Here is a 226279-nt window from a genome sequence, read left to right as displayed (position 1 = left end):
TGCCCGGGTGACGACGAGGGCCTGGCTGGTCTTCTTCGTCGCGGCGCTCGCGCTGCTCTCGTACGCACGGCCGGCGTCCGCCGCGAAGAAGCCGCCGGTGCCCGTGCCGATGCCCTCGGCCGGCGCCTCCGCCGACGGTGTGGGGCCGGACGGGTCGGCCGACGAGATCGCGTACGACCCGTGGGACGACTCGGCCATGATCCACGAGTCGCATCCGCACGTCGGTGGGTACATCCCGAACTCGCGGCGCTTCGTCGCGCAGCCCGGCGTCCGCATCGCCGACGTGCTGCCCGCGAGTGTCGACCTGCGTGCCGACGCGCCCCCGGTGGGCGACCAGGGTTCGATCGGCGCCTGTGTGGCCTGGACGGTCTCGCACAACCTGATGGGCTACTGGGCCAACAGGACCGGCGCCGTCGACGCCCCGTACGCACCGCTCTTCCTCTACATGCGCAACGTCGCGGCCGGCGGCGCACCGAACCGGGGCCTGAACCCGGACAACGTGCTCACCAACGTGCAGGCCAACGGTGTCGACTCGCAGGACGACTACTTCCAGGGCACCAGCAACTACAAGGTCCCGCCCACCTCCGGGCAGATCGCGAACGCCCGCAACTACCGTGTCTCCGGCTGGACCCGCCTGTGGACCGGTGTCGGCCAGGGCCCCAACGCCAGGACGGTCGTGCAGCAGGCGCTGGCCAACGGAATGCCCGTGGCGCTGGGCTTCGGAGTCTTCCAGGACTTCATGGACCTGAAGACCCACACCCTCTACGACACCACCAGCGGCACCAGCCTCGGTGGCCACATGATCACCGCGTTCGGGTACGACAGCGACGGCGTCATCATCCGGAACCAGTGGGGCAGCAGCTGGGGCAACGGCGGCGACGCCAAGGTCTCCTGGGACTTCATCACCACGGTGGTCTCCGGTGCGTACACGATCTCCGGTATCACCACCCCGGCCTCGCCGGTGGGTGTCACGCCGCTGGTCAGCGCGTTGTCGGCGACCAAGGGGCCGGCCGGGACGACCGTCACGATCACCGGTGCCGGCCTGGTCAAGGCGACCCGCGTCGCGTTCGGCGGCACCACCGCCACGTTCACCAAGAACCAGAACAACGGCGTGACCAAGCTCGTCGCGACCGCTCCGGCGCACGCGGCCGGGCTCACCGACGTCACGGTCACCAACCCCACCGGTACGAGCGACAGCAGCGGGACCGCCGACGACTTCACCTATCAGCCGCCCCCACCGGCGCTGAACGCCCTGAGCCCGGTCTCGACCAGCCAGGACGGCGGCGCGGTGATCACGCTGACGGGCAAGAACCTGAGCGACGCGACGTCGATCAGGGTCGGCACCTCGGTCGTCACGCCGGACTCGGTGACCGACACCAGCGTGCGGTTCACGGCTCCCGCGCGCAGCCCCGGCAGCGTCCCGGTCACGATCACCACGCCGGGCGGCACCAGCGGCAGCCGCTACCTGCTCTACGTCGCCGCGAGCGTCCCCACGCTCACGACGCTGTCACCGTCCTCGGGGGCCACGACCGCGACCACCATCGTCGTGATCACCGGTACCAACCTGATCAACCTGCGGTCGGTCATGCTCGGGTCGACCAAGCTCAGCTACACGCCGGTGAACTCGACCACGATCAAGGTCTTCGTGAAGCCGCGGGCCGCCGGTGCCTCTGCTCTGACGATCACCACGGCCGGCGGCACGAGCAACACGCTGACGTTCACCGCGGTCGCCCCGGTCCGGCCCGTGGTCAGCTCGCTGAGCCCGGCGGTCGGCCTGATCACCGCCTCGACCCCGGTGACCGTCACCGGCACCGGCTTCACCGGCGCCACCCGTCTGTCGCTCGGTGGCCGGGCCATGACGTTCACCCGGGTCTCGGCGACCCAGCTGCGGTTCACGGCGCCGGCCCACCGTGCGGGGTCGCTGCCGATCATCATCGTCGGGCCCGGCGGCACCAGCGCGGCGAAGACGTTCACCTACAAGTCGGCAGTGCCGCCGTCGCTGACCTCGCTGAGCAAGACCACCGGCAGCACCACGAGCATGACGACAACCGTCATCACCGGCCTCCACCTGAGCAAGGCCACGCTCGTCACCGCCGGTGGCAAGCGCACGAGCTTCAAACGGATCTCCGACACCCGGCTGAGCATCACGCTCGTCCGGCGGGCCGCCGGCCCGGTGCAGATCACCGTCCGCTCCGCCGGGGGTACGAGCAACGCGCTGACCTTCACCTACGTCGCGCCGCTCTGACGGTTACTCCGTGTCGCGCGACTGCTCCGCCAGGAACCGCTCGAGCTCGGCGCCGAGCTCCTCCGCGGTCGGCAGCGGGCCACCCGAGTCGGCCAGCAGGTTGCCCTGGCGTCCCCGCAGGAAGGCGTCGTACTGCGCCTCCAGCGACACCACCAGACGGCTCGCCTGCTCGTCGTCCGCGACCTGCTTGTCGACCTCTTCGCGGACCAGGTCGGCGGCCTCGCGCAGCTGACCGGTCGGCAGGGCCAGGCCGGTCGTCTGGGAGACCGAGTCCAGCAGCAGCTGGGCCGCCGCCGGGTAGGTGGTCTGCGCCAGGTAGTGCGGCACGTGAGCGGCGTACCCCATGGCGTCGTGGCCCGACTCGCCGAGCCGGAACTCGAGGAGGTTGCCGACGCTCGCCGGGACCTGCACACGCTGCAGCCACGACTCACGGTCGCCGAGCAGGCTCTGGTCGGTGGCGTGCGCGGTGACACTCACCGGGCGGGTGTGCGGCACGGCCATCGGGATGGCGTTGAGACCGACGGTCAGCTTCACGCCGAAGCGCTCGATCAGGCCGGTGATCGCCTCGATGAAGCGTTCCCACTGCAGGTCCGGCTCGGGGCCGGCGAGCAGCAGGAACTGTGTGCCGAGCTGGTCGCGCATGAGGTGCAGCGCGAGGCTCGGCTCCTCGTAGCTCTCCCAGTGGTCCTCGACGAAGATCATCGAAGGGCGGCGGGAGCGGTAGTCGAGGAGCTGGTCGACGTCGAAGGTCGCCAGGACCCGCCCGTCGAGGTGCTCCAGCAGATGTTCGCGGGAGAGCTGGATCGCACTCCCGGCGTCGACGAACCCGGTGAGCGCCTGGACCAGCACCGGGGAGTCCAGGTCAGGCAGGTCGTCGGCCAACTCGTAGAGCCCGTGTGGGTCGAGCACGCTCTTGACCTCCTCGAGATGCGCCCGCAGGGGCGGGCAATAGGTGGACAACACCGGCGTCCCCGCGTTCATTCCTGCCGGAGGACAACCGGTCAGCAATGATCTTCCCAAAGGGCGTCAGACGCGGAACTGGGCCACCAGGGACTGCAGCTCCTCGGCCAGGCGGGCCAGCTCCGTCGCCGTACGCCGGGACTCGCCGACACCGTCGTTCGTGCTCTGCGCGGCCTCGGCCACACCGGTGATGGTCTGGGCGATCTCGGTCGATCCGCCGGCGGCCTCGGACACGCTGCGCCCGATCTCGCTGGTGGTCGCGGTCTGCTCCTCGACGGCCGACGCGATCGTGTCGGAGTACGCGTTGATGCGTTCGATGACCTCCGCGATCTGCGCGATCGCGTCGACCGCGGCGGAGGTGTCGGTCTGGATCGCCTGGATCCGGCTGGAGATCTCCTCGGTGGCCTTGGCGGTCTCCTGGGCCAGGTCCTTGACCTCGCTGGCGACGACGGCGAAACCCTTGCCCGCCTCGCCCGCGCGGGCCGCCTCGATGGTGGCGTTCAGGGCCAGCAGGTTGGTCTGCTCGGCGATCGAGGTGATCACCTTGACGATGTTGCCGACCTCGGCGGACGAGACGCCCAGCTTGGCGACGGTGCTGTTGGCCGACTGAGCGACCTCGACGGCACCCCGGGCGACCCCGGCGGCGTCCGCGGCGCTGGTGGCGATCTCGCGGATGGACGCGCTCATCTCCTCGGACGCGGCGGCGACCGTGGCGACGTTGGCGCTGACCTGATCGGCGGCCAGGGAGACCTGGCCGGCGCGGGTGCTGGTCTGCTCGGAGTTCACCGAGATCCGGCCGCTGACCTCGGTCATCTCCTGGGCCGAGCTCGCGAGGGTGTGGCTGCTGCCGGTGATCCGGGAGATCGTGGTGCGCAACGTCGCCGTGGCCCGGTCGAGCTGGTCGCCCATCCGGCCGATCTCGTCGCGGCTGTTGAGCTCCGCCCGTGTGGTCAGGTCGCCGTCGGCGATGCGGTCGATGACCCGGGAGACGACCCGGACCCGGGTCACGATGCCGCGGGCGATCGCCAGGCCCAGTGCGGTCGCCAGCACCAGCCCGGCGATCAGCACGATGATCAGGAAGTTCCGTGCCGACCGGTACGTCGAGCCGGCGGCGGCCAGGTTCTCCTGCGCCGATTCCGTCTCCTGGATCGCGAGCTGCTGGAGGTTGTACTTGGCCCGGACGATCGCAGGCGACAGCTGGGTGTCGCGGGCGGCGAGGACGGTGGCGGGGTTCCCGCTGGTCGCGGCGCCCAGGTAGGCGTCGCGTGCGGTGTCGTACTTGTCCCAGAGGAAGATCGTCTGGTCCATCAGCGCCGGGTTCACCGTCGTGGCGCGGTACGCGGCGTTGTCCGCTTTGATCTGGCCGTCGAGCGCCTTGATCTGGGCCAGGACCGCCGGGTCCGGGGTCTGCCCGTACGTGAGAACGAGCGCGTGCATCGTCCCGACGTCCGTCGTGATGGTGGTGAGCTGCTGCGACGAGACGAAGCTCCCGTCGTAGAGGTCCTGGACCGAGTTGTTCAGGGTCGCCATGCGGGCGACCGCCACCGCACCCACCATGGCCGTGACCAGGGCCAGCGAGCCCACGATGATCATGATCTTGGTGTTCAGTGACCGGTCGGCGATCCAGCGCCGCGCCGGGTTGATCCGGGGCGTCCGGGTGGTCTGGGGCGCGGCGGCAGTCATCGGTGGGCGACCTCGTGAGTAGTCCGGCAAGGAGACGGGAGTCGTCCCCTTTCTCACTATCGGTTGCCGTACGGGTTCACTGAGGTGATATCCGGAGGTTCGGGCTCACACCGGAAGAACGCTCGCCGCCTCCAGCTGCGCGTGCACCTGCTCGGGGGAGAGGGGCCGTGAGAAGTGGTATCCCTGCGCGTACCGGTAGCCCAGGCGGAACAGCGTGTCCGCCTGCTCGGCCGTCTCCACACCCTCGGCGATCGCCTGCAGGTGCAGGCCGTTGGTGATCTGGATCATCGCGGTCGCGATGACCGCCTCCTCCGAGCGGCCGCCGATGCCGTCGACGAACGACTTGTCGACCTTGAGGATGTCCGCCGGGCAGGTCCGCAGCAGGCCGAGCGACGAGTGCCCGGTGCCGAAGTCGTCCAGCGCGATCCGCACGCCCAGTGTCACCAGATTTTGCAGGGTGTCCAGGGCGATGCCGCCGTCGAACACCGCGGTCTCGGTGACCTCGACGACCAGCTTCTCGGGGTCGAATCCGGTGTCGGCCAGGGCGGCACGGACGTCGGCGGCGAACCCGGGCTCGCGCAGCTGACGCGCCGACACGTTGACGCCGATCTCGCCGGGCGCGCCGGCGCCGAACCGGTCCTGCCACTCGGCGGCCTGCGCCAGGGCGGTCCGCAGGATCCAGTCGCCCAGCGGCACGATCAGCCCGGTGCGCTCGGCGATCGGGATGAAGATGTCCGGGCCGATGAAACCGCGGTCGGGGTGCTTCCAGCGGATCAGGGTCTCCAGCGACGTCCACTTGCCGTCCGGCAGCGACACGATCGGCTGGTAGACGAGGGTGAAGTCGCCGTTGTCGAGCGCCCGGCGCAGCTCGGCGCCGAGCTGGGCGTCGGCCGCCTGGTCCTGCTCGAGCCGGGCGTCGTAGACGGTGTGACGGCCCTTGCCCCGCTCCTTGGCGGCGTACATGGCCAGGTCGGCGCGGCGCAGGAGCTCCTGCGGGCTGGCGTCCGGCCACACCTCGGCCAGGCCGATGCTGGCCTTGACGAGCAGGTCGTACCCGAGGGCGTGCACCGGGCGGGTCAGCGACTCGGCGATGCGGTCCAGGACCTCGGTCGCCTCCTCGCTGTGCAGGCCGGGCAGCAGCAGGCCGAACTCGTCGCCACCGAGACGCGCGACCACGTCACCGTCGCGGACGGCCGCGCGCAGGCGCTCGGCCACCACGACCAGCAGCGCGTCGCCGACGGCGTGACCGAGCCGGTCGTTGATGGCCTTGAAGTCGTCGAGGTCGATCAGCGCCAGGCTCAGGGTGTCGCCGCCGTCGACGGCGACCAGCGCCTCGCGGGTCCGCTGCTCGAACAGCGTCCGGTTGGCCAGGTCGGTCAGGTCGTCGTGGTTGGCCCGGTGGGTGAGCTGATCCTGGTACGCGTTCAGCTGCACCAGGTTGGCGTCCACCCGCTGCAGCAGGCGCCCGTTCTCCCGCAGGGCGTTGACCTGCCGGAAGACGACCAGGGCGGTGAGCAGGACGGCACCGAGCGCCACCGTGAAGATCTCCCGGCCGGCGCCGTGGCCGATGGTGAGCAGCAGTCCGTCGGTGGCGGCGACCGCGACGTACGGCACGATGCTGTAGGACCGGCGCCGACGCTCGGGCTGCGGGACACCGGCGGCACGGCGCTGCCGGTCGGCGGCGAGAGCCACGAAGAGCAGCGTCGCCGGGATGAACATCTGCGACCCGCTCAGCCCCGGTCGTACGTCGAGGAGCAGCGGGAAGAGTCCGCCACCGCCGGCGCCTACGGCTGCCGCGGCGGCGAGCAGCCGCAGGGCGATGTGGTCCACACCGCCGAAACCGCTGATCGCGACCTTGACGAAAGCCAGCGAGGCGATGAGACCCAGGGCCATCAGCATGATCATCGGGACGATCGCCGGCCCGTTGGAGTTCCAGGTGTCGTGGACCTGGTTGACCAGGAACCACGAGAAGATGCCGATGGTGATGCTGACCGTGGCGGCGTCCAGGACGAACCGGACCATCGCGCGGTCCCGGTGCTCCCGCTTGTGCATCGGCAGGCGCAGCAGCGCCCACAACAGGACGACGACCGCCAGGGCGTAACAGATCGCGGTGGGGAGGTCGTGTTCCTGGTCCAGCCGGGCGGGGTTGGCCACGGTCAGCCGGGCGTCGCCGGTGGTGCCGAGCACGATCAGGACGCAGACGATCGCCAGGGACCGCCACACGCGGGCGGTGACCTTGTCCAGCCCGGGGGTGAACGCCGTACGCCAGCAGGCCCAGCCGGCGATCGCTGTTCCGGCCATCGCGGGCATCCAGCCCCAGACGACCTGGGTGCGCTGCTCGGTGACGTTGACGGCGAACAGCACGATGGCCGCGGCCAGACCGGCGACTGCCGTGATCAGCATCGGGGTCGGCCGCAGCCGCTCCACGTGCCGTTCGTCGCCGATCGTCATCGTCGCCCGGTCCTCCTGCCGCATCGCTGATCCGTCTCGGAGGCCTCATCGGTCGGACCGCAGACGGGATGAGCAGAAATGCGGTGCCACGAGCGTCACCATGGTGTTGCTGAGCGTCAAATCCGCTCCGAACGTTGTCGTGCACGTGCATCTGCAAGGCACAATGGTGGGAGATCCGCCTCTCGTCCCCTCGGAGTGATCTGGTGAACGAACCCGCCGTACCCGCTCTTCCCCCGTCGCCGAACTCCTCTGACCAGGGCCCCGACCCGGCCGGCCCGCCCGGATCCCTGTGGGCCCGGATGAAGGCCGACCCGCAGTACGCCCCCGAGCACCTCGCCCTCGAAGCGGTCCGGCGGCTCGGCCCCGAAGCGCAGCGCTGGGCGGCTCAGGCGCGTGCGGACCAGCCCGGCGTCACTCCCGACGCCCTGGCCCAGCAGGCCGTCAAACGCTTCACCAACCACGCCCGTCTCTCCGGTGCCGTCTCCGGCGCGACCGGTCTGCCCGGCGCGGTCGTCGACGTCGGTGTGCTGGCGTGGACCCAGTCCCGGATGGTCCTGCACATGGCTGCGGCGTACGAGGTGGATCCGACCGCCCCGGAGCGGGCCGCCGACCTGCTGGTCCTGCAGCGGGTCCACAAGGCGGCGGAGGCCGCCCGGCTCGCGCTGGGTGTGGCCGCGGGCCGCGAACGCGCGGCCCGGCTCTTCGCCGGCAGCTCCGGCCGGCCGCTGACCGGGGTGATGCTCAAGCTGGGCGTCAAGCTCGCGCAGATGGCCGGAGTCCGCGCCGCCAAGCGGATGTTCGCCAAGGTCATCCCGGGCGCCGCGGTGGTGCTCGGCACCTGGGCCAACTCGGCGGCCACCAAGGACCTCGCCCGGCGCACCACGGAGCACTTCGCCAGGACCTAAAGTCGGGCGGTCCACCGCCGATTCTTCACGCCGTGACCACCAGGGACTCCGCACGGCGCATGCGCTGGCTTCTGCTGCTCGTGGCCCCGTTGCTGCTCTCGGGTTGTGCCCTCTTCACCGAGGGCAAGCACGGCGCCGGTGCGGACAGCGCGAGCGACAGCACGGGCGCGACGGCCGGCAACGACTGGATCGTCGTCGCGCGGGGCAGTGCCACGCCGTCACCGAAACCGAGCGTGGGCGCGTCCCCGTCACCCAGCGCCACCGGCTCCGGCTTCCTGCCGCTGCCCGCGGCCCCGCGGGTCACCCCCACGGCGACCTGCGCCCGGGACACCCCGCACTTCAACAAGATCAACGCCCTGACCGTGGTCACCCCGGGCACCACTTCGGCCAAGGTGAGCTGGTACAACGTCGGCGGTTACAACATCGTCGAGTACCGCGTCACGGCCATCAGCCAGGACCTGCAGCAGGGCAAACAACGCGACATCGGCTTCGTCAGGGTCAAGCCGGCGAACCCCTGCGGCTTCCTCGAAGCGACCGTGACCGGCCTGGACCGCAAAACCGGCTACATCTTCTCCGTCGACGCGGTGGTGGTGCGGCGCAGCGGTGACGGCACGCACGCCGCGACCGTCTACCGCTCGTCCGTGGTCACCACCAAGTAGTCCGCCAGCGTCCGCACCGGCCGGTAACCCTGCGCCCGGGCCCGGCCGAGATCCAGCACCAGGCCGTCCGTGACCTGGTCGACCGCGTACCGCGTCAGCGTGGGTGACACGACCGCCGCGACCCGCGCGAGCCCGGCCGGCACATGCCGCACCGGGACCCCCAGCACCAGACCAAAAACCTCATCCCTCCGGTACGCCCGGTCGTCCGCGATGTTGTACGCCCCCGCCGGCCAGGTCAGCGCGGCCAGACAGGCCCCCGCGAGGTTCTCGACGGCGGTCAGGCTCATCGCGACGTCCGGCCCGGGCAGCCACGCCGTACCCCGGCGCACCACCCGGCGCAGCCGCGGCAGCAGATGCCGGTCGCCGTCGCCGTAGACCGCCCGCGGCCGCAGCACCACCGTCCCCGCCGCCAGCGCGAGCCTCTCACCGGCCGCCTTGCTGCGCCCGTAAGCGCCGCGCTGCCCGCCGACCGGATGATCCTCCCGGACCGGCTCCCGGTACGGGCCCGGCCGGTAGACACTCGCACTGCTCACCCACACGACGGGCCGGCCGGCGGCGGCCTCGAGCAGCCGGGCCGTCCCGCCGACGTTCACGGCGTGGAAGGCGGCTTCCGTCGCCCGCCCGGGCCGCGGATCACCGACCGCCGCCGCCAGGTGCACCACGGCATCGACCCCGTCCAGGTCCGGAACCTCCCGCGCGGCGTCCCAGGCGACATGCCGCCCGACCGGCCCCGGCCGCCGACCCACACAGACCACCTCGTGCCCGCCTCCGGCCGCAAGCCGCGCCACTGCGGAGCCGCAGAAGCCCGACGCCCCGGTGACCGCAATCCTCACGAGGCCCGGACGATCAGGGAACGCCAGCTCGGCAGCGCGGAATGCCGGTCGGCGCGTGCCTTGACCACCACCGGCCGCAGCGGGGCGAGGGCTTGGAGCAGGTCGGCCAGCTGCGCGCGGGCGAGCCGGGCGCCGGGACAGGCATGCGGTCCCACCCCGAAAACCAGCTGAGCGATCTGCGCCGGCACGGGTCGCGCCGGATCGGGGTCGAGCCGGTGGGCCTCGACCGCATGGCGCGCGATCAACAACATTCGATCCCCGGCCCGCACCGGACACCCACCAGACCCGCCGGACCTGCCTTGGGCGCGTGGCTTGCCCGGGCTGGCGGGTAGGAGGCCGGGGGCTGCGGCGACGCGGGGGAGGAGGGGGGTCGGGGCGGTCACGCGGAGGAGTTCGTCGACGAGGGCGGGGCTGTGGGCGTACCCCCAGAGGTTTGCGTCGGCGGTCCAGGCCGCCGCGCGCGGCAGGGCGGCGACCGTCGTGGTGATCGCGGCCACGGCCAGCATCGTGGCCAGGCCGGATGACGGGCCGCCGTCGGGTGCGACCAGTGCGGACAACCGTTCGGTGGCCTCGCGGGCGCGCCGCGCAGCGCCGAAGCGTGGCAGCCCGGGGACGTGAGCCCGGGCGGCGGTGGCGGCCGCGGCGCATGCGGCTGCGGCCAGCGATGGACCGTCCAGGGTGCGGCCGATCAGGGCGGCTGCCGTGGTTCCGGCGAGTTCGGCGGTCAGGGGGACCAGGTCGACGGTGTCGCCGTCGTGGAGGGGCTTGAGGCCACGGTCGAGGATTTCTGTCCAGGTCGGACGCAAACGGGCCACTCCGGCGGCGCCGAGGGAGTCCGCGGTGCTGCGCCGGGTTCGGCGGTGGGTGTCGCCGTGCTGGTCGAAGAGCAGGTCACCGCTGGTGAGGCGGGTTGCGGCGCCGCCGGTGGTGCCTTCGGCGGTGCGGTCGAGCGGGATCCGGGTGAGGGCGGCCGTGAACGCCTCCCGGTCGTGGACCAGCAGGGTGCGGCCCAGGCGCCACGTGGGGCGGGAGCGGGTGGCTGCGAGCAGGGCGAAGAGGACCGGGTGGCCGGCGAGGTAGACGCGCCGGTCGCGGGAGCGGGCGTTCACCGGACGTGCACCGCGTCGGGCGCCGGGCGGTAGCGGCGGTCCCAGCTCCACAGCAGGGTCCGGCGGGAGCCCCAGGCGCGCAGGCGGCGCAGGCTCGACTCGACCACGAGGTTCTCGGCGCGGATTATCCGGTCGCTGTGGCGGCGGGCGCGGTTGAGGAGGGTCACGTCCTCGGAGCCGTCGCCGAGGGCTTCGCGGGGTGTGCCGCCGCACTGGTCGTAGAGTGCCGCGGTGATGGCCAGGTTGTGCCCGTGGACCAGGACGAACGGGCAGCGGTATTCCGGTCCGCGGTGCTGCAGGCGGCCGAAGCGGGCGGCGAGGCGGACCGCGGCGGGGTAGAGCCGGCGTTCGATCAGGCCGGGGTGCTCGTCGTGGCGGGGGACGCTGCGGCCGCAGATCAGGTCGGCGGTGTCGAGCAGGGCCCGGCCGGTGGACACCCAGTCGAGGGCGGGCAGGCAGTCGGCGTCGGTGCGGAGCAGCCGGGTCGCGCCTCCGGCGATCGCGTGGCGGAAGCCCGTGTCCGCCGCGGTGCCCGCGCCCGGTGCGGGCTCCGGGATCACCTCGACGTCGCCGGGGAAGGCGGCGGCGAGTGCAGCAGTGTCGTCCGTGGACGCGTTGTCGACGACGACCAGGGTGAAGTCGCGGTCGGTCTGGGCGGCCAGGGCGGCCAGGGCGCCGGGCAGGAGCACGGCCTCGTTGTAGGCGGGCACGATCACCGCGAGGTCCCTCATGCGCTTGCTGCCAGTCGTGACGCGGCCGCCCGGTCGGGTTTGCGGGACCGGCCGGCCAGCGGGACGTCGGCCAGGAGCACGGCGTCCGGCCGCGCGGAGCCCATGCGGTCCAGGGGCTCGCGCAGCGCGGCGTGGACGGCCTCCGGTGACACTCCCGAGGCGGGCTGCACCACGGCGACGACCCGCTCGTCGCCGTCACCGGCGGGCACGCCCACGATCACGGCCAGCTCGACACCGGAGACGTGCAGGGCCGGCTCGTACAGGCCGGGATAGATGTTCTCGGCGCCGCGCAGGATCATGTCCTTGCACCGGCCGCCGAGCACCACCGTGGACCCGTCGACCCGGCCGATGTCGCCGGTCGCCACCCACTCCATCGGCTCCTCGCCGAGGTAGCGGTCGGCGGCGTTCGGGCCCGCGAGCAGCAGCTGACCGGTCTCGTCGACGCGGGCGCGCAGGCCCGGCAGCAGCTCCCCGACCAGGTCGCCCTCGCCGTCGAAGGCGGCCTTGGCCGTGCCCTCGACGACCGCGGCGGGGAAGACCTCGGTGAGCGCGTAGACGCCCCACGCCTCGTCGGCGCCGGCCGCCCGGACCGCGGCGAGCAGACCGGCGCTGACCGGCGCGGATCCGCTGTAGACCCGGCCGGTGAACGGTGTCGAGGCCGCCAGCGCCGAGCGCAGTTGTGGCGGGGTCAGATAGGTGGCCTGCGGGGCGAGCCGGGCCGTCTGCCGGGCCAGGGTCCGGGGACGCCGGGCGGGCAGGGCGACCGGCGCGCCCCTGGTGAGCGACGGGACCAGCACGAAGAACGTCCCGCCCAGCACCGCCCGGTCGGGCACCGGACGGACCAGCTCGGCGACCGTGCGCATGCCCGCGGCGACGCTCGCCCGGGTGTGCACGACGGCCCGGGGACGGCTGGTGGTCCCGGAGGTGAAGACGATCACCGCGTCACCGTCGCCGTCGTGTCCCGGCGGGCGCGGGCCCGGAGCCGGGGCGAGCCCGGGTGCGGTGCCGGGGAGCCGCCGTCCGATCGTCACCGTGGGGGCCAGGGCCGCGAGGTCGGGCAGGGCCAGCTGGGCGCGGCGGGCCAGGGGAGCGGCCCAGCCGGCCACCGCCTGGGCGGCCGCGTCGGCCAGCACCAGCCGTGGCTTCGCCACACCGAGCCGGGCCAGGAGCACGTCCGGCCCGGCGGTCGGGTCCAGCACGGCGACCCGCAGACCCAGGTGGTACGCGGCCAGGAGCACCGCCAGCGACCGCGGCCCGGGGCGTACGGCGATGCCGACGGTCTCGCCGGGCACCAGGCCCCGGGCGTGGAGTGCGGCCGCATAACCCCCGGTGAGGCGGGACAGGTCACCCCGGGTCGCCCGGACCACGGTCTGGCCGGTGCGCCGGGCGCCGAGGACGGCGGGGCGGTCGTCGTCGTCACGGAGGCCCGCGATGAGCTCGTCGAGCATCAGCGCGGGTCCGTCGTGAGCGCGCCGCTGCCGCGGTCGAGATACCACTTCGCCGTGCCGACGACCCCGTACGCCGCCAGCCGCCGGGTGGAGTTCTCGACGACCATCGTGCGGCTGTGGCGGATCGCGGACGTGCTCCGGCGTACCCGGTTGAGGAAGGTCCGGTCGGTGGGTGAGGGCCGCCGGGGCATGCCGCCGCAGGCTTGGTAGAGCTCGGCGGTGATCGCCATGTTGTTGCCCGCGTGCATCCGGTAGGGGGCCAGGAAGCCCTGCTCGCGGTGGGCCGGGCGGAGCCGGCCGAACGTCGCGGCCAGCCCCACCAGCAGGCGGAAGAACGCGCGCCCGACCGGGCCGTGCTCGTCGCGCCGGGCGGTGATCCGCCCGCACATCAGCCCGGCGCCGTCGCTGAGACCGGCGCGCGCGGCGGCCAGCCAGCCCGGCCGCGGCAGGCAGTCCGCGTCGGTACGGGCGAGCATCGTCGCCCCGGCCGCGATGGCGTGCCGGAAGCCCGTGTCGACCGCGCAGCCGACGCCCTTCTCGGGCTCGGTCAGCACGTGCACCGGGAACGGGGCGGTGAACGCGCGAGCGATCTCCGCGGTGCCGTCGGTCGACCCGTTGTCCACCACCAGCAGCTCGAACGCGGTGTCGGTCTGTGCCGCCAGCGCCTCGAGTGTCTGCCCGATCCGCCCGGCCTCGTCGTACGCCGGGACGATCACCCACAGCGCGGTCACGACACCTCCCAGACCATGGTCATCAGGCTGACACCACCACCGAGCCCCAGCAGCAGCACCTTGTCGCCGGGGCTCAGGTGCGGCCGGACCCGCGCCAGCTGGACACCGAGCGTCGCGCTGGCCATGTTGCCCAGCTCGGGCACGGTCACCTCGAGCTTGTCCACGGGCACCCCGGCGATCTCCACGAACCGCTGCAGGTAGGGCATCGTCACCTGGTGCACCAGCACGCGGGCGTAGTCGTCCCAGGTCAGGCCGGTGCGGTGGTGGACACGTTCGACCAGGCCGAGGCCGATCTTCTCGAAGACGCCGCGCAGCCTGTGGCCGTCGCCGGTGAAGTAGGTGTGCTCGTCGCCGCGGGGGTGCCGTGAGCCGCCGCCGAAGATGCCACCGGCCGGCCAGTGCTGTGAGTGCGTCTCGGCGTCGACGTCCACGATCCCGCCGGTCGCCACCGGCTCGACCAGCACCGCCGCGCCCGCGTCACCGAAGGTGTACCCGGCGAAGGCCTGGCGGGCCTGGGCCATGCCGTCGAGTTTCGGCCGCATCGAGCGGGTCGGCGTCTCGCCGGTCACGACCAGGGCGCGGCGGGCGCGGCCGGCCAGGATCATCGAGCGGGCCAGGTCGATGCCGTTCAGGAAGCTGTTGCAGGCATTTGTCACGTCGAGCGCGTGCGCGCGGCCGCCCAGCGCGGCCTGCACGACGTGGGCGGTGGCCGGCTCGACCATGTCCCGTGTCGCCGAGGCGAAGAGCAGCAGGTCGACGTCGAGCGCGTCCAGCCCGGCCCGGTCGAGGACCTGCCGCGCGGCGCCGATGGCGAGGTCGGAGGCGTACTCGTCGTCGGCCGCGACCCGGCGGGTGTCGATCCCGGTGGCCTGGGCGAACATCCCGGCCGGCAACGGCAGGCGGCTGGCGACGGCGACGCGGTGCTGCAGATCGGCGGTCGTCACCTGCTGCTCGGGCAGGCAGGCGGCCACCTGGGTGATGCCCACGCGGGGAACGGTCGAAGTCATGGGCGCCAGCCTTCAGCAATGCCGGTGTCCGCGGCGTGAGTAGAACGGCTCATTCTTTCCGGGCCGGACGCTCAGGCCCAGAGCCGGACAGGGTGGGTGGCACCACAGGCCACGGCGCTCAGCACTCTCTAAGCTTCCGGGCATGGAACCCATCGTCGACACGGTCGTGCTCGTGGCGATCTCCGTGCTCGGCGCGGCGCTCGCCCGGCGGCTCGGCTTCATCGCACCCCTGGTCCTGCTGGTGGCGGGTCTCGGCCTGTCCTTCATGCCGGGGCTGCCGGAGGTCGAGGTCAAGCCCGAACTGGTGCTGATCGGCATCCTGCCGCCGCTGCTGTACGTCGCCGCCCTGCAGACCAACGTGGTCGCGTTCCGCCGTGCCCTGCGGCCGATCCTGCTGCTCGCCGTCGGGCTCGTGGTGCTCACTGCGTTCGTCGTCGGATTTGTCGTGCACGCGTTGCTGCCCGAGGTGCCCCTGTCCGCCTGCGTCGCCCTCGGTGCGGTGGTGGCGCCACCCGACGCGGTGTCGGCCACCGCGATCGCCCGCCGGATCGGCCTGCCCCGCCGGGTGGTCACGATCCTCGAGGGCGAGAGCCTGCTCAACGACGCGTCCGCGCTGGTGCTGGTCCGGATCTCGATCGGCGCGCTGCTCGGGTCGGCCGTCGGCTTCTGGGAGATCGCCGGTGAGGTGGCGCTCAAGGCCGGCGGCGGCGTGCTGCTCGGCTTCGGCTTCGCGATCGGCGCCGCCTGGCTGCACAAGAAGATCGTCGACCCGCTGCTCGACGACGCGGTGTCGCTGCTCACGCCGTTCGTCGTGGTGATCGTCGCCGAGGAGCTGCACACGTCCAGCGTGGTGGCGGTCGTGGTGGCCGGGCTCTACCTCGGGCACCGGATCCCGTACCTGCTGTCGGCGACCTCGCGGCTGCAGATGGACGCGGTGTGGCGGCTCGTCACGTTCCTGCTCGAAGGTGTGGTCTTCCTGCTGGTGGGCCTGCAGATCCGCGACCTGATCAGCAAGATCGAACGTGACCTGGCGACCACCGTCACGGTCACCGTGGCGGTCTTCCTGACGCTGGTCGTGGTCCGGTTCCTCTGGATGTACCCGGCGACCTACCTGGCCCGGCTCATCCCGAAGGTCCGGGCCCGGGAGGAACGCCCGCCGGTCACCGTGCCGACGGTCATCGCCTGGGCCGGCATGCGCGGTGTGGTGACCCTGGCCGCCGCGCTGACACTGCCGCTCAACGAGGACGTGGCCAACGCCGACTACCCGCGTGAGCTGTTCGTCTTCGTGGCCTTCGCGATCATCGTGCTGACCCTGCTGATCCAGGGCACCTCCCTGCCGCTGCTGGCCCGGCGTCTCGGTGTCATGGAGGACACCAGCTCCGAGGACGCGCTGGCCGAGGCGGGTGTGCAGCACGCCGCCAGCCGTGCCGCCCGCGAAAGTCTCGAGACCCACGCCGAGGGTGCGCCACAATCGGTGGTCGACCGGCTGCGGGCACTGACCGACAGCCGGGCGAACTCCGCCTGGGAACGGCTTGGTAATCAGGACTCGGAGACCCCGTCGGCGGCGTACGGTCGGCTCCGCCGGGAGATGATTACGGCCGAGCGCCACGTCTTCAAGATCGCCCGCAACGAGGGGCGCATCTCCGAAGAGGTGCTCAACCGCGCCCAGCGCGATCTCGACCTCGAAGAGTCCCAGCTGAACCGGAGTGACGATTGACCTGCCAGCACCTCAAGGAAGCCGGTGAACCGGAACCGCTAGCGCCGTACGACGGCGGTTGCCCCGAGTGTGTCGCCGAGGGCCATCACGACTGGGTCCACCTGCGCGTCTGCCTCGGCTGCGGGTACGTCGCCTGTTGTGACTCCTCGCCGCGGCGGCACATGTCCCAGCACTACGAGACCGACGGCCACCCGGTGATGCGCTCGTACGAGCCGGGCGAGAACTGGAAGTGGTGCTTCGCCGACGAACTGCTCGGCTGACACAGGCCCGCGCGGGGTGGCCCGGAATGGCCACTCTGTCGCGGGTCTGTCCCTATCACCCTGTCCAGCGAACCCGGCGAAACCCCCCGTTGTGGTGACTCCGCGCACAGCGTAAGCGGAAGTATCGGCGGGTAACCGGACAGTCGCGGAGACGTCGCCCGTCCCGTCGGTGAGAATGACCGCGGATGCGGGCGCGCAGGATTGGGCACCGCCGCGGCGGGGCACAAGTCGGCCCGCCCGCGGCGAGGCCCTCGCGACCGCAGGGCACCGACGGTCGAGGGTGGGAGCAGCACATGCAGGTGTGGCCGGGTCACCGGTATCCACTGGGCGCGACGTACGACGGGACGGGCACGAACTTCGCGATCTTCTCGGAGGTCGCCGAAGCGGTCGAGCTGTGCCTGTTCGATCCGTCGGGCAACGAGCGGAAGGTCCAGCTGCACGAACAGGACGCCTTCGTCTGGCACGCCTACCTGCCGGGTGTCGAGCCCGGCCAGCGGTACGGCTACCGGGTGTACGGCCCGTACGACCCGTCGCGCGGGCTGCGGTGCAATCCCCACAAACTGCTCCTGGACCCGTACGCGCGAGCCGTGGACGCCGACATCGCGTGGCACCCGTCGCTGTACGCGTACGACTTCGACAACCCGGACGAGATGTCGGATCTCGACTCGGCGCCGCACATGGCCAAGGGTGTCGTGGTCAACCCGTACTTCGACTGGGGCAACGACCGGCGGCCCGACATCCCGTACCACCACTCGGTGATCTACGAGACGCACGTCAAGGGGCTCACCGAGCGGCACCCCGAGGTGCCGCGGGACCTGCGCGGGACGTACGCCGCGATCGGCCACCCGGCGATCATCGAGCACTTCAAGAAGCTCGGTGTGACCGCGGTGGAGCTGATGCCGGTGCACCAGTTCGTGCACGACAACCGCCTGGCCGACCTGGGCCTGCGCAACTACTGGGGTTACAACACGCTCGGCTTCTTCGCGCCGTACCACGGGTATTCCGCGATGGGGTCGCTCGGCCAGCAGACCCAGGAGTTCCGGGGCATGGTCAAGGCGCTGCACGCGGCCGGCATGGAGGTCATCCTCGACGTCGTCTACAACCACACGGCGGAGGGCAACCACCTCGGCCCGACGATGAGCCTCAAGGGCATCGACAACCGGACCTATTACCGTCTGGTGGACGACCAGCCCAACTTCTACATGGACTACACCGGTACGGGTAACAGCCTCAACGTGCGCAGCCCCCAGAGCCTCCAGCTGATCATGGATTCGCTGCGGTACTGGGTGACCGAGATGCACGTCGACGGTTTCCGCTTCGACCTGGCGTCCACGCTGGCCCGCGAGTTCTACGACGTCGACCGGCTGTCCACGTTCTTCGAGGTCGTGCAGCAGGACCCGGTCGTCGGCCAGGTCAAGCTGATCGCCGAGCCGTGGGACGTCGGCCCGGGCGGTTACCAGGTCGGCAACTTCCCGCCGAACTGGACCGAGTGGAACGGCAAGTACCGCGACACGGTCCGCGACTTCTGGCGGGGCGAGCCCGCGACGCTGGCCGAGTTCGCGAGCCGGATCACCGGGTCCGCCGACCTCTACCAGGACGACGGCCGCAAGCCCTTCCACTCGATCAACTTCGTCACCGCGCACGACGGTTTCACCCTCAACGACCTGGTCTCGTACAACGACAAGCACAACGAGGCCAACGGCGAGGAGAACCGCGACGGCGAGAGCCACAACCGGTCCTGGAACAGTGGCGTCGAGGGCCCGACCGACGACAAGCAGGTGCTGCAGCTGCGGGCCAAGCAGCGGCGCAACTACCTGGCCACGCTGATGCTCAGCCAGGGCGTGCCGATGATCTCGCACGGCGACGAGCTCGGGCGCACCCAGTCGGGCAACAACAACGCGTACTGCCAGGACAACGAGATCAGCTGGATCGACTGGGAGAACGCCGACGAGACGCTGCTGGAGTTCACCCGCAAGCTGACCGCGTTCCGGCACCGCCACCAGGTGTTCCAGCGGCGCCGGTTCTTCACCGGTCTGCCGGTCACCGCCCGCGGCGGCGGCGACCCGCTGCCCGACCTGGAGTGGTTCACCCCGGACGGCCGGCCGATGGCCGGTGACGACTGGGGCAACGACTTCGGCCGGGCCGTGGCGCTCTTCGTCAACGGTGAGGGCATCCGCGAACGCGGCCAGTACGGCCAGCGTCACGTCGACAGCTCGTTCCTGCTCTTCTTCAACGCCCACGACGCGCCGATCGAGTTCCACACGCCCCCCACCGAGTACGGCGAGAAATGGGAAAAGGTCATCGAGACCGCCGAGCCCTCGCCCGACCGCCCGTCGGTCGTCGAGGCGGGATCCTCCCTCCTCGTGCCGGACCGCTCGCTCATCGTCTTGGACAGGACGGTTTAAGTTGCGCCCTTCCTCCACCTACCGCGTCCAGGTCCGTCCCGGCTTCCCCCTGCAGGCCACGGCCGAGCTGGCCGACTACCTCGCCGATCTCGGCGTCAGTCACCTCTACACCGCGCCCCTGCTCACCGCGTCCCCCGGCTCCGAGCACGGGTACGACGTGGTCGACCACAGCCAGGTCAGCCCCGCCCTCGGCGGCGAGGAAGGCCGTCTCGCCCTGAAGTCGGCGCTCGACGCGGCCGGGCTCGGCCTGGTCGTCGACATCGTGCCCAACCACGCCGGTGTCGGTGTCGCCGCGGCCAACCCGACCTGGTGGGACGTCCTCAAGAACGGGCAGTCCTCGGAGTACGCGAAGTTCTACGACATCGACTGGTCGCGCGGGCGGCTTCTGCTGCCGGTGCTGGCCGACGACCCGGCCGCGCTCGACGAGCTCAAGGTCGAGGGCGGCGAGCTGCACTACTTCGACAAGCGCTACCCGATCGCGGACGGCACCGGCGAGGGCAGCCCCAAGGAGGTCCACGACCGGCAGCACTACGAGCTGGTCAACTGGACCCGTGGTGACACCGAGCTGAACTACCGCCGGTTCTTCTCGATCACCGACCTCGCCGGTCTCCGCGTCGAGGACCCCGAGGTCTTCGAGGCCACCCACCGCGAGATCCTCCGCTGGTACGCCGAGGGCGCCGTCCAGGGCATCCGCGTCGACCACCCGGACGGTCTGCGCGACCCCGGCGAATACCTCACACGGCTGCACGAGGCCGCACCCGACGCCTGGCTCGTCATCGAGAAGATCCTCGAGCCGGGGGAGCAGATGCCGAAGTGGCCGGTCGCCGGCACCACCGGTTACGACGCGCTGGCGGAGATCGGCGGCGCGTTCGTCGACCCGAACACCGAGGCGTTCTTCGACACCCTCGACCACCACCTGACCGGCGGCGAGACGAGCTGGCAGGACCTGGTCCACCAGACGAAGCTGCACGTCGCCTCCACCGAGCTCGCCGCCGAGCTGGCCCGGATGTGCCGGCTCGTGCCCGACATCGAGGCGGCGCCGCAGGCCCTGGCCGAGCTCGCGGCCTGCTTCCCGGTCTACCGCTCCTACCTGCCGTTCGGCTCCCGGCACCTGGCCAAGGCCCGCTCCGAGGCCGGCCGCCGGCGTCCCGGGCTGATCCCGGTCCTCGACCAGCTCACCGCCCGGCTGCGGCGCGCGGACGACGAGCTCGCCATCCGCTTCCAGCAGTACACCGGTGCGGTCATGGCCAAGGGTGTCGAGGACACGGCGTTCTACCGCTGGACCCGCTTCACGGCCCGCAACGAGGTCGGCAACGACCCCGCGAAGTTCGGCGTGCACCCGGACGAGTTCCACGACTACGCCGACGGGCTGCAGCGCGAGTGGCCGGAGAGCATGACGACGCTCTCCACCCACGACACCAAGCGCAGCGAGGACGTGCGGGCCCGGCTCGCCGTCCTCTCCGAGCTGCCCGGGGACTGGACCGAGGTCGTCCGCCGCTGGGTGCGGACGGCGCCGTTGCCGGATCCGGCCCTGGCCCACCTCATCTGGCAGGCCGCCGTCGGTGCCTGGCCGCTCGACCGGGAACGCCTCCAGGCGTACGCGCTGAAGGCCGCCCGCGAGGGTGGTGTCGGGACGAGCTGGCACCGGCAGGACGAGAAGTTCGAGGCCGCGCTGCGCACGATGGTCGACAAGATCTACGACGACCCGGCGCTGCACAGCGAGGTCGCCGACTTCGCGGCCTCGATCACGGCGCCCGGCTGGTCCAACTCGCTGGGTCAGAAGCTGATCCAGCTGACCATGCCCGGCATCCCGGACACCTACCAGGGCAGCGAGCTCTGGGACTTCTCCCTGGTCGACCCGGACAACCGCCGGCCGGTCGACTTCGGCCTGCGGCGCGAGCTGCTCGGCCGCCTCGACGACGGCTGGCAGCCGCCGGTCGACGAGTCCGGAGCCGCCAAACTGCTGGTCACCAGTCGCACCCTGCGCCTGCGCCGCCAGCGGCCCGAGCTCTTCACGTCCTACAAGCCCGCGTACGCCGAGGGCCGCGTCTCCGACCACGTGCTCGCGTTCGACCGGGGTGGTGTGGTGGCGGTCGCGACCCGGCTCCCGGTCGGATTGTCACGCCACGGCGGCTGGCACGACACCACGCTGTCACTCGACGGCAATACCTGGACGGAAGTCTTCACCAACACCAGCTATGGCGGGAACCGCCTGGCGGTGGCCGACCTCCTGCACACCTATCCCGTCGCTCTGCTGGTGAAAGAACAATGACCGTTTTTGAGGTATGGGTCCCGGAGAAGACCGTCAAGCTGCGTCTCGACGGGACGGACCGCGAGATGGAACGCGGCGAGGACGGCTGGTGGCGTCTCGACGTGCCCGAGGCCGGGCCCGGCACGGACTACGCCTACCTGCTCAACGACCACGACGGCGCGCTGCCCGACCCGCGGTCCGCGTGGCAGCCCGAGGGTGTGCACGGCCCCAGCCGGGTCTACGACCACACAGCCTTCGCGTGGTCGGACCAGGCGTGGACCGGTCGTCAGCTGCCCGGCTCGGTCCTCTACGAGATGCACGTCGGCACGTTCACCGCCGAGGGCACCTTCGACGCCGCCATCGCGCGTCTGGACCACCTCGTCGAGCTCGGTGTCGACCTGGTCGAGCTGCTGCCGGTCAACTCCTTCAACGGTGAGTACAACTGGGGTTACGACGGCGTCTGCTGGTACGCCCCGCACGAGGCCTACGGCGGCCCCGACGGCCTCAAGCGGTTTGTCGACGCCGCCCACGCCAAGGGCCTCGGTGTGGTGCTCGACGTCGTCTACAACCACTTCGGCCCGAGCGGCGCGTACGCCCCGATGTTCGCGCCCTACCTGAGCGCGGCCGGCACCAACCCGTGGGGTGACTCGGTCAACCTCGACGGCGGGCTGTCGGAGGAGGTCCGGCGGTACATCATCGACAGCGTGCTCGGCTGGCTGCGCGATTACCACGTCGACGGCCTGCGGCTCGACGCCGTGCACGCGCTGGTCGACCACAACGCGATCAACCTTCTCGAGCAGCTGACGATCGAGGTGGAGAGCCTGTCCACGCACCTCGGCCGTCCGCTGTCGCTGATCGCCGAGTCCGACCTCAACGACCCCAAGCTGATCACCCCGCGCGAGGCCGGCGGGTACGGCCTCACCGGCCAGTGGGACGACGACGTGCACCACGCGCTGCACGCGCTGCTCACCGGCGAGCGGCAGGGCTATTACGGCGACTTCGGCTCGCTCGACGGTCTGGAGACGGTGCTGACCGGCGCGTTCTTCCACGCCGACACCTGGTCGAGCTTCCGGCGGCGGCGGCACGGCCGGCCCGTCGACCGGGCGCGGATCCCGGGTCACCGCTTCGTGGCGTACCTGCAGAACCACGACCAGATCGGTAACCGCGCGATCGGTGACCGGCTGTCGGCGACGCTGTCGCCGGGTCTGCTCAAGGTCGGTGCCACGCTGCTGTTCACCTCGCCGTTCACCCCGATGCTCTTCATGGGCGAGGAGTGGGCCGCCAGCAACCCCTGGCAGTTCTTCACCAGCCACCCCGAGCCCGAGCTCGCCGCCGCGGTGCAGAACGGCCGGCGGCGCGAGTTCGCCTCGCACGGCTGGGCCGAGACCGAGGTGCCCGACCCGCAGGACCCGGCAACGTTCCAGCGGTCGAAACTGGACTGGTCCGAGCGGGAGAAGCCCGGCCACGCCGAGATCCTCGACCTGCACAAACGGCTCATCGCCCTGCGGCGTGAGCGGGCCGACCTGTCCGACCCGCGGCTCGACAAGGTCGAGGTCTGGCACGGCGACCAGTACCTCGTGATGCGCCGGGGGAACTGCGCCGTGGCGGTCAACCTCGCGTCGTCCCCGCAGACGGTCAGCCTCCGGGCGGCACCGCGCAAGGTGCTGCTCGCCACCGAGCAGGGTGTGGTCCTCCAGCGTGACCGGGTCGAGCTGCCGCCCGAGACCGCCGTGGTGGTCGCGTTCCGCTAGCCGGGTAGAGCCGTCCGGGCCACGGCGGCAGGGTTCGCCGTGGCCGGGGCGGCGCCGCGCCAGCGCTGGGACAGCCGGTAGGCCAGCGCCCGCGTGCCGTGGATCAGCCCGGTCGGGTACAGGTCGGCGGGCACGTTGCGGATGGGGTCGAACGCCAGTGCCGCGTCCGTGGTGGGCGACAGGGCCGCGCCGAAACGTACCTTTCCGACGGTCCGCTCCGCGTCCTTCTCGGCCAGGACGAGCATCAGCCGGGCGTCGTCCCGGGCCGCCGCGGACACCACCGATCCCAGCGTACGGCCGAGCGCCGTACCCTCCGGATCGGGCCGGACGACCAGCTGGAACGTCCGGCCGGAGCCGGTGCGGTAGGGCTGGATGGAACCGTAGGTGGTGTCGAAGCCGCGCCGCGGGACGGGGACGTGCCGCAGCAGCCGGCCCCGGCCGCAGGTGGAGAAGAGCAGGTCGTGACGGCGGCCCGCGACCGGTCCGTGCACGCGGACGGCGACGCCGAGGACGTCGGCGCGACCGGCTGCCGTGCCGGCCCCTTTCGAGATCCGCACGGTCACCGGATGCCGGCCGGGACGGTCGAGCAGCTCCGCGCCGGTCTGCTCACCCGCGCCCCAGATCTCGAGGTCGCCGGTGAAGGACCGCCCGTCGGGGTGCAGGAACCGGCGGTGCCGGGAACGCAGCACACGCACGACCAGGGCCGCAGTGACGGTGGCCGTCGCCAGAGCCGGCACGGTTCTCATGCGGGTCCGGGTACCCCGATCCGGTGGCGCTATGCCGGGTGTCGCACGCGTACGCCACGATGGTGACCATGTGGGGGAGCCGGAAGCACAAACGCAAGCGCAAGTGGCACGACGGCTGCGACTGCGGCTGCGACGGCTGTGATCTCCCGTTCTGCGACCTCAGCCTGCTGAGCACCACTCTGCTGGCCTTCTCCCGGCTGGGCCGGTCAGGACGGCGCACCGACGCCGTGGTCACCACCGCCATCCGCGGCTACCGGAAGGTCTCCCCGCGGCTGCCCACCCGGTGCCGCTACACCCCGACGTGCAGCGCGTACGGTCTCGAGGCCGTGCAGCGTCACGGCACCCGCAAGGGGCTGTGGCTGACGGCGGGCCGGTTGCGGCGCTGCCGTCCCGGTGTCGCCTACGGGACCGCGGACCCCGTTCCGTGACATTGGTCGGTCACCATGGGCGTTCCGCTACGGGGACGGGAGTGCAGTGTCGACGATGGACGACGAGAGCGGCCGGGGCGAGATCCGCAAGGCCGTGATCCGCCGGCGGCTGCCGGCGCAGCGCCGGGCCCGTGCGGTCCGCGCCCAGCGCACGATCGAGGGACTGCGCCGCACCTTCACGCAACCCGACCCGCTCGTCCGCACCTGGGGTGGCTCGCTCGCGCCGTGGCGGCTGGTCGCGGTCGGGGTGGTCCTCATCATGGTGCTGACGTTCTCCTGGGTGCGGCTCTTCCACATCGGGCCGCCCTCGATCGAGGACCTGCGCCGCGCCGCCGGTGTCGACGAGTGGCAGACACTGCCCATCGGCGTCAAGGACGACCAGCCCGGGATCGCCGAGCTCGTCGACGGCACGTGGCGGGGCTTCGACATCGACATCGCGTACATGATCGCCGAGGATCTCGGCTTCCGGCGCGACGAGGTGCGGTTCTTCGGCATCGAGAGCGAGGACCGCGCCCGCATGGAGGCGTCCGACCTGCAGAAAAATCCCGTGCCGGTCAAGATGGTCATCGCCAGTTACAGCATCACCCAGGAACGCGAGGACATGCCCAACGTCATGTTCTCCCAGTCGTACCTGCACACCGAGCAGTCGGTGATCACGCTCAAGGGCCACAAGAAGGTGGCGAGCCTCGAGGAGTTCAAGGACAAGGACGTCTGCTCGCTGTCCAGCTCCACCAGCGCGGTGGCGGCCGCCCAGTCCGGTGCCCGGCAACTCGTACGCCGCAACCGGGTCTCCGAGTGTTTCGACCTCCTGGACAAGGACGAGGTGGACGCGGTGACCACCGACGCGGCGATCCTCGGTGGCTACAAAGCCCGCTTCCCGGACAAGTACGACCATTGGGACCTCGGGTTGGACAAGACTGAGCCGTGGGGTGTCAGCGTGGGCGCCAACGAGGCCCTGCGCGACCTGGTGAACATCACGCTCTACCGCTCCTTCGCCGACCCGAAGGATGCCCGCTGGGAGCAGGCCTACCAGGCGAACATCCTCCCCGAGACGGCGAAGAACAAGAACGTCGACGGCCTGCCCGTGCCGCTCTCCCGCCCGCAGCAGCCGAACACCACCCGGCCGCGGGTCCGTGAGCTGCCCTGGGAGGAGGTGGTCCCGTGACCGTGACGCCGCTGTCCCGGCCGCCGCGCCGCATCCGGCGCACCTCCCTGAACTGGGTGCTCACCGCGCTGCCGGCGTTCCCGCTGGTGCTGCTCGTGCTGCGCCTCTGGTACCTCAGCCGCCAGGACCTGCCCACGATGCTGCTGCTCGTGCAGTACATCAGCCCGCTCGGCATGATCAGCGCGCTGATCATCACGCTCATCTGGACGATCCCCGCGGTGGTGCTGGTGCTGCGCGCCCTCGGCGGCCTGCTGCTGGTCAGCTCACCCGACCAGGAGCACGCCGCCCGGCGGTCGCTGCTCGCGCTCACGGCGCTGCGGATGCCCGACTGGGTGGTGGTCGTCGCGGTGGTACTGGCCGGTTTCACCTGGCAACTGCGCCTGCTGCCGACGCTGCTGATGCTGGTCGCGATCATCCTCGGGCTGACCGCGGTGCAGCGGTACCCCGGTGAACGCCGCATGCTCGTCGTGGTGACGCTGGGCGTACCGGTGATGCTCGGCCTGATGGTCCTGATCTGGGTCTGGCCCGGCATCCGTCTGGCCTGGGCGGCCGGAGAGACCGGCACCGCCGTGCTGCTGCTCGTGCCGCCGCTGCTCGGCTGGCTGCTCACCGGACCCCTGCCCCCGCGCGCGGCCCGGCTGGCGACCCACTGGCCGGCCGTCGCCGCGATGATCGTCGCGCCGTTCGTGATCGGGGTGGTCTTCCTGCGCGCGCCCGTGCTCCCGAACAGCGCCGTCGAGGTCGCCGCCGGCGCCGAGGCCCCGATCGAGGTCATCCGCGGGCAACTGATCACCGTCGACGACACCGCCACCACGATCCTGCGGCGCGGCGGCGACGTGGTCTTCATCCCCAACAGCGACGTGCGGTCCAAGACCCTGTGCCCCGAGCCGGTCCGGACCCAGAACAGCCGGATCACGGTACGCGGCTGGGCGATCGACGAGTCCGCGCTGGAGTGGGTCGCACCGACCCGGCAGGTCACCGAGGTCGACCCCCGCTGTCTCGGCCGCCCGCTGGAGCCCCGATGACCCGCAGATTTGCGCAGGTACGGGCCGGTTGTTGCGACGCGCCGCCGACCACGTGCAGACAGGCTGGACGTGACCTGGCAGGCTGCACGCCATGACCTTGCACCTGCGGTGGGCGGCCGTCACCGATAGAGGCCACGTCCGGAGCAACAACCAGGACGCTTACTACGCCGGTGACCGGCTCCTCGTCGTCGCCGACGGCATGGGTGGCATGGCCGCCGGTGACGTCGCGAGCCGCCTCGCCGTCGAGGCGATGACCTCCCTCGACGTGCCGATCGACAACGACAGCCAGATGGACGCACTGCACAAGGCCCTCGAGGTGGCGAACGGCCGGATCGCCGAGACCGTCGCCGGCGACGCCGCGCTGCAGGGCATGGGCACGACGCTGACCGCCGTGATCTTCTCCGGTGACCGGGCAGCGCTGGCCCACGTCGGCGACTCCCGGGCGTACCTGCTGCGGGACGGCCGGCTGAACCAGCTCACCAAGGACGACACTTACGTCCAGATGCTCGTGGACCAGGGACTCATCCGGCCGGAGGAGGCGGGCAGCCACCCGCGCCGCGCGGTCGTGACCCAGGCGCTGCAGGGCGAGCCGGTCAGCCCGTCCTACGTCATCGTCGAGCCGGAGCCCCGCGACCGCTGGCTGCTGTGCAGCGACGGCCTCACCACGGTCGTCTCCGCCGAGCGGATCGAGGAGGAGCTGCTCGCCTGCGACGGACCGCAGGACTGCGCCGAGCGTCTGCTCGACCTCGCCCTGCAGGGTGGGGGCCCCGACAACATCACGGTGATCGTCGCCGATCTGGACGCGACCGCCTGACGGCAGCTGCGGTACGTTACTCCGGTCGCGGGACGGCCTCCCGTGGCTCTGCTGCGGGTGGTGATGACGACGGGACGGCTGTCAGCACGATCAGCCGTGACGCTGGTGCTCGTCGCCGCCGTCACGGCGATCGGCGCGTGGGTGGTTCCCGACGGCCCGGCCCAGCGGCTCTACGACGACCTGGCCCAACTCGCCGCCGGTGTGCTCGCGGCCGTCATCTGCTTCCGGTCGGGCCTGAAACGATCCGGGGCCCGGCGCCGCTGGCGGCTGCTGATCGCCGCCGGACTCACCACCTGGGCCGCCGCCCGGCTCTGGTGGGTCGTCCGTGACCTCGTCGACCCGGACCGCAGCGCGGCAGCCGTGCCCGCCGACGTCGGCTTCCTCACGCTGCCCGTCTTCACCTTCCTGGCCCTGATCGCCGGCTCGATGGCCCTGCCGCGGCCCGCGCAGGCGTCACTGCGCCGCGACCGGGTCGTGCTCGTCATCGACGCGTTCCTGATCACCGGCTCGCTGCTCGCACTGATCTGGTCGGCACTGCCCGGACGGATCTTCGACGAGGTCGGCGACAACCCGCTCGTCGTCGGGGCCGCCGCCGTCTACCCGATCGCCGACCTGATGCTCGTGGTCGTCGGCGTGCTGCTGCTGACGACCCGCCCGACCTCGGCCGCCGGCCGGGTGCCGCTGCGGCTGATGACACTGGCGATGCTCGCCTTCGGCGTCTCCGACACGCTGCGGATGCTCCACCTGAGCACCGGCGTCCTGACACCGTGGGAGTCCGCCGGCTATCTGCTCGGCCCGGGCCTGCTCGCACTCGCGGCCCTCACCAACCCCACTCTCACCGACCAGCCCGTCGTCGCCCCCGCCGAGGCCGACTGGCTCCACCTGCTGCTGCCGTACGTGCCGGTCGTCGCCACGGGTGTGGTCATCGCGGTGCGGACGGGGGCGGGCGGGCAGCTCACGTCGTACGAGGCATATCTGGGCTGGCTGGGTCTGGGTCTGGTCGTGGCCCGGCAGATGTTCACCATCGTGGACAACACGGTCCTGCTCGCCCGGGTGTCCGAGGGCCAGCAGCGGCTGCACCACCAGGCCTACCACGACCCGCTGACCGGGCTGGCCAACCGCGCGTTGTTCCGCGAGCGGCTGGTCCTCGCGCTCGACGGCCACCGTCACCGCCGGATGCCCGTGGCGCTGCTCTTCGCCGACCTCGACGACTTCAAACTCATCAACGACAGCTTCGGCCACGCCATGGGCGACCGCCTGCTCCGCGCCATCGGCGACCGCCTGATCGCCTCCGTCGGCCCCGGCGACCTGGTCGCCCGGCTCGGCGGCGACGAGTTCGCGGTGCTCCTGGAACGCCCGGCGTCCGAGGCCGAACCCGCGGCCCAGCGCATCCTCACGGCGCTGCGCGAACCCTTCGAGATCGACGGCCACACGGTCGGCATCAGCGCCAGCCTCGGCCTGGTCCTGCCCGAACCCGGCGACGTCGACCTGTCCGCCGACACCCTCCTGCGCCGCGCCGACGCCGCGATGTACGTCAGCAAACGCCGCGGCAAGAACGCCCTCGCCCGCTACACCGGCGGCTCCGACGGCGGCCCGAACGCCGACCTGCCCCACCTCCTCGCCCGCGCCCTGTCCGGCTCACCCGCCGCCAACGGCTTCGAGGTCCACTACCAGCCGATCGTCCGCTTCTCCGACGGCGCGATCGTCGCCGTCGAAGCCCTCGCCCGGTGGACCGACCCCATCGCCGGCCCGGTCGACCCCGACGTCTTCGTCACCGTCGCCGAACGCACCGGCCTCGTCGCCGCCATCGACGACTTCGTCCTCGACCGAGCCTGCGCGGACGCCTCAGCCCTGGCCAACACGTACGGCCGCCCGATCGACATGCACGTGAACGTGTCCGCGGCCCGCCTGGGCCAGCACGGCTTGGAGGAGGCGGTGGACCGCGCCCTGCAACGCCACGCCCTCCGCCCGTCCCGCCTGGTCGTCGAAATCACCGAAACCCGCCGCATCCCCGACCTGCCCCGCGCGATCGAGGTGGCCGAACGCCTCCGCCGCCGCGGTGTCCGGGTGGCGCTCGACGACTTCGGCAGCGGCTACAACGCGCTGGCGCAGCTCCACTCGTTGCCGGTCGACATCGTCAAACTCGACTCCACCCTGACCGACGTCGACGTCTCACCCGAACGGGCCGGGGCGCTGTGCCGCTCGGTCCTCGCGATCTGCGCCGAGCTCAACATCGCGGTGGTCGCCGAGGGAATCGAAACGCCGGCGCGGGCCCGGGCGCTGGCGGCGCTGGGGTGTGATCTGGGGCAGGGGTATCTGTTCGGGCAGCCGGGACCGGTCCACCGCCTGACCGCGACGATCCCCACTCAGCCGACGCCGCACTCAAGCCCACACCTAGCCTCCTAGGACGCCTCAGGCTTGGTGGCCTGTCCCACCCCTGCCCAACCCGGAGCTTCGCCGATCCGGCGTTGCCCCGGCCTACGGGTAAACCGGCCTCGATCCGGGCTGTCCGGCCTACGAGCGTCCGCGTGACTCGATCCCATGTGGACCCCGTCGCGGGCCTTTCCGTGACCGAACAGGCCCAACTCGGCCGGATGGGCCAACTTTCAAAAAATTTCGGGCCCTGCCCGAGCGACGCAGCCCATCGAGCGCCGACTCGGCACCCACGGCCCGACTTCCTTGAAGTCGGGCCTTCCCCGGGGGCGGGAGGGGCCAACTTCAAGGAGGTTGGGGTTTCCGCGGGGCGGGAGGGGCCAACTTCAACGAGGTCGGGGTTTCCGCGGGGCGGGAGGGGCCAACTTCAACGAGGTCGGGGTTTCCGCGGGGCGGGAGGGCCCAACTTCAACGAAGTCGGGGCTTCCGCGGGGCGGGAGGGCCCAACTTCAACGAAGTCGGGGCTTCCCCGGGGCGGGAAGGGCCAACTTCAATGGAGTCGGGCTCTGCGCGGGCGACGGAGCCCTATCGGTCGCCGGGCTGGCGCCCACCAGGCCCCAACTTCAACGAAGTCGGGGCTTCCCCGCGGCAGGAGCGGTCAACTTCGAGGAAGTCGGGGCCTTCCGCGGGGCCGGAAGGGCCAACTTCAACGAAGTCGGGCTCTGCCCAAGCGACGAAGCCCTATCGGTCGCCGGGCCGGCACCCCACCAGACCCCGACTTCAACGAAGTCGGGGCTTCCCCGCGGCGCGAAGGGCCAACTTCAACGAAGTCGGGCTCTGCCCGGGGCGACGCAACTCCATCGACGCCAGGCCGGCACTCCACCAGGGGCCGACTTCAAAGAACTCTGGCCCTTCACCGAGGTAGGAGGGACCAACTTCGAGGAAGTTGGGCCTCCTCGCGGCAGGAGGGCCGACCTCAAAGAGGTCGAGTCTTTCCCGAGCAGCGCGCCTCCATCAGGCACTGGCTCGGCACCCCACCACGCCCAATTTCAAAGAAGTTGGCCTCGCTCGCTGTAGGAGGACCAACTTCAAGGAGGTCGGGTCTTCCGCGCGGCGGGAAGGGCCAACTTCAAGGAGGTCGGGCCTTCACCGCGGTAGGAGGGATCAACTTCAAGGAGGTCGGGCCTTCACCGCAGTTGGAGGGATCAACTTCAAGGAGGTCGGGCCTTCACCGCAGTTGGAGGGATCAACTTCAAAGAGGTCGGGCCTTCACCGCAGTTGGAGGGACCAACTTCAAGAAAGTCGGGCCTTCACCGCGGTAGGAGGGACCAACTTCAAGGAAGTCGGGCCTTCACCGCAGTTGGAGGGACCAACTTCAAGGAAGTCGGGCCTTCACCGCGGTAGGAAGGGCCAACTTCAAGGAAGTTGGGCCCTGCCCGTGACAGGACAGGCCGAGCCCGGCCGCGTTCTGACGCCGGCAGAGCCCCGCGAATCGAGCCCGGATCCGACGCGGCATTCCGACCGTAAGGCAGCGGCCGAGACGGCGATCGCCGAGTTATGAGCGGCGGTTCGTGCGCCGGGTCGGTTCGGCGGTGGTCGGATCCTCGGGCCAGGGGTGGCGGGGATACCGACCGCGGAGCTCCGCCCGCACCTGCGGATACCCATTCGCCCAGAACGAGGCCAGGTCGGCCGTGACGGCGACCGGCCGACCCGCCGGGGACAGCAAATGGAGCAGCACCGGGATACGCCCGTCAGCCAGCCGGGGCGCGTTCTTCCAACCGAAAGCTTCCTGGACTTTGACGGCCAGCACCGGCGCAGCCGGGTCCGTGTAGTCGATGCGGACCTTGGACCCGCTAGGCACCGGAAGGCGTTCGGGTGCGATGTCGTCCAGGCGGCCGGCCACCGACCAGGGGAGCAGGCGGCGCAGGGCGGAGGCCGTGTCGATCTTCGCGAGGTCGGCCCGGCGGCGGGCCTGTTGCAGGGGTAGCCAGTCGTCCAGCGAAGACAGCAGGGCGTCGTCGTCGACCGGCGGCCAGGGCGCGCCGAGGGCGGCGTGGGCGAACGCCAGGCGCTCGCGGAGTTCGGTCGCCGTCCGGGACCAGGTGAGGAGGGCCAGGCCTTCACGCTGCAGGCCGTCGCGGAGGGCCGCCTGGACCTGGGTGGGGTCGGGGCGTTCGATGCGGCGTTCGGACAGGGTGATCGCGCCGAGGCGGTCGAGGCGGCGGGCGATCACGTCACCGTCGATCCAGCCGGTTTCGGTGGTGGTTTGTCGGAGGGTGGCTGCGGCGAGGCAGGCGCTGGCCTCGTCGAGGGGGGCGGCGCTGCGGATGCGTGCGGTGCGGGCGCCCGGGGCACGGTCGGCGTCGGCGACCGCCAGCCAGGGCGTTCCGGCCAGGTTGCTGCTGCCGGTCAGGTCCGCGGCGGTTCCTCCGGCCATCAGGTACGCGCGACCGCCGGCCTCGCGGGCTCTGGCCACCCGTTCGGGGTACGCAAGACCGATGATCAGTCCCGCGGCGAGGTCGTCGGGGAGTTCGGAGCCGCCGCCGGACGTGTTGCGGGTGATGGCGGCGGTCAGGCGGCGTACCTCGGCACGCCACGCGCCGTCGTTGTCGGTGCGGGCACGGCGCCAGGCGGTGATCAGGTCGTCGGCGCGGCGGTCGCCGTCGAGGAGGGCCACCACCTCGGCGGCTCGGCGTGCGCCTACTGTGGCGGCGCCGTCGAGGAGGGCGCGGGCCAGGCGGGGGTGGAGGCCGGCGTCGGCCAGGGCGCGGCCGCGGGCGGTGATGCGGCCGTCCGTGTCGGTGGCGCCGAGGGCGTGCAGGGTGCCCATCGCCGCCTGCATCGCGCCTGCCGGTGGGGTGTCGGGCAGGGCCAGGCCGGTGCCGTCCGGGTGACCCCAGAGGGCCAGGTCGAGGGCGAAGCCGGTGAGGTCGGCCGCGGCCACTTCCGGTTCGGGCTGGGCCGGCAGGCGGTCGTGCTGGGCCTGGGACCAGCAGCGGTAGACGCGGCCCGGCGCCTCGCGGCCTGCCCGGCCCGCGCGCTGGGTCGCTGCGGCGCGGGAGACGGGGACCGTGACCAGGGCGCCCAGGCCGCGGCTGTGGTCCATGCGCGGCACGCGGCTCAGGCCGGCGTCGACCACCGCGCGGACGCCGGGGACGGTCAGGCTGCTTTCCGCGACCGCGGTGGCCAGCACCACGCGGCGTACCGGACTCGGGCGCAGGGCGGCGTCCTGGATGGACCCGGACTGGCGGCCGTGCAGGGGCACGATCTCGGCATCGACGCCGCGCAACCGGGACGCGACCGTCTCGATCTCGCGGGCGCCGGGCAGGAATACCAGGACGTCGCCGTCGCCGTCGGTCAGGGCACGGCGGACCGTGGTGGCGACGTGGTCGAGGAGTTTCGGGTCGACGCGGAGGCCGAGCGGCGGTGCGACCGGCTGCGGGGGCGGGCACCAGTGCACGTCGACCGGGAAGAGTGCCGCTTTGGCCTCGATGATCGGGGCGTCACCGAGGATCTCGGAGAGGCGGCCCGACTCGGCTGTCGCCGAGGTGGCCAGCACCTGGAGGTCCGGGCGGAGGGCGGCACGGACCTCGATCAGGAACGCCAGGGCGAGGTCGGTGTCCAGGTGCCGTTCGTGGCACTCGTCGATGATCACGACGGTCGTGCCGGTCAGCTCCTGGTCGCGTTGCAGGCGGCGTACGAGAACCCCGGTCGTCACCACCTCCACCCTGGTCGCGGCGGAGACGCGGCGGTCGCCGCGGACGGTGTAGCCGACACGTTCGCCGACCTGTTCGCCGAGCAGGCCCGCCATGCGACGGGCAGCGGCGCGGGCCGCGACCCGGCGGGGTTCGGCCACGACGACCCGGCCCGTGCCGGCCAGCGCGAGCGGGACCAGCGTGGTCTTGCCGGTGCCGGGTGGCGCCACCAGGACCGCCGCACCCGCGCCGGCCAGGGCGTCGCCGACCTCGGTCAGGACGGCACGGATCGGCAGGTCGGGCAGGGCGTCCGCGGCGATCAGCACCGGACAAGTCTCGCGCACACCCTCGCGGCGGGCGCCGGCACGTGTTGGACGTGTTAAATCGCGGGGAAAGTGATGCCAGATCCGATGGTGGGCTGCTTGACTGTCCGTCTGCCAAACAGGGGGTGAGCGGTGGACGGGATCGAGACCTTCAACTCCCTGCCGGCCGGGGAGCTCGAGGCCGACCTGCTCGCCGTGTGCGCCGCCCCGGCCTGGGGCAGGACGGTCGCGGCACTGCGCCCGTACCCGTCGAAGGAAGCTCTGCTGACCGCGGCCGGGACGGCTGCACGGGGTCTGAGCTGGCCGGAGGTGGTGCAGGGTCTGTCCGCGCATCCGCGGATCGGGGAGCGGGCGCAGGGCGACTCGAAGGAGGCGGCGTGGTCGCGCCGCGAGCAGTCCGCGGCGGCGGGCAGCGCCGACGAGGAGACGCGCGCCGCGTTGATCGCCGCGAACCACGCCTACGAGGACAAATTCGGTCACGTGTTTCTGATCTTCGCGAGCGGGAAGTCGCAGGAGGAGATCCTGGCGGCTGCGCGGGCCCGGATCGGCAACGACGAGGCGACCGAGCGCGCCGTCGTCACCGGTGAGCTGGGCAAGATCGCCCTGCTGCGGCTGGAGAGGTTGATCGATGCCCTCGACTGACGGCACGGCGGCGCCGTTCCACACCCGGATCTCCACCCACATCCTGGACACGGCGACGGGTGATCCGGCCCGCGACGTGTACGTCCGCCTGGAACGCCGCGACTCCGAGGGCTGGCGCACGATCGCCGAGGGGCGCACCGACGACGACGGGCGGCTGCGCCATCAGGTGCCGCTGCACGACTGGCAGGCCGGCGGTTACCGGCTCATGTTCTATGTGGAGCCCTACCTGGGCGGTGACGCGTTCTTCCCGGAGATCACCGTCGCGTTCCACGTGCACGACCCGGAACGGCACTACCACGTGCCGCTGCTGCTGAGCCGTTACGGCTACACCACCTACCGAGGGAGCTGACGCCGCGTGGCGATCGTGCTGGGGAGCAACCGTTACGGCAAGGCGGAGGTGCGCCTGGTGCGTGTCACGCGGCCCGGCGACACCCACGGGCTCGTCGATCTGAACGTGAGCATCGCCCTCTCCGGTGACCTCGCGGCGACGCACCTGACCGGTGACAACGCCGGTGTGCTGCCCACCGACACGATGAAGAACACCGTGTACGCCTTCGCCCGCGAGCACGGTGTCACCTCGCCCGAAGCGTTCGGTCTGCTGCTGGCCCGGCACTTCGTCACGACGCAGGAGCAGGTCACCGGCGCGCGGATCAGCATCGAGTCGTACGGCTGGGAACGCCTCGGCCCGCACTCGTTCCGCCGGGCGGGCGACTATGTCCGCACCGCGCGGATCTTCGTCACGCCGGACGGCACCCAGGTCGTGTCGGGGCTCGAGAACCTGGTCCTGCTCAACTCCACGGCGTCGGAGTTCCGCGGTTTCCCCCGCGACAAGTACACGACGCTGGCCGAGACGACCGAGCGGATCCTGGCCACCGAGGTCGACGCCCGCTGGCGGCACCGCGGCGACTCCGCCGACTGGGACGAGTCGTTCGAGGGCGCGAAGGACGCGCTGGTCAACGCCTTCGTGAACACGTACAGCGCCTCGTTGCAACAGACGCTGTTCTCGATGGGCACGCGGGTGCTCGACAGCCGCACCGAGCTTGCCGAGATCCGCCTGGCGCTGCCGAACAAGCACCACTACCTGGCCGACCTGTCGCCGTTCGATTTGGAGAATCCCGGTGAGGTGTACATCGCGGGCGACCGGCCGTACGGCCTGATCGAGGGCACGGTGACCCGGGACGACGCACCGCCGGCGAGTTCGGAGTGGTACCTGTGATCGTCATCGAGAACGTCGCGGTCGCCACGGTCGACGCGAACGGCACGGAGTACACCGACGGGCACGTCGTGGTCGGCGACGACGGCCGGATCCGGGCGGTCGGTTCCGGTCACGCCGGCCGGTTCCCCGGCTCGCACCGCCACGTCGACGGCACCGGCTGCCTGGTCACCCCGGGTCTGGTGAACACCCACCACCACCTGTATCAGTGGGTGACGCGCGGCCTGGCCCAGGACGACAACCTGTTCGGCTGGCTCACCACGCTGTACCCGATCTGGGGCCGCATCGACGCCGAGACGGTCGGCGCGGCGGCGGGTGCGGGTCTGGGCTGGCTGGCCCTGTCCGGCTGCACGACGAGCATGGACCACCACTACGTCTTCCCGCGTGACGGCGGTGACGTGCTGGCCGCCGAGATCGAGGCCGCGCAGCAGATCGGGCTGCGGTTCCACCCGACCCGCGGCTCGATGGATCTCGGGCAGTCGTCGGGCGGGCTGCCGCCGGACCACGTGGTCGAGGAGACCGACGCGGCGCTCGCGGCCACCGAGGCCGCCATCGACCGCTGGCACGACCCGTCGCCGGAGTCGATGCTGCAGATCGGCGTCTCCCCGTGCTCGCCGTTCTCCGTCACCTCGCGGCTGATGAGCGAGGCTGCGGAACTGGCCCGGCGCAAGGGAGTCCGGCTGCACACCCACCTCGCCGAGACCGACGACGAGGAGGACTTCTGCCGGGAGAAGTTCGGCTGCACCCCCGTCGAGTACGCCGAACGCCTCGGCTGGCTGGGCGAGGACGTGTGGCTGGCCCACGGCGTGCACCTCGACGACGCGGCCGTGGCCAAGCTCGCCGCGACCGGCACCGGGGTCGCGCACTGCCCGAGTTCCAACGCGCGTCTCGGCGCCGGGCTGGCCCGCGTCCGGGACCTGCTCGACGCCGGCGCCCCCGTGGGTCTGGGCGTGGACGGCTCCGCCTCGCAGGAGGCCGCCCACCTGGGTGAGGAGCTCCGCCAGGCCCTGTACGTCGCCCGGCTCCGCGGTGGCCCGAAGGCAATGTCGGCGCGGGAGTCCCTGCGGCTCGGCACGATGGGCGGGGCGCGGTGTCTCGGCCGCCAGGACGACATCGGCTCCCTCGAGGTGGGTAAGCTCGCGGACCTGGTGCTGTGGCGCCTCGACGGGCTGGGTCACGACGGCATCGACGACAAGGTCGCGGCGCTGGTGCTGGGCCCGGCCGCCCCGGTCGAGCTGGCTCTCGTCGGCGGCCGGCCCGTTGTCGAGCGCGGTCAGCTGGTCAACGCCGACGCCGAGGCGCTGACCCGCCGGGCACGCCGCGCACACCGACGGCTACTGAGCGAAGTTTAGAAAAACTTAAGGAAAAGACACCGATAAAACGTTATCGAAGGCCCGGATCGCGGCTACCTGCGGTGCCGGTCCGGGCCATTCATAAGTCTTCTTTCGCAGGTTGATACAAGGGCCCTGACCTCTGCATACTCGCTGACGGAAACGCTACGTCGCTGGTTTGCAGAACGAAGGAAAATGGTTATGCGGACATCCCCCGCCCATGTCGCGCCCGAAGAGGCCGCCAAGCGCCGCCGCCGTACCACCCGCTTCGCCCTGGCCTCCGCGGTCGCCGTGACCCTGGGCGGCAGTGGCATCTACATCGCCAACGCGAACGCCGCCGAGACCGTCGTCCCGGGCCGCGTCCAGGCCGAGGCCTTCGCCGCGCAGTCCGGCGCCCAGACCGAGGGGACGGGCGACGCCGACGGCGGCAAGAACGTCGGCTGGCTCGCCGCCGGTGACTGGCTGCGTTTCGACAACGTCGCGATCACCAGCAAGGACCTCACCGCCCGGGTCGCCTCGGACAACTCCGCCGGCGGTTCCATCGAGCTGCACCTCGGTTCGCAGACGGGCGCGCTGCTCGCGACGATCCCGGTGACGCGGACCGGCGGCTGGCAGAAGTGGGCGACCGTCAAGGCCACCGGGGCGTCGGTGCCGACGGGCGGGCAGACCGTCTTCGCCGTCATGAAGAGCGCGCAGCAGAACGACTTCGTGAACCTGAACTGGTTCACCTTCGGCGCGGCCGGCACGCCGTCGGCGCCCGCGTCGTCGTCGACGCCCGCTCCGGTGCCGACCACGGCTGCGCCCACCCCCACCGGTGGCACCCCCTCCGGTGACGGCTGGGTGACGATGGACAAGGCGAAGTGGGAGGCCCAGCTCGCCGCGTTCACCAAGATGACGCCGAAGGCGGTACCGGCCGGCAACGTGCGGGTGCCCGAGTTCAACGCGTCCTGCACGGTCAGCCACTCGAAGCCCGACGACCCGATCGTCTTCCCGGGCCTGGCGGGTGCCTCGCACATGCACACGTTCATGGGCAACGACAGCACCGACGCCAACACCACGACGATGACGCTGCTCGAGAACGCCGGCTCCAGCTGCAAGCCCGGCGAGGACCGGTCCGCGTACTGGATCCCGGAGCTGACCGAGAACGGCAAGAAGGTCGACCCGCACGGCGTCACGGTCTACTACGGCTCGCGCCTCAAGGACCCGGCCAAGACCGTGCCGTTCCCGCAGGGCTTCCGCATGATCGTCGGCGACGCCAAGAAGCAGATCGACACCCCGAAGGGTGCCCCCGGCCAGTTCTGGTGCGCCGGCGCCGGTGGCGAGACCGGTCGCAGCACCGACGGCAACTGGCCCGTCTGCGCCAAGACCGCCGAGCTGACCTTCCAGCTCACCTTCCCGGACTGCTGGGACGGCGTGCACCTGGACAGCCCCGACCACAAGTCGCACATCGGCGGTACCGGCCCCGACGGCACCTGCGCCAGCGGCAAGTTCCCGGTGGCCATCCCCTCGCTGTCCTTCGTGATCGGCTACCCGACCTCGGGCAGCCCGGCCGGCTTCAAGCTGGCCTCCGGCAACGCCTCCTCGATGCACGGTGACGCCTTCTTCGCCTGGGACGACGAGGCGCTGGGCAGCCGCGTGAAGAACTGCATCGTCCAGAAGGCCAAGTGCGACTCGTTCGGCAACTTCTGATTCGAGGCACCACCGGGAGCGCCCGACATCCCCCGGGCGCACCCATCCCCAGATAGTTGGAAGCAGTGGCCCCCGGTTTCCCCGCCGGGGGCCACTGCCGTTCCTGCCTCCGGTACGCCGGGCCCGGCGGCCGCAGGACCGATACGGTAGCCACAGGTACGCCGCCGTCGTCGTGAGGGAGTTGCCGACCGTGACCGAGATTCTGTCCGACGAGGCCGTGGCGTTCGTCGCCGATCTGAACCGGCGGTTCCGGCCGCGCCGCAACGAGCTGCTGGCCGCCCGGGCCGCGCGCCGGGCCGAGATCGCCGCCGGGGGCACGCTGGGCTTCCTGCCCGAGACGGCCGACGTCCGCAACGGTGACTGGACCGTGCCCGCCGCCCCGGCCGACCTCACCGACCGGCGGGTGGAGATCACCGGGCCGACCGAGCGCAAGATGACGATCAACGCACTCAACTCCGGTGCGAAGGTGTGGCTGGCCGACCTCGAGGACGCCAACACACCGCACTGGTCCAACGTCGTCGACGGGCAGCAAAATCTGCACGACGCGATCCGGCGCACGATCACGCTCGAGACGCCGAAGAAGACGTACGAGCTCGGCGACGGGCCCTACCCGACGATCGTCATGCGGCCGCGCGGCTGGCACCTCGACGAGCGGCACCTGCCCGTCGACGGTGAGCCGGCCGTCGGTGCGCTGGTCGACTTCGGGCTCTACTTCTTCCACAACGCCGCCGAGCTGATCAGCCGGGGGAGCGGGCCGTACTTCTATCTGCCCAAGATGGAGTCCCACAAAGAGGCCGCGCTCTGGAACGACGTCTTCACCTACGCGCAGGAGAAGCTCGGGATCCCGGTCGGCACCGTCCGGGCGACCGTGCTCATCGAGACGATCCCGGCCGCGTTCGAGATGGACGAGATCCTGCACGCGTTGCGCCCGCACATCTCCGGGCTGAACGCGGGCCGCTGGGACTACCTGTTCAGCATCATCAAGTACTTCCGGGACAACCCGGCGATGGTCCTGCCCGACCGGGTGGCGGTGACGATGACGGCGCCGTTCATGCGGGCGTACACGGAGTTGCTCGTCTCGACCTGTCACCGGCGGGGAGCGTTCGCGATGGGCGGCATGGCGGCCTTCATCCCGAGCCGGCGCGACCCGGAGGTCAACCAGGTGGCCCTGGCCAAGGTCCGGGAGGACAAGGAGCGTGAGGCCGGCGACGGCTTCGACGGCTCCTGGGTCGCGCACCCCGACCTGGTGCCGGTCTGCCAGGAGATCTTCGACCGGGTTCTCGGTGACCGGCCCAACCAGCTCGACCGCAAGCGCGACGACGTGAGCGTCGACGCCGCGCAGCTGCTCGACGTGGCCGCCACCGGTGGTGCCGTCACCGAGGCCGGCCTGCGGGGCAACGTGTCGGTGGCTCTGCAATACCTGGAGGCCTGGCTGCGCGGCAACGGCGCGGTCGGGATCAACAACCTGATGGAGGACGCGGCCACCGCCGAGATCTCCCGTTCGCAGGTCTGGCAGTGGATCCACAACGACGTCCGCCTCGACGACGGCACCGCGATCACCGCTGAGCTGGTCGGGCGGTACGAGGACGAGGAGCTCGCCAAGATCCGTGAGGCGCTGGGCGACGAGGCCTGGGCGGCGAGCCGCTTCGACGACGCGCGCAAGCTGTTCGAGCGGGTCGCCCTGTCCGACAACTTCGCGGACTTCCTGACGACGGCCGCCTACGACTCGATCGACTGACGATGCGGCTCAGCGACGACGACTACGCCGCGCTCGACGGCCGGCTCGCCGCCCACGACGCGTTCCTGGCCGCGCGGTATCCCGGGGAGCGGCCCGGCCGTCAGCCGGTGCACACGGTCTACGTCCCGGCCGACCGCATCGGCGGCTTCCGGGAGTGGGGGACGCAGGCGCTGGCGGCGATCGACGGGTTCCCGCCGCTGCCGTTCCCGGCGGCACTGGCGGACCGGGTCCGGGCCAAGCTCGCCGCCGAGCCGATCGAGGACCTGCGGGTCGACTTCGAGGACGGCTACGGCGTCCGCGACGACGACCAGGAGGACGCCGCGGTCAAGGCGGCGGTCGCCGTGCTCCTCGACGGGCCGCGGCCACCGTTCCTCGGCCTGCGGATCAAGTCGCTGGAGGCACCCACCCGGCACCGGTCGCTGCGCACGCTCGACCTGTTCCTGTCGCTCTATCAGGAGCCGTTTGTCGTCACGCTCCCCAAGGTCAGCGGTCCGGACCAGGTCACGGCCATGGTCACCCTCTGCGAGACCCTGGAGAGCCGGTACGCCCTGAGCGCCGGCACGCTGCGGTTCGAGATTCAGATCGAGCTGCCCTCGGCGGTGCTGGGCGCGGATGGCACCGCCACGGTCGCACGGCTCATCACGGCGGCGGACGGCCGCTGCACCGGCCTGCACTACGGCACGTACGACTACAGCGCGGCGGCCGGCGTGGCGGCGGCCTATCAGGCGATGGACCACCCGGTCGCCGACTACGCGAAGGCCGTCATCCAGGCAGCCGCCGCCGGCACCGGGGTGCGGCTTTCCGACGGCTCGACGAACATCCTGCCGGTCGGCTCGCCCACCGCCGTGCACGACGCCTGGGCGCTGCACCACCGGCTGGTCCGCCGTTCCCTGGAACGCGGCTTCTACCAGGGCTGGGACCTGCACCCGGCCCAGCTGCCGACCCGGTTCGCGGCCACCTACGCGTTTTTCGCCGACGGACGGGACGCGGCCACGACCCGCCTGCGCCGGTACCTCGACCGGCAGTCGGGCGGCATCCTCGACGAGCCCGCCACCGCCCGGGCGCTCGCGGCCTACCTGCTGCGCGGGCTCGACTGCGGCGCCCTCGACGACGTGGGTTTCACCCGGGAGGAGCTGGGCGCCCTGCTCTGAGGGGGACGGTCAGCCGCCCGAGGAGCCGGTGAAGCCACTGAAGTCCGAGCCGCCGCTGCTGGTGCCGCTCGTGCTGCCGCTGCTGCGGCCGACCACGTTGGTCTTCACCGTGCCGTTCTTGACCGTGCCCACCGACGGCAGCTTGAAGGACCGTCGCATCTCGCGGTCACCGGCGGGGAACCCCTCGCCGCCGTCGAGCCGTGTCCCGGGCTTGAGGCCACGGGCATAGGTCGACGAGTGCCACAGGAAGTACGACGAGGTGCTGTCGGGGTCCTTGCAGTGGGCCGCCGCGGTGATCACCCCCTCCTCGTCGGCGCAGTAGAACACCTGGTCGGCGCCTTCGTCCTCCTCCTCCACGTAGTCGTCGCCATCGTCGGAGGACGAGGACGAGGAAGAGGACGACGAGGTGTCGCCGGTGGAGCTGTACGTCGTCGAGTCGGACGGGTAGCCCTTCTCTTCCTGCAGGGTGTTGTCGCAGGCGGCGGTGCCACCGGCGGCGAGGCCGAGGAAAGCCGCGGTCAGGGCCACGTTGCGGGAGGTCATGCGGCGGATCGTCACGCTTGTTCGTGCTCCGTTCGAGGGCCTGCTGCGGTGTGCGCGCATCGTGCCACACGACAGCACCACGCGTGGGGCAGCTTCGCCCGTCGTAGCCGTCCGGCAACGCTGGGCGGTTAGGCTCGGCCCATGGTCGATCTCGTGCTGCGGTCCCGTCGTGCCGTCACCTCCGACGGTGAACGCCCCGCCGCCGTCTCGGTCAGCGGGGGCCGGATCGTCGCTGTGGACGATCACGACGCGGTGGTCGAGGCCGCCGAGGACGTCGACCTGGGTGATGTCGCGCTGCTGCCCGGGCTGGTCGACACCCACGTGCACGTCAACGAGCCCGGGCGTACCGAGTGGGAAGGGTTTGCCTCCGCGACGCGGGCCGCGGCGGCCGGTGGGGTGACAGCCATCGTGGACATGCCGCTCAACAGCCTGCCGCCGACCGTCGACACCGCTGCGCTCGCGGTCAAGCAGGACGCCGCCCGCGGCCGGATCCACGTCGACGTCGGCTTCTGGGGCGGCGCGATCCCCGGCAACGCCCCCGCCCTGCCCGCGCTGCACGCCGCCGGGGTGTACGGCTTCAAGGCCTTCCTCGCGGACTCCGGTGTGCCCGAGTTCCCGCCGCTGAGCCCGGACCAGCTCGCCGAGGCCCTCGCCGCCGTCGACGCCCAGTTCGTCGTGCACGCGGAGGACCCCGACCATCTGCACGCCGCCGCGTCGTCCCCGGCGTACGCGGACTTCCTGGCCTCGCGCCCGCCCGCCGCCGAGCACGCCGCCGTGGCCACCGCGATCGAGGCGGCCCGGACCGCCGGCGCCCGGGTGCACATCCTGCACCTGTCCGCCGCGAGCGCCCTGCCGCTGATCGAGGCAGCCAAGGCCGACGGTCTGCGGGTCACCGCGGAGACGTGCCCGCACTATCTGACGCTGGACGCCGACCAGATCCCGGCGGGAGCGACCGAGTTCAAGTGCTGCCCGCCGATCCGCGACAGCGCGAACGCCGACCAGCTCTGGGCCGCCCTCGCCGCCGGGCTCATCACCTGCGTCGTCAGCGACCACTCGCCCTGCACCCCCGAGCTCAAGCGCCAGGACACCGGCGACTTCGCGGCGGCGTGGGGTGGCATCGCGTCCGTGCAGCTCGGACTGCCGGTCATCTGGACCGCCGCGCGCGCCCGCGGGCACACCCTCGCCCAGGTCGCCGACTGGATGGCCCGGCGGCCCGCCGACCTCGTCGGGCTGACCGCCAAGGGCCGGATCGCGGTCGGCGCCGATGCCGATCTGGTGGCGTTCGACCCGGAGGCGACCTTCACCGTCGATCCGGCGCGGCTGCACCACAAGAACCCCGTCACCCCGTACGCGGGGAAGGTTTTGCACGGCGTGGTGCGCACGACCTGGCTGCGCGGACGGATCGTGACCGGCGACGCCCCCGGCGGCGTCTTCCTGACCCGGGAGGTCTCCTGATGGAAGAGTTCACGTTGCTGCCCGACCTGGCGTCGCGCACGTTCGGTGGCGGGGTGGTGTTCGCCAACGACGAGTTCTTCGCCGCGTCGGACCACCTGGTCGAGCCGGCCGCCCCGGTCTACGCGCCGAAGACCTTCGGGCACAAGGGCCAGGTCTACGACGGCTGGGAGACCCGCCGGCGTCGTCAGGCGGGCCACGACACGGCGATCGTCCGGCTCGGCGCCCCGGGTGTGGTGCACGGCGTCGACATCGACACGGCGTTCTTCACGGGCAACTATCCGCCGCACGCGTCGGTCGACGGCTGCGCGATCGAGGGCTATCCCGACCCGATCCAGCTGGCCGAGGCGCCGTGGGTGCCGCTCGTGCCGCGCTCACCGCTGGTCGGCGACAGCCAGAATCTCTTCACGGTCGACTCCAGCCAGCGGTACACGCACGTGCGGCTCAACATCTACCCGGACGGCGGCGTCGCCCGGCTGCGGGTGCACGGCGAGATCGTGCCCGACCCGCGGCTGCTCCCGAGCGTCTTCGACGTGGCCGCCGCCGAGCACGGCGCCCGGATCGCCGGGTGCAGCAACATGTTCTACGGCCACCCGCACAACATGATCTCGCCCGGTCTGGCGCGCTCGATGGGTGACGGCTGGGAGACCTCCCGCCGCCGCGACGACGGCAACGACTGGGTGCTCGTGCAGCTGGCCGTGCCGTCGGTGATCGAGCTGGCCGAGCTCGACACCAGCCACTTCAAGGGCAACGCCCCCGGCAGTGCCACCCTGCGGGGCATCGACGCCCGGACCGGCCTGCTCGACGACCCGACGGACTGGTTCGACCTGCTCCCGCAGGTGCGGCTCTCCCCGGACACCCGGCACCGTTTCCCGGTCTCGGTCGTGCCGGTGGCCACCCACGTACGCCTCGACATCTTCCCCGACGGCGGCATGGCCCGCCTCCGCCTCCACGGCCGCCCCGACGGCGCCGTCCTCCGAGCCCGCTACGAGGCAGTGACGTAGGGATCCGTCACGGGAGCTCGACCAGCGAGGTGTGATCGTCGGCGGGCAGGTCGCCGCCGGCCACCGCGGTAATGAAGGTCTCCGGCATCGTGAGCAGGCCGGACAGGGTCGTGGCCAGCGCGGTGTCGGCGGCGTCGCGGCCGGTCGCAATGCGGATCAGGCTCTGCCGCGGTGCGAGGCGGGTGGCGTCCCAGACCGTCCAGCGGCCGTCGAGCGCCGCCTCGACCACGAGGTGGAAGTCCATCGGGGACAGGCCGGGGGCGTAGACCGCGGCCACCCGGGCCGGGATGTTCAGCGAACGGCACAGGGTGGCGACGAGGTGGGCGTAGTCGCGGCAGACCCCGCGACCGTCGAGCAGGGTGTCCGCCGCGTCGGTGGACGGGCCGCTGCTGCCGCCCTCGTAGCTCAGGTGCTCGAACACCCAGCTGGTGATCGCGCGGACGGTGGCGGCGGGGTCGCTCTCGTAGCCGAACATCGTGGCCGCGAACCCGGCCATGCGGTCGGAGGGGCAGTAACGGCTCGGCCGCAGCGCGACGATGCGTTCGACCTCGGTGACGTCGGCGGGCACGGGCCGGGTCACGGCCACCTCCGCCGAGTAGGTCACGGTCAGTTTGCCCTTCGGCGCCCGGATGTAGTGCTGGCGGCCGGGCAGCTCCACCGCCTCGACGGTCCGCCCCTCGCAGGAGACCGTGAGGAGCTCCGAGACCGGGTCGGCGGCGGCGATCAGCAGGACGATCTCGGCGGGCTCGGTCACGTCGAAGCCGAGGCTCGAACCGACCTGAGAGTTGTTCACGGCGCCACGGTATCCGGGATCAGATGTCCCCGGTGTTACAGCCGACCGGCTACCGTCCTCGCGTGGGCCGAACCGTGACGCTTGTCCTTGTCGGTGCCTCCGGTACGCCGCTCGGCGCGCTGCCACCGGTCGAGGTCGACCTTCCCTGGTGGCCGGAGGTCGCCGAGGTCGTCGCCGCCGTCCGCTCGCGCTGGGGCCTCGACGTCCAGGTGCTGCGGCTGCTGTCCACCGACCGTCCAGTGCCGCACGGCGGGCACGTGACCTACCTGGCCCAGGTCTTCGAGCCGCCCGGGTTCACCCTCGCGCCCGCCGACGCGGACCTGTCGCCCCAGCCGTTGCGGGCGCCGTACGCCAACCCCGGTGGGCCCGCCGCCTCGGTGGCCTGGGCACGGGAAGCGCTCGGCCGCGACGACGTCACCGCCGTGCAGCAGCGCACCTGGAACCTGTCGATGATCTGGCGTCTCGACGCGGCCGGCGCCCCGGTGGCCTGGCTCAAGCAGGTGCCGCCGATGTTCGCTCACGAGCCGGCCGTCCTGGCGCTGGCCGGCGGCTTCGCGCCCGGTCTGGTGCCGGCCGTGCTCGCGGCGGCCGCCCCCGGCCGGATGCTGCTGGCCCACGTCCCCGGGGAGGACCGCCACGACGCCGGCGAGGAGTTCTGCGCGGCCGTCGCCGAGGACTTCCACCCGCTGCAGGCGCACTTCGCCGGGCGTGTCGACGACCTGCTCGCAGCGGGCGTGCCGGACCGGCAGTCCGAGGCCGACAGGTTCGCCCGGGTCGCCGATCCCTTCCTCGACACCATCGACGGGCTGGGCGAGCTGACGGACGACCTGCCCCGGCGGCTCGCGGCGCTCGAGGAGTGCGGGCTGCCCGCCACGCTGGTGCACGGTGACCTGCACCCGGGCAACGTCCGGGACGACGGCGACACCCGGGTGATCGTCGACTGGGGTGACTCGATCGTCGCGCACCCGGGCTACGACATCCTGCGGCTGGCCGAGGGTCTGCCGGAGCCGCACGGGCTGCTGGCGGCGTGGGCCGCACGCTGGCGCGCGGCGGTGCCCGGCTCCGATCCCGAACGCGCGGTCACGCTGCTCCGGCCGGTCGCGGAGCTGCACGCCGCGGTGATCTACGCGGACTTCCTGGACCGGATCGAGCCGGCGGAACGGCCGTACCACGCGGCCGACGTCCCGGCGCGGCTGAGCGCGGCGGTCACCGCGGCCGTACGGTGGCAGTGTGACTGACCTGCGCCGACGCTACGTGGACCAGATCCGCCGGAACTGGGCCTCGCTCCCGCCGGAGCTGGCGGCAGCCTTCGCCGGGGTGCCGCGGGAGGCGTTTGTCACCGGCGGTTTCCAGCGTCGTGACGGGTCCTGGGCCCGGCCCGGCTCACCCGGTTTTCTCGACGCGGTCTACACCGACGACGTGCTGATCACCAAGGTCGACGGCCGGGTGCCGATCAGCTCGTCCAGCCAGCCGTCCCTGATGGCGATCATGCTGGCGGCCCTGGAGGTGCGATCGGGCGACCGGGTCCTGGAGATCGGCGCCGGCACCGGGTACAACGCCGCGCTGCTCGCCGCGCTCGGCGCCACGGTCACCAGCGTGGACGTGCAGGCCGACGTCGCCGACAAGGCCCGGGCCGCCCTGACCACCGCCGGGATCGACGGTGTGCGGGTCGTCGCCGGTGACGGTTACGCCGGGATGCCGGGCGAGCGTTTCGACCGGGCGATCGTGACCGTCGGCGTCGCCGGGATCTCTCCACAGTGGCTGGTGCAGACCGGTCCCGGCCCGGTCGTGGCGCCCGTCGAGCACGCCGGCACCCACCCCGTCCTCGCCGTGCGGGGCCCGGCCGAGGGTCCCGTCACCGCGACGGCGATCTGCGCCTCCGGCTTCATGAGCGCGTCCGGGCCGCTCACCGCCACCCACGCCCGGTCCCATCCGCACCCGGCACCGTCCGGAGCGGTCGGGGCGGTCACCGAGGTGGCGCCCCGGCGCTGGGCCGAACCGCTGGACTCGCTCGTCTACCGCGACCTCTGGTACGCCGCCGGCGTGTGGAGCGACCGGGCCACCCACGCGGCGCTGCCGGGACGCGACCAGAGTGCGCTGATGCTGCTCGACGAGGCGGGCACCGGTGGTGCGGCGATCCTGCCCGACGGGTGCGTCCTGGCCGGGGGAGTGCACGCTTCCGCGTACGCGGAGCAGGCAGTGGAGATCTTGGACCGCTGGGAGGCGGCGGACCGGCCGCCGATGCAGGCCTGGCGCATCGGCCTGCAGCTGACCGGTGACCCGGACGCCCCGATCTGGGCCCCCGCCACCTGGACGTTGCGCTAACTCCGCAGAAAGGCCAGGACCGCCAGGACGCGACGGTTGGTGTCCTCGGCCGGTGGCAGGTCGAGCTTGGCGAGGATGTTGCCCACGTGTTTGCCGACCGCCGCCTCCGTGACGAAGAGCCGGGCGGCGATCGCCGAGTTCGAGTGGCCCTCGGCGAGAAGTCCCAGCACCTCACGTTCGCGGGCGGACAACGCCGCCAGCGGGTCCCGGGGACGGCGCAGCAGCCGGCGGACCACCTCCGGGTCCACGACCGTGCCGCCGCCCAGGACCGTCCGCAGCGCCGCGACGAAGTCCTCCACGTCGACGACCCGGTCCTTGAGCAGATAACCGACACGCAGGCCGTCGCCGGTGTCGAGCAGCGCCGAGGCGTACTCCTCCTGGACGTACTGGCTCAGCACCACGACCGCCAGACCGGGCTGCTCGCGGCGCAGGGTGACCGCCGCCCGCAGACCCTCGTCGGTGTGATCGGGCGGCATCCGGATGTCGGTGATCACCAGGTCCGGCCGGTGCTCGGCGACGGCCTCCAGCAGGGCGTCGCCGTCGCCGACCGCCGCCACCACCGCAAAACCGAAGCGGGACAGCACACCGACCAGACCCTCACGCAGCAGGACACCGTCCTCCGCGAGGACGACCCGCGTCACCTCCGGCACGGCAGCTCCGCCCGGATCAGCGTCGGGCCGCCGGCCGGGCTGGCCAGCAGCACCCGGCCACCGACCGCGGCCACCCGGTCGGCCAGCCCGGTCAGCCCGGTGCCCAGCGCCGGGTCGGCACCGCCCTGACCGTCGTCACGGACCTCGAGGACCAGCATCCCGGCGGTCTCCGCGATCAGCAGATCGGCGCGGGCCGCGGCGCTGTGCTTGACCACATTGGCCAGTGCCTCGGAGGCCACAAAATAGGCGGTGCCCTCGACGTGCGGCGCCGGACGCTGCACACCGTCGGCCACCGTGATCGTCACCGGCAGCGGCGACCGGGCCGCGAGCTCCCGCAACGCGGCGGGCAGACCCAGATCGGCCAGCGACTGCGGCCGGATGCCGTGGATCAGCTCCCGCAGCACCACCATCAGCTCCTTCGCCTCGTCGTGCGCCTGCGCCAGCGGTGCCGCCGCGGGCGAGTCCTCCGGCACGTCCAGGCGGGCCATGCCGAGTTGCAGCGTAAGGCTGGTGAGCCGGTGCTGGGCACCGTCGTGCAGATCCCGTTCGATGCGCCGGCGTTCGGCCTCGAAGGCGTCGGCCAGCCGGGCCCGGGACTGCGCCACCTCGTGCAGCGCCGTGCCGTCCCGGTCCCCGAGCAGCACACGGGCCGTCGCCGCCTGCCCGGTCGCGATGAACCCGAGCAGATGGAACAGCACCGGGATCAGCAGGATCCCACCGATCGCGAGCGGGATCGCCTGGGCGAACGTGTTCACCGTGAACACGCCGAAAGTCCACTGATCGGTACCGCTGACCGCGAAGATCGGGCTCAGGATCGCGCCGATGTCGATCAGCACGAGCAGGCCGTACGCGCCGTAGACGAGCGGGACGATCAGGCCGAGGAAGATCGCGTAGAGCACCTCGCGCCAGGTCGCGGCCTCGGTGAACCGCACCCGCAACCAGGTCAGCACTTCCGGGGCGACACTGCGGTGCGCCGACCGCACCGGGCGCTGGTCGATCAGCCCCAGGCGGCCGCGTTCGACGGCGGCGAGCGGGATCGCCACCAGCGGGCCGAGCACCGCGAACATCAGCAGGGCGGTCACCATCAGGAACAGCAGCGGCCCGTCGAGCAGCCGGCCGTCGTTGAGCCGCAGACCCGCGGCCAGCCACGGCAGGATCAGCGATCCCACCGCGGCACCCGCCAGACCGGCCAGGGGCCAGGTCGTCAGGACGTAGAGCAGAGCACGCCACGGGCCCGAAGTGAGCAGGTAGCGAGCGTTCCAGGGAGCTTGTTGGGTGGACACAGCGTCACGGTAGTGAGCAGAGCGTGGTCGTTCCCAGCCGTCCACGACTAGTTCCGGGGTATGCCTGGCACTACCACTCGCCGGCCTTGCGGTCCCGCAGCGACCGTCCGTCCGGGTCGTAGATCATGCGATAGGCCGGGATCGCCCAGAACCGCTGCCACCACGGGAGCCGCTCGGTCTCGTGCGGCACGAGCCGGCCCGGTGGCCGCTCTCCCTGCTCCCCGCCGGCATGCCAGTCCCGTACGGCGTCAGCGGACTCGTTGATCACGCGTACGACGTCGGCCGGATCGAGGAGGTCCGTGTCGTCCGTACGGTCGAGGTGCTCCCGCAGCAGCTCCAGTCGCAGGTCACGGGCGTACGTGCGGGCCCGGTCACCCAGGCCGGCGGGGTCCAGCGGCTCCCGGTTGTCCTCGGTGCGATCGAGCACGGCACACGACAGCTCACTGTCGTGCGTCCACGACCGGCGGTTGAAGTTGTCACTGCCCGTGCTCGCCCACACGTCGTCCACGACGCAGACCTTGGCGTGCACGTAGACGGGGTTGCCCGCGTGATTCTCCACGTCGAAGACGTGCACCCGGTCCGGCGCGGCCCGGCGGCACAGGTTGATGGCCTCCTCACGGCCGACCTGGTTGGGCGGCAGCGCAAACCGGCCGTCGACGTCCGGGTGCCGCGGCACGACCGCGATCAGGTGCAGCTCGGGATTGTCGTTCAGGGCGTCGGCGAACAGCTTCGCGACCTCGGTCGACCACAGGTACTGATCCTCGAGGTAGATCAGACTCCGTGCCCGTTTGATGGCCTTCGTGTACCCGCGGGCGATGGTCTGCTCACCCATCTTGGCGAAGCCGTAGGGCGGACGCATCGCCGGGTAGGTCCGCAGCACCTGGATGTCGTGCGGGCCGCACTCCGGCGGGTCCGGCGGCTGCGGCGGCAGCTTGTCGGCGTGCAGGTCGGCGTGCCGCAGCTTGTCCTGCACGGTCGAGATCGGCCCGTGCTGGTCCAGCGGCACCTTGTCCGTCCAGCGCTCCCGGAAACAAAGATCAAGACACCCGACCACCGGGCCGCGCAACGCGAGCTGCACGTCGTGCCACGGCGGATTTTTCCCGTACGCCGAAGCCATCGCGATCGGCTGCGGATCACCGTGATGATCGGCGTCGTCCCGCCGGCTGTGGCACAGGTCGATGCCCCCGGCAAAGGCGATGTCCCGTTCCGGCTCCCCGATGTGCCGGATCACGACCAGTTTCTGGTGATGCGACCCGCCGCGCCGGACCCGCTGGTCGAGGAGCACCTCACCACCCGCGGCGGCGATGTCGTCACCGAGGTTCTGGTTCTCCTCCTTGCTGTAGGCCAGCTTGTCCACGTGTGAACGCCACAGCAGGCCCTTGACCACTACGCCCCGTTTGGCGGCCGACGCGAACAGCTCGGCGATCGTCGGGCCGTCCTCGCGCATCCGCTCGTCCGGGTCGCCGCGCCAGTCGGTGAAGAACAGGTGATCACCGTCACCGAGTTGTTCCACCTCGGTCACCAACCGGTCGAAATATGTTTTTCCGTGAACAAGCGGTTCGACCGTGTTTCCCGGACACCAGGTGGGTATCTGTGAGTCCGGGTTGTCACGCTCGTCCGCGGACAGAAACCAGTCCTCCAGTGACACGGGCAGCCCTTCCGAGGTCGACGAAGCCCTCACGCTATGCCGCTTGGCGGCACAACGCACTCTGACGCAGGTCACCCCGCGAGTAAAGGATCACCCGGATGAGCACCGAACCCCTCACCCCGACCGATGCGTCCGCCTCCTCCGAGCGCGGCCTGTTGATCGCCCTGTTCCTGCTGGTCGTCCTGGGTGTGGGTGCAATGCTCGGTATGTCCTGACCGCCGATACCAATCTGTTGCCGGTAAGTGACAAATTTGGGGCAGCGAGGGGTCGCGCGCCTCATTCATACTCGTCTGCATGACGGGGGATCCGGGTTACAGCAGCGCCATCATCGAGGTCCCGCAGGCCGAGGCCGCCGCCGGCACGACCAAGGTCGTCTGGTCGCCGACCCACGGCCCGCTCAACGTGGTGGTGCCCCCGGGCACGACCGACGGTGCGGTCGTCTGGGTGCAGAGCCCGACGGCCGGCAACGTCGCGGTCACCATCCGGGTGTCGTCGCCGTTCCCCCCGCCGCCGCCCTTCGCCGGTGTGCCGGCCTCCGGACCGCCGGCCGGGGCCTACCCGCCTGGGGCTTATCCGCCTGGGGCTTATCCGCCCGGCGCTTATCCGCCGCCCGGCCAGCCCTTTGGTCCTCCGCCTCCGGCCGCCCCCAGCAACATGCGGCGCAACTCGATCATCGGTGGCGGGCTCGCGGTGCTGCTCGCGCTCGGCTGCTGCGGCGTCGTCCGCGCCTTCACCGGTGGTGACGACGGCGACGACAAGCAGGCCGGCAAGCCCGCCGGTCTCACCTCGACCACCGCGCCGGCCACCACCGGCCCCCTGACCCCCGCGCAGTACGGTCAGGCACTCGCGGCCTCCGACGCCGCCATCGGCAGCACCTTCGGCAAGCTCAACACCGGTGACAGCACCGCCTTCAGCAAAGCCGCACCGGCCGCCGCGAGCACGATCCGCGCCGAGTCCCAGAAACTCCGCGCGGTCGACCCGCCCGACGGCGCCGAGTCGGTGCACGAGCAGCTGATGATCGAACTCGGCAGCATGGGCGACATGATCGAGGACGCCGCCTCGGCCAAACAGGACTGCCCGGCCGCGTCCCCCTGGGCGTCGCTGCTCACGTCCGGCTGGGCTGACGGCATCCGCGAGGACGCCAAGAAGCTCACGGCCGCCGACCCGTCGTACAAGTTCGGCAAGTTCCTCCCGGCCGCCCCGAAGGAAACCAAGCGCCGCCTCAAGAACGGCGCCTTCCTCAAGCGCGCCTCCGGCGGCCCCGGCCACCTCAAAATCAAGAACGGCGCCGACGACACCACGATCAGCCTGGTCCCCACCAAGGGCAAAAAGCCGAAGCCGGTCCTGACGGTCTACGTCCGCGGCGGCAGCTCCTTCACCGCCAAGGGCATCAAGGACGGCACCTACCGCATCTTCACCGCGTCGGGCGAGGACTGGAACGCCGGCAAGAAAGGCTTCACCCGCGACTGCTCGTTCAGCAAGTTCGACGACACGTTCAAGTTCACGACAACGTCGTTCTCGTCCTCCATCTGGACCATCACCCTCACCCCGGTGATCGGCGGCAACGCCTCCACGAGCGACGTCGACCCCAACGCCTTCCCGAAGTAACCGTCGCTCAGGAAACCACCGCAGCCGTGCCGGCCTCGCGAGCATCAAGGAGCTCCTCCCAATGCTCGCGGGCCCACGCACAAGCCTGATCCATCGGCCCGAGCAAACTCCGCCCGAGCGGCGTCAGCGCGTAAAGCCTCTCGTCGCTGCGCTGAACGAGGCCGTCACGCTCGAGGGCCCGCAACGCGTGGGTCAAGGTCTTGGCGGTGATGCCCCGCAAAGGCACGCGCAGCTCCGAGAACCGCCGCGGCCCACCCTCCAGACACCGAATCACCATGCCCGCCCACTTGTCCCCGAACCGAATCGGCGTCAGGTCAGACGGACAGACCGCATCAAACAAGTCCGGATCCAGCGGCGCACGCATTTCCCCACCGTAGCGGCGCGCCCGGTTTCCCCGGAGAAACCTCCCGCGCGGATCCGCTCACAGGTCGGCCCGACCCGCCCGTCCTGGAAGGCGGATGGCGCTCCTGCCTCGCGTTGCGGACCCTTGGGTCGGGTCCAGGCACGGTTGCGAGCCCCTCGCAGAGTCCGACCGACTTCGTCATCCCGGATGGCGTGCCGGATGGTGGTGGTCGGGCTGGTGTTGGCCCGACATCGTTGATGTTGGGCCTTCGGGAGGCTTGGGTAGGCCCGACTTCCTGGAAATCGTCCTGTCTGGGTTTCAGAGTCCTTTCCTGGGTCGGCTGATCTCGGTCGTGCCGGATGGCGTGCTGGGCGTGGTGGTCGGGTTGGTGTTGGCCCGACATCGTTGATGTTGGGCCTTCGGGAGGCTTGGGTAGGGCCGACTTCCTTGAAATCGTCCTGTCTGGGTTTCAGAGTCCTTTCCTGGGTCGGCTGATCTCGGTCGTGCCGGATGGCGTGCTGGGCGTGGTGGTCGGGTTGGTGTTGGCCCGACATCGTTGATGTTGGGGCTTCAGGGGGCCTGCGTAGGCCCGACTTCCTTGAAATCGTCCTGTCTGGGTTTCAGAGTCCTTTCCTGGGTCGGCTGATCTCGGTCGTGCCGGATGCCGTGCCGGATGTGGTGGTCGGGTTGGTGTTGGCCCGACATCGTTGATGTTGGGGCTTCAGGGAGCCTGCGTAGGCCCGACTTCCTTGAAATCGTCCTGTCTGGGTTTCAGAGTCCTTTCCTGGGTCGGCCGATCTCGGTCGTGCCGGATGCCGTGCTGGGCGTGGTGGTCGGGTTGGTGTTGGCCCGACATCGCTGATGTTGGGCCTTCAGGAGGCTTGGGTAGGCCCAACTTCCTTGAAATCGTCCGTCTCGATTGCCGGGCCCACGCGCCGGTGGGCGAAACCGCCCATTTTAGAGTCGTGCCGACGCGGCTACTCGCCTCCGAAGCACCGAGCGGGTTGCTGTGAGTCACCGCTGACTTCGCCCCCGCCGCACTTGGCTGGAGTCCATGTTGGCCATGCCGGTCATCGCCGGCTCCGGCTCCGGCACGAATCTTGGGTGCGCCTTGCGGGAAGTGGGCCGTGCCGCTTGGCTCCCTGCCCTCGGGCTGCGCGGGTGGGAGGGCAAGGAGGCGACCCGGAAGCCGTTGGTGGGGCTGGGTTTCCTGGGGGATACCGGGGTGCGGCATAGCGTCGCCCGCATGAGCAGAATTGCGGTTTTTGGAGCGGGCGGCCGAGCCGGCCAAGCAGCCGTAGCCGAGGCCTTGCAGCGCGGCCACAACGTCACCGCAGTCGTCCGCGAGCCGTCGCGCTATACAGGACCGGCCGAGGCGCGGGTCGTGCAGGGCGACGTTCTACAGGCACAGGCGATTGAGGCAGACGCCGTGATCAGTGCGGTTCACCAGCCAGGCCACGACTTTTTCGTACGGGTCGCCAAGGCTTTGAATCAGCTGGCGGCGACGCGGATCGTGGTGGTCGGGCTGGCTTCGATCCTGCCGACGGCGGACGGGACGTTGCTGATGGACACGGCCGGTTATCCGCAGGAGTACCGGGACTTCTATCTCGCGCATGCCGCCGGGGTGGCCGCGCTCGGCGGCGGGGACTGGGTGGTGGTCAGTCCGGCCGGGGATTTTGATCACGGTGGGCCGCGGTCCGGGCGGTACGCCGTGACCGACGCGGACGCGGCGGGCCGGGTCTCCTATGCCGATCTTGCTGTCGCGTTGCTCGACGAGATCGAGGAGCCGCGGCACCGCCGCGTTCACATCGGGGTCAGCTGGTGTGCGGGAGACGGTCGGCCGGGATGACGCCCAGGCGGCCCTTCTGGTAGTCCTCGAACGCCTGCTGGAGTTCGGCTTTGGTGTTCATGACGAACGGGCCGTACTGCGCGACCGGTTCGCGGATCGGCTTGCCGCCCAGGATGAAGAGCTCCATGGCGGGGATGTTGGAATCCTGGGTGCGGTCGGCGTTGACGCGGATGGTGTCGCCGGCGCCGTGGGCGGCGAGCTGGCCGATCTGGATGGGGCGGGCCTCGGCGCCGACGGTGCCGCGGCCGGCCATGACGTAGACCAGGGCGTTGTAGTCGGGCTGCCACGGCAGGTCGAGCTGCGCGCCCGGCTGCAGGGTGACGTGGGCGAGGTTGATCGGGGTGTGGGTCGAACCGGGACCGGCGTGGCCGGCGATCTCGCCCGCGATGACCCGGATCAGGCTGCCGCCGTCGGGGGTGGTCAGCAGCGACGCCTCGCGGCCGCGGATGTCCTGGTACTTCGGGGCGATCATCTTGGCGACGCGCGGCAGGTTGACCCAGAGCTGGAGGCCGTGGAAGAGGCCGCCGCTGGTGACGAGCTGCTCCGGCGGGGCCTCGATGTGGAGGATGCCGCCGCCCGCGGTCATCCACTGGGTGTCGCCGTTGGTGATCGAGCCGCCGCCACCGTTGGAGTCCTGGTGGTCCATCTGGCCGTCGATCATGTAGGTGACGGTTTCGAAGCCGCGGTGCGGGTGCCACGGGGTGCCCTTGGGCTCGCCCGGCGCGTAGTCGACCTCACCCATCTGGTCCAGGTGGATGAACGGGTCGAGCTCGTTGGTCGGCACGCCCGCGAAGGCACGACGGACGGGGAAGCCCTCACCCTCGTACCCGGTGGGTGCGGTCGTGAGCCGGCGGACGGGCCGGTAGCTGGTGGTGGCGGGGTCGAGCTGCGGCAGGCGCGGCAGGACCAGGACGTCGTCGACGGTGATCGCAGGCATTTTTCTCCCTCAGGCTGTGACGGGCAGCGAGCGCAGTCGCGGCCCCAGGCGCCCGAAGACGCGGGTGACGGTGGCGATCTCGGCGTCGTCGAGGTCGTCGATGAAGAGCTCCCGCACGGTGGCGAGATGCAGGGGTGCGGCGGCGGTCAGCGCGGCCATCCCGGCGTCGGTGAGGACGGCCTCCTGGCCGCGGCCGTCGTCGGAGCAGCTCTGCTTGCGGACCAGGCCCCGCTTGACCATCGAGGCGATCTGGTAGGTGCACCGGCTCGGCGAGAAGACCAGCTGACTGGCCAGCTCGCCCATGCGGACCCGGTGCTCGTGGGCCTCGGAGAGCACCACCATCACGTGGTAATCCGCCATGCTCAGCCCGGTGGCGGCCCGCAGCTCGTCCTCGAGCCGGGTGTGCAGCGCCCAGCTGCTCTCCACAAAAGCTCGCCAGGCGGCCTGCTGGCTGTCACTGAGCGGTTCGGTCATGCCCAGAACCATAACTCTTTCAAAACTGAAATACCAGGGGTACGCCGTAACGGCCGTCACCTGCGCCTGATCAGCAGCAGCAGGGCCAGCAGGGGCAGCGTGATCAGGAAGGCGAGCCGCAGGTCGACGACGTCGGCGAGACGGGCCAGGGCTGCGGGCGCCGCCAGAATGGCCGTACCGGAAGCGAGGGCGCCGAGGGACGCAGCGTGCGCGGCGCTCAGGCGGGGAGTGGCAACCAGGCCGGCCAGGGCCACCGGGTAGAGGGTCGCGACACCCGCACCGGCCACGACCAGGCCGGCGGTCACGGCCGCGGGGTGACCGGCGGCGGCGACCAGCACGGCACCGGCGGCGGTGACGGCGGCGCCGACCGGCACGACCGGGATGCGGCGGATCAGCGCGGGACCGGCCAGGCGGCCCAGCGCCATCCCGATCGGGAAGGCCGTACCGACGACAGCCGCGGTCGCGAGGGCCAGGCCGGCCTCGGCGAGACGGGCGACGGCCCAGATCGTGAAGCAGAACTCCACCGAGACAGCCAGCACCACCCCGGCCCAGCGCCGCGCGACAAGTCCCGGCGCGGGCCGCCCGTGAGCGGAAGGGGGACCGTCTGTGGGGGCTGGCCCGGGCTGCGCCGAGCGGGAACGGGCGGTAGTGGCGGCCAGGTAGAGCAGCGGGGGAACGGCGATCAGCAACGCCAGGCGGCCGCCCACCAGCCCGGTGGCGTCGAGACCGCCGATCGCCGCCGGCGCGAGAACCGACGCGATGCTCGACAGCGCGTTGACCTTGGTGAGCTGAATAGCAGCCTCGGAACCGCTGAGCAACGCGGGCGTCACCAGCACAAAGGCCGCCCCGCCGGCGCCCAGGAGCAGAGCGCCGGTGACCGCGGCCGGCGTGTTCGGGGCCAGGGCGAGCAGGGTGACGCCGAGCGCGACGACCAGGGAGCCGCCGATCAGGGCCGGGCGCGGGCCGCCACGGAGCAGCAGCGGACCGGTCAGGGCCAGGGCGAGCAGGCCGAACCCGAACGTCGCGGGCAGCCAGCCGAGTTGCTCCGGTGCCACCCCCAGGTCGTCGGCGAGCAGGACCAGGCAGGCGCCGAGGCCCGTGATCGCGTACCCGAGGACTGCCTGGGCGATTCCCGCCTGCTGGACCCGGCCGATCATGTCAGGCCGTCAGGAGCCGGTGGAGTTCGGTGAGGTCGGTGATCCGCAGGTCGCCGTCGACGCCCTTGAGTGCCGCGACCTGGGCACCCGCCGCGCGGCCGGCGGTGACGCCGACCTCGGCGTCCTCGACGACCAGGCAGCGGTCCGGGCTGACGCCGAGGAGTTCCGCGCCGCGCAGGTAGCCTTCCGGGTCCGGTTTGCCCACCCGGATGTCGTCGACGGTGACCAGCGCGGGCGCCTCGATGCCGGCGGCGCCGAGCCGGGCCTTGGCCAGGCGAACGTCGGCGCTGGTCACGACCGCCCACGGGAGGCGCAGGTCCGCGAGCAGCTCGTGGGCGCCGGTCGTGGGGACGACGTCGGACAGGTCGTCGTACTGGAGCTCGAGCTGGCGGGCCGCGGCCGTCGTGACCTGGTCCTCGGGCAGGCCGGGGAGGATCAGGCGGACGGTGCGTTCGGCCGGTGCGCCGTGGGCGACCGCGAGCACGGCCCGGGGGTCGGCGCCGAACTCGGTGGCCCAGGTACGCCAGGCTCGTTCGACGGCCGCGTCCGAGTCGACGAGGGTGCCGTCCATGTCGAAGAGCACCGCCTCGATGATGGTCAGGTCCACGTGTCCTCCAATATCCTCGTACCACGAGCATAAGGTGGTGAACCCCCGTCATGGCAAGTCTTCGTCGCCGGGCCGAGGAGGCTCGCTGGCACACCGCGTCGCAGGTGCTGGCCTGGCTGCGGCTGCACCCGGGCGGTACGCGTGCGGCCCTCGCTCAGGATCTGCAGCTCACCAGCGGTCTGGCGACGGAACTCACGGGCCGGATGCGGGCCCTGCGCCTGCTCGCCGAGACCCCCGCGCCGCCGCAGGGGAGGGGACGGCCGACCACCGTGCTCACCGCGCACCCGGACGGCCCGGTGGTGCTTGCCGTCGAGCTGCGCATGGCGGACTGGCGGCACGCGACGGCCGGGCTAGACGGGCGGCTGCACTCCCGGGGCGGCGCCCGGCACGCCTCGCGGGAACCGGAGGCGGTGCTGGCCGAGGTGCGGAAAGCCGTCGAGAACGCCTCGGAGCGGTACGGGGACCGGTTGTGTGCCGTCTCCCTGGCCGTCGCGGGGACAACACACGACGGCCGGCTGGCCCAGTCGGCGACCCTCGGCTGGCGTGACGTCGACCTGACCACGCTGACGTCGGTGCCCCTGCTGCTCGGCAACGACGCGCTGCTCGCCGGGCTGGCCGAGGCGCGCACCGGGGCGGCGGTCGGGGCGGCTGCCGCGTTGCACCTGATGGTCGAGGTCGGCATCGGCGGAGCGTTCACTGTGGACGGACGGCCGTCGGGCGGCGCGCACGGGGCTGCGGGTGAGTACGGGCATCAGCCGTACGGTGACCGGTCCCTGTCCTGTCCCTGCGGAGCGCGCGGCTGCTGGGATCTCGACGTCGACGGTCGCGCCCTCGCCCGTCACCTCGGTGCTGCCGAACCGGCCGATCCACGCGGCTACGCCCGGGAGATCCTCCGGCGCGCCGACCCCGCCGCGCGGCAGGCGCTCGACAAAGTGGCGGCGGCACTCGGTGCCGGCATCGGCGCGCTGGTCAACGTCCACGACCCGGACACCGTCACGCTCGGCGGGCTCGCGGCACCCCTGCGGGCTGCGGCCCCGGAAACGTTTGCGACGACGTACACGTCAGGGTTGATGGCTTTCCGCCGCGGCCGGCCACCGGCGGTGATCGACGCGGCGCACGGCGACGACGGTGCCCTGCAGGGCGCGGCACTGCTGGCCCTCGACCACGTGACGAGCGAGGCGGCGCTGGCGTCCTGGTCCGCCCGTCAGCCGTAGGTGGCGCGCACCACGTCCAGGCTGTCGCCCCAGCTGTCGAGAACGTCTCTGTGGCCGCACCGTTCGGCGAGCCCGCACACGACTTTGAAGAGTGAACCGGGATCAGCGGCAACACGCTCGGGCAGGTCGTCCCACGGTGGTCCGAGCGGGAAATTGTCGAGCTCCCACCGCAGGTACTTGTTGTAGGGCCGCAGCCGTCCGTGCAGCGAGAAGATCGTGGTCAGCAGCCACGAGACGCTTTCCATCTCGTCCAGCCGCGCGGCGACGAGGGCACCCTCACGCCGGCTCTTCGCCGCCCGGTAGAACTGGTTCACCACACCGTCGAGGGCCTCCCGCCCCCACTCCCGCGCCTCGTCGGCGGTCGGCTCCGCCTGCAGCTCGACAAGTTCCGCGATCCGCCCGTCGAGCCGATCGAGCAGCACGCGCGCGCCCCGGAAGGCGTAGCGCTGCCACAGCAGCGAGGTGTCGGCCAGCCCGTCGACCGTGTAGATGATCTCGTCCAGCACTGCGGACCGCCGCGTTTCCCACCGGCCGCGGCTCTCCTCGTCCATCACCACGATCACGTCATGGTCGGAGTGGATCGTCTCGAGTCCGCGCGCGTAGGAACCGGTGAGGACGAGCCCGCGCACCCCGGGATCAGCCGTCGCCCGGGTCACCAGATCGTCGAAGGGATTCACCCGTCAGGACCGGTAGTAGACGCGCAGCTCGATGCCGTCCGCACGCGGATGCCAGCCCAGGTCGTCGACGGCCCGCACCTCGGGCCGGCCGGCGAGCCAGTTCGCCGCCATGCCCAGCACGTCGGCGGGAGTCGCCCCGGTGAAAACCCGCCGCCGCGCCTGATCATCGGTGTTGGCCGGCGCGTGCCGCGGATAGGCCGGCGCCGTCATCATCGGCTCCGGCCCGGTGACCACCGCCGTGGCCCCCACCGCCTTGCCGTCGATCACACCCTGGACGAACCAGTCGTTGATCGTCTCGTCGTGCTCGACACTCCAGCCACTGATAGGCCCGACGTCCGACGCGATCGCGTGCTTCGCATTGTCGAGCGCGGCGTCCAGGGTGGGAAGATCGATGTCCTCGCCGTTGTACTCGACGCGATAATTCATGACCCCTCCAGCATCGAAACAGGCCCGCGAGGTACCCAGAACGCCGGCCGATCATACCCGGCAAAATCCGAGCAAGATCAAGATGCTGTCGTGCCTGGTTGCAGGGTGCTGACCGTCGCTCACGCCGAGACCGGGCACGGTCACCCAATCGCCTGGCGGCTCATGAACGGACGACCGCACCCTGCCAGGTCCGTGCTCGGAACAACCCTCGCGTGGGTGACTTTTCGGGACAATGGCTCGGAAAGCTGCTTGGCTTGCGGTCTGCAAATCAGCTCCCGACCCCCAGGAGTCGACCTTGAAGACATCCCGTTTGGTGAGCCGCATCGCCGTCAGTCTCACCGCCACTGCCGCGCTTGTTCTCGGGACTGCCGGAGCTGCCGCAGCGGGCTCGGTGACGATCGGAGGCTGTGCCGTTGTCACGCCGACCAAGGGCTGGGTGACGCAGACGGTCTACGTCGAGAACTACTGCGGCGCCGACCGGAGCTTCCGGGTCATCAGCGTCGGCCCGCAGCTCGGCTTCCGGTGCTTCACCGTCGCTTCCGGTCAGCGTGGCGGCTGGAAGTTCCCGACGTCCAAGAAGTATCTCTGGACCGAGTTCTGCTGACGGTCAGGCCGCCTGTTCCTGCAGGGAACGGGTCACGTCCTCCTTCAGGCGGTCGAGGTCGACGTCCGCTTCGACCAGGATCTGGACCGCGAGGCCGTTTCCCTCGCGGATGATGCCCAGCATGATGTGCTCCGGCGCGATGAAGTTGTGCTTGAGCCGGAGCGCCTCGCGCAGGGACAGCTCGAGGATCTTCTTGCTGCGGTTCGAGAACGGCGTGTGACCCGTACGCGCGGAGAAGCGTGCGAGCAGCCCCCGGCGTTGCGGTGTGGCCTTCGGGGGCAGGCGCAGCGCCCCGGGACCGAAGTTCTCCTCGATCGCCCGGCGGACGGCGTCGAGGTCGATGCCGATGGCCTTGAGTGCGGCCGCGTCCTCCGCGTCGGCCTCGGCACGCTCGTCGACGTACGGCGTGGCCGGCCCGACGCGGCGGACGACCTCGGCACGGACGTAGGCGGCGTCGACGTCGTGCAGGGCCGGCGCGTTCGCCACCGGGCCGGTCGGGTCGGCCAGCAGGGCGAGCAGGAGGTGCTCGGTGCCGATGGGTTTCTGGTGGAGCTCGCGGGCTTCTTCCTGGGCGCGGATGACGGCGTCGCGCGCTGCGTGGGTGAATCGTTCGAACATGGTCAGCCCTCCCGTGGGTCCTGCATCGGCACGCGACCGGCGTGCTTCTTGTGAACGCCCTGGCGGGTCACCTCGAGGGCGTCCGCGATCTCCTGCCAGGACCAGCCCTTGCGGCGGGCGTTGGCCACCTGGAGGTGCTCGAGGCCCTCGAGGAGGCGGCGCAGCGCCACGACCGCGCGCAGGCCGACCCGTGGATCGGCGCTGCCCGCGGCGGCGGCGAGATCGGTTGCTTCGGTCATGCTGTCAACTTACGTTGACACTCCGAGGCTGTCAACCAAAGTTGACATGCAAAAAGGCGCCGGACCGAGGTCCGACGCCTTTCCTGCTCTATGGGGTCTTACTGGCCGCGCCCGGTCTTCTCCTGGAGCTCGTCGATGCGCTGCGACGCCTCGGCCTTGCTCAGCTCCTCCGGCACTTCCTCGTGGGCCTCGGAGGCCAGAGTGTGCAGGTACGACTGCTGCGCGCCCGTGGCCGGCTCGTCGCCGGTGGTCCAGTCGGCCGGGTCCTTGATGGTGTTGGACGCCGGTTCCTGCTCGTTGGTCGCCATGGCGGTGCCTCCTCGATTATTCGAACAGGCGTATGACTACCCCCCGAACGTCAACTCCATGCCTGCCGCAGGGGTGAACGACATGCTGAGTTCGACCGGCAGCGCCGCCGGGGCCGCGACCGCGAACGGGACACCCCACGGGTCGAGCAGCTCGGCGTAGCTGCCGAAGCCCATGTCCGTCGGTCCGGCGATGACACCGCCACCGAGGCTGCGGCACGTGCTGATCGTCTCGGCGCAGTCCGCGACCTGGAACGCCGCGCGCCACCAGTTGCCGCCGCGGCTCGGCGCCAGGCCGGCCATGGCGTCGTGAGCAGTGGTGATCCACTCGCCGCGGGTGCCGTCGCTGCCGTACTCGTCGCGCAGCAGCCAGCCGAAGGCGCGCCCGTAGAAGGAGGCCGCGGCGACAGCGTCGTCGGTGAGCAGCTCCGGGAAGGTCATCGTGCCGGGCTCGCCGCCGATCTGGGCGCCGGTGAAGCCGTCGCTCTCCCAGAGGCCGAGCAGGGCACCGGCCGGGTCGGCGATCAGGGCGGACCGTCCGCCGCGCGCGTCGGCGGGTGCGCTGACCAGCCGGCCACCGGCCTCGTGGACGCGGGTGATCGACGATTCGAGGTTGTGCTCGGTGAGATAGGTGAGCCAGCCGGCGGGGCGTCCGGGGCGGGCCCGGGTCAGGCCGGCCGCGGCGCGACCGCCGAGTTTGAATCTGTCACCGGCCGGTTCCCAGCCGAAGAGACCCGCATAAAAATCTGCCGCTCGCGCGGGATCCGCACTCGCCAGTTCGACCCAGCAGGGGGTCGCCGGCGCAAAGCCCCGAATTCGCATCGGCCGCACCTTTCCTGTCGTTCCATCGTGGAATCTCGGCCTGGGGGGAGGTGCCGATCACCTTACAGCCATGAATACGCTCTGCCACTACACCCGGGTTCAATGTCCTAAATAAACTACGAGTTCGCGGGTCAGAGATTACGCACAGTTGCGGCGATTACTGAGCGTGGCGCTCCTCGGGGGTGCGCGACCGCTCGTTGGACCTATCCAAAAGCCGCATCACCGGCGTCACCGCAACGCCGTGCAACACCACGCTCACGACGACGACAAAGGCGACTGTCGCCCATACGACATCCACATTCGGAAACGTCGCGTGGCTCACCGCGTACGCGAGGTAATAAAACGATCCGATGCCCCGGATGCCGAATGTGGCGATGACCCAGTGCTCGGCGGTGCGGCCCGGTGCGCCGCGCAGCGACAGGAATCCGGTCAACGGCCGGATCACCAGGATCAGCGCGAGGCCGGCGAGGGCGGCGGGCCACGTCAGCGGCTCCAGCAGACCGCTGACCACGGCTCCACCCAGGAGCAGGAGCAGCAGTACGGTGAGCAGCCGCTCGATCTGCTCGGCGAAGTCGTGCAGGACCTGGTGGTACTCGTGCGACCGCTGCGCCGACCGGATGCCCCGCGCGGCGATGAACACGGCGAGGAAACCGTAGCCACCGGCCACCTCGACCAGCCCGTACGCCAGGAACGTCGCAGCGAGGGCGAGGAATCCCTCGGCGTGGTGGGCCAGGCGCAGCTTCCGGTTAGGCGCCTGGAAGAACAGCTTGCCGAGAAGCTTGCCGATGATCAGGCCGCCGACCACGCCGACGACACCCTTGTAGAGCACGTCCTTCAGGACCCACTCGCCGAGCCAGCTCTCGTTGCTCACCGCGGCCAGGGCCATGGCGATCGCGGCGTAGACGAACGGGAACGCCAGCCCGTCGTTGAGCCCGGCCTCCGAGGTCAGCGCGAACCGCACCTCGTCCTCGGAGTCCTCCTCGTCGGTGGGCTCACCGACCTGGACGTCCGAGGCGAGCACCGGGTCGGTCGGGGCGAGGGCGGCGCCGAGCAGCAGCGCGGCCGCCGGGACGAGACCGGCCCACCACCAGCCGAGCAGGGCGACCGCGCCGATGGTGACCGGCATGGCGATCGCCAGCAGGCGCCACGTCGACATCCAGCGGCGGCCGGTCAGCGGACGGTCGATCTTCAGACCGGCGCCCATCAGGGCGACGATCACGCACACCTCGGTCAGATGCTCGGTCAGCATCGGGTGCGCGCGGGGGTCGGGGTCCGGCAGACCCAGCGGAAGGGCGAAGACGAGCATCCCCAGCGCGAGGAAGACGATCGGCATGGACAGGGGTCGGCGTTCGAGGACCCGCGGCAGGATTCCGGCCAGCAGGGCGCCCACACCGAACAGGGCAAAAAGAAGGTCGGGCAGCTGCACGGCGAGAGACTGCCCATCGACCGGTCAAAACATGCCGCCGGGCGCGTGATTGTCGGCCGGCCGCCCGGGTACGCGTCGGGAATGACCAACCATCCCCGGGTCGCGATCGTGACCGGTTCCGAGTCCGGCATCGGCCGGGCAGTGGCGGTCGCGCTCGCCGCCGACGGCTACGACGTGGGCATCACCCGGTACCGGGACGCGGAGTACGCCGAACGCACCGCCGACGAGGTCCGCAAGCTGGGCCGCCGCGCCGAGATCCGCGGACTCGACCTGACCCGGCTGCCACAGGCGGCCGACGTCGTCGACGAATTGGCCGACGCGCTCGGCGGCCTCGGTGTGCTGGTCAACTGTGCCGGCGCCGGTCAGTCGAGCCGGTTCCTCGAGACCGGCTGGCAGGAGTGGCGCGAGGTGCTCGCCGTCGACCTGGACGGGCCGTTCCTGCTGTCTCAGCGGGCCGCGCAGCGTTTGGTGGCCGCCGGTCGCGGCGGCCGGATCATCAACATCACCAGCGTGCACGAGACCGCACCGCGGGTCGGCGCGGGCGCGTACTGCGCGGCCAAGGGCGGTCTGGGCATGCTCACCCGGGTGATGGCGCAGGAGCTGGGCGAACACGGCATCACCGTCAACGCCGTCGCGCCCGGCGAGATCGCCACCGCGATGACCGGTCAGGAGGACGCCGACCCCACCGCCGTCAGCCGCCCCGGCGTGCCCCTGGGCCGGCCCGGCGACGCCCGGGAAGTCGCGGCGGTGGTGGCGTTCCTGGCCTCCCCGGCGGCGTCCTACGTGACCGGGGCGTCCTGGCCCGTCGACGGCGGCATGCTCCTGATGGGCCCGCAGGCCGGCTCCCACCTGACCAGCGACGACTGGCGCCGGCCCTGACTCAGCGCGGCGGGATGAGCATCTCGAACCAGACCGTGGAGCCGCGCACGGTCGGGTCGGTGCCCCACGTGTCGCTCAATTCCTCGATCAGGCCCAGCCCGCGACCACGGCTGCTCAGCGTGTCGGTGCGGGCCCGGGTGACGCTTCCCCGCGTACCCGTGTCGGCCACCGACACGAGCAGGCGCTCAGCACTGAGATCGATGTGCACCTGGGCCGGGGTGCCCGCGTGCAGCAGGGCATTGGTGGTGAGCTCGCTCGTGCACAGGATGGCCGCGCCGATCACCGGCTCGGGCACCGACCAGTCGCGCAGGCGGGACGTCATCCACTGACGCACCCGGCTCGGACCGGTCGGCTCGGCCGGCACCAGCATCGTCGCCGAACGGCTCAGGGCGATCGCCCGTTCCACGGCGAGCACGGCCACGTCGTCGTCGGTGCGACCGGCCACGGCCTGCGTGGCCAGTGCGCACAGATTGCGGGGGTCTCCGCTGTTCGCGGCTCCGGCCGCGGCCACCAGATCGGCGAGACCGTCGCTCAGCGGACGGTCGCGGCGCTCGACCACACCGTCACTGAACATCAGGATCGAGTCGCCCGGCTCCAGCCGCAGGGTCGTCGTCCGCCAGTGCCCGCCGAGACCCAGCGGCGCACCCGGCGGCACCGGGACGAGCTCGGCGCTGGCCGCACCCCCGTGCGGGTCGGCACGCCTCAGCACGGGCGGCGGATGACCGGCGCTCGCCAGCGTGATCGAACCGTCCGACGGATCGAGCACCCCGTAGACGACGGTCACGAAGATCTCCTCGTTGCGCGACTCCGCACCCAGCGACTCGACCAGACGGTCCAGGCCCGCGAGCACAACGCCGGGCGCCGAATCGGTCAGAGCCAAGGCCCGCAGCGCCGCCCGCACCTGACCCATGACGGCGGCAGCCCGCACATCGTGCCCGGCCACGTCACCCAGCACCATCGCCAGCCGCCCGTCGGACAACTCGAACGCGTCGTAGAAGTCGCCACCGGCCGCGTTGCCGTCGACACCGACGTCGTACCGGGCCGCGATCCGGAACCTGTCCAGCTCCGGCAGATGCTCGGGCAACATGCTGCGCTGCAACAACTGGGCCGTACCGTGCTGCGCCTCGAACCGGCGCGCCCGCTCGGCGGCCTGCGCCACCAGCTCGGCGGCCGCATAGAGCAACGCACGCTCGGCGGGCAACCACGTGTGCGCGGTGCGGAACCCCATCGTCAGCGCACCGGCCAGCGACGCCGTCCGCAACGGCATCGCCGCCAGGGCACGGATCCGCCGCTCGTGCCGATCGGTCGCGATCTTCGCCAGCGGTGAACCATCCGGCTGGAACGACGGCCGCCCGGTCTGCGCAGCGGTGACCAGCGGCGACCCGGGATCGGCGCCGATCCTCTTCCACAACGGAGGCAGCCGCTCGTCGGCCTCATCCATCATCTCGCCACGGATGCGCCGCACATAACGGAACTCAGCCCCGTCGTCCACCGCAAAAACACAATGATCAACATCAAAGGAGCTCATCGCGTACGCCAGCACGACCCGCGCCACGTCATCGATCGTCAACGCCGAGGCCAGCTTCGACGTGAGATCACCCAAGCTCTGCAACCGCCGCGTGACCTGCGTCGTCTCGGCGGCCACGGTCAGCACCCCGACCACGGTCCCGTGCACGTCCCGAACCACCGAATGACCCCGCGTGAACGACGCCTGCTCGAACTGACCCGCCGAACCCCGCGCCACCGCGATCTGCGTCTCGGCCTCGAGAAAAGGCTGCCCGGTGCGATAGACGTCCTCAACGACGCCACCGACCCCAGGCGCATGCCACAACTCACCGAAAACCTCAGCGGCAGGCCGGCCCAGCGCCGCCGGATGCCGGGCGCCGAGCACCTCCGCATAAGCGTCGTTGTAGACCAGCACGTGATCGTCGCCGTAAGCCAGCGCCATCGGCACCGGCGAAGCCAGCAACACCTCAACCGTCGCCCGGACCATCGGATCCCAAGCCTCCGCCGGCCCCAACGACGTCGACTCCCACGAATGAATCCGCACACGCTGGGCACAACTCAGGGCAGGCTCCGGCGGCACGCCGGTCTGATTGGGCAGCGTGGTCATCGCGGAAGGGCTCCCCATGCCGACCATGAGATGAGCGTAGCCCGCCTCCGCCGTTCGGACGATGGGGGCACCATACGGACGTCCGATTATGCCCGGTACGCCCAGGTGAGATGGGTGTGCCCGTTCCGCACAATCTCACAATGCGTGATTCGGTGCTGGGTGGTCCGCCAACTCTGCGTCGGCCTTGGCCCCGGAAGGCTCTGACCCGACCGCCTTGGATTAGCCGCTGGGTGCTGGGAGCTGCTGCGATCCGGGCGCATGCCGCTGTCTGTCGCGGCCGTTCGGGTCGACGCACCCGCCACTCTCCGCGAGGCCGGTGTCGTCACTCGGCTGGCGGGCGGTGTCGCACATTCGACAACGATTTGGCTCGGCCGCCCGCCTATCGCGTCCATCGCTCATCGCGTCCGCTGCCTGCCGCTCTCGCCACATCCGCTGCCCGCCATGCCGTCGCGTGTACCGCGCCCGTCGCTGCCCGTGCGCCCGCTGCCTGCCGCGCCGCCGCGCCGCCGCCCTCCGCCTGCCGCGCCGCCGCGCCGCCGCCCTCCGCGCCCGCCACGTGCTGCGTGCCGCGCCGCCACGTGCTGCGTGCCGTGCCTGCCGCGCCCGCCACGTGCTGCGTGCCGCACCTGCCGCGTGCCGCGCCTGCACCGAGCCGCCGGCGCCAAGCCGCCCCGCTGCAGGGGTGCGGGCTGGGGGTCGACGCCGCCGGTTCTGCGATGCCGGTTGGTAAGTGTTTACTCACCGGCCGAGTGCCCTCAAAGCGCGACGATCCGCATGTCGGCCTTTGCGCGCAAGCGCGCCCAGTTGGTGAGCGTTTACTAACCGGCGAGCTTGCGCTGAGCTGGGGTTGCGGACCCCGGGGTGCAGGCGGGTGGTGAGCGTTTACTAACCCGGACCTAGGGCGAGGCACGCAGAGCCCGGCGTCAGCAGCCCGGTCAGCGTTACCAACCGGCGGGCCCGCGGCGGCCGGGGCGAGGGCAGCCGGTGCTGGCGCGGATCGAGGCGGCGGCGGCGCGGGGCCTGCGGTTGGTAAGCGTTTACTAACCGGCAGGCCCGCGGCAGGGCGGGCCCGGACAGCGCGGCGCCGGCGATTCGAGAGCGCTACAACCTTCAAGCCGGCGGCGGGGCGCGGGGCAAGGGGTGCCCACGGCCAGTGGACTTTCACGAACCCTGGCCGGATCGGGCCCGCGCAGAGCCCGACGGTTGTGGTCGGTGAGCGTTTACTAACCGGCGACCTCCGGGGAAGCGCGAAAAGTGAGCGCCCGCGGTTGGTGAGCGTTTACTAACCGGTAAGCCTGGGCCGGGCGAGGGCGCACAGGGCGCCGCGCTCGCGGTTTGGCGAACGCCTACCGGCCGGCAAGCCCGGAACGGAGAGCTGCCCGATTGCGGTTAGTGAGCGTTTACTGACCGGCTGGTCAGCGAGGGCAACTAAGACCGGCCAGAGGGCCGCCGCCGAGCCCCGCAAGTCTGCGATTAGGGCGTGGGCCACTTAAGGTCAGCGCAGGCGGGCATCGATGCCGGTGCCCAGCGGGCTGAGGGAGAGTGGATGACCGGCGCCGATCTGAGCGATGCGTTGAGCGACATGTGGCGTTCCGTGTTGTTGTTCGTGCCGGCGGCGTTGGCGTTCATCGCCATTCTGGTCATCGGTTATGTGCTGGCGAGGCTGGTGCGGACCGTGGTCGGGAAGACGTTGCGGCGGGTCGGGTTTGATCGGGCGATCGAGCGGGGGCCGGTCGGCCGGGCGCTCGGTGGGCGGGTCGAGCCCAGCGATCTGTGCGCGAAGATTGCGTTCTATGCGGTGCTGCTTTTTGCGTTGCAGCTGGCGTTCGGCATCTGGGGGCCCAATGCCGTCAGTGACCTGCTCACGGCGCTGGTTGCCTGGCTGCCGCGGGCGTTCGTGGCGATCGTCATCATTGTGGTTGCCGCTGGTATCGGTGGGGCTGTCCGCGATCTGATCGGGAGTGCGCTGGGCGGGCTGGCTTACGGGCGGGTGCTGGCGCAGGCGGCTTACTGGTTGATCGTGGGTCTGGGGATCATCGCAGCGCTGGAGCAGGTGCAGATTGCGACCGCTGTGACGCAGCCGGTGCTCATTGCGGTGCTGGCGACCGTGGCGGGTGTGCTGATCGTCGGGGTCGGCGGTGGACTGATCCGGCCGATGCAGCAGCGCTGGGAGTTGTGGCTGGTGCGGGCGAGTGCCGAGTCGGCGGCGATTCGGGAGCATGCCCGGAGTTACAACGAGGAGCGGGCGCGGCTGGCTGCTGAGCTGAAAGCTGCCGAGGAGAAGGCCGCGGCGGAGAAGAAGGCCGCTGAGGAGCGGGCTGCTGCCGAGAAGAAGGCCGCCGAGGAGAAGGCTGCAGCGGAGAAGAGGGCCGCTGAGGAGAAGGCCGCGGCCGAGAGGAAAGCCGCCGAGGAACAGGCCGCGGCACGGGCTGCCGAAGAGGCGCGACTCGCCGAGCAGGCTCGGATCGCTGAGGCTGAGCGTGTTGCCCGGGAGACAGCCCTGGCCGAAGCCCGGCGCATCGAAGCCGACCAGGCAGCAGAAGCCCAGCGCCAGGCAGCAGAAGCCCAGCGCCAAGCAGAAGAGGCCGAGCGGCAGGCGGCGGAAGCCCAGCGCGCGGTGGAGGCCGAGCACGAGGCGGCAGCCGAGAAAACGCAGGTCATCCCGGTGCAGCGGCGCGGCGACGAGGACGACCGGCCGCACCCCGTGCCCGGTTTTGGTGGCCCCGACCCGGCGGACACCACCACCCGGCTTCCCGTGGGGCTGGCGGGCGACGACTCGGACACCACGGAGACGATTTCTCAGAGTGAGCACCGGCGGGTGCTGCCGCAGCCGGATGAGGCGGCCGACGACGAGCGCACCCAGGTGATCCGACGGCCCAAGGACGAGTAGGGCGATCAAGTGAAAGGGGCCGGTACCGGGAGAGATCCCGGTACCGGCCCCGAATGGTCGGTCAGCGTGGAGTGATGCTCAGCGGCTCTCGGGCAGCGTGCGCGCCAGGGAGCAGACCGCCAGGAGGCGGTTGAGGACCCAGTCGTTGCCGGTCCAGTCGATCGTGTCGGCCGGCGGGCGCCAGCCGTGCTTGAAGGCCGCGTCGCGGACGCCTTCGGCGTACGCGGCGAGGATGACTGCCGTCAGGGGGCGGACGTCCGTCGACAGGCTGTCGCGGATGCCGGCGGCGTGCTGGTCGACGACGGCGAGCAGTCCGGGGGACTGGCTCACGGCTTCGAGGCCGGTGGCGCCGACGGACGACATCAGCTCCTCGAGGCAGGCGTGGGCGGAACGCAGGGCAGCACGGGCGGCAGCGCCGCTGAACAGGCCATTCATGAGAAGAAACGTTAGGGAGGCCGGGGTAGCCAACGGTTCGCCGGATCGGTGCAGCTCGGTTGAACTCGATTTTTTCGGGGAAGCCTGAACCGGACACCGAGGAGGCGGAAGTGACACACGACGGACCGGACAGCGCCCACCGGCGGCCGGCCGGGCTGGACGACACCACGGTCGAGGCGCTCGGCAAGCTCAGCGAGGCCCTCGAGGTCGTCGAGCGGGTCCGCGGGCACCTGTACTCGGTGCATCAGCTGACCGGTGAGGCCGACTTCAAGCTCGACGAGGCCGTGGAGCTGCTCACGAAGGCCGGGCACACCGAACTCGCCGGGCGGATCTCCACCGAGCTGATCGGCCGGAACGTCGTGCCGGGGCACTGGACGTTCCAGCTGGTCGAGGAGTTCGACGACGGCTACTGGTCCGACTTCCGCGGCATCGAGAAGGACGCCCGCGACCAGCTGGCCGGTGGCAGACGTCATCTCTACGAGGCCGAGCTCAAGGAACGGCGTCGCACCCACGGGCGGGCGGGCCACGAGGCCCGCTGAGGTTATTCGGCGGGTTCCGCCACCTCGGGGCGGCGGCGCTGGGCGTCGTCCGCGAGGATCACCGTGGCGACGAGGAGAGCGACGACCACCGCGAAGAGCCACGAGGCGTCGTCGACGAGCCGGGCCGCGGCGGGAGCCTGGAAGGCGGCGAGCAGAAAACCCACCCAGGCGATGCGGCGCTGACGCTCGGACAGAAAACCGGCAGAACGCATTCGGACAGTCTTACCGGAAATGGGTGCATCGCCGTCACCCTTTCGGCCGATCCCGGGTTGTCCGATGGTGCCCACTGCGCAGCGTTGTCGTCGCTCCACCGCCGGTACGCGACCCCTGTTGCTGCTGGTCGCGGCTCTTTTTATGGGCTTTTGGACGGCCGGCTGCTCGTCGGCGACCACGCTGGGTGCGCGGCAGATGCCTGCGAGCGACGAGCCGCAGGAGCATGTTCTGGCGGGCGCCCTGCACGGCCGGACGGGTGCCTTCCTGATCGTCCGGGACTCCGCGTCCCGGGTCGAGGTGCGTCTCGCGGACCTGCCGGGCCTGCTCTACCGGATCAGCACCCCGGCCGATTCCGGCCTCGCTCCCGCCGTCACCGGTACGCAGGGAAGGGTCCGTCTCGGGCTGCGACCGACCGGCGGTGACGGCCCCGACACGGTGGAGATCCTGCTCAACCGCGCGGTCCGCTGGGACATCCGGCTGCCCGCGGGGGCGGGGGAACAGCACCTGGATCTCGCCGACGGGCGGATCCGGCGGCTCGAGCTCGGCTCGGGAACCGGTCTGGTGAGCATGCGGCTACCGCCGCCGCGAGGGACAGTCGGGATCAAACTTGCTGGTGGGGTGGGGGAGATCGCGGTGGCGATGCCGCCGCAGACGGCTCTGCGCTTCCACCTGCGCGGCGGCGCCGACCTTGTCGCGGTGCCGTGGGCGGGCCGGGAACGCGCGACGGCCGGGGCGATGATCGCCCCGGCCGGCTGGAGTGCGGCCCGCAACAGGTACGCGGTCGACGTGGAAGCCGAGGTCGGAACGGTGACTGTCGGGGGCTGACGCGTACGCGTACGGAAAAGATCTAACCGCGACCGGTGGTGCCGGGCCGGGCCTCGCGGTCGGGGTCGGTGTTGCCACGCTCGGTGGTCACGTGGGCGTCGTGCCCGAAGGCCTGCTCCTCGCCCGCGTCGTTGCCGGTCGGGTCGCCCTGGCCGTCGTTGTCCCAGGTGGCCATGGCCTCGCTGAGGTCGGCGACCGAAAGCTTGTCTTCATCGCGCCACACGCCGTCGTCAGTCATGACCAACCGATTACCCGGGTCGCGGACGGCAAAACGGCCGCCGGATCACCGGCGGCCGTTCGAGGCGTGTGTCACGCTCCGGGGCGGTCGACCTGCCCGCGCCAGGCGCCGGTCTCGACGCCGCCGCGACCCTCGATGTACTCCTTGAACCGCTTCATGTCGCCCTTGACCTGACGGTCGAGGAAGCCGAGCTTGTCGCCGGCCGTCTCCGCGACGCCCTGCGGTTCGAAGTCCATCTGGCAGGTCACGCGCGTGGTGGTGTCGTCGAGACGGTGGAACGTCACGACGCCGGCCTGCTTGCTGCCCTCGATGGAGGTCCAGGCCACCCGCTCGTCCGGGAGCTGCTCGGTGATCTTGGCGTCGAACTCACGCTTCACACCGTCGATGTTCGTCTTCCAGTGTGTCGTGGTGGCGTCGAGCTGCTTGATCTCGGTCACGCCGCCCATGAAGTGAGGAAACTCCTCGAACTGGGTCCACTGGTTGTACGCCGTGCTTACCGGGACGTTGACATCAACGGACTCGGTGACTGTACTCACGGTGTTTCCCTTCCTGAAGGTGTTGCCCCGCCTTGCGTCTTCAGTGGTGCCCGCCGATCCGGGCGCTAAACCGACTGGTCGTCGTCGGGCTCCTCACGGACCGGCAGCGGCGGGTCCGGGTCCTCGCCCGCCTGCAACTGCCGGCCGCGCTGCACCTCGGCGTTGATCTCCACGCCGAGCATCAGCGCGGAGTTGGCCAGGTACATCCAGACCAGGAACGCGATGACCGCGCCGAGGCTGCCGTAGGTCTTGTCGTAGGAGGCGAAGTTGGCGACGTAGAGCCCGAAGCCGAACGAGGCGAGGGCCCAGACGAGCAGGGCGACAAAACCGCCGAGGGTGATCCAGCGGAACCGCGGCTGCTTCACGTTCGGGGCGATCCAGAACAGCAGCGACAGCAGCAGCATCAGGATCAGCACGAGCACCGGCCAGCGGCCGATCGACCAGGCGAGCCGGGCGGTGTCACCGGCGTGCAGCGCGTTGCCGACGGCGTCGACCAGCGGGCCGCTGATCACCAGGCCGGCGGCCACCGCGGCCATCAGCAGCAGGGCGACCGCGCTCACCAGGATCTGCAAGGGGCGCAACTTCCAGAACGGACGCCCTTCGCGTACGCCGTAGACGCGGTTCGAGGCGCGCGTGAAAACACCGACGAAGTTGGACGCCGACCACAGGGCGCCGAGGAGACCGAAGCTCAGCAGCACCTTGGCCGAGCTCTGCTGCACGATGATCGCGTCGAGCACCGAGGTGAGGTTCTCGTCGGCCACCACCGACCCAGCACCAAGATCCTTGAGTATGCCGATGACGGTGTCGACGGCTGTCCGCCCGTCCGTCACGAGGTTCACCAGCGCGACAACAACGATCCCGACGGGGAAGATGGCCAGGACGGCGTTGTAGGTCAGGGCGGCCGCCAGGTCACCGCAGTCGTCGTCGAGGAAACCCTTCCCGCTCCGCCACAGCACGCCGCGCCAGGTGGACCAGTGCAATTGCCGGACGCGGCTCGGCACCGCGGTCGTGGCGGCTGTCATGTCGCTCCCTTTGTCACGCAGTGCGCAGTGCCACTACCCGCGGCGTGTTTGCGACAAACTCGGCAGGGTAGGGCCGAGCGCGACGAGAGGTGGCTGGTCACGGTGGAACGTGCGGATGCGATTGTCATCGGGGCCGGGCACAACGGCCTGGTCGCGGCGAACCTGCTGGCGGACGCGGGCTGGAGCGTGGAGGTCCTCGAGGCCACCCCGCAGCCCGGCGGTGCGGTCCGGTCCGGTTATGTCACGGCGCCGGGCTATCTGAGCGACCTGTTCAGCTCGTTCTATCCGCTGGGCTACGCCTCGCCGGTGATGAAGAACCTGGAGCTGCAGGACCAGGGCCTGGCCTGGACCCACTCCCCGGACGTGCTGACCCATCTGCTCCCGGACGGCCGTGCCGCCACGATCAACCGCGACCTCGAGACGACGATGGCGTCGATGGAACAGTTCGCGCCCGGCGACGGCGAACGCTGGCGCCACGCGTACGACGACTGGAGCAGCGTCTCCCCGCACATGCTCAAGGTGCTTTTCCAGCCGTTCCCCCCGGTACGCTCCGGCCTCGGCCTGGCCCGTCAGCTCCGCGTGGCGGGCTCCCTGCGGCTGGCCCGCCGCCTGGTCCTCTCTGTCCGCGAGCTCGGCTCGGAGCTGTTCGAGGGTGAAGGCGCGAAGCTGGCGCTCGCCGGGTGCACCCTGCACACCGACCTGTCCCCGGAAGAAGCCGGCGGCGGTGTCTACGGCTGGCTGCTGGCGATGCTCGGCCAGGAGTACGGCTGGCCGGTCCCGGTCGGCGGCGCCCAGCAGATCACCGCCGCCCTCGTCCGCCGTCTCGAGGAGCGCGGCGGCCGGATCACCTACGACACCCCGGTGTCGCGCATCCTGGTCGCCCAGGGCAAGGCCATGGGCGTACGCACAGCCGACGGCCGCAACTGGCGCGCCCGCCGCGCGGTGCTGGCGGACATCCCGGCCCCCACGCTGTACCTCGACCTCGTCGGTGAACGCTGGCTCCCGTCCCGCTTCACCGAGGACCTCGAGTTCTTCCGCTGGGACGGCGCCACGGTCAAGGTCGACTGGGCGGTCAACGGCAAGATCCCCTGGAAGAACCCGGCCGCCGCGACCGCCGGAACGGTCCATCTGGGCGCCGACCTCAACGGCCTCACCCGGTACGCCGCACACCTCGCCACGGACGAGATGCCACCGCACCCGTTCCTGCTCATGGGCCAGATGACCACGGCCGACCCGTCCCACTCGCCGGAGGGCACGGAGTCGGCGTGGGCGTACACCCACCTGCCGCACCGCAAGCACTGGTCCCCGGAAGACATCGCCGCCCACGTGGAACGCATGGAAGCGGTCATGGAAGAGCACGCCCCGGGCTTCGGCCGCATGGTCGTCGGCCGCAACGTCTTCTCACCGGCCGACCTCGAGCGGGAGAACCCGTCGCTGGTGGGCGGCGCACTCGGCGGTGGCACGGCGGCGGCCTTCCAGCAACTGTTCCTCCGCCCGATCCCGGGCCTGGGCCGGCCCGACACCCCGGTGGAACGCCTCTTCCTGGCCAGCGCTTCGGCCCACCCGGGCGGCGGCGTCCACGGGGCGCCGGGAGCGAACGCGGCCCGTGCGGCCCTGGCCCGCGACAGGGCCCTGACCGGCCGGGCCTACCAGGCCGTGATCAACGCGGCGCACGACGCCATCTACCGCTGAGGTCCGGAGCTGAGGCCGCCGACGTGCGGAGCCGGCGCCGCTGACGTGGAGCCGGCGCCGCCGACGGCCGTGAGCAGTGCTCCGACCGTCGGCGGGGAGCGTCGCCGGCTATCGGCGGCGGTTGAGCAGTGCCGCCGAGGCGAGCCCCAGGCCGGCGCCGACCACGCCGGTGACCAAGGGTTTGTGCATGGCGGCCCAGAGGGCGAACGAGCTCGTCCGGGACTGGTCGTCGAAGACGCCGTGGGCGCCGTGGTCGCGCTCTTCGTCACCCGGTTTGTCGAGGTTGTCGACCCAGGTCGCCGGGTCGATCTTCTCGGCGGTCTGCTGGCCCTGGTAGCCCCGCTTGTCGGAGGACAGCAGGCGGTCGAGGAAGCCCGGCGCCGCGATGTTGCCGAGGCGGGTCTTCAGGGTGGGGCCACCGACGTTGATCTCGCGTTTGCCGTGGTCGGCGATCCACAGGACGGCCCGGGCGACAACCTCGGGCTGGTAGATCGGCGGGACCGGCTGCGGGTGGCGGGGCAGGCGGGTACGGACCCAGGAGAACTGCGGGGTGTTCACGGCCGGCAGCTGGACCATCGACAGCTTCACGCGGTTGCCGTCGTGCAGCAGTTCGGCGCGCAGGGAGTCGTTGAAGCCCTGGATCGCGTGCTTCGACGCGCAGTAGGGCGCCTGCAGGGGGATGCCGCGGTAGGCCAGAGCGGAGCCGATCTGCACGATGGCGCCGTGGCCCGCGCGGCGCATGTGGGACAGGGCGGCCAGGGTGCCGTACACGGTGCCCAGGTAGTTGACCTCGGTGACGCGGCGGTACTCGGACGGGGTGATCTCCCAGGCGGGGGCGAAGACGGAGACCATCGCGTCGTTGATCCAGACGTCGATGCCACCCCATTCGCCGGCCACCTCGTCCGCGACGCGTTGCACGGCTTCCGCGTCCGACACGTCGACCTGGAAGGTGCGGACGTCAGCTGCTCCGGCCGCCCGGGCCTCCAGGGAGGCGCCTTCGAGGCCGGCACGGCCACGGGCGATCAGGGCGAGTTTGGCGCCGCGGGCGGCGTACGCCGCGGTGACGGCCCTGCCGATGCCGGCACTGGCGCCGGCGATGACGACGACCTGGCTCACGACTTGGCCTCCTTGGGCGCCCGGGTCGCGATGTCGGACAGGCGGCGCAGGGATTCGATGTTGCGGCGGTGCAGGACCAGATCGTTGATCTTGTTGCGGACGAAGAGCAGGGGGCCGGCCTCGAAGTCCTCCTTGAGGGTGACCCGGGTTGCGCTCGCGCCGACGGGCTCCAGGGTCACTTCGACACGCGCGGAGCCGAGCGGCCACAGGCCCGCCGTCAAGGTCAGCATCCTGTTCTGCTCGACGGCCAGAACCGTCGAGCTGTCGTGCAGTGACAAAGGCCACGGACCGGCTTTGTGGTGCAGTTTTGCGCCCACCTGAGGCCAATGCGGATCGACATCCCTGATATGAACGGTCCCGACAACCCAGTCGCTGTAGGTCCATCCGTCCGCGAGGACGGCGAAGACCTGTTCCGGGCGGGCGGGAACGGTACGCTGCACGATAGCCACGGGCAAGTCATACCCGGCACCGACATGTTTACGCTTCCGGGTGACGGGCATGACTCGCCGCGTATCGCAGCCTCAACTCCGGTCTTCTCCCGGAATCAAGCTGTCGGAGGAGGACCCAGTGCGCATCGCGATGATCTCCGAGCACGCGAGCCCACTGCCCGCCGGTGACGCCGCCGGCGCGCAGCAGCGTCATGTCGCCGAACTGTCCACCGCGCTGGCCGGCCTGGGCCACGACGTGCGGGTCTACACCCGCCGCGACGATCCCAAGCTGCCCGCGATCGTCAAGATGGGTGAGGGCGTGTGTGTCGTGCACGTCCCCGCCGGGCCGGCCATGGCCCTGCCGCCCGCGCAGTTGCTGTCCCACATGGGTGACTTCGCGCAGTGGCTGCGCACCGAGTGGCGCGACAGCGACTGGCTGCCCGAGGTCGCCCACGCCCACTTCTGGACCAGCGGCCTGGCCGCGGTCACGGCGGCGCGTCAGGTCGGCATCCCGGTCGTCCAGTCGTTCCACGAGCTCGGTGTCGCCGGACCGGCCGAGAGCGGCCCCTCGCGCGCCGGTTACGAGCGTGCCCTCGGCCGTGCCGTCGACCGGGTGGTCGCGCAGAGCCAGGACGAGGTCCGCGGGCTGGTGCGCATCGGGGTTCCGCGGGCGCGTCTGACCGTCGTCCCGGCCGGTGTCGACAGCGTCCGGTTCACCCCGGACGGCCCTTCGGCCGAGCGTGACCCGGAGCGGACCCGCATCCTCTCCGTCGGCCGGCTCGTCGAGCGTAAGGGCTTCGGCGACGTCATCCAGGCCATGCGTTACGTGCCGGGCGCCGAGTACGTCGTGATCGGCGGCCCGTCCGCCGATCAGCTCGCCGCCGACCCGCAGGCCAAGCGGCTGCGGGCCCTCGCCGAGCACTACCAGGTCGCCGACCGGGTCCGGATCGTCGGCTCGGTCCCGGGCAAGGACATGCCCCGGTGGTACCGCTCGGCCGACCTGCTCGTCGCGGCCCCCTGGCAGGACCAGTTCGAGCCGGCCGCGCTGGAGGCGATGGCCTGCGGTGTCCCCGTGATCGGTACCGCCATCGGCGGGATCAGCGAGACCGTCGTCGACGGTCTCACCGGAGACCTCGTGCCGGCCCGCGATCCGCGCGCCCTGGGCGGTGCGTTGCGACGTCTGGTCAACGACAAGGTACGCCGGTTCGCGTACGCCACGGCGGCGCTCGACCGGGCCCGTCAGGCGTACTCGTGGAAGCGTGTCGCGTCGCAGCTCGGTTCGGTCTACTCCGCTGTTGCGGGGCGGAAGCCGACCGAGGCTGAAGCCGTGGCGTAGCCCCCCATCCACCGATCGGTTGATCGGTGATGTCGCGAGCTGGTCGATCCGGCACCGGGGTGTCCACTGTGACCCTGGAGGCATGACAGTAATCGACGTCAGTCGCCTCCAGAAACGCTACGGGGACACGGTCGCGGTCCAGGATGTCTCCTTCGCCGTCGAGGGTGGCGAGATCTTCGGCATCCTCGGCCCGAACGGTGCCGGCAAGACCACCACCGTCGAGTGCATCGCCGGGCTGCGCACCCCGGACGACGGCACCATCACCGTGCTGGACCGCGCCCCGCACGATCCCGAGCTGCGCAAGCTGATCGGCGTGCAACTCCAGGAGAGTCAACTTCCCGAGAAGATGACGGTACGGGAGGCGCTGGAGCTCTACTCGGTGTTCTACCCCGAGCCCGCCGACTGGCAGCGGCTCGCCGGCGAGCTGGGCCTGACCGCCAAGCTGGGCACCCGCTTCGGGCAGCTTTCGGGCGGGCAGAAGCAGCGTCTGTCCATCGCGCTCGCCCTGATCGGCAACCCGCGGATCGCCATCCTGGACGAGCTCACCACCGGTCTCGACCCGCAGGCCCGCCGCGACACCTGGGAACTGGTCGAGTCGATCCGCGACCGCGGTGTCACGGTGCTGCTGGTCACGCATTTCATGGAGGAGGCCGAGCGGCTCTGCGACCGCGTGGCCCTGATCGACGCCGGCCGGGTCGTCGCGCTCGACACCCCCGCCGGGCTGATCGCCGGGGTGCAGGCCGAGCAGCGGATCCGCTTCCGCCCGTCGGTGGCCTTCGACACGGCCCTGCTGACCGCGCTCGCCGAGGTCCGTGAGGTCCGCACGCAGGGATCCCAGCTGGAGGTGATCGGCGAGGGCAACCTCCTGCACGCCGTCACCGCGACGCTGGCCGCCCACCAGATCATCGCCAACGACCTGCGCATCGAGCAGGCCAGTCTGGACGACGCGTTCGTCGCTCTGACCGGCCGCGCCGCGGGGGAGGAGAACTGATGCGCGTCTTCGCCAAGTTCACCGCGTCGGAGCTGCGGCTCTTCCTGCGGGAGCCGATGCAGGTCTTCTGGGTGCTGCTGTTCCCGTCGATCCTGGTAATCATCCTGGGCTGCGTCCCGGCGTTCCGGGAGCCGAACCCCGACATCGGTGGCGCCCGGGTCATCGACCTGTACGTCGCCATCGCGATCATCCTGACCCTGGCCACCCTCGGGCTGCAGTCGGCGCCGCTGGTGCTCGCCACCTACCGCGAACGCGGCATCCTGCGCCGCCTGGCCACCACGCCGGCCCGGCCCACCACCCTGCTCGGCGCCCAGCTGGTGATGAGCCTGCTCGGCGCGATCGCCTCCGCGGTGATCGTCCTGGTCCTGGCCCGGGTGATCTTCGACGTCCCGCTGCCGCGCCAGGGTTTCGGGTTCGCCGTCGCGTTCCTGCTCACCGCCGGCGCCACCTTCACGATCGGTCTTTTCATCGCCGCGCTCGCGTCCAGCGGCAAGGCGGCCAACACCATCGGCACGCTGGTGCTCTTCCCCGCGATGTTCTTCGCCGGGCTGTGGTTACCGCGGGAGGTCTTCCCGGGTCTGCTCAAGACGATCGCCGACTTCACCCCGCTGGGTGCCGGTGAGCGGGCGGTGCAGGAGGCGATGAGCGGACAGTGGCCGTCCTGGGTGTCGCTTACGGTGCTCGTGGCGTACATGCTGGTCTTCGGGGTGGCTGCCGCCCGTACCTTCCGCTGGGAGTGAGGAGAGCGATGTCCGACGCGAGCCGGCTCGAGATCTGGCGGCACCGGGCCGACCGGCGGCTGCTGCTGATGCCCTACCTGGCGTTGATCGGGTCGACCGTACTGGTGATCGTGGCGCGGGATCTCGACCTGCCGGCCCAGCCGCTGCCGGTCACGCTGACCGTCGCGGCGGTGACCGCAGGCTGGATCCTGTGGATGGTCACCCTGCATCCGGAGTGGAGTGACCGGCCCCGGCTGATGGCCACGTTCTTCGCCGGTCTGCTGGTGCTGATCGGCGTGCTGATCTGGTGCAACCCGCTCTTCGGGTTCTTCGCCTGGACCGGTTACCTGCTCACGATCTACACGCTGCGCGGCCGGTGGCGGCTGGCGGGCGCGGGCGGCGTCGCGTGTTTCACGGCGGTCTCGCAGGTCGGCGGTTATCCGACCCTCGCGGAGGCGAAGAACTGGCCGTCGTTCCTGCTGGTGCTGCTCTTCAACGTCGGCATCGCGGTGACCATGACGTTCCTGGCCGTGGCCACCAGCGACCACGCGGCCCGGCGGGCGGAGATGCTGCGCGAGCTGACCGAGGCCAACGACAAGCTGGCCGCGGCCCTCACCGAGAACGCCGGTCTGCACGCCCAGCTGCTCGTCCAGGCCCGCGAGGCCGGTGTCCTCGACGAGCGGCAGCGCATGGCCGGGGAGATCCACGACGTCCTGGCCCAGGGCCTGACCGGCATCGTCACCCAGCTGGAGGCGGCCGACCAGGCCGGCGACCGGGAGACCGAACGCCGGCGGCACCTCGACACGGCCCGGCAGCTGGCCCGCGACAGTCTCACCGAGGCCCGGCGTTCGGTGCAGGCGCTCCGCCCGCAGCAGCTCACCGGTACGGCCCTGCCGGAGGCCCTCGCCGAGGTGGTCGACGGCTGGTCCGAGGTCAACGGCGTCTTCGCCGAGCTGATCACCACGGGCACCGCACTGCCCCTGCTCCCCGAGATCGAGGCGACGTTGCTGCGCACGGCCCAGGAGGCGCTGGCCAACGTGGCCCGGCACGCCGCTGCCGACCGGGTGGCGCTGACCCTGTCCTACATGGAGGATCTCGTGACCCTGGACGTCCGCGACGACGGCGCCGGCTTCGACCCGGCGCAGAGCCGGACCGACGAGTACGAAGGCGGCTACGGTCTCACCGCCATGCGCGAACGTGTCCAGCGCATCTCCGGCACCCTGGCCGTCGAGTCGGAACCCGGCGGGGGCACGGCGATCTCGGCGTGCGTGCCCGCCATCCACGTGGCGGTCGCCGCATGATCGGCCTGCTGATCGTCGACGACCACCCCGTCGTCCGCGACGGGCTGCGTGGCATGTTCGCCGGCGACGAACGCTTCGAGGTCCTGGGTGAGGCCGCCGACGGCACCGAGGCCCTGGCCGTCGCCCGCCGGGTCCGGCCCGACGTGGTCCTCATGGACCTGCGCATGCCGGGCATGGACGGTGTGACCACCATCCGCGCGCTGCGCGAGCAGGGCTTCGAGGCCCGGGTGCTGGTCCTGACCACGTACGACACCGACAGTGACGTGCTGCCGGCGATCAAGGCGGGCGCCACCGGATATCTGCTCAAGGACACACCCCGCGAGGAGTTGTTCCGGGCCGTGTCGGCCGCCCACCGGGGTGAATCCGTGCTGTCCCCGGCCGTCGCGAGCCGCCTGATGGGAGAGCTGCGGTCACCGGCCCGTGAACCCCTGAGCCAGCGGGAGCTCGAGGTGCTGGGCCTGATCGCCCAGGGCTGCAGCAACCGGGAAACCGCCGGCCGGCTGTTCATCAGCGAGGCCACGGTGAAAACTCACCTGCTGCACGCGTACGCGAAGCTCGGTGTCCGGGACCGCGCGGCGGCAGTGGCCGCAGCTTTCGAACGTGGTCTCCTGGGAGGGTGAAGACGCGCAGCATCGTCCTGCACATGCAGACCACCCTCGACGGGCGGATCGCCGGGGCGGACGGTCAGTTCTGGGAGCCTTTCCCGTGGGGCGAGGAGGAGTCCGCGTACGTCAACGGGTTCTTCCGGCGGGCGCAGACCTGGGCGATGAGCCGGGTCATGTACGACGCGATCGTGCCGTGGTGGGAGACCGTCGCGCGGGGTGAGGTGCCGGCGGACGTCAGCGAGCTGGGCCCGGCCGATCTCGAGTTCGCGCAGATCCTCGCCGGGCTGCGCAAGGTTGTCTTCTCACGGTCGCGCCCGGGCGCGCTCTCCGGTGACCTGGCGGCCGGGCTGCGGGAGCTGGACGGGACCGTCGTGCTCTCCGCGGGCCCGGCGACGCTCGGCCCGCTGCTCGATCAGGGTGTCGTCGACGAGCTGCTGCTCGCGGTGCACCCGGTGGTGCTGGGTGAAGGCCCCCGGCTCTTCGACCACACCGCCGTCGCCCGGTCCTTGCGGCTGCTGGAGAGCCGGCGGTTCGACGGCGGTGCGGTGGTGCTGCGTTACGCCCTGGAGACCGGCTCGCCGCGGTAGGTGCCGAAGGACCACAGGTTGCCCTCGGGGTCACGGGCGGCGAAGTCGCGGGAGCCGTAGTCGGTCTCGGCCAGTCCCTTGGTGATCGTCGCCCCGGCCTTGACCGCACGGTCGTGGAGGCCGTCCGGGTCGTCGGTGACCACGTACGCGCCGAAGGTGCCCGGCCGCAGTGCCCATGCGTCGTCCGGGTCGTCGCGGTGCGAGCCCAGCATGATGCCGCCGCCCAGGGGCCAGGCGAGCTCGGCGTGGGCGACGTGGTCACCCTCGCCGTAGACGGCGGTCTCCGTGAAGCCGAACGCGTCGACGAGGAACTTGATCAGGGCGCGGGCGTCGCGGGCCCGCAGCGTCGGCCATACCTGCGGGGGCGGTGGTTGCTCAGTTGTCTCAGCCATGGGAACCATCCTCGCCGCGCGACGCGTGTTGGTCTTGGACAAAAGTGAACTCGTCGGCGAGCCAGCGTGACGGCGAACAGCCCGCCAGGGCCCGGAACTCCCTGGTCAGATGGGCCTGGTCGTAGTAGCCGGAGTCGGCGGCGAGGTCCGCCAGCCGCGTCCGCGGGGTGAGGCGGCGGCGGGCCCGGTCGAAGCGGACCACCCGGGCCGCCTCCTTGAGGCCGAGCCCGGTCTCGACGCGGAACCGGTCGGTGAGGTGGCGGGGACTCCACCCGACCTCGTCCGCGAGTGTGCGCACCGGGAGACGGCCGCCTGTCGTGAGCAGCCGGCCGAACGCGTGCGCCACGTCGGGGTGCACCTCGGCGTGCCGGCGGCGGGCCAGCGCGAGCAGGCTGGCGTCCAGCGCCGCGAAGCGTTCCGGCCACGTCCCGGCGGCCCGGAGCCGCTCACGGATCTGCTCGACATCCGTCAGCAGGTCGGCCAGGTCGAGATCGAGGCCGGACAGCTCGCCCGCGGGCAGCCCGAACAGCGCCCGGCAGCCGAGCGGATGCACGGCGACCTGCACCCCGGCCTGCCGGCCACCGTGGGCGATCAGGGCCGGGGACAGGTGCAGCCCGCCGAGCAGCGCGTCGTACCGGCCGGGGGACTGGCGGCGGTCGGGGTGCGCATGCACGACCAGCGGATCGTCGAGGGTCAGGACCAGCGTCAGGTACGGCGACGGCAGCCCGCGGTGCGTGACCATCGGCGCACCGTCCTGCCGCCAGCCCGAATAGTGCGCGACGTACGGCCGCAGCGCCGCCGCCGGTCGCGCCCACGCGGACTCGTCGACCACCATGCCCCCGAGCATCCCACCTGGGCGAGGATGGTGCCCATGACCGAGCTGACCACCGAACGCCTGATCCTGCGCCGCTGGCGCCCGGCCGACCTCGACGCCCTCGCGGAGATGAACGCGGACCCCGAGGTCATGCGGTACATCCGCGACGGCACGGTGCAGGACCGCGGCGAGTCCGAGGCGTTCCTGGCGCGGGCGGAGGCGAACTTCGAGAAGAACGGCTACGGCCTCTTCGCGGCGGAACTGCGTGACACCGGGGACCTCGCCGGCTGGGTCGGGATGGCGGTGCCCGAGTTCCTGCCCGAGGTGCTGCCCGCTGTCGAGATCGGCTGGCGGCTGCGCCGGGCGTACTGGGGCTCGGGGCTGGCCACGGAAGGTGCGCGGGAGGCCATGCGCTTCGGCTTCGCCGACTGCGGCCTCGACCGGCTGGTGAGCATCCGGCACGCCGACAACGGACGCTCGGGACGCGTGATGGAAAAACTGGGTATGAGCTTCGATCGGCGGACGACCGTGCCGGCCACGAAGCAGCCGGTGGACGTCTACGAGATCAGCCGTGACGAGTGGCTGCGCCGGTGACCTGAGCCCCCGGCGCAGCCATCGGCGTCAGTCCGCCAGGTTCTTCGCGAGGTCGTCGCGGAAGGCCCGCTCGTTGTCGGTCACGACGTCGCCGCCGATGCCGAGCACACCGCCGGTCGACGCGGCACCGACCACACTCTCGGCGATCTCCACCAGCCAGTGCTTGTAGGTCGTGGCGTCCGCCGCGTCGGCCTTGGCGGCCAGCAGGGCGTTGGCCTCGGCGGCCCGGGTGAGCACGTCCTGGGCGTACCCGACCGGGTCGGCCGGCTCGATCGCGGTCATCTCCTCACCGCGGTCCGGGTCGCCGGTCTGGTCGAGCACGGCCTTGGCGATCGCCGTGACCAGCTGACTCGCCGACGCGCGGGCGTCGGAGATCTGGTCCAGGCCGGCGGCCGTCTCGGCCCGGGTCTTGCGTGCACTGTCGTGGGTCACGACGCTCGCGGCGGTCAGCACCGACTGAGGCAGGCCGACGAGCAGCCCCCACTCGGCATCGGTGAATCCGAACTTGGCGTACAGCGGTACGTCCGTCACGAAATCCTCACTTCTTCTTCTCGGCGACCAGCAGTGCGTTCTCCTGGACGACCGGCACGGAGAGGGTCTTGTATCCGACCTCTTCGAAGAGCACCGTCATACGCTCCTCCTCGTACCCCATCACCATGCCGGGACCCCATTCGGCGTGCCGGACCGTGCTGTGCACGGGGAACGGCTCGTCACCGGTTTCTTCCTCGATCACTTCCGCCACGCCTTCGGCGCAGTTGTCGCAGTGGCCGCAGCGTTCGGCGAGATCCTCGCCGAAGTAGGCCAGCAGTGTCTGGCTACGACACGCGTTCGTCTGTGCGAACGCGCGCATCATGTCGTTGCGGGAGCGCTGCACGACCTGCTGGCGTTCGTACTCCGCGACCGCGGCCTCGGCCGCGGCGGCCGGCAGCGGTGCGAAGACGGGAACGGTCCACTTGTTGCCGGAGCCCGCCACCGCGGCGCCCACCTGTTCGAGCAGGGCGAGCAACTGACCGAGCTTGCGTGGCCCCAGACCGGTCCTGTCCTTGAGCGCCGTCTTGGTGATCGGGCCCTCCCGCAGCGCGGCGGCCAGCTCGCGGATCTCCACCAGGTCGGGGCTGCCACCGTTGAAGAAGCGCTGGATCGCCTCGTCCTCGGCCCGCCAGAGCAGCAGGGCGCGGCCCGGCTCGCCGTCGCGGCCCATCCGGCCGATCTCCTGGAAATAGCTGTCCGGGGAGTCCGGCAGGGCGACGTGCGCGACCCAGCGAATGTTCGCCTTGTCGATCCCCATCCCGAACGCCGACGTGGCGACCATGATGTCGACCTTGTCGGCGGAGAAGTCCTCGTGGGCCTTCTCGCGAGCGCCGGAGGCCATGCCACCGTGATAGAAGTCGGCGCTGTAGCCGGCCTGGGTGAGCCGCTCGGCCAGCTCCTCGGCCGCCCGGCGGGTGGCCACGTAGATGATGCCCGGGCGCGGTGACTCGTCGATCAGCGCGGTGAGCCGGCGCCACCGGTAGGCCTCGTCGGGGCAGTACGCCACCTCGAGGAAGAGGTTGCGACGGTCCAGCTCGGAGACGTGGATCTCGGGCTTGTTGAGGTGCAGCCGCGCGATGATGTCGTCGCGGACCGGCGGTGACGCCGTCGCGGTCAGCGCCAGCACCGGCGGCCGCCCGATGCCCTTGATCAGATGGCCCAGCGACAGGTAATCGGGACGGAAGTCGTGACCCCAGGCGCTGATGCAGTGCGCCTCGTCGATCGCGACCAGGCCGGGCCGCAGCGCGCGGACCTCGGCCATCCGCTCCGGATTGCTCAGCTGCTCCGGCGTGATGAACAGAAACTCCGCCCGGCCCTCGGCGATCTCGCGGATCGCCTCCTTCTGCTGGTTCGGCGTCTCGGCGGAGCTGACCCGGACCGCCCGGACCGCGGGGTCGTCGCGTTCGTTGAGCGCGGCGATCTGGTCCTGCTGCAGGGCGAGCAGCGGGGAGATCACCACCGTCGGCCCCGGCAGCAGCACCGCCGGGATCTGGTAGATCGCCGACTTGCCGGCACCGGTGGGCAGCACGACCAGCGCGTCGTGGCGGCGCAGCACGGCCCGCATGGGCTTGAACTGGCCCGGTCGCAGCGAGGGCCAGCCGAAATGCCGGCGAGCGACCTTGCGCAGGCGGTGGCCATAGATGGGTAGCTTCATCGAGCGGCCATTGTGCCCCACCGGTGCCGTCGGCAAACGCCTACGACGTCTTCGGGAGGACGTGCTCGGCGTACAGATCGAAGAGGCCCTGCCAGTTCGGTCCGGTGTTGGCCACGTAGACCTCGTCGAAGCCGGCGGCGGCGTACTTCTCGATCATCTCCAGGTGGGCGGCCGGGTCGTTGCCGCACACGAACGCCTCCTTGACCTGGTCCTGCGTGACGAGCTGCGCGGCCTGCTCGAAGTGCTTCGGCGAGGGCAGGACCTGGGAGAGCTCACCGGGCACGCCGGCGTTCGGCCACTTCTCGTACGCGATCCGCGCGCCCTCCTCCTCGGTGGCGGCGAAGGCGGCCTTGAAACCGGCCTGGCACGTGCGGTCGCCACCGCCGGTCGAGCGGAACTGCCGCACGAGGTCGCCGTCGGGCATCGTGCTGACGTACCCCTCACCGATCCGCGCCGCGACGGAGGTGGCCTTCGGGCCGAAGCCGGAGATCAGGATCTCGACCGGCTTCTCCGGCAGTGTGTAGACCCGGGCGTTCTCGACGGTGTAGTGCTTGCCGCGGTGCGAGACGACGCCGCCCTTCCACAGCTCGCGCATGATCTCGACGGCCTCCTCGAGCATCTCGAGGCGGACGTCGGCTTCCGGCCAGGCGTCACCGAAGATGTGCTCGTTGAGTGCTTCACCGGTGCCGAGGCCGAGCCGGAACTTTCCCCCGGTCAGCACCGCGCTGGTGGCGGCGGCCTGCGCGATCACGGCCGGGTGGATCCGGACGGTCGGGCAGGTGACGGCCGTGGTGATCGGCAGGGAGCAGACCTGGCTGAGCGCCCCGATGGTGGACCAGACGAAGGCGCTCTGGCCCTGCGCGTCCACCCAGGGGTGGTAGTGGTCCGAGATCCAGAGCCCCGAGAAGCCGGCCCGCTCGGCGCCCTTGGCCTGCTCGAGCAGCTCGGCCGGGGTGTACTCCTCGCTGGAGAGAAAATATCCGATTCGCATGGCAATCGGAGTACCCCGGTTATTTGCCGCCGAACATCCGGCGGATGGCCCAGAGCAGGATCAACGCGCCCAGCGCGATGCCGAGGAGGCGCACGGCGTGCACCTCCGACCAGTCCACTCCGGAAGCGGCCAGGACCGGGGAGACCACGTGACTGTGCACGGAGGAAAGCCTACCGAGCCGAGCAAGCGGACGAATACTTTAAGTGGGCTTAATAGAAAGGTTTGTTGACTATAGGCAGGAACTGGGTGACCATAGGTCGTCGCCGCGCCCATGACGGTCGCCGGTCGATCACGTTGGGGGACGTGCTCGCTGAGCGCGTATTTGTCGTCACCGGAGGTACGCCGACTTATGCCGAATCATGGCGAATTGCCAGATCTGGCCGCGACAGTTCTACAGCCCGGCTTTGTCGGCACCACGGTGCCCGACTGGGTCCGGCGCCGGCTGGGTGAGGGGCTGGGCGGCGTTGCGCTGTTCGCCCGCAACGTCGAGTCGCCCGCGCAGGTCGCGGCGCTGACCGCCCAACTGCGCGCCGAACGGCCGGACGTCATCGTGGCCATCGACGAGGAGGCCGGTGACGTCACCCGCTTCGAGTCGCGGCACGGCAGCTCCCGGCCCGGCAACCTCGGCCTCGGCGCGATCGACGACACCGACCTGACCTCCGCCGTCGCCCGCGACCTCGGCCTGGAGCTGGCCCACGCCGGCATCACGCTGGACTACGCGCCGGACACCGACGTCAACAGCAACCCCGACAACCCGGTGATCGGCGTCCGCGCGTTCGGCGCCGAACCCGGCCTCGTGGCCCGGCACGGCGCGGCGTGGATCCGGGGCCTTCAGGAGTCCGGCGTCGCCGCCTGCGCCAAGCACTTCCCGGGTCACGGCGACACCGCCGTCGACTCGCACCACGACGTGCCCCTGATCGACCGCAGCCGCGAGTGGCTGGACGAGGTCGAGCTGGTGCCGTTCCGGGCCGCCATCGCCGCGGGCGTGCAGTCGGTCATGACCGGTCACCTGCTCGTGCCCGCGTACGACCCGGACCTGCCCGCGACGCTGAGCCGGCGGATCCTGACCGGGCTGCTCCGCGAGGAGCTGGGCTTCGAGGGCCTGATCGTCACCGACGGCATCGAGATGCAGGGCGTCCGCCGCGCCTACGGCCTCGAGGGCGCCACCGTGCGCGCCCTGGCCGCCGGCGCCGACGCCATCTGTGTCGGCGGCGACCACGCCGACGAGCAGACCGCGCTCCGCCTGCGGGATGCCATCGTCGCCGCCGTCCGCAGTGGCGAGCTGCCGGAGGCGCGGCTGCGCGACGCCGCGGCCCGGGTCCGCAAGCTGGCCGCCTGGACGCTGGAGACGCAGACCTCGATCGGCGCCCGCGCCGTGGCCGACGCCGCCGGATCGGACGCGCACGAGGTCGCCGTGATCGGTGGATCCGTCGTCGGCCAGGCCGCCGCCCGCCGTGCGGTCCGCGTGACCGCCACCGCGGACGCCCCGGACCTGCCGCTGACCCTCCCGCCGCACGTGGTCGAGTTCGCCCCGCCGCGCAACATCGCCATCGGCGCCGAGACGCCCTGGGGTGTGGGCGCACCGCTGAACACCCTGCTGCCGGGGACCACGTCGGTCCGGCTCTCCGCCGACGACCTGGCCGGCGTGACCGACCCGGTCGCCCCGATCCTCGCCGGTGCCGGCGCCCGCCCGCTGGTGCTCGTGGTGCGGGACGTGCACCGGCACCCGTGGATCGCGGACGCGCTCGAGCGCACCCTGGCCGTGCGTCCCGACGCGATCGTGGTCGAGATGGGTGTGCCGGTCGTCGTCAGCGGCGGCCTGCACCTCGCGACCTATGGCGCCACGCGGGCCTGCGGTCAGGCGGCGGCCGAGATCATCGCCGGCACCTCGGTGCCGCACCTGGCGTCGCAGGCGCTCGCCGCCTGACGGTTCAGTTCGCGACGAGGTCGTCGTACTCCGGGTGCTCCGCGACGTACTTCGCGAAGAACGGGCACGCGGGGACGACCTTCACGCCGCGCTCCCGCAGGGCGTCCAGGGTCTGTCCGGCCAGCGTGCCGCCCAGGCCCTGACCCCTGTACGCCCGGTCGACCTCGCTGTGCACGACGACCACGGCCTCGTCCCGGACGCGGTAGTCGGCAAAACCGGCCACCTCGCCGTCGACGAGGATCTCGAAGCGGTGGCGGGCCGGGTTGTCCTGCACGGTGACGTCCATGCGTCCCAGCCTAGGTTGGCGGACAGCCCGTACTCTTGATCGGGTGATGAACACCGCAGCACCGCGTATCGCCGCCCTGTTCACCTCGGCCGCTCTGGGTCTGGCCCTCCTCGCCGGATGCAGCAGCGACAACGTCAGCTGTGGACTCGACCAGTGCACCGTCACTCTCGAGCGCAGCACCAGTGCCAGTGCCAGCGTCCTCGGCGTGGAGGCCAAGTTCGTCAGCGCCGACGCCAACACGGTGACTCTCGAGGTGGCCGGGGAGCAGATCCAGCTCACCAAGGGCCAGCAGGCCGTGGACGTCGCCGGCCTCCAGGTCACCCTGGACAGTGTCACCGCCGACAACGTCGGCTTTGTCGTGTCTCGCTAGCACGATCGGCCGGCACGGGCAGCAGGTTTCAAAAAGTTTGCTGCAGGTCAAAGAAGGCGGCATGTCAGCCACCCAGCAAGCCCGCAGCTCGGCCTCCCGTGCCGCCGACAGCAAGCCGCTCGAATATCTCGCCCGTGGTGGCTTCGTCATGTACGGCGTCATCCACCTCCTCTTCGCCTGGCTCGCCCTCCAGGTCGCGTTCGGCAGCTCGGCCGAGAGCGACCAGTCCGGCGCGCTCCAGGAGCTCGCCACCAAGCCGTTCGGCAAGGCGCTGGTGGTCATCGCCGTCATCGGCATGATCGCTCTGGCCATCTGGCAGGCGTTCGAGGCCGCGATCGGCGAGAGCGGTCAGCAGGGCAAGGAGGCGATCGCCGAGCGGGTTGTCTCCGGCGCCCGCGCGATCATCTACCTGTCGTTCGCCTGGACCGGGATCAAGGTGCTGCAGGGCTCGAACGCCTCGACCGGCGACAGCCAGCAGAAGGGCGCGTCCAGCCTGATGGACAACAGCGGCGGCCGCTGGCTCGTCGGCTTCATCGGCCTCGTGGTGATCGGCGTCGGCATCGGCCTGCTGGTCTACGGCATCACCAAGAAGTTCGAGCAGAAGCTCAACACGCAGCAGATGAACGCGACCGTCCGCAAGACCACCCGTCGCCTCGGTGTTGCCGGCTACTCCGCCAAGGGTGTCGCCTACGCCATCGCCGGTGGCCTCATCGTCGCCGCGGCCGTGACGTACGACCCCGAGAAGGCCCGTGGCCTCGACGCCGCGCTGAAGCTGCTGGTGGACCAGCCGTTCGGCCCGTGGCTGCTGGCCCTGGTCGCGCTGGGCATCGCCTGCTTCGGCGTCTACTGCTTCTCGCAGGCGCGCTACCGCAAGGTGTGACGCAGAGCAAAGTCCGACCTTCCGCAATCAGGTTCCACGAACCGGCGGGCAGGGCAAGGTAGATCGCTGGCAACGACCCCTGAACCAGGAGAGGGAAACCGTGACCAGCGTTATGACCGCCCTGCTCGCCGTTGTCGTCGCGGCGGGCTCAGCGCTCGTGCTCGTCGAGGTGGTGCACTGGATCCTCAGGCGTCTCGGCCGCCGATCGACCCTGCTGGACGACCTGGCGACGACGGCACACAAACCGTTCCTCGCCACCATGATCGTGTTCGCCGTGCAGCAGGCCCTGCGGGGCTTCGCCGGCGACTTCCCGGGCCGCACCGGCGTTCTGCACGCCCTGGTGATCCTGGTGATAGCTTCCGTCGCCTGGCTCATCGGCGCCCTGCTGCTCGTCCTCGAGGACGCGGCCCTGGCCCGGTGGCGGGTCGACGTCGCCGACAACCTCAAGGCCCGCCGGCTCAAGACCCAGGTGGTGATGCTGCGCCGGGTCACCGTCGCCGTCATCGTCGTGGTCACCCTCGGCGTGATGCTGATGACCTTCCCCGGCGTCCGTGCGCTCGGTGCCAGCTTGCTCGCGTCGGCCGGACTCGTCTCGGTCATCGCCGCGCTGGCCGCGCAGAGCACGCTGGGCAACCTGATCGCCGGTCTCCAGCTCGCCTTCAGCGACGCCGTGCGCATCGACGACGTGGTGGTCGTCGAGGGGGAGTGGGGCCGCATCGAGGAGCTCACCCTCACCTACGTCGCGGTGCAGATCTGGGACGACCGGCGGCTCATCCTCCCCACGTCCTACTTCACCACCAAACCCTTCCAGAACTGGACGCGTACGGGCTCAGCGGTGCTCGGCACGGCCGAGATCGACGTGGACTGGTCCGCGCCGATCGAGCCGATGCGCGCGGAGTTGCGCGCGGTGTGCGAGGGCACGGAGTTGTGGAACGGCCGTGTCTGCGTGCTGCAGGTGACCGACGCGGTCGGCGGCATGATCCGGCTGCGGGCCCTGGTCAGCGCCGATGACGCGGGCTCGCTGTGGGACCTGCGCTGCCTCGTGCGCGAACGCCTGGTCGCCTGGGTCTTCGAGCACCGCCGCGAGTCGCTGCCCCGGGTGCGCGCCGAGGTGGGCGAGAGCAGCCGCATCCTGCCCGCGCGGTCCGGGTCACGGCCGGGGATCGAGCCCGAGGCCTCCGACGACGCCCGGGTCTTCAGCGGAATCGGCGACGGCAACGAACGTGCGGCCACTTTTGGTGGCCCGGAGGAGCCTGTTGTCGCCTCTGCGTCCGGTATGCGGCAGTAATTCTGGTCTTCGTACGCGAGGATTGATCCGGCCCTGTGCAGGGCATACAAGCCTTCATTGGGAAAGGAGGACACCATGGCCGATGTCCTGAACGGTAGCCCGGTCCGTCCGGCGACCGACCAGTCCACCTCGGAATTGGTACAGAAGGCGAGCGAGCAGCTCTCTCGTCTGGTGAAGGATGAGATCGCGCTCGCAAAGGCGGAGCTCACGGAGAAGGGTAAGCACGCCGGCATCGGTGTGGGTCTGTTCGGCGGAGGAGGGGTGCTCGCGCTGTACGGCGTCGGGGCACTGTTCGCCACGCTGATCATCGTTCTCGATCTGTTCCTGCCGCTGTGGCTCGCCGCCCTGATTATCACCGTGGTGCTGTTCGCCACGGCCGGGGTCCTGGCGCTGCTCGGCAAGAAGCAGGTCACCCAGGCTGTCCCGCCGGAGCCGTCGGCCGCCATCGCCAGCGCGAAGGCGGACGTCGATGAGGTCAAGCACGCGATCAAGACCAGGAGCCGGGCATGAGCGACAACAAGAACGGATCCTCCGGGGGCAAGCCCGACGTGGCTGCCCTCCGCGAGGAGATCAAGCAGACCCGCGCGGAGCTCGGCGAGACCGTCCAGGCCCTCGCGGCCAAGGCGGACGTCAAGGCGCGGGCCAAGGAGCAGGTCGAGCAGACCAAGCAGAAGGCCCGGGCGCAGGTGCACGACGCGACCGAGAAGGTCCGCGGAGCCGCTGCCGCCGCCGTGGGTGTGGCGTCCGAGAAGGTGCGCACCGCCACCGGCCAGGCCGGTGACAAGGTCGCCCCGGCCCTCGACAAGGTTCGTGAGACCGCGGCGACGGCCGGCGACAAGGCTCGTGAGTCCGGCGCGCTGGACAAGGTCCAGGAGGCCCGGGTGCAGGTCCGGCGCAACCCGGTCCCGTTCGCCGCTGTGCTCGCGGCCGGTGTGGCCCTGGTCGGCATCATCCTGATCGTGCGGGGGAGGCGTAAGTGAGCAGCAAGCTCCAGAAGGTGGCGTACAAGCCGGTCGGGCTCGCGCTGGGCCTCGGTGCCGGTGCCATCGCCGGTTTTGTCTTCAAGGAGATCTGGAAGCTCGCCTCCGGTGACGACGACGCCCCGAACGCGACCGACGAGGACCGTGGCTGGGGAGAGATCCTCGCCGCGGCGGCACTGCAGGGTGCCATCTTCGCCGCGGTGCGGGCGCTCGTCGATCGCGGAGGCGCTGTCGGCGTCCGTCGTTTCACCGGCGAGTGGCCGGACTGATCGACCGCAACGCATAGACCCCGGTCAAGGCCTCCGGCGCTCCCTGAGCGCTAGCGGAGGCCTTTTCCGGTTCCGTGGGCGTCGACGGGATTCTCCCGGGGGGCAGCTTTCGGGCTACTTTTTCGGGTACAGTGTGGCCAGTTTTTGTGTACGTGGTTCAGGGGTTCGTCCTTCTGAAAAGCCGCCCCTCGCGGTGCCGCTGCTCGAAAACGACCATCGGCCCCGCATCACCGGGCCGGCATTTTCAGAAGGAGAGTTCAGCATGGCGCAAGGAACCGTGAAGTGGTTCAACGCAGACAAGGGCTTCGGCTTCATCACCGTCGACGGCGGGGGTGCTGACGTGTTCGTCCACTTCTCGGCCATCCAGAGCAGCGGTTACCGCACTCTGGAAGAGAACCAGCGGGTCGAGTTCGAGATCGCCCAGGGCCAGAAGGGCCCGCAGGCGGAACAGGTTCGCCCGCTCTGATGCCAACCTGCCGGCGGCGACGCCGGCTGTCGATCGCCTGGCGGAGATCGGCTTGAACAACCCCGCATCCCCTGTTCAGGGGTGCGGGGTTCTTCTGTTCCGCTACTGCTTGCTCCGGGCGCGGGCCCGGACGCCGACGACGATGAGCGCCAGGCCGGCCACGGCGACGACCGGCCCGATCACGGCCCAGATCGTCACGCCGCTCATGACGCTGCCACCGAGCAGGTCGAAACCCTGCGCGGTCCACAGCACGCCGATCACGAGGGCGAGCGCGCCCCCGGTCAGCCACGGCCAGCCCTTCATGGGCACTCCTTCACCAGCGGTCATGGACCTGGGGCCTGATCAGCTCGTCGTAGACCGACCGGACGGCGGCGTGGGCCTCGGCGTCGAGCGGCGCGAGGGCGGCCGCGGAGGCGTTGCCCTGAGCCTGCTCCGGGTTGCGGGCACCGGGGATGACCACGGTGACGCCGCTCTGGTCGAGGATCCAGCGCAGCGCGAACTGCGCCATGGTCGCGCCCGCCGGCACGTGCGGCTTGAGCCGGCGTACGGCCTCGAGGCCGGTCTCGAAGTCGACGCCCGAGAACGTCTCGCCGACGTCGAAGGCCTCGCCGTGGCGGTTGTAGTTGCGGTGGTCGTCGGCGCCGAACGTCGTGTGCTCGTCGTAACGGCCGGACAGCAGCCCACTGGCCAGCGGCACCCGGGCGATGATGCCGACACCGGCGGCCGCGGCGGCGGGCAGCACCTGCTCGAGGGGCTTGAGCCGCAGCGCGTTCAGGATGATCTGGACGCTGGCGGTGCCCGGCCGGGCGATGGCCGCCAGGGCCTCGTCGACCTTCTCGACACTCACGCCGTAGGCCGCGATGCGCTTCTCCTGCACCAGCGTGTCGAGGGCGTCGTAGACCGCCTCCGTCGAGAACACCGGGGTCGGCGGGCAGTGCAGCTGCACCAGGTCGAGGGTTTCGACGCCGAGGTTGGTGCGCGAGCGGTCGGTCCACGCCCGGAAGTTGTCGAGCGTGTAGTTGCCGGGCTCCTGCGGCACCCGCCGGCCCATCTTGGTCGCCACGGTCAGGTGCGGCCGGTCCTTGATGAACTGCCCGATGACCTGCTCGCTGCGGCCGTCGCCGTAGACGTCGGCGGTGTCGATGAAGGTCACGCCGGAGTCGACCGCCGCGGCCAGCGTGGCGTGGGCGTCCTCCTCACTGACGCTTCCCCAGTCGGCGCCGAGTTGCCAGGCGCCGAGTCCGATCACGCCGACGGTGCGGCCCATCCGGCCGAAGCTGCGATTCTCCACCCCGTGACCCTATCCGTCCGGTGGTACGGTGCAAAAAAGACGTACGTACGGTTTGGAGAAGTGAGATGTGGGATCCCGCTGTCTACCACCGCTTCGGCGCCGAGCGTTCACGCCCGTTCTTCGACCTGACCAACCGCATCGGCGCCACGGAGCCCCGCGCCGTGACCGATCTCGGCTGCGGTCCCGGCGAGCTGACCGCGAGCCTCGCCGAGCGCTGGCCCGGCGCACGTGTCACCGGTGTCGACTCCTCACCCGAGATGATCACGAAGGCGCGGGACCTCGGCGCGCCCGTGGAGTTCACCGTCGCCGACCTGCGCGACTGGGAGCCGGGCCCCGGCACGGACGTGGTCGTCACCAACGCGGCCCTGCAGTGGGTGCCGGGCCACCAGCAGCTGATCAGCCGCTGGGTGCGGGCGCTGCCGCCCGGCGCGTGGTTCGCCATGCAGGTCCCGGGCAACTTCGGCGCCCCCTCTCACCGCGCCCTGCGCGAGGTCGCCCGCAGCTCCGCGTACGCGGAAACGGTCGGTGAGCTCGTCCGCGAGGCGCCGGTGGACGACCCGGTGGGTTACGCCGGCCTGCTGGCCGACGCCGGTGCCGCGGTCGACGCCTGGGAGACGACCTACGTGCACCTGCTGCCGGTGGCCGGGGAGGACCACCCCGTGCTGAGGTGGATGGAAGGCACGGCGCTGCGCCCGGTGCGGGCCGCCCTGGACGACACGCGGTGGCAGGACTTCCGGGCCGCCCTCGGTGCCCGTCTGGCGGCGGAATACCCTGCCCGGAACGGGTTCGTGGCGTTCCCGTTCCGCCGGATCTTCGTGGTGGCGACCACCGCACAGGGGGAGAGAAGTTGACCGACCTGACCTCGTTCATCGCCGGGTTGCCCAAGGCCGAGCTGCACGTGCACCACGTCGGCTCCGCCTCGCCGCGCATCGTCGCCGAGCTGGCGGCCCGGCACGAGGGTGCGAGCCCGGTGCCCGCCGACCCGGCCGCGCTCGCCGACTACTTCGCCTTCCGCGACTTCGGCCACTTCATCGAGGTCTACCTGAGCGTCGTCGACCTGATCCGCGACGACGAGGACGTCCGCACGCTGACCTACGAGGTGGCCCGCGAGCTGGCCCGTCAGCAGGTCCGGTACGCCGAGCTGACCATCACGCCGTACTCCCACGTGCGACGGGGGATCCCGGCGCCGGCGTTCTGCGCGGCCATCGAGGACGCCCGCACGGGTGCGGCCGCCGACTTCGGGATCGACCTGCGCTGGTGCTTCGACATTCCCGGTGAGGCCGGGCTGGCCGCCGCCGAGGAGACCCTGCGGATCGCCCTCGAGGAGCGGCCCGCCGGGTTGATCAGCTTCGGGCTCGGCGGCCCCGAGGTGGGTGTGCCGCGGCCGCAGTTCAAGCCGTACTTCGACAAGGCCCGCGCCGCCGGGCTGCACAGCGTCCCGCACGCGGGGGAGACCACCGGCCCGGAGACCATCTGGGACGCGCTGCGCGACCTGGGCGCCGAACGCATCGGGCACGGCATCTCCGCCGCCCGGGACCCGCAGCTGATGGCCTACCTGGCCGACAACCGGATCCCGCTCGAGGTCTGCCCGACGTCGAACGTGCGGACCCGGGCCGTGGAGAGGATCGAGGAGCACCCGCTGCCGGTGCTGGTCGCCGCCGGTGTGCCGGTGACGATCAACTCCGACGATCCGCCGATGTTCGGCACCACCCTCGAGGAGGAGTACGCCGTCGCCGCCCGGCTGCTCGACCTCGACAAGCCCGGCGTGGCCGGCCTGGCCCGCGCAGCCGTCCAGGCGTCGTTCCTGCCGGCCGGCGGCAAGTCCGCCCTGCTGGCCGAGATCGACGAGTACGCCGCCACCAGCTAGAGCGGCTCCTGCCAGATCGCCAGTACGGCGACGATGCCCAGGGTCAGGATCGTCACCGCCCGCACGACCCGTCGCCAGTTGACCTGGCGCGGGCCGTCGTCGGGTTCGACTTCCGGGTCCGTTTGTACGTCCGTGTCCAGCATCGTCACTCCCCTCGCCCGGGCCTCAGCCGGGAACCGCTGTCCAACTCTGGTGCCGGGCCTTGTCCGGCTGCTGCAGGACGAGCAGCCGGGCCGCGCCGAAACGCTGGCTGCCCACACCGGCGACCAGGCCACCGGCGGTCGTTCGCAAGCTGAATCCGTGATCGGTGGCGAACAGCGACCAGCGGCCGCTGTCGGCCCGCGTGCAGTCGCCCTGCACGAGTGGCGCGCCCGCCACCGGGTTGCCGTCGAGCGGCACCACACACTTGCCGGTGGCCCGCGACTGCAGGGAGAACGAGGTGCCCCCGGCCGGGACCAGCTTCCACTGTTGCTGCGAGTCGCCGTCCACGCCGCCGAGTGTCACCGGCGTGCCGTTCGCGGTCCGGGCGGCGTACAGGTCGGCCGCACCGCCGGTCAGTGAGTTCGTCAGGACGAACCAGGCGTTCGCGGCCGGCCGGGCCGCCGGCGCGGACTGCGCCGTGCCCTTGGCGACGTAGCCGGTCGCCGTGCTGCGGATGGTCACCTGATATTTGGCGTCCGGTCGCAGGCCGATCAGCCGGGCCCGGGTCGCGACCGTGGTCGCGATCTTGACCCCGTCGACCTCCACCTCGTACGTCGCCTTGGGGGACGCGGCGCTCCAGGTGAGCCGGACGGAGGTGCTGGTGGGCTCGCGGACCTCCAGGACAGCCTGCACTGCCGGGGCCGCCGCCTGTTGCGTCGGCACGGGTGCGGTCGGCTCGCCGGTCGGGTCGGCAGCGGGCGCGCCGGTGGTCGGCGGGGCCGCCGGCTCGGTCGCGTCCGGACCGGGCGGCGCCACGGCGTCACCGCCGCCGTCGGACTCGTTGCCGCCGGTGGGACCCGGCGCGGGCACCTCTGCGGCCTCGGTGGACGGTGTGGCCCTCGGCGTCGCGTCCGGCTCGGCCGGCGGAGCGTTCGGGGCGTCCGGCAGGTCGTCGCCGCCGTCGCCGCGCAGCAGGAACTCGCTCTGGGCGACGTTCCAGCTCTTTGTGAGGTAACTGCCCGGTGACGGGTTGGTGTTGAAGTAGTCGTCGTGCCCGCAGTCGAGGCGGTTCTCGTGCTTCTTGGGGCAGACGGTCCGCAGCGCCGTGCCCGAGCGGTCCTTGGCGCACAGCAGGTCGTAGTCGTCGGTGCAGCTGCCGGAACCCGTGGAGTTCGGCGAGTCCTGCAGCAGCGCACCGAACATCTGGGTCACCTCGAGGGCGGCCACCACCGAGCTCCAGCACCCCGCGTCGACCCGGCCGTACGACGGACCGCCGTTGTTGCGGTTGCCCAGCCCCGGGCGGTTGTCGGCGACGAACGTGCCGATGCCGCAGTACACGTTCGAGTCCGCGAAGATCAGGTATTTGCGGTCGGTGCGGTTGTAACCGAGCGTCTGCAGCGCGTCGATGTTGCCGGTGAACGACTCCAGGGCCGCCTCGGGCACCTGCACCTCGGCCACGTCGACCCGGCACTGCGGGGTCGTCACGAAGCGGACGTGCCGGGAGCCACCGGTCTCGGCGGCGCTCGCGTCGAAGATCTGGTCGACGCCCGCCGACCAGGTGCGCATCGAGCCGAGGAAGTCGGTGTACCGGCTGGGCGTGCCGAACTCGTGCAGGTAGAGCACCTGGACGCGCTTGCCGGTGCGGCCGTCGCCCTCGCAGGCGACGTCGTGGGTGCCCATGATGAAGTCGGCCTCGCCGGGCGCGGCGTCCGGGATCAGTGCGGGTGCGCCGGGCGACAACGAGCTGCCGCCCTGGTCGCGCACGATCTCGGCGTCGGGCGGCACCGCGGCCGCCTCACGCCTCGGCTCCTCGGGCTCCGGCACCTTCGCGGTCACCGGCGGCACGTCCCGGCTCACCTTCAGCCCGGCGGGCGCCGGGTCGGGGCCGTGCGTGCAGGTCTCCTCGTCGAGCTCGTAGATGCCCGCGCACAGCGAGTCGGCGGAGGCCGGCACGAGGCCGTCGTAGACCAGCCCCTGGCCGGGGTCGTCGTCCGGCAGCGAGGCATAGGTGATGCGTTCGCGGTCCTGACCCTTGTCGTCCGGGCTCCACGCGCCGCCGACGACACTCGGCCCCACCACCCCGCCGATGCCCAGCACGGCCACGCCGAGCAGCACCGGCAGCAGCCGGTGCGGTCGGGGCGACGCCCGGCGTCGTCCACGCTCGGGGACCGCGCGCCGTTTGACCGGCAGCGGCTCCGCCCGGGGCGCGGGCCGGCGGTGGGTGGACAAACCATCTCCTCGTGCTGCGGGGGCGCGGTGGGAGGGGGTTATGGGGTGACCACCTCCCACCGCGAGGTGGCTGTCCCGGTCCCCGGTGTGGGGAGTTGCTGCGGTGCGGGGACCGGAAAGCCGGATGGGATCGGCATTGAGCGTGCCAGCCCGGCGGCGCCAGGGGAACGCCTTTAATACAGATCTAAGCAATCGTTGTACCGTCCGGGTTGTTTCGCGGTCTGCGGTGCGCTGCGGCCGTTTTTCACGACTCGTCCGTGCGTTGATGCGGCCACTTGCGCTTCACCGGATCGCGTTCCCGGGCCAGCCGGCCGACGAGCCCGAAGCGGCTCGCCTGTTTCGGTGACGCCTCGGCGTCGGCCAGCAACATCACCACGCTGGCACCGCCCATCGCGGCCCGGTCCAGGCTCACCGAACCGCCGGTGGCCTGCGCCGCCCGCCGTGCGATGTCCAGGCCCAGGCCCGTCGAGCCCATTTCGCTCTCGCCGCGGCGCAGAGCCTTCTCCGGGTCGTCGATGCCCGGTCCCGCGTCGTCCACACGAACTGCCACCCATCCGTCACGGCGGGTGATGCCGACCTCGAATGCCGTGCCCTGCGGGGTGTAGCGGAAGACGTTGCCCAGCACGGCGTCGAGCGCCGCGGCCAGCTCGGCCCGGGCCACCGGCACCGGGATGCGCAGGTGCGCGCCGACCACGCGGTACTGCCGGTCCTGGTCGCCGGCCAGCGCCGACCAGAAGACCATGCGGTCCCGCACCACCTCGCTCGCGTCGCACACACCCTCCTCGGGCGCGGCCACCTGCGCGGCGACGGCCTGCCGGGTGGTGTTGATCAGCTGGTCGACCTCACCCTCGAGGGTGACGATGGCCTGGCGGATGCGCCGGATGCCCCGCCGCCGATCGAGCTCGGCGGCCGAGAACTCCCCGATGTGGGTGTCGTCCGGGTCGAGCGCCTCGGCGTCCAGCCGCAGCACCGTCAGCGGTGTCCGCAGCCGGTGCGACAGGTCGGCGACCAGCTCACGCTCGCTGGTGCGCGAGGTGACCAGCCGGTCGGCCATGCGATTGAAGGCGTACCCGGCCTCGGCCAGCTCGCGCGGGCCCGACGGCTGGATCCGGACGCCCAGGTCACCGCCGCCGACGGCCATCGCGGCGTGCACGAGGTTGCGCACCGACGCGACCGCGCCGCGGGCCAGCCGGTCGACCACGATCACCGAGCCGATGACCAGGCCCAGCATGATGCCGAGAAGGATCCACCAGTCGCGGGAGGTGCCCTCGCTCAGTGCCTCGTCGCTGACGAAGACCTCGACGACCGAGGTCTTGTCGGCAGAGGCGGAGGCGGATCCGGCGCGGGCCGGCTCCAGCAGGACCAGTCCACCCGTGACGTCGACAACGACGGGTTCGGTGCCCTTGGCGGCGTCGAGGACGTCGTCGGCGCCGGCCCGGGTGTTCCCGGTGTTGCCGGGCGGGTGCACCAGCAGTCCTTCGCCGGCCGCCGCGACCGTGGCATCCAGCGCCTTCTTGTTGGCGCCCGAGACGATGGCGCCCGCGACCTTGGCACTGCGCTGCTCGGCAGCGGAGATGGCCTTGTCACGGTGGTCCTCCCGCAACTCCCAGCCCAGGGGGACCAGGAAAGCGAGAGCGGCGATGGCGGTGGTGGCAGCGCTGACGTAAGCCAGCCGTGCCCTCAGTCCGGCGCCACCAACCGGAATCCGACCCCCCGCACGGTGCGCAGGTAGCGAGGTTTCGCCGCGGACTCGCCCAGTTTCCGACGGAGCCAATACAGGTGGACGTCGATCGTCTGATCCTCGCCTACCGACGGCTGTCGCCATACCTCCTCCAACAGCTCACGACGGGACACGACCCGGCCCGGGCGGGCTGCCAGATAGGCCAGCAGATCGAATTCCTTGCGGGTCAGTGCCAGGGCCTCGCCGGCAAGGAGCGCGCTGCGCTCGCCGATGTCGACCCGCAGCTCGCCGACCTCGTGCACGGCGGGCTGCGCGGTGCGGCTGGCCCGGCCGACGCGGCGCAGCACCGTGGTGATGCGCGCGTCCAGGTGGGCGCCGGTGAACGGCTTGACCATGTAGTCGTCGGCGCCGGCGCGGAGCAGGCGCACGACCGTCTGCTCGTCGTCACGCGCCGTCGCGATGATGATCGGGACGTCGGTGATGCCGCGCAGCATCCGCAGCGCGTCCGAGCCGTCGAGGTCGGGCAGGCCCAGGTCGAGCACCACCAGATCGGGCGTCTCCGCGGCCACCCGGCGCAGGGCGTCCAGGGCTGTGCCGACGGCGTGCACGGCGTGCCCCCGATCAGCCAGTGACCGGAGCATCGCGCCGCGCACGACGTGATCGTCTTCGACGAGCAACACCGTGGCCATGCTGAGAAGGTACTGCCCTTGGCAAGCCAGACCGAATTTGTCATTGAGAGGATTGTTTCCAGCACGGAGAGTGACCAAAAAGGCGAGCGGTATGCTGCGGGGACCGATGACCTTCACACTCTTCCCAGAATCCCGCCTCGCCCTGGCCACCGACAGTCTTGCCGGTCTTTCCGTGGGTGACGCGCTCGGCGCACAGTATTTTGTCCCCGGCAACGCCGCCGCGGACCTGGCCCGCGGTGATCTGCCCACACCGCCCTGGCCCTGGACCGACGACACCGAGGAAGCCTGCTGCCTCGTCGCCGTCCTGACGGGCAGTGACGAGCTCTCCTTCGACCGTGACCGATTTGCCGACCTGCTCTCGGAGCAGTTCGACGCCTACCGCGGCTACGGGCCCGGTGCCGTGGTCATGCTCCGGCAGATCCGCGAGGGCACACCCTGGCCGATCGCGGCCGCCGCGGCCTTCGACGGGCAGGGCTCGGCCGGCAACGGCGCCGCCATGCGCGCGGCGCCGCTCGGTGCCTGGCATGCCGACTCCCTCGCCCACGCTGCCGCGCAAGCGGTCCGGGCGGCCGAGGTCACCCACGCTCACCCCGAGGGGATCGCCGGCGGTGTCGCCGTGGCCGTGGCTGCCGCGATGGCCGCTGCTGCCCGGCTCGACGGTCACCGACCGCCGGCGGGCCAGCTGCTGGCCGCGGTGGCCGGTCTGGTCACGCCCGGCCACGTCCAGGACGGACTGCGCCGGGCCGTCCGCATCAAGGACGCCGCCGAGGCCGCCTACGAGCTGGGCACCGGCTCACGGGCCATGGCGCAGGACTCCGTACCGTTTGCGATCTGGGTCGCCGCGCAGCATCTGGACAACTATCCGGCCGCGATCACCGCGTGCGTCGCGGGTGGTGGGGACGTGGACACCACCGCGGCGATGGCCGGGGGGATCGTGGCCGCGTACACCGGGGTCGATGGCATTCCCGCGGCCTGGCTGGCCGCACGCGAGCCGCTGCCGAAATGGGTGGCCGCGTCGCGCGAAGGGTGAGCAAATGGTTCTACTAGCATTCTCAGCGAATCGGCTTTTTGATGAATGGAGATCACCGTGTCTGCACCCCGTACCCCTGTCGTGGCCGACGCCCTAGTCGTCCCGGCCGGGACCACGGCGGCCGACGCGGTGGCCGCCGCCGGCCTGCCCGCCGCCGGTCCGAAAGCGATCGTCGTCGTCCGCGACCCATCAGGCCGCCTGCGCGACCTGGACTGGGCGCCGGAGCTCGACACCGAGGTCACCCCGGTGCCGCTGGACTCGCCCGACGGGCTCAACGTGCTGCGGCACTCGACCGCGCACGTGCTCGCCCAGGCCGTCCAGGACATCTTCCCGGAAGCGAAGCTCGGCATCGGCCCGCCGATCGAGAACGGCTTCTACTACGACTTCGACGTGGCCAAGCCGTTCGTGCCCGAGGACCTGGCGAAGCTCGAGAAGCGGATGCAGGAGATCGTCAAGTCCGGCCAGACCTTCCGCCGCCGCGAGTACGGCTCGCTGGACGAGGCCAAGGTGGAGCTGGCGGCCGAGCCGTTCAAGCTGGAGCTCGTCGACATCAAGGGTGAGGTCGACGACGCCGAGGTGATGGAGGTCGGCGCGGGTGAGCTGACCCATTACGACAACATCGACAAGGACGGCAAGCGCGTCTGGGGCGACCTGTGCCGCGGGCCGCACCTGCCGACGACCCGGCTGATCGGCGCCTTCAAGCTGATGCGCAGCGCCGCGGCGTACTGGCGGGGCAGTGAGAAGAACCCGCAGCTGCAGCGGGTCTACGGCACCGCCTGGCCGACCCGCGACGAGCTGAAGGCGTACCTGAAGCTGCTCGAGGAGGCCGCCCGCCGCGACCACCGCAAGCTGGGCGCCGACCTCGACCTGTTCTCCTTCCCCGACGAGCTGGGGTCCGGCCTGCCGGTCTTCCACCCGAAGGGCGGCATCATCCGCCGCGAGATGGAGAACTACTCGCGGCAGAAGCACGAGGAAGCCGACTACTCGTTCGTCAACACCCCGCACATCACCAAGGCCAACCTCTTCGAGACCTCCGGGCACCTCGACTGGTACGCCGACGGCATGTTCCCGCCCATGGAGATGGAGGGCGCGAACTACTACCTCAAGCCGATGAACTGCCCCTTCCACGACCTGATCTTCCGGTCGCGCGGGCGGTCCTATCGCGAGCTGCCGCTGCGGATGTTCGAGTTCGGCACGGTCTACCGCTACGAGAAGTCCGGTGTCATCCACGGCCTCACCCGGGTCCGCGGCATGACCCAGGACGACGCGCACATCTTCTGCGCGGAGGACCAGATGGAGGCCGAGCTGACCTCCCTGCTGACCTTCGTGCTGCAGCTGCTCAAGGACTACGGCCTGGACGACTTCTACCTGGAGCTGTCCACCCGCAACCCCGAGAAGTCCGTCGGCACCGACGAGAACTGGGAGAAGGCCACCGAGACCCTGCGCCGGGTCGCGCAGGAGTCCGGCCTGGAGCTCGTCCCCGACCCGGGCGGCGCGGCGTTCTACGGCCCGAAGATCAGCGTCCAGGCCAAGGACGCCATCGGCCGCACCTGGCAGATGTCGACCATCCAGCTCGACTTCAACCTGCCGGAGCGCTTCGAGCTCGAATATTCGGCCGCTGACGGCACCCGCAAGCGGCCGATCATGATCCACCGGGCGCTGTTCGGCTCGATCGAGCGCTTCTTCGGCGTGCTGACCGAGCACTACGCGGGCGCGTTCCCGGCCTGGCTCGCGCCGGTCCAGCTGGTCGGCATCCCGATCCGTGACGACCACGCCGACTACCTGGGCGAGTTCGTGGCCCGGCTCAAGAAGGAAGGCATCCGCGCCGAGGTCGACTACTCCGACGACCGGATGCAGAAGAAGATCCGTACCGCCCAGCAGCAGAAGATCCCGTTCATGGCGATCGCCGGCGACGACGACGTGAACGGCGGGACCGTCTCGTTCCGCTACCGCGACGGCTCGCAGCGCAACGGCGTCCCGCTCGACGAGGCCGTCGCCCACGTCGTCGAGGTCGTGCGCTCCCGGATCAACACCGGGCCGTCCGCGGCCTGACCAGCAAAGAGCGCCGGGGGTACGCGTACCCCCGGCGCTTTTGTCAGGGTGTGACCGGCAGCCACGTCGTGGTGTCGGTGCAGTCCGCGATCGTCATGCCCTCGACCGTGCGGACCATCTCGTCGTAGCCGGTCCGGGCCAGGTTGGCGACCTCGAGACGCACCCCGCACGTGCCCGCGTCGATCAGCAGGTGCGCGCCCGGATCCTGTCTTTGGCTGTCCGGCAGGAACCGGGTCCTGTGCCCGCCGATGGTCCGCCAGTCCGGGCCGGGCTCGACCAGCAGCTCCGTCCAGCTGCGACTGGTCTTCGGCACCGCCAGGACGCTCACCGGCAGGCCGCTCACCCGGTCGTCCGTCGCGAACGGTGGCCGGGCCGGCGAGAAGCCGACGGTGGAGCTGAACTGGTAGCCACCCGGCGCGTTCCCGGTGTCGTTGTTCGACACGTAGCTGACCGGCAGACCGCCCGGGCGGTGCTCGAAGCGTACCGGGGCGGTGATCTTGCGGGGTGGTCCCAGCCGGACCGTCGCGCCCAGCCGGACCAGCGCTTCGCGGTTGCGCGCGTCGGACACGACGACCCAGGCGCCCGAGGCGTCCTGCCAGCCGACACCGGGCCGGAGAGATCCCGTCACCGTCATCGGGCCGGGGACGGTGCCGGCGAGGTCCTCGACGTGGAACGCCGGGTGACCGGCGACCGTGACCCGCTCGCCGGCGAGCAGGACGGCGGGGTCGAAGCTGCCCGGATCGTGCACGGTGACCGTGCCGCCGAAGTCGGTGATCTCCGGGCCGGAACCGCGCACGACGAGAAACTGCCGGGTGGCATCGATCCCGTGGTTGAGCACGAAGAAGCCCGGAGTGCCGACCATGGTCAGCGTGCTCTCGTCGGGGGCCCGGTACGGCGCCGGGGCAGCCGGCTGCGGCTCGGCCCGCAACCGCGCCGCCGAGAGGGGCACCACCACGGCGACGGCGGCGACCAGCGCCGCCGCCGCAGCGGTCCCGGCGATCCGGCGCCGGCGGCGGATCCGGGCGGCGCCGGTCCGGGCGGCCTCGATCAGGCCGGTTTCGACGGGCCCACCGGCGTGGTTGTCGAACGTCTCGCGCAGGTCCTCGATCGTGGTCACGGCAGGGCTCCTTCGTGCTCCGGCGCGGTGCGCAGCTCGATGCGCAGGGTGGCGAGGGCGCGGCTGGCATAACCGCGGACCGTGCTCGGGCGGCAGCCCAGCACCTCGGCGATCTCGTGGTCGGTCAGCCCCTCGTAGTAGCGCAGGACAAGAACGGCCCGTTGCTGCCGCGGCAGGCCGGCGAGCAACCGCCACAGCTCGTCGCTGTGCTCCGCGGGGCGGCCTGCACTCGGCTCCGGCGCGAGGTCGAGCGGCACCGTGGGCAGCTTCCGCCGGCGGCGCCAGGACAGGTACTCGTTGGTGACCATGCGGCGTACGTAGGCGTACTGGTCGTCGGCGCGATCGATGCGCGCCCACCGGACCAGGGCGCGGGCCAGCACGTCCTGGACGATGTCGCGGGCCTGTTCCTGATCCCCGCTGAGCAGCCTCGCGTAGCGCACCAGCGCCGGCAGCCGAGCCGCCGCGAAGTCTTCGAACCGCATCCCGGTCCTTCCCGTTGATGTTCCTCACCAGGAAGGACGCGGGGCACCCCGGATGTGCTGTGTCAGCTCAGCGGCGGGATCCACGATTCCGGGTCGGCGCAGTCGCCGATGGTCATGCGGTCGACGAGCTTCTCGAGCTCCGCACGCGTCAGCGCCGATTCGATGGTGACAACACAGCGTTCGGCCTCGACGGTGAGGCGCTTGCCCTGTTCGTACCAGGCCTGCAGGCCACCCGCCGTCGTCGGGCCGGTCAGAGCTGGGCGGCGTTTGTCCCAGTCGCCGTTGCGGGGCTCGGTGGTGATGATGACGTCGAGGCCGCCCGGTGGGCGGGCGTAGAGGCCGGCCCCCGACGGCTCGCGGGTGGCGCGGCTGAGACCGAGGGTCGGTGGCTGCCGGTCGAGCTGCTGGTCGGTGGCGCGCACGTAGGTCAGGTCCAGCCCGGCCGGGAGCCCGGCGCCCAGGCTGAGCGGCAGGCGCAGATCGCGGGCCGGGCCGACGCGGACAGCCGCGGCGAGGCGGAGCAGGTCGTCCCGGCCGATCGCGGCCTCGCCGACGCTGCGGGCCGGGTCGGCGTAGACGACGACCCACACGCCGGACGGGTCCGGGCGGCCGACCGCGGGCGCCTGCCACGGTTTGCCGTCCCGGGCCGTGTGCTCGGCGAAGGTGAAGTCGGGGACGTACCAGGCGTCGTTCACGCGTTCACCGACGGTCAGCTGCTGCTCGTCGAGGGTGCCGGGCGGGAACGCGGTCACCTCGCCGCCGTAGACACCGTCGGGCTTGCCGCTGAAGGCCAGATTTTGCACGGTCAGGCCCTGCCGCGCGCCGTCGGAGACACCGGCGGAGATCACGTAACCCGCCTTGGTGTCGAGGTCCAGCGTCACCTGCCAGGGCCGGCGGCCGGGATCGACGGGTGCCGCCGGTGCGGCGACCGGCTCGTCGCTGCGCCACTGGTTCGCGCCGATGATCACCGCCGCCGTGCAGGCGACGAGGACGGCCACCGACAGAGCGGCGATCCAGGTGCCGCGACGGCCTCGCGTATGGGTCCCACGCATCCGTGCACTCTATGACGGATGTCGATGTCTGGTGCGCACCGGGCACGGGAGCGCCGCGCTGACTAGGGTGGGAGCGTGAGTGACGTCGGGGAACCGGACGGGCTGGACCGTCTCTGGACACCGCACCGGATGGCGTACATCTCGGGGGAGGACCGGCCCGAGGGCGGGTACGAGAAACCCGGCGGGTGCCCGTTCTGCGTCGCGCCCGGCCTGCCCGAGGGCGAGAGCCTGGTGGTGGCCCGTGGTGAGCTCGTCTTCGCGGTGCTCAACCTGTACCCGTACAACCCCGGGCACCTGCTGGTGTGCCCGTACAGGCACGTCGCCGACTACACCGACCTGACCGAGGAGGAGACGGTCGAGGTGGCCGCGTTCACCCGGCGGGCGATGCGGGTGATCCGGCAGGTGAGCAGCCCGCACGGTTTCAACCTGGGCATGAACCAGGGTGCGGTGGCCGGTGCCGGGATCGCCGCGCACCTGCACCAGCACGTGGTGCCGCGCTGGGGTGGCGACGGCAACTTCATGCCGGTGATCGGCCGGACCAAGGTGCTGCCGCAACTGCTCGGCGACACCCGGGACCTGCTCCGGAAGTCCTGGTCCGAGACCGTCTAGTCGATCGCCTCGGCCTCGGCGAGCGCCTCCTGCCAGGCCTGTTCCGGGGCGAGTTTGCCGATCTCCACCTTGCTCAGCTTCTGCTCCATGACCTTGCGGACCTCGGCGTTGTGCAGCCCGAGGTACTGCGCCGGTTTGGCGGTCACGGCCGAGGCGAAGATCTCGCCGACCGGGGCGTCGGAGAAGAACGGGTTCCGGAAGCTGCGGACCGCCGGGTCGCTGTAGAGCTTCGGGGTCGAGGGCAGGTTGCCGGTCTCGGTGAAGATGCGCAGCTGCTGCTCGGGCGCGGTCAGCCAGGACGCCAGCTCGTACGCCTCCCGCGGGTGCGCACTCTGCTTCGGCACGGTCAGCCAGGAGCCGCCCCAGTTGCCGGCGCCGCCGGGCACCGCGGTGACGTCCCACTGCCCGCGGGTGGCGGGAGCGTTCTGCTGGATCCAGCCGAGCACCCATGCCGGGCAGGTCAGCGTGGCGAACCGGCCACCCTGCAGAGCCGCCAGCCACTGCGGGTTGAACGCGACGTACTTGGCGGACTCACCGGCCTCGATCATGTCGTTCGTCAGGTCCCAGGCGTGGCGGACGCCGGGGCTGGTGTCGATGACCAGTTCCTCGTCGCGGTTGTAGTAGCCCACGGGTTCCTGGGCCAGGATCTGGTTGAAGATGTTGCTGGCCGAGTCGGTCCAGCTCGCGGCCAGATCGGCGTCCTGGAACCGGTGACCCGCCGCGATGTACGCCTGCCACGTCGGCCACAGCTTCGCCACCGCCTTGCGGTCGCTGGGCAGGCCGGCCGCCTTGAACAGGTCGGGGCGGTAACACATGGCCAGGCCGCCGACGTCGGTGCCGAGTCCGAGCTGCCCGGTCCCGTCGGCGCTCAGGGTGGCGTCCCACTTCCAGGGCAGCCAGTTCGTACGCTGAGCGCCCGCACCGAGGTCGAGCAGGTTGACGAAGTCACCGGCGCGGTTGCGGAACTCGACGACGTACCCCTCCTCGACGGCCACGACGTCACCGGTGCCCTCGCCGGCGTCGAGACGCTGCGTCAGCTGCTGGTGGTGCGCGGTGAACTCGCTGACGCGTTCGACGACCCGGATGCCGGGGTGCGCCGCCTCGTACTCCCGCAGCAGCGTCTTGTAGCCGAAGTTGCCGAAGTCGTCGACGGTCAGCGTGATCTTGCCGTCGCCCGCCGCTCCGGGGGTGCCGCACGCGGCGGCCCCGGAGAGCAGTGCGGCGCAGCCCAGTGCGGCGAACAGCCTGCGGACTCGGGTCATCGTCATGCCACCTCGATCGAAGAGTGGTCGGAGAGCCAGGCGGAGACCTCACCGGCCGGCAGCGGACGGCACAGGGCAAAACCCTGCAGCTCGTCGCAGCCCAGCTCGGTGAGGCGGTGCACGGTGCCGGGCGTCTCGACGCCCACGGCCACGCTGGTCATACCGAGATCACCGGCGATGCGGATGAGGCCGCCCACGATGCGTTCGGCGGCGAGGTTGCCGGGCAGCAGGCGGACCAGCTCACGGTCGAGCTTGAGCCGGGTCAGCGGCGCCCGCGCGACGGTGAGCCAGTGGGTCGTGCCGGCGCCGACGTTGTCGAGGCCGACCGCGATGCCGGCGGCGGCCAGCCGGGCCAGCGCGGTGGCGGCCCGCGGCGGGTCCAGCGCGACGGTGGCCTCGCTGAACTCCAGGCTGATCGCCTCGAGCGGGAGACCGGCGGCGGCCGCCGTCTCGATCACCAGTGCGGGCAGGGTGTCGTCGAGCAGGCTCTGCGCGGCGAGGTTGACGACGATGCGGGTGCGGTGACCGGCGGCGTACCAGGCGGCGCCCTGTGCGGTCGCCGTCCGCAGCATCCAGGCGGTCAGCGGCTTGATCATGGCGGTCTGCTCGACCGCGACCAGGAAGTCCGCCGCGGCCAGCAGGCCGTACTGCGGGTGGTTCCAGCGCAGCAGCGCCTCCAGGTCGCGGACCTCGCCCGTGGCCGCGAACGTCGGCTGGTAGTACAGCTCGAGCAGGCCGTCCTCGAGCGCCTGGCGCAGCTGCGCCAGCTGGGTCACGTGCCGGCTGCCGGTCTCGTCCGTCCCGGCGGTCTCGTCGTGGAGCAGCACACCGCCGCCGGCCTTCTTGGCGCGGTACATGGCGATGTCGGCCTGCTGGAGCACGGCGCTCAGCTCACGCCCGTGGACGGGTGCGGTCGCAACGCCGATGCTCGCGCCGACCTCGACGGCCAGGCCCTCGATGACCACCGGACGGGAGACGGCCTCACGGGCGGCGGCCGCGACGGCGAGCGCCTGCTCGGACCCGGTCCTCGGCAGCAGCACGGCGAACTCGTCGCCGCCCAGCCGGATGACCGTCCCGGCGCCCGGGCAGATCTGCTCGAGCCGGCGGGCGACCGCGGTGAGCACCTGGTCGCCGGCGTGGTGCCCGAGGGAGTCGTTGATGCCCTTGAAACCGTTGAGGTCGAGCAGCAGCAGGGCGGCGGGATGCCGTTCGGAGGCGGCGGTGAGCGCGGGTGCCGCCACCCGGCGCAGCTTCTCGCGGTTGCCCAGGCCGGTCAGCGGGTCGTGCACCGCGGCGTGGTCCTGGGCGGACTGGCGGCGGCGCACCTGCAGCACGGCGGCCAGCGCGATCACGAGCACGACCAGGCCGCCGCCGTAGAGCAGCCGGGTGGCCCGGGCGATCGAGCTGTCCACGTCACGCCGCGGCAGCAGCATCACGGCGAGGCCGTCGACGATGCCGTCACCGTTCGCGTCGTACGGGTAGTTGACCTCGAGCAGGTGCTCACCGGTGGCCGGGTCGGTGGCGTTGCCGGCGGTCGGGTGGTCGAGCGGGACGGACCGGCGCCGGGCGTCGGTCAGCCGGCCGGCCAGCAGGTAGTCCGGGTCGGCGTAGACCAGGCGGCCGTCGGTCAGCGACCAGATCATCAGGCCGCGCACCTCGCCCCGCTGCCGGAGCAGGACGAGGTCGGTGTCGAGCTGGGCCCGGTTGGCCGGGTGCAGCTCGTCGACGAGGTCGTTCAGGGTGAGGCTGCGGTCGATGACCAGCGAGCTGATGATCACGACACCCTGCACCGCGCTGTCCAGCGTGCGGGTCCTGATCTGCTCCTGCAGTGCCGCGACCCCGGCCACCACCGTCGCGGTCAGCACGACGACAACAGCGAGCAGCACGCGCCAGGAGGTCAGGGCGCGCGGCTCGGCACGGCGTCGGGAGGCCACGGGTTGTTCATCGACGGCGGGAGCGCCGGGCTGAGACTTAGCGCACGGACTCCCTCGGCGATCTGCTCGGCCGACGGGGCGTGCTCGGGGTCCGTCAGCCACTGGGTCATGACGCCGGACATCAGCGCCAGCGACACCGAGCCCACCGACCGGATCGTCCGCTCGTCGAGGGAGTCCTCCTCGCGGCCCAGGAGCACGGCGGCCAGGCCGCTGCGGCCCTGCTCGAGACCGGCGGCGATCTGGGCCTTGAGCTCGGGGGCGTGCTCGCTCTGCAGCATCGCCTCGATGGAGGCCAGCCACAGCTCCCGGTGGGTGCCGATGGTGCCGATGACCCGCCGCCAGTAGCGGACCATCGGGTCGTCGGACTCGTCGGTGATCTCGGCCGACAGGGCCTCGCCGATCGCGTCGCCCCAGTCCTCGATGGCGCTCAGCATCGCGGCGTTCATCAGGCCCGCGGTCGAGCCGTAGTGGTAGCCGATCGAGCCGAGGTTGGTGCCGGACGCCGCGACGATGTCCCGGGCCGTGGTGCGCGCGTACCCCTTGTCGTAGAGGCAGCGTTTGGCGCCGGCCAGCAGGTCTTCCCGGTGTCCCATGGCTGACATCCTAAGTTCTATACAAACGTGTAAGACGTTTGTATAGTAACTCGCATGACACAGCGAGAGGTCCTCATCTCCGGCGCCGGCATGGCCGGTCCCGCCCTGGCACACCAGCTGCACCGGCACGGTTTTGTGCCGACGGTCGTCGAGCGGGCCCCGGTCCTGCGCGACGGCGGTTACAAGGTGGACATCCGCGGCGCCGCGATCGAGGTGCTCAAGCGCATGGGCGTCTTCGAGGCGGCCCGGGCCGTCGACACCGGCATGCGGCACGTCACCTACGTCAAGCGCGACGGCGGCCGGATCGCCCGGCTCGACGCCGACCTGCTGATGGGCCGCCGCAACGACGACCTCGAGGTCATGCGCACCGACCTGACCCGGATCCTGTACGACGCCACGGCCGCCGACGTCGAGTACGTCTTCGGCGACGCCATCGCCTCGATGACCGAGGGCCCCGACGGTGTGGACGTCATCTTCGAGAGCGGCGCCGCCCGCCGGTTCGCACTGGTCGTCGGGGCCGACGGGGTGCACTCGGCCACCCGGCGCAAGGTCATGGGGGAGGTGCCGCTGCGCTACCTGGGCGGCCACATCTCGATCTTCGACGTGCCGAACGGCCTGGGGCTGGACCGCGAGGAGGTCTTCTACACCGAGCCCGGCCGGATGGTCTTCGCCTACAGCACCGGCCCGTCGGCCCCGGCCAAGGTCGGCCTGGTCTGCGGCTCGCCCTCGCCGGTGCTCGACCGGGAGAGTTTCGCGGAGCAGTTCACCGGGCTCGGCTGGCGGGTGCCGGACTTCCTGGCGGCCATGCGCGCCTCGGAGAACGTCTACCTCGACTCACTGAGCCAGATCGAGCTGCCCCGCTGGTCCGCCGGGCGGGTCGTGCTGCTCGGCGACGCGGCGCACTGCCCGTCCCCGGCGGCCGGGCAGGGCACGAGCATGGCCCTGGTCGGGGCGTACGCGCTGGCCGGCGAGCTCGCGGCGGCCGGTGGTGACCACCGGACCGCCTTCGACCGCTACGAGACGCTGCTCCGGCCGTTCGTGGAGAAGAACCTCGCCTTCGGCCGCAAGATGGCCGGTGACATGGTCCCGGGCGGCCGCTTCGCCCTGGCGTTCCGCAACTACGGCATGCGGACGCTGAAGTACCACCCGCTCAAGCGGCAGATCGTCGAGAAGGTGACGCAGCCGCTGCACGTGGCGGCCAACGCCATCGAGCTGCCGTCCTACCCGATGGCGCCGGCCGTCTGAGTCACCGGGCGGCGTGCTCCTTGCGGACCGCGTCGGCCAGGTGGGCGGGCATCGGCTCGTGCCGGGCGTACACCCGGCTGAACGTCCCGGTGCCGGACGTCAGAGCCCGCAGCTCGACCGCGTAACGGACCAGCTCGGTGGCGGGCACCTCGGCCCGGACCAGGCTGTGCTCGCCGTCCTCGTCCGCCTCGGTGCCCAGCGGGCGCCCGCGGCGGCCGGACAGATCGCTCATCACGGCACCGACGTAGGTGTCCGGCACCCGCACCACGATCTCGTCGACGGGCTCGAGCAGCGCCACCCGGCCCTGCTCGGCCGCCGTCCGCAGCGCCAGCGCCCCGGCGGTCTGGAACGCGGCGTCGGAGGAGTCGACACTGTGCGCCTTGCCGTCCACGAGCGTCACCCGCAGGTCGACGACGGGATAACCGGCGACGATGCCCTTCTCGAGCTGCGCCCGGACACCCTTCTCCACCGACGGGATGTAGTTGTGCGGCACCGCGCCGCCGACGACCTTGTCCACGAACTCGAAGCCGGAACCACGCGGCAGCGGCTCGACCTCGATCGAGCAGACGGCGTACTGGCCGTGGCCGCCGGACTGCTTCACGTGCCGGCCGTGACCGGTGGCCGTCGCGCCGAAGGTCTCGCGCAGAGAGACCTTCACCGGCTCGGTGTCCAGCTCGACACCCCCGGCGCGGAGCCGGTCGAGGACGACGTCGGCGTGGGACTCACCCATGCACCAGAGCACCAGCTGGTGGGTGTCCGGGTTGCGTTCCAGCCGCAGCGTGGGGTCACCCGCGACGAGCCGGGCCAGGTTCTTGGCCAGGGCGTCCTCGTCGGAACGGGACTTCGCCACCACCGCGATGGGCAGCAGCGGTTCGGGCATCGTCCACGGCTCCATCAGCAGCGGCTGGTCCTTGCCGGAGAGCGTGTCACCGGTCTCGGCACTGCCGGACTTGGTGATCGCGCAGATGTCACCGGCGATGCACGACGCCACCTCGCGCAGCTGCGAGCCGAGCGGGGAGTAAACGTGGGCGATGCGCTCGTCCGCGTCGTGGTCGGCGTGGCCACGCTCGGCAAGACCGTGCCCGGAGACGTGCACGGTCAGCTCCGGGCGCAGCGTGCCGGAGAAGACCCGGACCAGCGACACCCGGCCGACGTGGCGGTCGATCGTGGTCTTGACGACCTCGGCGACCAGCGGGCCGTCCGGGTCGCAGGTCAGCGGCGGGAGCGGGCTGCCGTCGACACCGGTGACCACGGGCAGGTCGTGCTCCAGCGGGGACGGCGCGCCGTTGACGATGCCGTCGAGCAGGGCGTCCAGGCCGACACCGGTCGCGGCGCAGACCGGGATCACCGGATAGAAGTTGCCCCGGGCGACGGCCTTCTCCAGGTCGGGCACGAGCGTGTCGGTGCTGATCAGCTCGCCGGCGACGTACCGGTCCATCAGGGTCTCGTCCTCGCTCTCGGCGATGATCCCCTCGATGAGCAGGTCCCGGTCGTCCTTGATCGGCGTCAGATGCTCCCGCTCGGCCTCGCCGGCCCGCGGCGGATAACCCTGCGAGTAGTCGAGAACCTTGAGCGTGACCAGGCCCAGCAGGCCGGCGATCGACTCGCCGTCGTCACCGAGCATGGGCTGGTAGATCGGCATGACGTTCTCGCCGAACGCCTCCTGGCACTCCTGCAGGGTGCCCTCGTAATCGGCGCGCGGATGGTCCAGCCGGGTGATCGTCACGGCCCGCGGCAGGCCGATGGCGGCGCACTCCTCCCAGAGCGCGACGGTGGCCGAGTCCACGCCGTCGACCGCCGAGACGACAAAAACGGCGGCGTCGGCGGCGCGCAGACCGGCGCGCAGCTCGCCCACGAAGTCGGCGTAGCCCGGGGTGTCGAGCAGGTTGATCTTCACTCCGTCGTGCACCACCGGGGCGCAGGACAGCGCCACGGACCGCTGCTGGCGGACGGCGGCGGGATCGTGGTCGGTCACCGTGGTGCCGTCCGCCACGGTGCCCGCGCGGGAGATCGTGCCGGTCGCGGCGAGCAGCGCCTCGATCAGCGTCGTCTTGCCCGCGCCGGAGTGGCCCACCAGCACCACGTTGCGTACCCTGCCGGGCTCCGTCACCACCGGAGCGGTGAGCCCTTTCTCCTGGGTCTTCTGCGTCATGGGTGACGCCCTCCTGTCGGCAGCCGGTCGGCGGCCCATTCTTCCGTCAGCTCCGGTGTCCCACCGGACCCGGGTGGGCGCCCCTACGTCCCCGTCCTTGGATCTGACACCCAGCGCAGTCGCCGCCGCAACCCTTTGTAATCCCCGACCGCCGTTTCATGACGATCCGGCGACGCGTGACGCACGCCGTAGGACTCACGGTCGGTCGCCGTTATGGTGGGACGGCCATGGCAAAGATCGTCAGCGTGCCCGCGCGCGCACTCGTGTCGTACGTCCTCCACCCCGCCGCCCGATTCCTGCTCCGCATCGGCGTCACCCCGAACATGGTCACCGTCGCCGGCACCGTGGGCGTCGTGATCGGTGCGCTCGGTTTCGGTGCCCGGGGTGAACTCTTCTGGGGCACGGTGGTCGTCACCGCGTTTGCGCTCACCGACGCCCTCGACGGGACGATGGCCCGCATGCGGGGCCCGTCCGGCAAGTTCGGCGCCCTCCTCGACTCGTCGATGGACCGGATCGCCGACGCCGCGGTGTTCGGCGCCGTCGTCTACTACCTGGCCGGCCTGGGCAACCCGTACGGCGGTGTGGTCGCCGCGCTGCTGTCCCTCGCACTGGGCCAGGTCGTCTCCTACGTGAAGGCCCGCGCCCAGAGCCTGGGCCTGGACGCCGACGTCGGCATCGCCGAGCGCCTCGAGCGGCTGCTCATCGTGGGTGTCGGCGGCCTGCTCGGCGCCGCCGGCCTGGAGTGGGGCCTGCCCGCCGCGCTCTGGGTCCTCGCCGCGTTGTCGCTGGTCACCGTCCTGCAGCGCCTGATCCACGCCGCGAAGTCCGACGTCGTGCCGGTCGCGGACGGTCCCGCGTGAGCTCCCGGCGTGATCAGCTGACCGACCTGGGGTACGCCGCGGGCTGGCGGGTGGTCCGGATGCTGCCGCTGCCGGCCGCCCGTGCGATCTTCAACGCCGGCGCCGACCGGTCGTTCAAGGGCAACGGTCCGAGTGTCCAGCGCCTGCGCCGCAACCTCCGCACGGTCGTGGGGCCGGACCTGCCCGAGGCCGGGCTCGACGCCCTGGTCAAAGCGGGTCTCCGGTCCTACGCCCGCTACTGGATGGAGGCCTTCCGGCTGCCGTCGCAGAGCCGCGAGGACTTCCTCACCGACTTTCACCTGTTCGACGCCGACGAGTTCAACGCCGTGCTCAAGGAGGGCAATGGCGCGATCCTGGCGCTGCCGCACGTCGGCAACTGGGACGCCGCGGCCGCCTGGGTGACCGCGCAGGGCTGGCCGCTGGTCACGGTGGCCGAGCGCCTCAAACCCGAGTCGGTCTTCGAGCGCTTCGTGGCCTACCGGGAGAAGCTCGGCATGGAGGTGCTCCCGCTGACCGGCGGTCAGCGCCCGCCGCTGGACGTCCTCGCCGAAAGAGCCACCCAGGGGTACGCCGTAGCGCTGCTGGCCGACCGTGACCTGTCCTCCCGCGGCATCGAGGTGCAGTTCTTCGGCGGCCGCACCCGGATGCCGGGCGGCCCGGCGATGCTGGCGCTGCGCACCGGTGCCCCGCTCTACGCCGCCGACCTGTGGTTCGAGCCCAGCCGCACGGTCGGCCGGATCCGCCGCATCGAGCTGCCGGAGAAGTCCGAGGGTGCACTGGACGTGCGGGTCAAGCTGACGACCCAGCGGCTGGCCGACGCGTTTGCCCTCGGCATCGCCGAGCACCCCCAGGACTGGCACATGCTGCAGAAACTGTGGCTCGACCAGAGCACCCGGGTCTGAGGGCGGGGCCGGCGTGCGGATCGGGATCGTCTCGCCGTACTCGTTCGACGTGCCCGGCGGCGTCCAGAACCACATCGTCGACCTCGCCGAGGCGCTGATCGGGCTCGGCCACGAGGTCAGCGTGCTGGCCCCCGCCGACGAGGACTCCGAGCTCCCGCCGTACGTCGTGGCGGCCGGGCGCGCGGTGCCGCTGCCGTACAACGGGTCGGTCGCCCGGATCGCGTTCGGCCCGATCTCCACCGCGCGGGTGCGGCGCTGGCTGGCCCGCGGCAAGTTCGACGTCCTGCACGTCCACGAGCCGCTCACGCTGAGCCTGTCGCTGCTGGCGGTGCTCTCCGCGCGCGGGCCGGTGGTGGCCACCTTCCACACCGCGATGATCCGGTCCCGGGCCCTGTCGGCGGCCGGGGGACTCCTGCAGCTGGTCGTCGAGAAGATCACCGCCCGCATCGCCGTCAGTGAGCTGGCCCGCAAGGTGCAGGTCGAGCATCTGGGCGGGGGAGCGGTCGAGATCCCGAACGGTGTCGCGGTGGCCAAGTTCTCGCACGCGGAGGCGCTGCCGGGCCGGCCGGGTGAGGGCGGGACGCTGGGCTTCCTGGGCCGCTTCACCGAGTCCCGCAAGGGCTTCGAGCTGCTGCGGACCGCGTTTGTCACGCTCGCCCGCGAACGCCCCGGCCTGCGCCTGCTGGTGGCCGGCCCCGGCGACCGGTCCGACCTCTACGACGACATCCCGAAAGAGCTGCACGACCGGGTCGAGTTCCTGGGGCTGGTCAGCGAGGCCGACAAGGCAAGGATGCTGCGCAGCGTCGACATCTACGTGGCGCCGAACACCGGCGGCGAGAGCTTCGGCATGATCCTCACCGAGGCGATGGCGGCCGGTGCGGCGATCGCAGCGAGTGACCTGGACGCCTTCCGCCGTGTCCTCGACGGTGGCCGGGCCGGAGCGCTCTTCCCGACCGGCGACGCCGGGGCATTGACCGGGCTGCTCGGCGAACTCCTCGACGACCCGCGGCGGCGGGCGGAGCTGGCAGCCTGCGCCCGGGTGGCCGTCCAGGCGTTTGATTGGCCCAGCGTAGCCAAGCGTGTACTCGAGGTGTATGCCACGGCCATCGAGGCCACGGACGGTCGCGTATTTGACGAAGAGTGGGCCGAACCACGCTCCGGGACGTGACTCTCCGACACAGAACCGCACTACGATCCCCCGCATGAGGTGGGTCCTGATAGCGCTTGCGGTGGCGGCTGTGCTGTCGGCGTACCTGGCCTGGACGTCCCACCGGGTCGAGCGGGTCCACGTCCGCGCGGCCTCGGCCGGCCGGGCCCTGGACGCCCACCTCCTGCGCCGGGCGGCAGCCGCGGCGGTCGTCGCGGAGGACACCGGGTTCGTCGAGCTCTACGCGTCGGCCCGGCTGGCCCTCGACGCCGAGCAGGACGAGCGGGAGATCGCCGAGAACGACCTGACCCGCCAGCTCCAGGCGGTGCACCTCAACCCGGCGGAGGCCGCGACCCGCACGCTGGTGGCCACGAGCCGCCGCGTCGCGCTGGCCCGGCAGGTGCACACCGACCTGGTCCGCGACGCCCTGACCGCCCGCCGGCGCCCGCTGGTCCGCCTCCTGCGCATGGCCCGCGGTTACGAACGACCCCGCTACTTCGAGATCGTCGACCCGACGCTGCGGGAGCCGCTGGCGGTGGCGCAGCGCCCGGCGCCGGAGCCGCCGGTCCCGGCCCAAGCCTCGACTTGAGGGTTCCGCCGGCCTGAACCGAACGGCAACCGTGGCGCGCCCGTTGTGCACTCCCAGGGTTTGTGCGGGGCCCGAAGAGGATGGCATGACGGACACGAAGATTGTCGAGCTGGGCCTGCAGGCGATGACCATCTCCGCCAAGATGTGTGCCCCGGTGCTGATCACGGCGCTGCTGATCGGCTTTGCGATCTCGCTGTTCCAGTCCGTCACCCAGATCCAGGAGGCGACGCTGTCCTTCGTCCCGAAGGCCGTGGGCGTCGGCGCGGCGATCCTGTTCTCGGGTAACTGGATGCTGCACGAGATGGTCACGTACACGACGCAGCTCTTCGAGAACATCCCGTCGCTGCTCGCCTGAGCATGGTTCTACCGAGGCCGCCCCTTCAGGGGGCGGCCTTTTGTTTGTCCCAGGGTGAGTACGCACGCAGCCGGCAATCGGCGGGAGCGACGGTCAGCACCACCCACCCAGCTACGACATGAAGCTGATCTTTCGTCCTGTTCCTGACCGGATGGCCGGTTGAAGGGGAACAAGCAGTCCACCCTGGGGTCGATTGGCCATCGGCGGCACCCTTCTCCCCGCCTAAAATTCCCCCGAGCCCATCACCCTGAGGAGTCATCGTGTCCAGCCCCACCTCTGTCACCGGGACCGCACGCGTCAAGCGTGGAATGGCCGAGATGCTCAAAGGCGGTGTGATCATGGATGTGGTCACGCCCGACCAGGCCAAGATCGCGGAGGACGCCGGAGCTGTCGCGGTCATGGCACTCGAGCGTGTCCCCGCCGACATCCGCGCGCAGGGTGGCGTCTCCCGGATGAGCGACCCCGACATGATCGACGGCATCATCGCGGCCGTCTCGATCCCCGTCATGGCCAAGGCCCGCATCGGCCACTTCGTCGAGGCCCAGGTGCTGCAGTCGCTCGGTGTCGACTACGTCGACGAGTCCGAGGTCCTGACCCCGGCCGACTACGCCAACCACATCGACAAGTGGGCCTTCACCGTGCCCTTCGTCTGCGGTGCGACCAACCTCGGCGAGGCCCTGCGCCGCATCACCGAGGGCGCGGCCATGATCCGCTCGAAGGGTGAGGCCGGCACCGGCGACGTCTCCAACGCGACCACGCACATGCGCACCATCCGCGGCGAGATCCGCCGGCTCACGTCGCTGCCCGAGGACGAGCTGTTCGTCGCGGCCAAGGAGCTGCAGGCGCCGTACGACCTGGTCAAGGAGGTCGCCGCGGCCGGCAAGCTGCCGGTCGTCACCTTCACCGCAGGCGGTATCGCCACCCCCGCCGACGCCGCGATGATGATGCAGCTCGGCGCCGAGGGTGTGTTCGTCGGTTCCGGCATCTTCAAGTCCGGCAACCCTGCCCAGCGCGCCGCCGCGATCGTCAAGGCCGTCACCTTCCACGACGACCCCGACGTCATCGCCAAGGTCTCGCGTGGTCTCGGCGAGGCCATGGTCGGCATCAACGTCGACGAGATCCCGCAGCCGCACCGCCTCGCCGAGCGCGGCTGGTAATCCGTTCACCGCGGCCCGGGCCCTCGTGAGGCGCCCGGGCCGTTGCCATGCCGGACCGTAAGGTGAGAAACCGTGAAAGATCCCGTCATCGGCGTGCTCGCGTTGCAGGGCGACGTCCGGGAACACCTCGGCGCGCTCGCGGAGAGTGACGCCGTGGCCCGGCCGATCCGCCGGCCCGAGGAGCTCGACGCCGTCGACGCGCTTGTCATCCCCGGCGGCGAGTCGACCACCATGAGCAACCTGGCCATCACGTTCGGCCTGCTCGAGCCGATCCGCAAACGCATCGCCGGAGGCCTGCCCGTCTACGGCTCCTGCGCCGGCATGATCATGCTGGCCGGGACGGTCCTCGACGGACGCCCCGACCAGGAGTCCTTCGCCGGCATCGACATGACCGTCCGGCGCAACGCGTTCGGCCGGCAGGTCGACTCGTTCGAGGCCGACGTCCAGATCGAGGACATTCCCGGCGACGATTTCCACGCCGTCTTCATCCGCGCCCCGTGGGTCGAGGAGGTCGGCGACGACGTGCAGGTCATGGGCCGCGTCACGTCGGGACCCGCCGCCGGTAGGATTGTCGCCGTCCGGCAGGGGAACCTGCTCGCCACGGCTTTCCACCCGGAGCTCACCGGCGACCTCCGCGTCCACCGGTACTTCGTCGAGCTGGTCCGCCGGGCCGCAGACGACGCTCGATAAAGCGGTCAACACGGAGGTTGAAGCATGTCCGGCCACTCCAAGTGGGCGACGACCAAGCACAAGAAGGCCGTCATCGACGCCAAGCGCGGCAAGATGTTCGCCAAGCTGATCAAGAACGTCGAGGTCGCGGCGCGCATCGGCGGCGGGGACCCCACCGGTAACCCCACCCTCTACGACGCCATCCAGAAGGCGAAGAAGAGCTCCGTCCCCAACGACAACATCGCCAACGCCGTCAAGCGCGGCTCCGGCCTCGAAGCCGGCGGCGCCGACTGGCAGACGATCATGTACGAGGGCTACGGCCCCAACGGCGTCGCCCTCCTCATCGAGTGCCTCACCGACAACCGCAACCGCGCGGCGACCGAGGTCCGCACCGCCCTGACCCGCAACGGCGGCACGTTCGCCGACGCCGGCTCGGTCTCGTACCTCTTCAACCGCAAGGGCGTCATCATCGTCCCCAAGAGCGACGGCGTCAGCGAGGACGACCTCATGCTGGCCGTCCTCGACGCCGGCGCCGAAGAGATCAACGACCTCGGCGAAGCCTTCGAGATCGTCAGCGAGCCCACCGACCTGGTCGCGGTCCGCACGGCCCTGCAGGACGCCGGCCTCGACTACGACTCGGCCGAGTCCTCCCTGGTCCCGAGCATGACCGTCCCGGTCGACGAAGAAGCGGCCCGCAAGGTCCTCAAGCTCATCGACGTCCTCGAGGACTGCGACGACGTCCAGAACATCTTCGCCAATGCCGACATCAGCGACGAAATCCTCGCGGCCATCGACGCGTGATCCATCCTTGAGAACCGCCCGGTCCGTGTGGGCCGGGCGGTTTTCTGTCTTCCGAGATCAAGATCCAGGGCATGTCGTGCCTGGTTGCATGGTTCTGATCGTCGCTCCCGCCGAGACCGGGCGCGGGCGGCCAATCGCCTGGCGGCTCATGAACGGCCACCCGCACCCTGCCAGGTCCGTGCTCGGGGCAAACCTCAGGTCGGTGCCGAGACCTGCGACATGAATTGGACAAAAGAGCCGAGCACCAGCACAAACGTGCCGCCCAGCCGGGCGTAGCGGCGCCACACGTAGCGGCGGTAGGCGTGAACCCAGGCGATCTCGGCTTCGGCCACAACCCGCACCTCGGCCCTCGCCGTTGACGGCAACAGCGGTGCCAGCCGCTGCGCAACAGTCTCGTCGTTGACCGAATGCCCCTGCCACTGCGCAGCCGCCGCAGCCGCGGTGAGGGGACGTCTCGTCGTCGCTTCCCCGGGATGTTGCCGCCCCTGCGCTGTCGCTGCCTCCACCAGATTTGCTTGCCCCCACGCGGTCGGAGTGAGGGAACGTTCCTGCGGCGATGCTTCCACGGTCCCGGCGGGGTCGGCCGTCGATGGCGTTGGTGGGCCGGAGGGCTGCACCGGGGCCGGCATTCGCACAACTGTCGAGATGTGGTGATCCGAAGTGTGTGACGGCGGCGGGCCTGGTGGTTGCGCCGGATCGGTCCGGGGACGTGCGTAGCGTGCGGTCTCGACGGGCGTCGGCCGCAGAGGTTCCGGGTCGAGAAAGATTCGCGCACCGTCGTCCGGTGTCGACGAGCGGCCACGGTGGGAGACCGTCATCTCGTCGAGGGAGATTTGCGAGCCGTCGATCGGTGTCGACCAGGGATCGTGGTGGGAGACGGTCACCTCGACCGGGTAGATCTGGTCCTCGCGCCACTGGCGGCTGCGGGTGTGAAGACGCCGGTTGAGGTATTCGGTGGCGGCGTCGCGGTGGCTGAGCCGGCTGCGCCAGCAGACGCGGCGCCAGTGGCCGGCGAGGTCGGTCAGAACTTCCATGTAGACCTCGGCCGCAAAGCGTTCACCGCCCACCAGCCGTGCCGCCTCGTCGCGCAACGCACCCAGCCGCCCCGCAACGAACGCGATGAAGTCGGCGGGCGGCTCGTCCTCCATCGGCGGAATCAGGTAAGCCACAGTGACCTCCCACCCCATGGTCGGCGCCCCCGCGCCCCCACGCAACCCATCCACCAAGACCACCGCCCACCCGAGGTGCTTCCCAGCCCGAAGTCCCAGCCCAAGCTCTTCCACCCCGACGTGCCCCACCCAAAGCCCTCCGACTTGGAGGTGCTCCCGCTGCGAGGTGCTCCCGCTCCAAGGCGCTTCTACCCAGTGCTCCGACCTTGAGGAGCTCCCGCCCGAGGTGTTCCCACCCAGTGCTTCGACCCGGGTGCTTCGAACTGGAGGTGCTCCCATCTGAAGGCGCTCCCGCCCGGGTGCTCCCACCAGGGAGGTGCTCCCACCAGGAGCGCTTCGACCCGGGGTGCTCCCGCCGGCAGGTGCTTCCACCGGGCGGCCTCGAGCAGGCTCTGCGCGCTGGCTTCGTCAAGGCCGCTGCCGGGCTCGTGCAGGTCGTCCCAGCCGGCGGGAGGTGCTTCCACCAGGAGGTGCTCCCGCCGGGAGGTGCTCCCGCCGGGAGGTGCTCCCACCTGGAGGCGCTTTGGCAAGGGGTGCTCCCACCGGGAGGTGCTCCCACCTGGAGGCGCTTTGGCAAGGGGTGCTCCCGCCGGGAGGTGCTTCCACCGGGAGTTGCTCCCGCCGGGAGTTGCTCCCGCCGGGAGGTGCTCCCACCAGGAGGTGCTCCCACCGGGAGGCGCCTCGGCCCGGGGTGCTCCCACCGGGGTGCTTCCTCCCGGAGGTGCTTCGACTCGAGGTGCTCCGATCGTGAACTGCTCCCACCCTGGGGTGCTCCCGGCCCGGCAGTGCTGTTCCCTCCCAGCACCAGGCCGTCTGCTACCCCCACACGCGCTGCTCGCTGGCAGCAGCTGGGTGGGTGGCGGGTTGGTTGTTCCGTGCACGGAGCTGGCAGGGTGCGGGCGGCTGTTCATGAGCCGCCAGGCGATTGGCCGGTCGGGCCCGGTCTCCGCGGGAGCGACGATCAGGGACATGCACGGACCGTGGCAAGGAAGGGATCGACCGTAGACGGCCGGAACCCGGGCGAGTGTCGGATGAGACCACCGCGACGCCAGGTAATAGGGTGTCGAACACACGTCCGAGTCGCGGGAACGGAGGCCCCTCTGTGCGGGTGCTGGGGATCGATCCCGGGTTGACGCGGTGTGGGGTCGGGGTGGTCGAGGGGGTTCCGGGGCGGCCGGGGAAGCTGATCGGCTACTACGTCGTCTATTCGGAGCCGGACGAGGACATCGCGTTGCGGTTGTTGCATCTGGACAAGTCGCTCGGGGAGCTTGTTGCGGAGCACAAGCCGGACAGTGTTGCTGTCGAGCGGGTTTTCAGTCAGCACAATGTGCGGAGTGTGATGGGGACCGCGCAGGCGAGTGCTATTGCCATTTTGGCGGGGTCGCGGGCCGGGTTGCCGGTGCAGACCTACACGCCGAGTGAGGTCAAGGCGGCGGTGACGGGGTCCGGGACGGCGGACAAGGCGCAGGTCACCAGCATGGTCACGCGGTTGCTGGGTCTGGATGCGCCGCCGCGGCCGGCGGATGCCGCCGATGCGCTCGCTCTGGCGATCTGCCATATCTGGCGTGGGGGGACGCGCGCTCGCATGCAGGCTGCTGCACTGGCCGCTGCCTCTGGGCGAAAGAAAGGGATCCGACGATGATCGCCAGCGTGCGCGGCGTGGTTGCCGCGATCGCCAATGACAGTGCCGTCATCGAGGTCGGTGGGGTGGGGCTGCAGGTGCAGTGTGCGCCCGGGACGCTGGCCGGGCTCAAGGCCGGGGTCGAGGCGCGGCTGTCGACGAGCATGATCGTGCGGGAGGATTCGCTCACGCTCTACGGTTTTGCCGACGACGACGAGAAGCACCTCTTCGAACTTCTGCAGACGGCCAGTGGGGTCGGGCCGCGGCTGGCGCAGGCCGTTCTGGCCGTGCATCAGCCCGAGGTGGTGCGGCGGGCGATCTCCAGTGGGGACACTGCCACGCTGACGCGGGTGCCCGGGATCGGGAAGAAGGGGGCCGAGCGGATGGTCCTCGAGCTGCGGGACCGGATCGGTGCGGTTTCCACCGGTACGGACGGAGTGGCCGGCGCGCTCAGCGGTGGCTGGCAGGACCAGGTGCGGCAGGGTGTGATCGCGCTCGGCTGGTCGCAGCAGCAGGCCGACCAGGCCGTGGCCGCCGTCGCCGAGACGATCGACGGTGAGGTTCCCGCCGTGCCCGTGCTGTTGCGGCAGGCGATCCGGCTGCTGGGCCGCACCCGATGACCGACGACCTGGTCTCTCCCTTCGCCGGTGACGAGGAGCTGGACGCCGAGGCGAGTGTCCGGCCGCGGCGGCTGGCCGACTTCATCGCGCAGCACCGGGTCCGGGACCAGCTGGAGTTGCTGCTCAAGGGTGCGATGGGCCGGGGGACGCCGCCCGACCACATCCTGCTGTCGGGGCCGCCCGGGCTCGGTAAGACGACCCTGGCCAACATCGTGTCGGCCGAGCTGGGGACGGGGATCCGGACCACCAGCGGGCCGGTGATCGAGCGGTCGGGTGATCTTGCCGCGATCCTCACCGGGCTGGCCGAGGGCGACGTGCTTTTCATCGACGAGATCCATCGCATCGCCAAGCCGGCGGAGGAGCTGCTCTACAGCGCGATGGAGGACTTCCGGGTGGACGTGATCGTCGGGAAGGGACCCGGTGCCACGGCGATCCCGCTCGACGTCGAGCCGTTCACGCTGGTCGGGGCGACCACGCGGGCCGGTCTGCTGTCCGGTCCGATGCGTGACCGGTTCGGGTTCGTGGCGCATCTGGACTTCTATTCACCGGCCGATCTCGACGCGCTGCTGCACCGGTCGGCGCGGATTCTCGGGGTGCCGATCACGCCCGAGGGGGCCGCGGAGATCGCCGGGCGGTCGCGGGGGACACCGCGTATCGCCAACCGCCTGCTGCGGCGGGTGCGGGACTACGCCGAGGTGCGTGGCAACGGCATCGTCGACGAGGCGACGGCCAAGGCGGCGCTGACGGTCTACGACGTCGATCAGCTGGGGCTGGACCGGCTGGACCGGGCGGTGCTGCGGGCGCTGATCGAGTCGTTCCGGGGCGGTCCGGTGGGTCTTTCGACGCTGGCCGTCGCGGTGGGGGAGCAGTCCGACACCGTGGAGGAGATGTGCGAGCCGTTCCTCGTCCGGGCGGGTCTGCTGGCGCGGACGCCACGCGGGCGTGTCGCGACCGACGCCGGCTGGCGCCACCTGGGGAAGAAGCCCCCGGAGGGCCGGGGTGCGTTGCCGAACCAGCCCGACCTGTTCGCCCGGGACGCAGAAACCTCTCCGTAATGTGAACGTGACGTGTGCCGCTCACAGACTTCTCAGCTAGAGGGATTAGACTCGCCGCCGTTCGAACGGGATGTGTATATCGCCCCGTCGTGTGCTTTGAGCCGCGCCGGAGGCCCCATGGAAGGTCGTCTTCGTGTCTATCGCAGCTCAAGCGCAGGGCGGTGGCAGCTTCATGCCGCTGCTTCTGATCGTCCTGCTCTTCGGCGTCATGTATTTCATGATGATCCGTCCGCAGCAGAAGCGGCGCCGTGAGGCCCAGCAGATGCAGTCCTCGCTGGGTGCCGGCGACCAGATCGTGACCATCGGCGGCCTGCACGCGACCGTGGTCTCGGTCGACGACGACGTCGTGACGGTCGAGATCTCCCCCGGGGTCAACGCCCGCTACGCCCGCCCGGCCATCGCGAAAATCGTGAAGCAGGAGGCCACGGTGGTCGAGGAGCCCGTCGCGGCACCCGTCGCCGACGACCCGATCGAGAGCCCGGTCGTCGAGACCCGCAAGTCCAACGACTGATGATGTGATGGTCGCGGCCCGCCACCGAGGTGGGCCGCGATCGTAAAAAGCAGCACAGGCCGCGGGGCGGGGCAGCCGGGCGGCTCGTTGTTGTGAATAATCGTCGCCGGGCAAATCGGCCGGATCCCCAATTCCGGCCCGAGACACCCTGCCCCCGCACAATCCCCAGCGCCGCGCGCTCCCGCCGGCCGTAAGCACGAGGAGATCGACAGTCGTGGCACGACCACCACAGGGACAGATGCATCCCGGGCGGCAGCTCGCCGTGCTCGGTCTCCTCTTCGTCATCCTCTATGCGCTCGTGTTCTTCGGCGCGGGTGCCAAGGGCAGCGTCACCGACCGGTTGCAGCCGAAACTCGGGCTCGACCTCGTCGGCGGCACGCAGGCGACCTACGTCGCCTCGCTCGCGTCCAACGGCCAGCCGCCGCCGCAGACGAGCATGGAGGAGGCCCGCAAGATCATCGACCAGCGGGTCAACGCGCTCGGTGTCGCCGAGGCCGAGGTTGTCGTCGAGGGCAACCGCAACATCGTGGTCTCCGTCGCCGGTGAGGCCGACGACCAGCTGAAGAACGTCGGCCAGGCGGCGCAGATGCGCTTCCGCAAGGTCCTCAAGGCGACCGGCGACAACGCCGCCGTGGCGGCCAACCCGCCGACCGCCAACCCGAGCGCCAGCGCGGTTCCGAGCGGCAGTGCCGCGCCGAAGCCGAGCTCGAGCACGGGTGCGAAGGCCACCGCGAAGCCGTCCGCCTCCACCGGCGGTCAGGGTGGCGGCGAGAAGGCCCCGAGCCCGAGCGCCACTCCGAGCGCACCGGCTCCCGCGCCGTCCGCCTCCGCGGCGGCCCCGGCTCCGGTCACGGCCGACATCAAGGAGCAGCGCGCGGCCATCGAGAAGAAGGTCGGCGCGGCGGCCTGGGCCGCGGCGGAGAAGCTGAAGGACCCGGTCGACCTGCAGACCGACCCGACGGCGGGCATCCCGTTCAAGGCGTTCGGCACGCTCACCGGCCCCGAGGTCAACGCCCTCACGCCGGAGATGCAGTTCAACGTGCCGACGATCGGCTGCGCCGAGCAGCTCGACAAGCGGCCGAACGGCGCCATCGACGCGATCGACCAGAAGGTCGTGGCCTGCCAGAGCGGCGCGAAGATGTACCTCGACGCCGCCAAGGTCATCGGTAAGGACATCGACACCGCGACCCCGCAGCTCGACCAGCAGCAGGGCCAGTGGGTCGTCTCGCTCGACTTCACGAGCGAGGGCCAGGCCAAGTGGACCGCCCTCACCCGTGAGGCGTTCCAGCCCGCCGCCGACGACTCCTGTGTCGCCGCCGCGCAGGCGCTCTCGACGGGTGCGACCCACTGCCTCGTGGCGGTCGTGCTCGACAAGACGGTCATCTCGGCCCCGGAGATCCAGGGTGTGCTGACCGGCCAGTCGCAGATCACCGGCCAGTTTAACGCGGTCACCGCGAAGGAGCTCGCCGACCAGATCAAGTACGGCGCGCTGCCCGTCACCTTCGAGCCCGCCGCCACCCAGTCCGTCTCCGCGACGCTGGGCAAGCAGCAGCTCGAGGCCGGTCTGCTCGCCGCCGCGATCGGCATGGGCCTGGTCGCGATCTACGCGTTCTTCTACTACCGCCTGCTCGGCACGGTCATCTTCCTGAGCCTGATCCTGTCGGGTCTGCTGACCTTCGGCGCGCTGGTCGTCCTCGGCCGCACGACGGGCTTCACGCTGACGTTGGCAGGCATCGCCGGTTTCATCGTCTCGCTAGGCGTCGCGGCGGACTCGTTCGTCATCTACTTCGAGAGACTCAAGGACGAGATCCACGAGGGGCGCAGTGCGCGCAGTGCCGTCCCCCGGGCCTGGGTCCGCGCCCGGCGTACCATCATCTCGGCGAACACCATCACGATCATGGCCGCGGTGGTGCTCTACATCGTGTCGATCGGCGCGGTGAAGGGCTTCGCCTTCGCGCTGGGCCTCTCGACGATCCTCGACCTCGTCGTGGTGTTCCTGTTCCGGCATCCGATCATGACGATGTTCGCGAACACGAGGGCGTTCATGTCGCCGCGCGTCAGCGGCCTCGGCCGCGCCATGAAGCGTGTCTCGACCGATGTCAAGGAGGCCTGACATGGCCAGCAAGGGCTTTGCCGATCGCCTCTACCGCGGTGAGGCGAACCTGAACATCGTCGGCCGCCGCAAGATGTGGTTCGCGATCGCCGGTGCACTGGTGCTGATCGCCATCGGCAGCTTCGTCTTCCGGCAGTTCCACCTCGGCATCGAGTTCGCCGGTGGCACGCAGTTCGTCATCCCGGCCTCGGTCGGCACCCAGGAAGAAGCGCAGAGCGCCGTGGCGCGGGCGGTCGAGTCCGCCGGCGCCACCGAGGAAGCCAACATCGGTGCCGCCCAGCGGGTCGGCAACGGCCCGGACGCCACGTACACCGTGCGGACGGCGGCCCTCAGCCAGGATCAGGCCAGCGCGATCAAGAGCGCCCTGGTCGCCGACCTGAAGGTGCCGGCCGAGGACATCAGCGACGACCGGGTCTCGGCCGCGTGGGGCACCCAGGTGACCCAGCAGGCGCTGCTCGGCCTCGGCATCTTCCTGGTGCTGGTGCTCGGCTATCTGATCGTCCGCTTCGAATGGCGGATGGCGGTGGCGGCGGTCGCCTCGCTGTTGCTCGACCTGGTGCTGACGGCCGGCGTCTATTCGCTGGTCGGCTTCGAGGTGACACCGTCGACGGTGATCGGCTTCCTGACGATCCTCGGCTTCTCGCTCTACGACGTGGTCGTGGTGTTCGACAAGGTGCAGGAAAACACCCGCGGCATCACCGCGGGGGCGTCCCAGACCTACAGCGAGGCCACCAACCTCGCGGTCAACCAGACGCTGATGCGCTCGATCAACACCGGTCTGGTGGCGCTGCTGCCGGTCGGTGGTCTGCTCTTCATCGGCGCCGGTCTGCTCGGCGCGGGCTCGCTGAAGGACCTCGGCCTGGTGCTCTTCGTCGGCATGGGCCTCGGCGTCGTCTCCTCGATCCTCTTCGCGTCGCCGATGCTGGCGGCGCTCAAGGACCGGGAGCCACGCATCAAGTCGCACACGGCCCGCGTGCTCGCCCGGCGATCCTCGGCCCGCTCCGGCGACGTGGCCCGCGGCGAGCGCACCCGCACGCCGAACGCGACCCCGTCCGACGAGGTTCCGGCCCTGGCCGGTTCCACGCCGCGTCCGGGTGTCCGCCCGGCCGCCAAGCGCAGCAACACCCGTGGTGGTGGCGCGGGCAACCGCCCCAGCGGTGGCCAGAAGCGCCGCTGACCTCGCAACGCCGGGAACGGCCCGCCACCGCGTCGGTGGCGGGCCGTCGCCGTGTCTAGGCTGTTCGATGTGACTGAGACTCAGAACGCCCGTGCCTCCGAGCTCGTGGCCAGCCGTGTCCTGGACGTGCCGGACTTCCCCAAGCCCGGCATCGTCTTCAAGGACCTGATGCCGCTGTTCGCCGACGGGCCGGTGTTCCGGCAGGTCATCGACGAGATCGTGGCCTATCACGGCCCGGAGTCGTTCGACGTCGTCGCCGGTGTCGAGGCGCGCGGATTTGTGGTCGCCGCGGCGATCGCCTACGCGACCGGCAAGGGTGTCGTACCGGTGCGTAAGGCCGGCAAACTGCCCCGCAAGACACACTCGGCCTCGTACGAGCTGGAGTACGGCGAGGCGACCCTCGAGGTCCACGAGGATGCGTTCGTGGCGGGTCAGCGGGTGCTCGTGGTGGACGACGTCCTGGCCACCGGTGGCACGGCGGGTGCGGCTCTCGAGCTGGTCGAACGGGCCGGTGGCACGATCGCCGGTTTCACCGTGCTGATGGAGTTGGGGTTCCTCGACGGGCGTCAGCGGCTCGCCCCGCGTACCGTCCATGCGCTCCTGACCGTTTGATCCTGATCTGCCGGTCGTGGTGGCACGCTTTCCGGACGTCAGGCCCGGCCATCGGGGAAGAGCAGGCGGGTAGGATGACGTTTCCAGTGAGGTGAGTATCGGACCCGACCGGCCGACGATGACCGGAAAGATCCCAGGCGATGGTGTGAGGAGGCCGGTGTCCAGCGACGTCGCCCCGCAGGCGGAGGGCACGGTGGATCCAGCCGGCGGAAACGAGCAGGCCGCCGAGGATCTCCACGACCTCGAGTCCACTCAGCCGCTCTCCCCGGGGGACGAGCCGGCCAGTGGTTTCGGCCTGGCCAGTGCGCCCACCGGCCGACGCGTCCGGGCGCGGCTGGCCCGCTTCAACGCGCCCTGGCAGAGCACGCAGGTCAGCGAGGTTCTCGAGCCGCTGATCGCGACCCACCGGGCCAGCCACCCCAAGGCTGACGGGCGGGCGCTGCAACGCGCCTTCGACGTCGCCGCGCGCTGGCATTCGGGGCAGTACCGCAAGTCGGGTGATCCCTACATCACGCACCCGCTCGCGGTCGCCACGATCCTGGCCAACCTGGGCATGGACACCACGACGCTGGTCGCGGCCCTGCTGCACGACACGATCGAGGACACCGATTACGGCCTCGAGCAGATGAAGGCCGACTTCGGCGGCGAGGTCGCCCTGCTCGTCGACGGTGTCACCAAGCTCGACCGGGTGAAACTCGGCGACGCGGCCAAGGCGGAGACGATCCGCAAGATGGTCGTCGCGATGGCCAAGGACCCCCGGGTGCTGGTCATCAAGCTGGCCGACCGGCTGCACAACATGCGCACCCTGACCTTCCTGCCCCGCGCCAAGCAGGAGCAGAAGGCCAAGGAGACGCTGGAGATCCTCGCGCCGCTGGCGCACCGCCTCGGTATGAACACCATCAAGTGGGAGCTCGAGGACCTGGCCTTCGGGACGCTGTTCCCGAAGCGGTTCGAGGAGATCAACCGCCTGATCGGTGAGCACCAGCCGCAGCGCGAGGCGCTGCTGCGTCAGGTCACCCAGCGGGTCCAGCTCGACCTCAAGTCGGCGAAGATCAAGGCGGAGACCACCGGACGCCCGAAGCACCTCTACTCGATCTACCAGAAGATGATCGTCCGGGGCCGGGACTTCAACGACATCTACGACCTGGTCGGCGTGCGCATCCTGGTCGACACGGTCCGCGACTGCTACGCCGCGCTGGGCGTCATCCACGCGAACTGGCAGCCGGTGCCGGGCCGGTTCAAGGACTACATCGCGATGCCGAAGTTCAACATGTACCAGTCGTTGCACACGACGGTCATCGGCCCGACCGGCAAGCCGGTCGAGATGCAGATCCGCACCTTCGCCATGCACCGCACGGCGGAGTTCGGCATCGCCGCCCACTGGAAGTACAAGGAGCAGAAGGGCGCGACGATCGTCGGCCCGCCGGCGCACATCGACGAGATGACGTGGCTGCGCCAGCTGCTCGACTGGCAGCGCGAGGCGAGCGACCCCAGCGAGTTCCTGGACGCGCTGCGCTTCGACCTGTCCAGCCAGGAGGTGTACGTCTTCACCCCCAAGGGCGACGTCATCCCGCTGCCGACCGGTTCGACGCCGGTGGACTTCGCCTACGCCGTGCACACCGAGGTCGGTCACAAGACGATCGGCGCCCGCGTCAACGGCAAGCTCGTGCCGCTCGAGTCGACACTGTCCAACGGCGACGTCATCGAGATATTCACGTCGAAGTCCGCCACGGCCGGCCCGACGCAGGACTGGCTCGGCTTCGTCAAGAGTCCCCGCGCCCGCACCAAGATCCGGCAGTACTTCAACAAGGAACGCCGCGAGGAAGCGATCGAGGACGGCAAGGAGGCGATCGTCAAGGCGATGCGCAAGCAGGGTCTGCCCCTGCAGCGCATGCTGACGAGCGACAACCTGACGACCATCGCCCGCGACCTCCATCTGGCCGACGTAGCGTCGCTCTATGCGGCCGTCGGTGAGAACACCGTGTCCGCGCAGTCGGTCGTCCAGAAGCTCGTCGCCGGGTTCGGTGGTGAGGAGGGCGCGGTCGAGGACATCGCCGAGACCGCCGTCGCGACCCGGCCGCCGCGCAACCGCAGCACCGCCCAGGATCCCGGTGTGGTCGTCAAGGACGTCAGCGACGTCTGGGTAAAACTGGCCCGCTGCTGCACACCGGTGCCGGGTGACGCCGTGTTCGGCTTTGTGACGCGTTCCGGTGGTGTCAGCGTGCACCGCGAGGACTGCGCCAACGCCGAGGATCTGCGGGAGCAGAGCGAGCGGGTCGTCGAGGTCAGCTGGAAGCCGACGTCCGCGTCGACGTTCCTGGTGGCGATCCAGGTCGAGGCGCTCGACCGGCACAAGCTGCTCGCCGACGTGACGCGGGTGCTCTCCGAGGAGCGCGTCAACATCCTGTCCGCGACGGTCACCACGACCCGCGACCGGGTGGCGGTCAGCCGCTTCACCTTCGAGATGGCCGACCCGAAGCACCTGGGGCACCTGGTTGCCGCAGTGCGCAAGGTGGACGGTGTCTTCGACGCGTACCGCGTCACCTCAGGGGCATAAAAAAGGGCGGGCCGTCACCGGCCCGCCCTTTCCTCAGCGCTCGATCAGGCCTTGGCCATCGTCAGCGTCTTGATGTCGATCTCCTTCTTGGGGTGACCGTCACCCTTGCCGTTGGCGTCGTCGCTGCCCGCCTTGGCCACACCCTCGACGATGTCGAGGCCCTTGGTGATGGTGCCGAGGACGGTGTAGTCGGCCGGGAGGTCGGTGTCCTCGTAGACGATGAAGAACTGGCTGCCCGTGCTGCTGGGCGCCGACGTCTTCGCCATCGCGATGGTGCCCTTCGGGTACGCCGGCTTGGCGTTCGTGGGGAGGTTCTCCTCCGCGTAGCGGAAGCTCGGCCCACCGGAGCCGTCGCTCTGGCGCCAGCCCTTGCCGGTCGCGCTCGGGTCGCCGCACTGCAGCACCTTGATGCCCTCGGTCGTGAGGCGGTGGCACTTGGTGTTGTCCCAGAACTTCTTGCTCGCGAGGAAGGTGAAGGCCTCGCCGGTGCAGGGCGCCTTGGCCAGGTCCACGTCGGCGGAGATCGCGCCGAGGTTGGTGTCCATGGTCATGGTGGCCTTGCCGACGTTCGGGGCGTTCGGCGGGGGAGTGCCGACGTCCTTGACCTTGGATCCGGTGCTGCCGTCCTCCGGGATCCAGGTGCAGGCGACGGTGCCGGCGGGCGGGGCCGCAGCGGCGTCGGCCGGCTTCTTGTCGTCGTCACCGCCGAGCGCGGCGACGATCCACACCGCGGCGCCGGCGATCACGACGATCGCGAGTGCCGAGCCGATGATGGCCTGACGCTGCCGGCGCTTGCGCGCGGAACTGGCACGCTCGGCCATTTCCTTCTCCAGCCGGGCCCGCGCCGCCGCGCGCTGCCGGTCCTTGATCGACGACACGGTGTTCCTCCTGTATGCCTCGGTGCGGTGAGGGGATCTGTCGGTACGAGTCTGGTCCGGAAAGCTCAGGACTGGCTGGACGCCGAAGGGACAGCGGCGGGCGCGGCACCGGGCTCGCCGACGGTGAGGCTCTTGATGGTGATCTTGTCCTTCGGGGTGACCTTGTCGCCCGCGGTGTTCGCCACGGTGGCGATCTTGCCGAGCTTCGTGACGGTCGCCAGGCCCCCGGTGACCGTTCCGACGATCGGGTACTGGGGTTCCGTCTTCGGGGTGAAATCCTTGAAGAAGATCAGGAACTGGCTGCCGTTGGCACCCGGCGGATTGCCGATCAGCGCCACCGTGCCCCGGGGGTAGAGCGGCGCGGCGGGCGAGGGGCTCGCCGAGGCGCTCGGGGTCGGCGCCAGCGGGGTGTTCTCGTTGTAGAGGCTGTACGCCGGGCCGCCCTGCCCCGTTCCGCTGGGGTCACCACAACGGATCGCACCCTCGGTGGTGATCTCGTGGCAGGTCGTGTTGTCGTAGAACTTCTTCGACGCCAGGTAGGTCAGGTCGGCCGCGCTGCACGGCGCCTGCTCGAGGTCGAGGCTGACGACGATCGGCTCACCCTGATCGGTGGTGATCGTCATCGGCCGCGTGCCCTCGGTCGGCAGGCCCGACGTCGGCGGCTCACCCACGTCCTTGAGGTCGGGGTTCGACTCGGCGTTCTGCGGGGTCCACGCGCACTGATCGGTGGCGGTCGTGTCGACGGGCTCGTCGTTGTCGAACGCACCACCGAGCCACGCCACGCCGGCCACGATCAGGACGAGCGCCAAGGCAGCACCCAGTCCGGCCTGGATCTGCCGTCGCCGGCGCTGCTGACCCGCCCGGCGCGCCTGCTGCCGATCGAGCTTCTCCCGCGCCAGTTTCCGCGCCCGGTCCCTACTGGAAGCCACCGAGTGCTCCCCTTCCTTAAACTCTTGTCCAGTGCGCCACGCCACACGCCCGCAAGAGTGTACGGGTAACCGCTGGGAATGTGGTGTGCGAGGTTCCGTCACGGTGTGTACGGTGCGTCCCGCTAGGCTTTGCGGGGGAGATGGACCGCTAGAGAGGGGTGCGGAGTGCTCGTCACCGGCTTTCCGGCCGAGGCCTTCGGCACCAACTGTTACGTGGTGGCCGCGGGTCCGGGCGAGCAGTGCCTGATCGTCGACCCGGGCATCGGCGTGCTCGACCAGCTCGACGAGGTGCTCGCGCAGCACCGCCTGCACCCGGCCGCCGTGCTGCTGACGCACGGGCACCTCGACCACACGTTCTCCGTCGCGCCCGTCTGCGGTGCGCGGGGCATCACTGCCTATGTGCACCCGGCCGATCTGGAGATGCTCGCCGATCCGGCCAAGGGACTGAGCATGGACCTGAACGCCATGTTCGGCGGCCGGCTGCCGTACACCGAGCCCGAGGACGTCGCGGAGCTGACCGACGGGGCCACGCTGAGCCTCGCGGGGCTGGAGGTCACCGTCGACCATGCGCCGGGCCATACCGGCGGGTCGGTGCTCTTCCGGCTGCCCGGCGGGGGCTCGTCGTGGGAGGCGGAGCAGATCTGCCTCTCGGGTGACGTGCTCTTCGCGGGTTCGATCGGCCGCACCGACCTGCCGGGCGGCAGCACGGACACGATGATGACCAGCCTGCGGGACAAGATCCTGCCGCTGGCCGACGACACCGTCGTCCTGCCCGGCCACGGACCCGAAACCACCATCGGCCGCGAGCGCGTCTCGAACCCGTACCTGCGGGAGCTGACCGCTGCGCCCGGCCGGGGTCTCTGAGACTTTCCTCGCGCGCAAGGAGAACGACCATGAGCAAGCCCACGCCTCTCTCCGGTTTCCCGGAGTGGCTGCCCGCCCAGCGGATGATCGAGCAGAACGTCGTCGAGCGGATCCGCGCCACGTTCGAGCTCTACGGTTACGCGCCGCTGGAGACCCGTGCCGTCGAGCCGCTGGACCAGTTGCTGCGCAAGGGTGAGACCTCCAAGGAGGTCTACGTCCTGCGCCGCCTCCAGGAGGACCCGGGGGCACGGACCGACGACTCGCTCGGCCTGCACTTCGACCTGACCGTGCCGTTCGCGCGCTTCGTGCTGGAAAATTCCGGCAAGCTGCAGTTCCCGTTCCGCCGCTACCAGATCCAGAAGGTGTGGCGGGGCGAGCGGCCGCAGGAGGGGCGCTACCGCGAGTTCCTGCAGGCCGACATCGACGTGGTCGACCGCGACAACCTGCCGTTCCACTACGACACCGAGATGCCGCTGGTGATCGGTGACGCCTTCGCGTCGCTGCCGATCCCGAAGGCGACGATCCTGGTCAACAACCGCAAGGTGTGCGAGGGCTTCTACCGGGGTCTCGGCCTGGAGGACCCGGACCAGGTGCTGCGGACGGTCGACAAGCTCGACAAGATCGGCCCCGAGAAGGTGGCGGCGCTGCTCGTCGAGACGGCCGGTGCGACCGATGCGCAGGCCGCGGCGTGCCTGAAGCTGGCGGCGATCTCGACCGGCGACGCGTCCTTCGTGGACCAGGTCCGCGCCCTCGGTGTCACCAACGACCTGCTCGACGAGGGCCTGGAGGAGCTCGTCCGTGTCGTCGACGCCGGCACCGAGTACGCGCCGGGTCTCATCCGGGCCGAGCTGAAGATCGCCCGCGGCCTCGACTACTACACCGGCACGGTCTACGAGACGCAGCTGCAGGGTTACGAGCGCTTCGGCTCGATCTGCTCCGGCGGACGCTACGAAAACCTTGCGACCTCCGGCAACGAGCGCTTCCCGGGTGTCGGCATCTCGATCGGTGTCTCCCGGATGCTCGGCCTGCTCTTCGGCCACAACGCGCTGACGATCTCCCGCAGCGTTCCGACGGGTGTGGTGGTGGCGCTGCCGGCCGAGGAGCTGCGCCCGGCCTGCGACCGGATCGCTCAGGCCCTGCGCCGGCGTGGCATCAGCACCGAGGTCGCCCCGGCCGCGGCGAAGTTCGGCAAGCAGATCCGCTTCGCCGAGCGCCGCGGGATCCCGTTCGTGTGGTTCCCGGGCGCCGACGGCGAGCCGGACACCATCAAGGACATCCGCTCCGGCGACCAGGTGGAGGCCGACGCGGCCACCTGGGCCCCGCCCGCAGAGGATCTGATCCCGGTCGTGTCAAAGGCCTGATCCAAGCCCGACCAAGATGTCGTGCCCGAGTGCATGGTGCTGACCGTCGCTCCCGCCGATTGCCGGCTGCGTGCCCGCTCACCCGGGGCGTTCAGGGTCGCAGGCTGTCCATGACGAGGTCGAGGAGATGTGCGGCCCGCTTCTCCCAGTTCTCGTTCTCCAGGCGCCAGAGAAAACCGACCAGCAGTAACAGCTCGTCGGCGTTGATGTCCGGCCGGATCACCCCGGTGGTCCGGCCGGCGTCGAGCAGCAGGGTGATCACCGCGGTGACCTTGTCGTAGTACTCGGCCGAGAGGTCGGCGCGGGTCGCGGCGTGCACCGCCTCGGCGACACCGTGCTTGACCCGGCCGTAGGCCGCCAGCTGATCGAGCCAGTGCCGGAGTGCCTCCCGCGGCGGGTGCGCGGCCAGCAGCCGCGGCGCGGCGTCGATGAGCGCCTCGACGTCCTTGCGGTAGACCGCCAGCAGCAGCGCTTCCCGGGTGGGGAAGTGCCGGTAGAGCGTGCCCTGACCGACCCCCGACAGCTTGGCGATCGACTGCAGGGTCGCGTCGCTGGACGTCGCGAGCGCCGCACTGGCGACCTCGAGGATCCGCGCCTTGTTCTGCTCAGCGTCCGATCGGACCATTCGTGAGCTCCCTGCCGTTGCGTAAGTGGACACGTGTCCGCTAACGTCGGAGGTGATGCGGACACCTGTCCGCTTAATCTAGCAGGGGACGGGAACATGACGGGAATCCGTGACAAGGTCATCGCCATCACCGGTGCCGGCAGCGGGATCGGCGAGGCCACGGCACTGCTGCTCGCCGAGCGCGGAGCCAAGGTCGTGCTGGCGGGCCGCCGCGAGGAACGGCTGGCGGCGCTGGCCGAACGCATCACCGCGGCCGGAGGCCAGGCCGCCTACGCCGTGACGGACGTGCGCCGCCGGCAGGACGTCGCCGACCTGGTGGCGCTGGCCGGCGAGCGTTTCGGCCGCCTCGACGTGCTGATCAGCAACGCGGGGTACGGCGCGACGGCACTCCTCGACGACCTGCGGGTCGAGGAGTGGGAGGACCTCGTCGACATCAACATCAAGGGTGTCCTCTACGGCATCGCGGCGGCGCTGCCGGTCTTCCGCAAGCAGGGCACCGGCCACTTCGTCCACACGCTGTCGACGTCGGGCCTGACCATCACGCCGACCATGGCGGTCTACGCCGGCACGAAGAACGCCGTGCGCACGATCTCCGAGGGCTTGCGCCAGGAGTCCGGTGGCGACGTCCGGGTGACCACGGTGTCGCCCGGCTTCGTCCGCACCGATTTCGTCGACCACACCGCCGACCCGGAGGTCCGCGACCGGCTGGCGGTTCAGCGGGACCGGTTCGCGATCCCGCCGGAGGCGATCGCCCGGGCCATCGCCTTCGCCGTCGAGCAGCCGGACGAGGTCGACGTCAACGACATCGTCGTGCGCCCGGCCGCGCAGCGTTAGAGAGCGTCGAGGAACTCCTCGATGGCGGTGCCGACGCGGCCGAGGTCGTCGGTGAAACGGCGCAGCGGGCCGGGCGCTCGCAGGGAGTGGTTCGCGTCCTCGATCACCAGGGCCGGCCGGCCGGTGGCCCGCGCCGCCTCGGGCACCCAGGTCTGGTCGGCAGTCCCGCCGATGAGCAGCTGGGGTGCGGGATTGCGGGTGATCGCGTCCACGATGGACGGCACGTGGAGAAGCGGTGTCAGCCAGATCGCCGGGAGCTCGCGCTCGGCCGCCAGCGCCGCCGCGTAGGTGCCGAGCGACTTGGCGATCAGCACCGGCCGCTCACCCGGGGCCTTCACGGAGAGCCGGTGCAGGGCAACGGCCGTGTGCGCCCGGACGAACGGTTCCGGTCCGGCGTCCAGCAGCGACTCCGGCATGTCCCAGGCGATCTCCTCGATCACCGCGCCGCGGTCGTTCAGCGCCTCCCAGCCCAGGTCGAGCGGGGCGATGAGGACGGTGCCACGGCCGCCGGGGATGAGAAGTCCAGCACTCATCGTTTCAGGGTAGTCACAAAGATCCTGTGTGGCCTGTGGGGTCTCGTTAACGCATTGGACATGCGTCGATACAGCCAGTGAAACTCGCTGTTCCTAGCTTTCGGGGCACCACCCCCCGCGGGCGAAGGGACAGTCCCCATGTCACCGTTCAGATGGACCAAGACTCTCTCCATAGCGTTTGTCTCCACGACCCTCCTGCTGGCCGGCTGCGCCGACGATCCGTCGGAAGCGGGCGGCTCCTCGGGCGACACCATCAAGGTCGGCATCCTGCACTCCCTCAGCGGCACGATGGCCATCAGTGAGGTGACCGTCCGCGATTCCGAACTGCTCGCCATCGAGGAGGTCAACGCCGCCGGTGGTGTGCTCGGCAAGAAGCTCGAACCCGTCGTCGAGGACGGCGCCTCGGACTGGCCGACCTTCGCCGAGAAGGCCCAGAAACTGATCAACGAGGACAAGGTCGCCACCACGTTCGGCGGGTGGACCTCGGCCAGCCGCAAGGCGATGCTCCCGGTCTTCGAGCGCAACAAGGCCCTGCTCTGGTACCCCGTGCAGTACGAGGGGCTGGAGAGCTCGCCGTACATCTTCTACACGGGTGCCACCACCAACCAGCAGATCGTCCCGGCCCTGGACTACCTCAAGGAGCAGGGCAAGAAGTCGGTCTTCCTGGTCGGCAGCGACTACGTCTTCCCGCGTACGGCCAACAAGATCATCAAGGCGTACGCGGCGGCGAACGGCATGACCGTGGTCGGCGAGGAGTACACCCCGCTCGGCAACACCGAGTATTCGACGATCGTCAACAAGCTCGGCCAGGCCAAGCCCGACGTCGTCTTCAACACGCTCAACGGCGACAGCAACGTCGCGTTCTTCAAGCAGCTCCGCAGTGGTGGCTTCACCGACAAGACGATGCCGACGGTGTCGGTCAGCGTCGCGGAGGAGGAGGTCGCGGGCATCGGGCCGGCGAACATCGCCGGTCACCTGGTCGCCTGGAACTACTACCAGACCACCGAGGGCGCGACGAACACCAAGTTCGTCGAGGCGTACAAGGCGAAGTACGGCGCCACCAAGGTCACGTCCGACCCGATGGAGGCCGGGTACAACGCGGTCAAGCTCTGGGCGGCCGCGGCGACCAAGGCCGGCAGCGTCGAGGTCGAGGCGGTGAAGAAGGCGGCCGGTGGGATCGCCCTCGACCTGCCCGAGGGCAAGGTCACGATCGACGGCGAGAACCAGCACGTCTTCAAGACCGCCCGGATCGGCCTGATCCAGCCGGACGGTCAGATCAAGGAGGTGTGGAACTCCGGTGAACCCGTGAAACCGGACCCGTACCTCAAGGGGTACCCGTGGGCCGCCGGACTCTCTTCCTGAGTCCCCCATGGGCACTCTGAACCAGTTGGTCATCGGGGCGAGCATCGGCGCTGTGCTGCTGCTCGCCTCGCTGGGCCTGACTTTCACGTTCGGCCAGATGGGCGTCATCAACATGGCGCACGGTGAGTTCATCATGGCCGGTGCGTACACCGCCTACGTCCTGCAGCCGGTCTTCGGTTCGCAGGCCGTGGTGGTGGCGCTGCCCGTGGCCTTCGCCGTCGGCGGGGTGCTCGGGCTGATCCTGGAACGCCTCTTCATCCGCCGTTTCTACGGCCGGCCCCTCGACACGCTGCTGCTGACGTTCGGGCTGAGCCTGATCCTGCAACAGGTCGCCCGGGACATCTTCGGGGCGCCGAACGTGCAGGTCACCGCGCCGGGGTGGCTCACCGGCGGCCTCGACCTGGGTGGTGTGCGGATGCCGTACAACAGGATCTTCATCCTGGTCCTGGCCGTGGGGTGTGTCGTGCTGATCTCGCTCTACCTGAGCAAGCTCAAGCAGGGCCGCCGGATGCGGGCCGTGATGCAGAACAGGCAGCTCGCGGCGGTCAGCGGTGTCGCGACCGGGCGTGTCGACCAGGCCACCTTCTTCATCGGCTCCGGGCTCGCCGGGGTTGCCGGGGTGGCGCTGACCCTGATCGGTCCGGTCGGGCCGACGCTGGGCAGCGCGTACATCGTGGACGCGTTCCTGGTCGTGGTGGCCGGGGGTCTCGGTCAGCTGCGCGGCGCGGTCATCGCGGCGTTCGCGCTGGGTGTGCTCAACAGCTTCGTCGAGTTCTGGACCGCGAACGGTGCCAGCTTCGCCAAGGTGGTGGTCTTCGCCGTGATCATCGGATTCCTGCAGTTCCGGCCGCAGGGCATGTTCGTGCTGCGATCGCGGGCCCTGACATGACGCTGACCTGGTCGAAACGCGCCGCGTTCGTCGCGGTGGCCCTGCTGCTGTTCGTGGCGCCGCTGCTGTTCACCCCGTTCCGGCTCGACCTGCTGGCCAAGTACCTGTGTTACGCGATCGTCGCGGTCGGCATCGCGCTGGCCTGGGGACGCGGCGGCATGCTGACGCTGGGCCAGGGGGTGTTCTTCGGTCTCGGCGGTTACGCCATGGGCATGCACCTCAAGCTGGTCGAGGCCGGCCCGGGTCAGCTGCCCGACTTCATGTCGTGGAGCGGTGTCGAGCAGTTGCCGCTGCTCTGGAAACCCTTTGCCAACCCCGTTTTTGCGCTGGTCATGGTCGTCGTCCTGCCGGTCACCGTGGCGCTGCTGCTCGGTCTGCTGATCTTCCGGCAGCGGGTCCGCGGCGCCTACTTCGCGGTGCTGTCGCAGGCGCTGGCCGCGGCGTTCGTGATCCTGCTCGTCGGTCAGCAGGGTCTGACCGGTGGCACCAACGGCCTGACCAACTTCCAGCTGTTCTTCGGCCTCGACCTCTACGACGACGCGGACCGCCGGATCCTGTACTTCGTCATCGTGGTGGTGCTCGGACTGTCCTATCTGGCCGTGCGTCAGCTCACCCGCAGCCGATACGGGCAGTTGCTGGTCGCGATCCGCGACGGCGAGGATCGGGTGCGGTTCCTCGGCTACGACCCCGCCCTGGTCAAGACGCTGGCCTTCGCGGTCTCGGCCGGGCTGGCCGGCATCGCGGGTGCGCTCTTCGTGCCCGTCGTCGGCCTGCTCACCCCAGCCAACCTCGGCGTCATCGCCTCGCTGGAACTGCTGATCGGTGTCGCGATCGGCGGCCGTTACTCGCTCGCGGGTGCGGTGGGCGGTGCGCTGCTCTTCGGCTACGCCAAGACGATCTTCAGCGAGTCCTGGCCCGACGGCTGGCTCTACGTGCAGGGCGCGCTCTTCGTCGCCGTCATGCTCTGGGCGCCACGCGGCCTGGCCGGCCTGGCCAACCAGCTCCGCGACGCCGTGGCCGCCCGCCGCCGTCCGCCCCCGCCGGTTCCCGTCCCGGTCACCCTCACCCCCGAGGAGGTACGCGCATGAGGGAGCTTGCGACCGAATCATCAATGCCGCCTCGGACTCATGGCATCGCCGGAGCGCCAGCGGAGGTGAGGGCATGAGCGCCCTGTTGGAGGTCAGGGGGCTGAACGTCGTCTTTTCGGGGTTCCACGCCATCACCGATCTCGACTTCACGCTCGACCACGGCGAGCTGCGGTTTCTCATCGGACCGAACGGCGCGGGCAAGACCACGCTGATCGACGTGATCACCGGTCTGACCAAGCCGGCCTCCGGCACGGTGACGTTCGGGGGAGAGGCCCTCGTCGGCAAGCGCGAGTTCCAGATCGTGCGCGCGGGAGTCGGCCGTACGTTCCAGACCTCGGTGGTGTTCGAAGAACTGACCGTCCTCGACAACCTGGACCTGGCCGCGGGTTTCCGGCGCCGGATGCCCGCCCTGCTGCGCCGCCGCCACGGGGTCTCGGACGATGTCGCGTCGGCGCTGGACACCATCGGGCTGGGCGACCTCGCGGACAGGCCCGCCGGGGTGCTGTCGCACGGTCAGCGGCAGTGGCTGGAGATCGGCATGCTCGTGGTCCAGCGGCCGCGGCTGCTGCTGCTCGACGAGCCTGTCGCCGGGATGAGCCGCGACGAACGCGAACGCACCGGCGAGCTGCTGCAGTCGGTGGCCCGCGACCACACCGTGCTGGTCGTCGAGCACGACATGGACTTCCTGCGCCGTTTTGCCAGCACGGTCACCGTGCTGCACGAGGGCCGGATGCTGTGCGAGGGGACGGTGGCCGAGGTGCAGGCCGATCCCCGCGTTCAGGAGGTCTATCTCGGACGGACCCGCGAAGAGCTCGACAAGGAGGCGGCCTGACATGCTCGAGGTACGCGATCTGCACGTGTCCTACGGCCGCGCCCAGGTGCTCTTCGGTGTCGGTCTCGAGGCGCCGGCGGCCTCGCTCGTCTGCCTGATGGGCCGCAACGGTGTCGGCAAGACCACCCTGCTGAAGGCGGTGATGGGTGTGCTGCCAGCCCGGTCAGGCACGGTCACCTTCGACGGGCGGGACATCACCAAACTGAAGGTGCACGAGCGTGTCCGGCTGGGACTCGGCTACGTGCCACAGGGGCACGAGACGTTCCCGCAGCTGACCGTCGCGGAAAATCTGCAGGTGGCCCGGGAGACCGCGGGCAACCGGCGGGCGGGTGTGGTCGACGAGGCCTTCGACCTCTTCCCGGCGCTGCGCGGGCTGCTCAAACGACGTGCCGGTTTCCTCTCCGGCGGCCAGCAGCAGCAGCTGGCGATCGCCCGGGCGCTGGTCACCGAGCCGCGGATGTTGTTGCTGGACGAGCCGACCGAGGGCATCCAGCCGTCGATCGTGCTCGAGATCGAGGAGGCGATCCGGCAGCTGCATGCCGCCGGGCTCGGCATCCTGCTGGTCGAGCAATATCTGGAGCTGGCCCTGCGGCTGGCGGACCGGTTCGTGATCCTCGACGCCGGTGAGGTGGTCCGCTCCGGCCCGGCCGACGATCTGCGCGACGAGTCGGTGCGGCGGCTCCTGGCGGTGTAGCTCAGGCGGCGGGCGCCTCGAAGATCATGCAGCTGGACGTGGCATGGGCGACGAGGCGCCCGGCCGAGTCGGTCAGGCGCGCCTCGGTCAGCGCGGTCCGGCGGCCCTTCTGCAGCACGCTTCCCTTGCAGGCCAGCCGTCCGGACTTCAGGGTGACGGCCCGCAGGAACTTCACGTTGAGGTCGAGCGAGGTGTAGCCGACACCCACGGGAAGTGTCGAGTGCAGGGAGCAGGCCGCGGCACTGTCGAGCAGCGTGGAGATGACCCCGCCGTGCATCGTGCCGAGCGGGTTGTAGTGGAACTCCTGCGGCTCCAGGAAGAACGTGACGCTGCCCTCCTCGACCTCCATGCCGGCGAGGTCGATGAGGCTCATGATCGGCGGGGGCGGCAGCTCACCGGCGGCCATGCCCTGCATCAGCTCCAGACCACCCTTGCTCGCCAGCAGGGCCGCGAGCTCGGCCGGGCTGGTCCAGGAGAACGTCCGGGTGCGGGTCTGGTCCTGGGTCTGCGTCATGGACGCAGATTCGCACGGGCTTGCTGCGTCTGTCAAACAGACCTAGCCTCGGTGTCATGAATCCCACGATCTCGCGTCCACCGGCCCTCGACTGGTCCATCGAGACCTGCACGATCGGGCGGGCGATGGCGGTGCTGGGGGAGAAGTGGACCGTGCTGGTCCTGCGCGAGATCTTCAACGGCGTCCGGCGCTTCGCCGACATGCGGGAGCACACCGGCATCCCGCGCCAGGTGCTGACCAACCGTCTCTCCTCGCTGGTCGAGCACGGGCTGCTGCGCCGCGAGCCCTACCAGGAGCCGGGCGCCCGGATCCGCCACGAATACCGGCTGACCGCCAAGGGGCTCGACCTCTACCCGGTGCTGACCGCGGTGAAGGAGTGGGGCGACCGGTACCTCGCCGACCCCGAAGGGCCGCCGCTGGAGATGGCCCACCGCGACTGCGGCGCCGAGATCCACACCGAGCTGCACTGCGCGGACGGGCACCACGTCGCCGACTACCGCCAGGTCGTGCCGCGGGTCGGTCCCGGAGCGCGCCGCCGCTGAGGTTCGCCTTACCGGTCAGGGCCTCCGCCAGGGCCGATAGGCTGCCGCGCCGTGGTGGTCGAGGAGAAGACGAGCGCGTGGGCGCCCCTGCGGGACAAGGTTTTCCGCGGGCTCTGGATCGGTGTGCTCGCCAGCAACGTCGGCACGTGGATGCAGACGGTCGGCGCCCAGTGGCAGCTGGTGGGCGAGCCCGACGCGGCGACCTACGTCAGCCTCGTGCAGACCGCGACGATGCTGCCGGTCCTGCTGCTGGCCCTGCCGTCGGGGACGCTCGCCGATACCTTCGACCGCAGGCGGCTGCTGCTGGGCGTACAGGTGGGGCTGTTCGTGGTGGCCGGGAGCCTGACCGCGCTGACCGTGCTGGATCTGATGCCGCCGGCGCTGCTCCTGACTTTTACGTTCCTGCTCGGGGTCGGCCAGGCGCTCACGCTGCCGACCTGGCAGGCGGTCATTCCCGAGGTCGTGCCGCGCGACGAGCTCGCGTCGGCCTCGGCCCTCGGTGCGGTCAACACCAACCTGGCCCGCTCGGCCGGGCCCGCCGTGGCCGGACTGCTCGTCGCGCACGTCGGTGTCGCCGCGGTGTTCGGGCTCAACGCGCTGTCGTTCGTGATCTTCGCGGTCGCGCTGCTGCGCTGGCGGCGGCCGCCGGAGAGCGGGACCGGGCACGCCGAGCGGTTCGGCCCGGCGCTGCGGGCCGGCGGCCGGTACGTGCGCTACTCACCCGTCGTGCGCCGGATCCTGCTGCGTGTGCTGCTCTTCGTGCTGCCCGGCAGCGTGATCTGGGGTCTGCTGCCGCTGGTCGCCGAGCAGGAGCTGAACCTGGGCTCCAGCGGGTACGGCGTCCTGCTCGCCGCCCTCGGGGTGGGTGCGGTGCTGGGCGCCCTGCTGATGCCGAAGGTCCGCGAACGCGTCGCGCCGAACACGCTGCTGGTCGTCTCGGGAGTCGTCTACGGCCTGGCGCTCTTTGTCGTCGCCCTGGTCGCGAATGTCTTTGTCGTCGTGCCGGTGCTCGTGCTGACCGGGCTCGCCTGGATGATCCAGGTGTCCCGCATGAACGCCAGCCTGCAGCTCTTCCTGCCCAACTGGGTACGCGCCCGCGGCTTCGCGATCTACCAGGTCGTCTTCGCCGGGGGACAGGCCGCCGGGGCGCTGCTGTGGGGGCAGGTCACCGAGGCCTTCGACCTGCGGACGGCGTACGTGGCTGCGGCCGTACTGATGCTCGCCGGGACGGCGACCGTGGCCTGGCTGCCGCTGCACTCGCAGGACGGGGACCGGAGCCCGGCCACCTGGTGGGCCGAGCCGCATCTCATGCTCGAGCCGCACCTGGACGAGGGTCCCGTGCTGGTCACCGCGACCTGGCGGGTCCCGGCGGAGAACAGGGCGGCGTTCGTCGCGGCCATGCAGGCGGTACGCCGGTCGCGGCAGCGGACCGGCGCCACCCGCTGGGGGCTGTTCCGCGACGGTGAGCAGGCCGAGGAGTTCGTCGAGGTCTATCAGGTGCCCACCTGGGCCGAGCACCTGCGCCAGCACGAGGGCCGGCTGACCGGGAGCGACGAGCGGGAGGAGGAGAAGGCGCAGGCGCTGGCCGGTGGCCCGCCGTCGGTATCGCATCTGTTGCCCGCCGACTCCCCGGATTAGCCCGATGTTTCGTCTTTGTTCCGTTTAGCCTCGGTGTGTGAGCATGGCCGAGCAGTCCCGCCGCTCCCGACTGCTGGTCATCGGGGGTGCCGAACGGTACGGCCCCGGTGGCACCGAGATCCTGCGCCGGTTCGTCGACCTGGCCGGTGGGCGGGACGCCGAGCTCGTGGTCGTCGCGACCGCCAGCGCCGAACCCGCCGTCCTGGAGGCGGAGTACGCCGCGCTGTTCACCCGTCTCGGCGCCGGTCGCGTGCGGGCGCTGCGCCTCGAGACCCGCGCCCAGGCCAACGACCCGGCGGTGATCGACGCGCTCGAGACCGCCACCGGCGTCTTCTTCACCGGCGGCGACCAGCTGCGGATCACCACGATCCTCGGCGGCACGCGGACCGACTCGGCCCTGCAGACCCTGGTCCACGCTGGTGCGATCGTCCTCGGCGGCACCAGCGCCGGCGCCGCGATGATGTCCGGCACGATGATCCTCGGCGGTGACGAGCCCGGCGTCAGCCGCGCGGCCGTCCGCACCGGACCCGGCCTGGAGTTCCTCCCCGGTGTCCTCATCGACATGCACTTCGCCGAACGCGGCCGGCTCAACCGGCTGCTCAGCGCCGTTGCGCTCTACCCGCACGAGCTGGGCCTGGGCATCGACGAGGACACCGCGATCCTCGCGGACGGCGACACCTTCGAGGTGCTCGGCACCGGCGCGGTCACCGTCGTCGACGCGGGCGCATCCGCCGAGATCCGGGTGCCCGCCGACGGGCCGGTCACGCTCACCGGCGCGCGCATCCACGTGCTTCCTGCCGGGTGCAGGTTCGAACTGTCCGGACGCCGCCCCTCGATCGTCGACGGGACCGCCGGGGAACGGGAACTGGCCGCATGAAGATCCTCAGCATCCGCCGGCTGCGCGGACCCAACGTCCACCTCTCCCGCCCGGCCGTGGTGGCCCGGCTGCGCCTCGACGACCTCACCGGCCGCGAGACCAGCGACATCGAGGGATTCACCGAGCGCCTGCTGCGCGCGCTGCCCGGCCTCGCCGACCACCACTGCGCGGCCGGTGCGCCCGGCGGGTTTGTCAGCCGGATGCGCGGCGGCACCTACTTCGGGCACGTGACCGAGCACGTCAGCATCGAGCTGTCCCAGCGGATCGGGCGGGACGTGAGCTTCGGGCGTACGGTCTCGGCCGGTGAACCCGGCCTCTACGACCTGATCGTCGAGTGCCCGGCCGACGAATCACCCGACTCGACGCTGCCCGGGGAGTTGCTCGGAACCGCGGCTGCCCTGGTCACCTCGATCGCCGCCGGCGAGCCGGTCCGCGCCGCCGACCTCGGACACCACCTCGCCACCCTGGCCGCCCTGGCCGAACGGGAGGCCACCGGCCCGAGCACCCGCTCGATCATCGTCGCGGCCCGCCGCCGCGGCATCCCGGTCGAGCGTTACGCCGACCTGAGCCTGCTGCGTCTCGGCTGGGGCAGCCGCCGCCGCCTCGCCTGGGCCGCGATGACCGACCGCACCAGCGGCGTCGGTGTCGACATCGCCGCCGACAAACAGGTCACCCGCCGCCTCCTCGAGGACGCGGGCGTGCCGGTCGCACCCGGCGGCGCCGCCCGCACCGCGCAGGAAGCGGTCCGGCTGCTCACCACCCTCGGCGCCCCGGTCGTCGTCAAACCCCGCCAGGGCCGGCAGGGCGAGCACGTCACCCTCAACCTGTGTACGCCCAAAGAGGTCTCCGACGCGTTCACGGCCGCCGGCGGTGACGTGGTGGTCGAACGCCAGCTCGACGGCCGCGACTACCGCGTCCTGATCGTGGCCGGCGAGGTGGTCGCCGCCGCCGAACGCGTGGCGGCACACGTCATCGGTGACGGACAGAACACCGTCGCCGGCCTCGTGGCGCGGACCAACGCCGACCCGCGCCGCGGCGACGGCCACGCCCGGGTGCTGACCCGGATCAGCCTCGACGACCACGCGCACCTGGTGCTCGACCGGCAGAACCTCACCCCGGACAGCGTTCCCGCCGCGGGCCGGCAGGTCTGGCTGCGCGACAACGCCAACCTGTCCACCGGCGGCACCGGCACCGACGTGACCGACCTGGTGCACCCCGACGTCGCCCGCCTGTGCCTGCGCGTCGCGGCGCTCGTCGGGCTCGACATCGTCGGCATCGACCTGCGCCTCGAGGACATTGCCGCGCCGGTCCCGCCGTCCGGGGAACCCGGCCTGATCCTCACGGGTGTCATCGAGGTCAACGCCGTACCCGGTCTGCGCATGCACCTGGCCCCCGTCCACGGGCGGTCCCGCGACGTCGGCGACGCCATCGTCCGCGCGATGTTCCCCGCGGGCTCCGACGGCCGGATCCCCACCGTGGCGATCACCGGCACCAACGGCAAGACGACGGTGGCGCGGCTGACGGCGTGCCTGCTGGGTGGGACCGGTCTGCGGATCGGCCTGACCACGACCGAGGGTGTCAGCATCGACGGCCGCACCGTGCACCGCGGCGACGCGACCGGTCCCCGCTCGGCGCAGATGGTGCTGGGCGACCCGGGGGTGCAGGCGGCGGTCCTGGAGACCGCGCGTGGCGGCACGCTGCGGCGCGGTCTCGGCTACGACTGGACGGACGTCGGCGTCATCACCAACATCACCGCCGACCACCTCGGCCAGGACGGCCTCGACTCGATCGAGGATCTCGCCCACGTCAAGGCCCTGGTGGCCGAGCGGGTCCGGGACGGCGGCACGCTCGTCCTCAACGCCGACGATCCCTGGGTACGCAGCCTGGTGGACCGTCCCCGCGTCCGTGCCGACCGCAAACGCCTGGTCTGGTTCGGCACCGACCCCGCCCAGCCTGTCGTGGCCCAGCACCTCGGCCGTGGTGGTGTGGCCTACCTGATGCACGACGGCTGGCTGGTCCAGGCGACCGGTGCCCGGCGGACACCGCTGCTCAGGGTCGAGGAGGTGCCGGGCTCCTTCGGGGGCGCAGCGCCGTACGCGGCCGTCAACGCCCTGGCGGCCCTGGCGGCGGCCCGGGCGCTCGGAGCCTCGCAGGATCTGGTGGTCTCCCGCCTGACCGAGTTCACGCCGCGGGTCCACAACCCCGGCCGGGCGACCCTGCTGCGGCTGGGTGACGTGACGCTCTTCGTCGACTACGCCCACAACCCGGCGGCGATCGCGACCGTGCTGCGGACGCTGCACCGCCTCTTCGGGCCGCATCGCTGCGTCGCCGCGGTGACCCTGCCCGGTGACCGCCGCGACGATCTGCTGGCCGCCTCGGCCCAGGTGCTCGCCGACGGGGTGACCCGGGCGGTGCTCTACGAGGACGAGGATCCGCGCGGCCGTGCGCCGGGGGAGGTGCCGGCCCTGGTCGAGCGGGAGATGCGGATGCGACGGCCGACGCTGACCGCGGTCCGGGCTTCGGGCTATCGCGCGGCGGTCGGCGAAGCGCTGCGGCTGGCCGTCTCCGGCGATGTGGTTCTGGTCCTCTACGAGAAGGTCGGCCCGATGCTCGCCTGTCTCGAGGAGCTGGGCGCTGTGCCGGCGGACTCGACCGTCGTGCACGCCGAGCGGCTGCCCGCGCGGCCGGCTCGCAGTCTGGGCCTCCATCCCGCCGCGCAGACCACCGTCCCGTCCTGAACTCACCGCCGATCTTCGCTCTCCTGGGTGATTTCGACAGGAATGTTCGCGGAAGGCGGCAACAAAGCATGATCGGCGTCGGGAAATCATCCGATCGGGCGGGGGTCCCCAGGTCATTGCACTGCTGCAAGCATCACGCACGGTACAGATGAAAGTAACTCGCAAAAGGATCACTGTCTCTGTGCGTGATGCAAGGGCGACTGCACGTGCAGATTCCGGTGTGGAGGCGCCACATTCGAGGGATACCAGCAAGTACCGACCAATCGGTCATACCCGGCCGGGCCTGCTTCGCATGATCATCTATACAGCGCTGACCAGGCATTTTGTCCAAACCGGGTGATGTACACCCCTGGCGCATGACGCGAAACGGACAGTGACGACGCGCAGGTCACCGCCCTCGGCGAGGAGTCGAGACAGTGGCCGATCGTCCGCTAACATCCGTGCCGTCGATGGGGAAAGCTCGGTCCGACGGCGGACCGATCACCGCCCCGACATCTGAACGCATGGCGGTGCTGTTCCGATGTTTCTTCCGATCGCGCATGTGGGGGCACATGAGCACGACGGACCTGCCCGGTTCGAGTTTGCTTGCCGGTCGCTATCGACTGGTCGAGCGGCTCGGTGCCGGCGGGATGTCAGTGGTGTGGCGAGGGTTCGATGAGGTTCTCGGCCGGCAGGTGGCAGTGAAGGTCCTGCCGCCCTCGACGAGCACCGATCCCTCGTTCCGGCGCCGGCTCCGCGCGGAGGCCCAGGCCGCTGCACGCCTGAGTCACCCGCACATCACCAATGTCTACGACTACGGCGAGGCGACCACCGTCGACGGTGAGCCCGTGCCGTACGTCGTCATGGAACTTGTCGACGGCGAGTCGCTCGCCGCTGTTCTTGCTCGTGTTCGCCGGCTCCCGTGGCCCGCCGCGGTCCGCATCTGCTCCGAGGTCTCGGCGGCACTGGCCGCCGCGCACTCCCGGGGCATCGTGCACCGCGACGTCACGCCGGCCAACGTCATGCTCACGCCCGCGGGCGCCAAGGTCGTCGACTTCGGCATCTCGGCCCTCATCGGCGAGAACGACATCGACCCCGACGGCAGCCTGCTCGGCACCCCGGCCTACCTCGCGCCCGAGCGGCTCGAGGGCGGCCAGGTCAGCCCGGCCACCGACGTGTACGCCGTGGGTCTGCTGATCTACCGCACGCTGATCGGCCAGCTGCCCTGGGACGTCGGCACCACGACGGCCCTGCTGCGTGCCCATCAGTACACGGAGCCCGAGCCGCTGCCGCCCGTCGAGGGTCTGCCCAGCGCGGTCTCCGCGCTGATCGCCCGGTGCCTGGAGAAGCGGCCCTCGGACCGCCCGTCCAGCGCCGAGCTGGCGCACGTGCTCGGCACGGTCTCGGCCGGTGTTCCCTCGGCGCGCGCCTTCGTGCCCGACTGGGCCGACAGCGGCGAGGACACCACGATCCTCCCGTCGGCGCACGACGACCACACCGACACCATGGGCCGGGTCCGTCCCGGTCAGGCCCGGGTCCCGCAGAACGCCCCGGCTCCCGGACGCGGTGTCGCGGCGGTGCCCGCGGCCGCTGCCGGCCGGGACGCACCGGTCTCGCCGGCCCCCGCGGGTGCCGCGGTGCCGCAGGTCTCGGTGGCCGAGGTCGAGGCCGCTGTCGGTCCCGTCTCCGCTCCTCCGCAGCGTGGTGGCAACCGCAACAGCCGCTTCGGCCCGGTCCCTCCGGTGCCGCCGGTGGCCAGTTCGCCGGCTGCGGCCGACGTGGCGCCGAGCGGTCCGATCGGACCGCCCCCGTCCCACAATCCGTCTCTGCGCCCGGCCTTCGGCGCCGACGGTCCCGACCGGGCACCGGCGCAGGCCGGTGGCGCGGGTGCGCCGCCGAAGCGTCCGGGCCCGCCCGGCGCCGGTCGCGGTGCTCCGGGACCGGGTCGCGGACCCGGTTCGACGCAGCGTCGCCGGATCTTCTTCGTCGGTGGTGCCGGTGTGGTGCTCGCCGTGGTCGCCATGACCGCGGTCTTCGCCAACGGCGCCGGCCCGAAGAACGACGCGGCCAAGGGTGTCGAGCCGACCACGCTGACCGGCTCCAACAAGTGTGTGGTCAGTTACGCCGTCTGGTCCGACTCCAACAACCGGTTCAAGGCCGCCGTCACGATCGCCAACCGTGACACCAAGGCGATCAAGGACTGGAAGCTCTGGTTCGTGATGCCCGGTGACCAGGTCGTCTCCGGCAACGGCAAGCTCAAGCTCGACCAGCAGGGCCAGGGTGTCACCGTCTCGTCCAAGACGGTGCTGAGCCCGCAGCAGACCCAGACGCTGCAGTTCTCGGGTCGCTACGTGTCCAGCAACGCTGCGCCGATGCTGTTCGAGCTGGGTGGCACGACCTGCCAGACGTTCGTGTCGCCGGCGCCGGGCGAGCCGTCCCGGCCGGTCGAGCACCTGACCAACGGCACGGTCCGGCTCGGTCCGGTCCCGACCAAGGACACACCGATCCCGGGCATCTCGATCAACCCGAGTGGTGTTGCTGTCCCGGTCCCCGTCACCTCGTCGAATCCCGCCGGGGGTGTCGTCGTGCCGACGACCGCGCCCACCACGGCGGCGACGCCCGGTCCGACCGGCACCGGCGACGACGATGACGACAACACCGGTGGCGACGGAGCTGTGGTCCCGGGACCGCCGGATCCGCCGACCACGCCTCCGACCACGCAGCCCACCACCGAGCCGCCCACGTCGCCGCCGACGACGGCTCCGGAGCAGACGTACACCGAGCCGTCCGATCAGATCCCTGTGCCGCCCGGTCCGCCGCCGTTCGGCTGAGCCGAGGGCAGCAGCGTTGGAGGGCGGTCGACCGGAGTGCCGGTCGGCCGCTCTCGCTGCGTATTAGAGTCGGATTGAGGACGTGTCGCCCTCGATGTCCGGGCCCCGGGCACCCCGCGGCGACTTCCATCGGGGATCCAGCGCCTAAATCGGTGCAAACCGTCTCGGCGAGCCTGCGGCCCGGGTTGACGCCCACGGGGAAGATGACTGATACCGGTCTGCAACCTGAGCGGTTCCGGTCCGCACCGACATGAGCGTTAGCTGGAACCTGAGCAAGTAGTCGCACATCGGGGAGTTCGACATGATCAGCACCGTTCAGGACCTGGCAGCGGAGGCCTTGTTCGTCTCGCACCTGCAGCCGTCCGAGTGCCCCAGCCGGGAGATGGTCGAGCAGACCGTCACCGCCATGCTGCTGCGTCACGGCAGTGACGGCTGCGCGGCCGGAGTGGCCGAGGAGTTCGGCGACCACCCGGAGGCGGCCGTGCGCCGCATGGGCTGGGTGCGCCGGGAGCTCGGCAGCGTGATGACCGCGCCGCGTCGGCCGCACTACGCCAGCTGAGGCTCGAGGGAGCGCGGGGGCGCCTCCGGAGAGCTGAGTATTTTTCGCAAAAAACACCATAAAAACAACCGAGTTCGGCCACCACTGCACCCGACGGCCGTAAGTGTTCTCCTCATCAGCCGGTCCACCAGCCGGCTAGTACGAGCGAGGAGGAACACGTGACCGTCACGACCGAACTCCCCGCCACCATCGGCATCACCCATGACGCGCCGTCCGCGCGCGACCTCGAGGACCTCGTCCGCGAACACATGCCGATGGTTGGCCACCTGGTCCGGGAGTTGCTCAACCGCGTACCCGGCCATGTCCACGCCGACGACTTGTCGTCCGCGGGATTTGCCGCACTCCTCGGTGCCGCCCGCTCCTTCGACGTGAGCCGGGGCATCCCGTTCCACCGCTTCGCGGCCGTACGCATCCGCGGCGCGCTGCTGGACGAGTTGCGCGGACAGGACTGGGCCAGCCGGTCCGTCCGGGCCCGGGCGCGGCGTACGGCGACAGCACGGCAGGAGCTCACCGCGGCGCTCGGGCGTACCCCGTCCGAGGCCGAGGTGGCCGAGATGCTGGGCATCGGGGTCGCCGAGTTGGCCTCCGTCGAGGACGACGTCCAGAAGGCGGCACTGCTCAGCCTCCAGGGTTTCCCGACGGGTGCGGCCGAGGAGATGGTCCCGGAACTGTCCGAAGGCCCCGAGGACCTGCTGCTCAAACGCGAACGCCTCGGCTACCTGCACCAGGCGATCCAGGCCCTGCCCGAACGGCTGCGCCTGGTCGTCACCCAGTCGTTCCTGCAGGAACAGCCGCTCAGCGACGTGGCCGCGGAACTCGGCGTGACCGAGTCGCGGATCTCCCAGCTGCGCACCGAGGCTCTGCGCCTGCTCCGGGAAGGGCTGAACAGCTCACTCGCCCCGGAACTGCTGACGGTGGCCGCCGGCGGTCCGCGTACCCGCAAGGGGTGCCTGCAGCGCCGGCGTACCGAGTACTTCGCCCGGGTCGCGGAGCAGGGCAACCTGCGGACCCGGCTGGCCCTGACGGACAGTCACGGCGTACCGATCGCGGTCGCCGCCTGACCACGGCGAAAGGGCTCCGCGGTTCCTGACTGCGGAGCCCCCGGCAGCACGCAGAGCGGGTCGAGGGCCGCGCGGACCCGGCGGATGTCGTCGCCGACCGCGCTCGCCAGCAGACCGGGCCCGGCCAGCGGCATCAGCACGGCTTCACCGGCGAGCAGGCGCGGATCGGGCCGGCCGGGACCGGCGAGGACAACCGAGCCGGCCGCCCGGCCACCACCGAGCACCGCCGCGCCCTGCCAGCCCGGGGCCTGGGGTCCCACGGCCAGCTCGTGGCGGTAGAGGGTGCTGCCGGAATATCGGACGGTGACGTCGGCGCGCACGTCACCGGACTCCTCGTTGTGACGGCCGCAGACCAGATCGTCCCGCCAGAGCAGAGAGCCGCCGTCCGCGACCTCGACCCGCGTGACCGCCAGATGATGGCACCCGGCCGCGGCGATCAGTGGCTCCGGCAACCAGCGCAGCGTCGCCTCGGCCGCGACCGACGCCCGGATCTCCAGCCGCGACGGTGGAGCGCCGGGCCGGCCGGGGAGCGCGAGCTGCGCGGCCACACTGCGCACCTCGAGCCGTGCGCCCGGACCGACCTCGATGTCGAGACGCAGGTCGTCGCCGCGCAGAGGTCCCGCGGCGCCGCCGACGAGGTGCACGGTGACCGGACCGGCGGCGCGTGGCCCGGTGCGCCGGAGCAGCAACGGCGACTCACCGCGCAGCACGGCCAGCCGGGTGCCACCCCGCCCGTCCGCCTCGGCGACGATCCGAGCCTCGGCCCGCATCAGGCCGCGGGGATCCGGGCGGCGACCAGGGCTCGGATCCAGTCGGCGACCGGTGTGGCCGCGCGGTCCTGAACCAGGGACAGGAAGACCGTCGGCAGGTCGCCGCGCCGGGCTGTCGCGTCGCGGTCCATCACCGAGAGATCGGCGCCGACCAGAGGAGCCAGGTCGGTCTTGTTGATGACCAAAAGGTCCGCGGTGGTCACACCCGGGCCGCCCTTGCGGGGCACCTTGTCACCACCGGCCACGTCGACCACGAAGATCTGCTGGTCGATCAGGCCCTTGCTGAATGTCGCGGTCAGGTTGTCCCCGCCGCTCTCGACCAGCACCAGGTCCAGCGGCCCGAGGGTCGCCTCCAGGTCCTCGACCGCGTCCAGGTTGGCGGAGATGTCGTCGCGGATCGCCGTGTGCGGGCAGCAGCCGGTCTCGACCGCGCGGATCCGGTCGGCCGGCAGCACACCGTTGCGTAGCAGGAAGTCGGCGTCCTCGGTCGTGTAGATGTCGTTGGTGACGACGGCCAGCCGCAACTCCTCACCGAGCGCCCGGCACAGCGCCGCGACCAGCGCGGTCTTGCCGGAGCCGACCGGCCCCCCGATGCCGATCCGCAGCGCGCGCGGCCCGTTCACCAGCGGCGCGTGGGGGTCGACACCCGGTTCGGGGTGGGTGTGGGGAACCTCGTCAGGACCGTGGTCGTGAAGGTCAGGATGCAAAGAGACGCACCTCCCAGGTGGCGTGGAGCTCGGCGCCGATGTCGAGCAGTGGAGCACCCGCGGCCGGCAGATCGTCGACCGGGTCGTGCACCCGGGCCGCGGCGTCCGCCGCGACCCGGTCGATGTCGGGAGCCAGCCCCGCGATCACGGCATGCACGGCGTAGGGGTCCAGCCCCAGCAGCCGGACGGCCGCACTCGCCGGCCCGGTCACGGTTCCGTGCGCGGCGGCCACCGCAGCTTCCAGTGGCCCGAGGCCGGCCGCGTGGGCCAGCACCCCGAGCGCTACCGGGTGGTGCGGCTCGCGCCCGATGTCGGGCACGGCCCACATCGCCCGCCCGGCCCGCATCAATGCCCGCCCCTGCGCCCGCGAAGCCTTCCGCAGCGCCGGCGACGGCGTCCGGGCATCCAGCCCACCATCAAGATCGAGCCAGCGTCCGGTACGCGCACACGCGCTCGCCGCGAAGGCCGCCGCCACCAGCCCGGACGTCGCGAGCCGCCCCCGCAGGAACTCACCCACCTGGGCAACATCGCGCACCCGCCCACTGGCGATGGCTGCCTCGAGCCCCCCGGAATGCGCGTGCCCCCCGGACGGCAACCGCCCGTCCGCCAGCACCAGCAACATCGCCAAGCTCATGCTGCCGCCCGCCGGGTGCGGGTTGCGCCGGCCGGGCCGAGCGTCGGTGGGGTGCGGGTGGTGGGCATCAGAAGAGGAAGTAGCGCTGGGCCATCGGGAGTTCGGTGACCGGGTCCGGTTCGATGACCTCGCCGTCGATGCGGACCGTGAAGGTGTCCGCGTCGACCTCGATGCGGGGGAGGGCGTCGTTGCGGGGGAGGTCCGCCTTGCCGACCGAGCGGGTGTCGCCCACCGGTACCAGCGCGCGTTTCACGCCGATGCGGTCGCCGAGCAGGGCGTCGATCGCGGCCGGGGCCACGAAGGCGAGGGACGTGACCGCCGGGACCACGCCGTACGCGCCGAACATCGGGCGGGGGAGCATGGGTTGCGGGGTGGGGATGGAGGCGTTGGCGTCGCCCATCTGGGCGGAGGCGATCATGCCGCCCTTGATGACCAGGGCCGGGCGGACGCCGAAGAAGGCCGGGTCCCAGAGGACCAGGTCGGCCAGTTTGCCGGGTTCGACCGAGCCGACCTGTTCGGCCATGCCGTGGGCCACGGCCGGGCAGATCGTGTATTTCGCGACGTAGCGTTTGGCGCGTTCGTTGTCGGCCGCGTTGTCGCCCGGGAGGCTGCCGCGGCGGGCTTTCATCACGTGGGCCGTCTGCCAGGTGCGCATGACGACCTCGCCGACGCGGCCCATGGCCTGGGAGTCGGAGCCGATCATCGAGATCGCGCCGAGGTCGTGGAGGAAGTCCTCGGCGGCCATGGTCGAGGGCCGGATGCGGCTCTCGGCGAAGGCCAGGTCCTCCGGTACGGCGGAGTTCAGGTGGTGGCAGACCATCAGCATGTCGAGGTGCTCGCTGAGGGTGTTGCGGGTGTACGGCCGGGTCGGGTTGGTCGACGACGGCAGGACGTTGGCGTGCGAGGCGACCGTGATGATGTCCGGTGCGTGGCCGCCGCCCGCGCCCTCGGTGTGATAGGCGTGGATCGATCGTCCCGCGATGGCCCGCAGGGTCTCCTCGACGAAGCCGGCCTCGTTGAGGGTGTCGGTGTGGATGGCGACCTGGACGCCGGACGCGTCGGCGACCCGCAGCGCCGCGTCGATGACCGCCGGTGTCGTGCCCCAGTCCTCGTGGAGTTTGAAGCCGCCGGCGCCGCCGCGCAGCATCTCCCACATGGCGTCCTCGGACATCGTGTTGCCCTTGCCGAGCAGCAGCACGTTGATCGGCCAGTGGTCCATCGCCTCGAGCATGCGGGCGAGGTGCCAGGCGTTCGGGGTGACCGTGGTGGCCTTGGTGCCCTCGGCCGGACCGGTGCCACCGCCGATGATCGTGGTGATGCCGCTGGCCAGCGCGGTGTCGAGAATCGTCGGGCTGATCAGGTGCACGTGGCTGTCGATCGCGCCCGCGGTGAGGATCTTGCCGTTGCCGGCGATGATCTCGGTGCCGGGACCGATGACCAGGTCGGGGTGCACGCCGTCCATGGTGTCGGGGTTGCCGGCCTTGCCCAGGGCCACGATGCGGCCGTCGCGGATGCCGATGTCGGCCTTGACGATGCCCCAGTGGTCGAGGACGACCGCGCCGGTGATCACCGTGTCGGGGCTGCCCTCGGCGCGGGTGGCGCGGGACTGGCCCATGGACTCGCGGATCACCTTGCCGCCGCCGAAGACGACCTCGTCGCCGGGCTGCGGCCCGGCGCTGCGGTCCTCCTCGATCTCGATCAGCAGGTTGGTGTCGGCGAGCCGGATGCGGTCACCGGCGGTGGGTCCGTAGAGGGCGGCGTACCGGCCGCGGTCGAGTGTGGTCACCGGGGGCTCCCGTTCGACGGCTGGTCTTCCCCGGTGTTCTCGTCCAGGGATCCGGCGGGCTCGATGTCGTCCACCTCGGTGGCGGGCGGTGGCTGGTCCAGCGGGCCGCCGGCGAGTCCGCGCAGGCCGGGGACGATGCGGTGGCCGGTGAACGGGATGAGCTCGATGTCGCGCGGCAGGCCCGGCTCGAAGCGCACGGAGGTGCCGGCGGGGACGGCCAGCCGGTGTCCCCAGGCGGCCTCCCGGTCGAAGTCGAGGGCCGTGTTGGACTCGGCGAAGTGGTAGTGGGAGCCGACCTGGACGGGCCGGTCGCCGGTGTTGCGGACGGTCAGCGCGAGCACGGGCCGCCCGGCGTTGATCGTGATGTCGCCGTCGCCGGCGAGGATCTCCCCGGGGATCATGAGATCGGCCCGTGGACGGTGACGAGCTTGGTGCCGTCCGGGAACGTGGCCTCGACCTGCACCTCGACGAGCATCTCGGGCACACCGTCCATGACGTCGTCGCGGGTGAGGACGCGGCGTCCGGCGTCCATTAGGTCGGCGACCGTGCGGCCGTCGCGGGCACCCTCGAGCAGGAACGCGGTGATGATCGCGGTCGCCTCGGGATGGTTGAGGCGCAGCCCGCGCTCCCGCCGGCGCCGGGCGACATCCGCCGCGACATGAATGAGCAGGCGTTCCTGCTCGTGCTGGCTGAGGAACAACCGGACCTCCCCTGATCGCCAAGCGATGCTTGCAGCTCGACGTTTCCGACGTGTTACCCGCGGTGGTGCGCTTGATCGACCTGATCAGACCACGGCGGACGCCACAAATCGGGGCGGCCACACCGGTGCCGGGCCGGTAGCTTGCTGGTATGGCTGAGGAACCCACCTTTCTGCGCCCGTTCGTGCTGTCGCCACCGGCCCGCGAGCCGGAACGGACCGGGCAGGTCGACACCTACGTGCCCGACGGGGACGGGCCGTTCCCGGTGGTCCTGCTGGTCCACGGTGGACCGCTGCCGCCGGAGCTGCGCCCCACGCCGCGGGACTGGCCGGTCTTCCAGGGTTACGCCGCCGCGCTGGCCGAGCAGGGGATCCTCGCGTCCGTCGTCGATCACCGCCTGTACGCCGTGCCCCAGGACGACGGCGTTCTCTTCGATTACGTCACCGCCGCGGCGGACGTCGCCGAGGCGGTCGAGACGGTACGCGCGGACAAGCGCGCCGATCCCGCCCGCGTGGTGCTCTGGTTCTTCTCCGGCGGCGGGCTGCTGAGCGCCGAGTGGCTGCGGGCGGCCCCGGAGTGGCTGCGCGGCGTGGCCTTGACCTATCCGCTGGTCGTGCCGCGGGCCGATGGGAGCACCGACCCGCGGTTCGGGCCCGTCAAGGACGTCCTGGGCGAGGGCGTGGAGTTGCCGCCGATCCTGCTGACCCGGGCCGGGCTGGAGGATCCCCGGCTGGCCGTGCCGCTCGAGGAGTTCGTCGCGGCGGCGGGCGTACCGATGGAGATCGTGGACGTGCCGAACGGTCACCACAGCTTCGACATGCTCGACCACACCGAGGAATCGCGCGCCGCGGTGCGGCGCGCGATCGGGTGGGTCGGCGAGAGGCTCGGTCAGCCGGTGTAGAGGACGGCGTCGATCTCGATGTCGAAGCCGACCAGCGGGACCGGCAGCGTGGTGCGGACCGGCAGGTGCTCGCCCTTGATGTACTGCGGGTAGATCTCGTTCAGTTCCTTGAAGTCGGCGAAGTCCCGCAGGTAGACGCCGACCCGGACGGCCTGGTCGAGGCTGCTGCCCGCGGCCTCGGCCACCGCGGCGAGGTTGCGGAACGCCGCGTGGGCCTGCTCGGCGAAGGTGCCCGTGACGCGGGTGCCGTCCGGCAGCGCGGGAACGGCCCCGGCCAGGTAGATCGTGTCGCCGGCGACGACGGCGTGCGAGTACGGGCCACCGGCGGGTGCGGCCTGGTCGGTGATGATGGCGCGCTTGGGCATCAGGAACTCCTCGGGTCGGGTCTGGGGAACTGTTCGGCCAGTCCGTCCGCGCCGACGAGCGGCGCGGTGAGCAGGGCACGGATGTCGCGTTCGCGGCGGCCGAGGGCCTCGCGCTGGGCATCGGTGAGCGGGATCCACGGCGGTGCCGGTGCGGGCAGCCGGGGGGTGAGGCGGCGGCCGGCGACGTAGGTGGCCTGGTTGATCAGGCGCAGCGGCGCGTGGCGTACCGCTCGGTGAGCGTCGACGACCTCGAACGCGCCTTCCTCGACACGGAAGACCGCGAGGTCGGCGGGGGCACCTGGGTCGAGGGTGCCGGCGTTCAGGCCGAGGGCCCGGGCCGGTGCCGCCGTGGCCCGGGTGATGACCTCGGTCAGCGGCAGTCCGGCGGCCAGCAGCTTGGTCATCGTGGTCGGCAGGTCGAAGACCGGTCCGTAGACCGAGCGGGCGTGCAGGTCGGTGGAGATGGTGTCGGGTCCCAGCCCGTCGGCGAGCTGCCGTTCGAGCACGTCGAAGGCGAACGCGCCCGAGCCGTGACCGATGTCGAGCAGCACACCGCGGTCGCGGGCGGCGTGCACGGCCGGGCCCAGGGGTGCCGCGATGCCGCTGGCACAGTGCGTGACGATGTCGCCCGGCCGCAGGAGGTCGAGCACCTCGTCGAGCGCGGGCGGGGTCGTACCGATGTGGACCATGACCGGGACGTCGCAGGCCGCGCCGACCGCCAGGCCGCGGCGCAGGGGTTCGACGCCGTTCTCGCCGACGGTGTCGTGGTCGATGCGGATCTTGAGGCCCCGGATCAGCTCGCGGTGGGCCTGAACGGTGTCGATGGCCAGAGCGACGTCGCAGTTGGCCAGGTCGCGGCTCTCACCGGTACGCCCGGCCAGCCCCACGGCCGAGATGTTGAGCAGCACCGGCACCCGCACGTCCGCCGTGGCGGCCACCCGCCGCAGCCCGTCGAGCGTGTACGCCCCCGCGGACCCCGCGTCGACCCAGGTCGTGACGCCGGAATACCAGGCGATCGGGTCCGGGTCGAGGCCCCAGTAGCCGGGTCCGACGTGCGTGTGCAGGTCGACCAGCCCGGGCGTGATCAGCAGGCCGGTCACGTCGGTGACCGTGTGGGCGTCGCCGGCGAGATCCGGGCCGATCGCCGCGATCCGCCCGTCCCGGACCGCGAGGTCGGCGGGGCCGGTCCCGAAGACCTCGCCGCCGGTCAGCACCAGGTCGTAGGTCACGACACACCTTCGAGGGCCGCGGTGATGGCCAGCCGGTAGAGGCGGGTCGGCCGTCCCTTGCGGTGCACCTGGGAACTGCCTTCGCCGACGGCCAGCCGCGACTCGCTGAGTTTGCGGATCAGCCGCCGCCCGCTCGGGTCGGTGATGCCGAGGGACCGGGCAAGGTCGCTGGGGGAGACCGGGCGGCCGGCCAGGGTGCGTTCGATCGCCGCGAGCCGCGACAGTGTGGCCGGGCTGAGCCCGACCCGCCCGGCCAGCGTCTCGATCCCGCCGTGTTCCCTGTACGTGTAGGTCAGCGGCACACCGGAGGCGCCCATGGGGCCGATCATCGTGCCGTTGCCGGAGAGCAGGTAGGCGCCCGGATCGGCGTCCTGCTCGGCGCGGGCGGCGGCGCGTTCGGCCAGGGTCACGCAGAGCCGCGCCGAGTCGCCCAGGCCGAAGCCGGCCACCGCACGGATGCCGAGGGTGTCGCGGGCCTCGGCCAGCACGGGCAGCCCGACCCAGCGGTGGGTGACCGCCTCGAAGAGGGCGGCGTGCGCGAAGACGACCACACCGCGCCGCCCGCGGTTGTCGATCCAGGCGTCCGCGAACTCGGGGGTGTTGAGCAGCAGGTGCAGCAGGGCGACCCGCGAGCGGTCGAGGTCGGCGCTGCGCTCGGGTTCGGCGATGAGGAAAACACCGGCGGCGAAGCGCAGGCCGTCGGCGCGTTCGGTGCGGATGCGCAGGGCGAGCTCGTGCAGGTCGGCCCGGATCGTGCCGGGTGTGGCGAGGGCGTTGAGCACCGCCACGCTGCCGTCGAGGGCGGCCGCGACACCGGTGCGGACGCTGATCACGTACGCGGCGCGGGTGCGGGCGAGCTGCTCGCGGTGGAAGGCGACAACGTCGGTGAGGGGCTGGCCGGGCTCGAACGGCAGGCAGGCGATCGCGGACCGGTCGAGGTCGAGGGCCGCCGCCACCTCGTCGACGGTCTCCTGGGCGAACGTGTCGATGCTGACCGGTGTGGCCGGCCAGCCGTTGCCGCGGGCCCGGGACCAGGCCAGCGCGAGGTCGAGGGCGGCCGAGCGGGTCACGGCGACCGGCAGGTCCTGCGGGAGCAGATCCCGGGACTTCGCGTACGGCACCAGCCCGAGCAGCAACCCGTCCAGTGGCTCGCTCAGCAACCCCGCCACCCGGTCGCGGATCTGGCCCTCGTGCTCGTAGACGGCCCAGGCGAACGTGACACCGGTGAGGGTGCGGGCCGCTTCCTCGAAGCGCGGGCGGTGGCTCGCGTGCAGCACCAGGCCGATCACGGTCGCCGCGGGCACCCGTCACCTTCGTTCGACTAGGGGTTCGGAATTGGTCCGTAGTAGCGTGCGCGAAAGCGCCCCCGCGGGTCAAGCCTGAGGAGACCGACATGACTCTCGACATCCCGGACGAGCTCATCGACTGGCGGGCGAAGGGCTTCTGGCTGCCCTCGGGTGAGGTGACGACCCGCGATTTTGCCGCCGCCGGGCACACGCTCTTCGACGGGTCCTTCACGTGGCCGCTGCTGGTGGTCCGTGACTCGGCGGTGCGCGCCAACATCGCGACGATGGCCGCGTACGCGGACCGGCACGGCTTCTCGTTCGCCCCGCACGCCAAGACGACGATGGCGCCGACGCTGCTGGACGCCCAGCTCGCGGCCGGTGCCTGGGCGATGACCGTGGCGACCGCGAGTCAGGCGCTGGTGCTGCGCCGGCTGGGTGTGCCGCGGGTGCTGATCGCCAACGAGGTGCTCGATGCGACGGCGCTGCGCTGGCTGGCGGCCGAGTCCGCCCGCGGCTGGGAGGTGTTCCTGCAGGTCGACTCGGTTGCGGGTGTCGAGGCGGTGGCGGCCGCGGGTGGGCTGCCGGTGCTGGTCGAGCTCGGTCACGCGGGTGGGCGCACGGGTGCGCGTACCGTCGAGGAGGTCTTGACCGTGGCCCGCGCGGCCGCCGCTGCGCCGGGCGTCTCGCTGGTCGGGGTGACGGGCTACGAGGGTGCGCTGCCGGACGCCGCCGCGGTCGACGAGTTCCTGGCCACGCTGGTCGCGTCGGCCCGGGCGATGGCCGATCTGCTGCCCGCGGAGGTGCTGGTCTCGGCCGGGGGCAGCGCGTGGTTCGACCGGGTGATCAAGGCGATCGAGGGGCAGTGGCTCGACGGGCACCAGGTCCGGGCGGTGCTGCGCAGCGGTGCCTCGGTCACGCACGACGACGGGTTCTACCGGGAGCGGACGCCGTTCAACCGCGAGCCGGGCGAGGGTGGTCTGGCGTCGGCGCTGGAGATGTGGGCGCAGGTGCTGTCCACACCGGAGCCCGGGCTGGCGATCGTCGGGATGGGCAAGCGGGATGCGCCTTTCGACGAGGGACTTCCGGTCGCCGAGGGGTTCACGGTGACCAAGCTCAACGACCACCACACCTACCTGTCCGGTGGCGCTCCCGCGGTCGGTGACCTGGTGCGATTCGGCCTGTCCCACCCCTGTACGGCCTTCGACAAGTGGCGCTTCATCCCGGTTGCGGACGATGACGACGTGGTTGTCGACGTCCTCCACACCTACTTCTGAGCACATATCGAGGGTTGACGATCCGGGGCGTTCACCCCACTCTGAGGGGCACTCAACAACGAACTACTTACGAACCTGGTTCGTGAGTGACGTCAGGAGTGCCCCGATGCGTCTGCGTCTGGCGGCCACCGCCGCTCTCGCCCTCACCATCACCGCGTGCGCCCCGTCCACCTCGTCACCGTCGTCCGCACCCTCGGACGGCGGCGAGCGGACGGGCACGCTCAAGGTCTGGCTCTTCGACGAGCCGAACCGCCCGCCCAAGGAGGGTGTGGTCCAGGCCGCGATCGCCGAGTTCACCGCCGCGCACCCGGGCACGAAGGTCGACGTCGCGTACATCCCGGTCGAGACGCGCAGCGAGCGTTTCAAGGGCGCCTTCAACGATCCGGCCAGCGCGCCGGACGTCGTCGAGTACGGCAACACCGACCTTCCGGAGTACGCGGCCGCGGGCGGTCTTGCCGATCTAGGCGCGACGGTGTCCGGCTGGGCCGAGGGCGCCGACCTGGGCGCCGACGCCAAGGCCAGCGCGACGTATCAGGGCACCCTGCTGGGCGTTCCATGGTTCGTCGGCGTGCGGGCGCTCTACTACCGCACCGACGTTTTTGCCGAGCTCGGTCTAAAGGCGCCGGCATCCCAGGCCGACCTGGTCACCGCCGCGCACACCATCCGCGCGAAGAAGCCGGAGATGTTCGGCATCGCGGTCGGCGGCAAGTACACCTTCGGCGCGCTGCCGTTCGTCTGGGACGCCGGTGGTGACATCACCTCGATCAACTCACCGCAGTCCCGCACCGGGTTGAAGGTCTACACCGACCTGATCCGCGCGGACAACTGCCCGCCGCAGCAGTGCGCCGACCTGACCGGTGGCAAGACCGTCGATCTCTTCGCGAGCGGCAAGGCCGGCATGGGCATCATCGGCAACTTCAACCGTGCCGCCGTCGACGCGGGCGCCGCCAAGGGCAAGTACGCGGTGGTTCCCCTGCCGGGCAGCCAACCGGGCTCGATCGCCCCGGCCTTCGCCGGCGGCAACAACCTCGGCATCATGAAGAACAGCAGGCGCCCGGCCCTGGCCGCCGACTTCCTCACCCTGCTGGCCGGCAAGAAATACCAGGCCCGCATGTACGCCGCCATGGGCAATCTCCCGACCCTGAAGTCCGCCCGTGACGAGGTGGCCGGGAAGGACCCGTTCCTGAAGCCGTTCCTGTCCACGATCGACGCCGGGACGAAGTTCGTGCCGCTCGACCCGGGCTGGGGCAAGATCGACGCGTCCGCCGTACTGCCCACGATGATCGAGAAGGTGGCCACCGGCCGGGCGACCGTCGAGCAGGCCACCGACGAGGCCGCCACGGCGATCTCGGCCGCCCTGACCCGGTGAGATCCGCGGGACGGACACCGCTGTGGCTGCTGGCACCCGCGGCGGTCGTCCTCGGCGCGCTCTTCGTCTACCCGATGTGGCAGCTCGGCCTGCTGTCGGTGCTCGACTTCCGGCAGGCGCAGGTCAGCGGCGGGCAGCCGGCCCGGTTCGTGGGCACGGGCAACTACGCCCAGCTCCTGGGCGACACGCAGTTCTGGTCGGTGCTCAACGCCACGGTCCTCTTTGCGGCGGCCTGCGTGGTGGCGACACTCGCGGTCGGCGCCGGGCTGGCCGTGCTGCTCACCCGCATCAGCCGGTGGCCGCGGCTGCTGCTGTCACTGGCCGCGATGGCCGCCTGGGCCGTACCGGCGGTGTCCGGCTCGACGGTCTGGATGTTCCTCTTCGACACCGACCTCGGCCTGGTCAACCAGACCCTGGGCCTGTCCGGACTCAACTGGATGTACGACCGCTACAGCGCCTTCGCCCTGGTCGGCGCGGTGGTGGTGTGGCACTCGTTCCCGTTCGTGATGATCACGCTGTACGCCGGCATCGAGGCGATCCCGCGCTCGGTGCTGGAGGCCGCGGCCATCGACGGGGCGAGCGCCTGGCGGACCTTCTGGCGGATCATGGTGCCGATCCTGCGCCCGCTGCTGGCCATCGTGGTGATCCAGTCGATCATCTGGGACTTCAAGGTCTTCACCCAGATCTACGTGATGACCCGCGGCGGGGGCCTCGCGGGGCAGAACCTCACCCTCAACGTCTGGGCGTACCAGCAGGCGTTCGCGGCCGGTGAGTACGGCCTCGGCGCCGCGATCGGTGTGGTCATGATGGTGATCCTGCTGATCGTCACCCTGCTCTACCTGCGGACCCTGCGCCGGTCGGGTGAGCCGCTGTGAGGCCCGGACGCCGTCTGCTGGACGCCTTCGCCGTGCTGATCGCCCTCGCGACGATCTTCCCGATCTACTGGATGGTCCTCGCCGCGGTGAAGCCGCCGGGCGAGATCCAGTCGCTCGACCAGCGCCCCTGGACCCTCGCGCCGACCCTCGACGCGTTCCGCCGCGTGGTCACCGTCGACAACTTCGGGCGTTACTTCCTCAACAGTGTGCTGGTGGCGCTGGTCGTGGTCGTGCTCTCCGGGCTGTGCGCGTTCCTGGCCGCGGTCGCGCTGACGCGCTTCCGCTTCCGCCTGCGCACCACCGTGCTGGTGCTCTTCCTGGTCGCCCAGATGGTTCCCGTCGAGGCCCTGACCATCCCGCTCTTCTTTTTGGTACGCGACCTCGGCGCGCAGGTGCCCGGCATAGGGCTCAACACGCTGGGCTCGCTGATGCTGGTGCACACCGCCTTCACGCTGCCGTTCGCGATCTGGATGCTGCGCGGTTTTGTCGCGGCGGTCCCCGACGAGCTCGACGAGGCGGCGCAGCTCGACGGCGCGGGCCGGTTCACGATCCTGTGGCGGATCCTGTTCCCGCTCGTCGCGCCGGGACTCGCCGCGACCAGCGTGTTCTCGTTCATCACGGCCTGGAACGACTTCCTGTTCGCCCGTACCTTCATCATCAGCGCGACCGACCGGCAGACACTGCCGATGGCGCTGCTGGTCTTCTTCAAGCCCGACGAGAACGACTGGGGGGCGATCATGGCGGCGTCGACGCTGATGACCGTGCCGGTGCTGATCTTCTTCCTGCTGGTGCGGCGCCGGCTCGTGGCCGGTCTCGGCGGGGCGGTGAAGGATTGATCCCGCGCCCGTCCGCCGTCACCCATCGGGCCGGCGCCTTCGAACTGCACCCGTCGTTGCCCGTCGTGGCCGAGCCCGGCCTGGAGGGTGTCGCGTCTTGGCTGCGCGGCCTGCTCCCGGCCGGTGGCATCAGCCTGCGACACGCCCCCGACCTGCCCGCCGAGGGTTACCTCCTGGACGTGACCGAGCGGGGGATCGACATCCGGGGCGGTTCGGCGGCCGGGGTCTTCTACGGTGTGCAGACGCTGCGGCAGCTCCTGCCGGCCTCGGCCCTGCGCCGCGCCCGCATCGGCGACAGCCCGCTGCTGGTGCCCGCGGTCCGCATCGAGGACGCGCCGCGTTTCGGCTGGCGGGGTGTGCTGCTGGACGTCGCGCGGCACTTCATGCCCGTCGCCGGCGTGCTGCGCTTCATCGACCTGGCGGCGTTCCACAAACTCAACGTCCTGCACCTGCACCTGACCGACGACCAGGGCTGGCGGATCGAGGTGCCCGGCCGGCCCCGGCTCACCACGGTCGGCGCGTGGCGGCCGGCCACCATGCTGGGCTCGCGGATCCACGACCGGTACGACACCCGGCCGCACGGCGGGTTCTACACCGCGGACGACCTGCTCGAGATCGTCGCGTACGCGGCCGAGCGGCACGTCACCGTCGTCCCCGAGATAGACATGCCCGGCCACATGCAGGCGGCGATCGCGGCGTACCCGGAGCTGGGCAACGGTTTTGCCGGTGGGGTGCGGACGTCGTGGGGGATCTCCCCGCACGTCCTGAACGTCTCCGACACGGCGCTGGACTTCTGTCGCGCGGTCCTCGACCACGTCTGCGAGATCTTCCCCGGTGAGCTGATCGGCATCGGCGGCGACGAGTGCCCGGCCGGTGAGTGGGACAGCCCGGCCGCCCGCGAACGCATCGCAGCCGAAGGGCTGGCCGGTCCGCACGAACTGCAGGCCTGGTTCACCGCGCGGATGGCCGAGCACCTGAAGAACCACGGTCGCCGCGTCCTCGGATGGGACGAGATCCTCGCCGGCGGCGCACCCGCCGGTGCCACCATCGCGGCGTGGCGTGGTGCCGAACCGGCGGTGCTCGCCGCCCGTGCCGGCCACGACGTGGTCTCCTGCCCGGACACGTCGGTCTACCTCGACTACCGCCAGTCCACCGGCCCCGGCGAGCCCACCCCCGTCGGCACGCTGCTCACCCTGGCCGACGTGTACGCGTTCGATCCCGTACCCGCCGGGCTCTCCGACGCCGAAGCGGCCCGGATCCTCGGCGGGCAGGCGAACGTCTGGACCGAGCACCTGGAATCGGCGCGCCGCGTCGACTACCAGACCTACCCGCGCCTGTGCGCGTTCGCCGAGACGGTCTGGGGTCCGCCGCGCCGCGACTTCGCCGGCTTCACCACCCGCCTCGGCCCGCACCTCGAACGCCTGGACGCGCTCGGGGTCAACTACCGTCCGCCGTCCGGCCCGCGCCCGTGGGACGCCCGCCCCGACGCGCCCGGCCATCCCCGTGACCTGGCGGACCGCCTCGCCGAGCTCCACGAGATGACCGCCGACCTGCGCCGGCCGTGACCTCCTAGGAGCGGACGTCGGCCTCCGGGTCGGCGACCGGGTCCGGTTCGGTCAGCAGGCGGGCGTACTCGGCCATCGAGCGCTGGTATCGGGGCAGGTGGGCCGCGAGGGCCCCGACGGCGATCGACACCGCCTCGCGTTCGCGGCCCACGTCGGTCAGGGCCAGGGCCAGCACGGTCTTCACGGCGTCGTCGAGCTCGTCGGAGCCGGCCACCAGTTCCGCGGTGAGCAGCGCGATGCTCTCCTGCGCCTCGCCCAGCGCCCGCAGCGAACTCGCCAGCTGGATCACCGCCTGGCGGCGCCGGCTCCCGGACAGCCCGGCGTCGAGAGCCTGCCGGTAGAGCGGAACCGCCAGTGCGGTCCTTCCCACGGAGTCCAGCGCGCCCGCGCGTTCGAAGAGCGCCACCGGGTGATCGGGCGGCAGCTCCGCGACGATCTGCTCGACCAGCATCAGGAACTGGGCCTCACCGTGCTCGTCGAACGACGCCCACGCGCCGGCCATCCGCTGTTCCCATTCCGCTGTGATCATGGTTTTCACCCTTGCACAGGACCCGGGTTGACGCCCGGACACGGCTCCTGATCGGATGGTCCCAGCGTCGCAGTGCACCCGGCAAAGAGACCGCCGAGGGCGCGGAGGCGCCGGACCATGGGACCTGACCGTGGACAGCAATTCCAGCGAGTACGCCCGCTTCCTGGCGTACGGAACCCAACTGCTCGAGATCCACGTCGACCTGCGCGACATGCTGGCCGACCTGCGCGAGGGTGTGATCCCCGAACGTGATCTCGCCACCCACTGCCTGGCCTTCTGCGCCGCGGTGACCAGGCATCACACCGGTGAGGACACCGGCGTCTTCCCCGTGCTCGCCGAACTCCACCCGGAGCTGCGCGACTTCCTCGCCGGGCTGGTCCGCGACCACAACCAGATCGCCCACCTGCTCGGCGGGGTCGGCAAGACGGCCCGGTTGTTGCAGCAGGAGGACGACCCCGAACGGGTGATCCGGCTCCAGGAGCAGCTGAACGCCGTGGCGGCCGTCCTGGAGACCCACTTCATCGGCGAGGAGAAGCGGCTCGTGGCCGTCCTCAACGCCCTCGACCCTTCCGTGGGATTGACCGGCCTCACCGGGTAGACCGTACAGTTTCGGCAGCACTCAGTGCTTCGGATGTATCTCTACGTGACTGCAGGGGGTCCGCGTGAGTGCTTCGGAACTGCGCGACCAGACACTCGGACGCCAGCGCGAGCTGGCCGCCCGGCACGAGGTGCTCAACCGCCTCGAACCCGGGCCCGACCGCTACGACGACCAGCTCGCCCGGGTCTTCGACGCCACCAACGACCTCGTCGCGGTGCTCGACCGCGCCGCATCCCGCACCTGGCGGCGCCGGATGACGGTGTCCTTCGTGCTCCTCGGCCTGGTCGTCGTGGTCGCCGGTCTCGTCGCCGCCGGCCTGCTCCCCGAGTACGGCCTGATCGCCGCACTCGGTCTGCTGGTCGCCGCGGTTGCCGTGTGGGCGAGCACCCGCACCCTCGCCGGTGCGGACTCAGTGGAGACGGCATGAGCAGTCTCGACGAGGAAACCGACCTCGCCCGGGTCGCCGACAGCCTCCGCAACGACGTCCGCCGCAAGATCGGCGCCCTGCGGACCCAGATCTACGAAGAGATCCACCGGGTGGGCCGGGTCGCCGAACAACGCTCCTGCCAACTGGCCGCCCGCATCGACACCACCGACGAACGCCTCGGTGGCATCGCCGGCGCCCAGGACGACCTGCGCCGGCAGACCGGCGACGAGATGCGCGGCACCCGCCAGGCCATCGCCCGGCTGACCGGCGAGATCCACCTCATCGAGGGCCGGCTGCGCCTCGAGCACGGTGTCGTCCCGGTCGACCTCGACGAGATCCCGGCCGGGCTGGCACCGCTGGTCGCCCAGGTGCGCGAGGCCGAGGACATCCGCTCCTCCCTGCTCGACGACAAGACCCGGCAGGACCACGAGCAGACCGTCTCCGCGTACGCCGAACTGGAGAGCGCCGTGGCCGAGAGCCGGACGCGGGCCCTCGAGGCCAGCCGGACACTGGCCACGGCCAAGGCCGGTGGGCGTGCCTTCCGCAAGGCCGCCGTGGTCTACCGGCGGGAAAGGGCGCTGCTGCGGGCCCGGACGGAGGAATTACGCACGACCCGGGTGGACCGTGACGCCTCCCAGGCCGAACTGGCCCAGGACGTCCGCCGCCGGCAGAGCTATCGGTCGCACCGTGGTGCGACCGCGATCGACGAGCTCACCGATCATCTGCGGGACCGCATCGATGCGGCTGTGGCGGCTCATGCTCTGTTCCCGGCCTGGTTCACGATCACCGAGCTGGGGCATCGGCCGCCCGCTGCCCGGGCTGCTCTGTGGCGGGAGGTGGCGGTCGAGGTGTTGCTCTATCGGCTGACGCATCAGGTTCGGCACGGGGTTCTGGCTCTGGGGCCGCCGCCTGGTTCTGGTGATCCTCTTGCTGAGCGGCACGCTGCTGTTCTTGCTTCGCTGGCCCGGCTTTCCGACTAGGTTTCCGCTTTCTGCGCGGTGGGCTCGGGGGCGGGGATGACCCACTCCGGGCGGTCAGGCTTGATCCCTCCGTGGGTCATCCCCGCCCCCGAGCCCGTTGTGGGTGCGGTGGGGGATCCACACTGGGCGGATGAATGAGGCTTGGACGCAGCGGGACAGTCGGATCAGGTTCGAGTGGGGGCCTACGGGGGCCGGGGCTGTCGCGGTGGGGGCAGCTTTTGTTGCGGTTGTTGATGTCCTGTCGTTCACGACGACGTTGAGTGTGGCGGTGGATCTGGGGATTTCCGTGTTGCCGTACCGGTGGCGGGACGGGTCGGCTGCGCGGGTTGCTGCGGAGCAGGACGCGGTGCTGGCGGTGGGGCGTCGGGAGGTGGTGGCGCCGGGGCAGGTGAGTTTGTCGCCGGCGACTTTGCGGGGGGTGTCGGGGGTCGAGCGGCTGGTTTTGCCGTCGCCCAACGGGGCCACGGTGGCTGCGGGGCTGGCTGAAGGTGGCGCCCGGCTGGTCGGGGTGTCGTTGCGGAACGCTGAGGCTGCGGCTCGGTGGGTTGCGCGGCAGGTGGGTGCGGACGACGTCGTTGCGGTGGTGGCGGCGGGGGAGCGGTGGCCGGACAGGTCGTTGAGGCCTGCGGTCGAGGACCTGTGGGGTGCCGGTGCCTTTATCTCTGCTCTGGTCGGGGCGGGGCTGCGGGGGCATTCGATTGAGGCGGGTGCGGCGGTGTGTGCGTACGAGAGTGTGGCCGGGAGCGTGCCCACCGCACTGGGTGATTGTGCGAGTGGGCGGGAGCTGATCGCGCACGGCTTTCCCGAGGACGTGGCGAGCGCGTCCGAGGTGGGGTCGGCCAGTGCCGTGCCGGTTTTGAGTGATGGATGGTTCGTGGCCGCTTCTGACGGTTGAGTACGGATGTTCGGCTGTTCAAACTGCTTGTTGGCGGATTCCTACGTTGGGTGGCTCGTGGCTGGTGGCTCTTGGTGGTGAGGGGTGACAGTGGGGCGTCACGCTGAGTCAGGAGAAATCGATGCGTAAATGGTGGCCGCTCATCACGGTCTGTCTCGGTACGTTCATGCTGCTCATCGACGTCACCATCGTGAACGTCGCGCTGCCGCAGATGGCGACCGATCTGGACACGTCGTTCAATTCGTTGCAGTGGGTCGTTGACGGTTATGCGCTGTCACTGGGGGTGTTGTTGCTCGGTGCCGGGGCGCTGGGTGACCTGTTCGGCCATCGCCGGCTCTACATCGGCGGTCTGGTGGTCTTTGCGCTCGCGTCGCTCGCTTGCGGGCTGGCGACCGACGACGTCGCGCTGATCATCGCCCGGGTGGTGCAGGGTGTCGGCGCCGCGGCGATGTTCACCACGACGTTCGCGCTGCTCAACGGCGCCTACCAGGGGCGTTCGCGGGGAGTGGCCTACGGCGTGTGGGGCGGCGTCTCGGGTGCGGCCGCCGCGATCGGCCCGATCCTCGGCGGGCTGCTCACCGAGTGGCTGAGCTGGCGGTGGATCTTCCTGGTCAACCTGCCGGTCAGCATCGTCGCCGTCGTCCTGTGCCTGACCGTCCTGGCCGCCGATCACGCCGCCCGGAAGGGGCGGTTCGACCTGGCGGGCACGATCACCTTCACCGTTGCCGCGGGCGCTCTCACGCTGGCGGTCATCCGTGCCAACACGACCGGGTGGGGTGCTTTCCAGACCTGGGGCCTGCTGGTGCTCAGTGCCGTGGCGCTGGCGGCGTTCGTGCTGGTGGAACGCCGTAGCGAGCACGCGATGCTGGACCTGGGGCTCCTGCGCAACCGCTCGTTCGTCGGCATTCTGGTGGCGGCTCTGCTGGTGAACTTCGCCGCGTTCGCCGCTTTCACGTACACGTCGATCTGGTTGCAGTCGATCGTGGGTCTGTCGCCGCTGGAGGCCGGGCTCACCGGGCTGCCGATGTCGATCGTCTCCGTCGTCGTCTCCGGGATCGCCGGTGCGAAGCTGCACGGCCGCTCGCCGCGGATCCTGATCGGCGGCGGCATGCTGCTCATCGGCGTGGGCAGTGCCCTCTGCGCGCTGCTGCTCGGCGCGGACTCCAGCTGGCCGGCTCTGATCGCCGGGTACGCGGTGATCGGCGCCGGTGTCGGTCTGGTCATGCCGACACTGGCCGAGTCCGCGATGAGTTCCGTGCCCGCCGCGCGCAGTGGCATGGCGGCCGGGGCGATCACGACCGCACGGCAGCTCGGTTTTGCGATCGGCATCGCCGTGCTGGGCACGGTCTTCGCGTCGCGCGCCGAGTCCCACCTCGGCGACTCGGGCGCACCGGACCCGGCGCAGACGGCTCACGGGCTCGCGGCGGGACAGGCCGGCCGGATCCTCGCGGCGTTGCCCGACGGTCTGCGGTCCACGGTGGACAAGGCGTTGCACGGTGCCGCAGCCGCCGGTCTGGACGCCGGTTTCCTCGTCGCGGCCGGGATCGGCCTGCTCGGCGGTGTCGCCGTGCTGATCCTGGTCCGGCCGGCGCCCCGCCCGGACCTCGTGTCAGCCGACCGGCCCACGGAGTACGCCGCCGTCCACGAGTGACATGGCCTGTTTCATCCGGGCCTGCAGCGGGATCGTCTCGCAGGTACGGATCTCCGGGATCGCGGCCACCTCGGTGGTGAGGTACCGGTACAGCGATTCGGCGTCGCGGCACAGCGCGGTGGCGGTGATGTTGGCCGAGCCGGTGACAGCCGCGGCCCAGGCCAGCTGGCGGTGGTCGGCGAGACGTGCGCCGACCGCCGCCACGTCCGACGGCGCCACGGTGAACCAGAGGTTCGCCACGGCCCGGAAACCGATCAGGGTCACCGCCGCGTCGATGTCGAAGCGGATCGCACCAGCGGCGGTGAGCGCGGTCAGCCGCAGCGCGACCTTGCGCTGGGTCCAGCCGGTGGCGGTGGCCAGGGCGGCGTAACTGGCCCGGCCGTCGTGGGCCAGGGCCGCCAGCAGTGCCCGGTCGCCCGGTTCGATCCGGACGTCCGGCACCGGTGTGCCCGGGACGGGCCACGGGCTGCCCCAGCGCCGGCCCGGCTCGGTGCCCTCCAGGAGCCGGTCGCGGTCGGCGTCGCCGAGCTGGTCGCCGGCCGCGATCCAGTCGGCCTCACCCCGTCCCACGAACGGGTGCAAGACCTGGTGGGCGGTCAGCGACAGCACGTTGGTGGACCGCGGCAGGTGGTGCAGCAGACCCTCACGGACGCCGTGCCGGTCGTCGGTGATGTAGGCCGCGCAGCTCACCTCGACACCGCCGGCGCCGATCGCCACCCAGCTCGTGTCGGCGCGCCGGGCCAGAGCCTCGGCCGTGGCGGTCGCTGTGCCTGGCCGGCAGGTCATCCGCAGAGACCAGGACGTCGTCCCCGGCAGGCGCGACGGCTCGGCCAGCCCGAAGACCCGGACCAGCCCGGCCGAGCGCATCCGCTGGAATCGCCGGGCGACAGTCTGCTCCGACACGCCGAGCACCGCCCCGAGCCGCGCGAACGCCACCCGCGGGGCGATCTGGAGCCCGTGGAGGATCTGCCGGTCCAGCCGGTCGATGGTGGCGGAATCCGTCGTACTGCGCGTGACCACGTCAGAATCCTACGGGCCCGGGTCATCCTTCCCGGTGACCTCCCGGTACGGGGGATGGGCGGCGACAGGTTCGCGATCTTAAGGTCGTTCAATGCCGTTCTGCGGCATTTTTGTGCGCACCTCGGACGAGCGGAGCCGAGCCATGTCTGTCTTCCCTCCCGCCACCCCGGCCGACTTTTTCGAGGAAGGGCCCACCGAACGCCTGGCATCGGCCGGATCGAGCGGCCCCGCCGAACCGGCCCCGCGCCGCGGTGTGGTCTTCGCCGTGCTGATGGCCCTGCTGTCTCTGCTCGTCTCCGCCGGCTCGGGCCTGATCGCCTGGCGTGCCCTCGGCCGTGCCGAACAGGCCTATCACCGCGCGCCCCCGGTGTCGTCGGCGCCGGTCACGACCTACGCCGACGAGGCCCTGCGGGTCCAGGGCGGCTGCGGCACGACCACCCTCGTCGACCTCGACGAGCCCCGCGTGAACGTGCCGTCCGCCGGCGCGGACCTGCGCTATCAGGGCGCCTGCGGGCAGGCGGTGCCGCAGCTGGCGCTGGGAGCGGGCGCGCTGGCGGGCAGCAGACCCGGATACGCGGACGGCTGCGGCGAGGCGGTCCGCAGCCGGCCGATCAGCCACCTCGCCACCTCACCGGCGAGCAAAGGGCTGATTCTCTGCGTCCTCACCCGGGCTGCCTCTCCCACCGCCGCCGGGGCCACGGGCGTACGGCTGGTCCGGGTCCAGGTCACCGAGGTGACCGGCGACGGCACCGCCTACCTCCGCGCGACCTCGTGGCCGGCCGCGGGTTGACCAGGCCTCAGCCCTGCAGCCGGGGGTTGCTGATGATGACCACGCCGCCCGGCTTGTGGCAGCCGACCACCAGGGAGAGCTCGGTGGCGCCCTTGATGCGAGCCGTGATGGGGCCACCGGGTGTATTGGTCCTGCCGGTCCAGGCGGTCAGCTCCTCGGTGATCACGGTGTCGTCGATCTGGCGGGTCCCGGCGCTGATCCGCAGCTGCACGTCGTCGGGTCTCTTCGCCTCGGCCCAGCCGCTGACGTCGGCGGTGAAGGTGCGGTAGCGACCGTCCACGTTGTACTTCAGCTCCCGGGACTGGTCACCGGTCTGATTGCTGGGGCACTCCACGACCAGAGCGTCCGGATAGGACGCGGGATCGAGGGTGTCCGGCAGCTCGCCGGCCGTCCCCGCGATGCGTTCGACACCGGTGAGCAGATCGCCGGTGACACCCGCCGCGGGCGGGGCGGGTCCTGCTGACGTCACCGCCGGGGTCGCGACAGCGGGAGCCGCGGGTGCGGTGGCCGACGGCGGTGCGGCCACCTGCTTCTTGTCGTCCTTCTTGTCGTCGTCGTTGTACTGCCAGCCGAAAAAGCCGATGAGCAACGCGGCCACGGCCGCGAACGCGGCCAGAGCGTCCGACCAGCTTCCGCGCTCGAACGGCATCCACCAGCGTCGTCGCCTACTTTGTGTACCGCTGCTCGTGCTTTCGGTCACCGGCACTCACCTTAATCATCGATATCGCTGTGCCCGGCACTGGAATAACGTCCGGTTGCGCGCCGATCGAGTGTTGCGTGAGTCAAAGCGCAATAACTAGGTGAATCAACCGTTCCGCCATCGATTGCAACCTTTATGCTGAGTCGACTGGAGCCAGTCATGACCGCACCGCAGCCGCCTGTCCGCCGTTCCGGAAAACTCGCCATGGCCGTCGCTTTTCTGGCCGTGTTGGTGGCCGTCGGATCGCTCGGCGTCGCGGGCTGGGCCGTGCACCGGGCCAACGTCGCCGTCGCCGCCTCGGAACGGCTGACGGTCGCCGCTCCCGCCGCCGGTCAGCCGACCCCCGAGCCGCCCGCGGTCGAATCGGCGGCACCCGCGCCTTCGCCGACGACCGAGGCGTCCACCGAGACCTCTACCGGGGAGGAGTCGGGTGGCGAGGCGCCGACGCTGAGCCCGACCGCCGTCTTCACCGTTCAGTACGAGAAGCGGAAGCTGAGCGTGCAGATGCCCGCCAATCGCTGCAGCTCGCGTTCGATAGATCTTGACGAGCCTCAGCTCGACGTCGGCGGGTACACCAACGACCTCGAGGTCAAAGGCACCTGCAGCGGCACGATGACCTTGAACTTCGGTCAGGGAGTGTCCGGCGCGGCCGACGCCGAGGACCTGTCGACCACGCCGAAGGCCTGCAACGAGCGCATTCAGCTCAGTGCGCTCCCGCGGGACGAGCCGCTGCCGCTGCGCAAGGGCCAGGTGCTCTGCGTGCGGACCTCGTCCGCGCAGGCGAAGACCCTCGGCATCAGTCAGAAGATGACCCTGGTGAACGTCACGGGCGTCGGCGCGACCGGCCTGGTGACCCTCGAGGTGACCGCCTGGAACGTGCCGGTGTGAGGCGGGCCGCCTGAGCCGATGAGGCCCGGTCGCCGTGGGCGCGGGGCGTAGCTGACACAATGTCGGATGCGCCCCGTGAACCCTGTGAGGAGAAGTTTCCGTGATCCGTACCCATAACGCCGGCAGCTTGCGCGCGAGCCACGCCGGTCAGACGGTGACGCTCGCCGGGTGGGTCGCCCGCCGGCGCGACCACGGAGGCGTCATCTTCGTCGACCTGCGCGACGCCTCGGGTGTCGTCCAGGTGGTCTTCCGCGAGGAGGACGCCCACGCGCTGCGCAACGAGTTCTGCGTCAAGGTCACCGGTGAGGTGACGCAGCGCCCGGACGGCAACGAGAACCCCGACCTGCCGACCGGCGCCGTCGAGGTCACCGCCAGTGAGCTGGTCGTGCTCTCCGAGGCCGCGCCGCTGCCGCTGCCCGTCGACGACGCCATCACGGCCTCCGACGACCTGCGCCTCAAGTACCGCTACCTGGACCTGCGGCGCAGCGGCCCGTCGAACGCCCTCAAGCTGCGCAGCCGGGCCAACCAGATCGCCCGTGAGGTCCTGCACGCGCACGACTTCAACGAGATCGAGACGCCGACCCTGACCCGGTCGACCCCCGAGGGTGCCCGCGACTTCCTGGTCCCCGTCCGTCTCCAGCCCGGCTCCTGGTACGCCCTGCCGCAGTCACCGCAGCTGTTCAAGCAGCTGCTGATGGTCGCGGGCATGGAGCGGTACTACCAGATCGCCCGCTGCTACCGCGACGAGGACTTCCGCGCCGACCGGCAGCCGGAGTTCACCCAGCTCGACATCGAGATGTCCTTCGTCACCCAGGACGACATCATCGCCCTGGGCGAGGAGATCGTCGTCAAGCTCTGGGGTGAGCTCGCCGGCTACCAGGTGCAGACGCCGATCCCGCGCATCACCTGGACCGACGCCATGAACAGGTACGGCTCCGACAAGCCCGACCTGCGGTACGGCGTCGAGCTGACCGAGCTGACCACCTACCTGACCGGCACCGCGTTCCGTGTCTTCGCCGGTGCGATCGACGCCGGCGGTTACGTCGGTGCGGTGGTCATGCCCGGTGGCGCCTCGCAGACCCGCAAGGAGCTCGACGGCTGGCAGGACTGGGCCAAGGCGCGTGGCGCCCGCGGCCTGGCGTACGTCGTGCTCGACGCCGAGACCGGTGAGGCACGCGGCCCGGTCGCCAAGAACCTCTCCGCCGAGCACCTGGCCGGCCTGGGTGACGTGGTCGGCGCCAAGCCCGGCGACGCGATCTTCTTCGCCGCGGCCACCGAGCGGCGTGAGGCGCAGGAGCTGCTCGGCGCGGCCCGCATCGAGATCGCCAAGCGGTCCGGCCTGATCGACGAGTCGACCTGGGCGTTCTGCTGGGTCGTCGACGCGCCGATGTTCGAGAAGACGGACGAGGGCGGCTGGACGGCCGTGCACCACCCGTTCACCTCCCCGAACGACGAATGGCTCGACAAGTTCGAGTCCGCGCCCGACCAGGCGCTGGCCTACGCGTACGACATCGTCGTGAACGGCAACGAGATCGGCGGCGGCAGCGTCCGTATCCACCGCGGTGACGTGCAGAGCCGGGTCTTCGACCTGCTCGGCATCACCCCGGAGGAGGCGCAGGACAAGTTCGGCTTCCTGCTCGACGCGTTCAAGTACGGCCCGCCGCCGCACGCCGGCATCGCCCTGGGCTGGGACCGCACCTGCATGCTGCTCTCCGGCAACGAGTCGATCCGCGAGGTCATCGCCTTCCCGAAGACCCGCGGCGGCTTCGACCCGCTGACCAGCGCGCCGACCCCGATCACCACCCAGCAGCGCCTCGAGGCCGGCATCGACGCCAAGCCGAAGGCACCGGCCGCTACGCCCGGCACCGACGGCGTCGCAGTCCCGGTCGAGCCCTCCAACTGATGAACGCGCTGGTCGTCGGCGCGAGCGGTCACCTCGGCGGTGAGGTGGCGCGGCTCGCGTCGGCGGCCGGAACGTCCACCACCGGCTCCGGCGGCTGGTCCCGCCTGGACATCACCGACCGCCGGGCGGTCCTCGATCTCTTCGCCTCGGTACGCCCGCAGTACGTGATCAACACGGCGTACCGGGCGAGCAGCTGGACGATCTGCGCGGACGGCGCGGCCAATGTGGCCCTCGCCGCGGTGGCGGTGGGAGCCCGGCTCGTCCACGTCTCCTCCGACGCGGTGCACGGTGGTCGCCCCACCCCGTACCTCGACGACGACGCGCCGACGCCCGTGTACCCGTACGGTGCGGCGAAGGCAGCGGCCGAGACGGCCGTCGCCGCGATCGACCCGGCAGCGGTCCTGGTCCGCACCTCACTGATCATCGGCGACGAGCGCAGCGCGCAGGTCCGCCTGGCCCTGGATCTGACCACGGGCCGCAAGCAGGGCGCCCTCTTCACCGACGAGGTGCGCTGCCCGATCGACGCGACCGACCTGGCCGCGGCCATCGTGGAGCTGGCGTCCTCCGATTACGCAGGCCTGATCAACGTCGCCGGTCCGGAGGTGCTCACCCGGGCCGAGCTCGGCCGCCTGATCGCGGTCCGGCACGGCCTCGACCCGGCGACCGTGCCGACCTGCACGATCGCCGAGTCGGGAATGGGCCCGCGCCCCGCCGACATCCGGCTGGACAGCACCCGGGCTGTGGGCCTGCTCGAGACTCGGATCCGTGGTGCCGCCGAGGCGCTAAGCGTCGCGTAACCGCACGAGCAGACCGCCCGCGAGCAGCGCGGCGGCGGCCCACGCGGCCAGCACCGCCAGACCGCGCCACGGGCTGATCGGCAGGGTGTCGAGGCCGGTCGTGGCCTGGACAGCCAGGCCCGCGGCCATCGGGCCGATCTGCTGCAGGTGCCGCTGGAAGTCCGGGTCGGTGGTGGCCAGCCCGAAGATCGGGAAGACGTAGAGCAGGCCGAGCACGGCACCGACCGCCGCGGCCGGATCACGGACGGCGGTGGCGACGCCGAGCGCGAGCAGTCCGATCAGGCCGAGGTAGAGCACCGAGCCGCCGGCCGCCCGCAGAACCGTGCCGTTGCCGAGGCTGAGCGGCAGCAGCCGCGCACTGATGATCAGCGCGGCGGCGACAGCGATCGCGGCGGTGACCACCACCACGCCGGTGACGATCAGCGCCTTGGCGGCCAGGACGGTCAGCCGCCGGGGGACAGCGGCGAACGTCGTGCGGATCATTCCGCTGCTGTACTCACCGCCGACCACGAGTACGGCCAGGATCGCCACCACGGCCTGCCCGAGCTGAACGCCGGTGAGGTTCACCTTGGCAACGTCCACTGTGCAACCGGTGTCCGGACAACCGGTCACCGCGGCCGCCAGGACACTGACGCCGGCCGTCGCCACCACCATCGTGATCAGCAGCCAGGCCGTTCCGGGTGTTGTCCACACCTTGGTCCACTCACTTCTCACCACCCGCCTCATGCGTCTCTCCGGCGGAGCACGATCGTGGCGGCGGTGAGGGCGAGGGCCGTCCAGGCGGCCAGGACCGCGAGACCCGCCCACGGCGGCAGCGGGAAATAGCCGTTCGCCGGCAGGTAGAAGTTCTCCACCTGCGGATAGCGGGGTGCCGTCCCCTGCAGGGCGAAGGCCGCCGCCGGTGTCACCCGCAACAACCACTCCGCCGCGACCGTGGGCAGCACGGTCAGGGCGAGCAGGTACGGCAGGACGATCACCACGATGCCGGTGGTGACCGCGGTGAGACTGCGCCGCAGCACCGTGCCCAGCGCCAGGGACAGCAGTGCCGCCCCGGCCAGCAGGGCCCCGGTTCCGGCGATGACCCGGACCTCGGCGGCGGTCGACACCGGGTGCAGGTAGACGCCGTTCGCCCGCAGCACCCGCTGACCGGCGACGACCACGATCACCGCGGCGACCGTACCGACGGCAAATGTCGTCCCGCCGAGCACGACGGCCTTGGCGGCGACGACCCGTCCACGCCCCGGCATGGCGGCAAAACTGGTGCGGACGAGTCCGCTGCGGTACTCCGCCGTCATGACCATCGCACCGAGCACCACCACGACGATCAGGCCCGCGAAGGTGCCCGTCAGGGTCTGGCTGATCGTGGTGCCCAGGCCCGCGAGGCCCGAGACGGCGGGTGCGATGTCCCCGCTCCCGGTCACGCTGACCTCCCCGGTCGCCGGGTCGCCGTCACCGGCCGAGCCGTCGTCGCCGCCGACTGCGGTCCTCGTCCACGGCCCGTTCCGCCACGCGCCGCGCAGGGTGATGCTGTCGAAGGTGCCCGTGGCGAAGCTGGGCCCGCCCGTCGCATCGGTCATGCCGACACCGTTGCGGCTGAGCCACGTGTGCTGCGGTGACGTCGCGAACAGCCCCACCTCCGCGGTCGCGGGCAGGCCGTCCAGCCGGACGGTGCCGACAGTGGTCCAGCTGGTCCCGTCGGGCGATTGTTCGCCGGTGATCGCCGGGCCGCTGCGGGTCAGCCTCAGCCACTCCGCCCGGTCCGCACCGGCCCGGTCGTGGACAAAATCGTGCTGCATCCGGACCCCGTGGGCACCCGTCAGCATGACCGCGGCATAGGTCGAGCCTGCGCTCGTGCCGTCCTTGATGATCAGCCCCGCCTTGGCCCACGGCGCCAGCCCGGGTTCGCCGCCGGCACCGGGTCCGGCCTGGCGTGGCGATCCGCCCTCCTTCTCTTCCCGCCCGTCCGGCCGGGGCGGCAGCAGACCCGTCAGCGCTCTCACCCGTACCGTGAGGGTCCCGTCCCCGGTGAGCGGGCGATGCACCAGGCCGAAGCGGTCCACGACCTCCTCACCGCCAGGCCCGACGGGCAGCACACACTCGGATCCCGGCCCGTTGCGACCGCAGGACCCCTGCCCACCGGCGAGCAGGCCGAGACCGACGACGGCCGCGGCCGCGACGACCAGAGCGATCATCCAGCCGCGGACCGTGCGCAGCTTGGTCCACTCCGCGTGCAGCAGTTTGATCATCGTGTGGTCTCCGTTCCGGTGGCCCGGAACTCGACCGCGTCCCGGGTGAGCTCGAGGTAGGCCTGCTCGAGGCCGGTCCGCCCGGTCAGCAGCGCGGCCATGCTCTGATCGGCGATGACCCGGCCGCGGCCGACCACGACCACGTGATCGGCGGTGCCCTGCAGCTCGCTCATCAGGTGCGTGGAGAGCAGCACCGCGCGGCCCTCGGCGGCCAGCGCCCGCAGGAAGCCGCGCATCCAGACGATGCCCTCCGGATCCATGCCGTTGAACGGCTCGTCGAGCATCAGCGCGGGTGGATCACCGAGCATCGCGGCGGCGATCCCGAGCCGCTGCTTCATCCCGAGCGAGAAGCCGCCGGCCCGCCGCCGGGCGACCTGACCCAGCCCCGCCTGCTCGATCACCTCGTCGACCCGGGCGGCGCCGAGCCCCTGCGAGTGCGCCAGCCAGAGCAGATGGTTGCGGGCCGTGCGGCCCGGCTGCAGCGCGCCCGCATCGAGCAGCGACCCGAGGCGGCGCAACGGATCACGCAGCTCCCGGTACGCCCGCCCGCCGACGAGCGCGGTCCCGGCGTCGGCCCGGTCCAGTCCCAGGACGACCCGCATGGTGGTGGACTTCCCGGCGCCGTTCGGCCCGATGAACCCGGTGACCTGCCCCGGCGGCACCGTAAAGGTCATCCCGTCGAGGGCGACTGCCGGCCCGAACCGTTTCTTCAAGCCGTCGACAACAATGCTGGTCTCGTTCATGGGGTGAAGGTCTACGCAGGTCCCGGTGTCAGCACGGTGCCCGCGGCTGACACCGCACTGTCACCTCCGGCCTGGCATCGTGAGGTGATGCGCGTCCTGGTCGTCGAAGACTTCGAGATCCTCGCCCGTACCCTCGGCACCGGCCTGCGCCGCGAGGGCATGGCGGTCGACGTGGTCCTCGACGGCCCCGACGCCCTCGACCACCTGGCGGTCACCCGGTACGACGTGGTGGTGCTCGACCGCGACCTGCCCGGCGTGCACGGCGACGAGATCTGCCGCCGGATCGTCGCCGGTGACTCCGGCAGCCGCGTCCTGATGCTCACGGCCGCGAGCACGGTCAAACAGCGCGTCGACGGCCTCGGCCTCGGCGCCGACGACTACCTGCCCAAACCGTTCGACTTCGCCGAACTCGTCGCCCGCATCCGCGCGCTGGGCCGCCGCCCCTCGACGTCCCTGCCCCCGATCCTGGAAAGCGGTGACCTGATCCTGGACCCCAGCCTGCGTACGGCCTCACGGGCCGGCCGCCGCCTGGACCTGAGCCCCAAGGAGTTCGCCGTGCTGGAACATCTCCTGGCCGCCCAGGGCCGCCTGGTCCCGGCCGAGGAGTTGCTGGAGAAGGTCTGGGACGAGGCCGCCGACCCGTTCACCACGGCCGTCAAGACCACGATCCGCCGCCTCCGCACCAGACTCGGTGACCCACCGGTGATCCACACCGTCCGCGAGGCCGGCTACCGCATCGGCCCCCGATGACCGCCCGCCGCCGCCTCCGCACCCAGCTGACCCTGCTCTACGCGGTGCCGTTCCTGGTCTCGGGCGCCCTCCTGCTGACCATCCCGATCCTGCAGACCCGCCAGACCGCACCGGTCGGCACGGTCCTGCCCGCGGAACCCGTCCGAGTCGCCGACGCCGGCGACCACGTGTCCCGCCTGGTCGCCGTCTCGGGCCTGGGCCTGGCCATCATGGGCCTGGTCTCCCTGATCCTCGGCTGGGTGATCGCCGGCCGCTTCCTCCACCCGCTCCGCACGATGACCGCCACGGCCCGCGACATCTCCGCCAGCAACCTCCACCGCCGCCTCGGCCACACCGGCCGCAACGACGAATTCACCGAACTGGCCGCCACCCTGGACGACCTCTTCGCCCGCCTCGAAGCCTCCTTCACCTCCCAGCGCAACTTCGTCGCCAACGCCTCCCACGAACTCCGCACTCCCCTCACCGCCGAACGCACCCTCCTCCAGGTCGCCCTGGCCGACCCGAACGCCACCGTGGACGGTCTCCGCACGGTCTGCCGCGACGTCCTGGACCTGGGCGTGGCCCAGGAACGCCTCGTCGACGCGCTCCTCACCCTGGCCAGCAGCGAACAGGGCCTCGAACACCGCACCCCCTTCGACCTCGCCGACCTCGCCGCCGAGGTGACGGCGTCCCGGGCCGCGGAAGCCCGCCGCCGTGGCCTCACCCTGACGACGGAGCTGGCCCCGGCCCCGGCCTCCGGCGACCCCAGCCTGGTGGTGAGCCTGATCGCCAACCTGGTCGACAACGCCCTGCGCCACAACACCTCCCAGGGCCACCTCGCCGTGACAACGACGACGTACGACGGCTTCTCCCGCCTGACGGTCTCGAACACGGGAGCGGTCATCCCACCGGCCGAAGTGGATCGTCTCTACGAGGCTTTCCAGCGCCTGAGTCCCCAGCGTCTCCACGCCGGCGCCGGGCACGGTCTGGGCCTCGCGATAGTCCGTGCCATAGCCGCCGCCCACTCCGCCACCATCACCACCACCCCGCATCTCGAAGGTGGGCTCACCATCGAGATCCGCTTTCCCGCCGAGCGACCGTAGGGTCGCGCCCGCTCATTCGCCGGCGATCAGGTCGGTGGCGTTGTCGGCTGCGGCGAGGAGGAGCGGGTCCGGGGCGCGGGTCCAGGCTTCGATCGCCGCGTCGGCGAACTTGATCGCGTGCGCGTCGCCGGACTCGACGGCGCGTTGCAGCACCGATTCCGGGTCCGTCGGGACCGGCACGTAGGCGCGCGGAGTTGGAGGCGCATAGGCCGCCGTGACCGCCGCGGTGGCGGCCCAGGCTGCGGCCAGGCTCGGCCCGTGCAGGGCGGGTGGGAGCACCGGCAGGGTCCGCAGCACCGCCGCCGGTGCGGTGGCGGCGTGGACCAGGAGCACCGGGTTTCCGTACCCGTGGATCGTGTGGTTGTGGATCGCGGCCGTGACGATGGCAGCGAGGCGGGCTTCGACGGGCTCCTGCGCAGAGCCGGGGACGGCGCCGGCGGCTGAGGGCCAGCCGGGCAGGTCGGCGAGCTGGGCCAGGCGGGAGCGGATGCCGGAGCGCTGGTCGGGGATGCGGGGGAGGGCGTCGAGGGCCGACCGTGGGTCCGAACGCGGGTACGGCCCGGAGCCGGCCGGCGACAGTGGTTGCCAGCGGGCCGCCCAGTACGCGAGGCCCTGCCCCAGCTCGGTCACCCGCTGGCCGGTCTCCTCGGCGAGCAGGGCGCGCACGGCATGGCCGACGCGGATCACGCCGTGGGTGGCGCCGGCGGCGATGCCGGGGAGCAGGCGTGGCCACCAGAGGGTGAGCACGTCGCGCCACGGGGCGGTGTGGACGGCGTGGTCGAAGAAGGCGAGCCAGTCGCCCGTACGCACGGGGTCGCCGAGGGGTTCGCGCCACTCGTCGGCCGGGATGGGTGCGATGCCGCGGGGTGTCTCGTCGAGGCGGCGCTCGTAGGAGTCGATCCAGCAGTGCACCTCGGCGGCGCGGCCGTGGTGCACCAGGGACTCCGCGGCCATCGGGCCGTGGTTGGACAGCCAGCCGTCGTGCTCGGGGCCGGTGCCGCTCAGGCGCTGCAGTGCTTCGTCCAGAATTCCGGTCATCGGTGCAGCGTGCGGGTTGAAGCGAGGTTGAGGTCAAGGGGTTGTGGCGCAGGGACCATGATGGGCCCGTGGGCATCGCGAAGGACCTGGAGCAGTTGCCGTTCTGGCGGCAGAACAGCCGGGGTGAGCACCGGTGGCCGTCCGCGCTGGCGATCGCCGCGATGATCGGGCTGCAGCTGGCCCTGCCCGACCGGTACAGCGTCGTCGCGTGGTGGGTGCTGCCCGGCTTCGAACTGGTCATCATCGTGCTGCTGTTCGGGATGGACCCGGGCCGGGTGAAGAGGCGCACCCCGGTGTTGCGCCGGCTCAGCCTGTCGCTGATCGCGGTCGCCAGTCTCGGTACGGCGTGGGCGGTCGTCCGGCTCGTCCAGGACATCGCCACCGGGCACGGGACGGGCAGCGCGGGCCAGCTGCTCAGCACCGGCGGGATGATCTGGCTGATCAACGTGCTGACCTTCGCCGTCTGGTACTGGGAGCTCGACCGCGGTGGGCCCGCCGAGCGTGCGGCCGGCAGTGACCCGTACCCGGATTTTCTGTTCCCGCCGATGACTTCGCCGGGGATGGTGCCGACGGACTGGCGCCCGCAGTTCGCCGACTACTTCTATCTGGCGTTCACCAACGCGACGGCGTTCAGCCCGACGGACACGTTGCCGCTGTCGCGGTGGGCGAAGATCGCGATGCTGCTGCAGTCGGCGATCTCGCTGGTCACGGCGGCTCTGGTGGTCGCCAAGGCCGTCAACGCCCTGGGTTGAGCAGCCGCATCGCCGGGTCCTTCGTGCGTTCGAAGCCCAGCGACGCGTAGACCCCTTCGCCGTCGGGAGTGGCGCGGAGGTCGACCACGGTGATGCCGCGGTGGGCGTACCAGTGGATCAGCGCGGCCATGCAGGCGCGGGAGTAACCGCGGCGCCGGTATTGCGGGTCGGTCGCGACGTTGTAGACGTAACCGCGCAGGCCGGTGGGGTCGCGGGGGCCCGGCAGCCGCTCGTCGATCGCGCCCACGACGCAGCTCGCGAGCCCCGGGCCGTCCGGCCGGTCGACGACAAACGCGGCCACGAGATCTCGCGGATCCGTGAGCTGCCGTTCCAGGATCTCGCGGCCCGGCTCCAGCCAGGGACCACTCGATCCGATCATCACGGTACGCAGGCGCATGAGCTCCCGGGCATCATCGGCGCCCGCACGACGGGTATCGACCACGCCGGCGATTGTTGCACAGAAGCGTTGCACAATTTCTGTGCACAACTATTGTGTAACTCATGGAGCCCACCCAGGTAACCCTCGACGCGAAGCAGATCCGGGTCCTCGCGCACCCTCTGCGCGCCCGCCTGCTCGGCCGTTTGCGTCTCGACGGGCCGGCGACCGCCACCCGGCTGGCTGAGGTGCTCGGCACCAACACCGGCGCGACCAGCTATCACCTGCGGCAGCTCGCCGACGTCGGCCTCGTCCTGGACGAGGAGGGTGCCGGCAAGGGGCGCGAGCGCTGGTGGCGCGCGGCTCACGACTACAGCAGTTGGCGGCGCGACTCCTTCGCCGGTGATCCGGACGCCGTCGCCGCGGCCGACTGGCTCGACAGCAACGCCCTGCGGTTCCTCGTCGACCGCGTCGAGCGCTGGCAGCGCGTCCGCGCCGACGATTCACCCGAGTGGCGGGCCGCCTCCGGCTTCTCCGACTACATGATCAATCTCGGCACCGAGCAGCTCAACGCCCTGATGGACGAGCTCGACGCGACCGTCGAGCGATACCGGGCGCTCAGCGAGTCGGCGCCGGCCCCGGACGCCCGCCAGGTCCTGATCTACCTGTACGGCGTACCGAGAGTGGAGGAGTCGTCATGAGCGCCCTCACCGCGCCGCAGGTGCGCCGCCGTTTCCTCTGGCTGATCGCCCTGCGCTGGCTCCCCGTAGGACTGATGATCCCGATCACCGTCCTGCTCCCGCTGGACCGCGGCCTGACGCTCGCGCAGTACGGCTCGGCCGCCGCGCTGCAGGGCATCCTCGTCCTGTTGCTGGAGCTCCCGACCGGTGGCCTCTCGGACGCGATCGGCCGCCGCCCGGTCCTGCTGCTCGCCGGTGTGGTCGAGATCGGCGCCCTGACCCTGCTGACCTTCGCCGACACGGTTGTGCTCTTCCTGATCTTCTACACGCTGCAGGGCGTCTACCGCGCGCTGGACAGCGGCCCGCTCGACGCCTGGTACGTCGACCAGTCACTGGCCGCCGACCCCGGCGCCGACATCGAGACCGGGCTCAGCCACAGCGGCGTTGTCCTCGGCGTGGCCGTCGCAGCCGGTGCGCTGCTGACCGGCGGCATCGTGGCACTCGGCCCGTACGGACCGGTCGCGGCCCTGACCATGCCGGTCTTCGTCGCCCTGGGCCTGCAGGTCGTCTCCTTCGCCGCCGTCGTTCTGCTGATGACCGAACACCGTCCCCGCCGCGGCCTGGTCGCCCTGGCCGAATCCGTACGCGGGGTGCCGGCGGCGATCGGTGGCGCGCTCGGACTCCTGCGCCGGTCCCGGATCATCGTCGCGCTCGTCGCCGTCGAGATCTTCTGGGGCTTCGGCATGGTCGCCTTCGAGAGCCTGATGCCGGTACGCCTGGCCGAGGTGGTCGGCAACACCGATCACGCCTCGGCACTGATGGGCCCGGTCGGGTCGGCCGGCTGGCTGGCCTCGGCCCTGGGCGCCGCCCTGATCCCGCTGCTGTCCCGCCGCATCGGTGCGCCGTGGACCGGCTTCGCACTGCGCATCCTGCAGGGTGTGACAGTGGTCGGCATGGCCCTCTTCGCCGGGCCGGTCGGCGTCATCGCGGCCTACCTCGTCTGTTACACCGTCCACGGTGCCTCGTCACCGGTGCACATGGGTCTGCTGCACCGGCAGGTCGAGGGGCCGTACCGCGCCAGCCTGATCTCGCTGAACTCCATGGTCGCCCAGCCGGCCGGCGCCCTCGGACTGGTCACACTGACCGCGATCGCCTCCGCGGCGACCCTCCCGGTGGCGCTGCTGGTCGGCGCGGTGATGCTCGCCCTGGCCGCCCCGCTCTACCTGGTGGCCCGCGGCAACAGCCCGGCCCCGGCGCCCGCCACCCCACCGGCGGAAATGACTCCCGCACCCTGAAGGCAGTCGGCCATAGAGCGATGTCAACAGTCGAGTTTACGCACGACCACCCCGGGGGTATCAGCCGTCACAAGTGCTCTCATCCCCCCGGAGGAACCCCATGCTTGCCATCGCCGCCGCGATCGTCTTCGGTCTCTGGCTCCTGCTCGACCTCTTCGACACCAACCTCGGCGCCCCCGACCTGTTCAACTTCTCCACCATGGCCTCGCTCGGCCTGCTGCTCCTCTCGCTCTACCTGGCCGGCGTGGGCAGCGGCCCGCGTGGCGGCTCGGGCTCCGGCAGCAGCGGCCGCCGGTTCTACGGCCGTCGCCCCGGCCGCGGCTGATCCCCCGATTTCGGTACACGGCCCGCCCATCGGTGCATTTCCGGCACACGAGGGCGGGCCGGTACTGTCGTTGCCGATGGAATCCGACGGACTGTTTTCCCTGAACGAGCCGGGCGGTGTCCGCACCGCGCCCCCGGCCGGTGCGGTGTCCGCGGGCTTCACCACCTGGTCGGCCGACTCGCCGCTGCCGGTGCGCATGCGCCCCGCGGGCATCGACGAGCTCGTCGGCCAGCAACACCTGCTCGCCCCCGGCGCACCCCTGCGGCAGCTCGTCACCGGCACCACGCCGATGTCGGTGATCCTCTGGGGCCCGCCCGGCACCGGCAAGACCACGATCGCCCACCTCGTCGCCGGCGCCACCGACCGCAAGTTCGTCGCCATGTCGGCGCTGACCGCCGGGGTCAAGGACGTCCGCGCGGTGATCGACACGGCCCGGCGCGAACGCCGCGCCGGCGGCCCGCCGACCGTTCTCTTCATCGACGAGGTCCACCGCTTCAGCAAGACCCAGCAGGACTCCCTGCTCGCGGCGGTCGAGGACCGCACGGTGACGCTGCTCGCCGCGACCACCGAGAACCCCTACTTCTCCGTCATCTCCCCGCTGCTCTCCCGCTGCGTGCTCCTCACCCTCCGCGCCCTCGACGAGGACGACGTCCGGCAGCTCATCCGCCGCGCGGTCACCGACCCCCGCGGCCTGGGCGGCGCCGTCACCCTCACCCCCGAGGCCGAGGAACACCTGGTACGCCTGGCGAGCGGCGACGTCCGCAAAGCCCTCACGGCGCTGGAAGCCGCAGCCGGATCCGCCGCGGCCCAGGGCGTGACCGACATCGACCTGGCCACAGCCGAAAAAGCCGTCGACGTGGCCGCGGTCCGCTACGACCGCGACGGCGACGCCCACTACGACATCACCAGCGCGTTCATCAAGAGCATGCGCGGCTCCGACCCCGACGCGGCCCTGCACTATCTGGCCCGGATGCTCGTCGCCGGCGAGGACCCCCGCTTCATCGCCCGCCGCATCGTGATCTTCGCCAGCGAGGACGTCGGCATGGCCGACCCCCAGGCGCTCCTGGTCGCCACCGCGGCCGCCCAGGCGGTCCAATCGGTCGGCCTCCCCGAAGCCCAGCTCAACCTGGCCCAGGCCGTCGTCCACCTGGCCACCGCCCCGAAATCCAACAGCGTGACCACCGCCCTGGGCGCCGCCATGGCCGACGTCCGCGCAGGCCGCGGCGGCGCGGTCCCACCCGCCCTGCGCGACGCCCACTACCAGGGCTCACGTGGCCTTGGTCACGGCAAGGGCTACCGCTATCCACACGACGACCCCAAGGGTGTTGTTAGGCAGCAGTATGTGCCGGATGATCTGATCGGCGCGGACTACTACAACCCGACGGACCACGGCGCGGAACGTGCGGTCGGCGAGCGGTTGCCCCGCTTGCGCAGAATCGTCCGAGGCCCGGCCTACACCGGCCCTCCACCCTCGGGCGGGAACGGCCCGGGTTCGGGTGGGAAAGGTCCGGCTTCGGCTGGGAGTGGCTCGGCTTCGGGCGGACCAGCTTCGGCCGGGGGTGGCTCGGCTTCGGCTGGGTCGGTCTCGGCCGGGAGTGGTTCGGCTTCGGCTGGGGGTGGCTCGGCTTCGGCTGGGTCGGTCTCGGCCGGGAGCGGCTCGGGTTCGGCGGGTAGCGGTGCGGCTGCGGCCGGTCCGGGCGGGAGCGAGCCGGGTGGCTCGCCCTCGGGTGGGAGTGGTTCTGGCGTTGATGACGTCAGCAAGGCGAAGGGTCCGTCGACCGGCGGGCCGGAAGTGAACGACAGCGGCGCAGCCGCCGGAGAGGACCAGCCGTGAGCAGGCGCGGTGCCGACAGGCCCGACGACGACGCCGACCAGCGCGAACAGGCAGGCCGGAGCCGGCGCCTGTTCGGCCGCGGCCGGCCGGAGCCGGTCGAGCCCGTCGAGGTGCCCCGCGAGGAGACCGGCTGGCTCGACGAACTGCGCACCGCCAAGCAAGAGCGCTCGGCCATCGGCCCGGGTGGCAGCGCCGAGGGCCGCACCAGCAAGAGCGGCCGCCGCGCTCCCGGCCCGGACGACCCGGTCGACGACGACTCACCGTTCCCGGCCGCGCCCCGGTCCCCGGCGCCGCCATCGTCGGCGCCGATCAGCGGCGATCGTGCGCCGGGCTGGCAGGCGGGGTCGGGCGAGCATGCCACCGGTGCGTGGCAGTCGCCGCCCGGTCAAGCTGCTCCCGGCCGCCCGGGTCAAGCCGTGCCCGGTCGTGCGGCGCCCGGCCAACCGGCACCCGGCCAACCGGCACCCGGTCGTGCGGCGCCGGGTCAGGCCGGTCGGGCGGCTCCGGGTCAGGCCACGTCTGGTCGTCCCGCTCCCGGTCAGCCCGTGTCAGGTCATGCTGCGGCTGGTCAGGCTGTGCCTGGTCGTCCTGGCCCGGGTCAGCCCGCGTCCGGTCACGCGGCGCCCGGCCAGGCCACGTCCGGCCGTCCCGGTCCGGTTCAGGGTCAGCCCGGATCTGGTCAGGCCATGCCTGGTCGTCCAGGTCCTGGTCAGCCTGGGTCTGGTCAAGCTGCGGCTGGTCAGGCCGTTCCTGGTCGTCCCGTTCCTGGTCAGCCCGCGTCCGGTCATGCTGCGGCTGGTCAGGCCGTGCCTGGTCGTCCTGGTCCGGGTCAGCCCGCCTCCGGTCATGCTGCTGCTGGTCAGGCCATGCCTGGTCGTCCAGGTCCTGGTCAGCCTGGGGCTGGTCATGCTGCGGCTGGTCAGGCTGTGCCTGGTCGTCCCGGTCCGGGTCAGCCCGGGCCCGGTCACGCGGCGCCTGGTCAGGCCACGTCCGGCCGTTCCGGTCAGGGTCAGGCCGTGCCTGGTCGTCCGGCTCCTGGCCAGCCCGTTTCCGGGCAGTCGATGCCGGGCCAGCCAGTGCCAGGTCAGCCCGTGCCGGGTCAGCCTGCGACTGGTCGTTCTGTGCCTGGTCAGGCCATGTCCGGACAGGCTGCGCCGGGTCAGGCGCCGCCGCGGCGGGGTGGTGTCCCGGAGGAGACCACTGGCCGGCATGCGCCTGTCGATCGCAGTGAGCCGGGGATCCGGCCTGCCGGTCGCCGGGCCGCCGGTGTGCCCGTTCCGGATCCGGCTGATCCCGCCACGCCTGGTCATGGGCGCCGGCAGATCGATCCTGGGCAGGTCGGTGGTCGTGCGCCGTCCGGGTCCTTCCCGACGATCAGCCCCACGTCGGCCGTGCCCGCGTCGGGGAATGCTCCCGCGGTTCCGCCGGCGGGTCCCGTGTCACCCGGCCGGCCTGTCAGCCCTGCCCCCGGTGGACGCCGGGGTGCGGTACCGCCCGCCGAGGCGGGTCCGCTGCCCGGCCGTCCGGTCTCGCCGGCGCGGCATCAGGCCGACTTCGATCCCGGTCGTCCGGGGGAGCAGATCGGTCGTCCCGGGCCGGGTGAGGCCGGTTATGCGCCGGGCCGTCCGACGCCCGGTCCCGGTCAGCCAGGTTATGTGCCGGGTCGTCCGGTGTCCGGCAGCCCCGACGGTGAGCCGTCCGGTTACATCGCGGGTCGTCCGGCGCCCGGGCAACCCGGCACCGAGCAGCCGGGTCGTTCCGGTGAGCAGACCGGTGGTCGCAGGGGCCGGCGGGCCCGGGCCGAAGAGCCCGACCAGACCGGTGCGGTTCCCGCACGCGGTGGTCACGCGGCTCCGGAGACGACCGGCGGTCACGCCGCGCCCGACCAGGTCGGCGGTTTTGCGGCCGGCCGGGGTGGCGCGCGATCCGGTGGCGGTGCCAGCCGTCCCGTGTCGGCGGTGCCGGTCGAGTCGTTCGGCTCGCGCAACGCACCTTCCGCGCATGCTCGCCCCGACGGAAGTCCCGAGCCGGGTGGGCGGCACGGCCGTTCCGATGCCGGGCAGCACACCGGCCCCGTTCCGCCCGCGGGTCGGGCCGGTACTCACGGCGCCGACGACGAGCCCGGCACCGGTCCGGTAGGACGCGGTGCTCCGAGCCCCCGGGGCCGCGGTGCCGCACCCGATCCGGCCGGGCGCGGTGTTCCGCCGGGTCCCGCCCGGGCCACCGCTGCCGTGGTGCCACCGGTGGTCCCGGGGCGTGAGGGCGTGCGAACGCCTGCCGTTCCGGGTCGTGCGGGCGCCATGGCCGGTAGTACCTCCGGTGTCATCGGCACGACCGGTCAGATCGCCCGCGCCGGTGAGGCGGCGGCCCGTGCGGCTGCCGGTCGTGGCACCGGTCGTGTGGCCCGTCCCGGCCAGCCGGGACGTCCCGGCCAGCAGCAGCCCGGCCAGCAGCAGCCCGGCCAGCAGCAGCCCGGTAACCAGCAGCAGCCGGGTCACCAGCAGCCCGGCCCCAACCAGCAGGTCGCGCCCGGTCAGGGCGGTGTGGCCCGCCCGGGTCGGCCCGGCGCCGGCCAGCCCGACCCGAACCAGCCCGGCCGAGGCCGGCGCGGTCCCAACCAGCCCGGCCCCAATCAGCCCGGCCCGAACCAGCCCGGCCCCGGACAGGCCGGCCGAGTCCAGCCCGGCCCTGGACAGGCCGGCCGAGTTCAGCCGAATCCCGGTCAGCCGGGTGTCGCAACGCCGGGCGTAGCTCGTCCCGGTGCCGGCCAGCCCGCTGCTGGTCAGCCGGGTGGCTTTGCCGGCCCCGGCGCGCCCGAGGCGTTCAGCGGTCCGGGCCGGCGAGGTGCCGCTCAGATCGAGAGCGGCCAGCACAGTGCCGGGGCGCCGGTTCGTCCGGCTCTTGGTCAGCCGGGCGGTCCCGGTCGCAACCAGAACGATCCCAGCAGCCTGGCCGGCGTGGGTAACCCGCCGCGTCCGGGTCAGCCGAGCGGCCTGCCGATCCGGCCGGGAAGCCCCGCGCCCGGTGGTCCGCCGCGGCACGGAGGCGCGGACGACGAGGACTTCACCGGCGGTTTCGGTGCGGCCGGCCGTCCCGTCCGTCCCGGTAGCCCCGCGCCTGGTGGTCCGCCGCGGCACGGCGGTGGTGACGGCAACGACGATTTCACCGGTTCGCGGCCGACCAGCCTCGGTGACACCGGCCAGCCCGTCCGTGGCGTCGGCGCTGTGCCGCCGGTCCGGGGTACGGGTGCGGTCGTTCCCGGTCGTGGGACGGGAACGGTTGTTCCCGGTCGCGGCGCGGGTGACGGCCGGGCCGTTCAGCCGATCTCTCCCGGCCGGGACACCCCGGACGCCCCGCAGAGTCGTGGCGGCGCTGACGTGCTGCCCGGTCGCGGCACCGGCGCCATCCCGCCGGGCCGGAACACCGGCGACATCCCCGGCCGCGGCGCCGCCGAGGTACCCGGTCGAGGTGCGGCTGAGGTGCCGGGCCGTGGTGCGGCCGAGGTGCCGGGCCGTGGCGCAGCTGAAGTTCCAGGCCGTGGTGCAGCTGAGGTGCCGGGCCGTGGTGCGGCCGAGGTTCCGGGCCGTGGCGCAGCTGAAGTTCCGGGCCGTGGTGCGGCTGAGGTTCCGGGCCGTGGTGCAGCCAGGGTCCCGGGTCACGGTACGGCCGACGCAGGCCGCCCCGACCAGCCGAGCCGAGGCGCCGCGGAGGTTCCCGGTGTCGCCAAGGGCCGCGGTGCTGCCGCAGTGCCCGGGCGTGCGAGCGTCGACGCCGCGGGCCGGGCCGAGGTGCCGGGTGCCGGGGGCGACGAGCCGGTGCGGGGCACGGGGCAGGTCACACCACCCGGACGGGTGAAGGCGGCCGCTGCTGTGGCCGTACCGTCGGTGGGGGAGAGCTTGCGGCCCGCGGCCGTGGAGGAAGCGGAGACGCCGGGCGGTCTGCTGGGGTCGGCCGCCGAGCTGCGCACGCAGCTGCGCGAGAAGCGCAAGCTGCGGGTCATCACACTGGTCACGCTGAGCGTGATCGTGCTCGGACTGCTTCCGTTGATCTTCGGGATCCGGTCCGCGACGCGGGATCCGGTCTTCAACTCGCTGGACGCGCTGAGCGTGCCGACCTGGGCCGACAAACGTGTCGAGGATCGCAGCAGCGGCAGCCGGTGGTGTTTCCTCGACTGCCGGTTCCGGGAGCGTACGGCCCAGTCGGACCGCCCCTTCGAGGAGACCGACAAGGTCTACTCGGAGGCCCTGACCACGGCCGGGTGGAAGGTCCGGGGCGGTGAGTGCGCGGATCAGCCCAAGACGTCCGGAAAGTACACCTGCTGGACGCGGGACGAGTTCACTCTGGACCTGTGGGTCCGCCTGCCCGAATGTGCCGTCGACGCCCTGGCCGCGCAGGATCCGGCGTCGTTGCCGTCGACCGGTCCGGACGGCGTGGTGGAGACGGTCGACCCGGCGACGTGCAAGGGGTCCACGGTCAGCATCAAGGTGCAGAACGCGATCACCGACCAGCGGGGCAAGCCCGAACCGGCCGTCGACCCCTCGCTGATCGGGGAGACGCCGGACCCCGTGCTGACGAACGATCCTCTCCTGGAGCCGACACCCTCGGCGTCGTGAAGCGCTCGGCGGTGACTGACGGTAGGGTCTGCACGTTGTCACGCTGTGAGGGCATCGTGAGTAGAGGAGACGCAAGAAGATGGACGTAACCGCCGGAGAAATCGCAGGCCTGATCGCGGCGGGCGCGTTTCTGATGCTCGTGCTGGTGCTCGCCGTGCCGATTCTCAAGCTGCGGCACACCGTTGACGCCGCCACGCAGGCCATCAACGACCTGAACGACCGGACCGGCCCGCTGCTGGGCAACGTCACCGAGACGGTGGAGAACGTCAACACCGCGCTGGGTCAGGTCCAGGTCTCTTTGGACGGTGTGAACGTGCAGCTCGCCAAGGTCGACACGATGACGGAGCACGCGCAGAACGTGACCGCGAGCGTCGCGAACCTGGCCACCGTGGTGTCCGCCGCGGCCGCCAACCCCCTGATCAAGGTCGCCTCGTTCGGCTACGGCCTGCGCAAGGCCGCCTCCGCACGGCGCAGCGCCGAGGACGAGCGCGAGGTCCGCGCCACCCTCAAGCAGCGCCGCAAGGCCGCCCGCGCGGCCCGCTGATCATTCTTAACCGGAAGGAAACACCGCTATGAAGCGGCTGCTCTGGCTGGGAGTCGGCCTGGCCGTCGGCGCGATCGTCGTGCGCAAGGTCACCCGCAAGGCCAACGAGTTCACTCCGTCCGGCATCGCCACGTCGCTGTCGGAATCCGCTGGCGGTCTCGTCGAGTCGCTGCGTAGCTTCGTGGAGGACGTCCGCGAGGGGATGGCCGAACGCGAGCAGGAGATCCACGAGGCCTTCGCCGCGGGTGAGCTGTACGACGACAAGTTCGCCGAGCTGCGTGAGGATGCGCAGGAGGGCACGCACGGGCGCCACGCCCAGGAGGGTCAGCGATGAAGACGGCGGAGATCAAGCGGCGCTTCCTGGCGCATTTCGAGGCCAACGGGCACACGGTCGTGCCGAGTGCCCCGCTGCCGGCCATCGACGACCCGAACCTGCTGTTCATCAACGCCGGCATGGTCCAGTTCGTGCCGTTCTTCCTGGGTCAGCGCACCCCGCCTTACAAGCGCGCGGTGAGCGTTCAGAAGTGCATCCGGACGCCGGACATCGACGAGGTCGGCAAGACCTCGCGGCACGGCACGTTCTTCCAGATGAACGGCAACTTCTCGTTCGGTGACTACTTCAAGGCCGAGGCGATCCGCCTCGCCTGGGAGCTGTCGACCAACCCGATCGAGCAGGGCGGTTTCGGGCTGGACCCGTCGCGGATCTGGCCGACGGTCTACCTCGACGACGACGAGGCGTTCGAGATGTGGCGCGCGATCGGTGTGCCCGCCGAGCGGATCGTGCGCCGGGGCAAGAAGGACAACTGGTGGCACATGGGCATCGCGGGCCCCGGTGGCACCTGTTCCGAGCTGTTCTACGACCGTGGCCCCGAGTACGGCAAAGAGGGCGGCCCGGAGGTCGACGAGGACCGGTACATGGAGTACTGGAACCTCGTTTTCATGCAGTACGAGATCACCGACGTGAAGAGCAAGGAAAACTTCACCATCGTCAGTGATCTCCCCAAGAAGAACATCGACACCGGCATGGGTCTCGAGCGTGTCGCCTCGATCCTGCAGGGCGTCGACAACCTGTACGAGATCGACGAGGTCAAGCCGATCCTGGCCCGGGCGGCGGAGCTGTCCGGCAAGGTCTACGGCGCGCACTCGGGCCACGAGGCCAGCGAGTCGCACCCCGACGACGTGCGGCTGCGGGTCATCGCGGACCACGTGCGCACGGCGCTGATGCTCATCGGTGACGGTGTGACGCCGTCGAACGAGGGCCGCGGTTACGTGCTGCGCCGCATCATGCGCCGGGCGATCCGGGCGATGCGCCTGCTCGGCTGGCAGGGCGCGACCTTCCCGGAGCTGCTGCCCGTCGCGCGCGACTGCATGGCCCCCTCGTACCCCGAGCTGGCCGAGGAGTTCGGCCGGATCTCCACGTACGCGTACGCCGAGGAGGAGGCGTTCCTGTCCACGCTGCGCGCGGGCACGACGATCCTCGACACGGCGATCACCGACACCAAGAAGTCGGGCGGCGCGAAGCTCAGCGGCGCGCAGGCGTTCCAGCTGCACGACACGTACGGCTTCCCGATCGACCTGACCCTGGAGATCGCGTCGGAGCAGGGCCTCGACGTCGACCAGGAGGGCTTCCGCCGGCTGATGGCCGACCAGCGGTCCCGCGCGAAGGCGGACGCCGCCGCGCGCAAGACGGGTCACGCGGACCTCTCGGCGTACAGGGAGTTGCTCGACAACGGCGGACCGGTGGAGTTCACCGGCTATGCGGAGGTCACCCGCGAGTCGCGCGTCCGCGGGCTGCTCGGCGAGGGTGGCACGTCGCTCGAGGCCGCGGGTGAGGGTGACTACGTCGAGCTGGTGCTCGACACGACCCCGTTCTACGCCGAGGGCGGTGGCCAGCAGGCCGACACCGGTCTGATCAACGTCGGTGGTGGCCAGGTCGAGGTCGTCGACGTGCAGCAGCCGCTGCCGGGCCTGATCGTGCACAAGGCGCGGGTCGTCCGCGGTGAGGTGCGCGCGGGTGAGTCGGGCTTCGCCGAGATCGACGTGACGCGCCGCCGGGCGATCTCGCGGTCGCACACGGCGACGCACCTGATCCACCAGACGATGCGGGCGTTCCTCGGCGAGTCGGCGACCCAGGCGGGTTCGCTGAACGCCCCGGGCCGGCTGCGTTTCGACTTCAACACCCCGGGCGCGGTCTCCCCGGCCGTGCTGCACGACGTCGAGCAGCAGGTCAACGAGGTGCTGCTGCGTGACCTCGAGGTCCATGCGTTCATCACCACCCAGGAGGAGGCGCGCCGGCTCGGCGCGATGGCTCTCTTCGGGGAGAAGTACGGCGATGAGGTCCGAGTGGTTGAAGTCGGCGACTACGCACGTGAACTTTGCGGTGGCACGCACGTGGCCCGCTCCGGTCAGCTCGGCCTGGTGAAGATCCTCAACGAGTCGTCGATCGGCTCCGGTGTCCGCCGGGTCGAGGCGCTGGTCGGCATCGACGCGTTCGGCTTCCTGGCCAAGGAGCACCTGCTCGTCTCGCGGCTCGCGGAGCTGTTCCGGGTGCCCGGTGACCAGGTCGCGGACCGCGTCGAGCAGACCGTCACGGCCCTGCGCGACGCCGAGAAGGAGCTCGAGAAGATGCGGGCCCAGCTGGTCCTCGGTGGCGCGGGTGCGCTGGCGGGGGAGGCTCGCGATCTGCGTGGCGTCGCGTACGTCGGCACCGAGGCTCCCGAGGGCGCCGCGACCAACGATGTGCGTACGCTGGCGCAGGAGATCCGGGGCAAGATCGACAATGCTCGTCCGGCGGTGGTCGCGGTCGCGGCCAAGGCAAACGGCAAGGCGTCACTGATCGTAGCGATCAACGCGGCGGCCAAGAGTCGTGGTCTGTCGGCGGCCGACCTGGTCAAGGGCGCTCTTTCCGGGCGTGGCGGCGGTAACGCCGACCTTGCACAGGGTGGTGGTGTGCCCGCTGACCAGGTGACTGTGCTGCTGGCGGCGGTGGAGAAGGCGGTCGGCGAGGCTGCCTGAGAAGGGAGCCGGACCGATGAACGCGATGCCGCGGGGTAGGCGGCTGGCCGTGGATGTGGGTAAGGTCCGCGTCGGGGTCGCACTCAGTGACCCTGACGGGATCTTGGCCACCCCCCTGGTCACGCTTGCCCGTGACATGGAGGCGGCGGCCGATGCCGTCCCCCGCGACATAGCTGAGCTCGTCCGTCTCGTCGGGGAACACGAGGCGGTGCAGATCGTGGTGGGCCTCCCCGTGCGTCTCAACGGGGCCGAGGGGGCTGCCGCCATCGACATTCGTGCGTACGCTGGGCGACTGGAACGTGCGGTCGGGCATGTTCCGATCGTTCTGGCGGACGAGAGGATGTCGACCGTGGTCGCGACCCGTAGGCTGGCCGAACGTGGCGTGCGAGGGAAGCGTCAGCGGGCGGTCGTCGATCAGGCGGCCGCGGTGGAGATCCTGCAGAGCTGGCTGGACGCGCAGCGGAGGCAGACGAGATGATCGACGAGCTGGACCTGGCGTTCGACGAGCAGGCCGAGAAGGGCAGACCTCGCCATCGGCGGGGGTCCCGCGGCGGGAAGGGCAAGGGCGGCAAGTCCGCCGTCGCCTTCCTCATGGTGTTCATCCTGCTCGGTGTGCTCGGCGTCGGCGGATACCTCGGCTACGAGAAGATCAAGGGCTTCTTCACGGCGGCCGACTACGACGGCTCCGGCACCGACGAGGTGCTGGTGACGATCGCCAAGAACGCCACGCTGACCGAGATCGGCAACACCCTGGTCGACTCCGACGTCGTGAAGAGCACGGCGGCGTTCACCGAGGCCGCCGACAAGAACCCCAAGGGCAAGAACATCCAGTCCGGTTCGTACAAGCTGCGCAAGCAGATGTCGGCCGAGTCCGCGGTGACGTTGCTGCTCGACCCCAAGTCCCGGGTCGTCACCGGTGTGACCATTCCGCCGGGCAAGACCGCCCGCCAGGCCTACGAGATCCTGACCAAGGCCACCGGTGTGCCCCTCAAGGACTTCCAGGAGGCGGCCAAGGATCCGGGCGAGCTGGGTGTGCCGGATTTCTGGTACAACCGCCGCGACGGCAAGAAGGCGGCCACCGGCAGCATCGAGGGTTTCCTGTTCCCGGACACCTACGAGTTCCCGCCGAAGTCGACCGCCGCCGAGATCCTCACGATCATGGTGCAGAAGTTCATCAGCGTGACGACCGAGCTCAAGTTCGTCGACAAGGTCCAGAACACCCTGTCCGTCTCGCCGTACGAGGCGCTGATCGTGGCATCGCTGAGTCAGGCCGAGTCCGGCACCACGGGCGACCTCCCCAAGATCGCCCGGGTGGCCTACAACCGCGCCTACAAAGAGAAGATGCCGCTGCAGTTCGACGTGACCACGAACTACTGGCTGGATCTGCAGGAGAAGGACGGCAAGCACTCCGGCAAGATGACCACCAAGGAGCTCGAGGACCCGAAGAACCCGTACACGACGGAGCTGCGGGTCGGCCTGCCGCTGGGCCCGATCAACAGCCCCGGTGAGGCGGCTCTGAAGGCCGCCGAGGCCCCGACCGCGGGCCCGTGGCTGTTCTTCGTGGCGGTCGACAAGGACGGCAACTCCGCGTTCGCGACGACCAACGACGAGCACAACGCCAACATCCAGAAGGCCTGCAGGAACGGCATCCCCCTCTGTTGAGAAAAGCAGCGGTCTGCGGCAAGCCGATCGGCCACTCGCTCTCCCCGGTGATCCACACCGCGGGGTTCGCGGCGGCCGGTCTGCTGAGCTGGACCTACACGGCGATCGAGTGCGCCGAGGCCGAGCTCCCCGATCTGGTCGCCGGTCTCGGCCCGGAGTGGGCCGGTCTCTCGCTGACCATGCCGCTCAAGGAGGCCGGCCTGGCGCTGGCCTCGGCCGCGTCGCCGGTCGCGCTCGCGACCGGCGCGGCCAACACTCTGGTACGCCGTGACGACGGCTGGTTCGCCGACAACACGGACGTGCCGGGCATGGTCCGGGTGCTGCGCGACGCCGGTCTGCCGCAGCAGCCGACGGTGACCGTCCTCGGTGGCGGCGGCACGGCCCGGGCAGCGCTCGCCGCGGCAGCCGCCTTCGGTGCCACCGAGGTGACCGTGGTGACCCGCCGTCCGGAGGCCCGCGACGAGCTCGCCCCGGCCGCGTCGGCCCTCGGCGTGACGGTGCTCGGCCGGGAGTGGTCCGGCGCGCCGGCCGCGTTCGACGCCGACGCCATCATCTCGACCGTCCCCAAGGGCGCCGCGGACTCTCTGGCCACGGCGGTCCACTGGCGTCCCGGCGCCGTGCTCTTCGACGCGATCTACGACCCGTGGCCGACACCGCTGGCGGCCTCGGCCTACACCCATGGTGTCCGCGTGGTGTCCGGTCTGGATCTGCTCCTGGCCCAGGCGCTCGGCCAGTTCGAGCACTTCACCGGGGTCCCCGCCCCGGAGGAAGCGATGCGGGCGGCCCTGACCGCAGCAGCCAGCGTCCGCTGACCGCGCCCGCGCGGAGGACAAGCCCGCGCCCGCGGGGAGGACAAGCTCGCGCCCGCGCGGAGGACAAGCGTCCGCTAACCGCGCCGGGCGAGCACGAGCACCGAGAGCAGTGCCACCAGCGCGAAGGACAGAATGGCCAGGGCCATCGGCAGGCCGAGCCCGGGGTCGCCGAAACCGACCAGCGGGGCCGCCAGCGCCGCGACCACCGACTGCAGACCGCCGAGCAGCGCGGCCGCGGTCCCGGCCCGTTCGGGGTGGCGGTCCAGGGCCAGCGCGGTCGAGTTCGGCATCACCATGCCGATCGCGCCGACCAGCAGGAACAGCCCGGCGATCAGCACCGGCAGGCTGCCGGCGACGGCGGCGACCAGCACGGTCACCCCGGCGATCGCCTGCGTGGACAGGCTGGTCAGCAGCAGGCGCCGCGGTGGGAACCTGTCCAGCAGTTTGCCGTTCGCCTGGCTCAGCACCACCAGACCGCACGCGTTGAGCCCGAAGATCACGCCGAACGTCGTGGGGGACAGGCCGTACCCGTCCTGCAGCACGAAGGACGAGCCGGAGATGTAACCGAACAGGGCGGCGAACGCGAAGGCCTGGGCCAGGGCGTACCCGAGGAAGATCCGGTCCTGGAACAGCCCGCGGGCGGCCCGGGCGGTGGCGCGGAGGCCGCCGGTGCTGCGTCTCTGCGGTGGCAGCGTCTCGGGCAGGCGCACCGCGATCAGCAGGGTGACCAGCAGCGCGATGAGGCCGAGGGCCACGAAGATGCCGGGCCAGGACGTCACGGTCAGCACGGCGCCACCGAGGCTCGGCGCGGCGATCGGTGCTACGCCCACGATCAGGGTCAGCCGGGAGAAGTACTTGGCGGCGGCCCTGCCGGAGTGCAGGTCGCGCACGATCGCGCGGGCGACGACGATGCCGGCACCACCGGCAAAACCCTGCAGCAGGCGCAGACCGGCCAGGGCGGGTGCGTTCGGGGCGAGCGCGCAGAGCAGCGAGAACACCGCGTAACCACCGACGCCGATGATCACCAGCCGGCGCCGTCCCCAGCGGTCGCTCAGCGGTCCGCAGACCAGCTGGCCGAGGGCGAGGCCGATCAGGCACGTGGTCAGCGACAGCTGGATCTGGGCGGCGGGCACGTCGAAGTCGCCGGCGATGGCCGGGAGCGCGGGCAGGTACATGTCGAGTGACAGGGGCCCGATCGCGGTGATCAGCCCAAGCATGACCATGAGCAGCGGCCCGCGCGGCGCGGGATCCGTGTCCGTTGCCGGGGCGGTGGGCTGCGTGGACACGCTCGGACGATACATCTGACCGATCCGATCGGCCCGCCGGCGGGACCGCCGCCGGTCCGGAAGGCGGGACGACTGCCACCGGGCCGCACCCCGCGACGGTCGCGTGCCAGACTGTGACACGTGTTGCGCTGGCTAACCGCAGGTGAATCCCACGGCCCCGCGCTCGTCGCGCTCCTCGAAGGGGTGCCCGCCGGTGTGCGGGTGACGAGCGAGGACATCGGCCGCGACCTCGCGCGCCGCCGTCTCGGTTACGGCCGGGGCGCGCGGATGGCGTTCGAGCAGGACGAGATCGAGATCATCGGCGGCGTACGCCACGGTGTGACCCTCGGGAGCCCGGTCGCGATCCGCGTCGGCAACTCCGAGTGGCCGAAGTGGCGCACGGTCATGGCCGCCGATCCGGTCGACCCGGAGGAGCTCGCGGCGCAGGCCCGCAACGCCCCGCTGACCCGTCCCCGGCCGGGCCACGCGGACCTCGCCGGCATGCAGAAGTACGGCCACACCGACGCCCGGCCGATCCTCGAGCGCGCCAGCGCCCGGGAGACCGCGGCCCGTGTGGCCGTAGGTGTGGTCGCCAAGGCGCTGGTCAAGCAGGCCCTCGGCATCGACATCGTCTCCCACGTCATCGAGCTCGGCTCGGTCGTGGCCAAGCCCGGTCTGATCCCGACGCCGGACGACGCCGCCCGGATCGACGCCGACCCGCTGCGCTGCCTCGACCCCGAGGCCAGCGCGCGCATGGTCGCCGAGGTCGACGCGGCCAAGAAGGACGCCGACACCCTCGGCGGCATCGTCGAGGTGCTGGCCTGGGCCGTGCCCCCGGGTCTGGGCTCGCACGTGCAGTGGGACCGGAAGCTGGACGCCCGCCTGGCCACCGCGCTGATGTCCATCCAGTCCGTCAAGGGTGTGGAGATCGGCGACGGGTTCACCCAGGCGCGGTCGCGCGGCTCGGTCGCCCACGACGAGATCATCCCGACCGCCGACGGTGTCCGGCGGATCACCGACCGGGCCGGTGGCCTGGAGGGTGGCATCACCAACGGCGAGAACCTCCGGGTCCGCGCCGCGCTGAAGCCGATCTCCTCGCTCAACCGCGCCCTGCAGACCGTCGACGTGGTCACCGGCGAGGCGACCACGGCGATCAACCAGCGCTCGGACGTCTGCGCGGTGCCGGCCGGCGCTGTCGTGGCCGAGGCCATGGTGGCGCTGGTGCTGGCCGAGGCGGCCACCGAGAAGTTCGGCGGTGACTCGGTCACCGAGATCAGCCGCAACCTGGCGGGGTACCTCGACAGTCTGCTGATCCGCTGATGGCTCCGGTCGCTGTTGTGGTGGGCCCGCCGGGGGCGGGCAAGACGACCATCGGGACGACGGTCGCCGGCCTGCTCGGTGTCGAGTTCGCCGACACCGACCACCTGATCGAGGCCAAGGCCGGCAAGCCGATCCCGGAGATCTTCTTCGACGACGGCGAGGACACCTTCCGCGCCCTGGAACGCGCCACGATCAGCGAGGCGCTCGGCTCCTTCGCCGGTGTCCTGGCGCTCGGTGGCGGGGCGATCCTGCACGAGGGCACCCGCGACCTGCTGCGCGAGCACACGGTCGTTTTCCTGTCCGTCGGGTTGTCCGACGCGGTCAAGCGTGTCGGACTCGGCGCGGGCCGCCCGCTGCTGACCATCAACCCGCGGGCGACCCTGAAATATCTGATGGACGAGCGCCGCCCGCTCTACGCGTCGGTGGCCACCCACACCATCGCCACCGACGCGCGGACGCCGGACGACATCGCGGCCGAGCTAGTGACGCTGCTCAAGCAGGGCAGCTAGCGCGACCGGCTCGCTCAGCATCGGCCAGTGCCCGGTGGCCAGCGGCACGATCTCGGCGTCGCCCAGCCCGGCGAAGAACGGGTGCCCGGCGGCCATCATCTCCCTGATCTGTTCGATCGGGAACGTGCACGCCACCAGCGTCGTCGGCAGATCGGCCGAGGTGGCGCGCGCACCGAGCGGCTGGACGACCGAGGCCGCCGGATGGGGTGTGCTCCGCTCGCGCAGCAGAGTCAGCGCGGCGTCGTCCAGCCCGGCGAGCAGCACCGGGTCCTTGTCCGCGTCCCACTCGCGGGCCGGCACGGTGTCGCCCGCGGGCGGGTCACCCGGGTCCATCGACGCCTGGGTCGTCCCTTCCGGCAGCGGGCCACTGTCCACGTAGATCACCCGTGAGACCCGGTCCTTCAGGCGCAGCGCCGCCGCGCTGACCGGCATGCCGCCGTAGCTGTGGCCGACCAGGACCACGTCGTGCAAGTCCTCGGTCTCGACGAGCCGCACGATGTCCTCGGTGTGCAGGTCCAGATCGGTGTCGGGCCCCAGCAGGTGCGCACGGTCGGCGACGCCGGTCAGCGTCAGCGGGAACACGTCGTGCCCGGCAGTGCGCAGCGCCGCGGTGACCTCGCGCCACGCCCAAGCGCCGATCCACAGGCCAGGAACCAGTACGTATGTCGTCATGGCGTCGACGCTAAACCGGATACCGGACCATTCCCGCCCGGTATGTAGAGCAGAATCTGCGGCATGCCGCATCCCGCCTCGCGCGTCCTCGCCATGTTGGAGCTGCTCCAGACCCACCGCCGCATCACCGGGGGAGACCTCGCCGCGCGGCTCGCGGTCGACGAGCGGACCGTCCGCCGGTACGCGGGGACCCTCGCCGAGCTGGGCATCCCGGTCACCGCCGAACGCGGCCGGTACGGCGGATACCGGCTGCTGCCCGGCTTCAAACTACCGCCGCTGATGCTCACCGACGACGAGGCGGTGGCGGTGGTTCTCGGCCTGGTCGCCGCCGACCGCATCGGCCTGGCCGCCGACTCACCCGCCGGTGCCAGCGCCGAGGCGAAGATCACGCGGGTGTTGCCGGTGGCTCTGGCCGAGCGGCTGGCGGCCCTGCGGGCCAGTCTGGGACTGACCATTCGCGGTCCGGCGCCCCGCGACGAGGAGACGCCGGATCTCACCGAACTGCTGCTCGTCCTCGGTTCGGCGACCCGTGGCGCCGAACGCCTCGAGCTCACCTACCGCTCCGGGAAGACGCCCGGTGCGGCACCCGGCCGGCGACGGGTGGATCCCTACGGGCTGGTGTTCCACAGTGGGCGCTGGTATCTCGTCGCCCACGACCACCGCACCGACGAGATCCGCTCGTTCCGCCTCGACCGGATGGTCTCCGTCCGGCTCACCGGCGACAGCTTCGAGGCGCCCCCGAACTTCGACGCCGTCGCCCACGTGACCCGCCAGTGGGCCGGACTGCCGTGGAAGTGGGAGGTCGAGGTGCTGATCGAGGCCGACGTCGCGCAGGTGCGGCGGCGCATCCCGGCGAACATCGCCGACGTGACCGAGGCGCCCGAGGGTGTGCGGCTGAGCTGCCGGGCCCAGAGTCTGCCCGGCATGGCCCAGATGCTCGCCGGACTCGGGTGGCCGTTCACCGTCGTGCGACCGGACGAGCTGCGGGTCGCCCTTGCGGAGCACGCCGCGAACCTGACCGGATATGCCTCACGCTGAGGGCGTACCGGAAATTTGCTCGAGCCTTTCGATGCGCTGGACGAGCGGCGCGAGCTCCGCGCGGACCGCAGTGAGCAGGGCCGGCTCAGGGGTGGTCGTGGAGGCACGCAGATGGGCATAACCGGCCAGGGCGACGCCGACGGCCCGCCGGGTGGCCCGGGGGTCCGCACCCAGATCGCGCAGGGTCCGGCCGGCCTGACCGTCGGGTTCGGCGGTCAGCGCGATCAGCAGGTGCTCGCAGCCGACGTAGTTGTTGCCGAGGCCGGTCGCCTCGGCGACGGTCAGTTCGATGGCGTTGGCCGCTGCCGTGCTGAAGCGCAGACCTTCGCCACCGCCGGGCTCGGCCGCGTCCGGAGCCGTGATCGTCGCGGGATCGATCTCCATCGCGCCGAGGATCTGCAGGGCCAGGTTGCCGCCCTCCGCGAGCATCCCGTGCAGCAGGTCGCCGGTGGTGACGTTCGGGGCGCCGGCGGCCCGGGCCCGGTCAGCGGCGAGCGAGATCGCGGTGACGGCCCTCGCGGTGAACTGCGGAAGCTGGGCCGCGAGTCCGGCGCTGTCGAGTTCACCGAGGACGGTCTGCCGGACGGCGGTGATCCGGCGGACGGCCTGCTCCAATGCACGCTGGCAGATGGCGGAGACGGGGATGCCGGAGTCGCGGACGGCTTCGGCGAGGTCGTCGGGCAGGTACACGTTGATTTTTGGCATGCGCCAGTTCTAACCCCACATGGGGTTACGTGTCTATAACCCCACCCTCGGCCAACTAGGATCGGCGCTGATGGACGACGTGACGCGAATCCCTGTGCCCGGCGAACGCCCCTACGACGTGCTGGTCGGGCGCGGGCTGATCACCGCCCTGCCGGAGCTGGTCAGCGGGGCCGTGCGCGCCGCCGTGCTCTACGCCCCGCCGCTCAAGGAGCGCGCGACCGCCGTGGCCGACGCCCTGTCGGCGGCCGGCATCAGGCCCCTGCCGATCGAGGTCCCCGACGCCGAGGCCGGCAAGTCCATCGACGTGGCCACGCGCTGCTGGGACGAGCTCGGCGCGGCCGGCTTCACCCGCACCGACGTCGTCCTCGGTGTGGGCGGGGGAGCGGTCACCGACCTGGCCGGATTCGTCGCTGCGAGCTGGCTGCGCGGCGTGCGCTGGGTGCCGGTCTCCACCTCGCTGCTCGGCATGGTCGACGCGGCCGTCGGTGGCAAGACCGGCGTCAACACCGCCGCGGGGAAGAACCTCGTCGGTGCGTTCCATCCTCCGGCCGGGGTGCTCTGCGATCTCGACGTACTCGACACCCTGCCCGCCGACGACCTGATCGCCGGTCTGGCCGAGATCGTCAAGTGCGGTTTCATCGCCGACCCGGTGATCCTCGACCTGATCGAGGGTGACCCCGCCGCGGCGGCCGATCCGCGCAGTGCGGTCCTGCGTGAGCTGGTCGAGCGCGCGATCCGGGTCAAGGCCCACGTGGTCGGCGCCGACCTGCGCGAGTCCGGCCTGCGCGAGATCCTCAACTACGGCCACACCCTGGCGCACGCGATCGAGAAGCGCGAGCAGTACAGCTGGAAACACGGTCACGCCGTCGCGGTGGGCACGATCTTCGCGGGTGAGCTGTCGCGGCTGTCGGGCCGCCTCTCCCCGGCGGTCGCGGCCCGGCACAAATCGGTCCTGTCGCTGGTCGGGCTGCCGACGTCCTACCCGCGCGCGGCCTGGCCCGACCTGCTCGCCGCGATGCGTGTCGACAAGAAGACCCGCGCCGACACCCTGCGGTTCGTGGTGCTCGACGACCTCGCGCAGCCAGGCATCCTCGCCGGCCCGTCCGAGGAAACCCTGATCGAAGCCTACGAAGCGGTGGCCGAGTGAAGACCTACGTCCTGAACGGCCCCAACCTCGGCCGGCTCGGCACCCGCCAGGTCGACGTCTACGGCCTCACCAGCTACGCCGATCTGGTGGCTCTGTGCGAGGCCGAAGGCAAGTCGCTCGGCCTGGACGTCGAGGTCAAACAGACCGACGCCGAGCACGAGATGCTGGGCTGGCTCCACGCCGCCGCCGACGAGCAGGCCCCGGTCGTGCTCAACCCCGGCGCGTGGTCCCACTACTCCTACGCCGTCCGCGACGCCTGTGCGCTGCTGCGCGCACCGCTCGTCGAGGTGCACATCAGCAACATCCACGCCCGCGAGGAGTTCCGCCACCACTCGGTCGTCTCCGCGGTGGCGACGGGTGTCATCGCAGGTCTCGGCGTCGACGGATACCGCCTCGCGCTGCGGCACATCGCAGGACGTGCTTGACCCGATTCGCCTGTTCGCGACTCACGCCGGTAAACTCGCTCGGTCACCTTCACGCTCTTGAGACCAAGGCAGGACATGGCTTCCACCAACGACCTGAAGAACGGCCTCGTGCTCAACCTCGAAGGCGCCCTCTGGGCGGTCGTCGAGTTCCAGCACGTCAAGCCGGGCAAGGGCGGGGCGTTCGTGCGCACCACGCTCAAGAACGTCCTCTCCGGCAAGGTCGTGGACAAGACGTTCAACGCCGGCACCAGGGTCGAGACCGCGACCGTGGACAAGCGGACCATGCAGTACCTCTACCAGGACGGTGAGGACTTCGTCTTCATGGACCTGGACACCTTCGAGCAGATCACCGTTCCCGGCCCCACCGTGGGCGAGAACGCCAACTACCTGCTCCCCGAGGCCGAGGCCACGGTGGCGACCCACGAGACGGTCCCGCTCTACATCGAGCTCCCGACCAGCGTTTTCCTCGAGGTCACCTACACCGAGCCGGGCCTGCAGGGCGACCGCTCCACCGGCGGCACCAAGCCGGCCACGGTCGAGACGGGCGCGACGGTCAACGTCCCCCTCTTCATCACCACCGGCGAAAAGATCAAGGTCGACACCCGCGACGGCCGTTACCTCGGCCGTAGCTGATGGCAGAAGGCCCCAAAACCCAGATGCCGGCGCGCCGCAAGGCGCGCAAACGGGCGCTGGACGTCCTCTACGAGGCTGACCTCCGCGACCTGCCCCCGGCGCAGGTCCTGGTCACCTACCTGGACCGCATCGAAAAGCCCCGCCCCGACCACCTGGACTACACGATCAACCTGATCGAGGGCGTGGCCAAGCACCTGGACCGCATCGACGAGCTGATCGCCAGCTACGCCGAGGGCTGGACCATCGACCGCATGCCGGTCGTGGACCGCAACCTGGCCCGCATCGCCGTCTACGAGCTGCTCTACGTGGGCGAGATCGACGACCCGGTCGCGATCTCCGAAGCCGTCGAGCTGGCGAAGCAGATGTCCACCGACGACAGCCCGAGATTCCTGAACGGCATCCTGGGCCGCATCGCCGAGTTCGCCACCCGCTAGTTGCTGCCGAACGGCCCGGACCGCGGTCCGGGCCGTTTCTGTGTCCGTCCCCTCGGTCAAGATCAAGGGCTTGCTGTCGTGCCTGGGTGCATGGCGCCGACCGTCGCTCCCGCCGATTGCCGGCTGCGTGCGTGGTCGCCCTCCACCGAAGATCAAAAGCCGCACGATCTTGTGGGATTTGGTGCGGAGAGTGACCGAATTCCACAGCTGCGCCGGATGGCCGGGGACGGCCTTTGCAGCGATCTTGCCGGAGCGAAGTGGTGACGCTGCGAATCGGATCTTGAATTCGCTGCGTGATCGGCCGCCGTTGATCGTTACTGCCGGTCAAGCCGGACGGTGATGGTGCACCCGGCCAGGTCATGCCCTGAATGGCGGTGACCGTTACGCATCGCGAGAAAGTGGTGCGGTGTTGATTCGGGCAATCGGGCCTTTGTGCGTGTCAATGTGATGACCGCCGGCTCTTGTGCTGCCCGTGGATATGACAAAGGGGGCCCGAGGGCCCCCTTTGCCGTGCGATTCCGATCAGGACGCGAAGAACGCCCGCGGGTCGGCGACGAGCACACCCTGCTCGGTCAGGCGCTCGATGAGGCCGGACGGCGAGATGTCGTACACGATGGCGAGGGCGCGCAGATCGTCCGCGCGGATGGACAGCACGCGTCCGTTGTAGTCGCCACGCTGCTGCTGTATGGCCCGGGCGTAGCGCGCGACGTAGGCCAGGTCCTCACCGGCGGCGTCGTACAGCTTTTCCAGGTCCAGCACGATCTTGTTGGTGGCCTCGAGGCGGACACCGCTGCCGTCGGGCAGCAGTTCCGAGACGGGGACGCGGTAGAAGTCGGCCAGTTCGGCGAGGCGCGAAACGGTGACGGCGCGATCGCCACGCTCGTACGAGCCCACCACGACGGCCTTCCACCGGCCGTTCGACTTCTCTTCCACACCCTGCAGGGAAAGGCCCTGCTGCTGGCGGATGGAGCGCAGGCGGGCGCCCAACGACTTGGCGTACTCAGACGGCATTCGGACACTCCCAGTACTGTGCTGGCCCGGAGGGTTCTTCCTCAGGATCGCTACGCTGCGTGACGGTACGGAGTTTGCAACCTCCGGTCAAGTGTCGGTTACCTATGAGTCGCCGAGCCCGGGGGAGAGTTGCCCGCATTCGTCCGTCTGGTCCGCGGGTCGGCCACGTCACCATGGTCATCCCCGCGCTCACTGGTAACGTAGCGTCAGCCATCAGGAAGTCCTTGTCAGGACCCCTGACCGACGTCCTTTAACGACCCGTCCCGTGAGGCGGGGAAGGAGGTCCGCCGTGGCATATCCACGCGCAGACACCGCTGCCCACCGCGGCACCGAAAAGATCATTCTTTCCGGGTCCGACCTGCACAGGGTCGTCGACCGGATCGCGCACCAGATTCTCGAGAAGACCTCCGGCGGCGCCGGCACCGTCCTTCTCGGCATCCCCACCCGCGGCGTCCCGCTGGCCCGCCGGCTGGCCGCCCGGATCCACGCGTTCGAGGGCATCGACATCCCGGTGGGCGCGCTGGACATCACGCTCTACCGCGACGACCTGCGGCTGCACGCCACCCGGGCGCTCGGCAAGACCGAGATTCCGGGCGGTGGCATCGACGGGCGCCGGGTCATCCTGGTCGACGACGTGCTTTTCTCCGGCCGTACCGTCCGGGCGGCGCTCGACGCACTCGGCGATGTGGGCCGGCCGAGCTCCGTGCAGCTGGCCGTGCTGGTCGACCGCGGCCACCGCGAACTGCCGATCCGCGCCGACTACGTCGGCAAGAACATCCCCACCGCGCTGACCGAGAGCGTCCGCGTCTCGCTGGCCGAGACCGACGACGGCGTGGACGAGGTCAGGCTCTCCGGATCCGAGGTTTCCCGATGATCAAGCATCTGCGCTCGGCCGCCGATCTGGACGCCGACACCGCCACCCTGATCCTCGACACCGCCGGCGAGATGGCGGCGCTGGCGGGCCGCGAGGTCAAGAAGCTCCCGACGCTGCGCGGCCGCACGGTGGTCAACCTGTTCTACGAGGACTCCACGCGTACCCGGATCTCGTTCGAGGCCGCGGCCAAGCGGCTCTCGGCGGACGTCATCAACTTCTCCGCGAAGGGCTCCAGCGTCTCGAAGGGTGAGAGCCTCAAGGACACCGCCCTGACACTGCAGGCGATGGGCGCGGACGCGGTGGTCATCCGGCACCCGGCCAGCGGCGCACCGCACCGGCTCGCGTCGTGGGTGGACGGTTCGGTGATCAACGCCGGTGACGGCACGCACGAGCACCCGACGCAGGCGCTGCTGGACGCGTACACGATGCGCTCGAGGCTGGGGAAGCTCGACGGCCTGAACGTCGCGATCGTGGGTGACGTGCTGCACAGCCGGGTCGCGCGGTCCAACGTTCTGCTGCTCACGACGCTGGGGGCCAAGATCACCCTGGTGGGCCCGCCGACGCTGATTCCCGTGGACATCGCCGCGGCGCTGTCGCCGGAGACCAAAGTGTCGTACGACCTCGATAGCGTCCTGCCCGGCTCGGACGTCGTGATGATGCTGCGGGTGCAGACCGAGCGGATGCAGGACTCCTACTTCCCCTCGGCCCGCGAATACTCCCGCCGTTACGGACTCGATGTGCCGCGCATGAGGAAGCTGCCGGAGCACGCGATCGTCATGCACCCCGGACCGATGAACCGGGGCATGGAGATCGCGCCCGAGGTGGCCGACTCGTCCCGCTCCACGATCGTCGAACAGGTCGCCAACGGCGTCAGCGCCCGCATGGCGGTTCTCTACCTGCTGCTCGGAGGCAAGGCATGACCTCGTACCTGATCAAAGGTGTTTCGCTGCTCGGCGCGGCACCGGCCGACCTGCTGATCAAGGACGGAGTGATCGCCACCGGTTCCGCAGAGGGTGCCGAGGTGATCGACGCGACCGGTCTGGTGGCGCTGCCCGGGCTGGTCGACCTGCACACCCACCTGCGCGAGCCCGGCCGCGAGGACGCCGAGACCGTGGAGACGGGCTCGCGGGCCGCGGCCCTCGGCGGTTACACGGCAGTCTTCGCGATGGCCAACACCTCGCCCGTCGCCGACACCGCCGGTGTGGTCGAGCAGGTCTGGCGTCTCGGCCGCGAGGCCGGTCTGGTCGACGTGCAGCCGATCGGCGCCGTCACGGTCGGTCTGGCCGGCAAGCAGCTCGCCGAGCTCGGCGCGATGGCGACCTCGGCCGCCAACGTCCGGATCTTCTCCGACGACGGCCACTGCGTCGCCGACCCGCGGCTGATGCGCCGCGCGCTGGAGTACGTCAAGGCGTTCGACGGGATCATCGCCCAGCACGCCGAGGAGCCGCGGCTCACCGAGGGCGCGCAGATGCACGAGGGTGAGGTCTCCACCCGGCTCGGCCTGACCGGCTGGCCCGCGGTCGCCGAGGAGGCGATCATCGCCCGCGACGTGCTGCTCGCCGAGCACGTCGGCAGCCGCCTGCACGTCTGCCACGTCTCGACCGCCGGATCGGTCGAGGTGCTGCGCCAGGCCAAGGCCCGGGGCGTCCGCGTCACCGCCGAGGTCACCCCGCACCACCTGCTGCTGACCGACGAGCTCGCGGCCAGCTACGACCCGGTCTACAAGGTCAACCCCCCGCTGCGGACGCAGAAGGACATCCTCGCGCTGCGCCAGGCGCTGGTCGACGGTGTGATCGACATCGTCGCCACCGACCACGCCCCGCACGCGGTCGAGGACAAGGAATGCGAGTGGGCCTACGCCCGCCCGGGCATGGTGGGTCTCGAGACGGCACTGCCGGTCGTGCTCTCGGTCCTGGGTGAGGAGTGGGACCTGATCGCCGAGCGGATGTCCCGCGCCCCGGCCCGCATCGCCGGGCTGACCGGGCACGGCACCGATCTCACGGCCGGGCAACCGGCCAACCTCACGCTGGTGGACCCGTCCGCCCGCCGGGTCGTCGACCCGGCCGAGCTGGCGAGCCGCAGCCGCAACACTCCGTACGCGGGCACCACCCTGCCGGGTCGCATCGTCGCGACCTTCCTCCGGGGAGAGCCGACAGTCCTGGACGGGAAGGCCGTCAAGTGAAACCAGCCATTCTTGTGCTCGAAGATGGGCGCACGTTCCACGGAAACTCCTACGGCGCCGAGGGGGAAACCTTCGGCGAGGCCGTGTTCACCACCGGCATGACGGGTTATCAGGAGACGCTGACCGACCCGTCGTACCACCGGCAGGTCGTCGTGCAGACGGCGCCGCAGATCGGCAACACCGGGGTCAACGCCGAGGACGACGAGTCCGACCGCATCTGGGTCGCCGGCTACGTCGTGCGTGACCCGGCCCGCCGCCCGTCGAACTGGCGGTCGACCGGCGATCTGGGTGAGCGGCTCGAGGCCGAGGGTGTCGTGGGCATCAGCGGCGTCGACACCCGCGCTCTGACCCGCCACCTGCGCTCGCTCGGCGCGATGCGGGTCGGCATCTCGACCGTCGATCTCGACCCCGCGTCCCTGCTGGCCCGGGTGAAGGCGCAGCCCGAGATGACCGGCGCCGACCTGTCCGCCGAGGTCACCACCGCCTCGCGCTACACCGTCGAGGCGGTCGGCGAGCACCGGTACACGGTTGCCGCCCTGGATCTCGGCATCAAGCGCAACGTCTCCCGGCGCCTGGCCGAGCGCGGTGTGACCACACACATCTTCCCGGCCTCGTCCACGATCGACGATCTGCTCGCGGTCAGCCCCGACGCGGTCTTCCTGTCACCGGGCCCGGGTGACCCGGCGACCGCCGACGTCCCGGTGGCGCTGGCCCGCGAGGTCCTGAGCCGCCGCACGCCGCTGTTCGGCATCTGCTTCGGCAGTCAGATCCTCGGCCGCGCGCTCGGCTTCGGCACCTACAAGCTCGGGTACGGCCACCGCGGCATCAACCAGCCGGTGTTCGACAAGACCACGGGCAAGGTCGAGGTGACCTCGCACAACCACGGGTTCGCCGTCGACGCGCCGCTCAACACCGTCATCGACACCGATTTCGGCGGGGTCGAGGTCTCCCACGTCTGCCTCAACGACAACGTGGTCGAAGGGCTGCGGGCCCTCGAGGTGCCCGCGTTCACCGTCCAGTACCACCCCGAGGCAGCAGCAGGACCGCACGACGCGGACTACCTGTTCGACCGCTTCGTGGAGCTCGTCGAGAAGGTCGAGGCCCGCTGATGCCGAAGCGCACTGATCTCCAGCACGTGATGGTGATCGGCTCCGGCCCGATCGTCATCGGTCAGGCCTGCGAGTTCGACTACTCCGGCACGCAGGCGTGCCGGGTGCTGCGCGCCGAAGGGCTGCGCGTCTCGCTGGTCAACTCCAACCCCGCGACGATCATGACCGACCCGGAGTTCGCCGACGCCACGTACGTCGAGCCGATCACCCCGGAGTTCGTCGAGCTGGTCATCGCCAAGGAACGCCCCGACGCGATCCTGCCGACCCTCGGTGGCCAGACCGCGCTGAACACCGCGATCGCCCTGCACGAGAACGGCGTCCTGGCCAAGTACGGCGTCGAGCTGATCGGCGCCAACGTCGACGCCATCCGCAAGGGTGAGGACCGCCAGCTCTTCAAGGACATCGTGGCCCTGGCCGGTGGCGAGACGCCGCGCTCGCGGGTCTGCCACTCGATGGACGAGGTGCACGAGGCGATCGGCGAGCTCGGCCTGCCGGTGGTCATCCGGCCGTCGTTCACCATGGGCGGCCTCGGTTCCGGCATGGCGCACAACAACGAGGACCTCGACCGCCTCGCCGGTGGTGGCCTCGCCGCCTCCCCGGTGCACGAGGTGCTCATCGAGGAGAGCGTGCTCGGCTGGAAGGAGTACGAGCTCGAGCTGATGCGCGACAAGCACGACAACGTCGTGGTCGTCTGCTCGATCGAGAACGTCGACCCGATGGGCGTGCACACCGGCGACAGCGTCACCGTCGCCCCGGCGATGACCCTGACCGACCGCGAGTACCAGAAGCTGCGTGACCTCGGCATCGCCGTGCTGCGTGAGGTCGGCGTGGACACCGGCGGCTGCAACATCCAGTTCGCGATCAACCCGGCCGACGGCCGCCTGGTCGTCATCGAGATGAACCCGCGGGTGTCGCGGTCGAGCGCGCTGGCGTCGAAGGCGACCGGCTTCCCGATCGCCAAGATCGCCGCGAAGCTGGCCATCGGCTACACCCTCGACGAGATCCCGAACGACATCACGCTCAAGACGCCGGCCGCGTTCGAGCCCGCGCTGGACTACGTGGTCGTGAAGATCCCGCGGTTCGCGTTCGAGAAGTTCCCCGGCGCCGACCCCGAGCTGACCACCACGATGAAGTCGGTCGGCGAGGCGATGAGCCTGGGCCGCAACTTCGCCGAGGCGCTCAACAAGGCGATGCGCTCGATGGAGACCAAGGCCGCGGGCTTCTGGACCTCTCCCACCTTCTCCACCGCGGAGGAGGCGCTCGAGGCGATGCGGACCCCGCACGACGGGCGGCTCTACACCGTCGAGGCCGCGCTGCGTCTGGGTGCGAGCGTCGAGCAGGTGCACGAGGCCAGCGGCGGCATCGACCCGTGGTTCCTCGACGAGATCGCGGCCCTGGTCGAGCTGCGGCAGCAGATCCTCGACGCCCCGGTGCTCGACGAGCCGCTGCTGCGCCTGGCCAAGCGGTCCGGTCTCTCCGACCGTCAGCTGGCGGCGCTGCGTCCCGAGCTCGCGGGTGAGGACGGTGTGCGCACGCTGCGGCACCGGCTCGGCGTGCGACCGGTCTACAAGACGGTCGACACCTGTGCCGCCGAGTTCGAGGCCGACACCCCGTACCACTACTCCACGTACGACGAGGAGACCGAGGTCGCGCTCTCGGACCGGCCCAAGGTGCTGATCCTGGGCTCGGGTCCGAACCGCATCGGCCAGGGCATCGAGTTCGACTACTCGTGTGTGCACGCCGTCATGGCGCTGCGCGAGGTCGACTTCGAGACCGTCATGGTCAACTGCAACCCGGAGACGGTCTCCACCGACTACGACACCGCGGACCGGCTCTACTTCGAGCCGCTGACGTTCGAGGACGTCATGGAGGTCTTCCACTCCGAGGACTCCTCCGGCAAGGCCGCGGGCGGGCCCGGTGTGGTCGGCGTGATCGTCCAGCTCGGCGGGCAGACTCCGCTGGGCCTGGCCAAGCGCCTCAAGGCCGCCGGTGTGCCGATCGTCGGCACCTCACCCGAGTCGATCGACCTGGCCGAGGACCGCGGCGCGTTCGGTCAGGTGCTGCACAAGGCCGGGCTGCGCTCGCCGGAGCACGGCACCGCGACCAGCTTCGAGGACGCCAAGGCGATCGCCGACGAGATCGGTTACCCGGTCCTGGTCCGGCCGTCCTACGTGCTCGGCGGCCGCGGCATGGAGATCGTGTACGACGAGCCGACGCTCGCCGACTACATCGCCCGCGCGACCGAGATCTCACCGGACCACCCGGTGCTGGTCGACCGCTTCCTCGACGACGCGATCGAGATCGACGTCGACGCGCTCTGCGACGCCACCGGCGAGGTCTACCTCGGCGGCGTGATGGAGCACATCGAGGAGGCCGGCATCCACTCCGGCGACTCGTCCTGCTCGCTCCCGCCGGTCACCCTGGCCGGTTCGCACCTCGCCGAGGTACGCCGCTACACCGAGGCGATCGCCCGCGGTGTCGGCGTCCGCGGCCTGCTCAACGTCCAGTACGCCCTCAAGGACGACACGCTCTACGTGCTCGAGGCCAACCCGCGGGCCTCGCGGACGGTCCCGTTCGTCTCCAAGGCGACGGCGGTGCCGCTGGCCAAGGCGGCGGCCCGCATCATGCTCGGTGCCACGATCAAGGAGCTGCGCGAGGAAGGCATCCTCTTCCGCAACCGTGACGGCGGCGAAACACCGGCGAACGCCCCGATCGCGATCAAGGAGGCGGTGCTGCCGTTCAAGCGGTTCCGCACCCCGGCCGGCAAGGGCGTCGACAGCCTGCTCGGCCCCGAGATGAAGTCGACGGGCGAGGTCATGGGCATCGACCCCGGCTTCGGACCGGCGTTCGCGAAGTCGCAGGCGGCCGCGTACGGCTCGCTGCCGACCAGCGGCAAGATCTTCGTGTCGGTGGCCAACCGCGACAAGCGCTCGATGATCTTCCCGATCAAGCGGCTCGCGGACCTCGGTTTCACGATCGTCACCACCGCCGGCACGGGTGAGGTCCTGCGCCGGCACGGCATCGCGTGCGACATCGTCCCCAAGCACTTCGAGAGCCCCGGCCAGAACGCCGTGGCGCTCATCCAGGCCGGCGAGATCGCCCTGATCATCAACACCCCGCAGGGCTCCGGCGCGAGCGCCCGCTCCGACGGCTACGAGATCCGCAGTGCCGCTGTCACCCACGACATCCCGAGCATCACCACGGTCCCGGGCGCGGCTGCCGCGGTCATGGGCATCGAGGCGTTGATGCGCGGCGACATGACGGTCCGCCCGCTGCAGGAGCTGCACGCCATGCTGCGGGAGGGCGAGTGAGCGTCTTCACCAGCGCCGTCCGGCCGGTCCTCTTCCGGCTGGGCGGCGGCGACGCGGAGAAGGCGCACGAGTTCACCCTCGACCGGCTGTCGTCGCTGGGCGCCCGTTCGCGCGCACTGCTGCAGAGCCGCTATGCCGTCAAGGCGCCGGTCGAGGTCTTCGGGGTGAAGTTCCCGAACCCGGTGGGCCTCGCGGCCGGCATGGACAAGAACGGTGTGGCCCTGCCGGCCTGGCCCGCGCTCGGCTTCGGCTTCGTCGAGGTCGGCACGGTCACCGCCAAACCCCAGCCCGGCAACGACAAGCCCCGCCTCTTCCGCCTGCGCGACAGCGAAGCCGTGATCAACCGCATGGGCTTCAACAACGCCGGCGCGGCGGCGCTGGCGTCACGGCTGGAGGCCCTGGGCCCGCTGAACGTCCCGCTCGGGATCTCGCTCGGCAAGTCCAAGGTCACCCCGCTGGAGGAGGCGGTGGAGGACTACCTGACCTCCTACAACCTCCTCCACCCGTACGCCGACTACATCGCCGTCAACGTGTCCTCTCCCAACACGCCCGGCCTGCGGACCCTGCAGGACAAATCAGCGCTGGGCGCGCTGCTCACGGCGCTGGCGGGCAAAACGCCGGTGTTGGTGAAGATCGCCCCGGACCTGACCGACGAAGCCATCTCCGAACTGCTCGAGGTGTGCCTCGCCCACGGCGCGGCGGGCATCATCGCGACCAACACCACGCTGTCACGCGACGGCCTGGCCGCGGCGGACCAGCCGCGGGCGGGAGAGGCAGGTGGGCTCTCCGGCAGACCGCTGACCGAGCGGTCCCGCAAGGTCGTCCACTTCGTCCACGAGGAAACCGGCGGCCGCCTCCCGATCATCGGCGTCGGCGGCATCCTCGAAGCGGACGACGCGGCCCGGATGTTCGACGCCGGTGCTTCGCTGGTCCAGCTCTACACGGGGTTCATCTATCGGGGGCCGGCGCTGGTCAAGGCCGCCGCCAGGGCCCGCACGACCGCCGGGGAGAAGGCCCACCCATGACCCCCGGCCCGGCCACCACCGAGCCCGGCCCGCCGGCCGTGCCTGGTCCGGTGGCCGAGCCGGGCCAGGTGTTCATGCCCGGCCTGCCGGCCGTGCCTGGTCCGGTGGCCGAGCCGGGCCAGGTGTTCATGCCCGGCCTGCCGGCCGCGCCCGGTCCGGTGGCCGAGCCAGGCCAGGTGCCCACACCTGGTCCGGTGGCCGTGCCTGGTCCGCTGGCCTTGCCAGGCAAAGTGTCCGCGCCTGGTCTGGCGGCCGCGCTTGGCCCGGTGGCCGTCCCAGGCCAGGTGTTGGTGCCTGGTCTGGTGACCGTGCTTGGCCGGGTGGCTGCGCTCGGGCAGGTGGTTGTGGCCGGCCCGGTGGGCGTGCCTCGCTCTGGTGGGGCGTCGGGTCCGCCGGGCCAGCTTCCGGACGATGGGCGGCGGCTTGCCGGCGTGGCTGGGCGGTGGGCCGGGACGGCTCGATCATGACGGGGCCGGGCGGGCCGGGCGGGCCGGGCGGGCCGGGCGGGCCGGGCGGGCCGGGTGTGGAGCGGCTGCTGGCGCTCGATCGGGCGCATGTCTGGCATCCCTACGGGCCGATGCCCGGGCGCAGTGAGCCCTACGTCGTCGAGAGCGCCGAGGGCGTTCGCCTGCGGCTGGCTGACGGGCGTGAGCTCGTCGACGGCATGTCGTCCTGGTGGGCGGCCATTCACGGCTACCGGCACCCGGTGCTCGACGCCGCGCTGGTCGAGCAGTCGCAGAAGATCAGTCACGTCATGTTCGGCGGGCTGACCCATGCGCCCGCGGTCGAGCTTGCCACCACCCTGGTCGAGCTGACGCCGGACGGGCTCGAGCACGTCTTCCTCTGCGACTCCGGCTCGGTCGGGGTGGAAGTCGCGGTCAAGATGGCGCTGCAGGCCCAGCTCGCGCGGGGCTTCCCGCAGCGGCGCCGGCTCGCCACCTGGCGGGGCGGCTATCACGGGGACACGTTCCATCCGATGAGCGTCTGTGATCCGGACGGCGGGATGCACTCGCTCTGGACAGGGGTGCTGCCGACGCAGGTCTTCGCCGGGCTGCCTCCGGCCGACTACGACGAGGCCTACGCGGCCGAGCTCACGGAGCTCATTGCCGCGCATGCCGACGAGCTCGCCGCGGTCATCGTCGAGCCGGTGGTGCAGGGTGCGGGCGGGATGCGGTTCCACCATCCGGCGTACCTGCGGGTGCTGCGGGAGGTCACCGCGGCCCACGGGATCCTGCTGATCTTCGACGAGATCGCGACCGGCTTCGGGCGTACCGGAGAGTTTTTTGCTTCTCACCATGCCGGGGTCACGCCGGACATCCTGTGTCTCGGCAAGGCTTTGACCGGGGGATATCTGACCCTGGCGGCGACGCTGTGCACGCCGGAGGTGGCCCACTCGGTCTCGGCCGGCAGCGCGGGCGGTCTGGCCCACGGCCCGACCTTCATGGGCAACCCGCTCGCTTGCGCCGTCGCCAACGCCTCCATCGCCCTTCTCCGGGCCCAGGACTGGCAGGGCCAGGTCCGGCGTATCGAAGCCGGCCTCCGTGCCGGTCTGGAGCCGCTCCGGGCCGCTCCCGGGGTCGCCGACGTCCGCGTCCTGGGCGCCATCGGCGTCGTGCAGCTCGACCACGCCGTCGATCTGCCGTCGGCCACCGCGGCCGCGGCGGGTGCCGGGGTGTGGCTGCGGCCGTTCCGGGACCTGGTCTACACGATGCCGCCGTACGTCACGGACGACGCCGACGTCGCCCGCATTACCCAAGGAATCGCTGCGGCGGTGTCCGCCACCTGACAGGAATGGACAAGACCCTGATGGAGACCTTCGGAAGCCGCCTGCACCGCGCCACCCGGGACCGGGGGCCGCTCTGTGTCGGCATCGATCCGCACGCCGCTCTGCTCACCCGGTGGGGTCTTCCGGACGACGTCGCCGGCCTGGAACGCTTCGCCTTAACGGTTGTCGAAGCACTGGCCGAACGGGTCGCCGTTCTCAAGCCGCAGTCGGCCTTCTTCGAGAGATTTGGGTCACGTGGCATCGCCGTTCTTGAGTCAACTATCCGACAGTCACGCGAGGCCGGTGCGCTGGTACTTCTCGACGTGAAGCGCGGCGACATCGGCTCCACGATGGCCGCATATGCGAGTGCTTATCTCGATCCGGAGAGTTCTCTGTGTGCTGACGCGATTACTGTCAGTCCCTATCTCGGGGTCGGCTCATTGCAGCCCGCGTTCGACATGGCGGCCACTCACGGCGGCGGTGTTTTTGTCCTCGCGCTCACCTCGAACCCCGAGGGACCGGCCGTCCAGCACGCTGTCGGCGCCGGCGGGCGGACCGTCGCGCAAACCGTGATCGACGAGATTTCGCAGGTCAACGTGGGTGCGGACCCGCTCGGCAGCCTCGGGCTGGTGGTCGGCGCGACGATCGGCGACACCGGCCACGATCTGTCCAAGGTGAACGGCCCGCTGCTCGCGCCGGGCCTCGGAGCGCAGGGCGGAAGCCCCGCGGATCTGCGCGCGATCTTCGGAGAAAGTCTGCGGAACGTGCTGCCGTCGTACTCACGCGAGGTTCTCGGAGCGGGACCCGGCGTGACGTCGCTGCAGGCCGCGGCGGACCGCGCCGTGGACGCCTGCCGGGCGGTGATCGGGTGAAACGGCCTGCTTACCAGGCCTGCCCGAGGTCGGGTGGGGGGTACCCCCACGTTGCCGAAACCGCCATTGACCGCTAGTTTTCCCGGCGCCAGGAACCACATGCCCCTTTGGTTCCCTGGCACACCACGTTTCACAGAGTGCCGGTATTGGACTACCGGTGCGATAGGGACCTGAGGAGAACTGGTGCCGCTCCCGTCACTGAGCCCCGAACAGCGCGCTGCCGCGCTGGAGAAGGCTGCGGAGATTCGTAAGGCCCGTGCAGAGCTGAAGGATCAGCTCAAGCAGGGCAAGACCACCCTCGCCGCCGTGCTCGACCGGGCGGAAGGCGACGACGTCGTCGGCAAGCTGAAGGTTTCGGCCGTGCTCCAGGCGCTGCCGGGCATCGGCAAGATCCGGGCCACCCAGATCATGGAGAAGCTCAAGATCGCCGACAGCCGCCGTCTTCGTGGCCTCGGCGAGCAGCAGCGTAAGGCCCTCCTGGGGGAGTTCGCTGCGAACTGACTCATCGGCTCGTGTAGGAATGAGCCGTGAGCATGGATGACGACGCGCGCCCGGCAGCCCGACTCACCGTCCTGTCCGGCCCTTCGGGGGTGGGCAAGGACAGCGTGATCGAGCTGATCCGGGCGCGCTCGCCATGGATCAAGCTGTCGGTGTCGGTGACAACCCGCAAGAAGCGCGACTACGAGACCGACCAAGAGCACTACCACTTCGTCACCCGTTCGGAGTTCCAACGCCTTATCGACGGCGATCAGCTGCTCGAGTGGGCGGAGTTCGCGGGAAACCTCTACGGCACCCCGCGGGCCCAGGTCGAGGGCTGGCTGCAACAGGGCCGCCCGGTCCTGCTGAAGATCGATCTGCAGGGCGCCCGGCAGGTGCGGGCCACGATGCCCGACGCTCAGCTGATCTTCCTGGCACCGCCCAGCGTCGAGGAGCTCAAGCGCCGGCTGATCGGCCGCGGCACCGACGACGAGGAAACCATCCGGCGCCGCCTCGAGCACGCCGATGAGGAGCTCGCCCACGAGAAGGAGTTCGACCGCACCGTGGTCAACGACTTCGTCGAGCGGGCGGCCGATGAGCTGGTAGGATTGCTCGGTTCGTCGTTTCTGACGCCCGCTCAGCCGCAGCCCGGCGCCTGAACGCGGGAGCATCCGAACCCGAACGCGAGACAACCGGCCAAGACATCCGGCGCTGAGAATTAAGGACGTACATCACTGTGGGAACCATCGCGAACCCCGAAGGCATCACCAACCCGCCGATCGACGAGCTGCTCGACAAGACCTCGTCGAAGTACTCGCTGGTGATCTTCGCGGCCAAGCGCGCCCGCCAGGTCAACGCCTACTACAGCCAGCTCGGTGAGGGCCTCCTGGAGTATGTCGGCCCCCTCGTCGAGACCACGCCGCAGGAGAAGCCGCTCTCCATCGCGATGCGTGAGATCAACGCCGGTCTGCTGACCGCCGAGGCGACCGACAACCCCTGATCGAGTGCCAGCAGGTGCCCGCGTCCGCAGTGCGGGCGCGGGTTCTTCGTATACCGGGAGTGTGCTGATGCCCGAGGTAGTGCTCGGCGTCTGCGGCGGCATCGCCGCCTACAAGGCCTGTGAGCTGCTGAGGCTGTTCACCGAATCGGGTCACGGCGTCCGCGTCGTGCCGACCGCGTCGGCGCTCAAGTTCGTCGGTGCGCCGACCTGGGCGGCGCTGTCGGGCCGCCCGGTCGCCACCGAGGTCTGGGACGACGCCCACGAGGTGCCGCACGTGCGCATCGGCCGGCACGCCGACCTCGTCGTGGTCGCGCCCGCCACCGCCGACATGCTCGCCAAGGCCGCCCACGGCATCGCCGACGACCTGCTCACCAACACGCTGCTGACCGCGACGTGCCCGGTCGTCTTCGCTCCCGCGATGCACACCGAGATGTGGGAAAACCCCGCAACCCAGGCGAACGTGGCGACCCTGCGAAGCCGTGGCGCAATCGTGATCGAGCCCGCTGTGGGCAGGCTCACGGGCGCCGACACCGGCAAGGGGCGGCTGCCCGACCCCGCCCAGATCTTCGCGGCCGTCCTGCGGATCCTGCGCCGCGGTGCCACCGCCGAGGCCGACCTGGCCGGCCGGCACGTCGTCGTCACCGCAGGTGGGACCCGGGAACCGCTCGACCCGGTCCGCTTCCTCGGCAACCGTTCCTCCGGCAAGCAGGGTTACGCCCTGGCCCGCGCCGCGGTGGCTCGGGGAGCGCGCGTCACTCTGGTTGCGGCGAACGTCACTCTCACCGATCCGGCCGGCGCCGACGTGGTCCGTGTCGGCACGACCGAGGAGCTGCGCAAGGCCACGGTGGAGGCTGCCGGCGGCGCCGACGTCGTGGTGATGGCCGCCGCCCCGGCCGACTTCCGGCCCGCCACGGTCGCCGGACAAAAGATCAAAAAGAGCGACGAGGGTACGGCGCCCACGATCGAACTCGTCACCAACCCGGACATCGCCGCCGAACTGGGCGCGGCCAAACGCCCAGGTCAGCTGCTCGTCGCGTTCGCGGCCGAGACCCACGACGCCCTCGAGAACGCCCGGGGCAAACTGGTGAAGAAACGCGCGGACCTCATCGTCGTTAACGAGGTGGGTGTCGACCTCGTCTTCGGCGCCGACCACAACACGGTCACCATCCTGGGCGCCGACGGCACCACCACCGCCCTCGGCGAACTCCCCAAAGACGATGTGTCGGATGCGATATGGGATCAGGTGGTCACCCGCCTCGATCCGCAGGTCGGCGCGGCTGGGACGGTCTGAGACCGCTTCAGCGTCCCCCCAGCGGCGGTGACTACACTGCCGCCGAACGAAACTTCGACAAAATTCTGAGGAGCACCGTGGCACGCCGCCTGTTCACCTCCGAGTCGGTCACGGAAGGCCACCCGGACAAGATCGCTGACCAGATCAGCGACGGTATTCTCGACGCCCTGCTGACCCAGGACCCCCGCAGCCGCGTGGCGGTGGAGACGCTGATCACGACCGGCCAGGTGCACGTCGCCGGCGAGGTGACCACCCAGGCGTACGCGGACATCCCCAGCATCGTCCGCGAGACGATCCTCGGCATCGGTTACGACTCGTCCAAGAAGGGCTTCGACGGCGCGTCCTGCGGCGTCAGTGTGTCGATCGGCTCGCAGTCGCCCGACATCGCCCAGGGTGTGGACAGCGCGGTCGAGCTGCGCGAAGGCAACTCCGAGCACGTCCTCGACGCCCAGGGCGCCGGCGACCAGGGCATGATGTTCGGCTTCGCCTGCTCCGAGACCCCGGAGCTCATGCCGCTGCCGATCGCCCTCGCGCACCGCCTGGCCCGCCGGCTCTCCGCGGCCCGCAAGGACGGCACCATCCCGTACCTGCGCCCGGACGGCAAGACCCAGGTCA

General features: G+C 71.0%; 219 protein-coding genes (2 of these 219 only partly in view). 134 read left to right on the top strand and 85 right to left on the bottom strand.

The window, feature by feature from the left end:
* A protein-coding gene (locus AFR_RS44165) for an IPT/TIG domain-containing protein (RefSeq protein ID WP_023560926.1) crosses the window boundary here: on the top strand, window positions 1-2245 show its 3' portion. The gene continues 8 nt to the left of window position 1, outside the view; the window shows 2245 of its 2253 coding nt (coding positions 9-2253); the start codon falls outside the window, past its left edge; it ends in the stop codon at window positions 2243-2245.
* A gap of 3 nt (window positions 2246-2248) precedes the next feature.
* Here AFR_RS44165 and AFR_RS31800 read toward each other — a convergent pair whose 3' ends face one another.
* The 3 genes from AFR_RS31800 to AFR_RS31790 form a co-directional block, all read right to left on the bottom strand.
* The gene (locus AFR_RS31800; RefSeq protein ID WP_041842995.1) at window positions 2249-3154 is read right to left on the bottom strand and encodes a proteasome assembly chaperone family protein; all 906 of its coding nucleotides are present in this window, start codon (window positions 3152-3154) and stop codon (window positions 2249-2251) included.
* A gap of 117 nt (window positions 3155-3271) precedes the next feature.
* Window positions 3272-4888, bottom strand: coding sequence for a methyl-accepting chemotaxis protein (locus AFR_RS31795; RefSeq protein ID WP_023560924.1), 1617 nt, complete (start codon window positions 4886-4888; stop codon window positions 3272-3274).
* A gap of 105 nt (window positions 4889-4993) precedes the next feature.
* The gene (locus tag AFR_RS31790; protein WP_023560923.1) at window positions 4994-7363 is read right to left on the bottom strand and encodes a putative bifunctional diguanylate cyclase/phosphodiesterase; all 2370 of its coding nucleotides are present in this window, start codon (window positions 7361-7363) and stop codon (window positions 4994-4996) included.
* A 179-nt stretch (window positions 7364-7542) separates the two neighbouring features.
* On the opposite strand from AFR_RS31790, the gene AFR_RS31785 reads away from it, so the two are divergent.
* Together AFR_RS31785 and AFR_RS31780 are read left to right on the top strand one after the other, a co-directional pair.
* Entirely contained in the window at window positions 7543-8244 is a 702-nt protein-coding gene (locus AFR_RS31785) for an EcsC family protein (RefSeq protein ID WP_238547161.1), read from the top strand.
* Between the two features lie 32 nt (window positions 8245-8276).
* Entirely contained in the window at window positions 8277-8903 is a 627-nt protein-coding gene (locus tag AFR_RS31780) for a fibronectin type III domain-containing protein (RefSeq protein ID WP_148308121.1), read from the top strand.
* On the opposite strand, the gene AFR_RS48105 is transcribed toward AFR_RS31780, so the two are convergent.
* The 6 genes from AFR_RS48105 to AFR_RS31750 are packed head-to-tail and all read right to left on the bottom strand — an operon-like array spanning window position 8873 to window position 14762.
* Window positions 8873-9691: an NAD-dependent epimerase/dehydratase family protein gene (locus tag AFR_RS48105; protein WP_238547406.1), complete on the bottom strand. Its 819-nt coding sequence runs from the start codon at window positions 9689-9691 to the stop codon at window positions 8873-8875. The two genes, AFR_RS31780 and AFR_RS48105, sit on opposite strands and share 31 nt — an antisense overlap.
* 41 nt (window positions 9692-9732) lie before the next feature.
* The gene (locus tag AFR_RS48100; RefSeq protein WP_023560919.1) at window positions 9733-10845 is read right to left on the bottom strand and encodes a cytochrome P450 family protein; all 1113 of its coding nucleotides are present in this window, start codon (window positions 10843-10845) and stop codon (window positions 9733-9735) included.
* On the bottom strand, window positions 10842-11576 hold the full coding sequence (locus tag AFR_RS31765) for a glycosyltransferase (RefSeq protein ID WP_041841283.1): 735 nt from the start codon (window positions 11574-11576) through the stop codon (window positions 10842-10844). Before AFR_RS31765 ends, AFR_RS48100 begins: the two co-directional genes overlap by 4 nt.
* A complete protein-coding gene (locus tag AFR_RS31760) occupies window positions 11573-13024 on the bottom strand; it encodes an AMP-binding protein (RefSeq protein ID WP_023560917.1) in 1452 nt (483 codons plus the stop codon). The genes AFR_RS31765 and AFR_RS31760 overlap by 4 nt, the downstream gene beginning before the upstream one ends.
* On the bottom strand, window positions 13024-13755 hold the full coding sequence (locus AFR_RS31755; protein ID WP_023560916.1) for a glycosyltransferase family 2 protein: 732 nt from the start codon (window positions 13753-13755) through the stop codon (window positions 13024-13026). The genes AFR_RS31760 and AFR_RS31755 overlap by 1 nt, the downstream gene beginning before the upstream one ends.
* Window positions 13752-14762, bottom strand: a complete 1011-nt coding sequence (locus tag AFR_RS31750; protein WP_041841282.1) for a 3-oxoacyl-ACP synthase III family protein — start codon at window positions 14760-14762, stop codon at window positions 13752-13754. Before AFR_RS31750 ends, AFR_RS31755 begins: the two co-directional genes overlap by 4 nt.
* Window positions 14763-14904: 142 nt before the next feature.
* Here AFR_RS31750 and AFR_RS31745 point away from each other — a divergent pair, with 142 nt between their 5' ends.
* The 5 genes from AFR_RS31745 (at window position 14905) to treZ (ending at window position 23146) form a co-directional block, all read left to right on the top strand.
* Window positions 14905-16479, top strand: coding sequence for a Na+/H+ antiporter (locus tag AFR_RS31745; protein WP_023560914.1), 1575 nt, complete (start codon window positions 14905-14907; stop codon window positions 16477-16479).
* The gene (locus tag AFR_RS31740; RefSeq protein WP_023560913.1) at window positions 16476-16739 is read left to right on the top strand and encodes a UBP-type zinc finger domain-containing protein; all 264 of its coding nucleotides are present in this window, start codon (window positions 16476-16478) and stop codon (window positions 16737-16739) included. Before AFR_RS31745 ends, AFR_RS31740 begins: the two co-directional genes overlap by 4 nt.
* Window positions 16740-17032: 293 nt before the next feature.
* A complete protein-coding gene (glgX, locus tag AFR_RS31735) occupies window positions 17033-19144 on the top strand; it encodes a glycogen debranching protein GlgX (RefSeq protein WP_023560912.1) in 2112 nt (703 codons plus the stop codon).
* Window position 19145: 1 nt separating this feature from the next.
* Entirely contained in the window at window positions 19146-21416 is a 2271-nt protein-coding gene (treY, locus tag AFR_RS31730; protein ID WP_023560911.1) for a malto-oligosyltrehalose synthase, read from the top strand.
* Window positions 21413-23146 carry a malto-oligosyltrehalose trehalohydrolase gene (gene treZ / locus AFR_RS31725; protein WP_023560910.1) on the top strand — a complete coding sequence of 578 codons (1734 nt, stop codon included), beginning with the start codon at window positions 21413-21415 and terminating at the stop codon, window positions 23144-23146. Before treY ends, treZ begins: the two co-directional genes overlap by 4 nt.
* Here treZ and AFR_RS31720 read toward each other — a convergent pair.
* Entirely contained in the window at window positions 23143-23892 is a 750-nt protein-coding gene (locus tag AFR_RS31720) for a hypothetical protein (RefSeq protein WP_052359520.1), read from the bottom strand. The two genes, treZ and AFR_RS31720, sit on opposite strands and share 4 nt — an antisense overlap.
* Before the next feature lie 68 nt (window positions 23893-23960).
* Between AFR_RS31720 and yidD the strand changes: the two genes are divergently transcribed.
* The 5 genes from yidD (at window position 23961) to AFR_RS31695 (ending at window position 29730) form a co-directional block, all read left to right on the top strand.
* The gene (yidD, locus tag AFR_RS48840) at window positions 23961-24320 is read left to right on the top strand and encodes a membrane protein insertion efficiency factor YidD (RefSeq protein WP_148308119.1); all 360 of its coding nucleotides are present in this window, start codon (window positions 23961-23963) and stop codon (window positions 24318-24320) included.
* Window positions 24321-24375: 55 nt separating this feature from the next.
* On the top strand, window positions 24376-25485 hold the full coding sequence (locus AFR_RS31710) for a transporter substrate-binding domain-containing protein (protein WP_023560907.1): 1110 nt from the start codon (window positions 24376-24378) through the stop codon (window positions 25483-25485).
* Window positions 25482-26510, top strand: coding sequence for a hypothetical protein (locus AFR_RS31705; protein ID WP_023560906.1), 1029 nt, complete (start codon window positions 25482-25484; stop codon window positions 26508-26510). Before AFR_RS31710 ends, AFR_RS31705 begins: the two co-directional genes overlap by 4 nt.
* A 91-nt stretch (window positions 26511-26601) precedes the next feature.
* Window positions 26602-27324 (top strand): PP2C family protein-serine/threonine phosphatase, encoded by a 723-nt coding sequence (locus tag AFR_RS31700; protein ID WP_023560905.1) that lies wholly within the window; start codon window positions 26602-26604, stop codon window positions 27322-27324.
* 42 nt (window positions 27325-27366) lie between these two features.
* Complete coding sequence (locus AFR_RS31695) at window positions 27367-29730, top strand: putative bifunctional diguanylate cyclase/phosphodiesterase (RefSeq protein WP_238547160.1); 2364 nt, start codon at window positions 27367-27369, stop codon at window positions 29728-29730.
* Window positions 29731-31252: 1522 nt separating this feature from the next.
* On the opposite strand, the gene hrpB is transcribed toward AFR_RS31695, so the two are convergent.
* Window positions 31253-33712, bottom strand: a complete 2460-nt coding sequence (hrpB, locus tag AFR_RS31690; RefSeq protein ID WP_041842985.1) for an ATP-dependent helicase HrpB — start codon at window positions 33710-33712, stop codon at window positions 31253-31255.
* 135 nt (window positions 33713-33847) lie between these two features.
* Here hrpB and uraD point away from each other — a divergent pair, with 135 nt between their 5' ends.
* The 7 genes from uraD to AFR_RS31655 all read left to right on the top strand — a co-directional run bounded on the left by uraD (window position 33848) and on the right by AFR_RS31655 (window position 41479).
* Window positions 33848-34357 carry a 2-oxo-4-hydroxy-4-carboxy-5-ureidoimidazoline decarboxylase gene (uraD, locus tag AFR_RS31685; protein WP_023560902.1) on the top strand — a complete coding sequence of 170 codons (510 nt, stop codon included), beginning with the start codon at window positions 33848-33850 and terminating at the stop codon, window positions 34355-34357.
* Window positions 34344-34706, top strand: a complete 363-nt coding sequence (uraH, locus tag AFR_RS31680; protein WP_023560901.1) for a hydroxyisourate hydrolase — start codon at window positions 34344-34346, stop codon at window positions 34704-34706. Before uraD ends, uraH begins: the two co-directional genes overlap by 14 nt.
* Window positions 34707-34712: 6 nt before the next feature.
* Window positions 34713-35573 carry a factor-independent urate hydroxylase gene (gene pucL, locus AFR_RS31675; protein WP_023560900.1) on the top strand — a complete coding sequence of 287 codons (861 nt, stop codon included), beginning with the start codon at window positions 34713-34715 and terminating at the stop codon, window positions 35571-35573.
* Window positions 35570-36922, top strand: a complete 1353-nt coding sequence (locus AFR_RS31670) for an 8-oxoguanine deaminase (RefSeq protein WP_023560899.1) — start codon at window positions 35570-35572, stop codon at window positions 36920-36922. The genes pucL and AFR_RS31670 overlap by 4 nt, the downstream gene beginning before the upstream one ends.
* Window positions 36923-37102: 180 nt before the next feature.
* A complete protein-coding gene (locus tag AFR_RS31665; RefSeq protein WP_023560898.1) occupies window positions 37103-38590 on the top strand; it encodes a DUF1996 domain-containing protein in 1488 nt (495 codons plus the stop codon).
* Between the two features lie 190 nt (window positions 38591-38780).
* On the top strand, window positions 38781-40328 hold the full coding sequence (gene aceB / locus AFR_RS31660; RefSeq protein WP_023560897.1) for a malate synthase A: 1548 nt from the start codon (window positions 38781-38783) through the stop codon (window positions 40326-40328).
* 2 nt (window positions 40329-40330) lie between these two features.
* Window positions 40331-41479, top strand: coding sequence for a DUF6986 family protein (locus tag AFR_RS31655; protein ID WP_023560896.1), 1149 nt, complete (start codon window positions 40331-40333; stop codon window positions 41477-41479).
* Window positions 41480-41488: 9 nt separating this feature from the next.
* On the opposite strand, the gene AFR_RS31650 is transcribed toward AFR_RS31655, so the two are convergent.
* Window positions 41489-42022: a hypothetical protein gene (locus AFR_RS31650; protein WP_023560895.1), complete on the bottom strand. Its 534-nt coding sequence runs from the start codon at window positions 42020-42022 to the stop codon at window positions 41489-41491.
* 141 nt (window positions 42023-42163) lie between these two features.
* Here AFR_RS31650 and allB point away from each other — a divergent pair, with 141 nt between their 5' ends.
* On the top strand, window positions 42164-43477 hold the full coding sequence (gene allB, locus AFR_RS31645) for an allantoinase AllB (RefSeq protein ID WP_023560894.1): 1314 nt from the start codon (window positions 42164-42166) through the stop codon (window positions 43475-43477).
* A complete protein-coding gene (gene alc / locus AFR_RS31640; protein ID WP_023560893.1) occupies window positions 43477-44478 on the top strand; it encodes an allantoicase in 1002 nt (333 codons plus the stop codon). The genes allB and alc overlap by 1 nt, the downstream gene beginning before the upstream one ends.
* A 7-nt stretch (window positions 44479-44485) precedes the next feature.
* Here alc and AFR_RS48095 read toward each other — a convergent pair whose 3' ends face one another.
* Window positions 44486-45271 (bottom strand): transglutaminase-like domain-containing protein, encoded by a 786-nt coding sequence (locus AFR_RS48095; RefSeq protein WP_023560892.1) that lies wholly within the window; start codon window positions 45269-45271, stop codon window positions 44486-44488.
* Window positions 45272-45333: 62 nt separating this feature from the next.
* On the opposite strand from AFR_RS48095, the gene AFR_RS31630 reads away from it, so the two are divergent.
* Window positions 45334-46509 (top strand): phosphotransferase family protein, encoded by a 1176-nt coding sequence (locus AFR_RS31630; RefSeq protein WP_041841280.1) that lies wholly within the window; start codon window positions 45334-45336, stop codon window positions 46507-46509.
* Window positions 46502-47596, top strand: a complete 1095-nt coding sequence (locus AFR_RS31625; RefSeq protein WP_023560890.1) for a protein-L-isoaspartate O-methyltransferase family protein — start codon at window positions 46502-46504, stop codon at window positions 47594-47596. Before AFR_RS31630 ends, AFR_RS31625 begins: the two co-directional genes overlap by 8 nt.
* On the opposite strand, the gene AFR_RS31620 is transcribed toward AFR_RS31625, so the two are convergent.
* The 3 genes from AFR_RS31620 to AFR_RS31610 form a co-directional block, all read right to left on the bottom strand.
* The gene (locus AFR_RS31620; RefSeq protein ID WP_023560889.1) at window positions 47593-48246 is read right to left on the bottom strand and encodes a response regulator transcription factor; all 654 of its coding nucleotides are present in this window, start codon (window positions 48244-48246) and stop codon (window positions 47593-47595) included. The genes AFR_RS31625 and AFR_RS31620 overlap by 4 nt on opposite strands.
* Window positions 48234-49529, bottom strand: coding sequence for a sensor histidine kinase (locus tag AFR_RS31615; RefSeq protein ID WP_023560888.1), 1296 nt, complete (start codon window positions 49527-49529; stop codon window positions 48234-48236). The genes AFR_RS31620 and AFR_RS31615 overlap by 13 nt, the downstream gene beginning before the upstream one ends.
* A 70-nt stretch (window positions 49530-49599) precedes the next feature.
* On the bottom strand, window positions 49600-51177 hold the full coding sequence (locus AFR_RS31610) for a phospholipase D family protein (RefSeq protein ID WP_023560887.1): 1578 nt from the start codon (window positions 51175-51177) through the stop codon (window positions 49600-49602).
* 294 nt (window positions 51178-51471) lie between these two features.
* Between AFR_RS31610 and AFR_RS44160 the strand changes: the two genes are divergently transcribed.
* Window positions 51472-52785 (top strand): hypothetical protein, encoded by a 1314-nt coding sequence (locus tag AFR_RS44160; protein WP_023560886.1) that lies wholly within the window; start codon window positions 51472-51474, stop codon window positions 52783-52785.
* Window positions 52786-52792: 7 nt separating this feature from the next.
* Here AFR_RS44160 and AFR_RS31600 read toward each other — a convergent pair whose 3' ends face one another.
* Window positions 52793-53149 carry a winged helix-turn-helix transcriptional regulator gene (locus AFR_RS31600; RefSeq protein ID WP_023560885.1) on the bottom strand — a complete coding sequence of 119 codons (357 nt, stop codon included), beginning with the start codon at window positions 53147-53149 and terminating at the stop codon, window positions 52793-52795.
* A 1042-nt stretch (window positions 53150-54191) separates the two neighbouring features.
* Here AFR_RS31600 and AFR_RS31595 point away from each other — a divergent pair.
* Window positions 54192-54977 carry an NAD(P)-dependent oxidoreductase gene (locus AFR_RS31595; RefSeq protein WP_238547159.1) on the top strand — a complete coding sequence of 262 codons (786 nt, stop codon included), beginning with the start codon at window positions 54192-54194 and terminating at the stop codon, window positions 54975-54977.
* Here AFR_RS31595 and AFR_RS31590 read toward each other — a convergent pair.
* Genes AFR_RS31590 through AFR_RS31575 form a run of 4 tightly spaced genes read right to left on the bottom strand, consistent with a single transcriptional unit; the run spans window position 54943 to window position 58152 of the window.
* Entirely contained in the window at window positions 54943-55914 is a 972-nt protein-coding gene (locus tag AFR_RS31590) for a pirin family protein (RefSeq protein WP_023560883.1), read from the bottom strand. The two genes, AFR_RS31595 and AFR_RS31590, sit on opposite strands and share 35 nt — an antisense overlap.
* Window positions 55915-55923: 9 nt before the next feature.
* On the bottom strand, window positions 55924-56388 hold the full coding sequence (locus AFR_RS31585; RefSeq protein WP_041842978.1) for a MarR family winged helix-turn-helix transcriptional regulator: 465 nt from the start codon (window positions 56386-56388) through the stop codon (window positions 55924-55926).
* Window positions 56389-56444: 56 nt separating this feature from the next.
* Complete coding sequence (locus AFR_RS31580; RefSeq protein WP_023560881.1) at window positions 56445-57545, bottom strand: MFS transporter; 1101 nt, start codon at window positions 57543-57545, stop codon at window positions 56445-56447.
* 1 nt (window position 57546) lies between these two features.
* A complete protein-coding gene (locus AFR_RS31575; RefSeq protein ID WP_023560880.1) occupies window positions 57547-58152 on the bottom strand; it encodes an HAD-IA family hydrolase in 606 nt (201 codons plus the stop codon).
* 50 nt (window positions 58153-58202) lie between these two features.
* Here AFR_RS31575 and AFR_RS31570 point away from each other — a divergent pair, with 50 nt between their 5' ends.
* A complete protein-coding gene (locus AFR_RS31570) occupies window positions 58203-59366 on the top strand; it encodes an ROK family protein (protein ID WP_023560879.1) in 1164 nt (387 codons plus the stop codon).
* On the opposite strand, the gene AFR_RS31565 is transcribed toward AFR_RS31570, so the two are convergent.
* Both AFR_RS31565 and AFR_RS31560 read right to left on the bottom strand, forming a co-directional pair.
* Entirely contained in the window at window positions 59357-60043 is a 687-nt protein-coding gene (locus AFR_RS31565; protein WP_023560878.1) for a nucleotidyltransferase domain-containing protein, read from the bottom strand. The genes AFR_RS31570 and AFR_RS31565 overlap by 10 nt on opposite strands.
* Before the next feature lie 3 nt (window positions 60044-60046).
* Window positions 60047-60469: a hypothetical protein gene (locus tag AFR_RS31560; RefSeq protein ID WP_023560877.1), complete on the bottom strand. Its 423-nt coding sequence runs from the start codon at window positions 60467-60469 to the stop codon at window positions 60047-60049.
* A 295-nt stretch (window positions 60470-60764) separates the two neighbouring features.
* Between AFR_RS31560 and AFR_RS31555 the strand changes: the two genes are divergently transcribed.
* Window positions 60765-61073 carry a hypothetical protein gene (locus AFR_RS31555; protein WP_148308118.1) on the top strand — a complete coding sequence of 103 codons (309 nt, stop codon included), beginning with the start codon at window positions 60765-60767 and terminating at the stop codon, window positions 61071-61073.
* A gap of 3 nt (window positions 61074-61076) precedes the next feature.
* On the opposite strand, the gene AFR_RS31550 is transcribed toward AFR_RS31555, so the two are convergent.
* From AFR_RS31550 to AFR_RS31530, 5 genes are all read right to left on the bottom strand, one after another.
* A complete protein-coding gene (locus tag AFR_RS31550) occupies window positions 61077-61691 on the bottom strand; it encodes a Clp protease N-terminal domain-containing protein (RefSeq protein ID WP_023560875.1) in 615 nt (204 codons plus the stop codon).
* 2 nt (window positions 61692-61693) lie between these two features.
* On the bottom strand, window positions 61694-61930 hold the full coding sequence (locus AFR_RS31545; RefSeq protein WP_023560874.1) for a hypothetical protein: 237 nt from the start codon (window positions 61928-61930) through the stop codon (window positions 61694-61696).
* A gap of 98 nt (window positions 61931-62028) precedes the next feature.
* On the bottom strand, window positions 62029-62238 hold the full coding sequence (locus AFR_RS31540; RefSeq protein ID WP_023560873.1) for a DUF3072 domain-containing protein: 210 nt from the start codon (window positions 62236-62238) through the stop codon (window positions 62029-62031).
* A gap of 36 nt (window positions 62239-62274) precedes the next feature.
* On the bottom strand, window positions 62275-63057 hold the full coding sequence (locus AFR_RS31535) for a VOC family protein (RefSeq protein ID WP_023560872.1): 783 nt from the start codon (window positions 63055-63057) through the stop codon (window positions 62275-62277).
* A gap of 157 nt (window positions 63058-63214) precedes the next feature.
* Entirely contained in the window at window positions 63215-64483 is a 1269-nt protein-coding gene (locus AFR_RS31530; RefSeq protein WP_023560871.1) for a cation:proton antiporter domain-containing protein, read from the bottom strand.
* An 81-nt stretch (window positions 64484-64564) separates the two neighbouring features.
* On the opposite strand from AFR_RS31530, the gene AFR_RS31525 reads away from it, so the two are divergent.
* Window positions 64565-65362, top strand: a complete 798-nt coding sequence (locus AFR_RS31525) for an SDR family oxidoreductase (protein WP_023560870.1) — start codon at window positions 64565-64567, stop codon at window positions 65360-65362.
* A gap of 1 nt (window position 65363) precedes the next feature.
* Here the strand turns inward: AFR_RS31525 and AFR_RS31520 are convergent, their stop codons facing one another.
* Window positions 65364-67502 carry an ATP-binding SpoIIE family protein phosphatase gene (locus AFR_RS31520; protein WP_041841276.1) on the bottom strand — a complete coding sequence of 713 codons (2139 nt, stop codon included), beginning with the start codon at window positions 67500-67502 and terminating at the stop codon, window positions 65364-65366.
* A 1519-nt stretch (window positions 67503-69021) separates the two neighbouring features.
* Here AFR_RS31520 and AFR_RS48835 point away from each other — a divergent pair.
* Window positions 69022-70365, top strand: a complete 1344-nt coding sequence (locus AFR_RS48835; protein WP_023560868.1) for a mechanosensitive ion channel family protein — start codon at window positions 69022-69024, stop codon at window positions 70363-70365.
* 78 nt (window positions 70366-70443) lie between these two features.
* On the opposite strand, the gene AFR_RS31510 is transcribed toward AFR_RS48835, so the two are convergent.
* Window positions 70444-70800: a DUF6401 family natural product biosynthesis protein gene (locus AFR_RS31510; protein ID WP_023560867.1), complete on the bottom strand. Its 357-nt coding sequence runs from the start codon at window positions 70798-70800 to the stop codon at window positions 70444-70446.
* Window positions 70801-70910: 110 nt separating this feature from the next.
* Between AFR_RS31510 and AFR_RS31505 the strand changes: the two genes are divergently transcribed.
* Entirely contained in the window at window positions 70911-71339 is a 429-nt protein-coding gene (locus tag AFR_RS31505) for a hypothetical protein (protein WP_023560866.1), read from the top strand.
* Between the two features lie 2 nt (window positions 71340-71341).
* Here the strand turns inward: AFR_RS31505 and AFR_RS31500 are convergent, their stop codons facing one another.
* Window positions 71342-71551: a hypothetical protein gene (locus AFR_RS31500; RefSeq protein ID WP_023560865.1), complete on the bottom strand. Its 210-nt coding sequence runs from the start codon at window positions 71549-71551 to the stop codon at window positions 71342-71344.
* Between the two features lie 196 nt (window positions 71552-71747).
* Here AFR_RS31500 and AFR_RS31495 point away from each other — a divergent pair, with 196 nt between their 5' ends.
* A complete protein-coding gene (locus AFR_RS31495) occupies window positions 71748-72377 on the top strand; it encodes a toast rack family protein (RefSeq protein ID WP_041842974.1) in 630 nt (209 codons plus the stop codon).
* A 22-nt stretch (window positions 72378-72399) separates the two neighbouring features.
* Here the strand turns inward: AFR_RS31495 and AFR_RS31490 are convergent, their stop codons facing one another.
* The 3 genes from AFR_RS31490 to AFR_RS31480 all read right to left on the bottom strand — a co-directional run bounded on the left by AFR_RS31490 (window position 72400) and on the right by AFR_RS31480 (window position 74173).
* Entirely contained in the window at window positions 72400-72615 is a 216-nt protein-coding gene (locus tag AFR_RS31490) for a hypothetical protein (RefSeq protein ID WP_023560863.1), read from the bottom strand.
* A gap of 71 nt (window positions 72616-72686) precedes the next feature.
* Window positions 72687-73151, bottom strand: a complete 465-nt coding sequence (locus tag AFR_RS31485) for an SRPBCC family protein (RefSeq protein WP_023560862.1) — start codon at window positions 73149-73151, stop codon at window positions 72687-72689.
* Between the two features lie 65 nt (window positions 73152-73216).
* Entirely contained in the window at window positions 73217-74173 is a 957-nt protein-coding gene (locus AFR_RS31480) for a YihY/virulence factor BrkB family protein (protein ID WP_023560861.1), read from the bottom strand.
* Window positions 74174-74275: 102 nt separating this feature from the next.
* Here AFR_RS31480 and AFR_RS31475 point away from each other — a divergent pair, with 102 nt between their 5' ends.
* Window positions 74276-75865, top strand: coding sequence for a phytoene desaturase family protein (locus AFR_RS31475; protein ID WP_023560860.1), 1590 nt, complete (start codon window positions 74276-74278; stop codon window positions 75863-75865).
* A gap of 108 nt (window positions 75866-75973) precedes the next feature.
* On the opposite strand, the gene AFR_RS31470 is transcribed toward AFR_RS31475, so the two are convergent.
* Both AFR_RS31470 and AFR_RS31465 read right to left on the bottom strand, forming a co-directional pair.
* A complete protein-coding gene (locus tag AFR_RS31470; RefSeq protein WP_023560859.1) occupies window positions 75974-76981 on the bottom strand; it encodes an SDR family oxidoreductase in 1008 nt (335 codons plus the stop codon).
* Window positions 76978-77481, bottom strand: a complete 504-nt coding sequence (locus tag AFR_RS31465) for an SRPBCC family protein (protein ID WP_238547158.1) — start codon at window positions 77479-77481, stop codon at window positions 76978-76980. The genes AFR_RS31470 and AFR_RS31465 overlap by 4 nt, the downstream gene beginning before the upstream one ends.
* A gap of 67 nt (window positions 77482-77548) precedes the next feature.
* Here AFR_RS31465 and AFR_RS31460 point away from each other — a divergent pair, with 67 nt between their 5' ends.
* The 6 genes from AFR_RS31460 to AFR_RS44155 all read left to right on the top strand — a co-directional run bounded on the left by AFR_RS31460 (window position 77549) and on the right by AFR_RS44155 (window position 82948).
* A complete protein-coding gene (locus AFR_RS31460; RefSeq protein WP_023560857.1) occupies window positions 77549-78745 on the top strand; it encodes a glycosyltransferase in 1197 nt (398 codons plus the stop codon).
* 82 nt (window positions 78746-78827) lie between these two features.
* A complete protein-coding gene (locus tag AFR_RS31455) occupies window positions 78828-79736 on the top strand; it encodes an ABC transporter ATP-binding protein (RefSeq protein ID WP_023560856.1) in 909 nt (302 codons plus the stop codon).
* Entirely contained in the window at window positions 79736-80476 is a 741-nt protein-coding gene (locus AFR_RS31450) for an ABC transporter permease (RefSeq protein WP_023560855.1), read from the top strand. Before AFR_RS31455 ends, AFR_RS31450 begins: the two co-directional genes overlap by 1 nt.
* An 8-nt stretch (window positions 80477-80484) precedes the next feature.
* A complete protein-coding gene (locus AFR_RS31445) occupies window positions 80485-81756 on the top strand; it encodes a sensor histidine kinase (protein ID WP_023560854.1) in 1272 nt (423 codons plus the stop codon).
* Window positions 81753-82376, top strand: coding sequence for a response regulator (locus AFR_RS31440; RefSeq protein WP_023560853.1), 624 nt, complete (start codon window positions 81753-81755; stop codon window positions 82374-82376). The genes AFR_RS31445 and AFR_RS31440 overlap by 4 nt, the downstream gene beginning before the upstream one ends.
* Window positions 82373-82948, top strand: coding sequence for a dihydrofolate reductase family protein (locus tag AFR_RS44155; RefSeq protein WP_023560852.1), 576 nt, complete (start codon window positions 82373-82375; stop codon window positions 82946-82948). Before AFR_RS31440 ends, AFR_RS44155 begins: the two co-directional genes overlap by 4 nt.
* Here AFR_RS44155 and AFR_RS31430 read toward each other — a convergent pair.
* Both AFR_RS31430 and AFR_RS31425 read right to left on the bottom strand, forming a co-directional pair.
* The gene (locus tag AFR_RS31430) at window positions 82918-83340 is read right to left on the bottom strand and encodes a VOC family protein (protein WP_023560851.1); all 423 of its coding nucleotides are present in this window, start codon (window positions 83338-83340) and stop codon (window positions 82918-82920) included. The two genes, AFR_RS44155 and AFR_RS31430, sit on opposite strands and share 31 nt — an antisense overlap.
* Entirely contained in the window at window positions 83333-84175 is an 843-nt protein-coding gene (locus AFR_RS31425; RefSeq protein WP_023560850.1) for a helix-turn-helix domain-containing protein, read from the bottom strand. The genes AFR_RS31430 and AFR_RS31425 overlap by 8 nt, the downstream gene beginning before the upstream one ends.
* Window positions 84176-84211: 36 nt before the next feature.
* On the opposite strand from AFR_RS31425, the gene AFR_RS31420 reads away from it, so the two are divergent.
* Complete coding sequence (locus AFR_RS31420; RefSeq protein WP_023560849.1) at window positions 84212-84748, top strand: GNAT family N-acetyltransferase; 537 nt, start codon at window positions 84212-84214, stop codon at window positions 84746-84748.
* A 27-nt stretch (window positions 84749-84775) separates the two neighbouring features.
* Here the strand turns inward: AFR_RS31420 and AFR_RS31415 are convergent, their stop codons facing one another.
* Genes AFR_RS31415 through AFR_RS46905 form a run of 4 tightly spaced genes read right to left on the bottom strand, consistent with a single transcriptional unit; the run spans window position 84776 to window position 88084 of the window.
* Complete coding sequence (locus AFR_RS31415; protein WP_023560848.1) at window positions 84776-85279, bottom strand: hypothetical protein; 504 nt, start codon at window positions 85277-85279, stop codon at window positions 84776-84778.
* A 7-nt stretch (window positions 85280-85286) separates the two neighbouring features.
* The gene (locus tag AFR_RS31410) at window positions 85287-86933 is read right to left on the bottom strand and encodes a RecQ family ATP-dependent DNA helicase (RefSeq protein WP_023560847.1); all 1647 of its coding nucleotides are present in this window, start codon (window positions 86931-86933) and stop codon (window positions 85287-85289) included.
* Window positions 86934-86973: 40 nt separating this feature from the next.
* Window positions 86974-87924, bottom strand: coding sequence for a TIGR03557 family F420-dependent LLM class oxidoreductase (locus AFR_RS31405; RefSeq protein ID WP_023560846.1), 951 nt, complete (start codon window positions 87922-87924; stop codon window positions 86974-86976).
* A gap of 19 nt (window positions 87925-87943) precedes the next feature.
* Complete coding sequence (locus AFR_RS46905; protein ID WP_158510585.1) at window positions 87944-88084, bottom strand: hypothetical protein; 141 nt, start codon at window positions 88082-88084, stop codon at window positions 87944-87946.
* A gap of 189 nt (window positions 88085-88273) precedes the next feature.
* On the opposite strand from AFR_RS46905, the gene AFR_RS31400 reads away from it, so the two are divergent.
* Entirely contained in the window at window positions 88274-89851 is a 1578-nt protein-coding gene (locus tag AFR_RS31400) for a glycoside hydrolase family 3 protein (RefSeq protein WP_041841275.1), read from the top strand.
* A 4-nt stretch (window positions 89852-89855) separates the two neighbouring features.
* Here the strand turns inward: AFR_RS31400 and AFR_RS31395 are convergent, their stop codons facing one another.
* On the bottom strand, window positions 89856-90137 hold the full coding sequence (locus AFR_RS31395) for a GNAT family N-acetyltransferase (RefSeq protein WP_023560843.1): 282 nt from the start codon (window positions 90135-90137) through the stop codon (window positions 89856-89858).
* A gap of 46 nt (window positions 90138-90183) precedes the next feature.
* On the opposite strand from AFR_RS31395, the gene AFR_RS31390 reads away from it, so the two are divergent.
* From AFR_RS31390 to AFR_RS31360, 7 genes are all read left to right on the top strand, one after another.
* Window positions 90184-90507, top strand: coding sequence for a hypothetical protein (locus AFR_RS31390; protein ID WP_023560842.1), 324 nt, complete (start codon window positions 90184-90186; stop codon window positions 90505-90507).
* Window positions 90508-90568: 61 nt separating this feature from the next.
* Window positions 90569-91387 carry a DUF1206 domain-containing protein gene (locus tag AFR_RS31385; protein WP_023560841.1) on the top strand — a complete coding sequence of 273 codons (819 nt, stop codon included), beginning with the start codon at window positions 90569-90571 and terminating at the stop codon, window positions 91385-91387.
* Window positions 91388-91487: 100 nt separating this feature from the next.
* On the top strand, window positions 91488-92675 hold the full coding sequence (locus AFR_RS31380) for a mechanosensitive ion channel family protein (RefSeq protein WP_041841274.1): 1188 nt from the start codon (window positions 91488-91490) through the stop codon (window positions 92673-92675).
* 75 nt (window positions 92676-92750) lie between these two features.
* The gene (locus tag AFR_RS31375) at window positions 92751-93185 is read left to right on the top strand and encodes a phage holin family protein (protein ID WP_023560839.1); all 435 of its coding nucleotides are present in this window, start codon (window positions 92751-92753) and stop codon (window positions 93183-93185) included.
* A complete protein-coding gene (locus AFR_RS31370) occupies window positions 93182-93655 on the top strand; it encodes a DUF3618 domain-containing protein (protein ID WP_023560838.1) in 474 nt (157 codons plus the stop codon). Before AFR_RS31375 ends, AFR_RS31370 begins: the two co-directional genes overlap by 4 nt.
* Complete coding sequence (locus tag AFR_RS31365; RefSeq protein ID WP_023560837.1) at window positions 93652-93924, top strand: DUF4235 domain-containing protein; 273 nt, start codon at window positions 93652-93654, stop codon at window positions 93922-93924. The genes AFR_RS31370 and AFR_RS31365 overlap by 4 nt, the downstream gene beginning before the upstream one ends.
* A gap of 262 nt (window positions 93925-94186) precedes the next feature.
* Entirely contained in the window at window positions 94187-94390 is a 204-nt protein-coding gene (locus tag AFR_RS31360; protein WP_013732668.1) for a cold-shock protein, read from the top strand.
* 102 nt (window positions 94391-94492) lie between these two features.
* On the opposite strand, the gene AFR_RS31355 is transcribed toward AFR_RS31360, so the two are convergent.
* Both AFR_RS31355 and AFR_RS31350 read right to left on the bottom strand, forming a co-directional pair.
* Window positions 94493-94693 (bottom strand): hypothetical protein, encoded by a 201-nt coding sequence (locus tag AFR_RS31355; RefSeq protein WP_023560836.1) that lies wholly within the window; start codon window positions 94691-94693, stop codon window positions 94493-94495.
* Window positions 94694-94703: 10 nt separating this feature from the next.
* Complete coding sequence (locus AFR_RS31350) at window positions 94704-95681, bottom strand: aldo/keto reductase (RefSeq protein ID WP_023560835.1); 978 nt, start codon at window positions 95679-95681, stop codon at window positions 94704-94706.
* A 65-nt stretch (window positions 95682-95746) separates the two neighbouring features.
* On the opposite strand from AFR_RS31350, the gene AFR_RS31345 reads away from it, so the two are divergent.
* Together AFR_RS31345 and AFR_RS31340 are read left to right on the top strand one after the other, a co-directional pair.
* Window positions 95747-96532, top strand: a complete 786-nt coding sequence (locus tag AFR_RS31345; RefSeq protein WP_023560834.1) for a trans-aconitate 2-methyltransferase — start codon at window positions 95747-95749, stop codon at window positions 96530-96532.
* Window positions 96529-97548: an adenosine deaminase gene (locus AFR_RS31340; protein ID WP_023560833.1), complete on the top strand. Its 1020-nt coding sequence runs from the start codon at window positions 96529-96531 to the stop codon at window positions 97546-97548. The genes AFR_RS31345 and AFR_RS31340 overlap by 4 nt, the downstream gene beginning before the upstream one ends.
* On the opposite strand, the gene AFR_RS47175 is transcribed toward AFR_RS31340, so the two are convergent.
* The 4 genes from AFR_RS47175 to AFR_RS31325 form a co-directional block, all read right to left on the bottom strand.
* A complete protein-coding gene (locus AFR_RS47175) occupies window positions 97545-97691 on the bottom strand; it encodes a hypothetical protein (RefSeq protein ID WP_023560832.1) in 147 nt (48 codons plus the stop codon). The two genes, AFR_RS31340 and AFR_RS47175, sit on opposite strands and share 4 nt — an antisense overlap.
* 22 nt (window positions 97692-97713) lie before the next feature.
* A complete protein-coding gene (locus tag AFR_RS31335) occupies window positions 97714-99918 on the bottom strand; it encodes an RICIN domain-containing protein (protein ID WP_023560831.1) in 2205 nt (734 codons plus the stop codon).
* Window positions 99919-100162: 244 nt separating this feature from the next.
* Entirely contained in the window at window positions 100163-101521 is a 1359-nt protein-coding gene (locus AFR_RS31330; protein ID WP_023560830.1) for a HAMP domain-containing sensor histidine kinase, read from the bottom strand.
* A gap of 77 nt (window positions 101522-101598) precedes the next feature.
* Window positions 101599-102288: a response regulator transcription factor gene (locus tag AFR_RS31325; RefSeq protein ID WP_023560829.1), complete on the bottom strand. Its 690-nt coding sequence runs from the start codon at window positions 102286-102288 to the stop codon at window positions 101599-101601.
* Window positions 102289-102394: 106 nt separating this feature from the next.
* On the opposite strand from AFR_RS31325, the gene AFR_RS31320 reads away from it, so the two are divergent.
* Window positions 102395-103318 carry an ADP-ribosylglycohydrolase family protein gene (locus AFR_RS31320; RefSeq protein WP_041842970.1) on the top strand — a complete coding sequence of 308 codons (924 nt, stop codon included), beginning with the start codon at window positions 102395-102397 and terminating at the stop codon, window positions 103316-103318.
* 57 nt (window positions 103319-103375) lie between these two features.
* Entirely contained in the window at window positions 103376-105370 is a 1995-nt protein-coding gene (thrS, locus tag AFR_RS31315) for a threonine--tRNA ligase (protein WP_023560827.1), read from the top strand.
* Window positions 105371-105413: 43 nt separating this feature from the next.
* Here thrS and AFR_RS31310 read toward each other — a convergent pair whose 3' ends face one another.
* From AFR_RS31310 to AFR_RS31300, 3 genes are all read right to left on the bottom strand, one after another.
* Window positions 105414-106487 (bottom strand): hypothetical protein, encoded by a 1074-nt coding sequence (locus AFR_RS31310; protein ID WP_023560826.1) that lies wholly within the window; start codon window positions 106485-106487, stop codon window positions 105414-105416.
* Entirely contained in the window at window positions 106484-106969 is a 486-nt protein-coding gene (locus tag AFR_RS31305; protein WP_023560825.1) for a SigE family RNA polymerase sigma factor, read from the bottom strand. The genes AFR_RS31310 and AFR_RS31305 overlap by 4 nt, the downstream gene beginning before the upstream one ends.
* 62 nt (window positions 106970-107031) lie before the next feature.
* Window positions 107032-108021 carry a hypothetical protein gene (locus AFR_RS31300; RefSeq protein WP_148308117.1) on the bottom strand — a complete coding sequence of 330 codons (990 nt, stop codon included), beginning with the start codon at window positions 108019-108021 and terminating at the stop codon, window positions 107032-107034.
* Between the two features lie 129 nt (window positions 108022-108150).
* Here AFR_RS31300 and AFR_RS31295 point away from each other — a divergent pair, with 129 nt between their 5' ends.
* Window positions 108151-108630 (top strand): HIT family protein, encoded by a 480-nt coding sequence (locus AFR_RS31295; protein ID WP_052359851.1) that lies wholly within the window; start codon window positions 108151-108153, stop codon window positions 108628-108630.
* Here AFR_RS31295 and AFR_RS31290 read toward each other — a convergent pair.
* Genes AFR_RS31290 through AFR_RS31280 form a run of 3 tightly spaced genes read right to left on the bottom strand, consistent with a single transcriptional unit; the run spans window position 108627 to window position 112419 of the window.
* Entirely contained in the window at window positions 108627-109898 is a 1272-nt protein-coding gene (locus AFR_RS31290; protein WP_052359518.1) for an ABC transporter substrate-binding protein, read from the bottom strand. The two genes, AFR_RS31295 and AFR_RS31290, sit on opposite strands and share 4 nt — an antisense overlap.
* Window positions 109895-111826, bottom strand: a complete 1932-nt coding sequence (locus AFR_RS31285; RefSeq protein WP_023560821.1) for a putative bifunctional diguanylate cyclase/phosphodiesterase — start codon at window positions 111824-111826, stop codon at window positions 109895-109897. Before AFR_RS31285 ends, AFR_RS31290 begins: the two co-directional genes overlap by 4 nt.
* Window positions 111790-112419 carry a TetR/AcrR family transcriptional regulator gene (locus AFR_RS31280; RefSeq protein WP_023560820.1) on the bottom strand — a complete coding sequence of 210 codons (630 nt, stop codon included), beginning with the start codon at window positions 112417-112419 and terminating at the stop codon, window positions 111790-111792. The genes AFR_RS31285 and AFR_RS31280 overlap by 37 nt, the downstream gene beginning before the upstream one ends.
* Before the next feature lie 54 nt (window positions 112420-112473).
* Here AFR_RS31280 and AFR_RS31275 point away from each other — a divergent pair, with 54 nt between their 5' ends.
* Window positions 112474-113664, top strand: coding sequence for an FAD-dependent monooxygenase (locus AFR_RS31275; protein WP_023560819.1), 1191 nt, complete (start codon window positions 112474-112476; stop codon window positions 113662-113664).
* 1 nt (window position 113665) lies between these two features.
* Here AFR_RS31275 and AFR_RS31270 read toward each other — a convergent pair whose 3' ends face one another.
* Complete coding sequence (locus tag AFR_RS31270) at window positions 113666-115816, bottom strand: elongation factor G-like protein EF-G2 (RefSeq protein WP_023560818.1); 2151 nt, start codon at window positions 115814-115816, stop codon at window positions 113666-113668.
* A gap of 227 nt (window positions 115817-116043) precedes the next feature.
* On the opposite strand from AFR_RS31270, the gene pgsA reads away from it, so the two are divergent.
* From pgsA to AFR_RS31230, 8 genes are all read left to right on the top strand, one after another.
* Complete coding sequence (gene pgsA / locus AFR_RS31265; protein ID WP_023560817.1) at window positions 116044-116676, top strand: phosphatidylinositol phosphate synthase; 633 nt, start codon at window positions 116044-116046, stop codon at window positions 116674-116676.
* A gap of 59 nt (window positions 116677-116735) precedes the next feature.
* Complete coding sequence (locus tag AFR_RS31260; RefSeq protein WP_052359850.1) at window positions 116736-117578, top strand: phosphatidylinositol mannoside acyltransferase; 843 nt, start codon at window positions 116736-116738, stop codon at window positions 117576-117578.
* 13 nt (window positions 117579-117591) lie between these two features.
* Window positions 117592-118746, top strand: coding sequence for a glycosyltransferase family 4 protein (locus AFR_RS31255; protein WP_023560815.1), 1155 nt, complete (start codon window positions 117592-117594; stop codon window positions 118744-118746).
* Window positions 118747-118771: 25 nt separating this feature from the next.
* Window positions 118772-119314: a hypothetical protein gene (locus AFR_RS31250; protein ID WP_041842964.1), complete on the top strand. Its 543-nt coding sequence runs from the start codon at window positions 118772-118774 to the stop codon at window positions 119312-119314.
* Window positions 119315-119399: 85 nt separating this feature from the next.
* Window positions 119400-119669 carry a flagellar biosynthesis protein FliQ gene (gene fliQ, locus AFR_RS31245; RefSeq protein WP_023360261.1) on the top strand — a complete coding sequence of 90 codons (270 nt, stop codon included), beginning with the start codon at window positions 119400-119402 and terminating at the stop codon, window positions 119667-119669.
* A gap of 308 nt (window positions 119670-119977) precedes the next feature.
* Entirely contained in the window at window positions 119978-120826 is an 849-nt protein-coding gene (gene pdxS, locus AFR_RS31240; protein WP_041841272.1) for a pyridoxal 5'-phosphate synthase lyase subunit PdxS, read from the top strand.
* 72 nt (window positions 120827-120898) lie between these two features.
* A complete protein-coding gene (pdxT, locus tag AFR_RS31235; RefSeq protein ID WP_023560812.1) occupies window positions 120899-121516 on the top strand; it encodes a pyridoxal 5'-phosphate synthase glutaminase subunit PdxT in 618 nt (205 codons plus the stop codon).
* A 24-nt stretch (window positions 121517-121540) separates the two neighbouring features.
* Window positions 121541-122296, top strand: coding sequence for a YebC/PmpR family DNA-binding transcriptional regulator (locus AFR_RS31230; protein ID WP_023560811.1), 756 nt, complete (start codon window positions 121541-121543; stop codon window positions 122294-122296).
* Window positions 122297-122490: 194 nt separating this feature from the next.
* Here the strand turns inward: AFR_RS31230 and AFR_RS31225 are convergent, their stop codons facing one another.
* A complete protein-coding gene (locus tag AFR_RS31225) occupies window positions 122491-123444 on the bottom strand; it encodes a hypothetical protein (RefSeq protein ID WP_023560810.1) in 954 nt (317 codons plus the stop codon).
* A gap of 1123 nt (window positions 123445-124567) precedes the next feature.
* Between AFR_RS31225 and ruvC the strand changes: the two genes are divergently transcribed.
* The 8 genes from ruvC to AFR_RS31185 all read left to right on the top strand — a co-directional run bounded on the left by ruvC (window position 124568) and on the right by AFR_RS31185 (window position 133731).
* The gene (gene ruvC, locus AFR_RS31220; RefSeq protein ID WP_023560809.1) at window positions 124568-125107 is read left to right on the top strand and encodes a crossover junction endodeoxyribonuclease RuvC; all 540 of its coding nucleotides are present in this window, start codon (window positions 124568-124570) and stop codon (window positions 125105-125107) included.
* Window positions 125104-125706, top strand: coding sequence for a Holliday junction branch migration protein RuvA (ruvA, locus tag AFR_RS31215; RefSeq protein WP_023560808.1), 603 nt, complete (start codon window positions 125104-125106; stop codon window positions 125704-125706). The genes ruvC and ruvA overlap by 4 nt, the downstream gene beginning before the upstream one ends.
* Window positions 125703-126761: a Holliday junction branch migration DNA helicase RuvB gene (gene ruvB, locus AFR_RS31210; protein WP_023560807.1), complete on the top strand. Its 1059-nt coding sequence runs from the start codon at window positions 125703-125705 to the stop codon at window positions 126759-126761. Before ruvA ends, ruvB begins: the two co-directional genes overlap by 4 nt.
* Window positions 126762-126894: 133 nt before the next feature.
* Window positions 126895-127272, top strand: coding sequence for a preprotein translocase subunit YajC (yajC, locus tag AFR_RS31205; RefSeq protein ID WP_193786330.1), 378 nt, complete (start codon window positions 126895-126897; stop codon window positions 127270-127272).
* A 238-nt stretch (window positions 127273-127510) separates the two neighbouring features.
* Window positions 127511-129385: a protein translocase subunit SecD gene (gene secD, locus AFR_RS31200; RefSeq protein ID WP_023560805.1), complete on the top strand. Its 1875-nt coding sequence runs from the start codon at window positions 127511-127513 to the stop codon at window positions 129383-129385.
* A 1-nt stretch (window position 129386) separates the two neighbouring features.
* On the top strand, window positions 129387-130562 hold the full coding sequence (secF, locus tag AFR_RS31195; RefSeq protein ID WP_023560804.1) for a protein translocase subunit SecF: 1176 nt from the start codon (window positions 129387-129389) through the stop codon (window positions 130560-130562).
* Between the two features lie 69 nt (window positions 130563-130631).
* A complete protein-coding gene (locus AFR_RS31190; RefSeq protein WP_023560803.1) occupies window positions 130632-131174 on the top strand; it encodes an adenine phosphoribosyltransferase in 543 nt (180 codons plus the stop codon).
* A 157-nt stretch (window positions 131175-131331) separates the two neighbouring features.
* Window positions 131332-133731, top strand: coding sequence for a RelA/SpoT family protein (locus AFR_RS31185; protein ID WP_023560802.1), 2400 nt, complete (start codon window positions 131332-131334; stop codon window positions 133729-133731).
* 44 nt (window positions 133732-133775) lie between these two features.
* Here AFR_RS31185 and AFR_RS31180 read toward each other — a convergent pair whose 3' ends face one another.
* Window positions 133776-134609 carry a peptidylprolyl isomerase gene (locus AFR_RS31180; RefSeq protein ID WP_023560801.1) on the bottom strand — a complete coding sequence of 278 codons (834 nt, stop codon included), beginning with the start codon at window positions 134607-134609 and terminating at the stop codon, window positions 133776-133778.
* A gap of 65 nt (window positions 134610-134674) precedes the next feature.
* Window positions 134675-135538 carry a peptidylprolyl isomerase gene (locus AFR_RS31175; protein WP_023560800.1) on the bottom strand — a complete coding sequence of 288 codons (864 nt, stop codon included), beginning with the start codon at window positions 135536-135538 and terminating at the stop codon, window positions 134675-134677.
* Window positions 135539-135703: 165 nt separating this feature from the next.
* On the opposite strand from AFR_RS31175, the gene AFR_RS31170 reads away from it, so the two are divergent.
* Together AFR_RS31170 and hisS are read left to right on the top strand one after the other, a co-directional pair.
* The gene (locus tag AFR_RS31170; protein WP_023560799.1) at window positions 135704-136402 is read left to right on the top strand and encodes an MBL fold metallo-hydrolase; all 699 of its coding nucleotides are present in this window, start codon (window positions 135704-135706) and stop codon (window positions 136400-136402) included.
* A gap of 29 nt (window positions 136403-136431) precedes the next feature.
* Window positions 136432-137763, top strand: a complete 1332-nt coding sequence (hisS, locus tag AFR_RS31165; protein WP_023560798.1) for a histidine--tRNA ligase — start codon at window positions 136432-136434, stop codon at window positions 137761-137763.
* A gap of 91 nt (window positions 137764-137854) precedes the next feature.
* Here the strand turns inward: hisS and AFR_RS31160 are convergent, their stop codons facing one another.
* Window positions 137855-138388, bottom strand: a complete 534-nt coding sequence (locus tag AFR_RS31160; RefSeq protein WP_023560797.1) for a TetR/AcrR family transcriptional regulator — start codon at window positions 138386-138388, stop codon at window positions 137855-137857.
* 96 nt (window positions 138389-138484) lie between these two features.
* Here AFR_RS31160 and AFR_RS31155 point away from each other — a divergent pair, with 96 nt between their 5' ends.
* Window positions 138485-139222 (top strand): SDR family oxidoreductase, encoded by a 738-nt coding sequence (locus AFR_RS31155; RefSeq protein WP_023560796.1) that lies wholly within the window; start codon window positions 138485-138487, stop codon window positions 139220-139222.
* On the opposite strand, the gene AFR_RS31150 is transcribed toward AFR_RS31155, so the two are convergent.
* Window positions 139219-139755 carry an alpha/beta hydrolase gene (locus tag AFR_RS31150; protein WP_023560795.1) on the bottom strand — a complete coding sequence of 179 codons (537 nt, stop codon included), beginning with the start codon at window positions 139753-139755 and terminating at the stop codon, window positions 139219-139221. The genes AFR_RS31155 and AFR_RS31150 overlap by 4 nt on opposite strands.
* Before the next feature lie 138 nt (window positions 139756-139893).
* Between AFR_RS31150 and urtA the strand changes: the two genes are divergently transcribed.
* The 5 genes from urtA to urtE all read left to right on the top strand — a co-directional run bounded on the left by urtA (window position 139894) and on the right by urtE (window position 144620).
* On the top strand, window positions 139894-141117 hold the full coding sequence (gene urtA, locus AFR_RS31145; protein WP_023560794.1) for an urea ABC transporter substrate-binding protein: 1224 nt from the start codon (window positions 139894-139896) through the stop codon (window positions 141115-141117).
* A 7-nt stretch (window positions 141118-141124) separates the two neighbouring features.
* The gene (urtB, locus tag AFR_RS31140) at window positions 141125-142006 is read left to right on the top strand and encodes an urea ABC transporter permease subunit UrtB (protein ID WP_023560793.1); all 882 of its coding nucleotides are present in this window, start codon (window positions 141125-141127) and stop codon (window positions 142004-142006) included.
* Window positions 142003-143094, top strand: coding sequence for an urea ABC transporter permease subunit UrtC (urtC, locus tag AFR_RS31135; RefSeq protein WP_023560792.1), 1092 nt, complete (start codon window positions 142003-142005; stop codon window positions 143092-143094). Before urtB ends, urtC begins: the two co-directional genes overlap by 4 nt.
* 73 nt (window positions 143095-143167) lie before the next feature.
* Entirely contained in the window at window positions 143168-143926 is a 759-nt protein-coding gene (urtD, locus tag AFR_RS31130; RefSeq protein WP_023560791.1) for an urea ABC transporter ATP-binding protein UrtD, read from the top strand.
* Window position 143927: 1 nt separating this feature from the next.
* A complete protein-coding gene (urtE, locus tag AFR_RS31125; RefSeq protein ID WP_023560790.1) occupies window positions 143928-144620 on the top strand; it encodes an urea ABC transporter ATP-binding subunit UrtE in 693 nt (230 codons plus the stop codon).
* 1 nt (window position 144621) lies between these two features.
* Here urtE and AFR_RS31120 read toward each other — a convergent pair whose 3' ends face one another.
* The gene (locus AFR_RS31120; protein ID WP_023560789.1) at window positions 144622-145134 is read right to left on the bottom strand and encodes a PaaI family thioesterase; all 513 of its coding nucleotides are present in this window, start codon (window positions 145132-145134) and stop codon (window positions 144622-144624) included.
* A 56-nt stretch (window positions 145135-145190) separates the two neighbouring features.
* Between AFR_RS31120 and AFR_RS31115 the strand changes: the two genes are divergently transcribed.
* The 7 genes from AFR_RS31115 to AFR_RS31085 all read left to right on the top strand — a co-directional run bounded on the left by AFR_RS31115 (window position 145191) and on the right by AFR_RS31085 (window position 155359).
* Window positions 145191-145676: a winged helix-turn-helix transcriptional regulator gene (locus AFR_RS31115; RefSeq protein ID WP_023560788.1), complete on the top strand. Its 486-nt coding sequence runs from the start codon at window positions 145191-145193 to the stop codon at window positions 145674-145676.
* Window positions 145677-145727: 51 nt separating this feature from the next.
* On the top strand, window positions 145728-147314 hold the full coding sequence (locus AFR_RS31110; protein WP_023560787.1) for an MFS transporter: 1587 nt from the start codon (window positions 145728-145730) through the stop codon (window positions 147312-147314).
* 43 nt (window positions 147315-147357) lie between these two features.
* On the top strand, window positions 147358-148191 hold the full coding sequence (locus tag AFR_RS31105; RefSeq protein WP_023560786.1) for a cyanophycinase: 834 nt from the start codon (window positions 147358-147360) through the stop codon (window positions 148189-148191).
* A complete protein-coding gene (gene cphA, locus AFR_RS31100) occupies window positions 148188-150929 on the top strand; it encodes a cyanophycin synthetase (RefSeq protein ID WP_023560785.1) in 2742 nt (913 codons plus the stop codon). The genes AFR_RS31105 and cphA overlap by 4 nt, the downstream gene beginning before the upstream one ends.
* Window positions 150930-151480: 551 nt before the next feature.
* On the top strand, window positions 151481-153739 hold the full coding sequence (locus AFR_RS48635; RefSeq protein ID WP_023560784.1) for a serine/threonine-protein kinase: 2259 nt from the start codon (window positions 151481-151483) through the stop codon (window positions 153737-153739).
* 301 nt (window positions 153740-154040) lie between these two features.
* Window positions 154041-154298: a hypothetical protein gene (locus tag AFR_RS31090; protein WP_023560783.1), complete on the top strand. Its 258-nt coding sequence runs from the start codon at window positions 154041-154043 to the stop codon at window positions 154296-154298.
* Window positions 154299-154456: 158 nt separating this feature from the next.
* Window positions 154457-155359: a sigma-70 family RNA polymerase sigma factor gene (locus AFR_RS31085; RefSeq protein WP_023560782.1), complete on the top strand. Its 903-nt coding sequence runs from the start codon at window positions 154457-154459 to the stop codon at window positions 155357-155359.
* Here AFR_RS31085 and AFR_RS31080 read toward each other — a convergent pair.
* The 6 genes from AFR_RS31080 to AFR_RS31055 form a co-directional block, all read right to left on the bottom strand.
* Complete coding sequence (locus AFR_RS31080) at window positions 155329-156129, bottom strand: urease accessory protein UreD (RefSeq protein WP_023560781.1); 801 nt, start codon at window positions 156127-156129, stop codon at window positions 155329-155331. The two genes, AFR_RS31085 and AFR_RS31080, sit on opposite strands and share 31 nt — an antisense overlap.
* Complete coding sequence (gene ureG, locus AFR_RS31075) at window positions 156129-156836, bottom strand: urease accessory protein UreG (protein ID WP_023560780.1); 708 nt, start codon at window positions 156834-156836, stop codon at window positions 156129-156131. The genes AFR_RS31080 and ureG overlap by 1 nt, the downstream gene beginning before the upstream one ends.
* Window positions 156826-157470: an urease accessory protein UreF gene (locus AFR_RS31070; protein WP_041841270.1), complete on the bottom strand. Its 645-nt coding sequence runs from the start codon at window positions 157468-157470 to the stop codon at window positions 156826-156828. Before AFR_RS31070 ends, ureG begins: the two co-directional genes overlap by 11 nt.
* A 67-nt stretch (window positions 157471-157537) precedes the next feature.
* A complete protein-coding gene (locus AFR_RS31065) occupies window positions 157538-159256 on the bottom strand; it encodes an urease subunit alpha (protein ID WP_023560778.1) in 1719 nt (572 codons plus the stop codon).
* Window positions 159253-159657: an urease subunit beta gene (locus AFR_RS31060; protein ID WP_023560777.1), complete on the bottom strand. Its 405-nt coding sequence runs from the start codon at window positions 159655-159657 to the stop codon at window positions 159253-159255. Before AFR_RS31060 ends, AFR_RS31065 begins: the two co-directional genes overlap by 4 nt.
* Window positions 159654-159956, bottom strand: a complete 303-nt coding sequence (locus AFR_RS31055) for an urease subunit gamma (RefSeq protein WP_023560776.1) — start codon at window positions 159954-159956, stop codon at window positions 159654-159656. Before AFR_RS31055 ends, AFR_RS31060 begins: the two co-directional genes overlap by 4 nt.
* Window positions 159957-160105: 149 nt before the next feature.
* Here AFR_RS31055 and AFR_RS31050 point away from each other — a divergent pair, with 149 nt between their 5' ends.
* Window positions 160106-160855 carry an alpha/beta hydrolase gene (locus AFR_RS31050; protein ID WP_023560775.1) on the top strand — a complete coding sequence of 250 codons (750 nt, stop codon included), beginning with the start codon at window positions 160106-160108 and terminating at the stop codon, window positions 160853-160855.
* Here the strand turns inward: AFR_RS31050 and AFR_RS31045 are convergent.
* The 3 genes from AFR_RS31045 to AFR_RS31035 are packed head-to-tail and all read right to left on the bottom strand — an operon-like array spanning window position 160843 to window position 163753.
* Window positions 160843-161220 (bottom strand): RidA family protein, encoded by a 378-nt coding sequence (locus AFR_RS31045; RefSeq protein ID WP_023560774.1) that lies wholly within the window; start codon window positions 161218-161220, stop codon window positions 160843-160845. The two genes, AFR_RS31050 and AFR_RS31045, sit on opposite strands and share 13 nt — an antisense overlap.
* The gene (locus AFR_RS31040; RefSeq protein WP_023560773.1) at window positions 161220-162449 is read right to left on the bottom strand and encodes an amidohydrolase family protein; all 1230 of its coding nucleotides are present in this window, start codon (window positions 162447-162449) and stop codon (window positions 161220-161222) included. Before AFR_RS31040 ends, AFR_RS31045 begins: the two co-directional genes overlap by 1 nt.
* Window positions 162446-163753 (bottom strand): helix-turn-helix domain-containing protein, encoded by a 1308-nt coding sequence (locus AFR_RS31035; protein WP_023560772.1) that lies wholly within the window; start codon window positions 163751-163753, stop codon window positions 162446-162448. The genes AFR_RS31040 and AFR_RS31035 overlap by 4 nt, the downstream gene beginning before the upstream one ends.
* 89 nt (window positions 163754-163842) lie before the next feature.
* Between AFR_RS31035 and AFR_RS31030 the strand changes: the two genes are divergently transcribed.
* The 5 genes from AFR_RS31030 to AFR_RS31010 all read left to right on the top strand — a co-directional run bounded on the left by AFR_RS31030 (window position 163843) and on the right by AFR_RS31010 (window position 169654).
* Window positions 163843-165009 (top strand): alanine racemase, encoded by a 1167-nt coding sequence (locus AFR_RS31030; protein ID WP_023560771.1) that lies wholly within the window; start codon window positions 163843-163845, stop codon window positions 165007-165009.
* Window positions 165010-165115: 106 nt separating this feature from the next.
* Window positions 165116-166378 (top strand): extracellular solute-binding protein, encoded by a 1263-nt coding sequence (locus AFR_RS31025; RefSeq protein ID WP_023560770.1) that lies wholly within the window; start codon window positions 165116-165118, stop codon window positions 166376-166378.
* A complete protein-coding gene (locus tag AFR_RS31020) occupies window positions 166375-167253 on the top strand; it encodes a carbohydrate ABC transporter permease (protein WP_023560769.1) in 879 nt (292 codons plus the stop codon). Before AFR_RS31025 ends, AFR_RS31020 begins: the two co-directional genes overlap by 4 nt.
* Window positions 167250-168089 (top strand): carbohydrate ABC transporter permease, encoded by an 840-nt coding sequence (locus tag AFR_RS31015; RefSeq protein ID WP_023560768.1) that lies wholly within the window; start codon window positions 167250-167252, stop codon window positions 168087-168089. Before AFR_RS31020 ends, AFR_RS31015 begins: the two co-directional genes overlap by 4 nt.
* Window positions 168086-169654: a beta-N-acetylhexosaminidase gene (locus AFR_RS31010; protein WP_023560767.1), complete on the top strand. Its 1569-nt coding sequence runs from the start codon at window positions 168086-168088 to the stop codon at window positions 169652-169654. The genes AFR_RS31015 and AFR_RS31010 overlap by 4 nt, the downstream gene beginning before the upstream one ends.
* Window positions 169655-169658: 4 nt before the next feature.
* Here AFR_RS31010 and AFR_RS31005 read toward each other — a convergent pair whose 3' ends face one another.
* Window positions 169659-170183 carry a tetratricopeptide repeat protein gene (locus AFR_RS31005; RefSeq protein ID WP_052359516.1) on the bottom strand — a complete coding sequence of 175 codons (525 nt, stop codon included), beginning with the start codon at window positions 170181-170183 and terminating at the stop codon, window positions 169659-169661.
* Between the two features lie 130 nt (window positions 170184-170313).
* Between AFR_RS31005 and AFR_RS31000 the strand changes: the two genes are divergently transcribed.
* The 5 genes from AFR_RS31000 to AFR_RS30980 all read left to right on the top strand — a co-directional run bounded on the left by AFR_RS31000 (window position 170314) and on the right by AFR_RS30980 (window position 174734).
* Complete coding sequence (locus AFR_RS31000; RefSeq protein WP_023560765.1) at window positions 170314-170781, top strand: hemerythrin domain-containing protein; 468 nt, start codon at window positions 170314-170316, stop codon at window positions 170779-170781.
* Between the two features lie 64 nt (window positions 170782-170845).
* Window positions 170846-171208 carry a hypothetical protein gene (locus AFR_RS30995; protein WP_023560764.1) on the top strand — a complete coding sequence of 121 codons (363 nt, stop codon included), beginning with the start codon at window positions 170846-170848 and terminating at the stop codon, window positions 171206-171208.
* Window positions 171205-172188, top strand: coding sequence for a hypothetical protein (locus tag AFR_RS46350; protein ID WP_023560763.1), 984 nt, complete (start codon window positions 171205-171207; stop codon window positions 172186-172188). Before AFR_RS30995 ends, AFR_RS46350 begins: the two co-directional genes overlap by 4 nt.
* Window positions 172189-172393: 205 nt before the next feature.
* Window positions 172394-173083, top strand: a complete 690-nt coding sequence (locus AFR_RS30985) for a 2-phosphosulfolactate phosphatase (protein ID WP_238547157.1) — start codon at window positions 172394-172396, stop codon at window positions 173081-173083.
* Between the two features lie 121 nt (window positions 173084-173204).
* The gene (locus AFR_RS30980) at window positions 173205-174734 is read left to right on the top strand and encodes an MFS transporter (protein WP_023560761.1); all 1530 of its coding nucleotides are present in this window, start codon (window positions 173205-173207) and stop codon (window positions 174732-174734) included.
* Here the strand turns inward: AFR_RS30980 and AFR_RS30975 are convergent.
* On the bottom strand, window positions 174693-175754 hold the full coding sequence (locus AFR_RS30975; protein WP_023560760.1) for an Lrp/AsnC family transcriptional regulator: 1062 nt from the start codon (window positions 175752-175754) through the stop codon (window positions 174693-174695). The genes AFR_RS30980 and AFR_RS30975 overlap by 42 nt on opposite strands.
* A gap of 142 nt (window positions 175755-175896) precedes the next feature.
* On the opposite strand from AFR_RS30975, the gene AFR_RS30970 reads away from it, so the two are divergent.
* Window positions 175897-176544 (top strand): hypothetical protein, encoded by a 648-nt coding sequence (locus AFR_RS30970; RefSeq protein WP_023560759.1) that lies wholly within the window; start codon window positions 175897-175899, stop codon window positions 176542-176544.
* Window positions 176545-176551: 7 nt separating this feature from the next.
* On the opposite strand, the gene AFR_RS30965 is transcribed toward AFR_RS30970, so the two are convergent.
* Entirely contained in the window at window positions 176552-177193 is a 642-nt protein-coding gene (locus tag AFR_RS30965) for a hypothetical protein (protein WP_023560758.1), read from the bottom strand.
* Window positions 177194-177403: 210 nt separating this feature from the next.
* On the opposite strand from AFR_RS30965, the gene AFR_RS30960 reads away from it, so the two are divergent.
* The 3 genes from AFR_RS30960 (at window position 177404) to AFR_RS30950 (ending at window position 180832) form a co-directional block, all read left to right on the top strand.
* Window positions 177404-178132, top strand: coding sequence for a hypothetical protein (locus tag AFR_RS30960; protein WP_148308116.1), 729 nt, complete (start codon window positions 177404-177406; stop codon window positions 178130-178132).
* Window positions 178133-178232: 100 nt separating this feature from the next.
* The gene (gene aspS / locus AFR_RS30955; protein ID WP_023560756.1) at window positions 178233-180035 is read left to right on the top strand and encodes an aspartate--tRNA ligase; all 1803 of its coding nucleotides are present in this window, start codon (window positions 178233-178235) and stop codon (window positions 180033-180035) included.
* The gene (locus AFR_RS30950; RefSeq protein WP_023560755.1) at window positions 180035-180832 is read left to right on the top strand and encodes an SDR family oxidoreductase; all 798 of its coding nucleotides are present in this window, start codon (window positions 180035-180037) and stop codon (window positions 180830-180832) included. The genes aspS and AFR_RS30950 overlap by 1 nt, the downstream gene beginning before the upstream one ends.
* On the opposite strand, the gene AFR_RS30945 is transcribed toward AFR_RS30950, so the two are convergent.
* Genes AFR_RS30945 through AFR_RS30935 form a run of 3 tightly spaced genes read right to left on the bottom strand, consistent with a single transcriptional unit; the run spans window position 180818 to window position 183821 of the window.
* A complete protein-coding gene (locus AFR_RS30945) occupies window positions 180818-181558 on the bottom strand; it encodes an ABC transporter permease (protein ID WP_041841269.1) in 741 nt (246 codons plus the stop codon). The two genes, AFR_RS30950 and AFR_RS30945, sit on opposite strands and share 15 nt — an antisense overlap.
* Complete coding sequence (locus tag AFR_RS30940; protein WP_023560753.1) at window positions 181555-183078, bottom strand: DUF1349 domain-containing protein; 1524 nt, start codon at window positions 183076-183078, stop codon at window positions 181555-181557. Before AFR_RS30940 ends, AFR_RS30945 begins: the two co-directional genes overlap by 4 nt.
* Window positions 183075-183821: an ABC transporter ATP-binding protein gene (locus AFR_RS30935; protein WP_023560752.1), complete on the bottom strand. Its 747-nt coding sequence runs from the start codon at window positions 183819-183821 to the stop codon at window positions 183075-183077. Before AFR_RS30935 ends, AFR_RS30940 begins: the two co-directional genes overlap by 4 nt.
* An 87-nt stretch (window positions 183822-183908) precedes the next feature.
* Between AFR_RS30935 and AFR_RS30930 the strand changes: the two genes are divergently transcribed.
* On the top strand, window positions 183909-184571 hold the full coding sequence (locus AFR_RS30930; RefSeq protein WP_023560751.1) for a response regulator transcription factor: 663 nt from the start codon (window positions 183909-183911) through the stop codon (window positions 184569-184571).
* On the top strand, window positions 184568-185653 hold the full coding sequence (locus AFR_RS30925) for a sensor histidine kinase (protein WP_023560750.1): 1086 nt from the start codon (window positions 184568-184570) through the stop codon (window positions 185651-185653). The genes AFR_RS30930 and AFR_RS30925 overlap by 4 nt, the downstream gene beginning before the upstream one ends.
* A gap of 12 nt (window positions 185654-185665) precedes the next feature.
* Here AFR_RS30925 and AFR_RS30920 read toward each other — a convergent pair whose 3' ends face one another.
* The gene (locus tag AFR_RS30920) at window positions 185666-186691 is read right to left on the bottom strand and encodes a questin oxidase family protein (protein WP_023560749.1); all 1026 of its coding nucleotides are present in this window, start codon (window positions 186689-186691) and stop codon (window positions 185666-185668) included.
* Window positions 186692-186759: 68 nt separating this feature from the next.
* On the opposite strand from AFR_RS30920, the gene AFR_RS30915 reads away from it, so the two are divergent.
* Window positions 186760-187443, top strand: coding sequence for a DUF1345 domain-containing protein (locus tag AFR_RS30915; RefSeq protein ID WP_023560748.1), 684 nt, complete (start codon window positions 186760-186762; stop codon window positions 187441-187443).
* Here the strand turns inward: AFR_RS30915 and AFR_RS30910 are convergent.
* Entirely contained in the window at window positions 187427-187885 is a 459-nt protein-coding gene (locus tag AFR_RS30910) for a GNAT family N-acetyltransferase (RefSeq protein ID WP_041841268.1), read from the bottom strand. The genes AFR_RS30915 and AFR_RS30910 overlap by 17 nt on opposite strands.
* A 59-nt stretch (window positions 187886-187944) precedes the next feature.
* Here AFR_RS30910 and AFR_RS30905 point away from each other — a divergent pair, with 59 nt between their 5' ends.
* The 4 genes from AFR_RS30905 to AFR_RS30890 all read left to right on the top strand — a co-directional run bounded on the left by AFR_RS30905 (window position 187945) and on the right by AFR_RS30890 (window position 191953).
* On the top strand, window positions 187945-188520 hold the full coding sequence (locus AFR_RS30905) for a helix-turn-helix domain-containing protein (protein ID WP_023560746.1): 576 nt from the start codon (window positions 187945-187947) through the stop codon (window positions 188518-188520).
* Window positions 188517-189794 carry an MFS transporter gene (locus AFR_RS30900; RefSeq protein WP_023560745.1) on the top strand — a complete coding sequence of 426 codons (1278 nt, stop codon included), beginning with the start codon at window positions 188517-188519 and terminating at the stop codon, window positions 189792-189794. Before AFR_RS30905 ends, AFR_RS30900 begins: the two co-directional genes overlap by 4 nt.
* A 100-nt stretch (window positions 189795-189894) precedes the next feature.
* Entirely contained in the window at window positions 189895-190119 is a 225-nt protein-coding gene (locus tag AFR_RS30895; RefSeq protein WP_023560744.1) for a hypothetical protein, read from the top strand.
* A 76-nt stretch (window positions 190120-190195) separates the two neighbouring features.
* On the top strand, window positions 190196-191953 hold the full coding sequence (locus tag AFR_RS30890) for a replication-associated recombination protein A (RefSeq protein ID WP_023560743.1): 1758 nt from the start codon (window positions 190196-190198) through the stop codon (window positions 191951-191953).
* Window positions 191954-192501: 548 nt separating this feature from the next.
* On the opposite strand, the gene AFR_RS44145 is transcribed toward AFR_RS30890, so the two are convergent.
* A complete protein-coding gene (locus AFR_RS44145; RefSeq protein WP_148308115.1) occupies window positions 192502-193164 on the bottom strand; it encodes a hypothetical protein in 663 nt (220 codons plus the stop codon).
* Window positions 193165-193392: 228 nt separating this feature from the next.
* Window positions 193393-195612, bottom strand: coding sequence for an RHS repeat domain-containing protein (locus AFR_RS48505; protein WP_023560741.1), 2220 nt, complete (start codon window positions 195610-195612; stop codon window positions 193393-193395).
* Between the two features lie 87 nt (window positions 195613-195699).
* Here AFR_RS48505 and AFR_RS30875 point away from each other — a divergent pair, with 87 nt between their 5' ends.
* The 7 genes from AFR_RS30875 to AFR_RS30845 all read left to right on the top strand — a co-directional run bounded on the left by AFR_RS30875 (window position 195700) and on the right by AFR_RS30845 (window position 202599).
* Entirely contained in the window at window positions 195700-196566 is an 867-nt protein-coding gene (locus tag AFR_RS30875; RefSeq protein WP_023560740.1) for a hypothetical protein, read from the top strand.
* A 79-nt stretch (window positions 196567-196645) separates the two neighbouring features.
* Window positions 196646-197110: a DUF948 domain-containing protein gene (locus AFR_RS30870; RefSeq protein WP_023560739.1), complete on the top strand. Its 465-nt coding sequence runs from the start codon at window positions 196646-196648 to the stop codon at window positions 197108-197110.
* Between the two features lie 28 nt (window positions 197111-197138).
* A complete protein-coding gene (locus AFR_RS30865) occupies window positions 197139-197444 on the top strand; it encodes a hypothetical protein (RefSeq protein ID WP_023560738.1) in 306 nt (101 codons plus the stop codon).
* Window positions 197441-200125 (top strand): alanine--tRNA ligase, encoded by a 2685-nt coding sequence (gene alaS, locus AFR_RS30860; protein WP_023560737.1) that lies wholly within the window; start codon window positions 197441-197443, stop codon window positions 200123-200125. The genes AFR_RS30865 and alaS overlap by 4 nt, the downstream gene beginning before the upstream one ends.
* 16 nt (window positions 200126-200141) lie before the next feature.
* A complete protein-coding gene (gene ruvX / locus AFR_RS30855) occupies window positions 200142-200603 on the top strand; it encodes a Holliday junction resolvase RuvX (protein WP_023560736.1) in 462 nt (153 codons plus the stop codon).
* Complete coding sequence (gene mltG, locus AFR_RS30850) at window positions 200600-201787, top strand: endolytic transglycosylase MltG (protein WP_023560735.1); 1188 nt, start codon at window positions 200600-200602, stop codon at window positions 201785-201787. The genes ruvX and mltG overlap by 4 nt, the downstream gene beginning before the upstream one ends.
* Entirely contained in the window at window positions 201784-202599 is an 816-nt protein-coding gene (locus AFR_RS30845) for a shikimate dehydrogenase (protein ID WP_023560734.1), read from the top strand. Before mltG ends, AFR_RS30845 begins: the two co-directional genes overlap by 4 nt.
* A gap of 74 nt (window positions 202600-202673) precedes the next feature.
* Here the strand turns inward: AFR_RS30845 and AFR_RS30840 are convergent, their stop codons facing one another.
* Window positions 202674-203900 carry a multidrug effflux MFS transporter gene (locus tag AFR_RS30840; RefSeq protein ID WP_041841267.1) on the bottom strand — a complete coding sequence of 409 codons (1227 nt, stop codon included), beginning with the start codon at window positions 203898-203900 and terminating at the stop codon, window positions 202674-202676.
* Window positions 203901-204005: 105 nt separating this feature from the next.
* Here AFR_RS30840 and aroC point away from each other — a divergent pair, with 105 nt between their 5' ends.
* Window positions 204006-205184, top strand: coding sequence for a chorismate synthase (gene aroC, locus AFR_RS30835; protein WP_023560732.1), 1179 nt, complete (start codon window positions 204006-204008; stop codon window positions 205182-205184).
* Window positions 205184-205693: a shikimate kinase gene (locus AFR_RS30830; RefSeq protein WP_023560731.1), complete on the top strand. Its 510-nt coding sequence runs from the start codon at window positions 205184-205186 to the stop codon at window positions 205691-205693. The genes aroC and AFR_RS30830 overlap by 1 nt, the downstream gene beginning before the upstream one ends.
* On the opposite strand, the gene AFR_RS30825 is transcribed toward AFR_RS30830, so the two are convergent.
* Window positions 205664-206365, bottom strand: coding sequence for an alpha/beta fold hydrolase (locus AFR_RS30825; protein WP_023560730.1), 702 nt, complete (start codon window positions 206363-206365; stop codon window positions 205664-205666). The genes AFR_RS30830 and AFR_RS30825 overlap by 30 nt on opposite strands.
* A 63-nt stretch (window positions 206366-206428) precedes the next feature.
* Between AFR_RS30825 and AFR_RS30820 the strand changes: the two genes are divergently transcribed.
* Complete coding sequence (locus AFR_RS30820) at window positions 206429-207403, top strand: helix-turn-helix transcriptional regulator (protein WP_023560729.1); 975 nt, start codon at window positions 206429-206431, stop codon at window positions 207401-207403.
* Here AFR_RS30820 and AFR_RS30815 read toward each other — a convergent pair.
* Window positions 207395-208108 carry a Clp protease N-terminal domain-containing protein gene (locus AFR_RS30815; protein WP_041841266.1) on the bottom strand — a complete coding sequence of 238 codons (714 nt, stop codon included), beginning with the start codon at window positions 208106-208108 and terminating at the stop codon, window positions 207395-207397. The genes AFR_RS30820 and AFR_RS30815 overlap by 9 nt on opposite strands.
* 70 nt (window positions 208109-208178) lie before the next feature.
* Between AFR_RS30815 and aroB the strand changes: the two genes are divergently transcribed.
* The 4 genes from aroB to nusB all read left to right on the top strand — a co-directional run bounded on the left by aroB (window position 208179) and on the right by nusB (window position 210747).
* Window positions 208179-209255: a 3-dehydroquinate synthase gene (gene aroB / locus AFR_RS30810; protein ID WP_023560727.1), complete on the top strand. Its 1077-nt coding sequence runs from the start codon at window positions 208179-208181 to the stop codon at window positions 209253-209255.
* Complete coding sequence (gene aroQ, locus AFR_RS30805; RefSeq protein ID WP_023560726.1) at window positions 209252-209680, top strand: type II 3-dehydroquinate dehydratase; 429 nt, start codon at window positions 209252-209254, stop codon at window positions 209678-209680. Before aroB ends, aroQ begins: the two co-directional genes overlap by 4 nt.
* Before the next feature lie 75 nt (window positions 209681-209755).
* Window positions 209756-210313 (top strand): elongation factor P, encoded by a 558-nt coding sequence (gene efp, locus AFR_RS30800; protein ID WP_023560725.1) that lies wholly within the window; start codon window positions 209756-209758, stop codon window positions 210311-210313.
* Between the two features lie 23 nt (window positions 210314-210336).
* Window positions 210337-210747 carry a transcription antitermination factor NusB gene (gene nusB, locus AFR_RS30795; protein ID WP_023560724.1) on the top strand — a complete coding sequence of 137 codons (411 nt, stop codon included), beginning with the start codon at window positions 210337-210339 and terminating at the stop codon, window positions 210745-210747.
* Between the two features lie 522 nt (window positions 210748-211269).
* Here nusB and bldD read toward each other — a convergent pair.
* A complete protein-coding gene (bldD, locus tag AFR_RS30790) occupies window positions 211270-211758 on the bottom strand; it encodes a transcriptional regulator BldD (RefSeq protein ID WP_015624001.1) in 489 nt (162 codons plus the stop codon).
* 289 nt (window positions 211759-212047) lie between these two features.
* On the opposite strand from bldD, the gene pyrR reads away from it, so the two are divergent.
* The 13 genes from pyrR to metK all read left to right on the top strand — a co-directional run.
* Window positions 212048-212632: a bifunctional pyr operon transcriptional regulator/uracil phosphoribosyltransferase PyrR gene (gene pyrR / locus AFR_RS30785; protein ID WP_023560723.1), complete on the top strand. Its 585-nt coding sequence runs from the start codon at window positions 212048-212050 to the stop codon at window positions 212630-212632.
* A complete protein-coding gene (locus AFR_RS30780) occupies window positions 212629-213552 on the top strand; it encodes an aspartate carbamoyltransferase catalytic subunit (RefSeq protein ID WP_023560722.1) in 924 nt (307 codons plus the stop codon). The genes pyrR and AFR_RS30780 overlap by 4 nt, the downstream gene beginning before the upstream one ends.
* Window positions 213549-214814 carry a dihydroorotase gene (locus AFR_RS30775; protein WP_023560721.1) on the top strand — a complete coding sequence of 422 codons (1266 nt, stop codon included), beginning with the start codon at window positions 213549-213551 and terminating at the stop codon, window positions 214812-214814. Before AFR_RS30780 ends, AFR_RS30775 begins: the two co-directional genes overlap by 4 nt.
* Complete coding sequence (carA, locus tag AFR_RS30770; RefSeq protein WP_041841264.1) at window positions 214811-215923, top strand: glutamine-hydrolyzing carbamoyl-phosphate synthase small subunit; 1113 nt, start codon at window positions 214811-214813, stop codon at window positions 215921-215923. The genes AFR_RS30775 and carA overlap by 4 nt, the downstream gene beginning before the upstream one ends.
* Window positions 215923-219234, top strand: a complete 3312-nt coding sequence (gene carB / locus AFR_RS30765) for a carbamoyl-phosphate synthase large subunit (RefSeq protein WP_023560719.1) — start codon at window positions 215923-215925, stop codon at window positions 219232-219234. Before carA ends, carB begins: the two co-directional genes overlap by 1 nt.
* On the top strand, window positions 219231-220259 hold the full coding sequence (locus AFR_RS30760) for a quinone-dependent dihydroorotate dehydrogenase (RefSeq protein ID WP_023560718.1): 1029 nt from the start codon (window positions 219231-219233) through the stop codon (window positions 220257-220259). Before carB ends, AFR_RS30760 begins: the two co-directional genes overlap by 4 nt.
* Before the next feature lie 577 nt (window positions 220260-220836).
* Window positions 220837-222045 (top strand): adenosylmethionine--8-amino-7-oxononanoate transaminase, encoded by a 1209-nt coding sequence (locus tag AFR_RS30755; protein WP_052359846.1) that lies wholly within the window; start codon window positions 220837-220839, stop codon window positions 222043-222045.
* A gap of 20 nt (window positions 222046-222065) precedes the next feature.
* The gene (gene pyrF / locus AFR_RS30750) at window positions 222066-222896 is read left to right on the top strand and encodes an orotidine-5'-phosphate decarboxylase (RefSeq protein ID WP_023560716.1); all 831 of its coding nucleotides are present in this window, start codon (window positions 222066-222068) and stop codon (window positions 222894-222896) included.
* Between the two features lie 183 nt (window positions 222897-223079).
* Window positions 223080-223397, top strand: a complete 318-nt coding sequence (gene mihF, locus AFR_RS30745) for an integration host factor, actinobacterial type (RefSeq protein WP_023560715.1) — start codon at window positions 223080-223082, stop codon at window positions 223395-223397.
* Between the two features lie 32 nt (window positions 223398-223429).
* A complete protein-coding gene (gmk, locus tag AFR_RS30740; RefSeq protein WP_023560714.1) occupies window positions 223430-224032 on the top strand; it encodes a guanylate kinase in 603 nt (200 codons plus the stop codon).
* A gap of 77 nt (window positions 224033-224109) precedes the next feature.
* Window positions 224110-224373: a DNA-directed RNA polymerase subunit omega gene (gene rpoZ / locus AFR_RS30735; protein ID WP_015623990.1), complete on the top strand. Its 264-nt coding sequence runs from the start codon at window positions 224110-224112 to the stop codon at window positions 224371-224373.
* Window positions 224374-224437: 64 nt separating this feature from the next.
* Window positions 224438-225664, top strand: a complete 1227-nt coding sequence (coaBC, locus tag AFR_RS30730) for a bifunctional phosphopantothenoylcysteine decarboxylase/phosphopantothenate--cysteine ligase CoaBC (protein WP_193786389.1) — start codon at window positions 224438-224440, stop codon at window positions 225662-225664.
* 77 nt (window positions 225665-225741) lie between these two features.
* Window positions 225742-226279: the 5' portion of a methionine adenosyltransferase gene (metK, locus tag AFR_RS30725; RefSeq protein ID WP_023560712.1), read on the top strand. The gene runs 653 nt beyond the window's last position; only the first 538 of its 1191 coding nucleotides appear in the window; the start codon lies at window positions 225742-225744; the stop codon falls past the right edge of the window.

Origin of the sequence: Amorphoplanes friuliensis DSM 7358 (genome assembly GCF_000494755.1) — a bacterium.
Lineage (GTDB): Bacteria > Actinomycetota > Actinomycetes > Mycobacteriales > Micromonosporaceae > Actinoplanes > Actinoplanes friuliensis.
This window is presented reverse-complemented; position numbering and strand designations above follow the sequence as displayed.

Excerpts from the sequence above, each read along its gene's own strand:
- AFR_RS31795 (WP_023560924.1), bottom strand. The coding sequence starts at position 4,888 with ATGACTGCCGCCGCGCCCCAGACCACCCGGACGCCCCGGATCAACCCG.
- AFR_RS31790 (WP_023560923.1), bottom strand. The coding sequence starts at position 7,363 with ATGCGGCAGGAGGACCGGGCGACGATGACGATCGGCGACGAACGGCAC.
- AFR_RS31765 (WP_041841283.1), bottom strand. The coding sequence starts at position 11,576 with ATGAGGGACCTCGCGGTGATCGTGCCCGCCTACAACGAGGCCGTGCTC.
- AFR_RS31760 (WP_023560917.1), bottom strand. The coding sequence starts at position 13,024 with ATGCTCGACGAGCTCATCGCGGGCCTCCGTGACGACGACGACCGCCCC.
- AFR_RS31750 (WP_041841282.1), bottom strand. The coding sequence starts at position 14,762 with ATGACTTCGACCGTTCCCCGCGTGGGCATCACCCAGGTGGCCGCCTGC.
- AFR_RS31745 (WP_023560914.1), top strand. The coding sequence starts at position 14,905 with ATGGAACCCATCGTCGACACGGTCGTGCTCGTGGCGATCTCCGTGCTC.
- glgX (WP_023560912.1), top strand. The coding sequence starts at position 17,033 with ATGCAGGTGTGGCCGGGTCACCGGTATCCACTGGGCGCGACGTACGAC.
- treZ (WP_023560910.1), top strand. The coding sequence starts at position 21,413 with ATGACCGTTTTTGAGGTATGGGTCCCGGAGAAGACCGTCAAGCTGCGT.
- AFR_RS31720 (WP_052359520.1), bottom strand. The coding sequence starts at position 23,892 with ATGAGAACCGTGCCGGCTCTGGCGACGGCCACCGTCACTGCGGCCCTG.
- yidD (WP_148308119.1), top strand. The coding sequence starts at position 23,961 with ATGTGGGGGAGCCGGAAGCACAAACGCAAGCGCAAGTGGCACGACGGC.
- AFR_RS31710 (WP_023560907.1), top strand. The coding sequence starts at position 24,376 with ATGGACGACGAGAGCGGCCGGGGCGAGATCCGCAAGGCCGTGATCCGC.
- AFR_RS31700 (WP_023560905.1), top strand. The coding sequence starts at position 26,602 with ATGACCTTGCACCTGCGGTGGGCGGCCGTCACCGATAGAGGCCACGTC.
- uraH (WP_023560901.1), top strand. The coding sequence starts at position 34,344 with ATGCCCTCGACTGACGGCACGGCGGCGCCGTTCCACACCCGGATCTCC.
- AFR_RS31665 (WP_023560898.1), top strand. The coding sequence starts at position 37,103 with ATGCGGACATCCCCCGCCCATGTCGCGCCCGAAGAGGCCGCCAAGCGC.
- AFR_RS31655 (WP_023560896.1), top strand. The coding sequence starts at position 40,331 with ATGCGGCTCAGCGACGACGACTACGCCGCGCTCGACGGCCGGCTCGCC.
- AFR_RS31650 (WP_023560895.1), bottom strand. The coding sequence starts at position 42,022 with ATGACCTCCCGCAACGTGGCCCTGACCGCGGCTTTCCTCGGCCTCGCC.
- allB (WP_023560894.1), top strand. The coding sequence starts at position 42,164 with ATGGTCGATCTCGTGCTGCGGTCCCGTCGTGCCGTCACCTCCGACGGT.
- alc (WP_023560893.1), top strand. The coding sequence starts at position 43,477 with ATGGAAGAGTTCACGTTGCTGCCCGACCTGGCGTCGCGCACGTTCGGT.
- AFR_RS44160 (WP_023560886.1), top strand. The coding sequence starts at position 51,472 with ATGACGGGGGATCCGGGTTACAGCAGCGCCATCATCGAGGTCCCGCAG.
- AFR_RS31600 (WP_023560885.1), bottom strand. The coding sequence starts at position 53,149 with ATGCGTGCGCCGCTGGATCCGGACTTGTTTGATGCGGTCTGTCCGTCT.
- AFR_RS31595 (WP_238547159.1), top strand. The coding sequence starts at position 54,192 with ATGCCGGTCATCGCCGGCTCCGGCTCCGGCACGAATCTTGGGTGCGCC.
- AFR_RS31590 (WP_023560883.1), bottom strand. The coding sequence starts at position 55,914 with ATGCCTGCGATCACCGTCGACGACGTCCTGGTCCTGCCGCGCCTGCCG.
- AFR_RS31585 (WP_041842978.1), bottom strand. The coding sequence starts at position 56,388 with ATGACCGAACCGCTCAGTGACAGCCAGCAGGCCGCCTGGCGAGCTTTT.
- AFR_RS31580 (WP_023560881.1), bottom strand. The coding sequence starts at position 57,545 with ATGATCGGCCGGGTCCAGCAGGCGGGAATCGCCCAGGCAGTCCTCGGG.
- AFR_RS31570 (WP_023560879.1), top strand. The coding sequence starts at position 58,203 with ATGGCAAGTCTTCGTCGCCGGGCCGAGGAGGCTCGCTGGCACACCGCG.
- AFR_RS31560 (WP_023560877.1), bottom strand. The coding sequence starts at position 60,469 with ATGAATTATCGCGTCGAGTACAACGGCGAGGACATCGATCTTCCCACC.
- AFR_RS31550 (WP_023560875.1), bottom strand. The coding sequence starts at position 61,691 with ATGTTCGAACGATTCACCCACGCAGCGCGCGACGCCGTCATCCGCGCC.
- AFR_RS31545 (WP_023560874.1), bottom strand. The coding sequence starts at position 61,930 with ATGACCGAAGCAACCGATCTCGCCGCCGCCGCGGGCAGCGCCGATCCA.
- AFR_RS31540 (WP_023560873.1), bottom strand. The coding sequence starts at position 62,238 with ATGGCGACCAACGAGCAGGAACCGGCGTCCAACACCATCAAGGACCCG.
- AFR_RS31535 (WP_023560872.1), bottom strand. The coding sequence starts at position 63,057 with ATGCGAATTCGGGGCTTTGCGCCGGCGACCCCCTGCTGGGTCGAACTG.
- AFR_RS31525 (WP_023560870.1), top strand. The coding sequence starts at position 64,565 with ATGACCAACCATCCCCGGGTCGCGATCGTGACCGGTTCCGAGTCCGGC.
- AFR_RS31520 (WP_041841276.1), bottom strand. The coding sequence starts at position 67,502 with ATGGTCGGCATGGGGAGCCCTTCCGCGATGACCACGCTGCCCAATCAG.
- AFR_RS48835 (WP_023560868.1), top strand. The coding sequence starts at position 69,022 with ATGACCGGCGCCGATCTGAGCGATGCGTTGAGCGACATGTGGCGTTCC.
- AFR_RS31510 (WP_023560867.1), bottom strand. The coding sequence starts at position 70,800 with ATGAATGGCCTGTTCAGCGGCGCTGCCGCCCGTGCTGCCCTGCGTTCC.
- AFR_RS31500 (WP_023560865.1), bottom strand. The coding sequence starts at position 71,551 with ATGCGTTCTGCCGGTTTTCTGTCCGAGCGTCAGCGCCGCATCGCCTGG.
- AFR_RS31495 (WP_041842974.1), top strand. The coding sequence starts at position 71,748 with ATGCCTGCGAGCGACGAGCCGCAGGAGCATGTTCTGGCGGGCGCCCTG.
- AFR_RS31490 (WP_023560863.1), bottom strand. The coding sequence starts at position 72,615 with ATGACTGACGACGGCGTGTGGCGCGATGAAGACAAGCTTTCGGTCGCC.
- AFR_RS31480 (WP_023560861.1), bottom strand. The coding sequence starts at position 74,173 with ATGACAGCCGCCACGACCGCGGTGCCGAGCCGCGTCCGGCAATTGCAC.
- AFR_RS31465 (WP_238547158.1), bottom strand. The coding sequence starts at position 77,481 with ATGCCCGTCACCCGGAAGCGTAAACATGTCGGTGCCGGGTATGACTTG.
- AFR_RS31455 (WP_023560856.1), top strand. The coding sequence starts at position 78,828 with ATGACAGTAATCGACGTCAGTCGCCTCCAGAAACGCTACGGGGACACG.
- AFR_RS31450 (WP_023560855.1), top strand. The coding sequence starts at position 79,736 with ATGCGCGTCTTCGCCAAGTTCACCGCGTCGGAGCTGCGGCTCTTCCTG.
- AFR_RS31445 (WP_023560854.1), top strand. The coding sequence starts at position 80,485 with ATGTCCGACGCGAGCCGGCTCGAGATCTGGCGGCACCGGGCCGACCGG.
- AFR_RS31440 (WP_023560853.1), top strand. The coding sequence starts at position 81,753 with ATGATCGGCCTGCTGATCGTCGACGACCACCCCGTCGTCCGCGACGGG.
- AFR_RS31430 (WP_023560851.1), bottom strand. The coding sequence starts at position 83,340 with ATGGCTGAGACAACTGAGCAACCACCGCCCCCGCAGGTATGGCCGACG.
- AFR_RS31425 (WP_023560850.1), bottom strand. The coding sequence starts at position 84,175 with ATGGTGGTCGACGAGTCCGCGTGGGCGCGACCGGCGGCGGCGCTGCGG.
- AFR_RS31420 (WP_023560849.1), top strand. The coding sequence starts at position 84,212 with ATGACCGAGCTGACCACCGAACGCCTGATCCTGCGCCGCTGGCGCCCG.
- AFR_RS31410 (WP_023560847.1), bottom strand. The coding sequence starts at position 86,933 with ATGAAGCTACCCATCTATGGCCACCGCCTGCGCAAGGTCGCTCGCCGG.
- AFR_RS31405 (WP_023560846.1), bottom strand. The coding sequence starts at position 87,924 with ATGCGAATCGGATATTTTCTCTCCAGCGAGGAGTACACCCCGGCCGAG.
- AFR_RS31400 (WP_041841275.1), top strand. The coding sequence starts at position 88,274 with ATGCCGAATCATGGCGAATTGCCAGATCTGGCCGCGACAGTTCTACAG.
- AFR_RS31395 (WP_023560843.1), bottom strand. The coding sequence starts at position 90,137 with ATGGACGTCACCGTGCAGGACAACCCGGCCCGCCACCGCTTCGAGATC.
- AFR_RS31390 (WP_023560842.1), top strand. The coding sequence starts at position 90,184 with ATGAACACCGCAGCACCGCGTATCGCCGCCCTGTTCACCTCGGCCGCT.
- AFR_RS31385 (WP_023560841.1), top strand. The coding sequence starts at position 90,569 with ATGTCAGCCACCCAGCAAGCCCGCAGCTCGGCCTCCCGTGCCGCCGAC.
- AFR_RS31375 (WP_023560839.1), top strand. The coding sequence starts at position 92,751 with ATGGCCGATGTCCTGAACGGTAGCCCGGTCCGTCCGGCGACCGACCAG.
- AFR_RS31370 (WP_023560838.1), top strand. The coding sequence starts at position 93,182 with ATGAGCGACAACAAGAACGGATCCTCCGGGGGCAAGCCCGACGTGGCT.
- AFR_RS31360 (WP_013732668.1), top strand. The coding sequence starts at position 94,187 with ATGGCGCAAGGAACCGTGAAGTGGTTCAACGCAGACAAGGGCTTCGGC.
- AFR_RS31355 (WP_023560836.1), bottom strand. The coding sequence starts at position 94,693 with ATGAAGGGCTGGCCGTGGCTGACCGGGGGCGCGCTCGCCCTCGTGATC.
- AFR_RS31345 (WP_023560834.1), top strand. The coding sequence starts at position 95,747 with ATGTGGGATCCCGCTGTCTACCACCGCTTCGGCGCCGAGCGTTCACGC.
- AFR_RS47175 (WP_023560832.1), bottom strand. The coding sequence starts at position 97,691 with ATGCTGGACACGGACGTACAAACGGACCCGGAAGTCGAACCCGACGAC.
- AFR_RS31325 (WP_023560829.1), bottom strand. The coding sequence starts at position 102,288 with ATGGCCACGGTGTTGCTCGTCGAAGACGATCACGTCGTGCGCGGCGCG.
- AFR_RS31320 (WP_041842970.1), top strand. The coding sequence starts at position 102,395 with ATGACCTTCACACTCTTCCCAGAATCCCGCCTCGCCCTGGCCACCGAC.
- AFR_RS31305 (WP_023560825.1), bottom strand. The coding sequence starts at position 106,969 with ATGCGGTTCGAAGACTTCGCGGCGGCTCGGCTGCCGGCGCTGGTGCGC.
- AFR_RS31300 (WP_148308117.1), bottom strand. The coding sequence starts at position 108,021 with ATGCGTGGGACCCATACGCGAGGCCGTCGCGGCACCTGGATCGCCGCT.
- AFR_RS31295 (WP_052359851.1), top strand. The coding sequence starts at position 108,151 with ATGGCGTACATCTCGGGGGAGGACCGGCCCGAGGGCGGGTACGAGAAA.
- AFR_RS31290 (WP_052359518.1), bottom strand. The coding sequence starts at position 109,898 with ATGACGATGACCCGAGTCCGCAGGCTGTTCGCCGCACTGGGCTGCGCC.
- AFR_RS31280 (WP_023560820.1), bottom strand. The coding sequence starts at position 112,419 with ATGGGACACCGGGAAGACCTGCTGGCCGGCGCCAAACGCTGCCTCTAC.
- AFR_RS31275 (WP_023560819.1), top strand. The coding sequence starts at position 112,474 with ATGACACAGCGAGAGGTCCTCATCTCCGGCGCCGGCATGGCCGGTCCC.
- AFR_RS31270 (WP_023560818.1), bottom strand. The coding sequence starts at position 115,816 with ATGACGCAGAAGACCCAGGAGAAAGGGCTCACCGCTCCGGTGGTGACG.
- pgsA (WP_023560817.1), top strand. The coding sequence starts at position 116,044 with ATGGCAAAGATCGTCAGCGTGCCCGCGCGCGCACTCGTGTCGTACGTC.
- AFR_RS31260 (WP_052359850.1), top strand. The coding sequence starts at position 116,736 with ATGCTGCCGCTGCCGGCCGCCCGTGCGATCTTCAACGCCGGCGCCGAC.
- fliQ (WP_023360261.1), top strand. The coding sequence starts at position 119,400 with ATGACGGACACGAAGATTGTCGAGCTGGGCCTGCAGGCGATGACCATC.
- pdxS (WP_041841272.1), top strand. The coding sequence starts at position 119,978 with ATGGCCGAGATGCTCAAAGGCGGTGTGATCATGGATGTGGTCACGCCC.
- AFR_RS31230 (WP_023560811.1), top strand. The coding sequence starts at position 121,541 with ATGTCCGGCCACTCCAAGTGGGCGACGACCAAGCACAAGAAGGCCGTC.
- AFR_RS31225 (WP_023560810.1), bottom strand. The coding sequence starts at position 123,444 with ATGGAGGACGAGCCGCCCGCCGACTTCATCGCGTTCGTTGCGGGGCGG.
- ruvA (WP_023560808.1), top strand. The coding sequence starts at position 125,104 with ATGATCGCCAGCGTGCGCGGCGTGGTTGCCGCGATCGCCAATGACAGT.
- ruvB (WP_023560807.1), top strand. The coding sequence starts at position 125,703 with ATGACCGACGACCTGGTCTCTCCCTTCGCCGGTGACGAGGAGCTGGAC.
- secD (WP_023560805.1), top strand. The coding sequence starts at position 127,511 with ATGCATCCCGGGCGGCAGCTCGCCGTGCTCGGTCTCCTCTTCGTCATC.
- secF (WP_023560804.1), top strand. The coding sequence starts at position 129,387 with ATGGCCAGCAAGGGCTTTGCCGATCGCCTCTACCGCGGTGAGGCGAAC.
- hisS (WP_023560798.1), top strand. The coding sequence starts at position 136,432 with ATGAGCAAGCCCACGCCTCTCTCCGGTTTCCCGGAGTGGCTGCCCGCC.
- AFR_RS31160 (WP_023560797.1), bottom strand. The coding sequence starts at position 138,388 with ATGGTCCGATCGGACGCTGAGCAGAACAAGGCGCGGATCCTCGAGGTC.
- AFR_RS31155 (WP_023560796.1), top strand. The coding sequence starts at position 138,485 with ATGACGGGAATCCGTGACAAGGTCATCGCCATCACCGGTGCCGGCAGC.
- AFR_RS31150 (WP_023560795.1), bottom strand. The coding sequence starts at position 139,755 with ATGAGTGCTGGACTTCTCATCCCCGGCGGCCGTGGCACCGTCCTCATC.
- urtA (WP_023560794.1), top strand. The coding sequence starts at position 139,894 with ATGTCACCGTTCAGATGGACCAAGACTCTCTCCATAGCGTTTGTCTCC.
- urtB (WP_023560793.1), top strand. The coding sequence starts at position 141,125 with ATGGGCACTCTGAACCAGTTGGTCATCGGGGCGAGCATCGGCGCTGTG.
- urtC (WP_023560792.1), top strand. The coding sequence starts at position 142,003 with ATGACGCTGACCTGGTCGAAACGCGCCGCGTTCGTCGCGGTGGCCCTG.
- urtD (WP_023560791.1), top strand. The coding sequence starts at position 143,168 with ATGAGCGCCCTGTTGGAGGTCAGGGGGCTGAACGTCGTCTTTTCGGGG.
- urtE (WP_023560790.1), top strand. The coding sequence starts at position 143,928 with ATGCTCGAGGTACGCGATCTGCACGTGTCCTACGGCCGCGCCCAGGTG.
- AFR_RS31120 (WP_023560789.1), bottom strand. The coding sequence starts at position 145,134 with ATGACGCAGACCCAGGACCAGACCCGCACCCGGACGTTCTCCTGGACC.
- AFR_RS31115 (WP_023560788.1), top strand. The coding sequence starts at position 145,191 with ATGAATCCCACGATCTCGCGTCCACCGGCCCTCGACTGGTCCATCGAG.
- AFR_RS31105 (WP_023560786.1), top strand. The coding sequence starts at position 147,358 with ATGGCCGAGCAGTCCCGCCGCTCCCGACTGCTGGTCATCGGGGGTGCC.
- cphA (WP_023560785.1), top strand. The coding sequence starts at position 148,188 with ATGAAGATCCTCAGCATCCGCCGGCTGCGCGGACCCAACGTCCACCTC.
- AFR_RS48635 (WP_023560784.1), top strand. The coding sequence starts at position 151,481 with ATGAGCACGACGGACCTGCCCGGTTCGAGTTTGCTTGCCGGTCGCTAT.
- AFR_RS31090 (WP_023560783.1), top strand. The coding sequence starts at position 154,041 with ATGATCAGCACCGTTCAGGACCTGGCAGCGGAGGCCTTGTTCGTCTCG.
- AFR_RS31080 (WP_023560781.1), bottom strand. The coding sequence starts at position 156,129 with ATGCGGGCCGAGGCTCGGATCGTCGCCGAGGCGGACGGGCGGGGTGGC.
- AFR_RS31070 (WP_041841270.1), bottom strand. The coding sequence starts at position 157,470 with ATGAGCTTGGCGATGTTGCTGGTGCTGGCGGACGGGCGGTTGCCGTCC.
- AFR_RS31060 (WP_023560777.1), bottom strand. The coding sequence starts at position 159,657 with ATGATCCCCGGGGAGATCCTCGCCGGCGACGGCGACATCACGATCAAC.
- AFR_RS31050 (WP_023560775.1), top strand. The coding sequence starts at position 160,106 with ATGGCTGAGGAACCCACCTTTCTGCGCCCGTTCGTGCTGTCGCCACCG.
- AFR_RS31045 (WP_023560774.1), bottom strand. The coding sequence starts at position 161,220 with ATGCCCAAGCGCGCCATCATCACCGACCAGGCCGCACCCGCCGGTGGC.
- AFR_RS31030 (WP_023560771.1), top strand. The coding sequence starts at position 163,843 with ATGACTCTCGACATCCCGGACGAGCTCATCGACTGGCGGGCGAAGGGC.
- AFR_RS31025 (WP_023560770.1), top strand. The coding sequence starts at position 165,116 with ATGCGTCTGCGTCTGGCGGCCACCGCCGCTCTCGCCCTCACCATCACC.
- AFR_RS31005 (WP_052359516.1), bottom strand. The coding sequence starts at position 170,183 with ATGATCACAGCGGAATGGGAACAGCGGATGGCCGGCGCGTGGGCGTCG.
- AFR_RS46350 (WP_023560763.1), top strand. The coding sequence starts at position 171,205 with ATGAGCAGTCTCGACGAGGAAACCGACCTCGCCCGGGTCGCCGACAGC.
- AFR_RS30980 (WP_023560761.1), top strand. The coding sequence starts at position 173,205 with ATGCGTAAATGGTGGCCGCTCATCACGGTCTGTCTCGGTACGTTCATG.
- AFR_RS30970 (WP_023560759.1), top strand. The coding sequence starts at position 175,897 with ATGTCTGTCTTCCCTCCCGCCACCCCGGCCGACTTTTTCGAGGAAGGG.
- AFR_RS30965 (WP_023560758.1), bottom strand. The coding sequence starts at position 177,193 with ATGCCGTTCGAGCGCGGAAGCTGGTCGGACGCTCTGGCCGCGTTCGCG.
- AFR_RS30960 (WP_148308116.1), top strand. The coding sequence starts at position 177,404 with ATGACCGCACCGCAGCCGCCTGTCCGCCGTTCCGGAAAACTCGCCATG.
- AFR_RS30950 (WP_023560755.1), top strand. The coding sequence starts at position 180,035 with ATGAACGCGCTGGTCGTCGGCGCGAGCGGTCACCTCGGCGGTGAGGTG.
- AFR_RS30945 (WP_041841269.1), bottom strand. The coding sequence starts at position 181,558 with ATGAGGCGGGTGGTGAGAAGTGAGTGGACCAAGGTGTGGACAACACCC.
- AFR_RS30940 (WP_023560753.1), bottom strand. The coding sequence starts at position 183,078 with ATGATCAAACTGCTGCACGCGGAGTGGACCAAGCTGCGCACGGTCCGC.
- AFR_RS30935 (WP_023560752.1), bottom strand. The coding sequence starts at position 183,821 with ATGAACGAGACCAGCATTGTTGTCGACGGCTTGAAGAAACGGTTCGGG.
- AFR_RS30930 (WP_023560751.1), top strand. The coding sequence starts at position 183,909 with ATGCGCGTCCTGGTCGTCGAAGACTTCGAGATCCTCGCCCGTACCCTC.
- AFR_RS30925 (WP_023560750.1), top strand. The coding sequence starts at position 184,568 with ATGACCGCCCGCCGCCGCCTCCGCACCCAGCTGACCCTGCTCTACGCG.
- AFR_RS30920 (WP_023560749.1), bottom strand. The coding sequence starts at position 186,691 with ATGACCGGAATTCTGGACGAAGCACTGCAGCGCCTGAGCGGCACCGGC.
- AFR_RS30905 (WP_023560746.1), top strand. The coding sequence starts at position 187,945 with ATGGAGCCCACCCAGGTAACCCTCGACGCGAAGCAGATCCGGGTCCTC.
- AFR_RS30900 (WP_023560745.1), top strand. The coding sequence starts at position 188,517 with ATGAGCGCCCTCACCGCGCCGCAGGTGCGCCGCCGTTTCCTCTGGCTG.
- AFR_RS30895 (WP_023560744.1), top strand. The coding sequence starts at position 189,895 with ATGCTTGCCATCGCCGCCGCGATCGTCTTCGGTCTCTGGCTCCTGCTC.
- AFR_RS30890 (WP_023560743.1), top strand. The coding sequence starts at position 190,196 with ATGGAATCCGACGGACTGTTTTCCCTGAACGAGCCGGGCGGTGTCCGC.
- AFR_RS44145 (WP_148308115.1), bottom strand. The coding sequence starts at position 193,164 with ATGCCGGCCAGTGGTCTCCTCCGGGACACCACCCCGCCGCGGCGGCGC.
- AFR_RS30870 (WP_023560739.1), top strand. The coding sequence starts at position 196,646 with ATGGACGTAACCGCCGGAGAAATCGCAGGCCTGATCGCGGCGGGCGCG.
- AFR_RS30865 (WP_023560738.1), top strand. The coding sequence starts at position 197,139 with ATGAAGCGGCTGCTCTGGCTGGGAGTCGGCCTGGCCGTCGGCGCGATC.
- alaS (WP_023560737.1), top strand. The coding sequence starts at position 197,441 with ATGAAGACGGCGGAGATCAAGCGGCGCTTCCTGGCGCATTTCGAGGCC.
- ruvX (WP_023560736.1), top strand. The coding sequence starts at position 200,142 with ATGAACGCGATGCCGCGGGGTAGGCGGCTGGCCGTGGATGTGGGTAAG.
- mltG (WP_023560735.1), top strand. The coding sequence starts at position 200,600 with ATGATCGACGAGCTGGACCTGGCGTTCGACGAGCAGGCCGAGAAGGGC.
- AFR_RS30840 (WP_041841267.1), bottom strand. The coding sequence starts at position 203,900 with ATGTATCGTCCGAGCGTGTCCACGCAGCCCACCGCCCCGGCAACGGAC.
- AFR_RS30830 (WP_023560731.1), top strand. The coding sequence starts at position 205,184 with ATGGCTCCGGTCGCTGTTGTGGTGGGCCCGCCGGGGGCGGGCAAGACG.
- AFR_RS30825 (WP_023560730.1), bottom strand. The coding sequence starts at position 206,365 with ATGACGACATACGTACTGGTTCCTGGCCTGTGGATCGGCGCTTGGGCG.
- AFR_RS30820 (WP_023560729.1), top strand. The coding sequence starts at position 206,429 with ATGCCGCATCCCGCCTCGCGCGTCCTCGCCATGTTGGAGCTGCTCCAG.
- AFR_RS30815 (WP_041841266.1), bottom strand. The coding sequence starts at position 208,108 with ATGCCAAAAATCAACGTGTACCTGCCCGACGACCTCGCCGAAGCCGTC.
- aroB (WP_023560727.1), top strand. The coding sequence starts at position 208,179 with ATGGACGACGTGACGCGAATCCCTGTGCCCGGCGAACGCCCCTACGAC.
- efp (WP_023560725.1), top strand. The coding sequence starts at position 209,756 with ATGGCTTCCACCAACGACCTGAAGAACGGCCTCGTGCTCAACCTCGAA.
- nusB (WP_023560724.1), top strand. The coding sequence starts at position 210,337 with ATGCCGGCGCGCCGCAAGGCGCGCAAACGGGCGCTGGACGTCCTCTAC.
- bldD (WP_015624001.1), bottom strand. The coding sequence starts at position 211,758 with ATGCCGTCTGAGTACGCCAAGTCGTTGGGCGCCCGCCTGCGCTCCATC.
- AFR_RS30780 (WP_023560722.1), top strand. The coding sequence starts at position 212,629 with ATGATCAAGCATCTGCGCTCGGCCGCCGATCTGGACGCCGACACCGCC.
- AFR_RS30775 (WP_023560721.1), top strand. The coding sequence starts at position 213,549 with ATGACCTCGTACCTGATCAAAGGTGTTTCGCTGCTCGGCGCGGCACCG.
- carB (WP_023560719.1), top strand. The coding sequence starts at position 215,923 with ATGCCGAAGCGCACTGATCTCCAGCACGTGATGGTGATCGGCTCCGGC.
- AFR_RS30755 (WP_052359846.1), top strand. The coding sequence starts at position 220,837 with ATGCCCGGGCGCAGTGAGCCCTACGTCGTCGAGAGCGCCGAGGGCGTT.
- pyrF (WP_023560716.1), top strand. The coding sequence starts at position 222,066 with ATGGAGACCTTCGGAAGCCGCCTGCACCGCGCCACCCGGGACCGGGGG.
- gmk (WP_023560714.1), top strand. The coding sequence starts at position 223,430 with ATGGATGACGACGCGCGCCCGGCAGCCCGACTCACCGTCCTGTCCGGC.